General features: G+C 64.7%; 215 protein-coding genes, 1 pseudogene and 1 riboswitch (2 of these 217 running past the window's edge). Of the genes and pseudogenes, 113 read left to right on the top strand and 103 right to left on the bottom strand.

Translation table 11 applies throughout. The features are described 5' to 3' along the window. From WN72_RS17050 to WN72_RS17000, 11 genes are all read right to left on the bottom strand, one after another. Nucleotides 1–788, bottom strand: partial view of an aldose epimerase family protein gene (locus tag WN72_RS17050; protein ID WP_092217003.1) — the 5' portion only. Its footprint begins 289 nt before the window's first position; 788 of the gene's 1,077 nt are visible here — the first part of the coding sequence; its start codon is at nt 786–788; the stop codon falls past the left edge of the window. Between the two features lie 2 nt (nt 789–790). Next, the gene (locus WN72_RS17045) at nt 791–1,717 is read right to left on the bottom strand and encodes a Gfo/Idh/MocA family protein (protein WP_092217002.1); all 927 of its coding nucleotides are present in this window, start codon (nt 1,715–1,717) and stop codon (nt 791–793) included. 2 nt (nt 1,718–1,719) lie between these two features. Further along, nucleotides 1,720–2,490, bottom strand: coding sequence for a FadR/GntR family transcriptional regulator (locus tag WN72_RS17040; RefSeq protein WP_194483026.1), 771 nt, complete (start codon nt 2,488–2,490; stop codon nt 1,720–1,722). A gap of 365 nt (nt 2,491–2,855) precedes the next feature. Further along, nucleotides 2,856–4,028, bottom strand: a complete 1,173-nt coding sequence (locus WN72_RS17035; protein WP_092217080.1) for a fumarylacetoacetate hydrolase family protein — start codon at nt 4,026–4,028, stop codon at nt 2,856–2,858. A gap of 251 nt (nt 4,029–4,279) precedes the next feature. Beyond that, nucleotides 4,280–5,338, bottom strand: coding sequence for a YeiH family protein (locus tag WN72_RS17030; RefSeq protein ID WP_027558897.1), 1,059 nt, complete (start codon nt 5,336–5,338; stop codon nt 4,280–4,282). Nucleotides 5,339–5,450: 112 nt separating this feature from the next. Next, nucleotides 5,451–5,669 (bottom strand): hypothetical protein, encoded by a 219-nt coding sequence (locus WN72_RS17025; RefSeq protein ID WP_027558896.1) that lies wholly within the window; start codon nt 5,667–5,669, stop codon nt 5,451–5,453. A 164-nt stretch (nt 5,670–5,833) separates the two neighbouring features. Next, nucleotides 5,834–6,547: an ABC transporter ATP-binding protein gene (locus WN72_RS17020; RefSeq protein ID WP_027558895.1), complete on the bottom strand. Its 714-nt coding sequence runs from the start codon at nt 6,545–6,547 to the stop codon at nt 5,834–5,836. After that, a complete protein-coding gene (locus WN72_RS17015; protein WP_092217000.1) occupies nt 6,544–7,299 on the bottom strand; it encodes an ABC transporter ATP-binding protein in 756 nt (251 codons plus the stop codon). The genes WN72_RS17020 and WN72_RS17015 overlap by 4 nt, the downstream gene beginning before the upstream one ends. Nucleotides 7,300–7,301: 2 nt before the next feature. Beyond that, the gene (locus WN72_RS17010; protein WP_027558893.1) at nt 7,302–8,321 is read right to left on the bottom strand and encodes a branched-chain amino acid ABC transporter permease; all 1,020 of its coding nucleotides are present in this window, start codon (nt 8,319–8,321) and stop codon (nt 7,302–7,304) included. Then, the gene (locus WN72_RS17005) at nt 8,318–9,220 is read right to left on the bottom strand and encodes a branched-chain amino acid ABC transporter permease (RefSeq protein ID WP_027558892.1); all 903 of its coding nucleotides are present in this window, start codon (nt 9,218–9,220) and stop codon (nt 8,318–8,320) included. The genes WN72_RS17010 and WN72_RS17005 overlap by 4 nt, the downstream gene beginning before the upstream one ends. Nucleotides 9,221–9,305: 85 nt before the next feature. Then, on the bottom strand, nt 9,306–10,565 hold the full coding sequence (locus WN72_RS17000; protein ID WP_092216999.1) for an ABC transporter substrate-binding protein: 1,260 nt from the start codon (nt 10,563–10,565) through the stop codon (nt 9,306–9,308). 166 nt (nt 10,566–10,731) lie between these two features. Here WN72_RS17000 and WN72_RS16995 point away from each other — a divergent pair, with 166 nt between their 5' ends. The 4 genes from WN72_RS16995 to WN72_RS16980 are packed head-to-tail and all read left to right on the top strand — an operon-like array spanning nt 10,732 to nt 15,417. After that, a complete protein-coding gene (locus WN72_RS16995; protein WP_092216998.1) occupies nt 10,732–12,225 on the top strand; it encodes an AMP-binding protein in 1,494 nt (497 codons plus the stop codon). Then, nucleotides 12,222–12,857, top strand: a complete 636-nt coding sequence (locus WN72_RS16990; RefSeq protein ID WP_027558889.1) for a TetR/AcrR family transcriptional regulator — start codon at nt 12,222–12,224, stop codon at nt 12,855–12,857. The genes WN72_RS16995 and WN72_RS16990 overlap by 4 nt, the downstream gene beginning before the upstream one ends. Further along, entirely contained in the window at nt 12,854–14,764 is a 1,911-nt protein-coding gene (locus WN72_RS16985; RefSeq protein ID WP_092216997.1) for a flavin-containing monooxygenase, read from the top strand. Before WN72_RS16990 ends, WN72_RS16985 begins: the two co-directional genes overlap by 4 nt. Nucleotides 14,765–14,781: 17 nt before the next feature. Further along, nucleotides 14,782–15,417 (top strand): 2-hydroxychromene-2-carboxylate isomerase, encoded by a 636-nt coding sequence (locus WN72_RS16980; protein ID WP_092216996.1) that lies wholly within the window; start codon nt 14,782–14,784, stop codon nt 15,415–15,417. 8 nt (nt 15,418–15,425) lie between these two features. On the opposite strand, the gene ald is transcribed toward WN72_RS16980, so the two are convergent. Then, a complete protein-coding gene (ald, locus tag WN72_RS16975; protein WP_092216995.1) occupies nt 15,426–16,541 on the bottom strand; it encodes an alanine dehydrogenase in 1,116 nt (371 codons plus the stop codon). Nucleotides 16,542–16,683: 142 nt separating this feature from the next. Here ald and WN72_RS16970 point away from each other — a divergent pair, with 142 nt between their 5' ends. The 3 genes from WN72_RS16970 to WN72_RS16960 all read left to right on the top strand — a co-directional run bounded on the left by WN72_RS16970 (nt 16,684) and on the right by WN72_RS16960 (nt 20,189). Continuing rightward, complete coding sequence (locus WN72_RS16970; RefSeq protein WP_027558885.1) at nt 16,684–17,163, top strand: Lrp/AsnC family transcriptional regulator; 480 nt, start codon at nt 16,684–16,686, stop codon at nt 17,161–17,163. Nucleotides 17,164–17,249: 86 nt separating this feature from the next. Further along, nucleotides 17,250–19,607: an Orn/Lys/Arg family decarboxylase gene (locus WN72_RS16965; RefSeq protein ID WP_092216993.1), complete on the top strand. Its 2,358-nt coding sequence runs from the start codon at nt 17,250–17,252 to the stop codon at nt 19,605–19,607. Nucleotides 19,608–19,613: 6 nt separating this feature from the next. Then, nucleotides 19,614–20,189, top strand: a complete 576-nt coding sequence (locus tag WN72_RS16960) for a GNAT family N-acetyltransferase (RefSeq protein WP_027558883.1) — start codon at nt 19,614–19,616, stop codon at nt 20,187–20,189. Nucleotides 20,190–20,206: 17 nt separating this feature from the next. Here WN72_RS16960 and WN72_RS16955 read toward each other — a convergent pair whose 3' ends face one another. From WN72_RS16955 to WN72_RS16945, 3 genes are all read right to left on the bottom strand, one after another. Then, complete coding sequence (locus tag WN72_RS16955) at nt 20,207–20,416, bottom strand: hypothetical protein (protein ID WP_027558882.1); 210 nt, start codon at nt 20,414–20,416, stop codon at nt 20,207–20,209. A gap of 131 nt (nt 20,417–20,547) precedes the next feature. Further along, nucleotides 20,548–20,988: a flagellar basal body rod protein FlgC gene (locus WN72_RS16950; protein ID WP_092216991.1), complete on the bottom strand. Its 441-nt coding sequence runs from the start codon at nt 20,986–20,988 to the stop codon at nt 20,548–20,550. 118 nt (nt 20,989–21,106) lie between these two features. Further along, nucleotides 21,107–22,156: a hydroxyacid dehydrogenase gene (locus tag WN72_RS16945; protein ID WP_092216990.1), complete on the bottom strand. Its 1,050-nt coding sequence runs from the start codon at nt 22,154–22,156 to the stop codon at nt 21,107–21,109. Nucleotides 22,157–22,399: 243 nt separating this feature from the next. Here WN72_RS16945 and WN72_RS16940 point away from each other — a divergent pair, with 243 nt between their 5' ends. From WN72_RS16940 to WN72_RS16930, 3 genes are all read left to right on the top strand, one after another. After that, on the top strand, nt 22,400–22,960 hold the full coding sequence (locus tag WN72_RS16940; protein WP_027558879.1) for a thiamine pyrophosphate-binding protein: 561 nt from the start codon (nt 22,400–22,402) through the stop codon (nt 22,958–22,960). A gap of 8 nt (nt 22,961–22,968) precedes the next feature. After that, a complete protein-coding gene (locus WN72_RS16935; RefSeq protein WP_167380894.1) occupies nt 22,969–23,565 on the top strand; it encodes a thiamine pyrophosphate-dependent enzyme in 597 nt (198 codons plus the stop codon). Between the two features lie 76 nt (nt 23,566–23,641). Next, nucleotides 23,642–24,019 (top strand): VanZ family protein, encoded by a 378-nt coding sequence (locus tag WN72_RS16930; RefSeq protein ID WP_092216987.1) that lies wholly within the window; start codon nt 23,642–23,644, stop codon nt 24,017–24,019. A gap of 39 nt (nt 24,020–24,058) precedes the next feature. Here WN72_RS16930 and WN72_RS16925 read toward each other — a convergent pair whose 3' ends face one another. The 11 genes from WN72_RS16925 to WN72_RS16875 form a co-directional block, all read right to left on the bottom strand. Further along, the gene (locus WN72_RS16925) at nt 24,059–24,442 is read right to left on the bottom strand and encodes a DUF1236 domain-containing protein (RefSeq protein WP_092216986.1); all 384 of its coding nucleotides are present in this window, start codon (nt 24,440–24,442) and stop codon (nt 24,059–24,061) included. 113 nt (nt 24,443–24,555) lie between these two features. After that, entirely contained in the window at nt 24,556–25,443 is an 888-nt protein-coding gene (locus WN72_RS16920) for a 2-hydroxy-3-oxopropionate reductase (RefSeq protein WP_092216985.1), read from the bottom strand. Between the two features lie 12 nt (nt 25,444–25,455). Next, nucleotides 25,456–26,241: a hydroxypyruvate isomerase gene (gene hyi, locus WN72_RS16915; protein WP_027558874.1), complete on the bottom strand. Its 786-nt coding sequence runs from the start codon at nt 26,239–26,241 to the stop codon at nt 25,456–25,458. Nucleotides 26,242–26,250: 9 nt separating this feature from the next. Continuing rightward, nucleotides 26,251–28,041: a glyoxylate carboligase gene (gene gcl / locus WN72_RS16910; RefSeq protein WP_027558873.1), complete on the bottom strand. Its 1,791-nt coding sequence runs from the start codon at nt 28,039–28,041 to the stop codon at nt 26,251–26,253. Between the two features lie 151 nt (nt 28,042–28,192). Then, a complete protein-coding gene (locus WN72_RS16905) occupies nt 28,193–29,995 on the bottom strand; it encodes an adenine deaminase (RefSeq protein WP_092216984.1) in 1,803 nt (600 codons plus the stop codon). Nucleotides 29,996–30,138: 143 nt separating this feature from the next. Beyond that, the gene (locus WN72_RS16900) at nt 30,139–30,918 is read right to left on the bottom strand and encodes an NYN domain-containing protein (RefSeq protein WP_027558871.1); all 780 of its coding nucleotides are present in this window, start codon (nt 30,916–30,918) and stop codon (nt 30,139–30,141) included. Nucleotides 30,919–30,971: 53 nt separating this feature from the next. Further along, a complete protein-coding gene (locus WN72_RS16895; protein ID WP_092216983.1) occupies nt 30,972–32,471 on the bottom strand; it encodes a tripartite tricarboxylate transporter permease in 1,500 nt (499 codons plus the stop codon). Further along, entirely contained in the window at nt 32,471–32,953 is a 483-nt protein-coding gene (locus tag WN72_RS16890) for a tripartite tricarboxylate transporter TctB family protein (protein ID WP_027558869.1), read from the bottom strand. The genes WN72_RS16895 and WN72_RS16890 overlap by 1 nt, the downstream gene beginning before the upstream one ends. Further along, nucleotides 32,950–33,918, bottom strand: a complete 969-nt coding sequence (locus WN72_RS16885; RefSeq protein ID WP_027558868.1) for a Bug family tripartite tricarboxylate transporter substrate binding protein — start codon at nt 33,916–33,918, stop codon at nt 32,950–32,952. Before WN72_RS16885 ends, WN72_RS16890 begins: the two co-directional genes overlap by 4 nt. Before the next feature lie 116 nt (nt 33,919–34,034). Further along, the gene (locus tag WN72_RS16880) at nt 34,035–34,877 is read right to left on the bottom strand and encodes an IclR family transcriptional regulator (RefSeq protein ID WP_027558867.1); all 843 of its coding nucleotides are present in this window, start codon (nt 34,875–34,877) and stop codon (nt 34,035–34,037) included. Between the two features lie 174 nt (nt 34,878–35,051). Continuing rightward, a complete protein-coding gene (locus tag WN72_RS16875; RefSeq protein ID WP_027558866.1) occupies nt 35,052–37,181 on the bottom strand; it encodes an acetate--CoA ligase family protein in 2,130 nt (709 codons plus the stop codon). Between the two features lie 348 nt (nt 37,182–37,529). Here WN72_RS16875 and WN72_RS16870 point away from each other — a divergent pair, with 348 nt between their 5' ends. The 3 genes from WN72_RS16870 (at nt 37,530) to frc (ending at nt 41,372) form a co-directional block, all read left to right on the top strand. Next, nucleotides 37,530–38,225: a GntR family transcriptional regulator gene (locus WN72_RS16870; protein ID WP_167380903.1), complete on the top strand. Its 696-nt coding sequence runs from the start codon at nt 37,530–37,532 to the stop codon at nt 38,223–38,225. A gap of 73 nt (nt 38,226–38,298) precedes the next feature. Further along, nucleotides 38,299–40,032 carry an oxalyl-CoA decarboxylase gene (gene oxc, locus WN72_RS16865; protein WP_027558864.1) on the top strand — a complete coding sequence of 578 codons (1,734 nt, stop codon included), beginning with the start codon at nt 38,299–38,301 and terminating at the stop codon, nt 40,030–40,032. Nucleotides 40,033–40,094: 62 nt separating this feature from the next. Beyond that, nucleotides 40,095–41,372 carry a formyl-CoA transferase gene (gene frc, locus WN72_RS16860; RefSeq protein WP_027558863.1) on the top strand — a complete coding sequence of 426 codons (1,278 nt, stop codon included), beginning with the start codon at nt 40,095–40,097 and terminating at the stop codon, nt 41,370–41,372. Between the two features lie 799 nt (nt 41,373–42,171). Here frc and WN72_RS16855 read toward each other — a convergent pair. Together WN72_RS16855 and opgC are read right to left on the bottom strand one after the other, a co-directional pair. Continuing rightward, a complete protein-coding gene (locus WN72_RS16855) occupies nt 42,172–43,203 on the bottom strand; it encodes an IS110 family RNA-guided transposase (RefSeq protein WP_092221157.1) in 1,032 nt (343 codons plus the stop codon). A gap of 252 nt (nt 43,204–43,455) precedes the next feature. Next, the gene (gene opgC, locus WN72_RS16850) at nt 43,456–43,647 is read right to left on the bottom strand and encodes an OpgC domain-containing protein (RefSeq protein WP_027558862.1); all 192 of its coding nucleotides are present in this window, start codon (nt 43,645–43,647) and stop codon (nt 43,456–43,458) included. A gap of 33 nt (nt 43,648–43,680) precedes the next feature. On the opposite strand from opgC, the gene WN72_RS16845 reads away from it, so the two are divergent. Together WN72_RS16845 and WN72_RS16840 are read left to right on the top strand one after the other, a co-directional pair. Next, nucleotides 43,681–45,546: an adenylate/guanylate cyclase domain-containing protein gene (locus WN72_RS16845; protein ID WP_092217088.1), complete on the top strand. Its 1,866-nt coding sequence runs from the start codon at nt 43,681–43,683 to the stop codon at nt 45,544–45,546. A 242-nt stretch (nt 45,547–45,788) separates the two neighbouring features. Continuing rightward, complete coding sequence (locus WN72_RS16840; RefSeq protein ID WP_092217089.1) at nt 45,789–46,931, top strand: HlyD family secretion protein; 1,143 nt, start codon at nt 45,789–45,791, stop codon at nt 46,929–46,931. Between the two features lie 421 nt (nt 46,932–47,352). On the opposite strand, the gene bioB is transcribed toward WN72_RS16840, so the two are convergent. Continuing rightward, on the bottom strand, nt 47,353–48,285 hold the full coding sequence (gene bioB, locus WN72_RS16835; protein ID WP_194483025.1) for a biotin synthase BioB: 933 nt from the start codon (nt 48,283–48,285) through the stop codon (nt 47,353–47,355). 562 nt (nt 48,286–48,847) lie between these two features. On the opposite strand from bioB, the gene WN72_RS46945 reads away from it, so the two are divergent. Together WN72_RS46945 and WN72_RS16830 are read left to right on the top strand one after the other, a co-directional pair. Next, nucleotides 48,848–49,030, top strand: coding sequence for a hypothetical protein (locus WN72_RS46945; protein ID WP_027558858.1), 183 nt, complete (start codon nt 48,848–48,850; stop codon nt 49,028–49,030). 4 nt (nt 49,031–49,034) lie between these two features. Further along, nucleotides 49,035–49,268 carry a DUF6894 family protein gene (locus WN72_RS16830; RefSeq protein WP_092217091.1) on the top strand — a complete coding sequence of 78 codons (234 nt, stop codon included), beginning with the start codon at nt 49,035–49,037 and terminating at the stop codon, nt 49,266–49,268. Nucleotides 49,269–49,356: 88 nt separating this feature from the next. Here WN72_RS16830 and WN72_RS16825 read toward each other — a convergent pair whose 3' ends face one another. The 3 genes from WN72_RS16825 to WN72_RS16815 form a co-directional block, all read right to left on the bottom strand. Continuing rightward, nucleotides 49,357–49,581, bottom strand: coding sequence for a hypothetical protein (locus WN72_RS16825; protein ID WP_092217092.1), 225 nt, complete (start codon nt 49,579–49,581; stop codon nt 49,357–49,359). Between the two features lie 42 nt (nt 49,582–49,623). Continuing rightward, nucleotides 49,624–49,869 (bottom strand): hypothetical protein, encoded by a 246-nt coding sequence (locus WN72_RS16820; protein ID WP_027558855.1) that lies wholly within the window; start codon nt 49,867–49,869, stop codon nt 49,624–49,626. Between the two features lie 124 nt (nt 49,870–49,993). Beyond that, nucleotides 49,994–50,203 (bottom strand): cold-shock protein, encoded by a 210-nt coding sequence (locus WN72_RS16815; RefSeq protein WP_027558854.1) that lies wholly within the window; start codon nt 50,201–50,203, stop codon nt 49,994–49,996. A gap of 340 nt (nt 50,204–50,543) precedes the next feature. On the opposite strand from WN72_RS16815, the gene rpsU reads away from it, so the two are divergent. From rpsU to WN72_RS16795, 4 genes are all read left to right on the top strand, one after another. Then, complete coding sequence (gene rpsU, locus WN72_RS16810) at nt 50,544–50,846, top strand: 30S ribosomal protein S21 (protein ID WP_092217093.1); 303 nt, start codon at nt 50,544–50,546, stop codon at nt 50,844–50,846. A gap of 84 nt (nt 50,847–50,930) precedes the next feature. Beyond that, nucleotides 50,931–51,212: a hypothetical protein gene (locus WN72_RS16805; RefSeq protein ID WP_347337481.1), complete on the top strand. Its 282-nt coding sequence runs from the start codon at nt 50,931–50,933 to the stop codon at nt 51,210–51,212. Continuing rightward, entirely contained in the window at nt 51,209–51,445 is a 237-nt protein-coding gene (locus tag WN72_RS16800) for a hypothetical protein (protein WP_092217094.1), read from the top strand. Before WN72_RS16805 ends, WN72_RS16800 begins: the two co-directional genes overlap by 4 nt. A gap of 166 nt (nt 51,446–51,611) precedes the next feature. Then, nucleotides 51,612–53,318 carry a GMC oxidoreductase gene (locus WN72_RS16795; RefSeq protein WP_092217095.1) on the top strand — a complete coding sequence of 569 codons (1,707 nt, stop codon included), beginning with the start codon at nt 51,612–51,614 and terminating at the stop codon, nt 53,316–53,318. On the opposite strand, the gene WN72_RS16790 is transcribed toward WN72_RS16795, so the two are convergent. Both WN72_RS16790 and WN72_RS16785 read right to left on the bottom strand, forming a co-directional pair. Next, nucleotides 53,307–53,543, bottom strand: a complete 237-nt coding sequence (locus WN72_RS16790) for a hypothetical protein (protein ID WP_143130638.1) — start codon at nt 53,541–53,543, stop codon at nt 53,307–53,309. The two genes, WN72_RS16795 and WN72_RS16790, sit on opposite strands and share 12 nt — an antisense overlap. Before the next feature lie 140 nt (nt 53,544–53,683). After that, nucleotides 53,684–53,860, bottom strand: coding sequence for a hypothetical protein (locus tag WN72_RS16785; RefSeq protein ID WP_167380907.1), 177 nt, complete (start codon nt 53,858–53,860; stop codon nt 53,684–53,686). 388 nt (nt 53,861–54,248) lie between these two features. On the opposite strand from WN72_RS16785, the gene WN72_RS16780 reads away from it, so the two are divergent. From WN72_RS16780 to WN72_RS16765, 4 genes are all read left to right on the top strand, one after another. Beyond that, nucleotides 54,249–56,039, top strand: a complete 1,791-nt coding sequence (locus WN72_RS16780) for an adenylate/guanylate cyclase domain-containing protein (RefSeq protein ID WP_092217098.1) — start codon at nt 54,249–54,251, stop codon at nt 56,037–56,039. Between the two features lie 279 nt (nt 56,040–56,318). Continuing rightward, the gene (locus tag WN72_RS16775; RefSeq protein ID WP_027558849.1) at nt 56,319–56,525 is read left to right on the top strand and encodes a hypothetical protein; all 207 of its coding nucleotides are present in this window, start codon (nt 56,319–56,321) and stop codon (nt 56,523–56,525) included. A gap of 8 nt (nt 56,526–56,533) precedes the next feature. Continuing rightward, complete coding sequence (locus tag WN72_RS16770) at nt 56,534–57,265, top strand: DUF3750 domain-containing protein (protein WP_027558848.1); 732 nt, start codon at nt 56,534–56,536, stop codon at nt 57,263–57,265. Between the two features lie 229 nt (nt 57,266–57,494). After that, nucleotides 57,495–57,908 (top strand): hypothetical protein, encoded by a 414-nt coding sequence (locus WN72_RS16765; RefSeq protein WP_027558847.1) that lies wholly within the window; start codon nt 57,495–57,497, stop codon nt 57,906–57,908. Between the two features lie 2 nt (nt 57,909–57,910). Here the strand turns inward: WN72_RS16765 and WN72_RS16760 are convergent, their stop codons facing one another. Both WN72_RS16760 and WN72_RS16755 read right to left on the bottom strand, forming a co-directional pair. Then, entirely contained in the window at nt 57,911–58,144 is a 234-nt protein-coding gene (locus WN72_RS16760) for a helix-turn-helix domain-containing protein (RefSeq protein WP_027558846.1), read from the bottom strand. An 11-nt stretch (nt 58,145–58,155) separates the two neighbouring features. Further along, nucleotides 58,156–58,722 carry a DUF2975 domain-containing protein gene (locus WN72_RS16755; RefSeq protein ID WP_027558845.1) on the bottom strand — a complete coding sequence of 189 codons (567 nt, stop codon included), beginning with the start codon at nt 58,720–58,722 and terminating at the stop codon, nt 58,156–58,158. Nucleotides 58,723–58,860: 138 nt separating this feature from the next. Between WN72_RS16755 and WN72_RS16750 the strand changes: the two genes are divergently transcribed. Beyond that, the gene (locus tag WN72_RS16750) at nt 58,861–59,298 is read left to right on the top strand and encodes a DUF2147 domain-containing protein (protein WP_027558844.1); all 438 of its coding nucleotides are present in this window, start codon (nt 58,861–58,863) and stop codon (nt 59,296–59,298) included. A 172-nt stretch (nt 59,299–59,470) separates the two neighbouring features. Continuing rightward, nucleotides 59,471–59,914: an SRPBCC family protein gene (locus tag WN72_RS16745; RefSeq protein ID WP_027558843.1), complete on the top strand. Its 444-nt coding sequence runs from the start codon at nt 59,471–59,473 to the stop codon at nt 59,912–59,914. 129 nt (nt 59,915–60,043) lie between these two features. Here WN72_RS16745 and WN72_RS16740 read toward each other — a convergent pair whose 3' ends face one another. Continuing rightward, entirely contained in the window at nt 60,044–61,372 is a 1,329-nt protein-coding gene (locus WN72_RS16740) for an Hsp70 family protein (protein ID WP_092217099.1), read from the bottom strand. Between the two features lie 291 nt (nt 61,373–61,663). On the opposite strand from WN72_RS16740, the gene WN72_RS16735 reads away from it, so the two are divergent. Then, a complete protein-coding gene (locus WN72_RS16735; protein WP_167336519.1) occupies nt 61,664–61,801 on the top strand; it encodes a hypothetical protein in 138 nt (45 codons plus the stop codon). 247 nt (nt 61,802–62,048) lie between these two features. Next, nucleotides 62,049–63,335 carry an oxalate/formate MFS antiporter gene (oxlT, locus tag WN72_RS16730; protein WP_027558841.1) on the top strand — a complete coding sequence of 429 codons (1,287 nt, stop codon included), beginning with the start codon at nt 62,049–62,051 and terminating at the stop codon, nt 63,333–63,335. Between the two features lie 6 nt (nt 63,336–63,341). Here the strand turns inward: oxlT (WN72_RS16730) and WN72_RS16725 are convergent, their stop codons facing one another. After that, the gene (locus WN72_RS16725) at nt 63,342–63,608 is read right to left on the bottom strand and encodes a hypothetical protein (protein WP_143130639.1); all 267 of its coding nucleotides are present in this window, start codon (nt 63,606–63,608) and stop codon (nt 63,342–63,344) included. Here WN72_RS16725 and oxlT (WN72_RS16720) point away from each other — a divergent pair. From oxlT (WN72_RS16720) to WN72_RS16670, 11 genes are all read left to right on the top strand, one after another. Further along, entirely contained in the window at nt 63,595–64,917 is a 1,323-nt protein-coding gene (gene oxlT / locus WN72_RS16720) for an oxalate/formate MFS antiporter (protein WP_092217100.1), read from the top strand. The genes WN72_RS16725 and oxlT (WN72_RS16720) overlap by 14 nt on opposite strands. 181 nt (nt 64,918–65,098) lie before the next feature. Next, nucleotides 65,099–65,527, top strand: coding sequence for a CBS domain-containing protein (locus WN72_RS16715; RefSeq protein ID WP_027558839.1), 429 nt, complete (start codon nt 65,099–65,101; stop codon nt 65,525–65,527). Between the two features lie 200 nt (nt 65,528–65,727). Beyond that, complete coding sequence (locus WN72_RS16710; RefSeq protein WP_092217101.1) at nt 65,728–66,747, top strand: 2-dehydropantoate 2-reductase; 1,020 nt, start codon at nt 65,728–65,730, stop codon at nt 66,745–66,747. 11 nt (nt 66,748–66,758) lie between these two features. Then, entirely contained in the window at nt 66,759–67,532 is a 774-nt protein-coding gene (locus WN72_RS16705) for a fumarylacetoacetate hydrolase family protein (protein WP_244553790.1), read from the top strand. Between the two features lie 774 nt (nt 67,533–68,306). After that, nucleotides 68,307–69,713, top strand: coding sequence for a hypothetical protein (locus tag WN72_RS16700; protein WP_167380909.1), 1,407 nt, complete (start codon nt 68,307–68,309; stop codon nt 69,711–69,713). A gap of 185 nt (nt 69,714–69,898) precedes the next feature. Beyond that, nucleotides 69,899–70,102, top strand: coding sequence for a hypothetical protein (locus WN72_RS16695; protein ID WP_018647766.1), 204 nt, complete (start codon nt 69,899–69,901; stop codon nt 70,100–70,102). 48 nt (nt 70,103–70,150) lie between these two features. Further along, nucleotides 70,151–70,798 (top strand): hypothetical protein, encoded by a 648-nt coding sequence (locus tag WN72_RS16690; protein WP_027558835.1) that lies wholly within the window; start codon nt 70,151–70,153, stop codon nt 70,796–70,798. A gap of 252 nt (nt 70,799–71,050) precedes the next feature. Further along, on the top strand, nt 71,051–72,055 hold the full coding sequence (locus tag WN72_RS16685) for an NAD(P)H-dependent flavin oxidoreductase (protein ID WP_092217104.1): 1,005 nt from the start codon (nt 71,051–71,053) through the stop codon (nt 72,053–72,055). Between the two features lie 16 nt (nt 72,056–72,071). Further along, nucleotides 72,072–73,043, top strand: a complete 972-nt coding sequence (locus WN72_RS16680; protein ID WP_092217105.1) for a zinc-binding dehydrogenase — start codon at nt 72,072–72,074, stop codon at nt 73,041–73,043. 364 nt (nt 73,044–73,407) lie between these two features. Next, nucleotides 73,408–74,781, top strand: a complete 1,374-nt coding sequence (locus tag WN72_RS16675) for a cation-efflux pump (RefSeq protein ID WP_027558832.1) — start codon at nt 73,408–73,410, stop codon at nt 74,779–74,781. Nucleotides 74,782–74,993: 212 nt separating this feature from the next. Then, the gene (locus WN72_RS16670) at nt 74,994–77,324 is read left to right on the top strand and encodes a PAS domain-containing sensor histidine kinase (RefSeq protein ID WP_092217106.1); all 2,331 of its coding nucleotides are present in this window, start codon (nt 74,994–74,996) and stop codon (nt 77,322–77,324) included. Nucleotides 77,325–77,462: 138 nt separating this feature from the next. Here the strand turns inward: WN72_RS16670 and WN72_RS16665 are convergent, their stop codons facing one another. Continuing rightward, entirely contained in the window at nt 77,463–78,356 is an 894-nt protein-coding gene (locus WN72_RS16665) for a LysR family transcriptional regulator (RefSeq protein WP_027558830.1), read from the bottom strand. 224 nt (nt 78,357–78,580) lie between these two features. Here WN72_RS16665 and WN72_RS16660 point away from each other — a divergent pair, with 224 nt between their 5' ends. From WN72_RS16660 to WN72_RS16640, 5 genes are read left to right on the top strand one after another with little or no spacing between them, the layout of a single operon-like run. Beyond that, complete coding sequence (locus tag WN72_RS16660; RefSeq protein WP_092217107.1) at nt 78,581–79,057, top strand: formate dehydrogenase subunit gamma; 477 nt, start codon at nt 78,581–78,583, stop codon at nt 79,055–79,057. After that, nucleotides 79,054–80,610 carry a formate dehydrogenase beta subunit gene (locus WN72_RS16655; RefSeq protein WP_092217108.1) on the top strand — a complete coding sequence of 519 codons (1,557 nt, stop codon included), beginning with the start codon at nt 79,054–79,056 and terminating at the stop codon, nt 80,608–80,610. Before WN72_RS16660 ends, WN72_RS16655 begins: the two co-directional genes overlap by 4 nt. Nucleotides 80,611–80,620: 10 nt before the next feature. Beyond that, nucleotides 80,621–83,494, top strand: coding sequence for a formate dehydrogenase subunit alpha (gene fdhF / locus WN72_RS16650; protein ID WP_092217109.1), 2,874 nt, complete (start codon nt 80,621–80,623; stop codon nt 83,492–83,494). Between the two features lie 4 nt (nt 83,495–83,498). Then, a complete protein-coding gene (gene fdhD, locus WN72_RS16645; protein WP_092217110.1) occupies nt 83,499–84,329 on the top strand; it encodes a formate dehydrogenase accessory sulfurtransferase FdhD in 831 nt (276 codons plus the stop codon). After that, nucleotides 84,316–84,552, top strand: coding sequence for a formate dehydrogenase subunit delta (locus tag WN72_RS16640; protein ID WP_027558825.1), 237 nt, complete (start codon nt 84,316–84,318; stop codon nt 84,550–84,552). Before fdhD ends, WN72_RS16640 begins: the two co-directional genes overlap by 14 nt. Here WN72_RS16640 and WN72_RS16635 read toward each other — a convergent pair. The 14 genes from WN72_RS16635 to WN72_RS16570 form a co-directional block, all read right to left on the bottom strand. Then, nucleotides 84,527–87,496: a bifunctional [glutamine synthetase] adenylyltransferase/[glutamine synthetase]-adenylyl-L-tyrosine phosphorylase gene (locus WN72_RS16635; RefSeq protein ID WP_092217111.1), complete on the bottom strand. Its 2,970-nt coding sequence runs from the start codon at nt 87,494–87,496 to the stop codon at nt 84,527–84,529. The genes WN72_RS16640 and WN72_RS16635 overlap by 26 nt on opposite strands. Next, complete coding sequence (locus WN72_RS16630) at nt 87,493–88,953, bottom strand: sensor histidine kinase (RefSeq protein WP_027558823.1); 1,461 nt, start codon at nt 88,951–88,953, stop codon at nt 87,493–87,495. Before WN72_RS16630 ends, WN72_RS16635 begins: the two co-directional genes overlap by 4 nt. Next, nucleotides 88,937–89,617, bottom strand: coding sequence for a response regulator transcription factor (locus WN72_RS16625; protein WP_035731438.1), 681 nt, complete (start codon nt 89,615–89,617; stop codon nt 88,937–88,939). Before WN72_RS16625 ends, WN72_RS16630 begins: the two co-directional genes overlap by 17 nt. Before the next feature lie 273 nt (nt 89,618–89,890). Then, nucleotides 89,891–91,471 carry a Do family serine endopeptidase gene (locus WN72_RS16620; protein ID WP_027558821.1) on the bottom strand — a complete coding sequence of 527 codons (1,581 nt, stop codon included), beginning with the start codon at nt 91,469–91,471 and terminating at the stop codon, nt 89,891–89,893. A gap of 224 nt (nt 91,472–91,695) precedes the next feature. Then, nucleotides 91,696–93,039 carry a methyl-accepting chemotaxis protein gene (locus WN72_RS16615; protein ID WP_027558820.1) on the bottom strand — a complete coding sequence of 448 codons (1,344 nt, stop codon included), beginning with the start codon at nt 93,037–93,039 and terminating at the stop codon, nt 91,696–91,698. Nucleotides 93,040–93,144: 105 nt separating this feature from the next. Continuing rightward, a complete protein-coding gene (locus WN72_RS16610) occupies nt 93,145–93,627 on the bottom strand; it encodes a cytochrome c-type biogenesis protein (protein WP_092217112.1) in 483 nt (160 codons plus the stop codon). Between the two features lie 5 nt (nt 93,628–93,632). Continuing rightward, nucleotides 93,633–95,615 (bottom strand): heme lyase CcmF/NrfE family subunit, encoded by a 1,983-nt coding sequence (locus WN72_RS16605; RefSeq protein ID WP_092217113.1) that lies wholly within the window; start codon nt 95,613–95,615, stop codon nt 93,633–93,635. Then, nucleotides 95,612–96,121 carry a cytochrome c maturation protein CcmE gene (ccmE, locus tag WN72_RS16600; RefSeq protein ID WP_027558817.1) on the bottom strand — a complete coding sequence of 170 codons (510 nt, stop codon included), beginning with the start codon at nt 96,119–96,121 and terminating at the stop codon, nt 95,612–95,614. The genes WN72_RS16605 and ccmE overlap by 4 nt, the downstream gene beginning before the upstream one ends. Nucleotides 96,122–96,155: 34 nt before the next feature. Next, nucleotides 96,156–97,286 (bottom strand): c-type cytochrome biogenesis protein CcmI, encoded by a 1,131-nt coding sequence (gene ccmI, locus WN72_RS16595; RefSeq protein WP_092217189.1) that lies wholly within the window; start codon nt 97,284–97,286, stop codon nt 96,156–96,158. A gap of 131 nt (nt 97,287–97,417) precedes the next feature. Further along, a complete protein-coding gene (locus tag WN72_RS16590) occupies nt 97,418–97,756 on the bottom strand; it encodes a hypothetical protein (RefSeq protein WP_430644633.1) in 339 nt (112 codons plus the stop codon). A 29-nt stretch (nt 97,757–97,785) separates the two neighbouring features. Next, nucleotides 97,786–99,186, bottom strand: a complete 1,401-nt coding sequence (locus WN72_RS16585; protein WP_027558814.1) for a hypothetical protein — start codon at nt 99,184–99,186, stop codon at nt 97,786–97,788. 161 nt (nt 99,187–99,347) lie between these two features. Then, nucleotides 99,348–100,724, bottom strand: coding sequence for a sensor histidine kinase (locus tag WN72_RS16580; protein ID WP_092217115.1), 1,377 nt, complete (start codon nt 100,722–100,724; stop codon nt 99,348–99,350). Between the two features lie 94 nt (nt 100,725–100,818). Then, nucleotides 100,819–101,484 (bottom strand): response regulator transcription factor, encoded by a 666-nt coding sequence (locus WN72_RS16575; RefSeq protein WP_018315821.1) that lies wholly within the window; start codon nt 101,482–101,484, stop codon nt 100,819–100,821. 225 nt (nt 101,485–101,709) lie between these two features. Continuing rightward, nucleotides 101,710–101,865, bottom strand: coding sequence for a hypothetical protein (locus WN72_RS16570; protein ID WP_162832009.1), 156 nt, complete (start codon nt 101,863–101,865; stop codon nt 101,710–101,712). Between the two features lie 235 nt (nt 101,866–102,100). On the opposite strand from WN72_RS16570, the gene ku reads away from it, so the two are divergent. From ku to WN72_RS16540, 6 genes are all read left to right on the top strand, one after another. Then, nucleotides 102,101–103,081 carry a non-homologous end joining protein Ku gene (gene ku / locus WN72_RS16565; RefSeq protein WP_092217117.1) on the top strand — a complete coding sequence of 327 codons (981 nt, stop codon included), beginning with the start codon at nt 102,101–102,103 and terminating at the stop codon, nt 103,079–103,081. Between the two features lie 59 nt (nt 103,082–103,140). Further along, nucleotides 103,141–103,377 (top strand): hypothetical protein, encoded by a 237-nt coding sequence (locus tag WN72_RS16560; RefSeq protein ID WP_027558811.1) that lies wholly within the window; start codon nt 103,141–103,143, stop codon nt 103,375–103,377. 17 nt (nt 103,378–103,394) lie between these two features. Continuing rightward, nucleotides 103,395–103,598, top strand: a complete 204-nt coding sequence (locus WN72_RS16555) for a hypothetical protein (protein WP_092217118.1) — start codon at nt 103,395–103,397, stop codon at nt 103,596–103,598. A gap of 82 nt (nt 103,599–103,680) precedes the next feature. Then, nucleotides 103,681–103,863: a hypothetical protein gene (locus WN72_RS16550; protein ID WP_092217119.1), complete on the top strand. Its 183-nt coding sequence runs from the start codon at nt 103,681–103,683 to the stop codon at nt 103,861–103,863. Between the two features lie 193 nt (nt 103,864–104,056). Continuing rightward, nucleotides 104,057–104,221 (top strand): Flp family type IVb pilin, encoded by a 165-nt coding sequence (locus WN72_RS16545; RefSeq protein ID WP_027558809.1) that lies wholly within the window; start codon nt 104,057–104,059, stop codon nt 104,219–104,221. Between the two features lie 190 nt (nt 104,222–104,411). Then, the gene (locus WN72_RS16540) at nt 104,412–104,816 is read left to right on the top strand and encodes a hypothetical protein (protein WP_347337482.1); all 405 of its coding nucleotides are present in this window, start codon (nt 104,412–104,414) and stop codon (nt 104,814–104,816) included. A gap of 14 nt (nt 104,817–104,830) precedes the next feature. Here the strand turns inward: WN72_RS16540 and WN72_RS16535 are convergent, their stop codons facing one another. From WN72_RS16535 to WN72_RS16510, 6 genes are all read right to left on the bottom strand, one after another. Next, the gene (locus WN72_RS16535; protein ID WP_092217120.1) at nt 104,831–105,136 is read right to left on the bottom strand and encodes a putative quinol monooxygenase; all 306 of its coding nucleotides are present in this window, start codon (nt 105,134–105,136) and stop codon (nt 104,831–104,833) included. Nucleotides 105,137–105,226: 90 nt separating this feature from the next. Further along, nucleotides 105,227–105,904 carry a type 1 glutamine amidotransferase domain-containing protein gene (locus WN72_RS16530; protein WP_092217121.1) on the bottom strand — a complete coding sequence of 226 codons (678 nt, stop codon included), beginning with the start codon at nt 105,902–105,904 and terminating at the stop codon, nt 105,227–105,229. Nucleotides 105,905–106,019: 115 nt separating this feature from the next. After that, complete coding sequence (locus tag WN72_RS16525) at nt 106,020–106,664, bottom strand: hypothetical protein (protein WP_092217122.1); 645 nt, start codon at nt 106,662–106,664, stop codon at nt 106,020–106,022. A 9-nt stretch (nt 106,665–106,673) separates the two neighbouring features. Continuing rightward, nucleotides 106,674–108,929 carry a xanthine dehydrogenase family protein molybdopterin-binding subunit gene (locus WN72_RS16520; protein ID WP_092217123.1) on the bottom strand — a complete coding sequence of 752 codons (2,256 nt, stop codon included), beginning with the start codon at nt 108,927–108,929 and terminating at the stop codon, nt 106,674–106,676. Nucleotide 108,930: 1 nt separating this feature from the next. After that, nucleotides 108,931–109,395 carry a (2Fe-2S)-binding protein gene (locus tag WN72_RS16515; RefSeq protein ID WP_167336520.1) on the bottom strand — a complete coding sequence of 155 codons (465 nt, stop codon included), beginning with the start codon at nt 109,393–109,395 and terminating at the stop codon, nt 108,931–108,933. Nucleotides 109,396–109,480: 85 nt separating this feature from the next. After that, entirely contained in the window at nt 109,481–110,416 is a 936-nt protein-coding gene (locus tag WN72_RS16510; protein WP_092217124.1) for a helix-turn-helix domain-containing protein, read from the bottom strand. A gap of 339 nt (nt 110,417–110,755) precedes the next feature. Between WN72_RS16510 and WN72_RS16505 the strand changes: the two genes are divergently transcribed. The 9 genes from WN72_RS16505 (at nt 110,756) to WN72_RS16465 (ending at nt 125,895) form a co-directional block, all read left to right on the top strand. After that, nucleotides 110,756–111,511, top strand: a complete 756-nt coding sequence (locus tag WN72_RS16505) for an alpha/beta fold hydrolase (RefSeq protein ID WP_244553791.1) — start codon at nt 110,756–110,758, stop codon at nt 111,509–111,511. A gap of 53 nt (nt 111,512–111,564) precedes the next feature. Continuing rightward, nucleotides 111,565–112,578, top strand: coding sequence for an aldo/keto reductase (locus WN72_RS16500; RefSeq protein WP_092217126.1), 1,014 nt, complete (start codon nt 111,565–111,567; stop codon nt 112,576–112,578). Between the two features lie 93 nt (nt 112,579–112,671). Next, nucleotides 112,672–113,517, top strand: coding sequence for a VOC family protein (locus tag WN72_RS16495; RefSeq protein ID WP_092217191.1), 846 nt, complete (start codon nt 112,672–112,674; stop codon nt 113,515–113,517). A 76-nt stretch (nt 113,518–113,593) separates the two neighbouring features. Beyond that, complete coding sequence (locus WN72_RS16490) at nt 113,594–114,016, top strand: putative quinol monooxygenase (protein WP_244553792.1); 423 nt, start codon at nt 113,594–113,596, stop codon at nt 114,014–114,016. 145 nt (nt 114,017–114,161) lie between these two features. Next, nucleotides 114,162–117,098 (top strand): ATP-binding protein, encoded by a 2,937-nt coding sequence (locus tag WN72_RS16485; RefSeq protein WP_244553793.1) that lies wholly within the window; start codon nt 114,162–114,164, stop codon nt 117,096–117,098. Between the two features lie 108 nt (nt 117,099–117,206). After that, complete coding sequence (locus WN72_RS16480) at nt 117,207–118,841, top strand: thiamine pyrophosphate-requiring protein (protein ID WP_092217128.1); 1,635 nt, start codon at nt 117,207–117,209, stop codon at nt 118,839–118,841. Nucleotides 118,842–118,935: 94 nt separating this feature from the next. After that, a complete protein-coding gene (locus WN72_RS16475) occupies nt 118,936–121,425 on the top strand; it encodes a GAF domain-containing sensor histidine kinase (protein WP_167380910.1) in 2,490 nt (829 codons plus the stop codon). A gap of 147 nt (nt 121,426–121,572) precedes the next feature. Next, complete coding sequence (locus tag WN72_RS16470) at nt 121,573–124,167, top strand: GAF domain-containing sensor histidine kinase (protein WP_092217193.1); 2,595 nt, start codon at nt 121,573–121,575, stop codon at nt 124,165–124,167. Nucleotides 124,168–124,188: 21 nt separating this feature from the next. Further along, the gene (locus tag WN72_RS16465; protein WP_167380911.1) at nt 124,189–125,895 is read left to right on the top strand and encodes an alpha/beta hydrolase; all 1,707 of its coding nucleotides are present in this window, start codon (nt 124,189–124,191) and stop codon (nt 125,893–125,895) included. A gap of 104 nt (nt 125,896–125,999) precedes the next feature. Here WN72_RS16465 and WN72_RS16460 read toward each other — a convergent pair whose 3' ends face one another. Both WN72_RS16460 and WN72_RS16455 read right to left on the bottom strand, forming a co-directional pair. Then, nucleotides 126,000–127,583 carry an MDR family MFS transporter gene (locus tag WN72_RS16460; RefSeq protein WP_092217130.1) on the bottom strand — a complete coding sequence of 528 codons (1,584 nt, stop codon included), beginning with the start codon at nt 127,581–127,583 and terminating at the stop codon, nt 126,000–126,002. 153 nt (nt 127,584–127,736) lie between these two features. Then, complete coding sequence (locus tag WN72_RS16455) at nt 127,737–128,252, bottom strand: YcgN family cysteine cluster protein (protein WP_092217131.1); 516 nt, start codon at nt 128,250–128,252, stop codon at nt 127,737–127,739. A 292-nt stretch (nt 128,253–128,544) separates the two neighbouring features. On the opposite strand from WN72_RS16455, the gene WN72_RS16450 reads away from it, so the two are divergent. From WN72_RS16450 to WN72_RS16435, 4 genes are all read left to right on the top strand, one after another. Further along, entirely contained in the window at nt 128,545–130,836 is a 2,292-nt protein-coding gene (locus WN72_RS16450; RefSeq protein ID WP_027558792.1) for a transglycosylase domain-containing protein, read from the top strand. Nucleotides 130,837–130,845: 9 nt separating this feature from the next. Continuing rightward, nucleotides 130,846–131,424 (top strand): DUF1214 domain-containing protein, encoded by a 579-nt coding sequence (locus tag WN72_RS16445; RefSeq protein ID WP_027558791.1) that lies wholly within the window; start codon nt 130,846–130,848, stop codon nt 131,422–131,424. Continuing rightward, complete coding sequence (locus tag WN72_RS16440; RefSeq protein ID WP_092217132.1) at nt 131,421–132,005, top strand: DUF1254 domain-containing protein; 585 nt, start codon at nt 131,421–131,423, stop codon at nt 132,003–132,005. Before WN72_RS16445 ends, WN72_RS16440 begins: the two co-directional genes overlap by 4 nt. A gap of 190 nt (nt 132,006–132,195) precedes the next feature. Further along, on the top strand, nt 132,196–132,444 hold the full coding sequence (locus WN72_RS16435; protein WP_141262966.1) for a hypothetical protein: 249 nt from the start codon (nt 132,196–132,198) through the stop codon (nt 132,442–132,444). 134 nt (nt 132,445–132,578) lie between these two features. Here the strand turns inward: WN72_RS16435 and WN72_RS16430 are convergent, their stop codons facing one another. From WN72_RS16430 to WN72_RS16410, 5 genes are all read right to left on the bottom strand, one after another. Beyond that, complete coding sequence (locus WN72_RS16430; RefSeq protein WP_051377989.1) at nt 132,579–133,229, bottom strand: class I SAM-dependent methyltransferase; 651 nt, start codon at nt 133,227–133,229, stop codon at nt 132,579–132,581. Nucleotides 133,230–133,292: 63 nt separating this feature from the next. After that, the gene (locus tag WN72_RS16425; RefSeq protein WP_092217133.1) at nt 133,293–134,141 is read right to left on the bottom strand and encodes an SDR family NAD(P)-dependent oxidoreductase; all 849 of its coding nucleotides are present in this window, start codon (nt 134,139–134,141) and stop codon (nt 133,293–133,295) included. Between the two features lie 122 nt (nt 134,142–134,263). Beyond that, nucleotides 134,264–135,280, bottom strand: a complete 1,017-nt coding sequence (locus tag WN72_RS16420; protein WP_092217195.1) for an AraC family transcriptional regulator — start codon at nt 135,278–135,280, stop codon at nt 134,264–134,266. Between the two features lie 8 nt (nt 135,281–135,288). Continuing rightward, nucleotides 135,289–136,119, bottom strand: a complete 831-nt coding sequence (locus WN72_RS16415; protein WP_092217134.1) for an oxidoreductase — start codon at nt 136,117–136,119, stop codon at nt 135,289–135,291. Between the two features lie 188 nt (nt 136,120–136,307). After that, nucleotides 136,308–136,778: a DUF2147 domain-containing protein gene (locus tag WN72_RS16410; protein ID WP_027558786.1), complete on the bottom strand. Its 471-nt coding sequence runs from the start codon at nt 136,776–136,778 to the stop codon at nt 136,308–136,310. A gap of 238 nt (nt 136,779–137,016) precedes the next feature. After that, nucleotides 137,017–137,224, top strand: a riboswitch (cobalamin riboswitch). A gap of 126 nt (nt 137,225–137,350) precedes the next feature. On the opposite strand from WN72_RS16410, the gene WN72_RS16405 reads away from it, so the two are divergent. Beyond that, entirely contained in the window at nt 137,351–139,774 is a 2,424-nt protein-coding gene (locus tag WN72_RS16405; RefSeq protein WP_092217135.1) for a TonB-dependent receptor, read from the top strand. Nucleotides 139,775–139,842: 68 nt separating this feature from the next. Here WN72_RS16405 and WN72_RS16400 read toward each other — a convergent pair whose 3' ends face one another. From WN72_RS16400 to WN72_RS16380, 5 genes are read right to left on the bottom strand one after another with little or no spacing between them, the layout of a single operon-like run. Continuing rightward, nucleotides 139,843–140,613 carry an amino acid ABC transporter ATP-binding protein gene (locus WN72_RS16400; RefSeq protein WP_283807146.1) on the bottom strand — a complete coding sequence of 257 codons (771 nt, stop codon included), beginning with the start codon at nt 140,611–140,613 and terminating at the stop codon, nt 139,843–139,845. 26 nt (nt 140,614–140,639) lie between these two features. After that, nucleotides 140,640–141,335, bottom strand: a complete 696-nt coding sequence (locus WN72_RS16395) for an amino acid ABC transporter permease (RefSeq protein WP_092217137.1) — start codon at nt 141,333–141,335, stop codon at nt 140,640–140,642. Then, nucleotides 141,332–142,126 carry an amino acid ABC transporter permease gene (locus WN72_RS16390; protein WP_092217138.1) on the bottom strand — a complete coding sequence of 265 codons (795 nt, stop codon included), beginning with the start codon at nt 142,124–142,126 and terminating at the stop codon, nt 141,332–141,334. The genes WN72_RS16395 and WN72_RS16390 overlap by 4 nt, the downstream gene beginning before the upstream one ends. Nucleotides 142,127–142,182: 56 nt before the next feature. Next, on the bottom strand, nt 142,183–143,085 hold the full coding sequence (locus WN72_RS16385; protein ID WP_167380912.1) for a transporter substrate-binding domain-containing protein: 903 nt from the start codon (nt 143,083–143,085) through the stop codon (nt 142,183–142,185). A 25-nt stretch (nt 143,086–143,110) separates the two neighbouring features. Further along, entirely contained in the window at nt 143,111–144,271 is a 1,161-nt protein-coding gene (locus WN72_RS16380; RefSeq protein WP_092217140.1) for an aminotransferase class V-fold PLP-dependent enzyme, read from the bottom strand. Between the two features lie 169 nt (nt 144,272–144,440). Between WN72_RS16380 and WN72_RS16375 the strand changes: the two genes are divergently transcribed. From WN72_RS16375 to WN72_RS16360, 4 genes are all read left to right on the top strand, one after another. Next, on the top strand, nt 144,441–145,232 hold the full coding sequence (locus WN72_RS16375) for an IclR family transcriptional regulator (RefSeq protein WP_027558779.1): 792 nt from the start codon (nt 144,441–144,443) through the stop codon (nt 145,230–145,232). A 137-nt stretch (nt 145,233–145,369) separates the two neighbouring features. After that, nucleotides 145,370–145,687 (top strand): ArsR/SmtB family transcription factor, encoded by a 318-nt coding sequence (locus tag WN72_RS16370; protein WP_027558778.1) that lies wholly within the window; start codon nt 145,370–145,372, stop codon nt 145,685–145,687. Beyond that, nucleotides 145,684–146,169 (top strand): SRPBCC family protein, encoded by a 486-nt coding sequence (locus WN72_RS16365; protein WP_092217141.1) that lies wholly within the window; start codon nt 145,684–145,686, stop codon nt 146,167–146,169. The genes WN72_RS16370 and WN72_RS16365 overlap by 4 nt, the downstream gene beginning before the upstream one ends. Nucleotides 146,170–146,200: 31 nt before the next feature. Next, on the top strand, nt 146,201–146,629 hold the full coding sequence (locus WN72_RS16360; protein WP_244553794.1) for an MAPEG family protein: 429 nt from the start codon (nt 146,201–146,203) through the stop codon (nt 146,627–146,629). A 40-nt stretch (nt 146,630–146,669) separates the two neighbouring features. Here the strand turns inward: WN72_RS16360 and WN72_RS16355 are convergent, their stop codons facing one another. Then, entirely contained in the window at nt 146,670–147,614 is a 945-nt protein-coding gene (locus tag WN72_RS16355) for a DUF1259 domain-containing protein (protein WP_092217142.1), read from the bottom strand. A gap of 280 nt (nt 147,615–147,894) precedes the next feature. Between WN72_RS16355 and WN72_RS16350 the strand changes: the two are divergent. Next, nucleotides 147,895–148,585: pseudogene (locus tag WN72_RS16350) on the top strand (Cj0069 family protein). Between the two features lie 36 nt (nt 148,586–148,621). Here WN72_RS16350 and WN72_RS16345 read toward each other — a convergent pair. Beyond that, the gene (locus WN72_RS16345) at nt 148,622–149,449 is read right to left on the bottom strand and encodes an MBL fold metallo-hydrolase (protein ID WP_092217143.1); all 828 of its coding nucleotides are present in this window, start codon (nt 149,447–149,449) and stop codon (nt 148,622–148,624) included. Between the two features lie 94 nt (nt 149,450–149,543). On the opposite strand from WN72_RS16345, the gene WN72_RS16340 reads away from it, so the two are divergent. Next, complete coding sequence (locus tag WN72_RS16340) at nt 149,544–150,449, top strand: LysR family transcriptional regulator (RefSeq protein WP_092217144.1); 906 nt, start codon at nt 149,544–149,546, stop codon at nt 150,447–150,449. Here WN72_RS16340 and WN72_RS16335 read toward each other — a convergent pair. Together WN72_RS16335 and WN72_RS16330 are read right to left on the bottom strand one after the other, a co-directional pair. After that, nucleotides 150,403–151,164, bottom strand: a complete 762-nt coding sequence (locus WN72_RS16335) for a hypothetical protein (protein WP_027558771.1) — start codon at nt 151,162–151,164, stop codon at nt 150,403–150,405. The genes WN72_RS16340 and WN72_RS16335 overlap by 47 nt on opposite strands. Before the next feature lie 14 nt (nt 151,165–151,178). Beyond that, nucleotides 151,179–151,367, bottom strand: a complete 189-nt coding sequence (locus WN72_RS16330) for a hypothetical protein (protein ID WP_092217145.1) — start codon at nt 151,365–151,367, stop codon at nt 151,179–151,181. Between the two features lie 254 nt (nt 151,368–151,621). On the opposite strand from WN72_RS16330, the gene WN72_RS16325 reads away from it, so the two are divergent. Continuing rightward, nucleotides 151,622–152,599, top strand: coding sequence for a DUF2336 domain-containing protein (locus WN72_RS16325; protein WP_027558769.1), 978 nt, complete (start codon nt 151,622–151,624; stop codon nt 152,597–152,599). Here the strand turns inward: WN72_RS16325 and WN72_RS16320 are convergent. The 5 genes from WN72_RS16320 to WN72_RS16300 all read right to left on the bottom strand — a co-directional run bounded on the left by WN72_RS16320 (nt 152,596) and on the right by WN72_RS16300 (nt 156,147). Further along, nucleotides 152,596–152,940 carry a DUF1491 family protein gene (locus WN72_RS16320; RefSeq protein ID WP_027558768.1) on the bottom strand — a complete coding sequence of 115 codons (345 nt, stop codon included), beginning with the start codon at nt 152,938–152,940 and terminating at the stop codon, nt 152,596–152,598. The two genes, WN72_RS16325 and WN72_RS16320, sit on opposite strands and share 4 nt — an antisense overlap. A gap of 3 nt (nt 152,941–152,943) precedes the next feature. After that, the gene (locus WN72_RS16315) at nt 152,944–153,237 is read right to left on the bottom strand and encodes a BrnA antitoxin family protein (protein WP_092217146.1); all 294 of its coding nucleotides are present in this window, start codon (nt 153,235–153,237) and stop codon (nt 152,944–152,946) included. Then, nucleotides 153,218–153,478, bottom strand: coding sequence for a BrnT family toxin (locus WN72_RS16310; protein WP_027558766.1), 261 nt, complete (start codon nt 153,476–153,478; stop codon nt 153,218–153,220). Before WN72_RS16310 ends, WN72_RS16315 begins: the two co-directional genes overlap by 20 nt. 109 nt (nt 153,479–153,587) lie before the next feature. Next, on the bottom strand, nt 153,588–154,298 hold the full coding sequence (locus WN72_RS16305) for a peptidoglycan-binding domain-containing protein (RefSeq protein ID WP_092217147.1): 711 nt from the start codon (nt 154,296–154,298) through the stop codon (nt 153,588–153,590). Continuing rightward, a complete protein-coding gene (locus tag WN72_RS16300; RefSeq protein ID WP_027558764.1) occupies nt 154,291–156,147 on the bottom strand; it encodes a PAS domain-containing sensor histidine kinase in 1,857 nt (618 codons plus the stop codon). Before WN72_RS16300 ends, WN72_RS16305 begins: the two co-directional genes overlap by 8 nt. Before the next feature lie 408 nt (nt 156,148–156,555). On the opposite strand from WN72_RS16300, the gene WN72_RS16295 reads away from it, so the two are divergent. Both WN72_RS16295 and WN72_RS16290 read left to right on the top strand, forming a co-directional pair. Then, a complete protein-coding gene (locus WN72_RS16295; RefSeq protein WP_092217149.1) occupies nt 156,556–156,996 on the top strand; it encodes a DUF5330 domain-containing protein in 441 nt (146 codons plus the stop codon). A 68-nt stretch (nt 156,997–157,064) separates the two neighbouring features. Further along, complete coding sequence (locus tag WN72_RS16290; RefSeq protein ID WP_027558762.1) at nt 157,065–157,493, top strand: SufE family protein; 429 nt, start codon at nt 157,065–157,067, stop codon at nt 157,491–157,493. Nucleotides 157,494–157,614: 121 nt separating this feature from the next. On the opposite strand, the gene WN72_RS16285 is transcribed toward WN72_RS16290, so the two are convergent. Both WN72_RS16285 and WN72_RS16280 read right to left on the bottom strand, forming a co-directional pair. Next, nucleotides 157,615–158,031: a Ros/MucR family transcriptional regulator gene (locus WN72_RS16285; RefSeq protein ID WP_092217150.1), complete on the bottom strand. Its 417-nt coding sequence runs from the start codon at nt 158,029–158,031 to the stop codon at nt 157,615–157,617. Between the two features lie 160 nt (nt 158,032–158,191). Next, a complete protein-coding gene (locus tag WN72_RS16280) occupies nt 158,192–159,079 on the bottom strand; it encodes a hypothetical protein (RefSeq protein ID WP_027558760.1) in 888 nt (295 codons plus the stop codon). Nucleotides 159,080–159,390: 311 nt separating this feature from the next. On the opposite strand from WN72_RS16280, the gene WN72_RS16275 reads away from it, so the two are divergent. Together WN72_RS16275 and WN72_RS16270 are read left to right on the top strand one after the other, a co-directional pair. Next, entirely contained in the window at nt 159,391–161,040 is a 1,650-nt protein-coding gene (locus WN72_RS16275; RefSeq protein ID WP_092217152.1) for a glycosyltransferase family 39 protein, read from the top strand. A 128-nt stretch (nt 161,041–161,168) separates the two neighbouring features. Continuing rightward, nucleotides 161,169–161,948: a class II aldolase/adducin family protein gene (locus tag WN72_RS16270; RefSeq protein ID WP_027558758.1), complete on the top strand. Its 780-nt coding sequence runs from the start codon at nt 161,169–161,171 to the stop codon at nt 161,946–161,948. A gap of 365 nt (nt 161,949–162,313) precedes the next feature. Here the strand turns inward: WN72_RS16270 and WN72_RS16265 are convergent, their stop codons facing one another. The 3 genes from WN72_RS16265 to WN72_RS16255 all read right to left on the bottom strand — a co-directional run bounded on the left by WN72_RS16265 (nt 162,314) and on the right by WN72_RS16255 (nt 166,852). Then, complete coding sequence (locus tag WN72_RS16265; RefSeq protein ID WP_027558757.1) at nt 162,314–163,708, bottom strand: M20/M25/M40 family metallo-hydrolase; 1,395 nt, start codon at nt 163,706–163,708, stop codon at nt 162,314–162,316. A gap of 66 nt (nt 163,709–163,774) precedes the next feature. Further along, nucleotides 163,775–165,106: a glycosyltransferase family 87 protein gene (locus WN72_RS16260; RefSeq protein WP_027558756.1), complete on the bottom strand. Its 1,332-nt coding sequence runs from the start codon at nt 165,104–165,106 to the stop codon at nt 163,775–163,777. Between the two features lie 123 nt (nt 165,107–165,229). Beyond that, nucleotides 165,230–166,852 carry a helicase HerA-like domain-containing protein gene (locus WN72_RS16255; protein WP_027558755.1) on the bottom strand — a complete coding sequence of 541 codons (1,623 nt, stop codon included), beginning with the start codon at nt 166,850–166,852 and terminating at the stop codon, nt 165,230–165,232. A gap of 347 nt (nt 166,853–167,199) precedes the next feature. Between WN72_RS16255 and WN72_RS16250 the strand changes: the two genes are divergently transcribed. From WN72_RS16250 to WN72_RS16175, 16 genes are all read left to right on the top strand, one after another. Next, nucleotides 167,200–167,565, top strand: a complete 366-nt coding sequence (locus WN72_RS16250; RefSeq protein ID WP_092217154.1) for a hypothetical protein — start codon at nt 167,200–167,202, stop codon at nt 167,563–167,565. A 26-nt stretch (nt 167,566–167,591) separates the two neighbouring features. Then, complete coding sequence (locus tag WN72_RS16245) at nt 167,592–167,999, top strand: DUF4332 domain-containing protein (RefSeq protein ID WP_027558753.1); 408 nt, start codon at nt 167,592–167,594, stop codon at nt 167,997–167,999. Between the two features lie 226 nt (nt 168,000–168,225). Then, nucleotides 168,226–169,086 carry a dihydropteroate synthase gene (folP, locus tag WN72_RS16240; protein WP_092217155.1) on the top strand — a complete coding sequence of 287 codons (861 nt, stop codon included), beginning with the start codon at nt 168,226–168,228 and terminating at the stop codon, nt 169,084–169,086. Continuing rightward, a complete protein-coding gene (gene folB / locus WN72_RS16235) occupies nt 169,083–169,451 on the top strand; it encodes a dihydroneopterin aldolase (RefSeq protein ID WP_008132622.1) in 369 nt (122 codons plus the stop codon). The genes folP and folB overlap by 4 nt, the downstream gene beginning before the upstream one ends. Before the next feature lies 1 nt (nt 169,452). Further along, nucleotides 169,453–169,944 carry a 2-amino-4-hydroxy-6-hydroxymethyldihydropteridine diphosphokinase gene (gene folK / locus WN72_RS16230; protein WP_027558750.1) on the top strand — a complete coding sequence of 164 codons (492 nt, stop codon included), beginning with the start codon at nt 169,453–169,455 and terminating at the stop codon, nt 169,942–169,944. Between the two features lie 81 nt (nt 169,945–170,025). After that, a complete protein-coding gene (locus WN72_RS16225; protein WP_092217156.1) occupies nt 170,026–171,897 on the top strand; it encodes a methylmalonyl-CoA mutase family protein in 1,872 nt (623 codons plus the stop codon). Then, nucleotides 171,894–172,358: a GFA family protein gene (locus WN72_RS16220; protein ID WP_027558748.1), complete on the top strand. Its 465-nt coding sequence runs from the start codon at nt 171,894–171,896 to the stop codon at nt 172,356–172,358. The genes WN72_RS16225 and WN72_RS16220 overlap by 4 nt, the downstream gene beginning before the upstream one ends. Before the next feature lie 15 nt (nt 172,359–172,373). Further along, the gene (scpA, locus tag WN72_RS16215) at nt 172,374–174,530 is read left to right on the top strand and encodes a methylmalonyl-CoA mutase (protein ID WP_027558747.1); all 2,157 of its coding nucleotides are present in this window, start codon (nt 172,374–172,376) and stop codon (nt 174,528–174,530) included. 37 nt (nt 174,531–174,567) lie between these two features. After that, nucleotides 174,568–174,864, top strand: a complete 297-nt coding sequence (locus WN72_RS16210) for a nucleotidyltransferase family protein (RefSeq protein WP_092217157.1) — start codon at nt 174,568–174,570, stop codon at nt 174,862–174,864. 32 nt (nt 174,865–174,896) lie between these two features. Then, the gene (locus WN72_RS16205; RefSeq protein ID WP_092217158.1) at nt 174,897–175,670 is read left to right on the top strand and encodes an RsiV family protein; all 774 of its coding nucleotides are present in this window, start codon (nt 174,897–174,899) and stop codon (nt 175,668–175,670) included. A gap of 131 nt (nt 175,671–175,801) precedes the next feature. Further along, a complete protein-coding gene (locus WN72_RS16200; RefSeq protein ID WP_092217159.1) occupies nt 175,802–176,794 on the top strand; it encodes a tripartite tricarboxylate transporter substrate binding protein in 993 nt (330 codons plus the stop codon). 174 nt (nt 176,795–176,968) lie between these two features. Beyond that, nucleotides 176,969–177,460, top strand: coding sequence for a tripartite tricarboxylate transporter TctB family protein (locus tag WN72_RS16195; RefSeq protein WP_027558743.1), 492 nt, complete (start codon nt 176,969–176,971; stop codon nt 177,458–177,460). 4 nt (nt 177,461–177,464) lie between these two features. Then, on the top strand, nt 177,465–178,976 hold the full coding sequence (locus WN72_RS16190; protein ID WP_027558742.1) for a tripartite tricarboxylate transporter permease: 1,512 nt from the start codon (nt 177,465–177,467) through the stop codon (nt 178,974–178,976). Between the two features lie 51 nt (nt 178,977–179,027). Further along, entirely contained in the window at nt 179,028–180,017 is a 990-nt protein-coding gene (gene meaB / locus WN72_RS16185) for a methylmalonyl Co-A mutase-associated GTPase MeaB (protein ID WP_092217160.1), read from the top strand. Further along, nucleotides 180,014–180,670, top strand: coding sequence for a pyroglutamyl-peptidase I (locus WN72_RS16180; protein WP_092217161.1), 657 nt, complete (start codon nt 180,014–180,016; stop codon nt 180,668–180,670). Before meaB ends, WN72_RS16180 begins: the two co-directional genes overlap by 4 nt. A 199-nt stretch (nt 180,671–180,869) precedes the next feature. Further along, nucleotides 180,870–182,240 (top strand): TIGR03808 family TAT-translocated repetitive protein, encoded by a 1,371-nt coding sequence (locus tag WN72_RS16175; protein WP_092217162.1) that lies wholly within the window; start codon nt 180,870–180,872, stop codon nt 182,238–182,240. A 122-nt stretch (nt 182,241–182,362) separates the two neighbouring features. On the opposite strand, the gene WN72_RS16170 is transcribed toward WN72_RS16175, so the two are convergent. The 4 genes from WN72_RS16170 to WN72_RS16155 form a co-directional block, all read right to left on the bottom strand. After that, nucleotides 182,363–183,208, bottom strand: coding sequence for a TIGR03809 family protein (locus WN72_RS16170; protein WP_092217197.1), 846 nt, complete (start codon nt 183,206–183,208; stop codon nt 182,363–182,365). Nucleotides 183,209–183,688: 480 nt separating this feature from the next. Continuing rightward, a complete protein-coding gene (locus WN72_RS16165; RefSeq protein WP_092217163.1) occupies nt 183,689–185,395 on the bottom strand; it encodes a S8 family serine peptidase in 1,707 nt (568 codons plus the stop codon). A gap of 16 nt (nt 185,396–185,411) precedes the next feature. Beyond that, the gene (locus WN72_RS16160) at nt 185,412–186,101 is read right to left on the bottom strand and encodes a hypothetical protein (protein ID WP_092217164.1); all 690 of its coding nucleotides are present in this window, start codon (nt 186,099–186,101) and stop codon (nt 185,412–185,414) included. Continuing rightward, on the bottom strand, nt 186,098–186,667 hold the full coding sequence (locus WN72_RS16155; RefSeq protein WP_027558735.1) for a sigma-70 family RNA polymerase sigma factor: 570 nt from the start codon (nt 186,665–186,667) through the stop codon (nt 186,098–186,100). Before WN72_RS16155 ends, WN72_RS16160 begins: the two co-directional genes overlap by 4 nt. A gap of 439 nt (nt 186,668–187,106) precedes the next feature. Between WN72_RS16155 and WN72_RS16150 the strand changes: the two genes are divergently transcribed. Together WN72_RS16150 and WN72_RS16145 are read left to right on the top strand one after the other, a co-directional pair. Beyond that, nucleotides 187,107–188,264: a GGDEF domain-containing protein gene (locus tag WN72_RS16150; RefSeq protein ID WP_092217165.1), complete on the top strand. Its 1,158-nt coding sequence runs from the start codon at nt 187,107–187,109 to the stop codon at nt 188,262–188,264. Between the two features lie 63 nt (nt 188,265–188,327). Beyond that, the gene (locus WN72_RS16145) at nt 188,328–189,428 is read left to right on the top strand and encodes a DUF2336 domain-containing protein (RefSeq protein ID WP_092217166.1); all 1,101 of its coding nucleotides are present in this window, start codon (nt 188,328–188,330) and stop codon (nt 189,426–189,428) included. Between the two features lie 112 nt (nt 189,429–189,540). Here the strand turns inward: WN72_RS16145 and WN72_RS16140 are convergent, their stop codons facing one another. Both WN72_RS16140 and WN72_RS16135 read right to left on the bottom strand, forming a co-directional pair. Then, entirely contained in the window at nt 189,541–190,179 is a 639-nt protein-coding gene (locus WN72_RS16140) for an NrsF family protein (protein WP_027558732.1), read from the bottom strand. A gap of 2 nt (nt 190,180–190,181) precedes the next feature. Beyond that, complete coding sequence (locus WN72_RS16135; protein ID WP_167380913.1) at nt 190,182–190,727, bottom strand: sigma-70 family RNA polymerase sigma factor; 546 nt, start codon at nt 190,725–190,727, stop codon at nt 190,182–190,184. Nucleotides 190,728–191,014: 287 nt separating this feature from the next. Between WN72_RS16135 and WN72_RS16130 the strand changes: the two genes are divergently transcribed. The 5 genes from WN72_RS16130 (at nt 191,015) to WN72_RS16110 (ending at nt 195,789) form a co-directional block, all read left to right on the top strand. Beyond that, nucleotides 191,015–191,662 carry a hypothetical protein gene (locus tag WN72_RS16130; protein ID WP_092217168.1) on the top strand — a complete coding sequence of 216 codons (648 nt, stop codon included), beginning with the start codon at nt 191,015–191,017 and terminating at the stop codon, nt 191,660–191,662. Between the two features lie 134 nt (nt 191,663–191,796). Further along, the gene (locus WN72_RS16125; protein ID WP_027558730.1) at nt 191,797–192,576 is read left to right on the top strand and encodes an enoyl-CoA hydratase; all 780 of its coding nucleotides are present in this window, start codon (nt 191,797–191,799) and stop codon (nt 192,574–192,576) included. Between the two features lie 189 nt (nt 192,577–192,765). After that, complete coding sequence (locus WN72_RS16120) at nt 192,766–194,196, top strand: TolC family outer membrane protein (protein ID WP_092217169.1); 1,431 nt, start codon at nt 192,766–192,768, stop codon at nt 194,194–194,196. A 22-nt stretch (nt 194,197–194,218) separates the two neighbouring features. After that, complete coding sequence (locus WN72_RS16115; RefSeq protein ID WP_092217170.1) at nt 194,219–194,776, top strand: P-loop NTPase family protein; 558 nt, start codon at nt 194,219–194,221, stop codon at nt 194,774–194,776. Nucleotides 194,777–194,826: 50 nt separating this feature from the next. After that, nucleotides 194,827–195,789 (top strand): amidohydrolase family protein, encoded by a 963-nt coding sequence (locus WN72_RS16110; protein ID WP_027558727.1) that lies wholly within the window; start codon nt 194,827–194,829, stop codon nt 195,787–195,789. Nucleotides 195,790–195,905: 116 nt separating this feature from the next. Here WN72_RS16110 and WN72_RS16105 read toward each other — a convergent pair whose 3' ends face one another. The 3 genes from WN72_RS16105 to WN72_RS16095 form a co-directional block, all read right to left on the bottom strand. Further along, the gene (locus WN72_RS16105) at nt 195,906–199,022 is read right to left on the bottom strand and encodes an efflux RND transporter permease subunit (RefSeq protein WP_092217171.1); all 3,117 of its coding nucleotides are present in this window, start codon (nt 199,020–199,022) and stop codon (nt 195,906–195,908) included. Nucleotides 199,023–199,058: 36 nt separating this feature from the next. Then, on the bottom strand, nt 199,059–200,303 hold the full coding sequence (locus WN72_RS16100; RefSeq protein ID WP_092217172.1) for an efflux RND transporter periplasmic adaptor subunit: 1,245 nt from the start codon (nt 200,301–200,303) through the stop codon (nt 199,059–199,061). A gap of 145 nt (nt 200,304–200,448) precedes the next feature. Next, complete coding sequence (locus WN72_RS16095; RefSeq protein ID WP_092217173.1) at nt 200,449–201,849, bottom strand: CoA transferase; 1,401 nt, start codon at nt 201,847–201,849, stop codon at nt 200,449–200,451. Between the two features lie 114 nt (nt 201,850–201,963). On the opposite strand from WN72_RS16095, the gene WN72_RS16090 reads away from it, so the two are divergent. Beyond that, nucleotides 201,964–202,251 carry a hypothetical protein gene (locus WN72_RS16090; RefSeq protein ID WP_027558723.1) on the top strand — a complete coding sequence of 96 codons (288 nt, stop codon included), beginning with the start codon at nt 201,964–201,966 and terminating at the stop codon, nt 202,249–202,251. Nucleotides 202,252–202,451: 200 nt separating this feature from the next. After that, on the top strand, nt 202,452–203,222 hold the full coding sequence (locus WN72_RS16085) for an SDR family NAD(P)-dependent oxidoreductase (protein WP_092217174.1): 771 nt from the start codon (nt 202,452–202,454) through the stop codon (nt 203,220–203,222). 442 nt (nt 203,223–203,664) lie between these two features. Here the strand turns inward: WN72_RS16085 and WN72_RS16080 are convergent, their stop codons facing one another. Genes WN72_RS16080 through WN72_RS16070 form a run of 3 tightly spaced genes read right to left on the bottom strand, consistent with a single transcriptional unit; the run spans nt 203,665 to nt 209,313 of the window. Continuing rightward, nucleotides 203,665–207,042: an error-prone DNA polymerase gene (locus WN72_RS16080; protein ID WP_092217175.1), complete on the bottom strand. Its 3,378-nt coding sequence runs from the start codon at nt 207,040–207,042 to the stop codon at nt 203,665–203,667. Beyond that, a complete protein-coding gene (locus WN72_RS16075; protein ID WP_035729998.1) occupies nt 207,039–208,628 on the bottom strand; it encodes a Y-family DNA polymerase in 1,590 nt (529 codons plus the stop codon). Before WN72_RS16075 ends, WN72_RS16080 begins: the two co-directional genes overlap by 4 nt. Then, complete coding sequence (locus WN72_RS16070; RefSeq protein ID WP_092217176.1) at nt 208,519–209,313, bottom strand: ImuA family protein; 795 nt, start codon at nt 209,311–209,313, stop codon at nt 208,519–208,521. Before WN72_RS16070 ends, WN72_RS16075 begins: the two co-directional genes overlap by 110 nt. A gap of 162 nt (nt 209,314–209,475) precedes the next feature. On the opposite strand from WN72_RS16070, the gene WN72_RS16065 reads away from it, so the two are divergent. The 3 genes from WN72_RS16065 to WN72_RS16055 all read left to right on the top strand — a co-directional run bounded on the left by WN72_RS16065 (nt 209,476) and on the right by WN72_RS16055 (nt 213,879). After that, nucleotides 209,476–210,711 carry a putative DNA modification/repair radical SAM protein gene (locus tag WN72_RS16065; protein WP_092217177.1) on the top strand — a complete coding sequence of 412 codons (1,236 nt, stop codon included), beginning with the start codon at nt 209,476–209,478 and terminating at the stop codon, nt 210,709–210,711. Continuing rightward, nucleotides 210,711–212,153 (top strand): UdgX family uracil-DNA binding protein, encoded by a 1,443-nt coding sequence (locus tag WN72_RS16060; RefSeq protein WP_092217178.1) that lies wholly within the window; start codon nt 210,711–210,713, stop codon nt 212,151–212,153. Before WN72_RS16065 ends, WN72_RS16060 begins: the two co-directional genes overlap by 1 nt. A 97-nt stretch (nt 212,154–212,250) precedes the next feature. Continuing rightward, a complete protein-coding gene (locus WN72_RS16055; RefSeq protein WP_027558716.1) occupies nt 212,251–213,879 on the top strand; it encodes an inorganic phosphate transporter in 1,629 nt (542 codons plus the stop codon). Nucleotides 213,880–213,953: 74 nt separating this feature from the next. Here the strand turns inward: WN72_RS16055 and WN72_RS16050 are convergent, their stop codons facing one another. Further along, nucleotides 213,954–215,126 (bottom strand): M20 aminoacylase family protein, encoded by a 1,173-nt coding sequence (locus WN72_RS16050; protein ID WP_027558715.1) that lies wholly within the window; start codon nt 215,124–215,126, stop codon nt 213,954–213,956. Between the two features lie 224 nt (nt 215,127–215,350). Between WN72_RS16050 and WN72_RS16045 the strand changes: the two genes are divergently transcribed. The 6 genes from WN72_RS16045 to WN72_RS16020 all read left to right on the top strand — a co-directional run bounded on the left by WN72_RS16045 (nt 215,351) and on the right by WN72_RS16020 (nt 220,843). Further along, a complete protein-coding gene (locus WN72_RS16045; RefSeq protein WP_027558714.1) occupies nt 215,351–216,970 on the top strand; it encodes a GMC family oxidoreductase in 1,620 nt (539 codons plus the stop codon). Nucleotides 216,971–216,982: 12 nt separating this feature from the next. Continuing rightward, nucleotides 216,983–217,876 carry an alpha/beta fold hydrolase gene (locus WN72_RS16040; RefSeq protein WP_092217179.1) on the top strand — a complete coding sequence of 298 codons (894 nt, stop codon included), beginning with the start codon at nt 216,983–216,985 and terminating at the stop codon, nt 217,874–217,876. 236 nt (nt 217,877–218,112) lie between these two features. Then, entirely contained in the window at nt 218,113–219,057 is a 945-nt protein-coding gene (locus WN72_RS16035; RefSeq protein ID WP_092217180.1) for a metallophosphoesterase family protein, read from the top strand. A 19-nt stretch (nt 219,058–219,076) separates the two neighbouring features. Next, on the top strand, nt 219,077–219,415 hold the full coding sequence (locus WN72_RS16030) for a cupredoxin domain-containing protein (RefSeq protein ID WP_092217181.1): 339 nt from the start codon (nt 219,077–219,079) through the stop codon (nt 219,413–219,415). A 115-nt stretch (nt 219,416–219,530) separates the two neighbouring features. Beyond that, complete coding sequence (locus tag WN72_RS16025; protein WP_027558710.1) at nt 219,531–220,079, top strand: sigma-70 family RNA polymerase sigma factor; 549 nt, start codon at nt 219,531–219,533, stop codon at nt 220,077–220,079. Beyond that, a complete protein-coding gene (locus WN72_RS16020) occupies nt 220,076–220,843 on the top strand; it encodes an anti-sigma factor family protein (protein WP_092217182.1) in 768 nt (255 codons plus the stop codon). Before WN72_RS16025 ends, WN72_RS16020 begins: the two co-directional genes overlap by 4 nt. Before the next feature lie 16 nt (nt 220,844–220,859). On the opposite strand, the gene WN72_RS16015 is transcribed toward WN72_RS16020, so the two are convergent. Together WN72_RS16015 and hpnO are read right to left on the bottom strand one after the other, a co-directional pair. Further along, nucleotides 220,860–221,264, bottom strand: a complete 405-nt coding sequence (locus WN72_RS16015; protein WP_092217183.1) for a GFA family protein — start codon at nt 221,262–221,264, stop codon at nt 220,860–220,862. 117 nt (nt 221,265–221,381) lie between these two features. Further along, nucleotides 221,382–222,773, bottom strand: a complete 1,392-nt coding sequence (gene hpnO, locus WN72_RS16010; RefSeq protein ID WP_027558707.1) for an aminobacteriohopanetriol synthase HpnO — start codon at nt 222,771–222,773, stop codon at nt 221,382–221,384. Nucleotides 222,774–222,914: 141 nt separating this feature from the next. On the opposite strand from hpnO, the gene WN72_RS16005 reads away from it, so the two are divergent. Next, nucleotides 222,915–223,538 carry a DUF2147 domain-containing protein gene (locus WN72_RS16005; RefSeq protein WP_167380915.1) on the top strand — a complete coding sequence of 208 codons (624 nt, stop codon included), beginning with the start codon at nt 222,915–222,917 and terminating at the stop codon, nt 223,536–223,538. Here the strand turns inward: WN72_RS16005 and hpnN are convergent. Then, complete coding sequence (hpnN, locus tag WN72_RS16000) at nt 223,506–226,094, bottom strand: hopanoid transporter HpnN (protein ID WP_092217185.1); 2,589 nt, start codon at nt 226,092–226,094, stop codon at nt 223,506–223,508. The genes WN72_RS16005 and hpnN overlap by 33 nt on opposite strands. Before the next feature lie 452 nt (nt 226,095–226,546). On the opposite strand from hpnN, the gene ispH reads away from it, so the two are divergent. Further along, nucleotides 226,547–227,473, top strand: a complete 927-nt coding sequence (gene ispH, locus WN72_RS15995; RefSeq protein ID WP_092217186.1) for a 4-hydroxy-3-methylbut-2-enyl diphosphate reductase — start codon at nt 226,547–226,549, stop codon at nt 227,471–227,473. A 36-nt stretch (nt 227,474–227,509) separates the two neighbouring features. Next, nucleotides 227,510–228,670: an adenosyl-hopene transferase HpnH gene (gene hpnH / locus WN72_RS15990; RefSeq protein WP_027558703.1), complete on the top strand. Its 1,161-nt coding sequence runs from the start codon at nt 227,510–227,512 to the stop codon at nt 228,668–228,670. A gap of 129 nt (nt 228,671–228,799) precedes the next feature. Here the strand turns inward: hpnH and WN72_RS15985 are convergent, their stop codons facing one another. Next, nucleotides 228,800–229,069 carry a hypothetical protein gene (locus WN72_RS15985; RefSeq protein ID WP_027558702.1) on the bottom strand — a complete coding sequence of 90 codons (270 nt, stop codon included), beginning with the start codon at nt 229,067–229,069 and terminating at the stop codon, nt 228,800–228,802. Nucleotides 229,070–229,635: 566 nt separating this feature from the next. After that, nucleotides 229,636–229,803, bottom strand: partial view of a carbohydrate porin gene (locus WN72_RS15980; protein ID WP_092216977.1) — the 3' portion only. The gene runs 1,182 nt beyond the window's last position; only the last 168 of its 1,350 coding nucleotides appear in the window; its start codon lies off the right edge, out of view; its stop codon occupies nt 229,636–229,638.

The following is a 229,803-nucleotide window of genomic DNA, read 5'->3' as shown; positions in this document are numbered from 1 at the left end:
CCAAGGCAATAGGTGTGGTCGTAGCCCTTGCCGTTGCGCAATTGCTCGTGGCCCTCGCGAATGCGCGCACCGACGGCCTGCGCCTCGCGGAAGTCGAACGGCGTGCCGGCAACGCTGCGCGGCGGCTCCGGTAGCGGAATGGCGGTGGGATCGATCGCAAGGAAATGCTCGGCCGCGACCGTCAGCTTGTGATCGAGAATCGGCGTGCCCGAGGTCGCGCCTTCCAGGTTGAAGAAGCTGTGGTTGGTGAGGTTGACGATGGTCGGACGGTCCGTCCGTGCTTCCATCATCAGCGACAGCTCGGCCGGGCCGGTGACGCGATAGGTCAGGCGCACATCGAGCTTGCCGGGATAGTTTTCCTCGCCGTGCGGGCTCGTGTAAGTGAGCGTCACCGCGGGCTCGGCGCCGTCTTCGATCCTGGCAATGTCCCAGAGCTTGCGATCAAAACCATCCAGCCCGCCGTGCAGGGCATTCGGGCCGTTATTGACGGGGAGTTGGAAGATCTCGCCATCGAGCGAAAACTGTCCCTTGGCGATGCGGTTGGCGTAGCGGCCAACTGTGGCGCCGAAGAACTTCCGCTCGGCGAGATAGCCGGCGAAGGCATCATGGCCGAGCACGACGTCGTCGCAGCCGCCCGTGGCGTCCGGCGCGATCAGCGCCTGAATCACCGCGCCATGGGTGATGATACGGGCCTCAAACCCGCCCTCGCCGCGCAGCACGATGCGCTCGACCTTGCGGCCGTCAGGCAGCGTTCCAAAGACGTCTCTTGTTGTTCTTGCACCAGCCATGTTCAGTCCACAAAAGGTTCGACCAGGGTGCGCTTGCCGAGAAGGAAGGCATCGGCGACGAGACGGAGCGGCGCTAGGTCGACGTCGCTCATCCCGGTCGCGGTGAGCGCGACAAAACGCCGGTACAGCTCGCGATATTCCTCATCAGGCGCATCGGCAACAACCTTGCCGTCGACCGCCATGATCCTGGCGCCGCGGGACAGCTTCATTTGCCCTCCGTCGGTGTCGACGAGGATATCCCAGCTCTGCGGCCCGGTCTGGCGGAAATCGAACTCGGCGGTAACAGGCAGGCCGCCGATATCTGTCAGCGTCAGATTGGCGGCGATCGGCGCCTGGCAATTGGCTGGAAATGCGAGCTCGGCCGCGGTGACGAAGACCGGTTGCGGCAGGATCCGGGTCAGGATCGAGAGCGCGTTGATGCCGGGATCGAACACGCCAAGCCCGCCCGGCTCCCAGATCCAGGTCTGCCCGGGATGCCAGACGCGGACGTCTTCCTTCCAGTTGATGTGCACCGATTTGAGCCGCCTCGTGGCGAGCCATTGGCGCGCCGGCTCGACCGCGGGCGCGTAGCGTGAATGCCAGGTCGCAAACAGTGTCCGCTTTGCCTCCGCCGCCATCGCAATGAGCGGGTCTAGCTCGGCAACGCCGATGCCGGGCGGTTTCTCCAGCATCACATGCTTGCCGGCCGCGAGCGCGGTCGCGGCCTGGGCGCGGCGCACCTGCGGCGGCGTGCAGAGCGAGACCGCGTCGATCGGCGGTCCCTGCTCCAGCAACTCCTCAATGGTCGCAAAATGCGGCAGCCCGGGCAGCGAAGCGTTGCGGCTGGCGACGGCCGCGAGCGTCGCGCCTTGCACGACGGCGATCGCGCCGACATGCTGGTCGCGTGCGATCTTGCCGAAGCCGACGATGGCGATGCGAAGTTCGCTCACGCTTATTCTCCAATATCTGCGGACGGTAGCGAGTCCGCCGGGGCGGTCTCGATCACCGTGCCCTCGTGGCGGCGCATGCCGTTGTGAATGACATAGACCATGGCTTCGGATGCTGTCTCCGCGTCGCCCGCAGCGATCGCTTCGACGATCTTCTGATGCCAGAGCAGCACGGTGTCGCGGTCCTCCGGCTCGACCGGCGCGCTGAGCAGGAACGAGGCGCGTAGCGCGGCCTCGATCACGTGGCCGATCGAGCGCATGAACAGGTTGCCGGACGCACGCGCCACGGCGACGTGAAGCGCGAGGTCGGCATCGGCGAAGCCAACGGAGTCGGACGCCTCGTGCCGCATGCGTTCCATGCTGCGACGAAGCTCGGCGATGTCCTCTTCAGATCGCTGGGAGGCTGCGAGCATGGCGGCGCGCGGCTCGACCGCCAGACGAATCTCGGCGAGATCGTTGAGGAAGCGCTTGTCGATACCGGCGTCGAGATGCCAGGCCAGCACGTCGGCGTCGAACATGTTCCAGGCGGCGCGCTCGCGCACGACGGTGCCGACCCGCGCCTTGGTAGAGAGCAGCCCCTTGGCGACCAGCGTCTTCACGCTCTCGCGCAGCACCGGCCGCGACACGCCGAACATGGTGATCATCTCGGCGTCACCAGGCAGGCGCGTTCCCTCCGCATAGCGGCCGGCGATGATGTCGACGCCGATCGAGCGGGCCACTTCCGCATGGTTGGAGTGGGCTCGTTTGGTTGGAATGACCACGATGCGCGCGGTCATAGGGCGCCTCTCTCCTGGATACTGGCGAGCGCCGATTTTGGTAACATGGCACCCACGCATGCCCCCTTCGGGGCGATTAGGGGCACTAGATCATGGAAGAGAGGGGCTGACTAGTCATATTATCTGACTATTCATTCGAAATCGCTGGGAACATTTTGGAGAGACTTACGACACCTTCAGAGCGATTTTGTTCCGGCGATGCAACGCTGAGACGAAGGAAAATTTGTGGAGTGGTTTGCGTGCCCAGCAACGCGTCAGGCCCGGGCCTGTCCCGGGCAGCCACGTTCTTCGTGCCGCACGCAAGACGTGGATGGCCGGGACAAGCCCGGCCATGACGAAGCCGCAAGCAGACGCAAGGGGAAGAACTAGATCAGCTTCCGCTGCGCCAGGTTCTTCATCAGCGCGCCGATGCCGAACGTCCAGGGCTCGCACTCGTCGCTGGTGCGCATGCGATTGACGAGCTTGCCGAGCTGGGGCGCAGAGATCGTGACGATGTCGTCGCGCTTGTGAGTGAACCCCTGTCCCGGCGCCTCGCGATCCTTCACGGGTGCGAACATCGTGCCGAGGAAAAGCACAAAGCCGTCGGGATATTGATGCACATTGCCGATGGTCTGCCCGACGAGATCAGTCGGATCGCGGCTGATCATGCTGATCGAGGAATGGCCGTCGAGAACGAAGCCGTCCGCGCCCTTGACGTTCAGGCTGATATCGAGCTTGCGCGCGTCGTCGAGCGTAAAACTGTCGTCGAACAGGCGCAGCAGCGGGCCGATCGCGCAGGAGGCGTTGTTGTCCTTGGCCTTCGAGAGCAACAGCGCCGAGCGGCCTTCGAAGTCGCGCAGGTTCACATCATTGCCGAGCGCGCCGCCGACAATCTTGCCGCGGCTGGAGACGTACAGCACCAGCTCCGGCTCGGGATTGTTCCAGGTCGACTTCGGATGCAGCCCGGCATCCATGCCGGTACCGACCGAGGACAGGGTCGGAGCCTTGGTAAAGACCTCGGCGTCGGGGCCGATGCCGACCTCGAGATACTGGCTCCAGGCGTTCTGGTCGATCAGCACCTGCTTCAGATGCATCGCCTGGTCGGAGCCCGGCTTGAGCTTCGACAGATCGTCGCCGATCAGCCGCGTCACCTCTTTGCGGATCGCTTCGGCCGAGGCCGGATTACCTTTCGCGCGTTCCTCGATCACGCGCTCCAGCATCGAGATCGCGAAGGTGACGCCGGCGGCTTTCAGGGTCTGGAGATCGACCGGCGCGAGCAGCCACGGTTTCTTGGGATCACGACCATCGGGCGCGGTGTTGGCAACGATGGCTTCGAGATCGCCGATGCGCTCGCCCTTGACCGCGGCCAGCGCCTTGGCCGGGCTGTCCTCCTCGCAGAGCGCGCTGATGGTTGGAAACTTGGCGGTGACGTCGAACACGCCATCCCCGCGCACGGCGACCACGGCGGGGCCGTTCACCTGCGGCAGCCAGACGCGACCGGCGAGCGTGCCGCGTGTTCCGTCCTCGGGGAGAAGGTCCTTTACCGTCAAAGTCGTCATGGCCGCGCCCTCGCTCTTGTCGGATCGGCCGTGTGATTTGCCGGCCAATCGCATTGGCGAAAACCAATAGCGGTCTGGCAGGGGATGTCCACGGCCAATCGCTAGAGGATTCGATTAAGCCCTCCCCGCTTGCGGAGACGACGGTCTCGTAGGGTGGGCAAAGCGTAAGCGTGCCCACCATCCCTGGTCACACGCAGATGGTGGGCACGGCGCTATCGCGCCTTGCCGACCCTACGGCAGTCTTGCCCTCATCACTTGAACCAATGCACCAGTGCGATGCTGATGCCGAGCAGCAGCATCAGCGACAGAGTCACGGCGGCAGTCACCCGGCCGCCAACATTGGCGAGCACGCGCACGTCGACGCCGAGGCCGAGTGCGGCCATCGACACCACGGTGAGAAAGCCAGTGATCTTCGTCACCGGTCCCACCACCGTGGCCGGCACGATCTCGAGGGAGCGCAGGGTCGCAAGCGCAAGGAAGCCGAGGATAAACCAGGGGACCAGGCGGAAGAAGCCGACATTGGCCTTCTTGGCGCCGGCCTGCCAGCGCGAGGCGACCAGCGACAGGCCCACGACGACCGGCCCGAGCATCAGGACGCGCATCAGCTTCACCAGCGTGCCGATCTGCGTCGAGATGAGACCGGCCGGCACCGTCGCCGCAAGCACCTGTGGCACTGCGTAGACGGTGAGACCTGCGAGGATGCCGTATTGCGTGGCGGACAATTGCAGCAGCGGGATCAGCAGCGGCAGGCCCAGCACCATCATCACGCCGAGGATCGCGGTGAAGGAAATCGACGATGCGATCTCGTCATTGTTGGCGCCGATGATCGGCGCCACCGCCGCGATCGCGGAATTGCCGCAGATCGAATTGCCGCAGGCGATCAGGATCGACAGCCGCGTCGAAAGGCCGAGCATCCGGCTGAGGCCGAAGGAGACGCAGAGCGCGACCACGACGACGGCCGCGATCGATGCCAGCAGAGCGATGCCGGAGGCTGCAATGGCGGCAAAGCTGATGGAGGCACCCAGCAGCATGACCGCGACCTCGAGCAGCTGCTTGGCGCTGAAGGCGATGCCGGCCTGCCAGCGCGGCGCGGGTTTCCAGAAGCTGCGCAGCGCCATGCCGAGCAGGATCGCCATCACCAGCGCCTCGACATAGGGATGCTCGAACACGCCGAGCTCAGCCCGCTCCAGCAGGGCCGAGACACCGGCGACGGCGACGCAGAGGAGAATGCCGGGAATCAGCGCGAGAACCCGGCTCGCGGTGGTGGCCGGCTTGGAATCGGCCGGGCTGGATGCTTGATTCTGCGTCACAAATCTCTCCCAAGGAGAAGGATTTATACGCAGCACAGTCCGATTGGGGAATAAGTTTTCGGCATATCAGGGCCGAGGGAAGTTCTGTGCTCGGCCCGGGAATAGCGAGGGGTCAGAAGATCAGGCTTTTGGCGAGCGAAGCGACGCGGCTGAAGCCATCATAGACGCCCGGCTCGAAGAAAGCGGCACGGGCGAGCACGATGCCGGCGACCAGCGACCAGAACAGGCCGGTGCCGACCCGCAGCAGCATTTTTGAAGCGCGCGACCGCGGCTGGGTGTCCGTTGCGGACACCAGTTGCTCGCCGAAGGGCTCAAATCCGGTACGTTCCATGGCCGTCAAATCCATCAATCTCTGGCGGAAATGTCGTCGTTTCGGCCCAAAACAGCAATGGAAGCGATTGGCGTTTTTGTCCTCCGGAGGGGAAACTCCTTCCTCCCGACGGTGCCGGGGCAATAGTTTTCTTCTTCCGGCCTATTTGGACACCGGCACCCGGCTTAGAGGGCCAGATAGCGGCGACGGATCGCGTCGTTGGCCTTCAGCTCGTCGATCCCGGCGGCATAGACGATCTGGCCCTTGTCGATGACCGTGGCGTGGCTCGCCAGCCCCAGGCAGAAATGCATGTTCTGCTCGGCGATCAGCACGGTCGAGCCGAGCTGGCGAAGCTGACGCAGCAGCTCGCCGATCCGCTGCACGATGATCGGTGCGAGCCCCTCGCTCGGCTCGTCCAGCAGCAGCAGCGCCGGATTGCCCATCAGCGTGCGCGCGATCGCGAGCATCTGCTGCTCGCCGCCGGACAGGCGTCCGGCGATGCGATGGCGCAGCGGCTCCAGGAGCGGGAAGACTTCATAGATGCGCTTGATTGGCCATTCGTCCTGGCCTTCCGGCCCCTTCTTGCGACCGATGACGAGATTGTCCTCGACCGTGTGCTCCGGAAAGATCTGGCGGTCCTCCGGCACGAAGCCGAGGCCGGCGCGCGCGATATGGTGCGGCTTCTGGCCGGAGATCACCGCGCCGCGCAGGCTTACTTTGCCCCGCCGCGGCGGTGCCAGGCCCATGATCGCCTTCATAGTTGTCGACTTGCCGGCGCCATTGCGCCCGAGCAGCGCCATGGTCTCGCCCTGCCGCACGGAGAGGCCGACGCCGAACAGGATCTGGCTGGTGCCGTAATAGACGTCGAGATCGGCGACTTCGATGACAGGGGTGCTCATGCGGCGGCTCCCGCATGCTCGGTGCCGAGGTAGGCGTCGATCACGGCGCTGTTGTTGCGGATCTCGTCCGGCGTGCCGGTTGCAAGGATACGGCCGTAGCAGAGCACGACGATCTTGGGCGCGATCTTGAACACGATGTCCATGTCGTGCTCGATGAAGACGACGGTGATCTTCTGTGTCTCCCAGAGCTCGCGCACCTTGTCGATCATGCGCCAGCGTTCCTCCGGACCCATGCCGGCGGTCGGCTCGTCCAGCAGCAGCACTTTGGGTTCGAGCACCAACGCCAGAGCGATGTCGAGCAGTTTTTGGTCACCATGCGACAGCGTCGCGGCGGTGCGATTGCGCTTGCCGGCAAGGCCGAGCAGCTCCATCACGTGTTCGGCGCGGTCGCGTGTCTCCGGCAAGGGAAAACGCTTGTGCAGCACTGCGGAGGTGCGCTGATCGGCGCTGACGGCAGCGAGCATGGTCTCCTGCACTGTCAGCGATTTGAAGATGCTGGCGACTTGGAAGGCTCGGCCGATGCCGTGACGCACGATCTCCGGCGGCGAACGACCGGCGAGATCGACGCCGTCGAGCAGCACCTGGCCGGAATCCGGCTTCAACGCGCCGGTGATCAGGTTGAAGAAGGTGCTCTTGCCGGCGCCGTTCGGGCCGATCACGGCGGTGAGCGAACCATCGGGAAAGTCGAGCGAGACGTCGTTGGTCGCCTTCACGCCGCCAAAGGACTTTGCGAGGTTGCGGATCTCGAGCATCGCTAGCGCCCCTCGCCCGCGTCACGCCGGTGTGCGAACCATTCGGCGACGAAATCGAGCAGGCCTTTGCGCAGGCCCAGCGCGAAGAACAGGATGACCACGCCGAGCACGATGCCATGGTATTCGGTGAAGCGCGTGACGGTGTCGTTGAGCAAGAGCAGCAGCACGGTGCCGACCATCGGCCCCAAGAAGGTCGAGACGCCGCCGAGCATGTTGATGAAGATGCCCTCGCCCGAGATGGTCCAATAGGCGAATTCCGGATAGGCGCCGGAGACGAACAGCGCCATCACCATGCCGCCCATCGACGCGAATAGCGCCGCCAGCACGAAGACAGTGAGCTTTGCGCGCCAGACGTCGATGCCGAGGAAGCTCGCGCGCGCGGCGTTGTCGCGGATCATGCGCAGCGTGTAACCGAACGGCGATTGCGCGATCTGACGCATCGCGAGCAGGCCGAGGATCAGCAGCGCGCAGCTCGCGATATAGAGATGGACGTGGTTGGCAAGATCAATGCCGAGAAAGACCGGGCGTGGGATGCCGCCGCGCAGGCCCTGATCGCCGCCGGTGAAGGAGGCCCAGGACAGGATGGTGGAATGGATCAGCATCTGGAAGGCGAGCGTGACGAAGGCGAAGTAGATCTCCTTCAGACGCACGCAGATCGCGCCGATGATGGCGGCGATCACGGCCGTGATCGCCAGCGTCGCGACGAAGGCGACCGGAATCGGCACACCGAGCTTCTGCATGATCAGCCCGAAGCTGTAGGCCCCTAAGCCAAAAAACATACCGTGGCCGAACGAGGTCAGGCCGGTGTAGCCCACCAGGAGATTGAGCGAGGTCGCGAACAGGCCGTAGGCCGAGCAGCGAATGACGAAATCGAGCAGCGCCTTGCTACCGGTGAACAGCGGCAGGCTCGCCAGCACGGCGAAGGCGATCAGCGCGATCAGCACGTCGCGATAACGATGAAGTGCCGTACCGTTTCGCACCGGCGCCAGCGTCTGCGCGCGTCCGGCCTCGAGCTCGGTCATGCCGCCTCCTTGCCGAACAAGCCGGTGGGCTTGGAAACCAGCACGATCACCATGAAGAGATACATCAGGCCTTCCGTGAACAGGGGAAAGCCGAGCGAGCCGAACGAGCGGATCAGGCCGAGCAGCAGCGCGCCGATCAGCGCCCCCAGGATCGAGCCCATGCCGCCGATCACGGTGACGATGAAGGATTCGATCAGCACCGAAAATCCCATCCCCGGCGTCAGCGACCGCACGGGCGCCGCGAGCGCGCCGGCCAGCCCCGCCAGCATGCCGCCGAGCGCGAACACCCCGCCATAGATCAGGCCGGTGTTGATGCCGAGCGCGGAGACCATGCCGGGATTATGCGCGGCGGCGCGGATCACCTTGCCGATGCGGCTGCGCGAGAGCCCGATACCGAGCACGATGGCCGCGAGCAGCGCGACGCCGATCAGAAGCAGGTAATAAGGCGGCACCACGCCGCCGGCGATGAACAGCGGCATCACCTGGAACGCGGACGGCATGCCCATCGACTTGAATTCAGGCCCCCAGATGATGCGCACGACATCGTCGAAGATCAGCACGAAGGCATAGCAGACGAGGAGCTGCATCAGGACGTCGGCGCCGTAGACGCGGCTCATGAAGACGCGCTCGAAGATCAGGCCGAGGATGGCGGTGCCGGCCGCGCCGGCCAGCATCGCCAGCGCAAAGCTGCCGGTGAGCTGATAGGCCGTCATCGCGAAGTAAGCGCCGAACATGTAGAAGGCGCCGTGGCTGAAATTGACCACCTTGAGCACGCCGAAGATCAGGGTCAGCCCGACCGCCACCAGGAACAGCAGCATGCCGATGATGAGGCCGCTGGTGGTTTGCGTCACCAGGCAGGCGGAGCTGGCGAGGCAGCCGGCAAGCGCGTCGAGATCCACGGAAGCACCTTCTTTACGGCGCCCGACACGGCGCGGAATACGAAACCAGGGCGGAGACGGTCGCCCGTCTCCGCCTTGCGCGTGATCAGGTGTAGCCCTTGCTCTTCTTCCACTCGGCCTCGAGCTCGAAGATGGTCTTCCAGTCGCCGGCCTTGACCTCGGGCACATAGGGCTCCTGCGGGATCGTGGTGCCCCAGCCGATGGCGTAGCCGACCAGCGTGTGGTCGTCGCCGCGCATCGTCACGGTGCCGTCGGCGCCGAACGGGCACTTGATGGTCAGACCCTTCAGCACCTCCGCGATCTTCTTGCCGTCCGTGGAGTTCGCCTTCTTCGCGGCTTCGCTGAGGAACATCACCGCGGTCGCATTCTGCCACGACCAGTTGGTGGGATATTCGTTGTACTTGGCCTTGTAGGCATCGCCCCAGGCCGCGTTCTCCGGCGTGGTCGGGAAGGTCTTGATGTAGCGGTTGCCGGAGTGGATGCCCTTCGGCAGGTTCTTCACCACGGTGAGCGCGGTGTAGTCGGCCATGTTGACCGCGAACACCTCCATCTGGCTGAACATCGCATAGATGTTGGCCTGGTCGATGTAGGAAGTGAGATCGCCGCCCCACAGGCAGGAATACAGCGCCTGCGGCTTGGCCTGCAGGATCTTGGTCACGACCTCGGTGTAGTCGGGCTGGAACAGCTTTGGCCAGGACTCGCTGATGACTTCGACATCAGGCGCGAACCGCTTCAGGTACAGCGTGAACTCGCCGGTGGTGTCGCGGCCATAGGCGTAGTCGGGCGAGCAGGTCGCCCATTTCTTCAGGCCCTTGGCCTTGGCGATCGAAGCGGCGTAGCTGCCGCCGACGATGGAATCGTGGATGCCCTGGCGGACGCAGCGGAATGCGTTCGGGATATGCTGCTTCGGATCGGCGGTGAGCGAGGAGGCTTCCGAGCAGGTGTGGATGCAGAGCACGCCGAGATCACGCGCGACCTCGTGAACCGCAAACGATCCGGAGGACGCTTCGCCGTCGAGCAACAGCTCGCAGCCGTCGGTATTGACGAGCTCGCGCGCGACACGGGCCGCTTCCTGCGGCTGGCCTTTGGAGTCGCGGACCACCATCTCGATCTGCCGCCCGGCAAGGCCGCCGGCGGCGTTGACCTTCTCGACCTCGAGCATCACCGCATTGCGCGACGACGTGCCGAGCTGCGCGACACGGCCCGACAGAATTGTCGGCATGCCGATCTTGATGGTCTTGGCCTGGGCGCGCGCCACCCACGGCGCGGCAACACTCATCGCACCGGCGCCCATCAGCGCCAGTGTTGAACGGCGGCTGATGCCCGGCGTGCGGGTTCTCGTCATTTTCCCCTCCCTCTTTCGGGTCGGCGTTCCAGTCCCTTGTCGAAGATCGTCTCGTCTTCGTGTTCCCGACAATTTCAGAGGCAGGGGGTGACGTCAAGACAAACATGAATTATGAGTCAGAATTCAGAATGTCAGGACGAGGCGCCAATCGGCCCGAGACCGCAGAATGATCAACCTTTCGAGCTTCATCGCCTTTCATGCCCGGCGAACGCCGGATCGGCCCGCGCTGAAATATCGCGGCGGGGTGATCTCCTACGCAACGTTCGACGCGCGCATCCGGCAAACGGCCGGCTGGCTCGCCTCGCAGGGCATTGGAGCCGGCGATGTCGTGGCGGTGCTGATGAAGAACAGCGCCGCGTTCCTGGAGCTGGTCTTCGCGACCAGCCATCTCGGCGCGGTGTTCCTGCCGATCAATTTTCGCCTTTCGCGCGACGAGGTCGGCTACATCGCCGGCAATGCCGGCGCGCGGCTGCTGATCGTCGATGAGGAATTGGCTGCGAACGCAGCGGGCGCGAAGACTGTCGTGCTGAGCGAGGCCGCGCAGCAAAGCGTCACGCATCTCGCAGGCGACGCGGCACCCGCGTCCATGAACATCCGCGCGCCATCCGATCTGATGCGGCTGATGTACACTTCGGGCACGACCGACCGCCCCAAGGGCGTGATGCTCTCGTACGATAATTTCTACTGGAAGTCGGCCGACCAGACGATCGCGCTCGGCCTCAGTGCCGAGACGCGCCTCCTCGTCGTCGGCCCGCTCTATCACGTCGGCGCGCTCGACCTGCCAGGCATCGCCGTGCTCTGGCATGGCGGCTTCATCCGCATCGAGCGAAACTTTGAACCTGAGACGGCGCTCAGCGCCATCGCCGAGGACAAGCTCAACGCCGCCTGGTTCGCGCCTGTCATGACCACGGCGATGCTCACCTGCCCGGCCCGTGACCGCTACGACGTCTCCAGCCTGACATGGGCGATCGGCGGCGGCGAGAAGACGCCGGAAGTCCGCATCCGCGCCTTCTCAGAATTCTTCCGCAATGCGCGCTATATCGACGCCTATGGCCTCACCGAGACCGTCGGCGGCGACACCTTCATGGAAGCCGGGCGCGAGATCGAGAAGATCGGCTCGACCGGGCGCGCCATCGCCCATGTCGGGATCGAGATCCGCGACGAGGACGGCAAGGCGCTGCCGCCGAACGTCAATGGCGAGATCTGCCTGCGCGGCCCCAAGATCACGCGCGGCTATTGGAAGGATCCGGAGAAGACGGCTTCCGCCTTTTTCGGCGACTGGTTCCGCAGCGGCGATGTCGGCTATCTCGACGACGAGGGCTTTCTGTATCTGACCGACCGCAAGAAGGACATGATCATCTCAGGCGGCGAGAACATCGCCTCCTCCGAGGTCGAACGCGTCATCTACGATTTGCCTGAGGTGCGCGAGGTCGCCGTAATCGGCCTGCGCGATTCGCGCTGGGGCGAGCGGCCGATCGCCATCGTCGTGCTGGCGGAAGGCGCGAGCCTCGAGCTCCCTGCCCTCACCGAACATTGCCGCGCGCGACTGGCGAGCTTCAAGGTGCCGAAACAGCTGATCATCCGTGACAGCCTCCCCCGCAATCCCAGTGGCAAGATCCTCAAGCGCGTGCTGCGCGCCGAGCTGGAGACGTCTGAATGAATCAAGTGAACGCCAAGGTGACCAAGCTCAACCGCGTCGAGCGCAACGCCTGGACCAAGCAGAAGATCTTTGACGCCGCGACCAAGGTCGTCGGCAAATATGGCTATGCCGAAGCCTCCGTCGCCCGCATCACCGAAGAGGCCGGCGTCGCGCAAGGCACCTTCTACAATCATTTCGAGAACCGACAGGAGCTGCTCGACCAGCTGCTGCCGAAGATCGGCCTCGACATGGTCGAGTTCATCCGCGCCCGCACCGGCACGGCGGATGCGGCAAGGCAGGAAATTTCGCGCTTCTCCGCCTTCTTCGACTTCATCCGCGAGGTGCCGGAATTCCTGCGCATCCTCAACGAGGCCGAGTTCTTCGCGCCCAGCGGCTACCAGAAGCACCTGGACAATATCTCGGTCGCCTATGTCCGCATCTTGCGCCGCGCGCGAGCGGCAGGCGCGATTCACGATTACAGCGACGAGGAATTCGAGGCCATCGTTCACATGCTGATGGGCTCGCGTGGCTATCTCAGCCGCCGCTATTCCTATTCGGACGGCGGCGTCACCGCCGTGCCCGACCACGTCATCTCCGCCTATCGCAAGCTGATGACGCGCGGCCTCTTCACTGCCTCCGGGGACACGCCATGAACATCGCATCTCCACACAAGCCGCTCGACCTCGCCTCGGCAATTGCTGAGGCCGACATCCGCTGCCTGTTGATGGTGCTGGTGCACATGACGGGCGACGAGAAATGGCTCGAGCCGCCGTACCTGCCCAAGCGCGACATCCGCCTCATCCCCGACCCCGAGGCCGGCGTGCCCCGCGAGATCCAGGACGAGATCCGCGCCGCGGTCGTCAACCTCTTTGCCTATGGTACGCCGGAGCCTGTCATCACCGATCCCGGCGAGGAGCTGTTGCTCAGGATGATGCGCGCCTGTCTCGGCGAGAACGTCGCGCCGGAATATGCGCCGCTGATGCGCGAGGAAATGGGTTTTGTGCCGCGCGAGGCGCGCTGGACCAAGAGGCCCGCCAACGAGAAGCTTGCAGAGCAGCATGTGCTGATCGTCGGCGCCGGCGTCTGCGCCATCGCGCTCGGCGTGGCGCTTGGCCACCTCGGCATCCCCTACACCATCGTCGAGAAGAACGACGAGCTCGGCGGCACCTGGTGGATCAACCGCTATCCCGGCTGCGGCGTCGACACGCCGAACCATTCCTATTCCTACTCGTTCGGCTCGGGCAATGCGTGGACGCGCTATTTCTGCCAGCGCGAGGAACTGCTCGAGTATCTGCTCAAGGTCGCCGATGAATACGGCATCCGCAAGCATTTGCGGGTCAACACCGTGCTGACCTCGTCGCGCTGGGACGAGGGCAAGAAGCGCTGGATATCCACGCTGAAGACGAAGGACGGCGAAGAGACCTTCGAATCCACCGCGTTGGTCAGCGCCATCGGGCAGCTCAACGATCCCTCCCGTGCGCACTTCAAGGGCGAAGAACTGTTCAAGGGCACGATCCTGCATTCGGCGCTCTGGTCCGGCGACATCGACCTCGACGGCAAGCATGTCGCCGTGATCGGCACCGGCGCGACCTCGATGCAGCTGGTGCCGTCGATCGCGAGCCGCGTCGCCTCCGTCACGGTCTATCAACGCAGCGCGCAATGGGCGCGGCCGGTGAAGGGTTATTCCGATCCGATCACCGAGGGCGCGCGCTGGCTGCTCGCGCATCTGCCGTTCTATGTGCAGTGGTATCGCTTCAACATGTTCTGGCGCTATGGCGACGGCCTGCTGCCGTTCCTGCGCAAGGACCCGGCCTGGCCGCACCCCGAGCGCGCCGTCAACAAGGGCAATGACCGGCATCGCCAGGAGCTGACCGACTTCATCCTGTCCGAATTGCAGGGACGGCCCGATCTAATCGAGAAATGCGTTCCGACCTATCCGCCCTACGGCAAACGCATCCTGCTCGACAACAACTGGTTCAAGACCTTGAGGCGGGACAATGTCGAGCTTGTCACCGACACGATCGACCGTTTCGACGAAACCGGCATCATCGCCGCCGACGGCGAGCACCGCCCCGCCGACATCATCGTCGTCGCTACCGGCTTCAAGGTGACGGAGATGGCCGCGCGTCTCAACATCAGCGGCCGCGGCGGCAAGGATTTGCGGCAGGCCTGGGCCAACGACAATCCGACCGCGTTCCTCGGCCTCACCGTGCCTGATTTTCCCAATTTCTTCTGCATGCTCGGCCCGAACTCCGGACCGGCCCATGGCGGCAGCGTCATCTTCCAGTCGGAATGCCAGAGCCGCTACATCTCCGCCTGTCTCGCCGAGATGATCGAGCGCGATATCGCCGTCATCGACGTTCGCCCCGACGTGCTCGACGATTACGTCCGCAAGGTCGACGTCGAGCACGAGGCCATGATCTGGACCCATCCGGGCATGAGCACCTATTATCGCAATGCGAGCGGCCGCGTGTTTTCAGCCATGCCCTGGCGGTTCGTGGACTATTGGCGCATGACGCACGATCCGGATCTGGGGCAATATAGGCTGACGAAGGCGTAGACTGGAGGGAGCGCCCAATGCCCAAACCGATCGTCCGCGTCTACACTGATTACAAGAGCCCCTACGCATTCGTGGCGAACAAGCGGCTGTTCGAGCTCGAAGAGACGCACGGCGTGGAGCTCGAATGGCGGCCCTACACGCTGCGCATCGCCGAGTTCATGGGCAAGGTCGAGGAGCGCACGCCGCATTTCTGGCGCAAGGTGCGCTACCTCTATATGGACGCGCGGCGCTATGCCAATGCGCAAGGGCTCGTCATGAAGGGCCCGCGGCGGATCTACGACGCCTTCTATTCCAGTGTCGGCATGCTGTTCGCGCAACGGCACGGCTTCTTCCGCACCTACCACGACACGGTGTTCCACAAATTCTGGAGCCATGAGCTGGAGATCGACGATCTCGCGGCAATCACCGAAATCATCACCTCGTGCGGTGGCTCGCCCAGCGAGTTCGAAGCCTACGTCATCGGCCCTGCCCGCGCCGAGCACGACCGCATCATCGACGAGGCCGAGGCACTTGGTGTGTTCGGCGTGCCGACCATGGTGTTCAACGGCGAGCTGTTCTGGGGCGGCGACCGCATCAACATGCTGATCGAACGCATCGAGAAGCCCGAGACGATCGCGGCCGCGCTCGGCAGCCGCCACCGCAAGCCGGATTGACAGCCGCTCTAGGCCGCCAGCCCGCTCTCCACGGGCGCAAACTCCAGCCCGAGGCTTTCCGCCACCGCCTTGTTGGTGATGCGGCCGCGATGCACGTTCAGTCCGTTCCGCAAGTGAGGATTCTCCAGCACCGCGGCAAAGCCCTTGCTCGCGAGCATCAGGCCGAACGGCAGCGTCGCGTTGTTCAGCGCTTGGCTGGATGTCACCGGCACCGCGCCCGGCATGTTGGCGACGCAATAGTGCACGACGCCGTCGACCTCATAGGTCGGATCGGTGTGCGTGGTCGGATGCGAGGTCTCGAAGCAGCCGCCTTGGTCGATCGCGACGTCGACCAGCACCGCCCCCGGCTTCATGGATTTCAGCATCGCGCGCGTGACCAGCTTTGGCGCGCTGGCGCCCGGCACCAGCACCGCGCCGATCACGACGTCGGCGGCGAACACCTCGTCCTCGACCGCCTCGATCGTGGAGAAGCGGGTGCGGACCCGCCCGAGAAAGACGTCATCCAGCTGGCGCAGGCGAGGAATAGAGCGATCGATCACCGTGACTTCGGCGCCAAGACCCGCAGCCATGCGCGCGGCCTGCGTTCCGACCACACCGCCGCCGAGCACGACGAGGCGCGCCGGCTGCACACCGGGCACACCGCCCAGCAGCAGTCCGCGGCCGCCCGCGGACCGCTTGAGCGCGGCGCCGGCGGCCTCGATCGCGAGGCGGCCGGCGACTTCACTCATCGGCGCCAGCAGCGGGAGGTGACCGGCCGCGTCGGTGACGGTTTCATAGGCGATCGCAGTACAGCCGGACGCAAGCAAACCCTTGGCCTGTTCGGGATCCGGCGCAAGGTGCAGGTAAGTGAACAGGATCTGGCTTTCACGGAGCTGGACCCACTCGCTCTTCTGCGGCTCCTTCACCTTCACGATCATGTCCGATGCGGCGAAGATGTCGCGCGCGCTCGCGGCGACGGTGGCCCCCGCCCGCTGATACACCTCGTCGGACGCGCCGATGCCGCTGCCGGCGCCGGTCTCGACCGTGACCTGATGCCCGGCCGCGACATATTCACGGACCGCGCCCGGGGTGAGCCCGACGCGATATTCCTGCACCTTGATCTCCTTGGGCACACCGACACGCATCTTGAGCTCCTCGCCAACACATTGATTCCGTTGTTGATCGTAGCGACGGGGGCGGTTTGGTTTCGTGCAAATATCCGCTAGTTTGGCTGCTTGCGCGCCGGTTTCCGGCGCGCAAGCGCCCTTTCACGCCGGAAACAAAACCTTGGCCCTCGACCGGAAAGATCTCGCCATCCTCGCGGAACTCACCACCAATGCGCGGGCCAGCCACACTGAGCTGGCCAACAAGGTTGGGCTATCCAGCACCGCGCTGGCGCGGCGGCAGAAGGCGCTGGAGGACGACGGCTACATCCAGGCCTATCAGGCCGCGCTCGATCTCAACCAGTTCGGCCTCACCACCACCGTGCTGGTCCGCATCGCGCTGGAGAGCCAGAGCGACGAGGCGCTGAAGGCGTTCGAGGCCGAGGTGGTGAAATGCCCCTCTGTCGTGCGCTGCTTCCTGATGTCGGGCACCGACGACTACATCCTGATCGTGCTCGCCCGCGACATCCAGGATTTCGAACGCATCCATCGCACCGAGCTGTCGCGGCTGCCGCGCGTCGCGCGGGTGCAATCGAGCTTTGCCTTGCGGGAAATCGTCAACCGCGCCGTGCCGACGGTGGTGTTCGGCGAGGCGAAGCGGTAGCTCTTTTCCCGGTTCTTACGCTCTCTGTCATAGAACTGTCATCGAATGTGCTGAGACCTGTCCGTCTCGCACATTCGGGACACGCCATGGACTATTTCAAGCGCTTCAACTTCCTGTTCGCAGCACCGGCATTCGACGCCGACGACCTCGAGGGTCTCCGCTTCAACCAGATCATCGAGGAGATCCAGCGCTCCGGCTTCGAGGTGGTCCGGGCCCGCAAGCTGGAAGACGCCGAGATCGCGGTGCAGACCGATGCCGCAATCGGCTGCATGGTGGTGGACTGGGGCAAGAAAGGCCTGGAAGGCAGGACCTCGGCGCTGATCAACCTGATGCGGCGCCGCGGCCTCGACTTCCCGATCATCTTGCTTATCCGGCGCAAGCGCTTCGAGGACCTGCCGGTCGAGGTGCTCGACTTCATCGACGGCTACGTCTTCCTGTCCGAGGAGACGCCCACCTTCATCGCCAAGAACCTGATCAGCCGGCTCAAGCAATATGCCGAGACGCTGAAGACGCCGTTCTTCGGCGCCCTCGTCGACTATGCCGAGGAAGGCAACCAGCTCTGGACCTGCCCGGGCCACAATGGCGGCGTGTTCTACAACCGCAGCCCGATCGGCCGGGTCTTCGTCGAGCATCTCGGCGAATCCGTGTTCCGCGACGACCTCGACAATTCCGTGCTCGACCTCGGTGACCTCCTCACCCATGAGGGGCCGGCGCTGAAGGCGCAGAAGGAAGCGGCCCAGATCTTCGGCGCGGAAAAGACCTATTTCGTGCTCAACGGCACCTCGACCTCGAACAAGGTCGCGCTCGGCGCCCTCGTCACCGACGGCGACCTCGTGCTGTTCGACCGCAACAACCACAAGGCCGCCCATCACGGCGCGCTGATGATCAATGGCGGCATCCCGGTCTATGTCCCGACCGTCCGCAACGCCTGGGGTCTGATCGGCCCGATGCGCTGGGACATGCTCGACGAGAAGGCGTTGCGCGAGGCGATCCGCAACCATCCGTTGGTGACCGATCGCGACGCCTGGCGCAAGGAACGGCCGTTCCGCGTCGCCGTGGTCGAGCAGTGCACCTATGATGGCTCGATCCATAGCGCCGAGATGATCCTGAAGCGCATCGGCCATCTCTGCGAGTACATCCTGTTCGACGAGGCCTGGGCCGGCTTCATGAAATTCCACCCGCTCTATGCCGGCCGTTTCGCCATGGGGCTGGCGAACCTTCCCCCAGAGGCGCCCGGCATCATCGCGACGCAGTCGACCCACAAGCAGCTCGCGAGCTTCTCGCAGGCCTCGCAGATCCACATCAAGGACCGCCACATCCGCGGCCAGAAGCGTCGTGTCGAGCACCGCCGCTTCAACGAAAGTTTCATGCAGCACGCCTCGACCTCACCCTTCTATCCCCTGTTCGCCTCGCTCGACGTCGGCGCGCAAATGATGAAGGGCCGCTCCGGAGAGGTGCTTTGGGACGACACGATCCGTCTCGGCATCGAGCTGCGCAAGAAGGTCCGCGCGATGCGCCGGGAGTTCGAGGAGAAGGAGCAGAATCCGGATCGGCGCTGGTTCTTCGAGCCCTTCGTCCCGGATCGCGTCGCCATCCCCGACGTCAGCCGTCCCGGCGCCGCGCATAACGTCGCCTGGGAGTCGCTCTCCACCGACGAGCTCGCCACCAATCCCGCGCTCTGGCAGCTCTCGCCCGATACAAACTGGCACGGCTTCCCCAATCTCGCTGAAGGCTTCGCCATCACCGATCCGAACAAGCTGACACTGCTCACGCCCGGCTTCGACCGCGCGACCGGCACCTATGCCGAGCACGGCATCCCCGCTCCGGTCGTCGCGCAATATCTGCGCGAGAATCGCATCGTCCCCGAGAAGAACGACCTCAACTCCCTGCTTTTCCTGCTCACCCCCGGCGTCGAGGCGAGCAAGGCCGGCACTCTGATCTCCGGCCTCGTCGCCTTCAAGAAGCTGCATGACGACAATGCGCTGCTGGCCGACGTCATCCCCGAGTTCTACCAGCGGCGGCAGGCGCGCTATGCCGGCGTGCGACTGCGCGATCTCTGCGGCGAGATGCATCGCTTTTTCCGCGCCGCCGACGTCAGCGCACTCCAGGCCCGGCAATTCATGCCCGAACACATGCCCGAGATCGCGATGTCGCCCCGCGATGCCGCACGCTATCTGTTCAAGAACGATGTCGACTATCTGCCGATCGAGGCGATCGCGGGCCGCATCGCCACGACGCCCTTCGTGGTCTACCCGCCCGGCATTGCCACCATCGTGCCCGGCGAGCGGCTGACGGAACGGGCCAAGCCCATGGTGGATTATCTCAAGATGTTCGAGACCTGCTTCAACACGTTCCCGGGCTTCGATGTGGAAATCCAGGGCGTCTACAAGGAGGTCGATGCGCAGGGACGCATCGGGCTCTATACTTACGTCGTTGCCGAGTAGGTGCCGATGAACGAAACAGCTGTGCGCGCGAGTGACGAGCCTGTCCTGGTCAGGCCGTCACGCGAGAGCGATGTCGAGGCGATGCTGGCGATCTACCGCCATCACGTCCGCAACGGCGTGCCGCGCGACGTCGAGGGAACCGGCGCGCCCGAGCCGGACGATTTGCGCGACCGTCGCAAGAATTTGAAGCAGACCCGCCTGCCGCACCTGGTCGCGACCTTTCGCGGCGAGGTCGTCGGCTATGCCTATGCGGTGCTGTTCCGCAAGCGGCCGGCCTATCGCTACACCGCCAAGCACTCGATCTACGTCCACCACGAGCATCTCGGCCGCGGCGTCGGACGGCTCTTGCTCGGCGAATTGATCGACGCCTGCGCTGCGGCCGGCTTCCGCCAGATGATCGGCTATATCGATGCCGACAACGCGCCCTCGCTGGCGCTGCACGAGAAGTTCGGCTTCGCGCGCGCCGGCCTGCTCGGCGGCGTCGCCTATCGCCACGGCCGCTGGTCCGACACCGTCATGGTACAGCGCTCGCTCGGCGCGGGCGCAACCTCCCCGCCGGCGCTCACGGCGCCCGGACGCTAGATAGGCCTGCGCGGCCTTTACGACGGAAGGTCAGCCGATTTCACCTGAATCCGGTCGGCATGCAGAGACCAGTGATGCAAGGCCTGGTCCTTGCAGAATTTTGCTTTCGCCCGCTCTTTGGCTTCGTTCTCATCGCAGGCGTCGACCTCGAGGGTGCCCTGGCAAACCTCGATCTCCCGCCCGTGGCCGAACACGTCCTTCATGAATCTGACGACATAAGTGGACATGGGACCTCCCTGCTGCCCCGGCGGCACTGTAATCCCATTTAGGCCGGATGGGGAAAGGAGATTTTGACGCGGATCAAGGTTGGCGACGGTTCCCGCCGCCAAAGCTAGGCCTTGAGACGATCCGTCAGCGATCACGTCTTGATGTCGAGAAGCGTGTCTTCTGTCTCGGCGTAGGCTTGAATGACCTTCGCGTTGGCAATGAAGCTGTATTTTGCGGTCGCCAGCTCAACAAATTCGCTCGCGAGATCGACGTTCGGCGCGGCGACCAGGCCATCCTGATTTGCGAAGGGAGCGCTCGGGTCGGATTGCGCGGTATAGCTCGGCGAAACCGCCGACACGGTCGCGATCGTACCGCCGGGCGCCGAGCCGCTCGATTGGGAGACCTGATTGACGCGCAGCGGCACATAAGCGGCGGGATACGTCGGAGCAATGCCCGAGCTGGCCGATGTGCTCGATCCGCCTGACACGGGGAGCGGCCCGGTCGTGTTGATGTTGGCGATATTGCTGGCGGCGACGTTCACGCGCAGGCTCGCCGCAGAAAGTCCGGAGGTCGCAATCGAGAGTATGCTCATGCATCCTGATCTACAGGACAAGTCATACGCGTTCATTCACGGCATCGGTAAAATTCGCCGCTTTCTGTTTTCAGCCTGGTAACCAACGATCGGAGCACGAACAGACTTCGCACGTCCGCTACTGCGGCGTCACGCCAAAAGCCTGCTTGAAGCGCTCGGCATAGCGCGGCCAGACCTCGGGATTGATAATGCGCGGCGGGCGCTTGCCGTCGAGCGTGTCCAGCACCTGCTCGGCGGCGATGCGGCCCATGTTCTGACGCGCCTCGATCGTCACGCCCGCGGTGTGCGGACTTGCCAGCACATTATCCAATTGGAGTAGCGGATGCTCCGGCGCCGGCGGCTCCTTGGACCAGACGTCGAGACCCGCGCCAGCAATGCGCTTGTCGCGCAAGGCCTGGAGCAGCGCATCCTCATCGTGGATGAAGCCGCGTGCCGTGGTGATGAAATAAGCATGCGGCTGCATCAGCCCGAACTCGCGCGTGCTGATCATGTTGCGGCTGCGCTTGTCCAGCGGGCAGGAGATCGAGACGAAATCGGCGCGGCGCAAGAGCTCGTCAAGCTCGACCTTCTCGCCGCCCCGCTCGGCCATCACCTCGGCCGTGAGGTACGGATCGTAGGCCAGCACCTTCATGCCGAACAGGCCCTTGCACAGCGCGGCGATACGGCGGCCGACATTGCCGAGGCCGACGATGCCGACGGTCTTGTGCTCGATCTCGTTGCCGACGAGCTCGTTGCGGTTGACGTTGGACTCCCTGCGGAGCCTGCGGTCGGACTGGATGATGCGCTTCGACAAGGTCAGCATCATCGCCAGCGCGTGCTCGGCGACGGAATGGGCGTTGCCGCCGGACTGGTTGACGACCAGGACCCCCGCATCCGTGCAGGCCTCGACGTCGACAGGGTCGAAGCCCGCGCCATTGCTGGAGACCAGCAGGAGGTTTGGCGTGCGCTTCAGGAGGGCGGCGTCGACATGGAAGTGCGGCGCCAGTTCGTCGCGGGCCGCGCCGATCTGGTAGACATGGGCCGCGCTCAGGATCGGCGCGTAGAAATCCTCGGGGCTCTCGTTCTCGATGCGATCGAGCCGGACATCGGGGCGCGCCTTCAGGATGTCGATATAGATCGGATTGGCCAGATATTTGACGTAGAAGACGCGCTTGCTGTTGACGGACATCAGGACCCTTCCGGCTCTCTCATGGAGACCCGCAAGGCCTGCGCAATCCGCGCCCCGTCCATGCGTCCCTCCCGTTTCTCATTGTTGCCGCTTATGCCATGGCGGTGCCGGCCGCGGCAGGCCATCTGGCGCAGATCACGGTGCCGGCCCGGGCATGTTGACAATCCCGCTGCCTGCGTCAAGTTCGGCAGACCGCCGCGACGGCCAGAACCAAGAAGCATGCGCGGCTCGAGGGAGAACGCAATGGCGATTGCGGAACAGCAGGCTCAGGCGGCACAGGGGTCCGGCGACAAGAGCTGGCATGGCATCGTCCTGCAGACCCTGAAGCGGAACGAGATCAGCCTCATCCCTTACGTGCCCGACCGCGTGCTGACGCCGCTGATCAAGAATTTGCATGCCGATCCCTTCTTCACCACCTTCGCCACCGCCCGCGAGGAAGAGGCCGTCGGCATTGTCTCCGGCGCCTGGATGGGTGGACGACGCGGCGCGGTGCTGATGCAGACCTCCGGCTTTGCAACGCTCGCCAACGTGCTCGCCTCGCTCGCGGTGCCCTACCAGATCCCGCTGATCATGTTCGTGTCCGAGCGCGGCACGCTCGGCGAGTTCAATTACGGACAGTCGCTGGTCTGCCGCACCATGCGCCCGGTGCTGGACTCGCTCGCGCTGGAGCACCACACCATCACCCGGCTCGACGAGCTCGAATTCATCGCCGACCGCTCGATCAAGCAGGCCGTGACCACGCAGGCGCCGGTGGCGCTGATCCTCAACCCGCTGCTCACCGGCGGCAAGACCTTCGACAAGTGAGCGCTGCCATGACCACGCGCAACACCAAAGTGATGAACCGCTTCGACGTCACCTCGCGCCTGATCGCGAAGCTCAAGCACGAGGAAGCCGTGATCGGCGGCATCGGCAATACCAATTTCGATCTCTGGGCCGCCGGCCACCGCCCGCAGAATTTTTACATGCTCGGTAGCATGGGCCTCGCCTTTCCGATCGCGCTTGGCGTCGCGCTGGCGCAGCCCGACCGCCGCGTTTTCGCGCTCGAAGGCGACGGCTCGCTGCTGATGCAGCTCGGCGCGCTCTCGACCATTGCGGCGTTGAAGCCGAAGAACCTGATCATGATCGTGATGGACAACGGCATCTACCAGATCACCGGCGCGCAGCCGACGCCGGCTGCGAGTGTGGCCGACATCGTCGGCATCGCCACCGCTTCAGGGCTCGCCAACAGCGCCTGGGCCGCAGACGAGGAGGATTTCGAGCGTCTGGTCGAAGAGGCGATGTCACGCTCCGAGCCCAGCCTGATCGCGGTGCGCATCGACGACAAGCCCGGGGTCGGCACCACCCGGCGTGACCCCGTGCAAATACGGGAGCGTTTCATGCACGGCCTCGGCGTGCGCGAGCCACTTTAAGGTTTCGTCATTAACTACACGGCGATCTGATCCATATCCGGTACAGGCCGTTGCAAATCCGTGCTATCGGCGCCGAATGTCCATTCTTGTTCGCCTGTTTGCCTGGCTTCTAGCGGCCGCCGTCACTTTTGCGACCTTGGGACCGCCGACCCTGCGGCCGCATTCCGATCTCGGGCAGGATGGCGAGCATGCCCTCGCCTTCCTCCTGGTCGGGCTGGCCTTTGGCCTCGCTTACAGGAATCGCCGCCTGGCAGTCACCGCTATCGCGGTGGCCCTGATCGGCATGCTCGAGCTGATGCAATTGTGGGCACCGGGACGGCATGCGCGAGTGGAGGATTTTCTGGTCGATGCCGGCACGGCCTGCATCGGCTTTGCGCTCGCCACCGCAGCCGATTGGGCGCTCGCGCGCCTTCGCGCAAATGCGACCCTGACAAGCCAGGGCCCCGCGGAGTGATGCTCTGCAGGGCCCGGCTCTCCAAAGTCTACGCTTCGATCAGTCGATGATCTTCACCACGCGGCGCGTGCGCGGCTCGACGATCACGCGGCGATCGTTCACGACCGCATAGCGGTACTCGGTGTAGTTCGGCACCGGCCGCAGCACCACGGTCGGGGGCAGCGGCTCGCCGACCACGACGCGCTCTTGGACCACGACGGAGTCACTGCGCGGGATTCCGCCCAGCACGGCATTCGGAATCTCGAGGCCCGCGCCGACGGCCGCCCCGACGGTGCCGCCGACCATCGCGCCGACCGGACCGCCGATGTCGCCGCCCGCACGCGCGCCGTCCCTGGCGCCCTGTTCGGTCGTCGACTGGGCAAAGGCTGCGCTCGACGCCAGCAGCGACGCGGCAGCCAACGAAATCGCAAGACGGGTCTTCATATTCACACTCTCCAGTGTTGTTGTGCGCCTTCAACCCGCGGGACCGAAGCATTGTTCCGGTTCCGCCGGGTCGAAAGATGCATCACATCCGGAGAGTGTTACCGCGTAACAGTTCAGCTGGCTGCGATCTCATGGCCCGCCATCAGTTCCAGCGCCCGCACCATGGCGGAATGATCCCAGGCCTTGCCGCCATGCGCGGTGCAGGACGAAAACAATTGCTGCGCTACCGCCGTGCTCGGCAGCGACAGGCCGAGCGAGCGGGCGCCTTCGAGCGCGAGGTTGAGATCCTTCTGATGCAGTTCGATGCGGAAGCCGGGCTCGAAATTGCGCTTCACCATGCGCTCGCCATGCACTTCAAGAATCCGCGACGAGGCAAAACCGCCCATCAGCGCCTTGCGCACCAGTGCCGGATCGGCGCCGGCTTTCGATGCGAACAGCAGCGCCTCGCTGACCGCCTCGATCGTCAGCGCGACGATGATCTGGTTGGCGACCTTGGTGGTCTGGCCATCGCCATTGGCACCGACATGGGTAACGTTCTTGCCCATCTTGTCGAAGACCGGTTTCATCGTGCCAAAGGCGCGCTCCGGCCCGCCGACCATGATGGTGAGGCTCGCAGCTTTCGCGCCGACCTCGCCGCCCGACACCGGCGCGTCGAGATAGTCCGCGCCAAGCGCCTCGATCTTCTTCGCGAACTCCTTGGTGGCCAGCGGCGAGATCGAGCTCATATCGACCACGATCTTGCCCTTGGAGATGCCGGCCGCGACGCCGTCCTTACCGAACAGCACAGCCTCCACATGCGGCGTATCCGGCACCATGATGATGACCGCATCCGCCTCCTCCGCGATCTGCTTGGCTGATTCGCAGGCAACGCCGCCGGCGGCGATCAGTTCGGGAGCAACAGGGGCGACGTCATGCAGCAGCACGCGATGGCCCGCCGCCAGGAGGTGGCCGGCCATCGGCCGTCCCATGGTGCCAAGTCCGATGAAGCCGATGTCGATCATGTCCGGGTTTCCTCAGGTCTCAAACGTCTGCGCGGCGTGCCAGGACAGGCCTTCCAGCGTCGTGGTGCGCGGCTTGTATTCGCAGCCGATCCAGCCGCGATAGCCGATCGCGTCGAGATGGCGGAACAGGAAGGGATAGTTGATCTCGCCGGTGCCGGGCTCATGGCGGCCAGGATTATCGGCGAGCTGGATGTGTGCGATCTGCGGCAGATATTCCTGCATGGTGCGGGCGAGATCGCCCTCCATGATCTGCATGTGATAGATATCGTACTGGATGAACAGATTGTTCGACCGTACCTCGGAGATCAGCTGCACCGCCTGCTCGGTCCCGTTGAGGAAGAAGCCGGGAATGTCGAGCGTGTTGATCGGCTCGACCAGCAGCTTGATGTTCTCCCGCGCCAGCGTCGAGGCGGCGAAGCGCAGGTTTCCGACCAGCGTCTCCTGAAGCTCGCTCCGATCGGCATCCGCAGGCGCAATGCCGACGAGGCAGTTGAGCTGGTCGCAATCGAGCGCCTTGGCATAGTCGATGGCGCGGAATACGCCGTCGCGGAATTCGCTGACGCGATCAGGCAGGATCGCGATGCCGCGCTCTCCGCCGGCCCAATTGCCTGCGGGCAGATTGTGCAGGACCTGCGTCAGGCCATGGGCCTCGAGCTGCTCGCGCAGCTGCGCCTTGTCGAAATCATAGGGGAAGAGATACTCGACCCCGGAAAATCCGGCCGCCTTCGCCGCAGCGAAGCGGTCGAGGAACGGCATCTCGTTGAAGAGCATGGTGAGGTTGGCGGCAAATTTCGGCATCGCTGTCCCCTATTCTGCCGGCTGCAGCACGGCGGGCTGCTTGGTCCCGACCTCGTCGAGCGGCAGGTCCAGCACCTCCTCGAACTCGACGATATTGTCGATCTCGGTGCCCATCGCGATGTTGGTGACGCGTTCGAGGATGAACTCCACCACCACCGGCACGCGATGCTTGGCCATCAATTCGCGCGCGGTCGCGAATGCAGCCTGTGTGTCCTTCGGGTCCGTGACGCGGATCGCCTTGCAGCCGAGGCCTTCGGCGACCGCGACATGATCGACGCCGTAGACGCCGATCTCGGGCGCGTTGATGTTCTCGAAGGAGAGCTGAACGTGGTAGTCCATGTCGAAACCGCGCTGGGCCTGGCGGATCAGGCCGAGATAGGAATTGTTCACGACGACGTGGATGTAGGGCAGGTTGAACTGCGCCCCGACCGCGAGCTCCTCGATTAGGAACTGGAAGTCGTAGTCGCCGGACAGCGCCACGATCTCCCGATCCGGACAGGCGGCACGCACGCCGAGCGCGGCGGGCAGCGTCCAGCCGAGCGGACCCGCCTGCCCCGCATTGATCCAATTGCGCGGCTTGTAGACGCCGAGGAACTGCGCACCGGCGATCTGCGACAGGCCGATCACCGTGACATAGGTGGTGTCGCGGCTGAACGCCTTGTTCATCTCCTCATAGACGCGCTGCGGCTTGATCGGAACGTTGTCGAAATGGCTCTTGCGCAGCATGGTCTTCTTGCGATCGCGGCAGGCCGCGGGCCACGCCTGGCGCTCGCGGAGCCTGCCTGACCGGCGCCACTCCCTGGCGACGGCGACGAAAAGTTCGAGCGCGGCCTTGGCATCCGAGACGATACCGAGATCGGGATTGAACACGCGCCCGATCTGGGTCGGCTCGATGTCGACATGCACGAATTTGCGGCCCTTGGTGTAAGTCTCGACCGAGCCGGTATGACGGTTGGCCCAGCGGTTGCCGATGCCGAGCACGAAGTCGGATTCGAGCAGCGTGGCATTGCCGTAGCGGTGGCTGGTCTGAAGGCCGACCATGCCGGCCATCAGCACATGGTCGTCGGGGATCGCGCCCCACCCCATCAGCGTCGGCACGACGGGGACGTTGGCGATCTCGGCGAATTCGACCAGCAGGTCCGACGCATCGGCATTGATGATGCCGCCGCCCGCGACGATCAGCGGCCGTTCGGCGGCATTGAGCATCTCCAGCGCCTTTTCGACCTGCTTGCGGGTCGCGGCGGGCTTGTAGACCGGCAGCGGCTCATAGGTCTCGTCGTCGAACTCGATCTCGGCGAGTTGCACGTCGAGCGGCATGTCGATCAGCACCGGTCCGGGCCGGCCAGACCGCATCACGTGAAACGCCTGGCTGAACACGCGCGGCACCAGCGCCGGCTCGCGCACAGTCACCGCCCATTTCGTCACGGGCTTTGCGATCGATTCGATGTCGACGGCCTGGAAGTCTTCCTTGTACAGCCGCGCTCGCGGCGCCTGTCCGGTGATGCAGAGGATCGGGATGGAATCGGCGATCGCCGAATAGAGCCCGGTGATCATGTCGGTGCCGGCCGGCCCCGAGGTGCCGATGCAGACGCCGATATTGCCGGCCTTCGCCCGCGTATAGCCCTCGGCCATGTGCGAGGCGCCCTCGACATGGCGCGCCAGGATGTGGCGGATCGAGCCGCGCTTCTTCAGCGCCGAGTAAAGCGGATTGATCGCCGCCCCGGGAACGCCGAAGGCCGTCGAGATGCCTTCCTTCTCCAGGATACGCACGGCTGCATCGACAGCTCGCATCTTCGCCATATCGGACCTCGCTTGGTTTAAGTCAGCGAGCGAGATCATCAGATGCGGAGAAGCCGATCTCAACGAGATCGATTTTATTTTCCACGATGCGGCAGCGTTGAGAAAAATGCGGCTGCCTCAAGCGCTTAGATCGAGAAATGCATGAAAGAAATCACTCGAACAGCGGCGCCAGCTCCATCTGAGGTACCAGCACCAGGCCCTTGTCGGTGATACGAATTTCCGGAATGACCGATAGCGGAATCAAATTGAACCCCATGTAGGGGATAGTGCAGCCGGCCTCGGCCCATTCCTTCTTCAGCACCTTCACCTCTTCAGCGACTTCCGTCACACGCTTGTCGGAGAGCAGGCCGGCGATCGGCAGCGGCACCAGCGCCCTCACCTCGCCGTTGGCGACGACGCAAACGCCGCCCTGCTTTTCCTTGATCGCCGATATCGCCACCTGCATGTCGGCCTCGTTGGTTCCGCCGACGATGATGTTGTGGCTGTCATGGCCGACGCTGGAGGCGACCGCGCCCCGCTTCAGGCCAAAGTCCTTGAGGAGGCCATGAGCGACGTTGCCAGGCGATTTGCCATGGCGCTCGACCACTGCGACGAAGCAGAGACCGTAGCGCGCGAACAGCGACGGCCAGTCCTTTACCGGCTCGATCGCAACCTTCTCATGGATCAGCGTGATGCCGGGCAGCGCGGTCTTGATTGCGTTAACGGTGCAGGCCTTCGCCGGCAGTTCCGGCGTCAGCTTCATCTTCGCCGGCAGTTTGACGGTCGCATAAGCCGCTTTGGGATATTCGTAGCGCTGCGACAGCGCCTGATCGAGCAGCTTGGTAATCCTGCCGTGCTCGACCATCAGCTCGCCGCCATACCAGGTGCATTGTGGCCTGAGCTGATCGTCCATCAGCACGAGATCGGCGCGGCGGCCGCCGCCAAGCCCGCCGATATCGCCCTCCATGCCGAAACGCGTCGCGCCGTGCAGCGAGCCCATCGACCAGGCCTGCTCCGGCGACATCCCGGCTTTCACGGCTTCGCGCACCACCCAATCGAGTCCGAACAGCAGCAAATCGTCGGCGTCGCGGTCGTCGGTGCAGACCGCCGCGCGCTTGTGCGAGGCCCCGAGCTCGGTGATGGTGCGGATCGCCTGCGGCAGCGAATGCCATGGCGTGGTCGGTGGGCCCCCGCGCAGGAACACCCAGACGCCGGCGTCGAGCAGATCGTCGGCGATGTCGCGGTCGATCGCTTCATGGGTGTCAGTGACGCCCGATGCCGCATAGGCCGCGACGAATTCGCGGCCATAGACATGGCCGGACACCGGCCGTCCCCGCTTCAGGGCAGCGGCGAGGATCGCATGGCTGCGCTCGTCACCCATCGTGACAGGCACGAAGTCCATCTTCTCGCCGAGCGCGACCGCCTCGGGCCAGCGATCGAACAGGCCTGCGATCTTGTCCGGCGTGAGGTCGCCACCGGCGGTCTCAAGCTCGGCCGAGGTCGCCGGCACCGTGCTCGGCACCGTCAGGAAGATCGACAGCGGCGCCTCGCGGGCGTCCTCCAGCATCGCCTCGACGCCGGCGACGTCCATGACGTTGCCGATCTCGTGGCTGTCGCAGAAGATCGTGGTGGTGCCGTTGAGCAGCGCGGCCTCGGCATAGGCGCAGGCCGTCACCATCGAGGATTCGATGTGGATGTGCGGATCGACCAGTCCTGGCGCGATGATGCCGCCGGCCGCGTCGTAAGTCGCGACCCCGCTCCAGACCTTCTTTGCCGCTCCGGCCGGCTTCACCGCCGCGATGCGGCCGCCGGTGATCCAGACCTCGCGGCCTGGATGGATACGCTCTGAATAGGTCGAGAGCACCCGCGCACCCGTGACGACGAGGTCCGGCGCGAGGCGCCCCGAGGCAACATCCGCGAGGCGCCGCGTCATGCTGTGCAGCGGCGCGACGGAAAAACGGGTCAGTTTGGTCATCGGAGGCTCTCGCGTGACATGGACAGCCCAGTAATGGTTGCCTCCGACGGCGGCAGGGGCAACTCAAATAAAACGGCACTCGTGCTTACGCATTGGGCAACGTCGCCGGCGTTTCAGGCCATGGCGAGCTTGGGCCCTCGCGATCAGCTCTTGGCTTCCTCAGCTTTTCGCCGGGAACGTCGTTTCGGCGCCGGCGCAGCCACCGTCACAGGCTTGACACGTATGCGCACCGATCCCTTTGACTGGTCGAGGTCGAAGGCGTTGGTCTTGCGCACGAGGTCGATCAACTTTCGGGACCCGTAGGTTCGCGGATCGAAATCGGGCGCCAGGTTGGTCACCTGCTTTCCAACGACGCCAAGCTCGACCCAGCCGTCTTCGCTTTCCGCCTGGGTGATGACGTTCTTGATGATTGATGTTGCGGCTTCCGGCGGCTGCAGCGAGCGTGGCGTGGACGCGGCATCTCGATTGTTCACCACGCCGCCGCGCAAATTCTCGGTGTAGACGAACTTTCGGCAGGCCTGCCGAAAGCTCTCCGGCGTCTTCTGCTCGCCGAACCCAAACACGTCGATGCCGTGCTCGCGGATGCGCGCGGCAAGCCGGGTGAAGTCGCTGTCCGACGACACCAGGCAGAAGCCGTCGAAGCGGCCGCTGTGCAGCAGATCCATCGCGTCGATCACGAGCGTGATGTCGGACGCGTTCTTGCCGGTCGTGTAGGCGAACTGCTGCTGCGGGATGATGGCGTGTTTCGCCAGAATGTCGGCCCAGCCCTTCGACCGCGCGTTGGAGAAATCGCCGTAGATGCGACGGACGCTGGCCTCGCCGATTTTTGCAATCTCCTCGAACAATCCATCCGCGATCTTGGCCGACGTATTGTCGGCATCGATCAGGACAGCGAGACGAGGCGAGCGAATTTCCGACGGCATGACGTTCCCCACGGGATGGATGGGAGACTAGCAGATATTCGCGCGACGGATCGCTAATCCTCGTTCGCCTTGAACCGCCCGAGTCCCTTCAGCACGAAGGGCGCCAGCAGCGCGATCAACGCGACGCCAAGCAGCGTTGCCGAGATCGGGCTCTGGACCAGCGTCATGGGATCGCCGAGGCTGATCGCGAGCGCGCGGCGGAGCTGGCTCTCGGCGATCGGGCCGAGGATCAGGCCGACGACGACCGGCGCGATCGGGAAATCGAACCGCCGCATCAGGAAGCCGAGCACACCAAAGCCGGCCAGCATCGACAATTCCACCACGGAGGGCTTTGCAGCGATGGTTCCCATGGTCGCAAAGACGAGAATGCCGGCATAAAGCCAGGGCTGGGGGATCGCGAGCAGCCGCACCCAGAGGCCGACCAGCGGCAGGTTGAGCACCAGCAGCATCATGTTGGCGATGAACAGGCTGGCGATCAGGCCCCAGACCAGGTCAGGCCGCTCGGCGAACAGCAGCGGCCCCGGGTTGAGGCCGTATTGCTGAAAGCCCGCCAGCATCATCGCAGCGGTCGCCGAGGTCGGCAGGCCCAGCGTCAAGAGCGGCACCAAGGTGCCCGCGGCGGAAGCGTTGTTGGCCGCCTCAGGTCCTGCGACACCTTCGATCGCGCCCTTGCCGAACTCTTCGGGATGATTCGTCAGCCGCTTCTCGGTCGAATAGGACAGGAAGGTCGGGATCTCGGCGCCGCCCGCGGGCAACGCGCCGATCGGGAAGCCGAACATGGTGCCGCGCAGCCACGGCTTCCACGACCGCTTCCAGTCCTCTTTGGTCATCCACAGCGAGCCGCGCACCGGCTCGAGCTTCTCCTCGGTGTGGTGACGGCGCGATGCGACGTAGAGCGCCTCGCCCACTGCGAACAGGCCGACCGCGAGCGTCGTCACCTCGACGCCGTCGAGCAATTCAGGGACGCCGAATGCGAGGCGCGCCTGACCGGTCAGCTTGTCGATGCCGACGAGGCCGAGCGTCAGGCCGATGAACAGGCTGGTCAGGCCGCGGACCGGGGAATCGCCAAAGGTCGCCGAGACCGTGACGAAGGCGACGCACATCAGCGCGAAGTAATCCTCGGGGCCGAAGCGCACGGCGAAATCGACCAGCCACGGCGCGAGGAACGCCAGGCCAATGGTGGCGATGGTGCCGGCGACGAAGGAGCCGATCGCGGAGGTCGCCAGCGCCGGCCCGCCGCGGCCGGCCTTGGCCATCTTGTTGCCTTCGAGCGCGGTCGCCATCGAGGCGCTTTCGCCCGGCGTGTTGATCAGGATCGCGGTGGTCGAGCCGCCATACATGCCGCCGTAATAGATGCCGGCGAACATGATCAGCGAGCCGCCGGGGTCAAGCTTGTAGGTGACGGGCAGGAGCAGCGCGACCGTCAGCGCCGGGCCGATGCCGGGCAGGACGCCCACGGCGGTGCCCAGAAACACGCCGATCAGCGCATAGAGCAAATTCATCGGCTGGACAGCGACGGCCATGCCGTGGGCCAGCGCCGCAAAAGTGTCCATCACAGCAATCGCTCCAGCGGGCCGGTCGGAAGGCTCAGCGTCAACAGGCGATCGAACGCGAGGTAGATGAGGGTCGACATCACGAGGGCGATGATGCTGTCGACCAGGATAGCGCGGCGCCCAAACGCGGCCGACGTCGTCACGAACAGCGCTGACGTCGCGAGGATAAAGCCGCCGCCGAAGCCGATGATGGCGATCAGCAGCGCAAGGCCAATGAGGATCAAGACGACGGGCACCGGATCGGCGCTCTCGCGCTCCGGCAGATTGCCACGCAGCGCGTCGACGAAATTACCGATCGCCAGCAGCGCAAGACCGCTGGCGACCACGACCGGCATCGCCTCCGGCCCCATGCCGTACATCGCGGCCGATTGCAGGCCGCGCGCGTCCCAGACCAGCACCGCGGCGAGACCTGCGAGCAGCGCGGCGATGACGATGCCGGCGCGATCGACGCGCCGCGGCTGGACGGGATCGCTTGAGCTCATGACTTGACGAGACCAACCGACTTCAGCACGTCGGTGACACGCACGATTTCCTTCTTCAGGAAGTCAGAGAAGGCATCACCGCCGAGATAGGCATCCTCCCAGCCCTTCTGCTTGAGGATCTCCTTCCAGGCGTCCGACTTGACCATCTTCTCGACCGCGTCGCTGAGCGTCTTCTTCTGCTCCGGCGTGATGCCGGGAGGCGCGACGACCGAGCGCCAGTTGGCGATCACGAGGTCGATGCCCTGCTCCTTGAAGGTCGGAATATCGCTGCCCGGGATGCGCTTCTCCGAGGTCACCCCGATTGCGCGCAGCTTGCCGGACTTGATCTGTCCTTCATACTCACTCAGCCCCGAAATGCCTGCGGTGACCTTGCCGCCGAGGATCGCGGCGAGCGACTCGCCGCCACCGGAGAACGGGATGTAGTTGATCTTCTTGGCGTCCGCGCCGACGGCGCTTGCGAACAACGCGGCCATCACATGGTCGACGCCGCCGGCCGAGCCGCCGGCGAAGGTGACCTTGGCGATATCGGCCTTCACTGCGGCGGCGAGATCCTGCGCATTCTTGATCGGCGAATTCGCGGGTACCACGATCACCTGGATTTCCTCGGTCAGGCGCGCGATCGGCGTCACCTGATCGAGGGTGACCGGCGACTTGTTCATGGCGAGCGCACCGACCATGACGAAGCCGTTGATCATCAGCTGGTTGCCGTCGCCCTTGGCGCCGTTGACGAACTGCGCAATACCGACGCTGCCGCCGGCACCGGGAACGTTGGTGACCTGCACGCTGCGCGCCACGCCGGAGGCGACCAGCGCCTGCTGCATCGAGCGCGCGGTCTGGTCCCATCCCCCGCCTGGGGCCGCCGGCGCCATCAGCTTGAGCTCGAGCTGCTGGGGAAAAGCCGGGCTTGCTGCCGCAAGGGTCAGCGCGATGGCTGCGCCGACAAGGCGCGCAGGGAATTGAAACATCGGGGCAGTCTCCAGGGCTTATGCGGACGTGTTGATCGTGTGCCGCATTGTGTCGTTTGGTCGCATATCAGCCAAAACGACCTATGCTGTCCAGCCGACAGCACCCTGGTTCCTCGCTAGGCGGAGGCGGGCATCACCCCGCCGAGCGCGATGGTCAACTCGCCGGCGACTTCGCGCACGATCTGGCCGATTTCCGGCAATCTGTCGTCGGTCAGGCGGCTGGTCATGCCCGAGACCGAAATCGCCGCGAGCGGCTCGGCGCAGTCGTTATAGACCACTGCGGCAATACAGCGCAGGCCCATGCAGGCCTCCTCATCGTCGATCGCAAAGCCCTGCTTGCGGATCTTTTCGAGCTCCTTGAACAGGTCGCTTGGCCGCACGATCGACTTCTCGGTCAGGCGGGGCATGCCGTGATGGCGGATGACCGCGCCGACATCCTCGTCGGAATAGGTCGCAAGCACCGCCTTGCCAACGCCTGACGTCACCATGGCGACACGGCCGCCGACCTGGGTCAGCGACCGCATGATCTCGCGGCTCTCCATGCGGGTCAGCACGATGATGAACTCATCGTCCACCACGGCAAGATTGGCGGTCTCACGGGTGAGATCGCGCAGCTTCCGCAAGTAAGGAATCGCCTGCGTGGAGAAATTGCGCCGCCGCGCAAAGCTTGCGCCGACGGTGAAGCTGCGGACGCCGACATGCCATTTGGATTCGGCGCGGTCGAACTGCACGAAGCGGCGGCTTTCCAGCGTCGCCAGCAGGCGATGCACGGTCGAGGCGGACAGGCCGGTCCGCACGGCGAGATCGCTGAGGCGATAGCCTTCGTCGTCTTCAGCGAGAGTTTCGAGAATCGACAGCGCGCGGTCGACCGACTGCACGCCGCCGTCACGGCCCTCATGGTCGGCCTCAGCGGCCGGCCTGGGCTCGAGCGATTTGCGCCGGATCACGTTCTTGCTCATCGCGACCTGCCGCTTTGGAGGTTCGTCATTCCGGGATGGTCCGAAGGACCAGACCCGGAATCTCGAGGTTCTCAGGTGCGCAATTGCGCACCATAGTTCGATGCTCCGCATCGCCCCGGAACGACGTACCTGAAGAAATGCCGCTCCGGATCAAGCCGAAGCGGCGTCTTCGTCTCAGAGCAGCCCTGCCCCGCGCGCCCACTTGTACTTGGCGCCGAGCACCTCGACCGGAAGCTCGGTCGAATAGGCGTAGGCCGGGATGCCGTGCTGGTAGAGATATTCGGCGGCTTCCTCGACCTCGACGTCGCCGGCGAGCGAGGCGACCATCGGCTTCACAAAGCCCTTGGCCTCCATCTCCTTCTTCACCTCGACCATGTTGCGGGCGAATACCATCGGCGGGGTGACGATAGTGTGCCAGTAGCCGAGGATCAGCGCGTGGATGCGCTCATCCGACAGGCCGAGCTTCACGGTGTTGACGTAGGTGATCGGCGGCTCGCCACCGGTGATATCCACAGGATTTCCGGCCGCACCGAACGGCGGGATGAACTTGCGGAAGGCCGCGTCGAGATCCGGCGGCATCGACATCAGCGACAGACCGTTGTCGACGCAGGAGTCCGACAGCAGCACGCCCGAGCCGCCGGCACCGGTGATGATCAGCACGTTCTCGCCCTTCGGCGTCGGCAGCACCGGCACGCCACGGGCGAATTCGAGCAGCTGACGCAAGCTGCGGGCGCGGATCACGCCGGACTGCTTGAACACATCCTCATAGATGCGGTCGTTACCGGCGAGCGCGCCGGTGTGCGACGAGGCCGCCTTCGCACCGGCCGAGGTGCGGCCGGCCTTGAGCACGACGACCGGCTTCTTCTTGGAGACGCGCTTGGCGGCTTCCGCGAAGGCGCGGCCGTCCTTGAGGTCTTCGCAATGCTGCGCGATCAGGTTGGTGTTCGGGTCCTGCTCGAAGAAGGCGAGCAGATCGTCCTCGTCGATATCGGACTTGTTGCCGAGACCGACGATCGCAGAGACGCCCATCTTGGCCGAGCGCGAGAAGCCGATGATGGCCATGCCGATGCCGCCCGATTGCGACGACAGCGCCGCGTGGCCCTTGACGTCGTAAGCGGTACAGAAGGTCGCGCAGAGATTGGCGGGCGTATAGTAGAAGCCGTAGATGTTCGGCCCCATCAGGCGGATGTCGTACTTCTTGCCGACCTCGACAATCTCAGCCTGCAGCTCCGGCGCGCCGGCTTCGGCGAAGCCCGACGGAATCAGCACCGCGCCCGGAATTTTCTTCTCGCCGCATTCGGTCAGCGCAGCGGCCACGAACTTGGCGGGGATCGCGAACACCGCGACGTCGATCACGCCGGGCACGTCCTTGACGCTCTTATAGGCCTTGTAGCCGAGGATCTCGGCGGCCTTGGGATGGATTGGGTAGATCTCGCCCTTGTACCCGCCGTTGATGAGGTTCTTCATCACGGAGTTGCCGATCTTGCCGTCCTCGGCGGAGGCGCCGACCACGGCGACCGCCTTCGGCTGCATGATACGGTTCATGGCCACGACGATCTCTTCGGTCGGGCGCGGCTTCGGCTTGGGCACATAGGCGAAATCGACGACGATGCGGACGTCGGCTGCGGTCGCGCCCTTCGGCGTTGCGAACACCGGGTTGAGGTCGAGCTCGACGATTTCAGGGAAATCGGTGACGAGCTGCGAGACCTTGACGATGACGTCGGCAAGCGCCGTGCGGTTCACCGGCTCGCCGCCGCGAACGCCCTTGAGGATCTCATGCGCCTGGATGCCGTCGAGCATCGAGAGCGCGTCCTCCTTGGTCGCCGGCGCGAGGCGGAAGGTGATGTCCTTCAAAACTTCGACCAGCACGCCGCCCAGGCCAAAGGCCACCAGCTTGCCGAACGAGGCGTCGGTGATGGAACCGACGATGACCTCGGTGCCGCCGGCCAGCATCTGCTGCACCTGGACGCCTTCGATCTTGGCATCGGACTTATATTTCTTGGCGTTACCGAGGATGGTCTCGTAGGCCTTCTCGGCCTCCTCGGCCGTCTTGAGGCCGACGATGACGCCGCCGGCTTCGGTCTTGTGGAGAATGTCCGGCGAGACGATCTTCATCACCACCGGGAAGCCCATCGCGGAGGCCATCTTGCCGGCCTCGCCCGCCGACTTGGCCACGCCCTCCTTCGGCACCGGAATGCCGTAGGCGTCGCAGACCAGCTTGCCTTCCGGGGCCGTCAGGCTGGTGCGGTTGTCCGCCTTGACCTGGTCAAGCACCTTGCGGACGGCATCTTTGGAATTGGACATATGGCTTCTCCCTTGACCTAAGTTCGTTCTTTGCAAAGCGCGCGCGTGTTGCGGCTGCCCGTGATGCTTGCCATTCGCCGCGCTCTGTTCCATGCGGCGGAACGGAGTGGCATAAGGCCGACATTACTCCGCCGCCCTGGATCAAAAATGGCTGGCGATGGCATTTGGTATGCCAGAAGCCAACTTGTCAAGTCGCCGCGCGACTTAGAACGCCGCAAAAAATAGGCAGCTTGACATTCTGGCATGTGGTATGCCAAAAACTTTCCCGTTAATAATCCTGTAAAAGACGACTCCCACTGGAGGAGATTCGTCGTGTCACTGCGGAAACCAACCAAGGCGTTGCCGAACATGGCCGAGGCAGATATCGCAATCGTTCGTATTGCCCCGGAGAGCAGCTTCAAGAACAAGGCGTATGACGCCTTGAAGGAAGCCATCCTCAAGATGGACATCTACTCGACGCCCGAGCCGGTGATGCTCGACGAGCGCGCGTTGTCCGAGCGTCTGGGTGTCAGCCGCACGCCGATCCGCGAAGCCATCGCGATGCTGGAGCAGGACGGTTTCGTGAAGACCGTGCCGCGCCGCGGCATCATGGTGGTGCGCAGGACCAAGAGCGAGATCGTCGACATGATCCGCGCCTGGGCGGCGCTGGAGAGCATGGCCGCGCGCCTCATCACCACCACCGCGCGCAAGAAGGACATCACGGCGCTGCGCGACTTCTTCAAGGACTTCGGCAAGGACCGCCTGCCCGAGGATCACGTCGAGGAATATTCGCGCGCCAACATCGCCTTCCACCAGGCGCTGATCTCGCTGTCGGAATCGCCTGTTCTGGTCGATCTCACCAACGACCTCTTGCTGCACGTGCGCGGCTATCGCCAGCTCACGATCGGGCGCAAGGACCGCACCGCGACCTCGCTGCCCGAGCATCTCGCCATGATCGAAGCACTCGAGGCGCGCGACACCGAGCTCGCCGAGAAGCGCGCCCGCGACCACACCCTTGGCCTTGCCGCTTACGTCGAAGCGCACGGCCAGGAACTGTTCACGTAACTGTTCACCTAGCAACCTTCACCAGAAGGGCGAAAAACTCGCCCCACTACTTGAGACCAGGGAGACAAGGCCCATGCTGAATACCGCGACCAAGTCCGAGGCACCGGGCACCGAGCAGGAACTGACGGATGGCTTCCATCTCGTCATCGACGCGCTCAAGCTGAACGGCATCAACACCATCTATAATGTGCCGGGCATTCCGATCACGGATTTGGGCCGCATGGCGCAGGCCGCGGGTATTCGCGTGATCTCCTTCCGTCACGAGCAGAACGCCGGCTACGCCGCAGGCATCGCCGGCTATCTCACCAAGAAGCCCGGCGTGTGCCTCACGGTCTCGGCGCCCGGCTTCCTCAACGGTCTCACCGCGCTCGCGCACGCCACCACCAACTGCTATCCGATGATCCTCGTGTCCGGCTCGTCCGAGCGCGAGATCGTCGACCTCCAGCAGGGCGACTACGAAGAAATGGACCAGCTCGCGATCGCAAAGCCGCTGTGCAAGGCGGCCTATCGCGTGCTGCACGCCCAGGACATCGGCATCGGTTTCGCCCGCGCGATCCGCGCCGCGGTCTCGGGCCGTCCGGGCGGCGTCTATCTCGACCTGCCGGCAAAGCTGTTCGGCCAGGTCATGAACGCCGATGCCGGCCAGAAGTCGCTGGTCAAGGTGATCGACGCTGCGCCCGCGCAGATCCCCTCGCCCGCTTCGGTCAAGCGCGCGCTCGACGTGCTCAAGAGCGCGAAGCGCCCGCTCATCATCCTCGGCAAGGGCGCGGCGTACGCGCAGGCCGACGAGGAGATCAAGAGCTTCGTCGAGAAGAGCGGCGTGCCGTTCCTGCCCATGAGCATGGCCAAGGGCCTCCTCCCCGACACGCATCCGCAGTGCGCTGGTGCGGCCCGCTCGACCGTGCTGAAGGACTCCGATGTCGTCATGCTGATCGGCGCGCGGCTGAACTGGCTGCTCTCGCACGGCAAGGGCAAGAGCTGGGGCGAGACGCCGAAGAAGTTCATCCAGGTCGACATCGAGCCGCGCGAGATGGACTCCAACGTCGAGATCGTCGCGCCCGTGGTCGGCGACATCGGCTCGGTCGTCTCCGCCTTCAACCAGGCGATCGCGACGGGCTGGACCGCCCCGCCCGCCGACTGGACCAAGGCGATCACGTCCAAGCGCGACGAGAACGTCGCCAAGATGGCGCCGAAGCTCATGAACAACAAATCGCCGATGGATTATCACGGCGCGCTCGGCGTCTTGAAGAACGTGATCAAGGATCACCCCGAGGCGATCCTCGTCAACGAAGGCGCCAACACGCTCGATCTCGCCCGCGGCGTCATCGACATGTACAAGCCCCGCAAGCGTCTCGACGTCGGCACCTGGGGCGTGATGGGCATCGGCATGGGCCAGGCGATCGCCGCTGCGCTCGAGACCGGCCATCCCGTGCTCGCGGTGGAAGGCGACTCGGCGTTCGGCTTCTCCGGCATGGAGGTCGAGACCATCTGCCGCTACAACCTGCCGATCTGCGTCGTCATCTTCAACAATGACGGCATCTATCGCGGCACCGACGTCAACGGCGCCAACGACGATCCCGCGACGACCGTGTTCGTCAAGGGCGCGCGCTACGACAAGATGATGGAAGCCTTCGGCGGCGTCGGCGTGAATGCGACCTCGCCGGATGAACTGAAGCGCGCCGTCAACGAGGCGATGGCCTCGGGCAAGCCGACGCTCATCAACGCGGTGATCGATCCGGCCGCGGGCTCGGAGAGCGGCCGCATCGGCAACCTCAATCCGCAGAGCGTTCTGCAGAAGAAGAAGTAAGTCCACCCCTCAACCCTTATTCCCTGCGGTTTGCGGGGGCAGACAGAGTACGGAGCAACACGATGACCAAAGCGCTCACGGGCGTTCGCATTCTCGACTTCACCCACGTCCAGTCCGGACCGACCTGCACGCAGCTGCTCGCCTGGTTCGGCGCCGACGTGATCAAGGTGGAACGCCCGGGCGTGGGTGACATCACCCGCGGCCAGCTGCAGGACATCCCGAACGTGGACAGCCTGTATTTCACCATGCTCAACCACAACAAGCGCTCGATCACGCTCGACACCAAGAACCCCAAGGGCAAGGAAGTCCTGACCGAGCTGATCAAGAAGTGCGACGTGCTGGTCGAGAATTTCGGCCCCGGCGTGCTCGACCGCATGGGCTTCCCCTGGGAGAAGATCCAGGCGATCAACCCGAAGATGATCGTCGCCTCGATCAAGGGCTTTGGCCCCGGACCGTACGAAGACTGCAAGGTCTATGAGAACGTCGCGCAGTGCACCGGCGGCGCCGCCTCCACCACCGGCTTCCGCGACGGCCTGCCGCTCGTCACCGGCGCGCAGATCGGCGATTCCGGCACCGGCCTGCATCTGGCGCTCGGCATCGTCACCGCGCTCTATCAGCGCACGCATTCGGGCAAGGGCCAGCGCGTCACCGCCGCGATGCAGGACGGCGTGCTCAACCTCGCCCGCGTCAAGTTGCGCGACCAGCAGCGCCTCGCCCACGGCCCGCTCAAGGAGTACAGCCAGTTCGGCGAAGGCATTCCGTTCGGCGATGCCGTGCCGCGCGCCGGCAACGACTCCGGCGGCGGCCAGCCCGGCCGCATCCTGAAGTGCAAGGGTTTTGAGACCGATCCCAACGCCTACATCTACTTCATCACCCAGGCCCCGGTCTGGGAGAAGATCTGCGACGTGATCGGCGAGCCCACCTGGAAGACCGACCCGAACTACGCCAAGCCGGCGGCCCGCCTGCCGCGCCTCAACGAGATCTTCGCCCGCATCGAGCAGTGGACGATGACCAAGACCAAGTTCGAGGCGATGGAGATCCTCAACAAGGACGACATCCCCTGCGGCCCGATCCTGTCGATGAAGGAGATCGCCGAGGACCAGTCGCTGCGCGCCACCGGCACCGTGGTCGAGGTCGATCACCCCACCCGCGGCAAGTACATCTCGGTCGGCAACCCGATCAAGCTGTCGGACAGCGCGAGCGAGGTCACCCGCTCCCCGCTGCTCGGCGAGCACACCGACGAGATCCTGCGCAGCGTGCTCGGCTTCTCGGACCACCAGGTCGCCGATATCCACAAGTCCGGCGCGCTCGATCCGCCGCAGAAGCAGGCCGCCGAGTAAGCGGAGCCACTTCAATCAAGACGAAAGGGCCGCCCTCGGGGCGGCCCTTTTTGCATGGGCAAGGTCGTGCGGTCGCAGGCCCGACTCAAAAGTTGAAAACAACCCCATGCACAGTAGCCAACCTCTCGGCCCCGAACGTAATTTCTGATTATACGAATTATTGCTTGACGCGTCGGGCAAAACAGGGGTAATATGGCATCATCCGAAAGAGTAAAACTCGGGTCGAGGGTCCGCCGGTTTCGCATAAGAAAGCTGGAAGCTGCCGGACGAACTCGGCCTGCATGGTTCACTCGGCAATGCGAAGCATCGTCCGGAGACGCACGCTTTGGCGGGCTCCTCACCATGAGGGTCTAAAATCTCGCCGCGAAATGCGACCTCACCCTGAGGGCCCGCCATAGGCGGGCGTCTCGAAGGATGCGCCGCAGAGAAGCTTGTAGGCCATGAACCCATAAATTAACCGGGCGGACAATTCGCCGGAGTCCGCTATGCACCGATAGCGCCTAGGGTTTGCAGCTCAGCTAACTGACGCGATGGGCCATGTGTGGACGGCTCCGGGTTGGCAAGAAGAATCTTCACTTTGCAGCGTGGTCGGAGCAGCCATGTGTTCGGCCTGTTTGTGCGGTACTCATGACCGCTGGCCATAATGCCCTCCGCGGATCAGGTCCCGGTCAATACCTCGCATTCGATGATGCTGTGGCCCATGTGGGTTGTCCTGATCGCCGGATCGACCGGCACTTCATTACGTGCTGTTCGCCTTCCCAACCGTTACGTCACGCCGGGTTTTCCCGTGTGATCTCATTCACGCCGCGAGAGCGGCGGGTTCCTTGTAACGTTCGTTCCTGGCCATCATCGCCCAAGCCATCCGGGCGAGTTTGTTGGCCAGTGCGATAGCGGCAACCTTGGTGGGGCGCCGGGCCAACAATCGAGTGAGCCAGGGCCGATGATCGGTGCCATGGATCTTGGCATAGCGGATCACGGCGAGCGCGCCAGCCGTGAACAGGCTGCGCAAATAGCGATCGCCTTGCTTGCTGATACTGCCAAGCTTGTCCTTGCCCCCGCTCGAGTTCTGCTTCGGCACGAGCCCCACCCAGGCCGAGAAGTCCCGTCCCGATCGGAAAGCCTTGGGATCCGCAATGCTGGCGACCAAGGCTGTTGCCAACGCCGGCCCGACGCCGGGGATCGCGTCCAGCCGTTTGCTCGTCGCGCTTGATCGATGCCAGGCGATGATGCGTCGGTCGAACTCCAGGATTTGAGCCTTCAGTGCCCGCAACTGACTGCCGAGAGCAGCAAGACACGCACGGGCCACCTCGGGGAGCCGGTGGTCGGCTGGATCGGCGACGACTTCCAGCAATTGCTCGACACCCCTGCGTCCGACAGGGGCGATGATCCCGAACTCGGCAAGATAGGCGCGGATTGAATTGATCACGGCAGTCTGCTGGCGGATGAAGAGATGGCGCGCCCGGTGAAGCATCAAACAGCTCTGTTGCTCGACCGTCTTGGTCGGCACGAACCGCATGTTGGGTCTCGTGACTGCCTCGCAAATCGCCTCCGCGTCGGTGCTGTCGTTCTTCTGCCGCTTGACGTAGGGCTTCACATAGGCCGGAGGCATCAATCGCACCGTATGCCCTAACGCCTGCAGCTCGCGGGACCAATGGTGCGATGATGCGCACGCCTCGATCCCCACCAGGCATGGCGGCAGCTTCTGGAAAAAAGCCAGGACGTGCCGGCGCCTCAACTGGCGGCGTATCACCACCTGGCCGGCTGTATCAACGCCGTGCACTTGGAAGACCGACTTCGCGATGTCCAGACCGATCGTCGAAATTGACTGCATAGGCTGCTCCTCCGAATCGTGGGAGCTTTAAACGGCGCCCACTCCTTGGCACTCTCGTGCCCGTGGAGGAGCCGTCCACAGCATCAATTCCGGACTTATGCGCCGCAGCAAACAGCGGTTTTCGGGCTCCATCCTCTATCAGGCCGATGCCGGCGTGGCCGCCTTGGACCGCGCGAGGTGGTCCGGAAAAGCCTTTGAACCTGTTCAATGGTCATTCCAGGCCCACCATGGCCGTCATGCCGGCAACGATGACTAGGATCTGGGTGTCGATACCGCCTTCAACCTGAACAGGAACCAATGCGCGGCGAATGAGAGGAATACCCCGAGGCGGAACATCGGCAACGAATTCTGCCCGATCAGAATGAGCGGGCGCAGCAGGCTTGAGTGCCGCGCCGGCCAGTCGCGCGGGATATAGTGCTGGCCTTGGAAGGCAGGCCCATTCACAAGCTAAGGTGGACCAATGCCGCTACCATCAACATGAGCGATCTCGAACCAAAACGCATCTCGTCCAGCCGAGATAATGCTCGGCTGGGACTGATGCCGACGCTCTTGCTAAGCATGGGTTTGCTTGTGTTGGTTTCGGTCGGTTCAATTCTGGCTTTGAATTGGATCACCGGCCGCAGCGTCGTACAGGAGTTCGCCACCCGCCTCATCGCGCGCGGGCTTACTATACAGGAGATGGCGCTGCGGCGACACCTGGACGCGGCGGTTGATCAGGCAACCTTCATTGCGACAGCAGTCGGCGACGGTCACTATCTATTCTCCGACCCCGGTCTCGGAGATTTCGTGAGTGGCACGATCGCGGCGGCCCCCCAGATCGGCGGGTTCATTCTTGCCGATCCTAACGGCAATGCGTTGCGCGTCGTGCGTGGCAAAACCAATACAGAGTTTCGACTGGACCGTCTGGACATCACCTCGGACCGTCAACTCGCCGAGGTCGCCGACGAGATCCGTACCCGCAAAGACCCGTATTGGGGACCGCCGGTGTATCGCGAGGCAACACAGGCGGCTTCCTTGAATTATCGCGTTCCCATTTGGAAGAGAGATCTATATGTAGGGTTTCTCGCCGTCGCGGTCTCTACCCGGGCCCTGTCAAAACTCTCAACGGAGCTGAGTGATCCGCCGCGTTTAGTGGCCTTCATGCTATATGGGCAGGACCGTGTTCTCGCACACCCGTTTACGGTCGACGGAGACCGCCGACAATCAGAAGATACTCCGTTGCTCATGCTTCGGACATCTGGCGACCGGGTAATCGCAAATTTTTCCAGTTTACCGCCGCTCGACGAAGCCGGAATAGCCCCGCCCGTAGGCATCTTGGCACGTCAACATACGGTCGACGGTGAGCGCTATTTTGTCTTTGCGCGCGAGATCTCCGGATACAGCGACCTGCCGATCACCATCGGTTTCTACGTTCTGGCGCGCGCGGTCGACGCTCCCCTTCGACTCTTCTATTGGGCGTCAATCATCGCTCTTGCCATGTTTGGGGTATCACTGATCGCAACCGCGCTAATGGCTGGGGCAATTACCGGCCCAATCCGACGAGCCGCGAGGGGCGCCGCAGCGATTGGTACCTTTGATTTCGACAAGGTTGCGCCACTGGCACGCAGCCGAATTCGTGAGATCAACGGACTCGCGCAGTCATTCAACGCGATGCTTGATGGCCTGCGGGCTTTCGGCCGCTACGTCCCGCGCACGCTAGTCACGCGCCTCGTCAAAGAAGGACGGGTCGGCGCCGGCACGGAGGAACGAAAGCTCGCCATCATGTTCACCGACATCGTGGGCTTTACGGCGGCATGCGAGAGCATGACTGCTGGTGAGGTCGCCGAGTTCATCAATCAACACCTCGCTCTTGTCGCCGCCTGTGTCGAACAGGAAGGCGGGACCATCGACAAGTTTATCGGCGATGCCGTCATGGCCTTCTGGGGTGCGCCCGGCCGCGTGGACAATCCGGCCGCGTCGGCGTGTCGGGCGGCCACGGCAATACAGCAGGCTATCGCGGCGGACAATGAACAACGGATCGCCACGGGGCTTGAGCCGGTTCGTATCCGGATCGGCGTCCATATCGGGAACGTCATCGTCGGTGACATCGGCGCGCCCAACCGGATCAACTACACGATCGTCGGCGACGCCGTGAACGCAACGCAACGGTTGGAAAGCCTCGGGAAGGTTATTGATCCCGATGCCGAGTCGATCACCCTGATTAGCCGCGAGGTTTTTGAGATGCTCCCGGACGGCTTTCGTTGCATCAGCCGGGGAACGCATCTCGTCAAAGGCAAGCACGAGGGCCTCGATGTGTATCAACTTGTCGACAGACCAAAAGACGTCGCGCGCAATACGGTATGACCCAGTCCGTTAGTGCTTGTTGTCCGTTTGGGCTCACTCGCGTCGCTTTGACAGTGCGCCAACCACTTCCGCTCTTCCCCAACGAGCAGTCATCGAGAGGTCCGTCGGCGTGTCTCAAAGGGGCCATGAGCCGACATGACACAGCCTATACCAGGCGAGAGCCATTCTTGATCTAGATCAAAGGCGCCAGGAATTTCGAGATAAGTCTTGTGACAAGGTCAGGCGTTCCTCAGGAGGCACTGATGGAAATCTTGCTCACATTGACCTACGTGGCGATCTGCGTTGCCATCTTCAAGATTTTCAGAATCCCAGTCAATCAATGGACCCTTGCGACAGCGGCTCTCGGTGGCATCTTCGGCCTTGCGCTCCTGTTCATAACAATGGCCTACAACCAACCGTTTTCGACCAACGCGCGCATTTACTTCACCACTGTGGCCATAATACCTTCCATTAAAGGTCGGGTGATCGAGGTACCGGTTCAGGGCCATACCAACCAGCACCTCGAAGCTGGAGATGTTCTCTTCAAGATAGATCCCAAGCCTTACGAATATGTCGTCGCGGAAAAGCGGGCGGGGCTAGCGGACGCAGAGGCCAATGTCGCCCAGCTCAAGGCGTCCGTCGATCAGGCCGCAGCGGCGACCGCAAAGGCGAAGACCAACCAGGAGCTTGCCCAGATCAATTACGACCGGCAGAAGGAGCTGTTCGAGAAGAACGTGGTCGCGCAAGCGACGTTGGACACCGCCACGCGTAATCTGGATGCGTCAAAACAGGCGACGGCCGAGACTATTGCTGCAGAAGATCGTACCCGGCAAGCGTATGGCGCGACCGTGGACGGTGAACACTCGGCCATCGTGCGTTTACGCAACGAGCTTGCCGATGCTCAATACGATCTAGACCAGACCGTTGTTCGAGCCCCTACAGGCGGCTTTGTCGCCGAGCTGGCACTGCGGCCGGGCGTCTATGTGGTCCCGGCCCCCTTCCGTCCAGCCATGGTTTTCGTCAATGACAGCCCAACGGACCGGGCTTTGGTAGCGGCGTTCCAGCAAAACGCCCTGCAGCGTGTTAATATTGGCAATGAGGCCGAAGTTCTGTTCAAAGCCGTACCGGGTCGTGTCTTCAAGGCCAAGGTCAGCCTCGTGATTGATGTGGTTGCTGCTGGCCAGCTTCAAACCTCGGGTACGCTATATAGTGTCGAGGGGCTGCCCGAAGGCCGGGCTCTTGTTCGGCTTGACCTCGTCGATGACATATCCGGTTACAAGGTGCCGCTCGGCTCGGCAGGCGAGGCCGCCATCTATACCGAACATTTTCACGAGTTGTCACTGTTGCGGAAGATACTTCTGCGTATGCGCAGCTGGCAGAATTATGTCTTCCCCGAAGCGTTATAGGATTATCGGCGGCCTCACGTTAAGCAGATGATCCGAGCGGCGTATGTCTCTTCTGGGTCATTCGCGCCTGGTTCAGCCAACGGCAATTCCGGGCAGAGTCCGCTATGCCGCCGAAAGCGGAAGTAAATTCAGAACATTAGCGGCAAGACTATAAGTCATGACGGTTGATGGCGGAGCCCAGGACGTGATTCAAGCTTCTTTGCCGCCCATCAGTTCGGCGTCGGCCTGATGGCCTTTGCCGCTGGCGTCAGCAGAGATGCGCTGGGGACTTATGTGCCGGCGTTTCTTCTTGCCGGAATCCTCTGCCTGTTGGCTGCCGCGGCCTTTGCACTGGTGAAACGTCCCGCAGTGGCGGCTCCTGCATGACGGGCCGCTCGCAGAGGAAGGCCACCGGTTTCGGCGGCCTTCCAGAACGATTCCTTCACAGCGCCTCCAGCCCGAGCCTGCCAAACAACTTCCGATCGGCTTCGTCCTGCGGATTGCCTGCCGTCAGCAGCGTGTCGCCGACGAAGATCGAGTTTGCACCGGCAAAGAAGCACAGCGCCTGCATCTCATCGGTCATGGCCGACCGGCCGGCCGAGAGTCGCACGAAGGAGGCCGGCATCATGATGCGCGCCAGCGCGACGATGCGCACGAACTCGATCGGTCCGATCGGCGTCGCTTTCGCCATCGGCGTTCCCGGAATCGGGATCAGCATGTTGATCGGTACGCTCTCCGGCGCTTCCGGGAGGTTGGCGAGCGTGACCAGCATGTCGACGCGGTCCTGTTCGCTCTCACCCATGCCGAGGATGCCGCCGCAGCACACTTTCATGCCGGCCTCGCGGACATGCTCCAAGGTATCGAGACGATCGGCGAATGTGCGGGTGGAGATGACGCTCGGATAATAGCGCTCCGAGGTATCGATATTGTGATTGTAGTAATCGAGCCCGGCCGCGCTCAGCCGGTCGGCCTGATCGCGGTCCAGCATGCCGAGCGTCATGCAGGTCTCGAGCCCGAGCTGCTTCACGGCGCCGACGACCTCGACGATCGCATCCATGTCGCGCGGCTTGGGGTTACGCCAGGCCGCCCCCATGCAATACCGCGTCGCGCCGCTCGCCTTGGCCTTGCGGGCCTCGGCCACGATCTTCTCGACCTCCATCAGCTTGGAGGCCGCTACGCTTGTGGCGTGATGCGACGACTGGCTGCAATAGCCGCAGTCCTCCGGGCAACCCCCGGTCTTGATGTTCAAGAGCCGGCTCAACTGCACGCGATTTGGGTCAAAATGACTGCGATGCACGGATTGCGCACGAAACAGAAGATCGTTGAAGGGAAGCCGGTAGACCGTCCAGGCATCCGCGCTGGTCCATCTTTGCATCGCTCCTGGAGCTCCTTGGGATTCTTCTTGCCGGGAGATTTTCTTGATCTCCCCTTCGTTCGCGCCGAGCATTCGCACATCTCCTGACAATGCGGCGGGACCACCGTGAACTTCGTGCCAGCCGCAGGGTCGATTTCAAGTGCAGTGGAACTGTCAGCGGAATCGGACCGGAGTGTGGCGACTTGATTTTGGGTGGTGACAGGACCCACGGTGTCAGCGCGCTTTCGCGGGTCTCAACAATGGATCGGATCCGTAGATCGAGGCGCGCGAGGCCCTCATTCGCGTCGCCCCGCGCAGCGCGACGCTGACGCAGTTCGCGGCGGAATGAAGCTGGCGGTCGCGTCCCGCAGCAGATAGGCCCGCTGAGCAACCGGGGGTGGCGATCGATGCCGAATTGAGGCCGGCTCCAAGGAACCGACGAGGTCCCGTCCCGTTATTCCCTGCACGCCCGTGGAATCGCAGGCGGCCATCCGACGACAAAGTCGATCGCTACCAGCCCGCGGGCTGGAAACGCCAGGTCCGGCGCTTCGAGATCGCGCCTGTCCACCCAATCGAGGTCAAGATGATGAGAGATCATCCCGCGTCCCGGGCTCTGCGGGAGGCCCATAAAGCGTTCAAGCCGGTCGAAACGAAGAAGCCGATGACCGACTATGCGAAGGCGCAACAATCCCTTCACGAAAATCGCGAGCGCCTGAAAGCAGAACGACTGGCCCGAGAGGCCAAGCAGGGAAACCGCCCCAGATAAGGGAATGCCGGTGCCGCATTATTACTTCGACGTCAGAGACGGCAACGCACTCTCTGTGGACGAAGAGGGACTGACCCTGGCGAACCAGAGGGCCGCCGAGATCGAGGCCGCGCTGTCGCTTGCCGATACCGCAAAGGACCTTCCACCGTCCGCGACCGGATGCGGTCTGGCCATCGAGGTGCGCGATGCCGACGGTCCGATCTTTCGCGCGGCATTCTCGTCACCTAAACCGCGATGAGATCTGGATGAATCGTCATCGCGCCTGAGGTCGTTGTTTGAGCATGATCTTTTTCGGAAAACCGCCGCGCACTTGCCCGGATCATGCTTTAGAGCATCGAGAGAACGACGACACCGTCTTCGAGCTCGCCTGACTCGAGGCGCAACCGTGCGATACGCTCAAACTCCGTCCGGTACTTCTGAAGATAGCTGAAGGCCTGCTTCTGCGTCTGAAATGTCGTCGCGAGACGGCACATCTGTCGGCCGGCGCCGAGTGCGAGAAAGAAGGTGATTGTGCCGCCGCCATCCGGCTTGGTCCTAGGCACGGATCGCACTCATTGGCATGTCGAGCCCTCTCATCGCGCGGTTGAAATCGGCTATCGCGACAGCTTTCTCTTGCGCTTCTTCAGTGCAGGTGCCGACGACGAGGATGCACGCAGATCTCCGTCGGCCGCGTCCCTGGCCTCGCGCAGCTCGCGAAGCCGCGCCATGTTGTTGCGGACATCGACCGCCCGCCTTTCGGCATCCGCCATCGCCCGCGCGCCCTCTTCGGCGGCCAGGCGGCGACGCTCGGTCCGCGCGATGGACTCTGTTGACGGTTCGGCCGATTTCTTCGCGCTCATCTCTTGGCGCTCATCTCTTGGCGCTCGTCTTTCACCCTCTTCGGTAACGGGCAAAACCCGCTCGATCCGGGATCGAGCGGGCCGCGTGCCGTTTCAGTACATCCGTGAAACGGCGTAGGAAAACTCAAGCCAGCGAGAGATTCTCAGCGCTGACCTTGCCTCGCATCTTGTCGGTCTTGGTCTCGAAGTTGACCTTTTGGCCCTCGGCGAGCCCCGCAAGACCCGCCCGTTCGACTGCGCTGACATGAACGAACACATCGTTGCCGCCGTCGTCGGGCTGAATGAATCCAAAGCCCTTCTGGCCGTTGAACCACTTCACAGTACCTGTCGTCATTTCTCTCTCCAAAGCGCATAGGCGCGCATTCCACGTGACGCTCACGCAGAACCGATTCAATTCGTCGATGTCTCTGGAAAAAGGAGCCCGCGGGCGCATTCAACAAGGCACAGCGGCTGAACGAACAAAGGGACGGTATACCTCGCCATTAGCATTAGCAAGGCTTCGGGCAGATTTAATCGCGGCCGTGGGCTTCCGCGGAACCTTTGCCCGCCTGGAGACTCAGACCTGAAGACATCTCGTGTGAGCGGCGAGATCTTCGCGAGATCCAATCATCCCTGCGCACGCGGCTGTCGCGCAGTCGTGGTCGACCAAGGCAGCCTCAATACAGGAGCCGCCGATGCAGGTTTTCGTCCGCGACAACAATGTCGATCAAGCACTGCGCATATTGAAGAAGAAGATGCAGCGTGAAGGCGTCTTCAAGGAGATGCGCCGCGCACGATTCTACGAGAAGCCGTCGGCCGCGACGGCGCGACGAAAATCCGACGCCGTGCGGCGCCTGCGAAAGCAGGCGCGGAAGCAGGCCATTCGTGACGGATTGATCGTGGTCAAGCCCAAAAAGCCGGTCGCAGCCGGCAACAAACGGGGCGCCGCCCTATCGAGCGTGCCAGCGGGGCGGACTATGGAAGCAGCCCTGAGGTAGTTTGCGAGCAACCCAGGCTTGGCAGATTCCGCGCGAACAAAGTGTCTTTGTGGACATACATGCTGCTGATCTATGGTATGGTTCGTGATCACCGCCCGGCCCGTGGCTTCTATCGGTGATGAGAACGCCAATTGCGCTCCCGCCCTGTCAGAACAAGGGAGCTTCGGCATGAAACACCGTCACCTCGAACAAACTCGATCGCTCAGAGAGCGGCTCGTCGACGAAATCAATTGTCTGCGCGAAGAAGCGCACCTGCTTCCTCCAAGCCATCGCCGCGAGATGTTACTTCGCAGGGCGCAACAGGACGAAACGGCCATGCAGATCGATGCGTGGCTCAGCTCTCCCGGTCTGAGAGCGCCGACATGACGCTGCAATATCGCGCTTATCTCGTCGGGGCGAACGGCATCTTCCAGTCCGCCGAGGCCTTCGAGGCAGCCTCCGATGCCGCCGCGCTCGTCCATGCGCAGCAGTTCGCGTTGCGCGGCAATGTCGAGGTGTGGCAGCTCGACCGGAAGATCGCGCTGCTGAGGACGTCACTCGTCGAAGGCGCAGGCAGGGTCTCCATCGAGCCTGCTTCACGTCGCATCGATCTCAGCTGAGGTCTGCAAAATGAGGAGCCGCGCTCCTCAAGCCGCATCGCGCAAGCAGACCCGGTGACGCTCGCTCCGCTCAGGAGGGGCTGTTCGCCTCCCTTGATCGTGCGTATCCATCTTGCAACCGCAATTCCCACGCAGATTGTGTCCTTAAATCGCCGAAGGATACCCAATGTTTGGGGACGCTTTCGATAGATCGCAGAACGCTGCCGAAGTCACGATCATCGGAGCGGGTCCTGTAGGTCTCGCAATCGCGCTCGAGCTCGATCGGCTGGGAATTTCCAGTCAGGTCCTCGAAGCTGGAGGTCTGAGGCGACGCCGATCCGTGGACGGTCTGTTCACCGCGCAACTCCGCACGCCGGCAACCCACGGCCCGCTCGAGGCCGTATCGGCAAAAATGTTCGGGGGAACATCCAATCTTTGGGCCGGAGCTTGCGTGGCCTACGATCCGATCGACTTCAAGGAGCGGAAATTTGTAAGCGACGGAGTGTGGCCGATCACATACGAGGATGTATCGCCGTTCCTTGAACCGGCCAGTCGCTTTCTTGACGCAGGCCCTGCGGAGTTCATTGCGGCCAACGTAGCTCATGAATCTGGCGATGAGTTTTCGTGCACGAGTCTTGCGCGCTTCGCGTGCGAGAGGCGTAGCCAGGTCCGGCACGGTGGTGCCGCCGTTCGATCCGCCCGGATCAGAGTGTGCCTGAACACGGTGGTGACCGAGGTTTTCCTCTCCGGCGACGGTGTCGTCACTGGACTTGCCGTGGCGTCGTCGGACGGATCGAAACTGTCCCGATTACCCGTTCGAATGCTCGTCGTTGCGGCGGGAGGGATCGAGACGACAAGGTTGGCTCTGAATATGCAGCGCGATCGCCCCAGGCTGTTCGGCGGCGAAGCTGGCCCCCTTGGGCGATACTACATGAGCCATTTGATGGGCTCGATAGCGGACGTCAGATTTCTCAAGCCGCAACACGTAGACCTGTTCGATTTCCGGAAAGATGCGAACGGAACCTATACCCGCCGCCGATTCCAGCCGAGCGAGGCGACGCAGAAAAAATGGGCGCTGTCGAACACGGTTCTATGGCCGGAAGGCGCGATTGCAGACGCGAGGCATCAACGAGCGCTGCTCTCGCTGGTGTTCTTGTTATCCGGCGCGAACGGCCTCGGGCGAGCAATCTTGCCGGAAGTCATTCGGCGCCGATACAGCGAAAATAGTCTCGGAAGCACTGCCGGGGCACATCTGCGAAACCTCGCGCCAGCAGGCTTCAAGAGCATTCTGGCTGACGCGAACTCGCTTTTGGAGCGGTGGTACGCAGACCCTCGGCCTCCAGGTTTCCTGATACGCAACCAAGGCTCGCAGTACAGGCTCGCCTATCATGCCGAGCATCTGCCCAATCGGGAGAGCCGGGTAACCTTGACAGGCGAGGTCGATCGGTTGGGCATGAACCGGATTGCGATCGACTTGCGCTTTACGGAAGCGGACGCAGCATCCCTCGAGAGAACACACCAGCGAATGTCGGAATGGCTGAAGCGGGGAAGTCTCGCCCGGATGGTGCTGCGGTGTAACCCATCCGATCAACAAAAGACCATTCTGCGGCAGGCCAAGGATGGCACGCATCAACTCGGCATGACCCGCATGGCCTCATCGGCAAAGGACGGAGTTGTGGACAGGGACCTTCGCGCTTTTGGCATCGCGAACCTGTACCTGTGCAGCACGTCGGTGTTGCCAACGTCCAGTCAAGCCAATCCAACGCTGATCGTCGTGGCGCTCGCTCTACGATTGTCGCATCACCTGGCCCACGCGTTCAAGGCCGAGGAGCGTCCCGCAAGCTTGGGCATGCACTCCCTAAGATCCGTTCGTTCGCTTCCCTCAGGGAAGTAGATGGACCTCGATGATCATTTTGAATGAGAGCGCGAGACATAGCCAAAGCAGCAGGCTCGGCCCCGCGGCAATCAGCAGGCCGCGGAAAAATCTTGCACCATCGTCCTCGTCGACGTGGTTCGGGCGCACGTGACGGATCGACGATTGATTGCGGCGGCGGATCGGCTCAATTTGCCCCATCCGCAATGCTATCCGGGAACAGGAGCGCTCTGACAAGTGCTTCAAGGGTGTGCTTGTCGGGCCTCTTTGGAGGTAATCCCCTCCCTCACGGATACCGGCTGGCAACCCTCCGGGAGTTCGGCGACATCCTCAGTCTGCTCGGCAGCCTCGCGGATTCACGCTCGCGCGCCGTCCGCATCGGCTGACTATGTCGCCTGTTCGTCTCTCGTGAGCGCATCAAGTCGGTCCAATTGACCTGCCAAACCAGTAAAGCTTCTTGCGATGTTCTTCATGATGAAAGCGCGGTCTTTGGAAATGCCGGATGTTTGAGAGAGTGTCCTGTATCGATGCGCCATTTCCAAGCATTGCGCGGCGGTAATCATTTGGCCTCCAAGGCTCTGTTTCGACCCAGGCGTAAATGAAAACAAACGCTCAACCAGCGGTTTTGTTCCTAGATGCATCTTGCGCGCGGGTCAAGCGCAGCGCGCAGATCATCGCCGTCGCGCGAACGGTCCTTGTGACCCGCTCTTCTGCCGTGCGCCGGCACGGCGACCTAGGCTGCAGTTGCCCTGCTCTCACGAAGCAATGAGACCTCGTCTGCAACAGGTCACACGCGGGCTTCCCGGCACCGCCCGTCACGAGATCGCTAGCGGCCGGAACGCCGACGTTCAGGCACTTGGGAGGAAAGACGGCGAAGGCCTAACAGCACATCGGTCCGGTGGGAATTTCATCCAATCCATCGTACAATGCGTCCAAAGTGGATCGCGGGCCATGGCGCAGGAGCGGCTAGGGCGGATCGAGCGCAGGTTGGCGGCCATATTGGCTGCCGACGTGGCCGGCTATTCGAGGCTCATGCATCATGACGAAGAGGCGACGCACACCAAACTGACCGCGCTCCTAGCGGAGGCGGTTGATCCAGCAATCACCGAGCACAGCGGCCGGATCGTCAAGAATACTGGCGACGGGTTCTTGGCAGAATTTCCGAGCGCCGTCGCAGCGGTTCGAGCTGCGGTGCAGCTCCAGAGCCGCGTCAAGGAGCTGACCGCTCATGACGTTGAAGAGCGGCGCATTGCCTTCCGGGTTGGGATCAACATTAGCGACGTAATTGTCGAGCCGCATGACATCTTTGGAGATGGGGTCAACATCGCAGCACGGCTCGAGAGCTTGGCGCAACCCGGCGGCATCTGTATTTCGTCTTCTGCGCATGATCATGTCCGCGGCAAGGCCGGGGTCGAGTTCATCGACCTCGGCGAGCGAACTCTCAAGAATATTGACCGCGCCGTGCGGTCCTACGCTTTAATCTGGGACGATCTGAGCACGTCGCCACGGACGCAACGAGCACCCCCGCCATCATCCTCCCCACCTCGCCTCTCTATCGTTGTGCTGCCTTTTGCCAATCTCGGTGGCGGTCCGGAGCAAGAGTATTTCGCGGACGGCGTCACAGAGGCCCTGACCACCGACATGTCGCGCATATCCGGTGCATTTGTAATCGGCCGGCACACTGCATTCACGTACAAAGGTGCAACGATCGACCTAAAGAGGATTGGGCGCGAATTGAACGTGCGCTACGTGCTTGAAGGATCTGTCCAGCGAAGCGGCAATCGGCTTCGGGTGAACGCTCAGCTCGTCGATAGCGAAAGTGGCAGTCACCTTTGGGCCGAACGGTTCGACAAACCTCTCGCTGATCTTTTCGACATGCAAGACGAGATCGTCGCTCGGCTGGCCAGTGCGCTGAATGCCGAGCTCATTGCAGCAGAGGCGCGGCGAGCCCAACGCTCCGTAGATCCAGACGCGATGGATCTTTATTTCCAGGGCGTCGCTATCGCGAACAGAGGCACTACGCCAGAGCACCTGACGCAGGCGCGCGGCTTTTTCGAGGGAGCCTTGGTGTTAGACCCGGGCTGCATCGACGCGCTGGTCGGCCGCGCAGGTCTGGATGAAGCAGCAGTCGCCGCATTGCTAACCGACGAACCAGCTCCGCGCCTTGCGAGGGCTGAGGCGACCATAAATAAGGTTTTGTCGCTGGCTCCCCAGCATGCGTTGGCGCACTTACGACTGGGCGTCGTCCAGGTTCTTACGAACCGCGTGCCTGAGGGTATTGCTGAATGCGAACGAGCCCTCGCGCTGGATCGCAATTTGGCCCATGCTCACGCCTGGATCGGTCTCGCCAAGGTGTACATCGGCCGTGCGGGAGAGACCGAAGCCGATGTGCAGGAGGCTCTTCGTTTGTCTCCTCGCGATACCCGTTCTTATATTTGGCTGATGATCGTCGGAATGGCCAAGTTTCACCTTGGCGCGTACGGAGAGGCGGTCGTTTGCCTACGCCGCAGCATTGAGGCCAATCGAAATCATCCGCTCGCGCATTTTTGGCTGGCCGCTGCGTTGGCACAACTCGGCGCGATCGAAGAGGCTAAGCGCGCGGCCCGGGCGGCACTTGCCCTCAATCCAAGTTTCTCCATCCGCCGTGTGCGCTCCCACCTGCCAAGCGACAACCCGACCTACCTCGCCGGACGCGAGCACCTGTATGAGGGGCTGGGCTTGGCTGGAGTGCCGGAGCAGTGACGTCGCGTTTGGGTCGTTCGCGCTTGGCCACGTCACCTACCTTTCGAAGTGTCTGGAGCTCCCTCATCGTGAGCTGCGCAAGGGCGCCGCTCCTATCGCCGGCGTGCGATCCATGCTCCGACCAGGAAAGCAGCAAGCAGCGACCGCAAAGGCGCCCTCATCGTTACCTCTCGCAACTGCTCGGCCCATCGCATCGCAGGATCCGAGGAAGGCGAGTGGACCGGCCGACGGCTCTCCCCTGCTTTCTCTGTTGGCCTGTTCAATCCTGAGGTTCGCCCTATGCCCTCTTCATTCGCCAATCCCGAGGCCTCCGTCATCGCCGAGGCTTCCTTCATGTCCATGCAGATTCTCCTCTCGAACAACCAGCCAGGCTTCACACTCCCTCGGTCACTTGATCCAGCGGAACCGATCGGCTGGAGCAGCTATGGCGGCAGCATCCTTGCGACCTATATGATCGTGGAAGATCCCGCCGCACCGCTCCCTTGAAGAAACACTTGCTCATCTTTCTGTTCCTCCTGTTTGCGCCTCTCGCTGCGTCAGCGGCGCGATATTTCTTCTTGGGCGATGGCCGCGGGAATTGGCAGTTGGCCGACCGGTCGAGCGCCGGTCTTCTCCCCGCCGCGGCGGATCGTCCCGAAGCCACGATACGGGTCTTCGCGGCAAGAACCGTCAGATGGCGCAGCATCTTTGCCGTTCACACCTGGATCGTCGTGAAGGAGAAGCATGCGGCGACCTACACCCGATATGACTACACGGCCTGGGGCGAGCCGATCCGCACCAACGGCTTCGCTCCGGATGGGCGGTGGTTCGGCGCTTTGCCCGAAACCATCGTCGCCGTGGATGGAGAGCGCGCGGAAGCGCTGATCCCCAAGATACGGGATGTGATCGAAAACTACAGGTTCCGTTCCTACGGGGATTATAGCGCCTGGCCTGGCCCCAACTCGAACACCTTCGTGCAGGCCGCACTCGACTCCGTCCCCGAGCTCCGCGCAGTCCTGCCGCCGACTGCGATCGGCAAGGACTTCCCCTACACCGGCAAATGGCTCGGTGTCACCGCGTCAGGCACCGGCATCTATGCTTCGCTTGCTGGATACATCGGCTTCTCGATCGGCTGGGTCGAGGGTGTGGAGATCAATTTCTTTGGCGCCGTGCTCGGTTTCGACATCCGGCGTCCGGCACTCAAGCTACCTGGCCTTGGCCGATTTGGGATGGCCTCCGGCCTGTAAGATCCACGATCCCGGCTTTCGGGCCGCTAATTCAGTTCGCGCTGACTTACGTCGGCCGCCGCGGTAGCTCGACCCACGCTCCGGCGCGGAATCCCGCCAAGCCAATTTGATTCAATTGAGCGCGTTGTCGTCAGATGGGCGTTTCCCGTCGCAAAAGGTATCGAAGCGGATTCAGTCGCCCTTAATGACTGACGCTCGAAGGTGCGCCCATTAAAACGGGAGCATCAGCATGCGTCTCGCGTTCTTTGGATTGGTTGCCGCAGGCATTGCCGGCTTTGCCGCCTACGATCAGTACGACAAGAAGACGAATTTTCAGCGCGTCAACGCGCATGTCAGCACCGTGACCGAGCAGTGCTACCTGGAGAAGGTCGAGCGCGGCATTCTCTCCAAGACCACGTCGACCTCCGACATGCTGCGCTGTGAGCTCGCCGAGCTGCTGACGCGCGAGCACCCGAAATGGCAGGGCTACGAGATCAAGCACAAGATCGAGATCCAGTTTGCCTTCATCTCTCCGGTCGACGGCGCGACGCATACGTCGAGCCTCAGGATGTCCGCCTTCCCCGATGGCCGGGCACTGCGCATGGGGGATGTCTTCCAGGTCCTCGCATCCAAGACCAAGGCGGACAAGACCCGCCAGGTGTGAGCTCAGCTCCCCTCGCCCGCATCGCTCTCCTCGCCCGCGACATATTCGAGGATGTCGCCGGGCTGACAGTCGAGCTCGCGGCAGATCGCGGCCAGGGTCGAGAAACGCATCGCCCTCGCCTTGCCGGTCTTCAGGATCGACAGGTTCTGGATGGAGATGCCGATGGCATCGGCGAGATCCCCGAGGCGGCGCTTCCGCTTCGCAAGCATGACATCGAGGTTCACGACGATCGGCACAAGCATTCACCTCAGATCGTCAGTTCGTTTTCGGACTGCAGCAGGATGGCGTGCTCGATGACGAATTTCAGCGCCATCAGGAACACCCCGCCCGCGATCGTGCCGATGTCGACATTGTAGGACGGCAGGAAGAACTTGACGTCGCCGATCTCGTGCAAGGCATAAGCCACCGTATTGCCAGTGATCAGGTCGATGAACGGCCAGATCACCAGAATGATCCCCATCCACCACACACCCTGGAGCGTCTCGGACACGAAGATCCGGCCGCGCGCGAATCGATGCACCATGCGGTGAAGGATGCCGGTGAACACGGCAAAGAACGACAGCTGAAACAAAAATAACGTCCAGAACAGCATCTGCCCCTTGCGCGACATGTCGAGCGGGTTGGTGACGATGCCCGCGCATTTCGCCTGCTCGGGACTGAGGCTGGCCGCAATCGACGCGGAGGCGGTCGTGTTGTGGCGATAGGCAAGCCATATCACCACCGGGAATGCCGCCCAGATCATCCAGAACGCAAGATCGAGGCGTCGAAACCAGCGCTGCCGGGCCTCGCGCACCGACGTCCTCACCGCATCCATCTCCAGCCACTCCGCAATGCAAGGGTCATCTATGGGGACCAGTATGCCCGTTCCATCAGCTTGACTCAACCTTAAGCGCGATATATTGATTGTTTATCATGAAATAATTCATGATAATTAATCCGATATGGAGCCCCCATGCGTTCCACCCTCGTCCGGCACGTGCTCGCAGCCATGTTGTCCATCTCGCCGCTCGGAAATGCCGAAGCCGCAGCGGCGGGCGATCCCGGCGGCGTCTGGCTGACCCAGTCGGGCGATGCGAAGATCAAGGTGAGCCGCTGCGGCAATGCGCTGTGCGGCCGCGTCGTCTGGCTGAAGGAGCCGATCGACAAGAAGACGGGCAAGCCGCAGCTCGACGACCACAATTCCGATCCGGCGCTGCGCGGCCGGAAGATCGTCGGCATCTCCCTGTTCATCGACATGCAGGCCGCCGGCGCCAACAAATGGTCGGGCCGGATCTACAATGCCGACGACGGCAAGACCTATGCGAGCACGGTGACCTTGCTGCCGTCGGGCAATCTCAACGTCCAGGGCTGCATGGGAACGTTGTGCGCGGGTGAAGATTGGACACGGTGAGCGGCCGATCGGCGAGCGCAACGTCAAAGCCGCCGGTTCCGGCGGCTCTTTTGTCTGCGATCTCTTTTATCTGCGGTGACGTGTCGGATCGGCAGCCCCTCGTTCGTCATCTAGACATCAACGGGCCTTAAAGCGCGAACGTCGGCCCATCACTGCACGAGGAATGACGAACATGCCCAGCACTGTACGACTGCACCGCGTTCTCGCCACCAGCCCCGAGAAGATCTATCGCGCCTTCCTCGAGGCCGATGCGATGGCGAAATGGCTGCCGCCGAACGGCTTCACCTGCACCGTGCATCATTTCGAGCCCAGGGTCGGCGGCACGTTCAAGATGTCGTTCCGGAATTTCACCACGGGCAACAGCCATTCGTTCGGCGGCGAATATCTCGAGCTCGTGCCCGGCGAGCGCCTGCGCTACACCGACAAGTTCGATGATCCCAATCTGCCGGGTGAGATCCAGGTGACCGTGATCCTGAAGAAGGTGTCGGTCGGCACCGAGGTCGACATCACGCAGGCCGGCATCCCCGACGTCATTCCGGCGGAGGCCTGCTATCTCGGCTGGCAGGAGTCGCTGCGCAATCTGGCGCGGCTGGTCGAGCCGGAGATCAATCAGTAGCAGCGACATCAGTATCGTAGGGTGGGCAAAGCGCAGCGTGCCCACCAATCTCTTTCAACCTCGGAAAGATCGTGGGCACGGCGCTCCGCGCCTTTGCCCACCCTACGGCACCGGTTGATCGTAACTGGGCTACGCGCCCTTCTGCTTGAGCCCGCCATCCGCGGTCCAGCGGTCCGGGTCGGGACTGTGCCCGATCAACGCGAGGCCATAGGCGATCGACTCGAACTGGTCGCCCGACATCAGCCGCTCGTTACCGAAGCGGTCGGCGAACAGCTTTCGCACCGCGGGCACGAACGAGGTGCCGCCGGTCAAGAACACCTTCTCCACCTCGCGCGCGGTGATGCCGGCCTCAGTCAGCACCTTGTCGACGGTGGCCCCTAACCGGGCGATGTCGTCGGCAATCCAGGATTCAAAGTTCTTCCGCGTGATGGTCGAACCGATGTCGACGCCGCCGCCCTTGAAACGGAAGTCCACCTCGTCCTGCGCCGACAGCGCGACCTTGGCATCGGACACCGCGCGGTACAGCGAGAAGCCGAGATCGAGATCGACGATGGTGATGAAATCCTCGAGCAGCTTCGGCTTCAGCGCGGTGCGCGCGAGCTCGCGGAGCTCCCGGAGATCGCCATTGCTCTTCATCATCGCGAGCTGATGCCAGCGCGCAAGGTTGGTGTAGTGGCCGCTCGGGACCGGCAGCACCTTGTCGAACGAGCGGAAGCTCGAGCCCTTGCCGAGCCGCGGCGAGACGACGTGGTCGACGATGCGATAGTCGAAGGTGTCGCCGGCAATGCCGATGCCGGCATGTCCCAGCGGCTCGGCGCGAAGCGTGCCGCCGGCGCGCGAGAAGCGCATCGCCGAGAAGTCGCTGGTGCCGCCGCCAAAATCCGCAACCAGCACGGTCGCATCGCGCTCCAGCCGGCGGGCGAAGGAGAACGCCGCGCCCACGGGCTCATAGACATAGCGCGCGTGGCCGGCGCCGAGACGCTCGAACGCGGCGCGATAGCGCTGCATCGCCAGCGCCTCGTCGGGATTGCCGCCGGCAAAGCGCACCGGGCGGCCGACGGTGATGTTCGATGTCTCGAAGCCGAACTTTTCGCCGCCATGGCGCGCCAGGGTGCGCAGGAACGCCGCCAGGATGTCCTCGAACTTGAAGCGTTGCCGGAACACCTGCGTGGTCTGGAAGCTCGAGCTCGCCGCAAAGGTCTTGAAGGACTGGAGGAAGCGGTAGACGTGGCGGCCTTCCAGGAAGGTCTCGATCGCCCACGGGCCGCCCTCGGCCTGGGCGCCGGCGCCCGGCCGGTCCTCCCAGAAGCACAGGGCCGAGACGTAGACGCTGTGGCGCTGGCCGCCATGGTCGAAGCGGATGGCCTCGACCCGGCGGTCGTCCGCCGCAAGCGCGACGACCGTGTTGCTGGTCCCAAAATCGATGCCGATCGAGACGGCGGCCGAGGCGCTCGACATGAACCACTCTGACAGTTGATTGGAAAAGGGGGCAGAGCACTAACGGCTTTGACCTGCCCTGCCAAGGCCCGGACCTAGGGTGATCCCGGTCAAATCCGCGCCAATGCGTCGTTTTGGCCGCCGTTTTGCAATTTTAAGCCCGAACCGGGCGCTTTAACGCATCATTATGCTGCAATGCGAGAGACTGCATGCTGCCATGCAAACAAGCGCATAGACACTGGCATCTGGTATACATAGATTGCCTTTCGAAATGAGACAGCAACACTGACTGTCTCGAGAAAGGAATTTCCGATGTCCAAGACCGCCTCCGTCGCTCTCGCGCCCTCCTCCTCGCTGTTCGCCCGTCTGATGGCTGCGATCGACCGCCTCCTGATGGCGAGCGCCGAGATCTCGAATCACAACGGCGACCTGCCGCGTTTCGGCCTGTAAGCCGGGCACTTTCCCGCGCTGCCATCCGGCGCGACGGTTTCAGACCGATCCACATGCTACTTTTGATGAATGGCCCCGCAGGACGGGGCCATTTCTACTTGTGCTGTCCCGAGTCACAGCCGCGACCAGACAAGGTGCTGCGGCATTTGCGCACGGTGGCCGGACCAGCGCTTGAACCTTGGCATAATGAATACAAGAATGCCGCTCCAGCGCTCGCAGAAAAATTAGAGGCGCCACGGGAGGCTTTATGACGGACATGGTGCAGGCAACGGCCCCTACAGCCGCGCGCGTCAGCGACACGTATCGCTGGGCGCAATTGGCGATCGGTGTAGCGGCCATGGTGATGATCGCCAATTATCAGTACGGCTGGACGTTCTTCGTCCCAGACATCCAGAAGAAGTTCGGCTGGGATCGCGCGTCGATCCAATGGGCCTTTACGCTCTTTGTGTTGTTCGAGACCTGGCTCGTACCGATCGAAGGCTGGTTCGTCGACAAATACGGTCCGCGCATCGTCGTCCTCGTCGGCGGCGTGCTCTGCGCCATCGGCTGGGCCATCAATGCGCAGGCGACCTCGCTCAACGGCTACTATCTCGGCATGATCATCGCGGGCATCGGCGCCGGCGGCGTCTACGGCACCTGCGTCGGCAACGCGCTGAAGTGGTTTCCGGACAAGCGCGGTCTTGCTGCCGGCATCACGGCCGCGGGCTTTGGTGCAGGCTCTGCCCTCACCGTCGCGCCGATCCAGGCCATGATCAAGGACAGTGGATTCCAGACCACCTTCCTCTATTTCGGCCTCGGACAAGGCATCATCATCTGCATCCTCGCCTTCTTCCTGCTCGCGCCGAAGCCGGGCCAGGTGCCGAGCGTGGTGGCGAATGCCAATATCATCCAGACTCGGCGCAACTATCAGCCGACCGAAGTGCTGCGCCAGCCGATCTTCTGGCTGATGTACTTCATGTTCGTGATCGTCGGCGCGGGTGGACTGATGGTCACCGCGAACCTGAAGCCGATCGCGGTTGACTGGAAGGTCGACAGCGTGCCGGTGACGCTGATGGCGGTGACGATGACCGCGGTGACCTTCGCAGCGACCATCGACCGCGTGCTCAACGGCCTGACGCGTCCGTTCTTCGGCTGGATCTCCGACATGATCGGCCGCGAGAACACGATGTTCATCGCCTTCGGCATGGAAGGGTTCGGCATCTGGATGCTCTACCTCTGGGGCCACGATCCGGTCTGGTTCGTGCTGCTCTCGGGCTTCGTGTTCTTCGCCTGGGGTGAGATCTACTCGCTGTTCCCCTCGACCTGCACCGACACGTTCGGCGCCAAGTTCGCGACCACCAATGCGGGCCTGCTCTACACCGCAAAGGGCACCGCCGCGCTACTGGTTCCGGTCGCGAACCTGATGCAGCAGAACTCGGGCAATTGGGACAACGTGTTCATCATCGCGGCCGGCGCCAACATCCTGGCCTCGCTGCTGGCGATCGCGGTGCTGAAACCCTGGCGCAAGGTCGTGGTCGCGAAATCGACCCTCTGACACGTTTCACACAGCAACTCCTGACAACAACGCCCGGCCTCGCGGCCGGGCGTTTTCGTTTGTCCGAAGCTGTTCCGATTCCGGTAATCCGAACGGAACCGCGCTTTTTCTGGCGCTTGATGCGAGATAAGACTTGCAATCTGGAATATGGTATACCAAGCTGCCCGCCGCGCTTGCGACGATAAGCCACAACATTTGCGACACCGGGTCATCTTGCAATCCCTGGTCGCAATCAATCAGGCGCGTTGGGAGGTTCTTGATGATTTCCAGCACGGACGGCGCCGTCACAGCTGCGCCTCTTCGCACCGGTTTCCGTTGGCTTCAGCTCGTGATGGGCATCGTCTGCATGGCGATGATCGCCAACCTGCAATATGGCTGGACGCTGTTCGTCGATCCGATCGATGCGGCCCACCATTGGGGACGCGCCGCGATCCAGCTCGCTTTCACCATCTTCGTCGTCACCGAGACCTGGCTGGTGCCGATCGAGGCCTGGTTCGTCGACAAGTACGGCCCGCGCATCGTCATCATGTTCGGCGGCGTGATGATCGCGCTGTCCTGGGTGCTCAACTCCTACGCCGATAGCCTTCCCCTGCTCTACACCGCGGCCGTGATCGGCGGCATGGGCGCGGGCGCGGTATACGGCACCTGCGTCGGCAATGCGCTGAAATGGTTCCCCGATCGTCGCGGCCTCGCCGCCGGCGCAACGGCTGCCGGCTTCGGCGCGGGCGCAGCCCTCACCATCGTACCGATCGCGACCATGATCGCATCGAGCGGCTATCAGCACGCCTTCCTCGTCTTCGGCATCGGCCAGGGCGTGATCGTGTTCGTACTCGCCTTCTTCATCCAGCCGCCGCGGATCTCGATCCCGCCGAAGAAGAAGCAGCTCAATCTGCCGCAGACCAAGATCGACTTCACCCCGCCGCAAGTGCTGCGCACCCCTATTTTCTGGGTGATGTATCTCGTCTTCGTGATGGTCGCCTCCGGCGGCCTGATGACCGCGGCGCAGATCGCGCCGATCGCGCACGACTTCAAGATCGCCGACACGCCGGTCACTCTCGCCGGCTTCCAGATGGCGGCCCTGACCTTCGCGATCTCGCTCGACCGCATCTTCGACGGCTTTGGCCGTCCGTTCTTCGGCTTCGTGTCCGACACGATCGGCCGCGAGCACACCATGTTCATCGCCTTCGGCACGGCGGCGCTCATGCTGTTGACGCTGTCGGCCTATGGTCACATCCCGATCGTGTTCGTGCTCGCGACTGCGGTCTACTTCGGCGTCTTCGGCGAGATCTACTCGCTGTTTCCCGCCACCTGCGGCGATACCTTCGGCTCGAAATTCGCAACCACCAACAACGGCATGCTCTACACTGCGAAGGGCACCGCCTCCCTGCTCGTCCCGCTCGCCAGCGTGATCTCGACCGCCTATGGCTGGAAGGCCGTGTTCGTGGTCGCGGTGGCGCTGAACGCGACGGCGGCGCTGATGGCGCTGTTCGTGATCAAGCCGCTGCGCCGCTCCTTCATCCTCGGCAAGGAAGCCGAGAGCGCGAGCACCGCAACCGGCGCAGCCAAGACCGAGACGGCGTAGCGACCACACGCCTGTCACGTCGGTCAAAAAAGGGGCGCAGCGATGCGCCCCTTTTTCTTTTGGGCGCGCGACAAACGTCAGCATTGCTGCCGCAAGATTTTTCGGATCAGCCAAATCGAGTGCTTGACGATTGGCATTATGTATACCACACTTCCCTCATCATTCACCCAGGGAGGTCGCCATGCTGGTCGGAGACATTCTGCGCAAGAAGACGCCGCGCGTTGTAACGGTGCGAATGAACGAAACGGTGGGTATCGCCGCCAAGCTGATGCGCGCCAACAACATCAGCGCGCTGGTAGTCAAGGACGTGGTGCGCTCTGAAGGCAACACCGCGGTCGGCATGTTCACCGAGCGCGACGTGGTGCGTGCGGTTGCCGAGCACGGCGCCAATGCCATCAACGTCAAGGTCTCGCAGCTCGTGTCGGTGCAGCAGCTCGTCTCCTGCACCTCCTCGGACACGATCGAGCACGTGCGGCACCTGATGAACCGTCATCACATCCGCCATCTGCCCGTGATCGACGATTACAGCCTCGTCTCCGTCATCAGCATGCGCGACATCGCCGCTGCCGTCGACGAGGCGCTCAACGGCACGCCGCAAGCGGCCGCCTAAAGCATGATCCGGACCCGGAGGGCCGCGTCAGCGCAAAGTGCGTAGCGGTTTTCCGACAAGATCATGCTCAAGCAATAGCCTGAAGCGCATCGCGCTTTAGGGCACACACTTCCCCTGCGACTACCGGCCCCGGCTCGGATCCTTCTGAGCCGGACCGGATCTTTCGTCCCCAAATTCCGGTCACTGCTCGCGAGGATTTCATGAAGATCTGCATCTACGGCGCCGGCGCGATCGGCGGATATCTCGGGGTTCAGCTCGCGCGCGCTGGCGCGGACGTCAGTCTCGTCGCCCGCGGCGCGCACCTTGCGGCGATGCGCGAGCGCGGCCTGACGCTGCTCGCGGGCGAGGAGACGCACACCGTGCATCCGCGCTGCACCGACGATCCCGCCGAGCTCGGCGTGCAGGACTACATCATCATCACGCTGAAGGCGCATTCGATCACCGGCGTGATCGAGAAGATGCAGCCGCTGCTCGGGCCGCACACCCGCATCGTCACCGCCGTCAACGGCATCCCCTATTGGTATTTCTACAAGCATGGCGGCCAATACGAGAATTCGACGCTGGAGAGCATCGATCCCGGCGGACGGCAGTGGCGCGAGATCGGCGCCGAGCGCGCCATCGGCTGCATCGTCTATCCCGCCACCGAAATCGAAGCGCCTGGTGTGATCCGCCACGTCTACGGCAACAATTTCCCGCTCGGCGAGCCCTCCGGCGAGATCACCTCCGACGTGCAGCGCCTCGCCGATCTCTTCGTCGCGGCCGGCCTCAAGGCGCCGGTGCTCGATCGCATCCGCGACGAGATCTGGCTCAAGCTCTGGGGTAACGTCTGCTTCAATCCGATCAGCGCGCTGACCCACGCAACCCTCGACGTGATCTGCACCGATCCGTCCACGCGTGCGCTGTCGCGCGCGATCATGGTGGAGACGCAAGGCATCGCCGAGACCTTCGGCGTCAAATTCCGCGTCGACGTCGAGCGCCGCATCGAGGGCGCCCGCAAGGTCGGTGCGCACAAGACCTCGATGCTCCAGGATCTCGAGCGTGGCCGCCCGATGGAGATCGACCCGCTCGTCACCGTGGTGCAGGAGATGGGCCGCCTCACCGGCATCGCCACGCCCGCACTCGACTCAGTGCTGGCGATGGTGACCCAGCGCGCCCGCATCGCCGGCCTCTATGACGGCGTCGCGGCACCCGGCGATTCCCGCGCACTGGCGGTGGCGTGATGGCGGGCGAGATGAAACACTGGCTACGCTTCCGTCATAGCGGCGCGACCGGTTTCGGCACGCTGACGTCATCCGGCATCAGCGTCCATGAGGGCGAGATGTTCGGCCGCCATGCCGCCACCGGCAAGACGCTGGCCCTGTCGGAGGTCGAGTTGCTCGCGCCCTGCGCGCCGAGCAAGATCGTGGCGCTCTGGAATAATTTCCACGCGCTCGCAGCCAAGCTGAACCAGCCCGAGCCGCCGGAGCCGCTCTATCTGCTGAAGGCCACCACCACCATCGCCGCGCCCGGCGCGGTGGTCCGCCGCCCCTCTTATTATGACGGCAAGACCACCTATGAGGGCGAGCTCGGCATCGTCATCGGCAAGACCTGCGCCCGCGTCTCGCCCGCGGAAGCGGACGGCTTCATCTTCGGCTACACCTGCGTCAACGACATCACCGCCAACGATATCCTGACCCGCGATCCCACCTTTCCGCAGTGGGCCCGCGCCAAGGGCATCGACGATTACGGCCCGTTCGGCCCCGTGATCGCGACTGGCCTCGATCCAGCCAAGCTCGTTGTGCGCACCATCCTCAACGGCGCCGAGCGGCAGAACTATCCGATCTCGGACATGATCTTCTCGGCGCAGGAGCTGGTCAGCCGGATTTCACACGACATGACGCTGCTCCCCGGCGACCTCATCGCGGTCGGGACATCGGTTGGCGTCGGCGTGATGAAGGAGCCGGTGAACATGGTGACCGTCGCGATCGACGGCATCGGCGAGCTCACCAACGAATTCCGGCTGTAGCTAAGAGCCCAGCGCCGTAGCCCTCTCCGTCATTCCGGGGCGCGACCAAGTCGCGAGCCCGGAATCCATAACCACGATGGCCGATTGAGTCAGGCATCGCGCGCCACGCCGATCTCGCTTCAGCACAACCGCCTGTGGTTATGGATTCCGGGCTCGACGCTGCGCGCCGCCCCGGAATGACGGAGTGACCTCGGAATGAAGGGCTCGCCGGCCATTTCGCCGCAGCGCGGCAAAATTGATCCTGCGCAAATCGCGCCGTCGCGGTCGCCATTATCCTTCCCGGCAACAGATCGATGTCTGATGCAAGGGAGGACGCCATGACGAATGCCACTAATGCACTTTTGTGGACGGCTCTCTACTTTGCCCTCGCGTTCGCTGCGATCTTCGTGGTCTGGTTCGCCGACAAGATGCGTTCGAACTTCCTCGGGAAGTGATAGCGAGCAGGACGCCGTAGTCCGGACTGACATCCGGGACAGACGTTGACGTGGTCCCGCATGGCGCTACCTGCATGCGGTCTACGAATCCCACCCTCTCCGTCATTCCGGGGCGCGACGAAGTCGCGAGCCCGGAATGACCGCGGAGGATAGTTGGCAGCCACGGCCCCAACCAATCGGGAAAACCCGGCACCTCGCCACGCCGCTCCATCGATCTGCCGACGCAACCGGCGGTGGATTCGTGCGACTGGACACATCCGGCAACAGCCGCACCCCTTGATCTCGGTTCCGCTCTCCAATAGCAACTATGGCAACATTGTGCCGGCGTGAGGAATTCACGATGTGGCTATTTTTCCTGGGTGCCTGGTTCGTCCTGCTGGCCGCCATCGCGTTTTTGGTCCAGCAGGCGTTCGGTTACGATATCAGCCACCTGTCCGCCTGGTTCGCGGGCCTGCCCATGCCGCAACGTATCGCGACGGGCACGGTCCTGACCGCCGCCCTGGCGCTGATCGGCGCAAGCGCCTGGCGGTTGTCGCGCCAGGACCGGCGCCTCGACACCCTGCGCGACCGCCTCAGGAAGACCCGTGAGGACGTCGTCGTCGCCCATGCCCTGCAAAACCACCTCGACGCCACCGTCCAGCACCTGATCGAGAGCGACCCCAGGGAGGCGGTCTCCGCCCTCGACGGCAAGCTGGGCGAGACCGAGCAGCGCGCGCTGCTGCAGCAGGGCCGCAACGAATCCACCGATATGCATGACCAGCTCGCCGAGATTCGCCGCCGCCAGCAGGCGCTGCGCGAGATGGTCGGCAAGGTCGCCGATCAGCGCCGCGCCGTCGAGCCTGTCTTCACCGAGATCCGCGACCGCCAGAACCAGCTCGAACGCTCCCTGCACGACCTCGAGACCGACGACCGCAAGAACAACCTCGGCGACCGGCTCAAGGAGATCGCGCGCGATGTATCGGCGCTGCTGACGCGGGTGAACACGGTCCAGCACATTTTCGCAACCCTGGACCGGTACAAGGAAGATCTGGCGAAATCCCATGCCGAGCTGGTGCCGCTGCGCTCGAACGACGCCGGTATCAATGCGCTGATCGGCGAGCTCGCCCTCAGCCATGACCGCCTGGCCAAAAGCATCGACGAGCTAGAGACCAGCGGCGAGGCGCCGCTCGCCAGCCGGGTCGAGACGCTGTCGAAGAACAAGATCGAGATCGAGCAGCGCCTCGCCCGCATCGACGACAGTTTCAACATCCTCAAGGCCGTCCGGCTCGACTTCGAGGAGCTCGGTCAACGCCGAGCCCAGCTCGAGCGCTCGCTCGCCGAGGTCGAAACCGACCGCGACGGCAAGTCGCTTGCCGACCGTCAGAACGCGCTGAACGACTTCGTGCTCCAGTCGCGCCAGCGCCTCGGCGCGTTGCAGGAGACGCTGGCGACGCTGAACGCCTTCAAGACCGAGCTGTCGAAGTCGCAGGCTGACCTCGTCCCGCTGAAGGCCCCGGTGTTCGGCATCGAGGCGATGATCGCCGAGGTCAGCACCACGCGCGACCTGCTCGCCAGAACCGTCGGCGAGATCGAGGCGAATGCCGGCGTGACCCTGGCCTCGCGTGTGGACGCGCTGACCAAGAGCAAGCGCGAAGTCGAAGACCGCCTCGCACGCATCTTCGACAATTTCAACGCGCTCGATGCCTTGCGCAAGGACATCGGCGGCATCTTCTCGACGATCAGGAACAGCCTGAACCGAATCGGGTGATTGCCGCGCAGGACCGGCATCGCACCAACCAGAAACATCCGGACACATCATCACATCTGCGTTCGCCCGATAGATGCCGCCAACATGTCCCGTGCGCGCCGCAACTTGGACGCATTCGGCCGCCCTTTTGTGAGGCGTGTCTGGGGGGCACGGCATGGCCGTGTTTGGACCAACCTTCTAGGGGTATCACTGTGAAGAAGATCGTATTTGTTCTGGGTGCAACGCTTGCTCTGGTGACGGCTGCGAACGCTGCGGACCTGCCGCGCCGCCAGCCCGTGCCGGTCTATCCGGCGGAGCAGGCCCCGATCGGCAAGATGCCGATCGGCAAGAGCCCGGTCGGCAAGGCCCCGATCGGCAAGGCGCCCGGCCCGGTCGCAGCGCGCTACTGACGCATTAGCGGAATCTGCGCAAGCGGCCGACAGTCGAGGGGGCACAGCGTGACGAACAAAGCTGATCGAACGGGATCCTGCATCATCGCGGGGGCCGCGCTCGCGGCCATGATCGCGTGCACGACGCCCTCGGCTTCGGCCCACGAAGCGAACAAGCGCATGGCGGACGCCAATGCGCTTGCCACGACCGACACCGCCTCGCGACCGGCACCGCAATCGCGGCGCCCGGTCGCGCGCGCGGAGAAAGGTCCCTATTACGTCGACTTCCGTGCCCGCACGGCCGCGAGCTGGGGCCATGCCTTCGTCTGGTACGGCAAGACCAGCGAGCGCGCCGTCGAGGTTGCTGGGCTCACGCCCGCCGGCGACACCTGGGCCTATGTGCTCGGTCACCTCACCTGGGTGCCATCAGAGACCGGCGCGAGCTACGGCGATCTCGATCCGGAATATCTGACCGCGAGCTATCGCGTCTATCTCAACGAGGCCGACGCCAAGCGCGTGTTCGCCTACATCAAGAAATTGCAGACGAGCTCGCCGGTCTGGAATGCCGAGACCACCAACTGCACCGGCTTCATCGGCGACATCGCCGAGTTCATGGGCCTGCAAGTCCCCAACCGCTGGCAGCGCCCGGAAAACTTCGTCAACCGCCTCAAGGAAATGAACGGCGGCCGACAGATGGTGCGGCTGTCGGCGGAGTAGCGGCAGCCTCGGTATCCGTGCCCCGGACGCAGAATGTGGGTCCCGGCTCTGCGCCGCAACGCCAAGAGGCGTTGCAGCGCGTCCGGGACACGAGATCATCCAAATTATCCGCCCCGCGGAATCTTCCTCATCCCCTGCATGAGCGCCCCGCCCTAACCGCACGCCCGCGCAATAGACTTTTCCCACCCCCGGCGGCATCCTCCGGCCATCAACCGATAACAGAGCCCGCGGGCCACCCAGGGGGAACACATCATGCTGCAGACACGCTTCACTGAACTCGTCGGGGTCGAGCACCCGATCGTCCAGGGCGGCATGCAGTGGGTCGGGCGGGCCGAGCTGGTCGCGGCCGTCGCCAATGCCGGCGCACTCGGCTTCATCACGGCGCTGACCCAGCCGACGCCGGAGGATCTCACAAAGGAGATCGCGCGCTGCCGTGACCTCACCGACAAGCCCTTTGGCGTCAACCTCACCATCCTGCCCGCGATCAAGCCGCCGCCTTACGCGGAATACCGCGCCGCCATCATCGAGAGCGGCATCACGGTGGTCGAGACCGCCGGCAACAAGCCGCAGGAGCATGTCGACGAGTTCAAGAAGCACGGCGTCAAGGTCGTGCACAAATGCACCAGCGTCCGCCACGCCCTCTCGGCCGAGCGCATGGGGGTCGATGCCATCTCGATCGACGGCTTCGAATGCGCCGGCCATCCCGGCGAGGACGACACCCCCGGCCTGATCCTGATCCCGGCCGCCGCCAACAAGGTCAAGATCCCGATGATCGCCTCCGGCGGGTTTGCCGATGCCCGCGGCCTCGTCGCCGCGCTGGCGCTGGGCGCCGACGGCATCAACATGGGCACCCGCTTCATGGCGACCAAGGAGAGCCCGATCCACCAGCTCATCAAGGAAAAGATCGTCGCCAATGACGAGCGCGAGACCGAGCTGATCTTCCGCACCATGCGCAACACCTCCCGCGTCGCCAAGAACGAGATCTCGACCAGGGTCGTCGCCATGGAGAAGGAAGGCGCCAGGTTCGAGGACATCCGCGAGCTCGTTGCGGGGGCCCGCGGCAAGATGGTCTACGCGACCGGCAATTCCGACGAAGGCATCTGGTCGGCCGGCCAGGTTCAGGGCCTGATCCAGGACATCCCGAGCTGCGCCGAGCTGATCTCCCGCATCGTGCGCGAAGCGCAAGCGATCATCAGGAACAGGCTCGAAGGCATGATCGTTCATCCGAGCGCGCAAGCGGCGGAATATTCACTGTAAGAAGCGAGAGCAATTGATGAAGGCTTACGTCTACGGCCCTGATGGCGCTCAGATTTCCGACGTTCCTCAACCTAAGCCGAAAGGCACGCAGGTGCTGGTCCGCGTGCGTGCCTGTGGACTCAATCGCGCCGACACCGGCATGCGCAAGGGCCACGCCCATGGCGCGGCCGGCGGTGTCGGCACCGTGCTCGGGATGGAATGGGCCGGTGAGGTCGCCGAGCTCGGACCGGACGCCAAGGGCGTCAAGGTCGGCGATCGCATCATGGGATCGGGCGGCGCGGCGTTTGCCGAGTACACGCTCGCCGACCATGGCCGGCTGTTCCGTGCCCCCTCGAACATGAATTTCGAGGAGGCCGCCACCCTGCCCGTCGCGCTCGCGACCATGCACAATGCCGTCGTCACCGTCGGCGGCGTGCAGCCGGGACAGGCCGTGCTGATCCAGGGCGCGAGCTCCGGCGTCGGCCTGATGGCGATGCAGATCGCCAAGCTGAAGGGCGCCAAGCTCGTGATCGGCTCCTCGACCGATGCCTACCGCCGCGGCCGGCTGAAGGAATACGGCGCCGACCTCGCGGTCGATTCCTCGGACCCCAAATGGGCCGAGGAGGTGCTGAAGGCGACGAACGGCGAAGGCGTCGACCTCATCGTCGACCAGGTCTCCGGCAAGGTTGCCAACCAGAACCTCGCCGCAACCAGGGTCCTGGGCCGCATCGTCAATGTCGGCCGGCTCGGCGGCACCCATGCCGGCTTCAACTTCGACCTCCATGCCGCCCGCCGCATCAGCTACATCGGCGTCACCTTCCGCACCCGCACCATCGAGGAGGTGCGCGAGATCTTCGAGGAGGTCCGCAAGGACATCTGGGGCGCGGTGGAATCGCGCAAGCTGCAGCTCCCGATCGACAAGGTCTATGGGTTCGACGACATCGACAAGGCGTTCGAGCACATGGAGGCGAACAAGCATCTGGGGAAGATCGTGGTGACGGTGCCGTAACGCCCCGGAGCCATCCAAAGACACCGGTCTCGTAGGGTGGGCAGCAAAGCGAAGCGTGCCCACGATCTGTATCCATCACGGAGGAATCGTGGGCACGGCGCTATCGCGCCTTTGCCCACCCTACGAGTTTGGAGCGCGCCGCTCTCTCCGCTCGTCATGGCCGGGCTTGACCCGGCCATCCACGTCTTGGCGGCTTGGCACGAAGAACGTGGATGCCCGGGACGAGCCCGAGCATACGGAGCAAGTGGCATCAGCCACCATTCAATTCGGAAGCATTCGCAATAGCTTCGCTCCTGCAACTCACTTGCGACTATAGCTGTGGATCGTCGCTTGATGTTCGACCTCACCCTGCTACATCCCCGCCATGACCTCCCAGCACAACAAGACTTCGGTCGCCGCGATCTCGATCTTCGCCAGCGGCGGCATGGCGGCGGCCAAGTTCGTGGTCGGCATCGCGATCGGCTCGCTCGCGCTGATCTCCGAGGCCCTGCACTCCTCGATCGACCTCGTCGCGACCATCATCACCTGGGCGGTGGTGCGGGTGTCCGACAAGCCGGCCGACGAGGAGCACCATTACGGCCACGGCAAGCTGGAGAGCATCTCCGCGCTCGGCGTCACCGCCCTGCTCTACGTGCTCGCCGGCGGCATCCTGGTCGAGGCCTATGGCCGCTTGCGCGAGGGAACCGCGCCGCCGACGATTTCGGCCGTGCCGTTCGTGGTGCTGGTGATCGACATCGTCGTGAACCTCTGGCGCGCGCGTGCCCTGCACCGGGCCGCGCGGGAGACCAGGAGCCAGGCGCTCGCCGCCGACGCGCTGCATTTCGCTTCCGACGTGATGGGCTCGTTCGCCGTGATCGTGGGCCTGATCCTCGCCGCCCTCGGCTTCTGGTGGGGCGACGCCGCGGCGGCCGCCGCGGTTGCCGTGATGATCGCCCTGCTCGGCCTGCGCATGGCCGGCTCGACCGTGCAGACGCTGGTCGACCGCGCCCCCGAGGGCGCGCAGGAGAAGGCCACCGCCGCGATCCGCGGCGTCCCCGGCGTGATCGACGTCGAGCGGTTGCGCGTGCGCATGGTCGGGGCGACCACCTTCATCGACACCATCGCCAAGGTGCCGCGGACCTATCCGATCGACCGTGTCGAGGAGATCAAGCGCGAGGCGCAGGCCGCCGTCGGCAAGGCGTTCGGCGATGCCGACCTCACCTTCACCCCGGTCCCGGTCGCGCGCGACAACGAGACCGTGCGCGACCGCATCATGGTGATCGCCCACAATTCCGGCCTCGCCATCCACCACGTCACGGTGCACGATCTCGGCGCCAAGCTGATCGTCAGCATCGACCTCGAGGTCGACGCCGAGATGCAGCTCGAGGCCGCCCATGACATCGCCAACACGCTGGAGCGCAGCATCCAGGAGGAGTTCGGCGAGGACGTCGAGGTCGACGTTCATATCGAGCCGCTGGAGCCGGAACTGCCGTTCGGCGTCGATGCCGCGCCGGAGCGGGTGCAGACCATCGCCACTGCACTGGCCGAGTTCGCCGGCGAAGGCGAGATCCACGACATCCATAATGTGCGCGTCCGCAACACCGATGCCGGCGAGATCGTCAACTTCCACTGCCGCGCCGCGCCGTCGATGAGCGTGATCAAGGTGCACGAGCATGTCGACGCGATCGAGCGCGCGCTACGCCGCGCGTTCCCGAGCGTGAAGCGCGTCATCAGTCACGCCGAGCCGCCGCGCGCGTGACATGGAATGCGTGCGGAGTCGTACGTTCTCGTTTCGGACTCCTCGCGCCCCTGAGTTTGCGGACATTCGATGCGCAAACTGCGCATTGGATAAGAATAATTTCGCGTTAACGATTCGTTGACTCTCGACAGCCCGGCAAAACTGGATTCAAATCGATGTGATTCGGAAGCGACGTGGGGCCGCTTCCGAGCAGTTTTCAGGGGGCCGAAGGCATGTCGCGTGCAGACGCCGCGAACGCGTGCGTCCAATCCGATTCGATCAAGGGATTGGCGCAATCGATCGCGAAACCTGCCTACCACCGGCTGCTGATCGCGGAGCCGGCATTGCGCCGCGCCGTGCCGACGCTCATCATTGCCTTCCTGATCACCATCTGCCTCGGCGCGTTCGTGCAGGTCGTCGACCAGACGCGCCAGAAGCGGCAGGTCGTCCGGCACGACATCTCCGCGCTCGCCGACCTGCTCGCCGAGCGGATCGATCGCCTCACCTCGTCGCGGATGGAGCGGCTGAAGAACATCGAGAACCTGCCGACGCTGCTGCCCGACCTCATCCCGTCCTGGGGCCTTGCCGCGGGCCGCCATGTCATCGTCACCTCGGCCGGCATCGACCGCCGCATCCTCGCCCGCATTCCGATCGACAGCGATCCCGCCGGCAATGACCGCCTGCTCGATGCGATCACCACCGCGCAGCTGCTCGCAGCTCCGCCGCGCGACAACAACGTCTCCGACATGACGCTGCCGAGCGGCAACGCCGCGATGGCGATCTCGCGCCAGATCAAGTCGCTGCCCGGCCTCGTCACCGTGATCCAGGAGCGCAACGAGCCGATCTGGGGCTCTGACGCCGCGCTCTCGGTGACGCTGTCGGCGACAACAGGCTTCGTCGTCCTAATCCTCGGCTTCGCCTTCCACTGGCAGTCCACCCGCGCCCGCGAGGGCGACCTCATCAACGACGCCGTGCGCGGCCGCATCGACACCGCGCTCAACCGCGGCCGCTGCGGCCTGTGGGACTGGGACCTGTCGCGCGGCCGGATCTTCTGGTCGCAGTCGATGTTCTCGATGCTCGGCCTCGACGGCCGCAACGAGCTCCTCACCTTCGGCGAGGTCAACGCGCTGGTGAAGTCCGACGACATCGATCTGTTCGAGATCGCCGACCAGCTCATCTCCGAGAAGATCGACCACATCGACCAGACCTTCCGCATGCAGCATGTTGACGGCCACTGGATCTGGCTCCGCGTCCGCTGCGAGAAGACGCGCGGGGCAACCGATTCCAGCGTGCACCTGATCGGCATCGCGGTCGACATCACCGAGCAGAAGAGCCTCGCCGAGAAGACCGTGGAAGCCGACCTGCGCTTGCGCGACGCGATCGAGACGATCCCGGAAGCCTTTGTGCTGTGGGACGCCAGCGACCGCCTCGTGCTCTGCAATTCGCACTTCCAGCGCCTGCACAAGCTGCCCGACACCGCCGTCATTCCCGGCACCTCCTACGAGACCGTGCTCGAGGTCGGCCGCATGCCGGAGGTGCGCACCCGCCACAACGAGACCGGTGCCCAAGGCCCGGGCGCCCGCACCTTCGAGGCGCAGCTCGACGACGGCAGCTGGCTGCACATCAGCGAGCGCCGCACCAAGGACGGCGGCTACGTCTCGGTCGGCACCGACATCACCCGCATCAAGGAGCACGAGCAGAAGCTGGTCGACAACGACCTGCGCCTGCGCGCCACCGTCATCGACCTGAAGCGCTCGCAGGCAGCGCTGGAGCGCCAGGCGGTCGAGCTCGCCGACCTTGCCGAGAAGTACCAGCGCGAGAAGACCCGCGCCGAGGAAGCCAACCAGACCAAGTCGAAATTCCTTGCCAATATGAGCCACGAGCTGCGCACACCGCTGAACGCCATCATTGGCTTCTCCGAGATCATGGGCTCGGGCATGTTCGGCGAGCTCGGCAGCGAGAAGTACCAGGAATACTGCCAGGACATCCTGACCAGCGGCCACTACCTGCTCGAGGTCATCAACGACATCCTCGACATGTCCAAGATCGAGGCCGGGCGCATGAAGCTCGACATGGAAGAGCTGGACTTGGCGCAGACGCTGGCGGAATCCCTGCGCGTCGTCACCGGGCGGGCCCAGGACAAGCACCTGACGCTGGACGCCGACATCGCGAAGTCCATCTCGGTCGTCGCCGACCGCCGCGCGACCAAGCAGATCATAGTCAACCTCTTGTCCAACGCGGTGAAGTTCACGCCCGACGGCGGCCGCGTCGTGGTCCGCAGCCGCGAGCTCGACGACAGGATCGTGCTGATGATCGCCGATACCGGCATCGGGATCGCGCCGCATTCGCTGGCGCGGCTCGGCCGCCCGTTCGAGCAGGTCGAGAGCCAGCTCAGCAAGACCTATCACGGCTCGGGCCTTGGCCTTGCCATCGCCCGCTCGCTGGCGCAGCTCCACGGCGGCTCGATGCGGCTGCGCTCGAAGATCGACGTCGGCACCGTCGTCCGCGTCACCCTGCCGCGCAACGCCGTCAAGGCGGCGACCGGTATATCGGCGGCGGCTTAGCGTACGGCAGGAAGCTCGCCCGAGGCCATCCTTCGAGACGCCCGCCTCCGGCGGGCCCTCAGGATGAGGGCGGAGTACGCGGCAGCCGTTTCAACGAGCACCGATACAACGCTTGCTCCGGCCCCGCCGCTCTGGCTCCTACAGCTGCAGCGACGGCGCCACTTCGCGCGCGACATTGACCAGCGCCGCGATCAGCGGCGTCATGGGATCGCGCTGCGGGATCACCATGCCGATGCTGTAATTGACCTCGGGGTCGATGATCGGGATCGAACGCACGGTGTCGGAGAGGCCGAGTGTCTCGGCGAGCTTGGCCGGCATCACGCTTGCCCAGCGCCCTGTCTTCACATGCGTGAACAACACGAGCAGCGAGTTCGAGGTCAAGGTCGGCGTCGCCTCCGCGCCGACCGAGCGCAGCGCACGATCGATGATGCGGCGGTTCTGCATGTCGGGCGTCAGCAGGCACAGCGGCACCTGCCCGACCTCGGTCCAGGTCACCGTCTCGCGGTCGCCGAACATTCCGTCCGGCGCGGTCAAGAGACGATAGCTCTCGTTGTAGAGCGGAATGGTGCGCACCTTGCCGATCGGCTCGTTCTCGATATAGGTCAGCCCCGCATCGACCTCGAGATTTTCGAGCAGCCCCAGTACCTCCGATGACGTCGTGGACTGGATGCGGAAGCGCACCTCGGGATGCCGCGCGCGGAACGGCGTCGTCAGCGCGGCGACCATGCCGAGCACGGTCGGGATCGCGGCAATGCGGATCTCGCCGGAGAGCTGGTGCTTCAACCCGTTGATCTCGTCGCGCATGGCGCGGGCATCGCCCACGATCCGCCGCGCCCAGTCGAGCGCCCGCTCGCCTTCGGGCGTGAACCCCTGGAAGCGTGAGCCGCGCTGGACCAGCATCACGCCGAGGATCTCCTCGAGCTGCTTCAGCCCGGTCGACATCGTCGGCTGGGTCACGCCGCAAGCCTCTGCCGCGCGTCCAAAATGCCGTTCCTTCGCCAGCGCCAGCAGCAGTTCAAGCTTGTCGATCAACCGGACGTCCCCTCGAATTCTGTCGTGGCATGCAAGCTAGCATGCCGGGCCTGCACCAACACGCAAAAACCGGCAGCCGATACAAGCTTCATTACCCATTCGTATCGACCGATTGCGGTTGCAAATCGATCTGAATTCGCAATCGCAGCATGAGACAGCTTTATTGATCTTCGAATGATTCCAAATACTTTGTGGGGAAATAACGCTGAGGTTGAGAACGAAGAATGACAGCGGTTTACGAGCCTTGGGACGAGACGCGCGGCGCCGAGATCATCGCTGAACATGCGAAGCAGGAGGGCGCAACGCTCGTCATCCTGCATGCGCTTCAGGAGGCGTTCGGCTACGTGCCGGAGGCGGCGATTCCCATGGTCGCGCAGGCGCTGAATCTGTCGCGCGCCGAGGTGCACGGCGTTTTCACCTTCTATCATGATTTCCGCCACAAGCCGGCCGGCCGCCACGTGCTGAAGCTGTGCCGCGCAGAGGCCTGCCAGGCCGCGGGCGGCGATGCGCTGGCCGCGCGCGCCGAATCGAAGCTTGGCGTGTCGCTCGGCAATACGACGGCTGATGATCGCGTCACGCTCGAGCCGATCTACTGCCTCGGCCTGTGCGCGACCGCGCCGTCGGCGATGCTTGATGGCAGGCTCGTCGGCCGGCTCGACGAGAGGCGCCTCGATGCGCTGGTCGCGGAGGCACAGCGATGAGCATGCGTCTCTTCGTCTCACGCGATGCAGGTGCGGTCGCCGTCGGCGCCGACGAGGTTGCGCTGGCGCTGGAACAGGCCGCGGCCAAGCGCGGCGCCGCCGTTGAGATCGTCAGGACCGGCTCGCGCGGCATGTACTGGCTGGAGCCGCTGGTCGAGGTCGCAACGCCGCAGGGCCGGATCGCCTTCGGCCCTGTGACCGAAGCCGACGTGCCCTCCCTGCTCGACGCGCTCGCCAGCAACACGCCGCATCTGTTGCGGCTCGGCGCGACCGACGAGATTCCCTGGCTGAAGCGCCAGACCCGCCTCACCTTCGCCCGCTGCGGCGTGATCGATCCGCGCTCGCTCGACGACTACCGCGCCCACGGCGGCTACAAGGGGTTTGAGCGCGCACTCTCGCTCGGCCCGGATGCGATCCTGAACGAAGTCACCGCGTCCGGCCTGCGCGGCCGCGGTGGCGCGGGCTTTCCGACCGGCATCAAGTGGAAAACCGTCGCGCAAGCCAAGGCCGACCGCAAGTTCATCGTCTGCAATGCCGACGAAGGCGACAGCGGCACCTTCGCCGACCGCATGATCATGGAAGGCGATCCCTTCCTGGTCATCGAAGGCATGACGACTGCCGGCATCACCGTCGGCGCGACCAAGGGCTACATCTACATCCGCAGCGAATATCCGCATGCGGTCGAGGCGATGAACGCCGCCATCGTGGCGGCCAAGCGTGGCGGCTATCTCGGCGACAAGATCGGCGGCTCCGCCTACAGCTTCGATCTCGAAGTGCGCGTCGGCGCCGGCGCCTATGTCTGCGGCGAGGAGACCTCGCTGCTGGAGAGCCTGGAAGGCCGTCGCGGCATCGTGCGCGCCAAGCCGCCGCTGCCGGCGCATCACGGCCTGTTCGGCAAGCCGACCGTCATCAACAACGTGCTGTCGTTCGCGGCGATTCCCTTCATCCTCGCGGAAGGCGCCAAGGCCTATGCCGATTTCGGCATGGGCCGCTCGCGCGGCACGATGCCGATTCAGCTCGCCGGCAACATCCGCTACGGCGGCCTCTACGAGACCGCCTTCGGCGTCACGCTCGGCGAGCTCGTCGACGAGATCGGCGGCGGCACGGCCACCGGCCGTCCGGTCCGCGCGGTTCAGGTCGGCGGGCCCCTTGGGGCCTATTTCCCCCGCGCGCTGTTCGACACGCCGTTCGACTACGAGGCGTTCGCTGCGCGCGACGGCCTGATCGGCCATGGCGGCATCGTCGTGTTCGACGATAGCGTCGACATGCGCAGGCAGGCGCGCTTCGCCATGGAGTTCTGCGCCGTCGAATCCTGCGGCAAGTGCACGCCGTGCCGGATCGGCTCGACCCGCGGCGTCGAGACCATCGAGAAGATCATCAATGGCGAGCGCGTCCATGAAAATCTCGCGCTCGTCGAGGACCTCTGCAACACCATGAAATTCGGCTCGCTCTGCGCACTCGGCGGCTTCACGCCCTACCCCGTGCTCAGTGCATTGAAGCACTTCCGGGAGGACTTCGCACCCATCCCGACCACGCTTCAGGCCGCGGAATAGGAGAACGACAATGTCTCTGATCGAGGAAATCGACTACGGCACGCCGCGCTCCAAATCGGAAACGATGGTCACGCTGACCATCGACGGCAATCAGGTCACGGTGCCCGAGGGCACCTCGATCATGCGGGCCGCGATGGACGCCGGCCACCAGATCCCGAAGCTCTGCGCCACCGACATGGTCGACGCCTACGGCTCCTGCCGGCTCTGCCTCGTCGAGATCGAGGGCCGCGCCGGCACGCCTGCATCCTGCACGACGCCGGTCATGAACGGCCTCGTCATTCACACCCAGACCGAGCGGTTGAAGAAGCTGCGCAAGGGCGTGATGGAGCTCTACATCTCCGACCATCCGCTCGACTGCCTCACCTGCGGCGCCAACGGCGATTGCGAATTGCAGGACATGGCCGGCGCCGTCGGCCTGCGCGACGTGCGCTACGGCTATGAGGGCGAGAACCACGTTTTCGCCAAGACGAACGGCTGCAGCAACGACCACTGGATGCCGAAGGACGAGTCCAACCCGTACTTCACCTACGATCCCTCCAAGTGCATCGTCTGCTCGCGCTGCGTCCGCGCCTGCGAGGAGGTGCAAGGCACTTTCGCGCTGACCATCTCCGGCCGCGGCTTCGACAGCCGCGTCTCGCCGGGCATGAGCGAGAGCTTCCTCGGCTCCGAATGCGTCTCCTGCGGTGCCTGCGTGCAGGCCTGCCCGACCGCGACCCTGACCGAAAAATCCGTGATCGAGATCGGCCAGCCCGAGCATTCGGTCGTCACCACCTGCGCCTATTGCGGCGTCGGCTGCGCCTTCAAGGCCGAGATGCGCGGCGAGGAAGTGGTGCGCATGGTGCCGTACAAGGACGGCAAGGCCAATCGTGGCCATTCCTGCGTCAAGGGTCGCTTCGCCTGGGGCTACACCAACCACAAGGAACGCATCCTCAAGCCGATGATCCGCGAGCGGATCGAGGATCCCTGGAAGGAAGTCTCCTGGGACGAAGCGTTCTCCTTTGCCGCCGCGAGGATGCGCGGCATTCAGAAGAAGTACGGCCGCGACGCCATCGGCGGCATCACCTCCTCCCGCTGCACCAACGAGGAAACCTATCTGGTGCAGAAGCTGATCCGCGGCGGCTTCGGCAACAACAATGTCGACACCTGCGCCCGCGTGTGCCACTCGCCAACCGGCTATGGCCTGTCGCAGACGTTCGGCACGTCGGCCGGCACGCAGGATTTCGACTCGGTCGAGGAGACCGATGTCGCCGTCATCATCGGCGCCAATCCCGCCTCGGCTCACCCGGTGTTCGCATCGCGCCTGAAGAAGCGGTTGCGCCAGGGCGCCAAGCTGATCGTGATCGATCCGCGCCGTACCGAGATGGTGGAATCGCCCCATGTGAAGGCGCTGCATCTGCCCTTGATGCCCGGTACCAACGTTGCCGTCGTGACCGCGCTTGCGCATGTCATCGTCACCGAAGGCCTCGTCAACGAAGCCTTCGTGCGCGAGCGCTGCGACTGGGCCGAGTTCGAGGAATGGGCGGCCTTCGTCGCGCAGCCGAAGCACAGCCCGGAATCCACCGCGATCCTCACCGGCGTCGATCCGAAGGTGCTGCGCGAAGCCGCCCGCGTCTACGCCACCGGTGGCAACGGCGCGATCTATTACGGCCTCGGCGTCACCGAGCACAGCCAGGGCTCGACCACCGTGATCGCGATCGCCAATCTCGCGATGGCTACCGGTAATATCGGCCGTCCCGGCGTCGGCGTGAACCCGCTGCGCGGCCAGAACAACGTGCAGGGCTCGTGCGACATGGGCTCGTTCCCGCACGAGCTGCCGGGCTATCGCCACATCTCGGGCGATGCCGTGCGCGACCAGTTCGAGGCGCTGTGGAACGTCAAGCTCAACCCGGAGCCGGGCCTGCGCATTCCCAACATGTTCGATGCCGCGATCGAAGGCACGTTCATGGGCATCTATGTGCAGGGCGAGGACATTCTGCAGTCCGATCCCAACACTTCGCATGTGGTGGCGGCGCTGTCGGCGATGGAATGCGTCATCGTCCACGATCTCTTCCTGAACGAGACCGCGAACTACGCCCACGTCTTCCTGCCCGGCTCGAGCTTCCTCGAGAAGGACGGCACCTTCACCAATGCCGAGCGGCGTATCCAGCGCGTGCGCAAGGTGATGACGCCGAAGAACGGCATGGCCGACTGGGAGGTCACCATCGCGCTCGCCAAGGCGATGGGCTTCGAGATGAACTACAGCCATCCCTCGGAGATCATGGACGAGATCGCGGCGCTGACGCCGACCTTCACCGGCGTCTCCTACGCCAAGCTCGATGAGCTCGGCTCGGTGCAGTGGCCCTGCAACGAGAAGGCGCCGGAGGGTACGCCGGTGATGCATATCGGCGGCTTCGTCCGCGGCAAGGGCAAGTTCATCGTCACCGAATATGTCGCGACCGACGAGCGCACCGGCCCCCGCTTCCCGCTGCTGCTCACCACGGGCCGCATCCTCAGCCAGTACAATGTCGGCGCGCAGACGCGGCGCACCGAGAACGTGGTCTGGCATGCCGAGGACCGTCTGGAGATCCATCCGCACGATGCCGAGCAGCGCGGCGTGCGCGACGGCGACTGGGTTCGCCTGACGAGCCGCGCCGGCGAGACCACGCTGCGCGCGGAGATCACCGACCGCGTCTCCCCGGGCGTCGTCTACACCACCTTCCACCACCCGGATACGCAGGCCAACGTGATCACGACCGACTATTCGGACTGGGCCACCAACTGCCCCGAATACAAGGTCACTGCCGTGCAGATCTCGCCGTCGAACGGCCCGTCCGACTGGCAGAAGGCCTATGACGAGCAGGCGCGGCATTCCCGCCGCATCGTGCCGGCAGAGGCCGCGGAGTAACGGCATGCACGTGCCTGTCCAGGCCATCGACCGCGACATCTGGCGTGACGGCGTCACGTCGGATGGGACGCGGCTGATCCCGGAGGAGACGCCGCTGGCGCTGACCTATAATGGCGGCACTTACGCCGTCATGATGGGGACGCCGCAGAACCTCGAGGATTTCGCCGTCGGCTTCAGCCTGGACGAAGGCATCATCAAGTCGGTCGACGACATCAAGTCGCTCGACGTGGTTCGCCTCGACGACGGCATCGAGCTGCGCATGTGGCTGGCCTCGGACGACGCCGCGCGCATCAGCGAGCGCCGCCGTCACATCGCTGGCCCCACCGGCTGCGGCATCTGTGGCATCGACTCCATCGCGGAGGCCGTGCGGCCCGCGGCCGTCGTGCCGCAAGGGACCATCTTCACGCCGCAGCAGATCATGACCGCGATGCAGGCGATCGCTCCCCTGCAATCGATCAACATGCAGACCCGCGCGGTCCATGCCGCAGCGTTCTGGTCGCCGGCAAACGGCATTGTGGCCCTGCGTGAAGACGTCGGCCGCCACAATGCGCTGGACAAGCTCGCGGGATCGCTGGCGCGGAGCCGGACCGACGCCAGCGCCGGCCTGGTGCTGCTGACGAGCCGTGTCTCGGTCGAGATGGTGCAGAAGACGGCCGCCATCGGCGCGCCTGTCATGGTCGCGGTCTCCGCCCCCACTGCGCTTGCGGTGCGCACCGCGGAGGCTGCCGGCATCACGCTGATTGCGATTGCCCGCAGCGACGGGTTTGAAGTGTTCACGCACCAGGGCCGCATCGCGGCTCTTGGTGCCCAGGAGATTATCGATGTCGTCGCCTGACCGCCTCGTCTACATGGCCAACCAGATCGGCACGTTCTTCCGCAGCCAGGGCCACGACAAGGCCGTGCCGGGGATCGCCGAGCACATCAAGAAGTTCTGGGATCCCCGGATGAAGCGCGCGATCTTCGCCCATCTCGATGCCGGCGGCGCTGGGCTCGAGCCGAACGTGCTCGAAGCCCTGACGTCGCTGAAGCAGGCTATTTCCCTTCCAGAAGCGCGCTGAACACGCGCCGCACCTCGCTCTGCGTCTCCTTCACGCGGGCCTCCAGCGCGGAGAAATCCGGCGCATCGCCGGCGCGCGCCATCACGCGCTGAAGATCGGTGCCGGCGGTCTCAGGCTTGAAGCGGTCACTGACGCAGAGCCGTAGGATCTGCGTCAGATCGTGATAGAGCCGCGCCGCGGCACGCAGGATCTCGGTCTCCGACTGTGAGAGCACGCCGAGCCGGCATGCGTTGTCCAGCACCTGCAAGGTGCTGACGTCGAGGATCTCGGGCTTGTCGTGCGCGTGCACGAGCTGGAGATATTGCGCGATGAAGTCGATATCGACCATGCCGCCGGCGGCATATTTGAGATCCCAATGGTCGCTCTCGCCCTTCTCCTGCGCGATCGCGTGCCGCATGTCGGCGACGTCGTTGGCGGTGATCGCGGGATCGCGGCGGCGGGTCAGGACATCGCGGATCACGCGCTCGATCCGCCCCTGGAATTCGCTCGAAGCCGACACCACGCGCGCGCGCGTCAGCGCCATGTGCTCCCAGGTCCAGGCCTCGTTGGCCTGGTAATCCGCGAAGGAGACGAGGCTCGAGGCCACCGGGCCGGCGCGCCCCGAGGGACGCAGCCGCATGTCGATCTCGTAGAGCACGCCGTAATTGGTGCGGGTCGTGAAGGCGCTGATCAGGCGCTGGGTGAAGCGGGCGAAATAATGCGCGCCCTGGAGCGACTTCGGTCCGTCCGAGTCCGGCTCGTCGCTGTCGAAATCGTAGAGCAGGATCAGGTCGAGATCGGACGAGGCCGTCATCTCGCGGCTGCCGAGCCGGCCCATCGCGATGATCGCGGTCTCCTGATCCTTGATGCGGCCGTGCTGGGCCGCGAAGCGCTCGGCGACGAGGCCGTGCACGGTGTGGACGATGCCTTCGGCAACGTCGGCAAAGGCCGTGCTTGCCTGCTGCGCCGAGACGGTGCCGGACAGGATGCGCGTGCCGATCAGGAACAGGCTCTCCTGCCCGAACAGGCGCAGGCGATCGAGGAATTCCTCGTATGAGCCGGCGTCCTGCACGGTCGCCGCCAGCCGTCCCGACAATTCCTGCTTGTCCGGCATGGCGCCGAAGAAACGCGGATCGATCAGCCCGTCCATGAGCTGCGGCTGCCGCGCCAGCATCTCGCCAAGCCGGGGCGCTGCGCCCAGCACCAAGGCCACCAGCGCCACGAGATCGCGGTTCTGGCCGAGCAGCGTGATCAGCCGGCCGCCGCGCTGGAGCGCCTGGAGGAATTGGTCGAACGCCACGACGGCGCGATCCGGCTCCTCGGCATGGGCGAGCCCCTCGATCAGGGCCGGCACGAACTCGACGAAGGCGCCTCGCGTCTGATCATTGCGGAACACGCGATAATCGCCGGTGATCCAGTCGCGCACGGTCTGCGCGAGGGCGGCAGGCTTCTTGAAGCCGAGCGAGGACAGATATTGCAGTAGGCGCGGATCGTCGGGACCCGTGCTGTAGTCGAGCGCCGGCAGCTTAGCCGTGCCGGTCAGGTCGTCGCCCTCGAACAGTTTTTCGTAATGCCCCTGCACGATCTCGAGCTGGCGCAACAGGTCGCGCGCGAAGGCTTCGCGATCCGCATAGCCAAAGAAGCGCGCAAAACGCTCGACCGCCTCCTTGTCCTCAGGCAACGCATGAGTCTGCTCGTCGGCGATCATCTGGAGACGATGCTCGACCCGGCGCAGGAATTCGTACGCCGTGGTCAGCTCGTCGCGCGCAGCGGACGTGATCCAGTTGCTTGAGGCGAGAATGTCGAGCGCCTTGAGCGTCGGCCGCACCCGCAATTCGGGATGGCGGCCGCCCGCGATCAGCTGCTGCGTCTGCGCGAAGAACTCGATCTCGCGGATGCCGCCGCGGCCGACCTTGACGTTGTGCCCCTCGACCGCGATCTCGCTCTGGCCGCGATAGGTCTGCATCTGCCGCTTCATGTCGTGCACGTCGGCAAGTGCGGCGAAGTCGAGATGTTTGCGCCAGACGAACGGCGCGATCTCGGCGAGCAACGCCTCGCCCGCCCGGGGATCGCCGGCACAGGCGCGCGCCTTGATCATCGCGGCGCGCTCCCAGGTCCGCCCTTCCCGCTCGTAGTAGTTCAGCGCGGCGTCGCGCGAGATCGCCACTTGCGTCGAGGACGGATCCGGGCGCAGGCGCAGATCGACGCGGAAGACGTAACCGTCATAGGTGCGCTGCTGGAGGATGCGCGCCATGCCTTGCGTCACACGGACGAAGAACGGCTGCGGCTCGATGTCGGGCGCCAGCGTCGTGGCTTCGGGATCGAAGAACACGATAAGATCGATGTCGCTGGAATAGTTCAGCTCACCCGCCCCCATCTTGCCCATCGCGAGCACGATCAGGCCGCTGCCCTCTTCAGGGGCTTCCGGATTGGGCGGTGAGAGCTTGCCACGTGCGGCTTCCTGCCGCAGCAGATACTGGAGCGCCGCCTGCACCGAGGACACCGCGACGTCGGTCAGCGCCACCGTCACCTGCATCACCGGCCAGACCCCGCCGATGTCGCACAGCGCGGTCAGCAGAGCCGCTTCCGCCTTCATGCGGCGGAGCAGGCGCATCACCTCGGTTTCGTCGCCCGCCGCGAGCACTGCGCCCCTCGCCTCCGCGATCAACGCGGGAAGATGCGCATCCGGATCGCATTCGAGCAGGCGGATCAGGCGCAGTGCATCGGCGCGCACCAGATCGAACAGATAGGGCGAGAATTCCGCAATGCCGGCCAGGATATCCCGCGCGAAGGGATGGCTCAGCAAGCCCTCGATACGGGCGGATTGTGCCGGCTCAAGTTCCGCCAGCCAGCTCTCAAGACGTCGTTCGTCGGTTGCGGAAGCGGCAATATGGGGAGCCTCCGCGAAGCGGGTCGCGAGGCTCACACCAGTCTTGTCCGCGTTTCCCGGCGCGGAGTGGTTCATGCCACCTTCTGTGGCACATCCGGCAGCGGAGGAGCAACCCTGTCGCCCGCGCCCGCACGCGCCGGCAGCACCAGCGTGGCGACGAGGCCGGGATTGGCATCGCCTAGCCGCAATTCGCCGCCATGAAGCGTCGCAACCGCGGCGGCCAGGCTGAGGCCGAGGCCGGAGCCCGGCAGCGTGCGGCTGGCTTCGAGCCGCACGAATCGCTCGACGACATGCTTGCGATCGGCTTCGGGGATGCCGGGGCCGCGATCAGTGACGCTGAGCAGCACGTGGTCGCCCTCGCGCTTCGCCTCGATCGTGATCTGCCTTGCGTCCATGCTGACCACGGTTCCCGCCACCTGCGCGGCCGGCTTGCCATATTTGATCGCGTTCTCGACCAGATTGGCGAGCGCCTGGCTGATCAGCTCGCGGTTGGCGTGAACCGGCGTCGGCTCGGCCTTGACCTTCAGGGTCATGCCGTCGTCCTCGGCGAGCGGCTCGTACAGCTCGTGGATGCCGCCGGCCACATCGGCCGCGTCGAAATCATCCATGTTGCCGCGCGCCTGGCCTGACTCGGCGCGCGCGATCATCAGCAGCGCGTTGAAGGTGCGAATCAGTCCGTCGGATTCCTCGATGGTCCGTTCCAGCGCGGCGCGGTAATCGGCCTCGCAGCCCGATTTCGCCAGCGCCTCCTCGGCGCGATTGCGCATGCGCGTCAGCGGCGTCTTGAGGTCGTGGGCGATGTTGTCGGAGACTTCCTTCAGCCCCGCCATCAGCGCCTCGATCCGCTCCAGCATCGCGTTGAGGTTTTCGGCGAGGCGATCGAGCTCGTCGCCGCTGCGCCCGACCGGCAGGCGGCCGCTGAGATCGCCGGTCATGATGCGCTGGGCCGTGCCGGTCATGGCGTCGATGCGGGTGAGCACGCGGCGCGCGACGAAAATGCCGCCGCCAAGGCCGAGCACCACCACGATCAGGACCGACCATTGCGCCGCCTTGGCGACGATGCCGAACAGCCGTCGCCGCTCGGCAAGATCGCGGCCGATCAGAAGCCGGAAGCCGTTTTCGAGCTCGGTGACGCGCACCAGCGCGCGGTGGTCGCGGTCATCGGCATCCTCGATGCGGCGGTACGCCGTCTCGGACCAGCCACGCGTCGCCAACACGCCCGGCGCCAGCGAGCCGACATTGCCGGCGATCGCCTGCCCGGTCGGCGTGGTCACGAGGTAGAGGTTGGCGCCGGGCCGCAGCGCCCGGTATTCGATCGTGCGCACAACGCCCAACATGCCGCGGCGGCCGTAGATCTCGTCGATCTCGGCGGTCTCGGCATTGACCGTCTGCGTGATCTCCTCGGTGATCAGCCGCCGCGTATTCCACGCGAAATAGCCGAGCAGCGAGGCCGCGAACATCGCGAACAGCAGCAGATAGACCAGCGTCAGCCGGAACGCCGTGGTGCGGACGAGTTTACCGAATGCCGTCACGGATCATGTATCCGGCGCCGCGGATCGTGTGCAGCAGCGGCCGCTCAAAACCCTTGTCGATCTTGGAGCGCAACCGCGAGATGTGCACGTCGATCACGTTGGTCTGCGGATCGAAATGATAGTCCCAGACGTTCTCCAGCAGCATGGTGCGCGTCACCACCTGGCCGGCGTGCTTCATGAGGTATTCGAGCAGGCGGAATTCGCGCGGCTGGAGCGTCAGCTCATCCTTGCCGCGGGCGACGCGGTGGGAGAGCCGGTCGAGCTCGAGATCGCCGACGCGATAGAGCGTGTCCTCGGCCGGTCCGCCGCGGCGGCGCGACAGCACCTCGACCCGGGCCAGCAGCTCGGCGAAGGAATACGGCTTTGGCAGGTAGTCGTCGCCGCCTGCGCGCAGGCCCTTGATGCGGTCGTCGACCTGCCCGAGCGCGGAGAGAATCAGCACCGGCGTGGTGTTGTCCTTGTCGCGCAGCGCGCCGATCAGCGACAGGCCGTCGCGCTTGGGCAGCATGCGGTCGACCACCAGCACGTCGTAGTCGCCGTTCTCGGCCATGGCGAGGCCTTCCTCGCCGTCGGCGGCGTGATCGGCAATGTGACCGACTTCGCGAAACGCCTTCACGAGGTAGTCGGCGGATTCGCGGTCGTCTTCGATGATGAGGAGGCGCATCGTGCGTTCGGCGGCGGTCAAGGAGGTCAACCTTTTCTAAACATGGCGCGAGCGGCAATCGCATGCAAGCCGAGGGAAGCGGTCTCGGATCGAGAAAAAGGCGGGCGGTGAAGCTGGGGGGACTTCACCGCCCTAGGCCTTCCGACGGAGGGGGGGCGTAATTCCACCGGAAGGTAGGCTGGGGAAGCAATCGTTGCGCTGCTCCCCCGAGGAGCGTCGGCGGCGGGGGCGACTGATGCCGGCGACACCCCTCATCTCGTAAGCCTCCTGCCCTCAGCCCTTGGCGAGGGGGATCGCGACGAAGCGCGACTGGCCGCCGCTCTTCACGCGCATCAGGACGCTGTTCTTGTTGTCGGACCGCGCCGCATTGATGGCGTCGCGGACTTCGCCGGCAGTGGCCACGCTCTTGCCGCCGACTTCGAGAATCACGTCGCCTTCCTTGAAGCCGCGTTCGGCCGCGGCGCTCTTCGGATCGACCTCGGTGACGACAACGCCTTCCTTGCCGGCGCCGGCCACGGAATCGGCAGGCGCAACCGTCATGCCGAGCTTGGGCACGTCGGTGCCCTTGGTCGCACCCTTGCCGCTGTCCTTGTCGGTGTCGGCCTTGGCCTCGACCGTGTTCGGCAGCTGGCCGAGGGTGAGGTTGATGACCTTGTCCTGACCCTTGTGCAGCACGTTGAGCTTCACGGTCGCGCCGGGCGCCATGCCGCCGATGGTGCGGGCGAGCTCACGGGCGTCCTTGACGGACTCGCCGTTGACCGCGGTAATGACGTCGCCGGATTCGATGCCGGCCTTCGCCGCCGGACCGTTCGCCTGCGGCTCGGCCACCAGCGCGCCTTCGGCCTTCTTCATGCCGAGGCTGTCGGCGATGTCCGAGGTCACCGGTTGGATCTGCACGCCGATCCAGCCGCGGCTGACCGAGCCCTTGTCCTTGAGCTGGGCCACCACGCTCTTCACGGTGTTGGCGGGAATCGAGAACGCGATGCCGACGCTGCCGCCGGAGGGCGAATAGATCGCGGTGTTGACGCCCATCACCTCGCCGTTGGTGTCGAACGCCGGACCACCGGAATTGCCCTTGTTCACGGGCGCGTCGATCTGGATGAAATCGTCATAGGGACCGTTGCCGATGTCGCGGCCGCTGGCCGAGACGATGCCGGCGGTCACGGTGCCGCCGAGGCCGAAGGGATTGCCGACCGCGAGCACCCAGTCGCCGATCCGCGGCTTGCTGTCGGCAAGCTTGGCGAACGGGAAGTTGGAGCCGCCCTCGACCTTGATCAGAGCGAGGTCGGTGCGCTGGTCAGTGCCGATCACCTTGGCGGTGTAGGTCTTGCCGTCGTCGGTGGTGACCTCGACCTTGTCGGCGCCGTCGACGACGTGGTTATTGGTCACGGCAAAGCCGTCAGCCGAGATGAAGAAGCCCGAGCCCTGGCCCTGCACGACGCGGCCTCGGCCGCCACCCTTCAGGCCGGGAATGCCGTCCGGACCGCCGAAGCGGCGGAAGAAGCGCTCCATCGGCGAGCCCGGCTGGAACGGCGACTGTGCGTCGTCGCCATCATCGTTGCTGGCGGTCTTCTCCTTGATGTTGACCTTCACCGAGATCACCGACGGCTTCACGCGCTCGACGATGTCGGCAAAGCCGACCGGACGCTCGACCTTGCGAACCTCGTTGTTGACCTGCGCATGCGCCGGGCTGGAGAACAGGTCGGCGGGCGACATCGACGGGCTGAAGCCGTAAACGGCAGCGCCGAGGCCGGCGACGACCGAGGCCATCAGCGCGATCTTGCGCGCGGAAAACACCGACCGGCGTGGCTGCCGGTAGGACGGAAGGTTCGAGAGGTCGATAGGGTCGGTCATGCAGAGATCTCCAAGGCCTTGAAATCCATCTGGTGCCGGATACGGCACCTTTACGGACCTGAAGATGGGGTCTTCCGCCTTACCGTGCGCTGGCGGCGGGGTTAAACTTTTGTAATGCAGGGGCGAGGCCGATGCGGCAGTTTATCGCAGGCCAAAAGTCGTGGTTTTTTAGGAACTTAACCGCACTTGCCTGATGGGCCGAAAGCGCAGCTTTTTCAGCGTTTTCAGCTCGCCCGAACGCTGAGAATGAACTCGTCCACCTCGCGTTTCAAGGTCTCGGCCTGACGCGACAGATCGACGGCGGAATCCCGAGCCTCGGCGGCCATGCGGCCGGTCTCGGCAGAGGTCGCGGTGATCTGGGCGATGTGATTGGAGACATCGAGGGTTCCGTGCGCGGCGTCCTGTGCGCTGCGGGTGATGTCCTGCGTGGCGTTGCGCTGCTGGGCGGTATCGACCTCGATGCCGGACATGATCGAGGAGATCTCCGACAGCGTCTTCGAGATGCCATCGATCGCGCCCCGCGTCTCTGCGGTGATGCCCTGGATGCTGGCGATATGCGAGGTGATCTCCTCGGTCGCCTTGCTGGTCTGGTGCGCGAGGCTCTTCACCTCGGACGCGACCACTGCAAAGCCCTTGCCGGCTTCGCCAGCCCGCGCCGCCTCGATGGTGGCATTGAGCGCGAGGAGATTGGTTTGCGCGGCGATCGCCTGCACCAGCTGCACGACCTCGCCGATCTTGTCGGCGGCATCCGAGAGCGTGTGGATGGTGTCGCGGCTCTTCTCGGCCTGGGACGCTGCGCCCTCGGCGCGCTGGGTCGCATCGGTGACGCGGCGGCTGATCGTGCCGATCGAATTCGTCATCTCCTCGGCCGAGCCCGCAACCGTCTGCACGCTGGCGTTGGCCTGGCTTGCCGCGCTCGCGACCGCATTGGCCTTGGTGCTGGTGTCATTGGCGGTGCGGGACAATGTCTCCGCGTTGCTCTTCAGGTGCACTGCGGATGACGCCACGCTGTCGACAACGCTGGCGACGAGGTCGTTGAAGTGCTTGACGCGTTCGTCGAGGAATGTCGAGCGCTCGGCCTGATGCTGCGCTTCGTGTAATTGCTGCTCGGTGAGGCGGCGACGCTCGAGGCCGTTGGTCTTGAACACCTCCAGCGCGCCGGCGAGCAGGCCGATCTCATTGGTGCCGCCGAGCCCGGGAACAGGCGTCTCGAACTTCTGGTCGGCGACCTCGCGCATCGCATGCACGATCGCCGCCAGCGGATTGAGGATGCCGTTGCGCACGGCGAACCAGGTGGTGAGGCAGATCGCGGCAGCGATCACCGCGATCACGCCGCAGGCGACCATGAAATACGAGAACGCTGTCTGCGCCTGCTGATAGATCTGCATCGCGTGGTCGCGCGCGGGGCCGCTGAGCGCGGCGAAGTCCGACGACAGGCTGGTGATCTCGTTGTTGAGATAGAGCACCGCGACGAAGCCGGTGCCGCCGCCGATGCCCAGCAGGAACAATAATGCAGCGACCATGGCGCCGACCAGGAAACGGATCGTCAGATTGCTGTTGGTGAACATCGCTGCGGACTCGAGGCTGGAATCAAAGCTCGCGACAAGCTTCCAGACAAAGGTCAACAGGGCATGAAATGAGCTGCGTGATGCCGCCTACGTATCATTACGTAGCTAGGACGATTTTGGCTCGTCCGACATCAAGGCCGCAAGCCGCGCTTCTTCCTCGGGCGTGAGCGGCGGAGCTGGTAGATCTGCACCGCTTTTCACGCGCCGGCGGATCTGCAGCCACAGCGCGAGGCCGCCGCCGATCAGCAGCAGCGGCGCGAGCAGCCAGAGCAGCATGGTCTGCCGCTCGAAGCGCGGCTTGAGCAGCACGAACTCGCCGTAGCGCGCCACCAGGAAATCGAGCACCTGCGAATTGCTGTCGCCGGCCGCGATGCGTTCGCGCACCAGGAGGCGCAGATCGCGCGCCAGCGGCGCATCGGAATCATCGATCGACTGGTTCTGGCAGACCATGCAGCGCAGCTCGCGCGACAAGTCGCGCGCGCGGGCCTCCTTCGCGGGGTCCGACATGATCTCGTCGGGCTGCACGGCGTGCGCCGCCGGCACAGCCAGCAGCATCAAGGCGACGAACGCAGCCATCATCCGGCGCATCACAATCACTCCGCCGGCTGGAGGCGCTGCTTGGCCCGCGCCGGCTTCGGCGCGCCGACCCGCAGGCGGCGGTCGGACAGCGACAGCATGCCGCCGAACGCCATCAGCACCGGTCCCCACCAGATCAGGAGCACCAGCGGCTTGTGATAGATGCGCACGGCGATCGCGCCCTCGGCGGTGGCGTCGCCGAGCGAGACGTAGAGCTGGCTCGCGCCGCGCGTCAGCAACGCCGCCTCCGTCGTTGAGGAGCCGCGCGTGGTAAAGCTGCGCTTCGACGGCGTCATGACGCTGATCGTCTCGCCATCGTGGCTGACGTTGAACTCGGCGATCATCTCGCGGTAGTTCGGCCCCTGACGCGAAAACAGGCCGTCGAGCTTGAGATCATAGCCGGCGACATGAGCGACGTCGTTCTGCTTCATCGTCGCGATATATTCGCTGTTCCAGGTGGTCTCGCAGACGATCCCGATCAGCGCGACACCGAGGCCGGCATGCGCGAACGCCGTGCCCCAGGCCGAGCGTGGTAGCCCGCGGGCCCGGTGCAGCGACGTTGCGAACGGCAGCCGCACGAGGCCGGTCCGCTCGACGAGGTCTGTGATGGCGCCGGCGATGACGAAGATGCCGAGACCGATCGCAAGCGGCGCCAGCGTCGCGCCGCCGCTCGCCCAGCCCCAGGCGATGGCCACCGCAACGAGCCCGGCCACACCGGCCGCAAGCAGGCGCTGCATGACGCCGAGCAGGTCGCCCCGTTTCCACGCCAGCATCGGTCCGAACGGCACGGCGAGCAGCAGCAGCGCGAACAGCGGCACGAAGGTGAGATTGTAGAAGGGCGCGCCGACCGACATCTTGAAATCGGCCAGCACTTCCATCGCCAGCGGATAGAGCGTGCCGAACAGCACGACGGCGCAGGCCACGGTGAGCAGCAGATTGTTCAGCACCAGCGCGCCCTCGCGCGAGATCGGTGCGAACAGTCCGCCCTGCTTCAGCGAGGTCGCGCGGCCCGCGAACAGCGACAGGCTGCCGCCGATGAACAGGCAGAGGATCAAGAGTATGAATACGCCGCGAGTCGGATCGGTGGCGAAGGCGTGCACCGAGGTGATGACGCCCGAGCGGACCAGGAAGGTGCCAAGCAGCGACAGCGAGAAGGTCAGGATCGAAAGCAGGATGGTCCAGACCTTCAGCGCGTTGCGCTTCTCCATCACCAGCGCCGAGTGCAGCAGTGCGGTGCCGGCGAGCCACGGCATCAGCGAGGCGTTCTCGACGGGATCCCAGAACCACCAGCCGCCCCAGCCGAGCTCGTAATAGGCCCAGTAGGAGCCCATCGCGATGCCGAGGGTCAGGAAGATCCAGGCGACCAGCGTCCACGGCCGCACCCAGCGCGCCCAGGCCGCGTCGATCCGGCCCTCCAGCAGCGCGGCGATCGCGAAGGAGAACGAGATCGAGAAGCCGACATAGCCGAGATACAGCATCGGCGGATGCACGGCGAGACCGATGTCCTGCAGCACCGGATTGAGATCACGTCCCTCGATCGGCGGATTGACGATGCGCAGGAACGGGTTCGAGGTCATCAGAATGAAGAGATAGAAGGCGCTGGCGATCCAGGCCTGCACGGCCAGCACATGCGCGCGCAAGGACAGCGGCAGGTTGTTGCCGAAGGCTGCGACCAATCCGCCGAACAGCGCCAGGATCGAGACCCACAGCAGCATCGAGCCTTCATGGTTTCCCCACACGCCGGTGATCTTGTAGAGCAGCGGCTTCATCGAGTGGGAATTCTCGTAGACGTTGGCGACGGAGAAATCCGAGGTCACGTGCAACATCACGAGCGCGATGAACGAGGCGCCGACGAACAGCAATTGCGCGAGCGCGGTGGAGCGCGCCACGTTCATCAGCGCGGCATCGCGCAGGCGCGCGCCGATCAGCGGCACGATGGACTGGATCAGCGCGAGGCCAAGCGCCAGTACCAGCGCGTAATGTCCTGATTCTGCGATCACCGCACCGCTCCCTGCGGGTTGCCCTGCGCGGTCGTGGCCGCAGGCTTGCCGCCACCGGACGCTTGCGCGCCGTAATCATCCTTCCAGTGCCCCTGCTTCTTCAGGGCATCGGCGACGTCCTTGGGCATGTAGGTCTCGTCATGCTTGGCGAGCACGGTGTCGGCCTTGAACACGCCGTTGGCGTCGAGTGCTCCTTCGGCGACGACGCCCTGCCCTTCGCGGAACAGATCGGGCAGGATGCCCTTGTAGGCGACCGGCAGCTTGGCGCTGCCGTCGGCGACCTCGAAGGTCACCGCGAGATTGTCGCCGCGCTGGAGCGAGCCGGGCTGCACCAGGCCGCCGAGGCGGAACCGCTTGCCCGGCGCGACATGCTTCTCGGCGACCATGGTCGGGGTCGAGAAGAACACGATGGAGTCGCGCAGCGCGTTGAGCACCAGCGCGGCCGCGAGCGCGAGCACGGCGAGCGAGCCGCCGATGATGGTCATGCGTCGCTGCTTGCGGGTCATGGCGTGTCCGTTCTCCCGTCTCGTCCCACTATCGTCATCCGTCGAGCCCGAGCGTCTTGAGGCCCTCGTTGAGCTGGCGCAGCCGCTCGGCGTCGTTGGCGACGGCCTGGCGTGCGTCGGTCGACGCACCCTTCGCCTTGTCGCGGTCACCCATCACGAGATAGGCGCGCACCAGGCGCAGCCAGCCTTCGACGTCGTCGCCGTTCTGCTTGAGGCGCGTGGCGAGACGCTCGACCATGCCGCGGATCATCGCGTTGCGATCACCCTCGTTCATGTCCTTCGATGCTGCGATCGTCTCGTCCGGCAGCGCCGGCATCGTCACGCCACCGCCGCCGACCCGCGCCAGCGAGGATTGCACCAGGGGACGCCACGGCGCATCCGCCGGCGCTTTCGCCAGCAGCGCGCGCCAGATGTTGGCGGCATCGTCCTTGCGGCCGTCCTGCTCGGCGGCAAGGCCGAGGAAATAGTTCGCCTTGGGATCGTCGGCGTTCAGCGCATGCGCGCGCTCGAATTCGCCCTTGGCCTCGGCGGTCACAACGCCGCTCGCGGCCGCCGCGATGGCCTCGCCGAGATCGGACCGACGCTCCGCGCTCTCACCGTTGTAGGTGATCGAATTGCGATAGGCGCGCACCGCATCGTCGAAGCGGCCGAGCCGCTCCAGCACCGGCGCGAGCACGTTCCAGCCGCGGCCGTCGGTCGGATTCTTTTCCAGATGTTGCTCGACCTGCACGACGAGATTCTCGAGCGACTGCGCCATGCCCGTGCCCGCCCCGCGCTCCCGCTGTGCCAGCGGAAAGTCGCGCAGCAACGGCGAGCCCAGCGGCATGTAGACGCCGATCGCAACCAGCGGCAGGCCGGCCAGCGCCAGCACGGCGGCCGCGCGGCGCCATTTCAGGTTCGATTTCGGCTCCAATGCGGGCTGGCTGACAGCCGCCGCAAGCAGCCGGCGGCTGATCTCGACGCGCGCGGCCTCGGCTTCGGGCGCGGCGATCAGCCCCGCGGCGAGATCGCGCTCGATCTCGGCGAGCTGATCCTTGTAGACCGCGACCTCGCTGCCCTGGTTTTGGCTATTCTGATCCTGCGCGCGTCCGCTACGGCCGAGCGGCAGGAGCACGGCGAAGATCGCCGCGACCGTCATCAGCGCGAACACGAACCATAGCGTCATCAAGCAAGCTTCCGGCAGCGCGCCACCCGCGCCCATAGTTGGCTTTACACCACGGCCGGACGATGCGGCAATTGACAATTGTCAATTTGGCGCGACCGCACATAGTCGCGAAACGGTGAAAATCCAACGGCTTAGCCGATCTCGAAGTCCGCGCTCTGCGCAGCGTGCTCGCCATGCCCGTTGAAGGCCCTCAGGAAGTATGTTCCCGGCTCGATGGCGTCAGGCAATCTGATGCGCAACGCCCCGACGGGAACGGGCGATGCAACCCTGGTGACCGTCTCAGGCAGCTGCCGGCCGCTTGCCTTCTCGACCAGCACCACCTTCGCACCGACCATCAGCCGTTGATATTTGGCAACAATGACGCGGTTCTCAATCTCGATGGAGCTGATAATGGGTTTCATGCGCCCACAGATAGAAATTTCAAAACTTGCACGGCGACCGTAGGGCTCGCCACCGGTAGCGTCAACCACAAATTGTGATCACGAAATATGCGCTTGGATCAGCTTGCGCGCGACGATTTGCGCTCGCCAGTAGCTGCGTTCTCCGCGGCGCGGCTCATCAGCGAGGCGTAGTCGTCGCCGAACAGCACCTGGCAGAAGCGAATCGCGGCCTGCACCTGCTGCTGCCGGTAGGTACGGACCTTGTGATCGGCAGCGCGCAGCGATTGCACCAGCTGCTCGGTCGAGCGCTCGACATATTGCTGGAGGTCGGAATAGGTGCGCAGCGTCACCTCGTTGATCGCAAGCTCGCTGGCGTAGTTGCGGCAGGTCGCGACGAAATCGATCAGCGCCGCCGTTTCCTCGACTTCGGTGCTGTCGATCCGCGCGCCCGGCGGGATGTCCTTCTCGGGCCGCTGGCGCAGGATGCGGCGGACCCGGCCGGGAACGCTGTCGATCTCCGATTGCAGCGCATTGGAGATGTCGGCCCGGATCGAAGTCAGCTGCTTGCCCCAGACCGAATCGTTGCGCAGGTCGAGCTCGGTGCGCAGACCGCGCACACCATCATGCAGCGCCTTGAGATTGTCGGCGACGTTGTCGAAATGGCCGCGCTTGATGTCCATGCGCAGGATCGCGGCGACGCAGGACAGATCGTGCAGGGCCATCGTGACCGCAACACCATAGGGCGTCGCCGCAACGCGGATCTCGTCGTCGGACGCGGCCATCTTGATGGCGAGGCGGATGATCTGCCAGGGCGCGGTCATCCGCTGCGCCACCATCGACAGGGCGAAGGGCAGCATCTGCGGCGTCTGGAGCACGGGAATGTTGAGCGCCGCCGTCACCGAGGCGATTTGGGGCTCGCCGAAGGCGCGCAGGAAGCGCGGCAGCTTCTCGTTCAAGGTGGCGATGGCTTCCCGGACCTGGAGCACCGCTCCGATCGAATAGAGGTCCTCGATCACATTGGGCGGGCCGACGCGGGCGAGCGCGCGCGATTTGTCGCCGCCGCCCGGACCCGTCAGCTCGAAGATGGCATCGGCAGCCACGGCCTGGAGCTTGTGCGCGAGCGCCTCGACCTGCCCGCCCGCCTCCGCCGGCATGCGCGCCAGCGCCGCCTCGAATTCATTGACTTTGTCCGGCGCGCCGTCGCGGCCGAGCCATTGCCAGATCGGGTGCAGCGAGGAGCGGCGGATCTGGCCGACCCGGATCGGGGCGCCCGCCTCGACCAAGAACGGTTCCAGCGCCTGGAACAGCAGCCGGGACAAATCGTCGGTGCGCGGCGGCTGGGCTTCGTCGGCTTCGCTCTTGCGCACGATCTTGCGCAGCTGCTCGAGCACGAGGGTCGCCACGGCCGTGTCCTGGCCGCGCTCGAGCGCGCGCTCGAACTCCCGCATCAGCAGCGCCTGCGACTGCGGCGGGAGCTGCGCGAGATATTCCCTCAGCCGCTCGATCGATGTCTGGCTCATGCGCCCGGTAATGCACGGTAAGATGGCGGACGTGGGATGCGTCCGGGCGCGATCATAGGAGGCTGCGCCTTAAGAAGCGGTTGAGGACGTTGGTGCGAATGCTCCCTTTGGCTCTGCGGATTGGCCGTCCTCAAGCCGAAAAATCCCGTAGAAACAAGGGATTATATTCCTGGGAGCACCAGCTCGGCGCGCAAGCCCCCGATCGGCGCGCCGCTGAGGGACAGGCTGCCGCCATAGAGCGCGGCAAGGTCGGTCACGATGGACAGGCCAAGTCCCGAGCCGGGCTTGGACTCGTCCAGCCGCTGGCCGCGCCGGGAGACCTGGGCGCGCTCGGCCTCCGACAGGCCGCGGCCGTCGTCGTCGACGAGGATCCGCAGCCGCGGGCCGGTGTCCGCCTGACGCGCCGTCTCGACCAGGACCTCGATGAAGACCCGGGAGGCCGCCCATTTGCAGGCATTGTCGACGAGATTGCCGACCATCTCCTCCAGATCCTGCCGCTCGCCGCGAAACTTTGCCGACGGATCGGCCTTGGCCTCGACCATGATGCCGCGGTCGCGGTGGATCTTCTCCATGGTCCGCCGCAGCGCCTCGATAGCAGGTGCAACCTCCGTCACGGTCGCGACCACCGAGACCCGCGCCGCAATGCGGGCGCGCTCCAGATGATGGGCGACCTGGTCGCGCATCACGTCGGCCTGCTCCATCACCTTGGCCGCGAACGGCTCGGCGGCGTGGGCGCCGGCCTCGTTGACGATGACCGAGAGCGGCGTCTTGATCGCGTGGGCGAGATTGCCGACATGGGTGCGCGCGCGCTCGACGATCTCGCGATTGGCTTCGATCAGCGCGTTGGTCTCGCGCGCCAGCGGAGCGATCTCGACCGGGAATTCGCCCTCGAGCCGCTCAGCCCGCCCGGAGCGGATGTCGGCGATCGATTCCGAGATGCGCTTGAGCGGCGCGAGGCCAAAGCGGACCTGGAATACCGTGGTCAGCAGCAGCACGATGCCGAGCGCGGTGAAGGTGCCGCCGAGATAGTAGTCGAAGCTGCGTGTCTCGTCGAAAATCTCGGTGTCGTCGCCGGCGACGCTGACCAGGAATTTGCCGTCGGCACCGAGATCGACCGGCCGCTCCACCATGCGCAGGTTCTGCCCCTCGGGCCCGTCGACGTAGGCCAGGCGAATGCCGGCGGCGGTGAGCTCGGCGCCCTGCTCCTCCAGCTTCGGCAGCTTCTTGTCCCACAGCGAGCGCGAGGAGCGCACCTCCGGCTTCTCGGTATCGGTGCGCGTGATCTGCCAGTACCAGCCGGACAGCGGCAGCTCGAACAGCGGCTCGCCGAGCGACTGGAACTGGCGGTCCGGCGGCTCGTCGGGGGTCGCGACCTCGGCGATGAGGGTGCGCAGATAGAGATTGAGCCGGCGATCGAAGGCGCGCTCGGTCGCGTTCTTGTAGACCGACGACAGCACGACGCCAGTGATGGCCAGGATCACCACGAGCCACGCCGTCGCCGACAGGAACAGCCGGTTGGCAAGTGAGCTAGCGGCCATCGGAACGGTCCCGGCAGGCGCAGGATGTCAGGGCGTCGAACGTCATAACCGGACCAAGGCCCCTGTTCGGGCTGCCGTCAAGCCCGAGGGGGCTTCAGGCGGCCGGCGGGGTCAGGAGATAGCCGAGCCCGCGGACGGTCTGGATGATGTCGACGTCGAGCTTCTTGCGGATGCGGCCGACGAAGACCTCGATGGTGTTGGAGTCACGGTCGAAATCCTGGTCGTAGAGATGCTCGACCAGCTCGGTGCGGGAGACGACGCGCCCGGAATGGTGCATCAGATAGGCCAGAAGCCGATATTCGTGCGAGGTCATCTTGACGGGATTGCCCGACACGCTGACCCGGCCGGTCCTGGTGTCGAGCGTGACGGGGCCGCAAGAGAGCTCGCTCTGGGCATGGCCGGTGGAGCGGCGCAGCAGGGCGCGGATGCGCGCCAGCACCTCCTCCAGATGGAAGGGCTTGGCGACATAGTCGTCGGCGCCGGCATCGAAGCCCTGGACCTTGTCGCTCCAGCGGTCGCGCGCGGTCAGGATCAGCACCGGCATGGTGCGGCCGTTGCGGCGCCATGCCTCCAGCACCGAAATGCCGTCCTTCTTCGGCAGACCGATGTCGAGCACAACGGCGTCGTAGGGCTCGTTGTCGCCGAGATAATGCCCCTCCTCCCCGTCGAAGGCGCGATCGACGACGTAGCCGGCGTCGGTCAGCGCCTTGGTGAGCTGGCGATTGAGATCGGGGTCGTCCTCAACAACGAGCAGGCGCACGTTTCTCTCCAGAGATAGGCCGCATCAACTGCGCCAGAGATGAGCAATTCCGGCGTGAACTGAATATGAACGCGGGGAACTGCCTGCGTTACTTTTTAGTCATATACTAACAACGCGCCGACGCGACTGCGCCCGCCGGGCCACCGGATGAGCCGGGGCATGGCGAGCGCAATGTGCCGCTTTGCGCGGCGAGTCGGAAGGGTCTGAACGCCTCGACGTCGGCCGTCAGGTCCGGAAGAACACGAACCAGACGACGGCGAGGATCAGGATCGCCAGCCCGGTCGAGATGGCGAGCAGCGCGGCCACCGAAGGCCCGGGCTCGCCCTGGCGGGCCTCGGTCGGAGTTTCGACGATCCGGTTCTGCTCTCGCGTGGTTGCCATGATGCCCTCAATCTCTGGATGTCGCCCCCGATAGCCGGCGACCATGTCGCAGCTCTGTGTCTGGAGCCAACGCTCGATCCGAAATGATGTTCCGGCTTTTGCCGCGGACTGAGGCGCAACCGCACGCCCAATGGCCGGTTAACGCAGTTGCAAGATTCCACGTCGCGCCTTGCTATGATTCGGTGTTCCCCGATGGTATCCTTGTCTGCTGTCCCCGTTGCGTTTGGAGTAGCCCATGGCCCCCCGCGCCAATTGGAAGGGTTTTCTGCGTCTGTCGCTCGTGACCTGCCCGGTCGCGCTGTATCCGGCCACTTCGGATACCGAGAAGGTCTCGTTCAACCAGATCAACCGCAAGACCGGCCACCGGATCAAGTATCTGAAGGTCGATGCCGAGACCGGTGACGAGGTGACCTCCGAGGACATCGTCAAGGGCTACAAGGTCGACACCGACACCTACATCGAGGTCACCAAGGACGAGCTCGACGACATCGCGCTCGATTCCACGCACACGATCGACATCGACGAGTTCGTGCCGAAGGCCGACATCGACAACCGCTACCTGATCCGCCCCTATTATCTCGTGCCCGACGGCAAGGTCGGCCACGACGCCTATGCGGTGATCCGCGAGACCATCCGCAGCATGGACAAGGTCGCGATCGGCCGCGTGGTGCTGACCAACCGCGAGCACATCATCGCGCTGGAGCCGCTCGAGAGCGGCCTGATGGGCACGCTGCTGCGCTATCCCTACGAGGTCCGCAGCGAGACCGAATATTTCGACGACATCCAGGACGTGAAGCTGACCAAGGACATGCTCGACCTTGCCAAGCACATCGTGGAGAAGAAGTCCGCCGCGTTCGAGCCCGAGCTGTTCGAGGACCATTACGAGACCGCGCTGATCGACCTGATCAACAAGAAGCGCAGCGGCATGCCCATCACCGCGAAGGCAACGCCAAAGACCGGCGGCAACGTCATCAGCCTGATGGACGCGCTGAAGAAGAGCATCGCGAACGAGAAGGATGCAGCTCCCGCGGCGAAGGTCGCCAAGGAGGCGGTCAAGGGCAAGAAGCCGAAGAAGCGCGTCGAGGGCCAGCGCGAGATGCTGCTGCCGATATCAGGCAAGGGCGGCAAGGACGCTGCTGCGAAGACGGCGAAGGAGCCCGCGAGGAAGGCCGACAAGCCGGTGCGCGCGCCGGCGCGGGCGAAGAAGGCCGGCTAGCGGCATCACACCGTCGCATCGCGCCGTGATCTTTCCCCTCGCCGATCGGCCGGCCTGACATGCCCTGGTCGGCGGCGTTCGACGAACCCATTGCCTTGCGCGGCGGGCGTAAGCTGCTGACGCTGCAGGAGGCGGCCGATCACATCATGCGGCTGCCCGAGGACGCGCAGCATGCCCCCCACTGGCAGACCGCGATCGAGACGCTGATCCATGCGGCCGAGACCGGCGGCGGCTGGATGATGTTCGCCCGCATCGCGATGTTGCGGGCGCTGAACGCGGACGCCGGCCGCAGCTAAAGCGCGATGAGATTGGGATGAATCGTCATCGCGCTTTAGGTTGTTGTTTGAGCATGATCTTTTCGGAAAACTGCTTCGCACTTTTCCGGATCATGCTTTATGCGCTGTGTCGCGTGCAGGATTCTGCGCACGCGTCGCTCGCCGCCTGGCCGGCGAACAGCCTCAACAATCCGTTAAGCCCGCATCGTGGTTTTCGCCTGCTCTCGGAGGACACCACGTAATCCTACGGAAGACAAAATTAACCTTCGATTCCCGCTGCGCAGAGCATGGTTGCGCCGTCGATTGAATCCGGGGGTTGCACCCGTGCCGCAGCAGGACGCCAGAAAGAACTACATCGGCCTCGTCAACGACACGGCCGAGGACGAGCGCCTCGCCGGCAGCTCCGCGCAGTCGCAGCCGCGCGTCATGAGCTATCTGGTCGGGCGCCTTGCCGCTGTGCTGAAACGCTCCGGCAAGGCCGCGCCGGGGCGCTCGATCACGTCCTGAGCGGAGACAGCATCAAATCCAGCCAAATCCGGTGATGAAACCTTAAGTCAACGAATGGCATCGTATATGGCCGCAGGCAGGAAGCATCCCGCCTGGCCTTTTGCGCGCGCACGCGCCCCCGAAAGTTAGTGAATCAATTTACCATTCCGAAAACGGCGCCAGCCTACGTTGGACGGATGAACAGGAGTTGACGATGACTTTGCTCAGGTCATTTCTTGCCGATGAAAATGGTGCCACCGCCATCGAGTATTGCCTGATCGCCGCCGGCATCGCGCTCGCGATCGTCACCATCGTCAACAACACCGGCAGTGCGCTCCTCAACAACAAGTTCAACTCGGTCAGCTCGGCGATGAAGTAATGGCCGCTGTGGCCTGACGCGACGCCCCCCTGCACGCTCGCCGCCGCCCGGGTAGAGCGAAGCAAACTCCCCATTTCCGTCACCTTTGGCAGCCATTTGGGTGCTGATATTCTTCAGCACGGCGTGGCGCGAACCATCATGCTGTCGATCATTGAACCAAGGTTGTTTGAGGATGCCGATGAGACGCACGATGGTCCTGGCTGTCAGCCTCGCGTTTGTCGGCCTGTGGTCGCAGGACGGCGCGAGAGCACAGACCGCACCGCCAGTTTCGCTTGCTCCGCCCCAAGCGTCGCAGCCACAAGCATCGCCGCCAGCGAGCGCCAGGAACTCCCGGCCCAAGCGCGATCCAGCCTTGGTGACCGCGCCCGGCGCAGCACCTTCGGCGCCCGTGATCGGCGGGTTTCCGGCATCGCCCAATCCCGCCGCAGACTACGATGGCTTCAGCGTCGGCACTGAGGATAACGACACCCCGCGGCAGGCGGCGCCGCCCGCCCGGTCACGCGGGGCAAAGAATGGCTCCACGGACCCGGACTCGTTCGATCCGGAAGATGAGGCGTTGAGACGAAAGCTGACGATCTGCAAGAACTGCAAATAGGTTGCTGACACCGTTCACCGGTCCCCAAACTCAACCGCTTCCAAGACCACGGCCGTCCGATCAGCCAGCTCGGGAATTTTGGCCAGGTAGGCCTGGTAATGCGGCGTGGTTCGGTGAGCTTCCACGGCCGCAACGTCCCGATACAGCTCGTCGAGAACGTAGCGATCTTCATTCGATATGTCGCGCCAGACATCCCAGTGCAGGTTGCCAGGTTCGGCCCTGGAATGCGGTGCCATGCCGACAAGCAGTGCCCTGAGTTCAGCGGACTTGCCCGGGCGAGCAACCAGGATAGCGGTAATCTTGGATGGCGATTGCGTCATTCGACGGCTCCCGATGCGAGGGCAAGCGCGGCTTGGGAGATGCCGAGCCCCCTCGCGAATTGCGTCCACTCCAAATTTCAGATGTTCGCGTCAACTGTCCTGTCGCTTGAGGGCGGACAGCAACTCTTTTCCCAGCGGTCCGGCCGAAGCGGGGTTCTGCCCCGTGATGAGCCGGCCGTCGACGACGACGTGAGGTTGCCAGTTGGCCGCAGACGAGTACTCGGCGCCCTCCGCCCTTAACGCGTCCTCGAGCTCGTAAGGCACATCCTCGCGGGCGTAGTCGTACTCTTCCTTCTTCGAGAAGGACGTTAGCTTCTTGCCGCGCACGAAAGGGGTACCGTCACCAAGGTCAACGCCAAGCAGCGCGCACGGCCCGTGACAAACAGCGCTGACGAGCTTGCCGGTGCTCCAGGCGCGCACGATGGCATTCTGGACCGCTGCGTTGCGCTGGATGTCCACCATGGGCCCAAGACCGCCGGGCACCAGGATGGCGTCGTAGTCGGCGGCATCCACCTCGGACAATCTGCGACTGTGATTTAGGCGACGAAAGGCTTTACTCGCGAGGAACTCCTTCTGAGCGGGATCTTTCTCGTCGTACGCATCGTAAGGCGTCCATCCCCCGGCCGGGGACGCGAACTCCACCGCGACGCCGGCCTTGTCGAGCACCTCGAAAGGATGGGCGACCTCGGCGAAAAAGAAGCCGACCTTGCGATTATGCGGACCGAGCACGGCTGCGTTGGTGACGATGAAGAGAACATGTTGGGTCATGGGTTACTCCTTTGCATTCAGGTGGCCAGAGCACCACTGCTGGCCGACCAACAACTTTGCCGTCGAGATGCGGTCCCCACCATTGGGATCGCGTTGACGCGACGCAGAGAACGCCTCACTCCGGACAGGGCTGCCCCGCGGCCCCCCACAGGGCCATGTCCTTGACGTGATCCTCGAAGGTGCCCGGTGGCGTGGAGCGGCCTGCGCCGGGCGACCAGCCGCGGGGGATGAAGCCGTTCAACGACGCATCGTGGCGCAGATGATCGAGGAGACCGGCGGCATCGCGCCCGCCATTGCGCTTGGGATCCTTCAGCTGCGCGCAGATCTCGGCGCCGCTCTTGCCGAACCAGATGAAAGCCACCGGCGCGAGCTGCCAGTCGATGCCCGCGCGCGGCGGCGACGGTGCCGGCTCGTTCGCCTGGGTCGAGGTCATGTGACAGGTCGAGCACGGGATCGCCTCCGCGCCGATCCGGCTCTCGCCGCCATGGATGTTCATGCCATGCACGCGTGGTTTTGTTTCCCCTGCCGGCGTCCAGATCGGGATCGCCTTGGCATCGACATGGCAATTGGCGCAGCGCGGATGCGTCACCACCGCTTCAATCCGCTTCCAGGCCAAAAGCCCTTCGGCGCGGCTGACGCTGCCCGCCGGCAGCACGTCCTTGGCGCCTTCCTTGCCACCTTCGTCCTTGGCCGCGACAATTCCGGTGAGAGCCGCGATCGTGGACGCGGCGATGACGAGCGCAATCAGAGACCTCTTCATCGCTGATCCTCACACGAAATCGATGAACTTGTTGAAGGGCATTTCGCGGATCCGCAGTCCGGTCGCCGCGAAGATCGCATTGGCGAGCGCGGGCGCGGCAGGAGGAACCGGCGGCTCGCCGACGCCTCGCACTTTCGGATCGTTCTCGAGCCCGCGCACCTCGATGACCGGACATTGGTAGATCCGCATCGCTTCGTGATGATTGTAATTGGTCTGCTGCACCGCGCCCTTGGCATAGGTGAGCTCGCAATTGATGGCGTGGCCAAGGCCCCAGACGACGCCGCCCTGCACCTGGTTCTCGAAATTGACGGGATCGACGACCTTGCCGACGTCAACCGCGACCCAGACCTTGTCGATCCTGATGCCGCGGTCCGTCTTCGTCACCTCGACCACTTCGGCCACCGGCGTTCCGAAGGATTCCACGAAGGCGACGCCGCGGCCTCGGCCGTTGCCGAGCGGTCCCTTCCAGTCCGACATCTCCGCGACCGTCTCCAGGACCTTGCGATAGTGCGGCACGGTGCACATCGCGATGCGCCCCCTCATGGGATCATGGCCCGCGGCATGGATCAGCTCGTCGATGAAGCTTTCGGTGAAGAAGCCCGATGTCGAGGCGCCGACCGACCGCCACGTCGTGCTCGGCGAAAGTCCCTGCGCCTCAAAGCTCGTGGCGCGGAAATTGGGGATGTCGTAATAGACGTTCCACAGGCCGGCGGCCAATTGCCCGTCGGGATCCTTCGAGGGTGTGCCCGAACGTTCGAGCAGCCCCTTGAGCGGGGTCGTCGAGGCCAGTTGCAGGTCGGCCGCGACGATCTTGCCCTTGTCGATGCTGCCACGGTGCCGGGCGATCGCAATCTGCCGCGGAATGTCCTGGAGAAAGTCCTCCTCGCGCGAGAACACCAGCTTGATCGGCATTCCCTTCATCTGATTGGCGATCTCGGCGAGAACGCGGACGTTCTCGTACTCGAGACGGTGGCCAAAGCTTCCGCCAGTCCACTGATTGTGGAAGGTGACCTGCTCGGGCTTGAGGCCGATCGCCGTCGCCGCGACATATTGCACGAAGCGAGGGCTCTGGTGGCCGACCCAGATCTCCATGCCCTTGTCGGTGACGAGGCCGATCCCGTTCAGCGGTTCGAGCGGCTGATGCGCCACGTAAGGAGCGCGATACTCGGCCTCGACGCGCGTGCCCGTCTTCAGGCCACCTTCGATGTCGCCGATCTTCTTCCACTCCTTGCCCAGGAATTCCGGCTTGAACGAGGATTCCAGGACCTTCCAATGGTCGGCCTGCTCGGCGGGATAGACCGAGGGCGCCCACTCGCAAGCGATGGCGTCGACCGCCTTCATGGCGTACCAGCTGTTCGTCGCGATCACCGCAACGCCATTCTTGATCTCGAGGATCTGCTTCACCCCCGGCATCGCGCGCGCCTTGCTCGCGTCGTAGGATTTCAGCGGCTGCCCCTTGTTGGGGTTCAGCTTGACGGAGGCATAGAGCATGCCGTCCATCTTCATATCGATGCCGAACTTCAGCTCGCCCATCACTTTCGAGCGGACGTCGAGCCGCATCATCGGCTTGCCGAGCATGCGCCATTTTGACGGGTCGCGCGGCTGTGCATCTAGCACCGGCGGAATTTTTGAAGCGTCCGCGGCGAGATCGACATAGGCGATCTTGGTTCCGTTGGGCAGGATCACATGGCCGGATTGGGTGCGAAGGTCGGCCACGGCGACACCCGAACGCTTGGCCGCAGCGGCCTTGAGCGTCTCGCGCGCGACCGCACCGGCAACGCGCAGCTTTTGATAGGTGTCCGGAATCGTGCTCGATCCACCCGTCATTTGCAGGCCGGCTTGTCTCAACCATTCGAGCGTCTTGGCACGCGCTTCCTCGGCGGCCGGACTCTGGTCCGCTGCGACGAACGGCGCGAACTCGTCGGCGAAGCCGGTGTTGAAATAGGCGGGACTGGGACCAGCGAAGCGAATCTCGAACTGGCCGGGATCGAGGTCCATCTCTTCGGCGATCATGATCGGCTGCACCGAGCCGACGCCCTGGCCGATATCGGCGTGCTGCGCGATCAGCGTGATCTTGTCCGGGCTGATCTCGACCCAGGGGTTGAAGGTCACCGAGTTCGGGGCGAGGCCCGCAGCCAGCGGATTGCCATCGGCGCTCGGCGCGGCCGCCTCAGCGTGACTATAGGCACCGAAAGCAATGCCGCCGGCGACGGCAGCGGAGCCGAAAACGAAAGCCCGACGCGAAAGGGTCTGCATGTGGCCCATGTCACTTCTCCGCCATCTTCTTCGCCGCAGCCGCATGGATCGCCGCGCGGATGCGCGGATAGGTGCCGCAGCGGCAGAGATTGCCGGACATTACCTGATTGATCTCCTCGTCCGTCGGCTGGGAGATCAGATCAAGGAGGGAGATGGCCTGCATGATCTGGCCGGTCTGGCAGTAGCCGCATTGTGGAACCTGGTGCTCGATCCAGGCCTGGAGAACCGGGTGCTGCTCCCTCTTCTCCAGCCCTTCGAGCGTGACGACCGACTTGCCCGCGACCTCGCCGATATGCGCCTGGCAGGACCGGACCGCCATTCCGTCGATCTGCACGGTGCAAGCACCGCATTGCGCGACCCCGCAACCGTATTTGGGACTGGTGATGCCGAGCTCGTCGCGCAGCACCCAGAGCAGAGGCATCTCGGCAACGACGTCCACCTGGCGCTTGATCCCGTTCACCGTGAGCTCGATCATGTCGGTCTATCTCCTCGCGGATCATCTGGTCGGCACAACAGCACTGCCTCATGGACTCCGAGGCGTATTTCCGATTCCTGCGAGATCATGCGCAATCCCTGCGGAATACCGCATCGGAACGATCTGCCTTCACGTCGGCTTGGCCGCAGCACAATTCGCGATACTGCCCCGGCGTGAGACTTGCGGCCTTGCGGAACACGCGCGTGAAATTGGCTTGTGAGCCGAAGCCGAACGCCAGCGCGATTTCGACCAAGGACAAACGGTCGCGTGCGAGCTCGTGCCGGGCAGCCTGGACGCGGCGATCGGTCACATAGCGGTGCGGTGACAATCCGGTCGCCTCGCGAAACAGCCGGGAGAAATGATAGGGGCTGAGGCAGGCCTGGGCCGCCAGATCCTCAAGCCTGATATCGCTGCCGAGAGAAGCCTCGATATAGTCCAGCACGCGCTGGAGGCGCCGCGGGTCGAGCGACGGCGATTTGTCCGGCGCGCGCCAGCGGTCGATCGTATAATTCGCGAGAAGATGTGCCGCGAGCGCAACCTGGATTCCCTTCACAAACAGCGCGTCGGTCGGCTGGCGCGGGCGATGGAGCAGATCGCGCAGCGGCGAGCAGATGTGGAAGAGCACCTGGTCCGCCAGACCGTGGGCGTAGGCGATCTCGACTTTCGCCGGATCGATATCGAAGTCCGCAAGCGCACTCTGGTCCAGCAGCGCCGGCGGAAGATAGAGATGAAGGCATTCCATTCGGTCCGACAGTTCGAGATGGCTCTCCTGCGTCCCCACGGGAACGAGGTAGCTCATGCCCGGCCGCGCGAGACTCTTCTGGACTTCGCCGTTGCCGGCCCGGCACACCATGCCGCCGCCTGACAGCACCATGACGATTTCGGTGCAGATGGGGATGGGCGTTGCCTGGCGCCCCGCCTCGAACCTGCGATGCTCGATGCTCAGCCCCGGCCAATCGCCCGCCGCTGCGAGCTTCTCGCTGTTCTTGTATTTCTCATCTCCATGCGTCACGAGCGCCATCACGACCTCCGCAAGTTGCGGCGAATTCCGGCCCCGTATCGCGAACGCGCGATCATTCCATCCGGTGATGAGTTGCAGCCCCCGGCCGCTGCCACGCCGATCTCCGAATTTCTCACAAGCGGCGATGACGAAGTCCAGAGGCGGCTCGGTTAAAAGAGGTAAAAGGCAGGCAAAGCAAAGGCTTGGCGCGCGGCGCAGTTGGCGTCGAACGCTGATCTCTTCGCGAATGAGCAAGAAGCGTCGGTCATCGCGCAGGAATCGGAAATACCGCAGTGCTCGCGAGCGCTAGTGAAGCGCGCATCAACGGCAATGCCGCCGTATTGAGGATCGGAGCCTGGTATGAAGACTCTTATCTCCGCACTTGCCGCAATGTCGATCGCAGTGGCCGCTCCCGCGGTCGCGGCCGAGAGAACCGTTTCCATCGTCCTCGTCCACGGCGCCTTCGTCGATGGCTCGGGCTGGAAGGACACCTACGATATCCTCTCGAATGCGGGCTATGAGGTGCTCGTCGTCCAGCAGCCGACGATCTCGCTGCGAGACGATGTCGCGGAGACCGAACGCGTGATCGCCAAGGCGCGGCATCCGGTCATTCTGGTCGGACATTCCTATGGCGGAATGGTCATCACGGAAGCCGGCGACAATCCGAAGGTTCGCAGCCTCGTCTATCTCGCGGCATTTGCGCCCGACGCCGGCGAATCGGTCAGCACGCTGGCGGAAGCGCCGGTGCCCGCCGGCGAGCACAAGGCTCCGCTGGTCGCCGAGGACAACTATCTCCTCGTCGACCGCGACAAATTCCCCACCTCTTTCGCGGCCGATGTCGACGCGGCGACGACCCGCTTCATGGGCGCCGCACAACTGCCGTGGGGATTGCAGGCGGTGCAGACCAAGGTCGACCGCGTGGCCTGGAAGACGAAGCCGACCTATTACATGGTGACGAGCGAGGATCACATGATCCCGCCGACGGCACAGCGCACCATGGCCAAGCGCTCCGGCGCGAAGGTGACGGAGATGAAAAGCAGCCACGCGGTGATGCTATCGCACCCGCGCGAGGTCGCGGCGTTCATCAGAAGTGCGGACACGTCCGCGGCCGATTAAGATCGGCCGCGCCGTACACGGATCGTATCGGCTGTCACAGAAGGACTCGCAACATGGCTCTCAAGGAAATTCTGCCGGGAAAGCTGGGTTTCGGTGCGGCGCCGCTCGGCAACATGTTCCGCGACATCCCGGAACAGGAAGCCCTGGCGACGGTGAACGCAGCCTGGGATGACGGCATCCGTTACTTCGACACGGCGCCCTTCTATGGCGCGGGTCTTGCCGAGATCCGCATGGGCGCTGCGCTCGCAGGCCGGCCGCGAGGCGACTATGTCGTCAGCACCAAGGTCGGACGATTGATCCTGGACGAGATCGAGGATGTCAGCGCCCGCGACCTCGGCGAGAAGGGCGGCGTCTTCAAATATGGCCGCCCGAACAAGATCGTGAACGACTATTCCCGGGACGCGACGCTGCGCTCGATCGAGGACAGCCTGAAGCGGCTCGCTACATCCCGCATCGATATCGCCTTCGTGCACGACGTCGCGCAGGATTTTTACGGCGACGAATGGCTTTCGGTCTTCGAGACCGCGCGCAAGGGCGCGTTCAAGGCGCTCGACCGGCTGCGTGACGAGGGCGTGATCAAGGCGTGGGGCCTCGGCGTCAACCGGGTCGAGCCGATCGAGCTGTTGCTCGCGCTCGAAGAGCCGCGCCCCGACGGCTTCCTGCTCGCAGGCCGCTACACCCTGCTCGACCATGCAAGGGCGCTGCAGCGGGTGATGCCGATAGTTGCGGAGCACGAGCTCGCGATCGTCGTCGGCGGCCCCTACAGCTCCGGCGCACTCGTCGGCGGTCCCAACTTCGAATATGCGCCGGCGCCTGCGGAAATCCTCAACAAGGTGTCGCGGATCAAGGCCATCGCCGACCACTACGGCATCAGCATGAAAGCGGCAGGCTTGCAGTTCGCGCTGGCCAATCCGGTGGTGGCAGCGGTCATTCCCGGTGCGAGCCGCCCGGGCCGCATCGCCGAGGATCGCGCTGCGCTCGAGGAAGCCATCCCCGCCGATTTCTGGCGCGAGCTCCGTTCGGAGGGGCTGGTCAACCCCGCGGCCCCGCTTCCCGCGGCCGATTGAAGCGCGGGAGCGCAGCGGACTCAGCCCGGCCGAGCGCTGCTCCGGCCGGAAGGACAACACACGCCAACCTACCTGATGACGAAGGAGAGCGACATGACAGATGAAGCAGACAAAGCCACCGACATGGGTCGCCGCACCCTGCTCCAGACCGCCGGCGCAGCCGTCGTCACCGGCCTCGTCGCCGGCACGGCGACCGACGCGCGGGCCGCGGCACAGGACGCCATGTCGTCAGCCGCGCGCGATGAGGCGCCGCTCGGCGCGCGACTCCAGGGCGTCCAGCATCTCGGGCTGACGGTCCAGAACATGGAGCGGGCCTATCAGTTCTATACGGAGGTGCTCGGCGGCACCGAAGTGTTCCGTCACGGCGATTTCCAGGGCGACGGCGTGCAGAACACGCTGCTGGCCGACCAGGAGATCGAGGCGAACGCGCGCGGGGTCAATCCCAGGACCATCGGCGTTCCCGACCTCAGAAGCGGAGCGCAGCGGCTCGATGTCCGCTTCATCCAGTTCGACAACATGGTGCTCGAACTGCTGCAATATCGCGAAGCCGATCAGCCGATGGGCAGTGCGAAGAGCTTTGCCGAGCCGGTGGAGCACATGAGCCCGGCGTTTCCGCGCATGATGCACATCTGCTTCTACGTTCGCGACGACGTCGACTTCAACAAGTTCATCGCCGACCTCGAAGCCGAGTCCGCGCGCCGCGGCATGACGCAGGTGAGAGCGAACCGCACCATCCGCGTCATGACGGAAGCGGACCGCAAGGCCGCTCCCCGCAGCGCCAACACGAACCGGGTCGCCGCGGAACCCTCGAACGGCTGGGAGCTGATCTATTGCAAGGGGCCGGAAGGCGAGCAGCTTGAATTCGTCAAAGCGCTCGGCCCGGTCAAGCAGCGTTTCAGCGAGGCCCTGGCAAAGCGGCAGCAGACCATCGTGCGCTGACCGTCAAACCTCGGGCGACCGGCTTCCGCTGGTCGCCTGGCAAAGCGCCCATGATCTCAATGTGAAAGACTTCATCATGCAAATGCTCGTCCGCAATTCGCTCGGCGCCCTGCTCTTCGCTGCCTCGATGGCCATGACGGCGGCGCCGGTCCTCGCCCAGGAAGCCCCGCGTGTGCGCTATCAGGAGATTCCGGAAGGCGCCTATTCGGTGGTGGCCCAGGTCCGCGCCAAGCCAGGGAAGGAAGACGAATTGCGCACCGCCACACTGCCGCTGATCGACCTCGTTCGCGGCGATCCCAAGAACCTGGTCTATTTTCTCCAGGAAGACCGTGCCAAACCCGGTCATTTCATCTTCTATGAGGTGTTCGCCAGCCAGGCCGATTTCGACGCGCATAACGCGATGCCCTATGTGCAGACTTGGTTCGCCAAGCTTCCGGAACTTGCCGATGGCGGTGTCGAGGTCATGCACATGGCCGTTCTCGGCAAGCCCAAAAAATAGCCGAAACCCCGCGCGAGCCGTTTTGCCGCAGCCATCCTGCGGCCGAATGGCCGCAGCAATCGTGCGAATTCAGAACGGCTTACTTCAACAAGTTTACAGCGCATGATAATTGCAGACGATCTGTTCGATCGATTGGCAATGATCAATGCGGGCTGCCACGGAGACACGGCAACGGGGCACACGCCGGCAGGAACTCACGTACTGCTTCGGCCCCTTCCGACTGGTTCCCAGCCGCCAGCTCCTCCTGCTCGACGGGCGCCCCGTCAAACTGGGCGGGCGTGCATTCGAGCTCTTGCAGCTGCTGGTGCAGCGCCGCGGCGAGCTGGTCAGCAAGAATGAGCTGATGGCGGCGGCTTGGCCGGGCACCTTCCTCCACGACAGCAATCTCAAGGTCAATATGTGGAGCCTGCGGCGCTCGCTGGGGGATACCCAGATCGAGCCCGTCTACATCGCCACTGTGGCGCGCCGCGGGTACAAGTTCATCGCGGACGTGCAAATCAGCATCGGCGAGATCGAGGACGATCTGGCTCACGCCGATCCCCTCCCCTTGCCCAATCCGCCATTGTTGCGCGGCATCGTTGGCCGTGAAACCGAGATCGTCGAGATCGCCGACCTGTTGGCCGACAACAGGCACGTGACCCTTGCTGGCGCAGGCGGGATCGGCAAGACGACCGTGGCCGTCGCGGCCGCACGGGCCTACGCGCCACACTGCCGGGACGGCGTCTGCTTCGTCGACCTCGCGACAATTTCCGATCCGACGCTGTTCGGCGCAGCCCTGGTGACGGCACTGGGCATCAGAGGCAATACCGACAACGGTCTGGCTGCGGCCCTCGACTATCTGAGGCCGCGGCAGATGCTGCTCATCCTGGACAATTGCGAGCATGTGCTCCCCGCTGCAACGATCTTTGCCGGCAAATTCCTGACGGACACCTCGCCATCCAGGCTGCTCGCGACCAGCCGCGAACCGCTCGGCACCGCCACCGAACATGTCGTGCGGCTTGGTTCGCTGCCCTCACCGCGATCCGGGCTCGCCCTGACCGTCGATGAGGCCCTGAGATTCCCGGCGGTGCAGCTGTTCGTCCGTCGCGCCGCCGAATGGTCGGACTATCAGTTCGCTGATGACGATTGCGAGGACGTCGCTTCGATCTGCCAATCGCTCGACGGCCTTCCGCTGGCGATCGAACTGGCGGCGGCCCAGATCGGCAGGTTCAATCCTCGCGAATTGGTGGCGCTGCTCGATCAAAAGCTGGGTTTTCGCGCCCCCAGCGCCGAGGGCACGCCGCCGCGCCATGAGACCCTGATGGCAACGATCGACTGGAGCTTCCGTCTGCTGTCGCAGAAGGAAGCGAGACTGTTTTGCCTTTTGTCGGTGTTCACTGACGCCTTCGACGCCGAGGACGCGGTTTTCGTCGCCGAGGCGGCAGGGCTCTCGCCGGTCGACGTCGCCACGGGCCTCGGCAGCCTCGTCGCGAAATCGCTGTTGAGCGCGCAGGCCCGGGGCGCGAGCCTGCGCTACCGGCTGCTCGACAGCACACGGCGGTATGCCGCCGAGCGGCGCAAGGCCGATCCGGCCTGCGACCAGGCACTGCGCCGCCATGCACAATGCGTCCTCGCGCTGTTCGAACGGTCCGAGGAGGAGTGGAACTGGCGCGAGCCGGCCGATTGGACGCAGCGCTACCTTGGCCGCATCGCCGACTTGCGCGCTGCGCTGTCATGGGCGTTCGGCGAACAAGGTGATGCTGCCCTCGGAATCAGGCTCACAGTTGCGGCGATCACCTTGTGGTCGGAAACCTCCATCCTGTCGGAAGCGCAGGCGCGGCTGGAGGATGCGCTCGCCTTGGCCAAGACCGCCGCCTGCGGCGATCTGTCGAAGGCAAAGCTCGCCTGCGCCCTCGGATGGAGCCTGTTCTACGCGCGCAACATGTCGAATGAGAACGAGGTGGCCTGGCTCGATGCCATCGCTTTTGCGCGGCGGGCCGGCAGCATCGAGTATCAGCAGCGTGCGCTGGTGGGTTTTGCCTTTTACCTGTTGCAGATCGGCCAGATCCCGCGCGCCATAGCCCATCTCGAGGAGGCCACCGCGCTGGCCGACCGCGACCGCCACCGCGATTTGACGGCAACGTCCGAAGCGGACCGGGCCTTGGCCTGGGCCCGCGCCTTTGCCGGCGAGTTGGGCAAGAGCCGCCCGGTTTTGGATCGTCTCGCGGCAACCTATTCGCTGGCCGAGGGCCGTTCGCGCAAGGATGCGAACGAGGTCTACCGGTTCATCACCGTCCGCTTCAACCTGCCGTTCGTGGCGTGGATGCAAGGGCAAGCCGACTACGCGGCGAGGCTGGCCCGCGACGCGGTCGACGCCGCGGACCGCGGCGGCCATTGGGTGTCGCAATCGAACGCGCTGGGGCTTGCCGCACTTCCTGTCGCGCTCGAAACCGGCAATCTGGATGCGCTCGAGGGCTTCACGATGCGGCTGCGTCGCAACCTGGAACGTGAACGCATCTCGCGCTGGGTCCCGGTCGAGCGCTATTTCTCCGCCTGCCTTCGTGACTTGCGCGGCGATCCGCGCGCGGTGGAGGATATTCGCGCCGCGATCGACGAACTGATCGAATGTCGCTTCTTGATGCGGATCGGCAGCTATCTCGCGGTCCTCGCCCGCGCCTATCTGCGGCAGGGGCGGATCGCGGAGGCGCGCGAGGTCATCACGCGGGCGATCGACCATCAGGAACGTCAGGGCGAGCGCTGGTGCCGGTCGGAACTTCAAAGGGTCGAGGCAGCGGTCCTTCTCCACGCCGGCGAGCCGTTGCGCGCCGAGCAGCGGCTACAGCAGGCGCTGACCGAAGCGCGCGCCATAGGAGCGATGACATTCCAGTTGCGGATCGGCACCGATCTCGCCGCGCACTGGGTCGCGACTGGCCGCAAGACCAGGGCCATCCGACTGCTCGCGCCGATTTATGACGAGTTCACCGAGGGCTTCGAGACGCCGGACCTGGTTGTCGCCTCGCGCCTGTTGCGAGGCGTGCGGCCAACGGCGAGCGCCTGCGGCCACTATCGCCAGCAGGGACCGGTGCACGCTCGCGGTGCATAGCTGGCCTACCGCCGCGCCTGCCGCGCGTGCTTTACCCTTCCCGGAATTCCTGATCCTCTCTCCTCAACCGGCCGGATCAACCGGCCTCTGCCTGAGGAGAGAGACGCCATGAAGCTCGGCACCGCCATTGCGGAAATCATGAGGCGCGAGGGGATCGAGATCCTCTGCGGCTATCCCGTCAATCATCTGATCGAGCATGCGGCCAAGGCCGAGATCCGCCCGGTGATGGTGCGGCAGGAGCGCGTCGGCATCCACATGGCGGATGCGATCTCGCGCCTGACGTCGGGACGCACGATCGGCGCGTTCTGCATGCAGCATGGTCCCGGCGCGGAGAACGCGATGGGCGGCGTCGCACAGTGCTATGGCGAATCCGTGCCTGTGCTGGTGCTGCCGATGGGCTATCAGCGCCGGCTGTCGCATATCGAGCCGAACTTCAATTCCAGCGAGGCAATGAAGCCGTTCGCGAAATCATCCGAGCCGATCATCCTGGCCGCGGAGGTCGCCAACATCTTCCGCCGCGCCTTCACGAAACTGAAGAACGGCCGCGGCGGCCCTGTGATCGTCGAAATCCCCTCCGACATGTGGAACGAGGAGGTGCCGGAGCCGCTGAACTACACGCCGGTGCTGCGCACCCGCTACGGCGCTGACCCTGTGCATGTGCGGGAGGCAGCAAGCCTGCTCGTGAATGCCAAACGGCCGGTGATCTATGCCGGCCAGGGCGTGCATTACGCGCAGGCCTGGCCGCAGCTGAAACGGCTCGCCGAGCGGCTCGCCATTCCCGTCACGACCAGCCTCGGCGGCAAATCGTCGTTTCCGGAGACGCATCCGCTGTCGCTCGGCTCCGGCGGCCTCGCCGTGCCGCGCGCGGTGCCGAAGTTCCTTGCCGAGGCCGACGTCATCTTCGGCATCGGCTGCTCCTTCACCGAGACCAATTTCGGCATCGCGATGCCGAAGGGCAAGACCATCATCCATTCGACGCTCGACCCGAACCATCTCAACAAGGATGTGGAGGCGAAGATCGGCCTCGTCGGCGATGCCGGGCTCGTGCTCGATGCGCTGCTGGAGGAGATCGGCAAGACTGTCACCGCGGATCGCGATGCGTCCGCGGTCGCGGCCGAGATCGCGGCCTCGCACAAGGAGTGGCTGGCGAAATGGATGCCGAAGCTGACCAGCAATGACGCGCCGCTCAACCCCTATCGCGTGCTGTGGGACCTGCAACACACCGTCGACATCAACAACACCATCATCACCCATGATGCCGGCAGTCCGCGCGACCAGCTCTCGCCGTTCTGGAGATCGGTCGAACCCCTCACCTATCTCGGCTGGGGCAAGACGACGCAGCTCGGCTATGGCCTGGGGCTCGCGATGGGCGCCAAGCTCGCCAAGCCCGACAAGCTCTGCATCAATGTCTGGGGTGACGCCGCCATCGGCTTCACCGGCATGGACTTCGAGACCGCAGTGCGCGAGCGCATCCCGATCATGTCGATCCTGCTCAACAATTTCTCGATGGCGATCGAGTTGAAGGTGATGCCGGTCTCGACCGAGAAATATCGCTCGACCGACATCTCCGGCGACTACGCCGCCATGGCGCGCGCCTTCGGCGGCTATGGCGAGCGGGTAACGAGGCCCGAGGACATCATCCCCGCGATCAAGCGCGGCATCCAGAAGACGCAGGAAGGCATTCCCGTGCTGCTGGAGTTCATCACCAGCAAGGAGACCGAGGTGTCGCGGCCGGGCACGTGAGGCCGGGCCTCGCTGCGGGCGCTGGCTCCGGCCGCAGGAGATGTGATAATCCGCCCTGGTGCCGCGCAGGTCGCGGCATCAGGCCGGAATGCGAATGACCAACCCTTCCAACGATGTCGCCGATGCGCTCGCTGCCGAGAACGCCCGGCTGCGCAGCGAGCTTGCAAGCGCGCGCGACCGCCAGAGCGCCAGCGCCGAGATCCTGCGCACCATCGCGGCCTCGCCTTCCGACGCCCGGCCGGTGTTCGAGGCGATCGCATCCAGCTCAAAACGCCTGCTCGGCGGCTTCTCCGCCACCGTGCTCCAATTCATCGGCGACGAGCTGCATCTCGTCGCCTATACGCCGACGAGCCCGGAGGCGGACGCGGGACTGATGGCCTCGTTTCCGCGGAAGATCACGGAGTTTCCGACCTTCGGGCTGGTGCACGGCGGCGAGACCATCCAGTTTCCCGACAGCGAAGCCGATGACGTCCCGCAGCTCAACCGCGATCTCGCGCGGCTGCGGGGCTTCCGCAGCGTCCTGTTCATGCCGCTGATGAACCGCGGCGCGCCGGTCGGCATGATCAGCGTCACCCGCGCCGAGGTCGGCGCATTCGCGCCCGATCTCGTGCAACTGCTCCAGACTTTTGCCGACCAGGCCGTGATCGCGATCGAGAATGCGCGGCTGTTCAACGAGACGCAGCAGACGCTGGAGCGGCAGACCGCCACGGCGGACATCTTGAAGGTGATGGCCGCCTCGCCCTCCGACGTGCAGCCGGTGTTCGACGCTATCGCCGCCAGTGCCAACCGCCTGATCGGCGGCTTCTCCACCGCGGTGCTGCGCTATATCGACGGCGCAGCGCATCTTGCCGCCTTCACCCCGACCGATCCGGCCGGCGACCGCGTGCTCCAGGCATCATTTCCGGTGCCGTTCGCGCAGTTCCCGCCTTACCGCCTCGTGGCGGGCGGCAGTGCGGCGCAGCTGCCGGACACCGAGCTCGAGCCAGCCGCGCGCGACATCGCGCGCGCCCGCGGCTATCGCAGCATGCTGTTCGCGCCGCTGATGAGCGAGGGCGAGGCCATCGGCGTCATCATCGCCACGCGCCGTGCGATAGGAACGTTCGACGAGCATCACGTCCGGCTGCTTCAGACCTTCGCCGACCAGGCCGTGATCGCGATCAAGAATGTCAGCCTGTTCAACGCCACCAGGGAAGCGCTGGAGCGGCAGACCGCGACCGCCGACATCCTCAAGGTGATCGCGGCCTCGCCGGCCGACGTCACGCCGGTGTTCCAGGCCATCTCCGACAGCGCCAAGGTGCTGGTCGGCGGGCATTCCACCGCGGTCACGCGCGTGATCGGCGGCATGCTGCATCTGGCCGCCTTCAGCACCGACAACGAGGCCGGCAATGAGGACTTGCTCAGCTCGTTTCCGACATCACTGTGGTCGTCGGGCATTCACAGCCGGGTGGCGACCAGCGGCGAATATGCGTTCCGCAGCGACATGCAGAACGAGCCCGATCTCACGGAGGCCATGAAGGAGCTGGCGCGGACGCGAGGCTATCGCAGCATTCTCGTGGTGCCGATGCTGCGTGACGGCGTTGCGATCGGAACCATCGGCGTGACGCGGCCTGAGGCTGGTCATTTTCCTGAAAAGGCGATCAACCTGCTCAAGACTTTCGCCGACCAGGCCGTGATCGCGGTCGAGAACACCCGCCTGTTCAACGAGGTGCAAGATCGCACGCGCGAGCTCGCCAAATCGCTCGACGATCTGCGCGCTGCGCAAGACCGGCTGATCCAGACCGAGAAGCTGGCCTCGCTCGGCCAGCTCACCGCCGGCATCGCGCACGAGATCAAGAACCCGCTTAACTTCGTCAACAATTTTGCCTCGCTCTCGTCCGAGTTGACCGACGAGCTCAACGAGGCGCTGGCGCCGGTCCCGCTCGCCGACGATGTCCGCAACGAGATCGAGGAACTGACCGGGCTCTTGAAGGACAATCTCGGCAAGGTCGTGCAACACGGCCGGCGCGCCGATTCCATCGTCAAGAACATGCTGCTACATTCGCGCGAAGGCGGCGGCGAGCATCGCGAGAGCGACATCAACGCGCTGGTCGAAGAGAGCCTCGACCTCGCCTATCACGGCGCGCGCGCCGAGAAGCCGCAGTTCGACGTGACGGTGAAACGCGAGCTCGATCCGGCGGCAGGTTCCGCCGACGTCTTCCCGCAGGAGATCACGCGGGTGCTGCTGAACCTGGTCTCGAACGGATTTTATGCGGTGACGAGCCGCAAGGCGGACACCGGCGCCGCCGGTTACGAGCCGGTGGTGACGGCGACCACCCGCGACCGCGGCGACCGCATCGAGATCCGCATCCGCGACAATGGCATCGGCATCCCCGACGAAGTGAAGGCGAAGATGTTCAATCCGTTCTTCACCACCAAGCCCGCCGGCGAAGGCACCGGCCTTGGACTGTCGATGAGCCACGATATCGTGGTGAAGCAGCATGGCGGCACGATCGACGTTGCGACGGAGCCCGGCAAGTTCACGGAGTTCACGATCCTGCTGCCGCGGAAGAGCAGCTTCCCGGACGGAGGCAAGGACTCCCCCTGACCGCGAGATACCGTTCCGCCGATATCTCCGACGCCCGTCTTTCCGTAAGAATATCGCTGGCCCCCTCGATTTCGAGGTGAAATAATCGAGCTCCTGACAAGGGTTTGAGCCCAGCGCCGCCAAGCTTTGGGCAATATGGATTTCAGGATGACTGCGCTTCCGCAGGACGTAGCGACCGAGCTCCACGCAAAGATCACCGAACTCGAGCAGCGATTGCAGGCGGGCATCGCCGAGAACGACCGCCTGCAGTCCGAACTGGACCTGTCACGTGAGCGCCAGAAGGCGAGCGCGGAAATCCTGGGGACCATCGGCAGCACCCGGGGCAACGCGGCGCGGTCGTTGCAACGGATCGCCGAGACCTGCGGAGCTCTGTTCGGGGCACCCAGCGTCTCCATCCGGCTGGCCGAAAACGGCGAGTGGACGCAGGCCATCGGCTATGGTGAGACCTCGGGCCGCGTCCGTTCTGCCGTTCCGTCAGCGACGCTCCGCATTGGCGGCCCGAACCTCCCAGGCACCGTGGTGGCCGAGAATCGGCAAATTCACATCCCAAACCTCGACCAGATCGACCCCTCGATGGCCGATTGGCCCGGCCTGCCACACGCCAGCGCGGCCGGAACGCGCACCATGTGCGGCACGCCGCTGCGTCACGAGGGAACGGCGGTCGGCGCCTTGATCGTCTACCGCGACAGATTGTTGCCGTTCACGCCGGAAGAACTCGCGCTGCAGCAGAGCTTTGCGGATCAGGCCGTGATCGCGATCGAGAACGCGCGGCTTTTTAACGAAGTGCAGGCGCGGACGCACGAGCTTACCGAAGCACTCGAGCAACAGACCGCGACATCGGAGGTGCTGAGCGTCATCAGCCGATCGACCGGCGACCTCGCGCCGGTATTCGACGCCTTGCTGAGCAAGGCAATGCAGCTCTGCGCCGCCAGTTTCGGCGTGCTCAACACCTACGATGGAGCGCACTTCCACACAGCGGCCACTTACGGCCTGCCGCCCGCTTACGATGAGCACCGGCGCCAGATGCCGCTCAGCTATGGTCCGGCCACCGCGCCCGCGCGCCTCTTGAAGGGTGAAGCGTTCGTCGAAATCGCCGACCTGCTCGAGTCGGACGCCTATCGCAGCGGAGAACCGAACCGTCGGGCGCTGGTCGATCTCGGCGGCGCGCGCTGCGTGCTCGCGGTGCCGCTGCTGAAAGACCAGCGAGTGGTCGGCAACCTCATGATCTTCCGGCAGGAGAACCGGCGCTTTTCCGAAAAGCAGATCGCGCTCCTGCAGCAATTTGCTGCCCAGGCGGTCGTTGCGATCGAGAACGCGCGGTTGCTCCGAGAATTGCGCCAACGCACCGAGGATTTGACCGAAGCGCTGCAACAGCAAACTGCGACTGCAGACGTGCTCAAGGTGATCAGCCGCTCGGCTTTCGACCTCGAAACCGTGCTCAGTACGCTGACCGAATCTGCCGCGCGCCTTTGCGGTGCCGACATGGCGGCAATCACGCGGCAGGCATCCGACGGGGCTTATTATCATGCCACCCGACACAATTTCTCGCCGGAATGGGAACGTGTATCAAAAACCCTTCGCCTCGGCCCGGGCCGGGGCAGCGTGGTCGGACGTGTGCTGCTGACCGGCAAGGCCGTGCAAATTCCCGACGTGCTGGCCGACCCGGAATACGCCTTTCCCGAACAGCAGAGGGTGGCCGGGTATCGTACGCTTCTCGGGGTGCCCTTGCTCCGCTCCGGCCAGCCGACTGGCGTGCTGTTTCTTGGCCACAAGACCGTCCAGCCCTTCAGTGACCGGCAGATCGAACTGGTGCAGACCTTCGCCGACCAGGCCGTCATCGCGATCGAGAATGTACGCCTCTTCGACGAGGTGCAGGCCCGCACCAAAGAACTTGCCGCCTCGCTCGATGACCTCCGTACCGCGCAGGACCGACTGATCCAGACCGAGAAGCTCGCCTCGCTCGGCCAGCTCACCGCCGGCATCGCGCACGAGATCAAGAACCCGCTCAACTTCGTCAATAACTTTGCCGAACTGTCATCGGAGTTGACGAACGAACTCAACGATATTCTGAAGGCAGCCAGCCTCGCCGACAAAATCCGCGACGAAGTCGATGAATTGACGGGCATGTTGAAGGACAATCTGCAAAAGATCGTGCAGCACGGCAAGCGCGCAGACTCCATCGTCAAGAACATGCTGCTGCATTCGCGCGAAGGCAGCGGCGAGCATCGACTGAGCGACATCAACGCCCTGGTCGAGGAGAGCCTCAACCTCGCCTATCATGGCGCGCGCGCCGAGAAGCCGCAGTTCGACGTCACGATGAAACGCGAGCTCGATCCGGCGGCCGGGCAAGCCGACGTGTTTCCGCAGGAGATCACGCGGGTGCTGCTAAACCTGATCTCGAACGGGTTTTATGCGGTGACCAGGCGCAAGATGGACAATGGCTCTGGCGACTACGAGCCGATCGTGACCGCCACCACGCACGATCGCGGCGACCACATCGAGATCCGCATCCGCGACAACGGCATCGGCATCCCCGACGAGGTGAAGGCGAAGATGTTCAATCCGTTCTTCACCACCAAGCCGGCTGGCGAAGGCACCGGCCTCGGCCTGTCGATGGGCCACGACATCGTGGTGAAGCAGCATGGCGGCACCATCGACGTCGCGACGGAGCCGGGCAAGTTCACGGAGTTCACGATCCTGCTGCCGCGCAAGAGCAGCTTCCCGGATACCGGCAAAGGGTAGCGGCGATCGGAAGGGGCCTTCATGACTCTGGCGCGGTTCATTCGGCGACAATTGCTCTCGCTGTCCGGCGTCGGCCTCATGCTGGGCGCCCTGTTCTTCGCAGGCGCGCTGACGCCGACGCTGGTGCCGCGGAGCTATCTCACGCAAGGCGCCCTCGCCGGCGGCTGCTTTGCGATCGGCTACCTCGCCGGCAATCTCTGGCGCTGGCTGTGGCACTATCTCGAGCTGCCCGAGCCTTCGCCGCGCCTGCGGTCAGGCGCAAATGCACTGGTTGCGGCCGGCTGCCTGATCGTCGTCGTCATCTATCTGTGGCGCGCCGCCGAATGGCAGAATTCGATCCGCACCGTGATGAAGATGCCGCCGGTCGAGACCGCGCATCCGCTCAAGGTCTGCGCTGTCGCCCTGATCACGTTCGTGGTGCTGCTGGTGCTGGGGCGGCTGTTCGCGCTTGTCGCGCGCGTCCTCGCTGCGCACACGGAGCGCGTCATCCCCCGGAAGGTCGCCAACGTCATCGGCGTGCTCGTCGCAGGCCTGCTGTTCTGGTCGATCGCCAACAATGTCCTGATCCGCGTGGCGTTCAACGCGCTCGATTCATCCTTCCGTGAATTCGACGCCTTGTTCGAGCCCGAGCGGCCGCAGCCGACCGATCCCAATCGAACAGGAGGTGCGGCATCACTGGTGAAATGGAAAGAGCTCGGACGCACGGGGCGACGCTTCATCGCTTCGGGCCCGCGCGCTGCCGAGATCAGCGCCGCCACGGGACAGGCCGCGCAGGAGCCCGTGCGGGTTTATGTCGGCCTCGGCGGCGCCGGCACGGCGCAAGCCCGCGCAAGGCTTGCGCTCGACGAGCTCAAGCGGCAGCACGGTTTTGACCGTGCCGTTCTCGTCGTCATCACGCCGACCGGCACCGGCTGGATCGATCCGTCGGCGATGGACACGGTCGAATATCTCCACCATGGCAACGTCGCCAGCGTCGCCATGCAGTACTCCTACCTCAACAGCCCGCTGTCGCTGTTGTTTCAGCCCGAATACGGCGCGGAGGCTGCTCGCGCTCTGTTCGCGGAAATCTACGGCTACTGGACGACGCTGCCGACAGACAAGCGGCCGAAGCTGTATCTGCACGGGCTCAGCCTCGGTGCTCTCAACTCGGAGAAATCCGCCGAGCTGTTCGAGACGATCGGCGATCCCATCGCCGGTGCGCTGTGGAGCGGACCACCGTTCGAGAGCCGCATCTGGCGCTCGATCACGGCGAACCGCAATCCGGGCTCGCCGGCCTGGCTGCCCGAATTCCGCGACGGCCGCTTCGTGCGCTTCATGAATCAGAATGGACCGACGGTGCCGCCGGATGCACCATGGGGTCCGATGCGCGTCGTCTATCTGCAATATGCCAGCGACGCGATCACGTTCTTCGCCTACCGCGATGCCTTTCAGGCCCCGGCCTGGATGAGCGCACCGCGCGGGCCGGACGTCTCACCGGAGCTGCGATGGTATCCGATCGTGACGATGCTGCAGCTAGCCCTCGATATGGCGGTCGCGACCAATACGCCGATGGGCTTTGGCCACGTCTACGCGCCAGAGCATTACGTCGATGCCTGGGTCGCGGTCACGGATGTCCATGATTGGTCCCCCGATGCGCTGGCACGGCTCAAGAGCCATCTTGCGGCAAGAGCACGGCAGCCTACCGCAGGCGGTTCGGACGAAGACCCCTATGCCGATCGCGGCGGCTAACGCATGATCCGGAAAAGTGCGAAGCGGTTTTCCGAAAGATCATGCGCAAACAACAACCTAAAGCGCGATGACGATTCATCCTGATCTCATCGCGCTTTAGGTCCCTACTCCGCCATCTCCACATGCTTGGTAACGGAGGGACCGGCGAGCGGCCGCTCCTCCATCATGATCAGGCAGAACGCGGCGCCGGCCATCAGCGCGGTGGCGGCGCCGAAGACGTAGCGGAACGCGTGCCGCATGTCCTCGGTGGGAATCACGACGCCGGCAGCGGCGTGGTGCTCGCCGGCGAGCGGAATGTCGGCACCGAGCGCGATCAGCAGGATCGCGGCGAAGGCTGCGACCGTGAACGAGGACATCAGCGAGCGGAAGAAGTTCAGCGCGCCGGTGATGGTGCCGACCTGCGGACGGGCGACGGAATTCTGCAGCGAGACCACGCAGACCGGGAAGGTCGTGCCGAGGCCGAGCGCGAACGCAGCCATCAGCGTCAGCAGAGCCCATAGCGGCAGCGTCGTCAGCGTAAGGCCAAGGCCGCACAGCGCGGCCCAGGACGTGCCGATGATGGCGACGCGCTTATAGTGCTTGGCGCGCGCCATGGTGCGGCCGGCGATCGCCGCGCCGCAAGTCGAGACGGCCGCGAGCGGGATCAGCGCAAGGCCCGCCTCGCTGGCGCTGAGGTGATAGACGGATTCGTAATAGAGCGGCAGCTGGACCGTGAGGCCGGTGATCGCACCGAGCGCGCAGCCACCGGCCGCCAACCCGTAAGGCGCGACCGATCCGCCGAGCAGCGGCAAAGGCAGGAACGGCTCGTCGGCGCGACGCGCGTGCCAGACGAAGGTGACGGCGAGCGCGACCGCACCGCCGACCATCGCAAGCACGGTCGGCGACAGCCAGGGAAAGCGCGTGCCGCCCCAGGTCAGCACCAGCATGAAGACAACCGCGGAGGCCATCAGCAGCACGCCGCCAAGCCAGTCGACCTCGCGCTTGCGGTGGAATACCGGGATCTTCTTCATCTCCGGCAGCAGCAGCGCGAGGGCGGCGGCCGTGAGCGGCAGATTGATCCAGAAAATCATCGACCAGTGCAGATGTTCGGCGAACACACCGCCGATCACCGGGCCCAAAATGCCGCCGACCATCCAGACGCTGGAGAAATAGGCCTGGTATTGGCCGCGCTCGCGCGGGCTCACGACGTCGGAGATTACGGTCTGCACGACCGGCATGATGCCGCCGCCGCCGAGCCCCTGCAGGCCGCGCGCCAGGATCAGCATCGGCATATTCGGCGCGATCGCACAGAGGATCGAGCCTGCGACGAACAGGCTGAGCGAGGTGATGATCATGGCCTTGCGGCCGTAGATGTCGCTCAAGGTGCCGAACACCGGCGCAACGGCGGTCGAGGCGAGCAAATAGGCGGTAATGACCCAGGACAGGTTCGAGACATCCTGGAACTGGCGCCCGATGGTGGGCAGCGCGGTCGCGACGATGGTCTGGTCGAGCGCGGCCAGGAACATCGTCAGCATCAGGCTGATGACGATGGTGCGGACCTCGTCCGAGGTCAGCGCCGCGGGCGGCGAGATGGATGGCGCGTCATCGACGCTGATGACCTCGCTCGGAAGGCGGGAGAGCTCTTCGGCGATATCGTCGGGCAACGCCTGGATGTCGGCAGAACTGCTCTGCCGGTCGAACTTGTTCATCTCGATCGGACGTGGTGTGGCGGCACAACGCCGCGAAGGATTCGTTCTATGCAAGCAATCTAGAGAGCAAAATCCTTCCCAGGCAGGCACCGCGGCGCATGGGTGCATCCCGCACGGGGGCCATCCCGAACATGTGATCCCGCGCGCGGCGGATCAGTCCTTCGGGCGTCGCTTCAGGCGTGCCCGTTTCGGCAGCACGGCCGGCCATTGCACGATGTGGTCCTCGAGCTCCTCGTCCGGGATGTCCTCTTCGCTGCCCTCGACCCGGCCGCGCACGGAGACGCCGGCCTCATGCACGGTGTTGGGATCGCCGGAAACCAAAGGATGCCACCAATAGAGGTCGCGCCCTTCCGCGACGAGCTTGTAGCCGCAGCTCGGTGGCAGCCAATTCAGGGTACGGACATTGGCCGGGGTCAGGCGGACGCAGTCGGGAACCTTGGCGGATCGATTCGGATAGTCCTTGCAGGCGCAGGTGCCGGCATCGAGCAGCTTGCAGCCGACATGGGTGAAATAGATCTGGCCGGTGTCCTCGTCCTCGAGCTTGTTCAGGCAGCAGCGGCCGCAGCCGTCGCACAGGCTTTCCCATTCCTCCCCAGACATCTCTTCCAACGTCTTGGTTTTCCAGAAGAATCCTTCCTGGCCGGAAGGTCGTTTGGGAGCTGCGGTCATGCGCCTCAACAAGGTTCGAAAGAGCTACGGCTAACGCCATCTAGGGCGTGCGGCCAGGGTGCTGCAAGCAAGCCCCTCTCAAGGCCCGTAATGAACCGGGGTCAATTAGGCCTGTTGTTCAAAATAGCGAGCCTGACCATTGGTTTATAGGCCATGCTCGGCTAGAAGGAACAACAAGTCCCTCGGACGCTTGCCGGGCGCCTTGGGTTTGCCGCAACATTCCCTTAAGACGTCCCGGCGCCGCCCCGGCCGGGTGCTTGAACGCTATCGTACCGAGCCTCAAGGGTTCTAGGTGGTCCAGAACACACCATCCAATTGGAAGAGCAAGGTCCGGAATTTCTTCCTGGACCTCGATGCGCGCATCGACTCCTCGCTGTTCTCCTCGGCCAAAGGCATCCGCGAGCTCTATGAGCGCTACTCGACCTTCATGGACCGCTTCTATGTCGGGCGGTGGAAGCGCTGGGTGTTCATCGAGCCGCTATCGGAGGCCGCGACCCTCGGGCTCGGCGGGCTCGTGCTGCTGCTCACGCTCGCCATCCCCGCCTTCCGCGAGACCGCGGACGAGGATTGGCTGAAGAAGTCCGACCTCGCCGTGTCGTTCCTCGACCGGTACGGCAACCCGATCGGCAGCCGCGGCATCAAGCACAATGATTCGATCCCGCTGGAAGATTTTCCGGACGTGCTGATCAAGGCGACGCTCGCAACCGAGGACCGCCGCTTCTACGACCATTTCGGCATCGACATCGCCGGCACCGCCCGCGCGCTCGTCACCAACGCCCAGGCCGGCGGCGTCCGCCAGGGCGGCTCCTCGATCACGCAGCAGCTCGCCAAGAACCTGTTCCTGAGCAACGAGCGCACCATCGAGCGCAAGATCAACGAAGCCTTCCTCGCGGTCTGGCTGGAATGGCGCCTGACCAAGAACGAGATCCTCAAGCTGTATCTCGACCGCGCCTACATGGGCGGCGGCACGTTCGGTGTCGACGGCGCAGCGCACTTCTATTTCAACAAGTCGGCGCGCGATGTGACGCTGGCGGAAGCTGCGATGCTCGCCGGCCTGTTCAAGGCGCCGACGAAATACGCCCCGCACATCAACCTGCCGGCCGCCCGCGCCCGCGCCAACGTCGTGCTCGACAACCTCGTCGATGCCGGCTTCATGACCGAGGGCCAGGTGTTCGGCGCCCGCCGCAACCCCGCCTTCGCCGTCGACCGCCGCGACGAGGCTTCGCCCAACTACTATCTCGACTATGCCTTCGACGAGATGCGCAAGCTGGTCGACACGTTCCCGAAGTCCTACACCGAGCGCGTCTTCGTCGTTCGCCTCGCGATCGACGCCAACGTGCAGAAGGCCGCGGAAGACGCGATCGAGAACCAGCTGCGCCAGTTCGGGCGTGACTATCACGCCACGCAGGCCGCAACCGTGGTCGCCGATCTCGACGGCGGCATCCGCGCCATGGTGGGCGGCCGCGATTATGGCGCGAGCCAGTTCAACCGCGCTACCGATGCCTATCGCCAGCCGGGCTCCTCGTTCAAACCCTACGTCTACACCACCGCGCTGCTGAACGGCTTCACGCCGAACTCGATCGTGGTCGACGGCCCGGTCTGCATCGGCAATTGGTGCCCGCAGAACTATGGCCATTCCTATTCCGGCTCGGTGACGCTGACACAGGCGATCACGCGCTCGATCAACGTCGTGCCGGTGAAGCTGTCGATCGCGATCGGCCAGAAGGAACAGCCGAAGGCGCCGAACCCGGCCAAGATCGGCCGCGCCAAGATCGTCGAGGTCGCGCGCCGGTTCGGCCTCAAGGCGCCGCTGCCCGACACGCCGTCGCTGCCGATCGGCTCGGACGAAGTCACCGTGCTCGAGCACGCCGTCGCCTACGCGACCTTCCCGAACCGCGGTAAGTCGGTGACGCCGCATTCGGTGCTGGAGGTGCGCACCGGCGCCGGCGACCTCGTCTGGCGCTGGGACCGCGACGGGCCGAAGCCGAAGCAGGCGATTCCACCGAACATCGCCGCCGACATGGCCGGCATGATGAGCCACGTCGTGAGCGAAGGCACCGCTCGCCGCGCCGCGCTCGACGGCATTCCGACCGCGGGCAAGACCGGCACGACCAATGCGTATCGCGACGCCTGGTTCGTCGGCTACACCGGCAATTTCACCTGCGCGGTCTGGTACGGCAATGACGACTACTCGCCGACCAACCGCATGACCGGCGGCTCGCTGCCGGCGCAGACCTGGCACGACATCATGGTCGCGGCGCATCAGGGCGTCGAGGTCCGAGAGATTCCCGGCATCGGCATGGGCCAGAAGCTGCCGCCGCAGCCGAAGGATGCGAACGCGCAGGCCAGCGCGGCGCCGAAAGTGCTGGAGACCAAGCCCGGTCCGCCGCCGGTGCTGACCAAGCGCGGCGCCGACATCCTTGTGCGCGTCGAGAAGCTGCTCGACGACGCCGCCAAGACCGCGAACAAATCGGCGGCCGACGACAGCAAGCAGGCCAGGCCGTCGCCGTCGACGAGCGCGCTCGCCTTCCCGCAGAACTATGCGGAAGAGAATGCGAACGCATCTGGCCCGCGCAAGAACTGATCGACGTCCGTGCGGCTGATCCTGATCACATTGACGGCGCTTCTGCTCGCAACCGTGGTGGGCCTGGGCGCGACCTGGATGACGACGACGCGCGGCACCGAGATCGGCGCGCTGACGATCGGCCCCTGGACCGCGCGCCCGCGCACCGGCACCGCCGACGTCGACCCCTATTCGCGCGCCACCATCGTGCGCAACGGCGAGCTGCCGATCGGCACCGGCGACGGCGTCGCCTTCACCGCGACTGCCGACGACAAGAAGAAGGCGCTCGACGGCCGCTGCGACGTCGTCGTCTCCGGCGTGACGCCGCCGGCGCGGTTCTGGACGCTGACGCTCTACGACCGCAAGGGCCACCTCGTTGCCAACTCGCTGCAGCGCTACGGCTTCACCAGCCAGGAGATCGTGCGGTCGTCCGACGGCTCGTTCGAGATCCGCATCGCCTCGCGCTCGCGCGCCGGCAACTGGCTGCCGACCGGCGGCATCGAGCGCTACGCATTGATGCTGCGCCTCTACGACACGCCGGTCGGCGTTGCCACGCGCACCCAGCGCGATGCGCCGATGCCCACCATCAAGACGGTGGGCTGCTCATGATCCGCCTCATGTTCACCATCGTCGCGGGCGTGGTGCTGGGCCTCGTGGTCCATCTCGTCAGCGTGCTGGCGCTGCCGCGGATCGCGACGCAGGACGCCTATTCGCGGCTGACGCCGATGACCAAGCTCAACGGCGTCACCCAGCTTCCCCTCGCCGATCCGCAGACCTCGCCGATGCCGTTCATGGACCCGGCGTTTGCGATCGCGATCTGCCGCTATGACCTCGCGGGCGGCCCGCTCAAGCTGACGGTGCCGGTGAGCCAGGCCTATACGTCGGTGTCGTTCTACACCCGCAACGAGATCGCCTATTACGCCATCAACGACCGCTCGGCGGGCAAGAAGGTGATCGAGCTCGACCTGATGACCGAAGCGCAGCACAACGAGCTGCCCGAGGACGAAGAGGTCACCGCCGCCGACCGCCTGATCATCGACTCTCCCAGCACCACCGGCCTGATCGTGATGAAGGCGCTCGCCGCCGAGCCCGGCCTGATGCCGCAGGCGCAGGCCTCGCTCCAGACCGCAACCTGCGCGCCGCAGACCGAGCCGCCGGCCAAGGCCGAGGCGCCGCGCGGACGGCGCTGACGCGCGGCTGTTTCGGCCAGCTCAAAACAGAGTCCAAAAACAACCCCATGCACAGTAGAAGGCCGCTTTCCGGCCCATGCCCTGTGCTTGCGGCGAAGCCGTTGACGTTTCGGTGCAAAACATCGGTTCGGCGCAACAGCTGAGGAACAGTCGCCTGCCTCCGCAGTTTCCTCAACTGGAGGAAACACCGATGAAAACAGCAACCCTTGCTTTAGCGATGGTCCTGGCCTGCTCGACCGGCTATGCCTCGGCCCACAGCGCCAAACGCCATCATCATCACGGCTGGTTCAACTCAATGAACATGATGCACGGTCCCGGAAGGACGGCTGCACGTACCGACCCGAACGGGACGGCGGGCGGGCCGACGAGCGTCAGCGGCACCGGCTCGTCGAAGTTCGGAGGACAGATCCCGGGAGCCAGTGGCGCAGCCCGACAGTAAGTCCGCTGAGCTGACGCCTCAAAACTGAAAGGGCAGCGCCTTTCGGTGAGTTTGACACGTCGGGCAAAACACGGGCATAATGGCATCATCGAGAGTTCGTCACACCCGCACGGAGCAATCCGCTGCGGGTGTTTTCATTTGGGAGCACGGAGCGATCTCCAGGACGTAACGTCCCGAGCTTGCTCGTCGACGTCGCCCCCGCCCCGGAGGCGCGGACGCCGCCGGATGCGATAAACGGATGCCGGCGGAAGATTGAGCGCGGTCCGGCCGACCAGGCTCGCCTTCAGCCCGAGACGGTCAAGAATGGGCCGCGGCACCGGGCAGCGAGGTCCGTAGGTGAACTGATAGAGCGTGCTGCCCTCCTGCATGTGGCGGAAGACTCCCGTCAGGATCGCGATCACCTTGCGCGGCGACATCGACAGAAGCGGTAGGCCGCTGACGGCGGCAGAGGCCGGTGCCACGAACGGCTCGTATTGGGCGAGCTGGCGCGCATCCATCCAGAGCACACGCGCTCTTGGGAAGCGCTCCTGCAACAGGCGGACGAAATCCGAACCATATTCGATCAGCAGCAGGTCGCGCTCCGCGACGCCGCGCCGGAGCAGCGCCTTGGTGAAGATACCGGTGCCAGGCCCCAGCTCGATCACCGGCCCGGTCCCCGGCATGATCTCCTGCGTCATCAGGCGCGCCAGTGACTGGCCTGATGGCGCGATGGCGGAGACCTGCCAGGGATTGGACAGGTACGAGCGGAAGAACTGGAAGAAGTCTGCAACTGCGGTAGCGTTCATTGCGATCCTCTGTTTCCCGCTCGCAAGGAGCAGACGGGCCTGTCGAGAAAAGGGCTGGTGCGACTAAGATGCGATGTTGTGTTCTCTCGCCTCGCCCTGAGCAGCGTTGGAGAGGGATTCCCACGCTTCCCACGTCGCGAGGCGATCGGCATAGGCAGTGCGGGCGCGCGGCAGACCTTCGGTGCCGACGAAGAACCGCAATGGCGGATTCTCGGCGTCGACGATCTTCAGGATCGCATCGGCCGTCGCCTCCGGTTCGCCAAAAGCAAGCTTGGCGCCGGCGGCAAATACCTCCGCCCGCGTGTTGCTGTAGGCATTGATGACGGGCGAAATCCTGAGCGAGGCCGTGCTGGCGAACCCCGTCGCATAGGCGCCAGGCTCGAGCAGCGTGACTTTCAACCCGAGGTCCTTGACCTCCTGGGCCAGACTTTCATGGAGAGCTTCGATGGCGAATTTCGAGGCGTTGTAGAACCCGGTGATGGGCCCGGCGACGATGCCCGCAACACTCGACACGCCAATGATGTGGCCGCCGCCCTGCCGTCGCAGCAAGGGAAGCGCGGCCTGGATGACGCGCAGCGTGCCGAAGAAATTCGTGTCGAACTCGGCGCGGACATCGGCCTCGAGCGCCTCTTCGATCGCCCCGACCAGCGCGTAGCCTGCGTTGTTGAGCACGACATCCAGCCGTCCGAAATGCGCGTGAGCCCGGCTCACGGCATTCTGCACCGCGTGGGCATTGGTCACGTCCAGGGCCATCGGCAGCACGGCATCGCCGTAAGCTTCCGAGAGATCAGCCACGTCAGCCAGGATGCGGGCGGTGGCAGCCACCTTGTCGCCGCGCTTGAGCGCAGCCTCCGCCCAGATGCGACCAAAGCCGCGGGATGCCCCGGTGATGAACCAGACTTTGCCAGACATGCGATATCCTCGATGGATTGAGTTGGACTTACTCGGCAAGTCCTATCCTCGCTGGCCTCGATCGACAGTGACGAGGTGCGCCAACGAAGTTGCCGCAGGCGCCAAAAAGGGCGCAGCAACCGTCAGTGAATCTTGTTGCCATGCAGCTCGCGCCAGCGGCTCGGCGTCACGCCTTCCCAGTAGCGGAAAGCGCGATAGAAGGAGCTTGCGTCCTGATAGCCCAGGAGGCATGCGACCTCGTCGATGTCGGCGGTGGGATCCGACAGGAGTTGCCGCCCGAGCTCCTGACGCGCCTCGACGAGAAGCTCGCGGAAGCTCGCACCTTCGTCGGTGATGCGGCGCTGAAGGGTTCGCTCGCTCAAGCCGAGATCGCGCGCCACGTCGGACAATTCGGGCCGCCCGCTCGCAAGGCTCCGCTTCAGGACGACCTTGACCTGCTCCCTGACGGAGCTGCGCGCTTCCAGCTCGCCCAGGGCGGACGCCAATGCCGGCGTCAGGATTTCGAGGAGTTCCTTGTTGTGCCCGGGAAACGGACGATCGAGGTCTGCGGATTTCAGGACCAGCAGGTTTCGTGCCGCGCCATAGCGGATCTGGCATTCGAAATATTTCTGGTGGACGTCGCTCTTGGGACGAGGACGAACCAGCTCCACCCGCTTCGGCGTCAGGTGCTGTCCGGTCCCACGACGTCCGAGCTCGACCAGCGAGGCAAAGGTCACGTCGGTCGAAATCGCGGGCTCCGGATCAGTTGCATACGGCCACTCCGCCGCGACAACGCACTCGTCCTCGCCTTCCCTGACCTGCAGCTGCTCGGGCGAGCACAGCCGCTTGAAGCGCGCAATGCGGAGCAATCCGTCGCGATAATCCCTCGCATAGAACGCAGCGAGGCTCGACGGCGGATGCACCGCCGTCTCGACGCTCTGGACCAGCATCAAGCCGAGCCCCGGCTCCGGCTTCAGCTCCTCCAGCGCTCTCCAGAGCGCAAAATATTGCACTGTGGTGACCTGCCCCTGCTCGTTCAGGTGCAAGGTCGCCGGCAGTTTCGCCTGCCGCAACAGCACGGCCGGCGGCACGCCGATATGTTCAACGGCCTGCCAAAAGGCTCGGGGGACCTTGCATCTGTCTGCCGCTGTACCACTCATGAACAATCCTAGCGCATCTGGCTCATGATCACGCGGTCGAACAGGCGGTCGCCGAACCATTCGCGAATCTTGATCATGGGCAAGGCATATTTACCCGCAACGTAGCGGGTGCGCGGCTTCTGCTCCCTCACGGCCCTCGACACGACGCCGGCAATGACGCTCGGATTGGTGCCGCGTCCCTGTCCATAAGCCGCACGGGTCGATTTCGCGACGGCCTGCGTCAGCTTGGCGTAAGGACCTCCACCCGATCGTTTGAGCAGGCCATTGGCAACCACATCGCCAAACCCCGTCTCGATCAGGCCGGGCTCGACGACGACGACCTTGATGCCGAACGGAGCCAGTTCAAGTCGCAAGCAATCGGACCAGCCTTCCAGCGCATGCTTGGTCGCATGGTACCAGGCACCCAGGAGGGTGTAGATCTTGCCGCCCATCGAGGTGATGTTGACGATCGTGCCTGCGCGCTTTTCGCGCATCTTCGGCAAGAGAAGCTGCGTCAGGCGAGCGGCGCCGAACAGGTTCACCTCGAACTGGTAACGCGCTTCGTCGATGCCGACGTCCTCGACGGGACCGTAGAGGCCGAAGCCGGCGTTGTTGACGAGCACATCGACGCCATCCACCTCGCGCAGGATGGCATCGACCGTCGCCTGGATGTCGGACTCGCTCGAAATGTCCATTCTCAGGGACCTCGCCCCGAGCTTGACGAGATCATCCATCTTGTCGACGTGCCGCGCGGCGACGAAGACCTGGAATCCGTCCTTGATAAGACGCCTTGCGATTTCCTTGCCCATGCCGGAGGACGCTCCGGTGACGAGCGCCGTTCTCTTCGACTTGTCGAACATTTCAACCTCTCTTCGTTCCTGCCCTTATCCTGCGGCCTCCGTGGCAGGAATTGACTGACCAAGCACGCCAACAGACTTGCACAACACGCCAATCCTGACGACCGATTTGAGCCGCCGTATTCCCAAGAAAAAGCGCGGTACCCGCGACCGCGCTTTGGCAAGACAGTTCGGGGCTGGCGGAAATCCGTTCACCCGCGAGCGCGGTGGAATGTGCGGGTTTGTCCCATCGCCGGCAGCCCGAGATAGCCTCGGAGGTGCATCTTGCCGTCCTTGACGGTGGCCTTGCAGTTGTAGGTGCGGCCGGACGAGGCGTCATAGATCGTGCCGCCGCCCCACTCGCCATCCTCCCAGCGCAAGCCGGCGATGAAGACAATGTTCTTCAGCGACCGCGCACGCAGCGCGGGATCGGGGTTCTTGGCGTCCTTCTTGAAGGTCACGTTGTCCGCCTCCACGATCTCGTTGCCGTAGAGCATGCGCGCCTGGAATTCCGTTCCGCTCCTGAACATGTCGAGCTTCACCGTGCCGTCGTCCGCCTCCCATGTCCCGACGATCGCATCGGGGACTGGCACCTCGCCGTGCGCCATCGAAATCTGTCCGATGTTCACGGCTGCCATCAGCAGGAAGATGGCGGATCGACGGGAGTGAAGCGACGTTTGCATGGTGCGTTCCTTGGTTTGCGGTTGGGCGAGCGATCGAGGCGCTCGCAGGTCTCGCAAATGTCTCTAGATTTCGGGAACAGCGTTTGCAGCGGCAGAAGGCGCCAGCGGAATTGCGCGGTGCGCCAATCGATGCCGGCGCGGATTTGGATGGTCGGGCAAAACAGCCACACATGGCCATTATCGAAGGTCGGGCCAATCGACGGGTCCCCTTCGGATATTGACGGCTTCATCGCCAGCTGCCAGTTTCATGATCGGTAGTGTCCGCAAGGACTATTCAAGGGAATGCGGTGCGTCCGTCTCGACGGACAATTCCGCGGCTGCCCCCGCAACTGTAGGCGGATAGCCGACGACCAAACGAACCACTGGAGCCCCGTTCGGGCCTCTGGGAAGGCGGTCGAAGGCGATGACCCGCGAGCCAGGAAACCTGCTGCCAGCCATGAGTCACGCGCGAACGCATTGGGCGGGGTGCCCCGATGTCGGACAAGTAGCCGCTGCATCTGCCGCCTGGGGCGAAGGTAGATGACTAAGGCAACCGCGGTGACAGTTTATTTGCGTCGCCGCAGAGCGTTGTCGTGCAAACTCTTCATTCTCGTGCCGGCGTTGCGCCAGGCTATTCACGTGTTTTCCTGATCTCCCTGCTCTCTTCCGTGTCGCTGTCGGCGGCTGCGATCGCGCAGAGCGTGGACCGTGACAAGCCGCCCGTGGAGATCGGTCCAGTGACTGTCTCCCCGTCCACACCGAGGACGGCGCCTGCAATCAGCCCGGGCAACCAAAAGCCTCGGACCGCCCGCCGGGCCACGGGGCGAAGACCGACAGCACCGATCGCTGCAAGGCCCACCAACCCGCCCGCCGGCGACACGACACCGTTGAACACCGCCGCCGTCGCCGGGGTCTCCTCTCGCCTCGGCATTTCGGCCCGGGAGACGCCGGCGACCGTCGAGGTCATCAGCCAGCAGACCATGCAGGACCTGGGCATCCGGACCACCACCGACGTCGCAAAGGCGGCAGTCGGCGTGACTGGCGGCGATGCGCCCGGGGCACCCGCGATCTTCTCGATGCGCGGCTTTTCCGGCGATCAGCTCAACACCCTCTACAACGGCATTCCGATCGGGCCGTCGACCATGACCGGCCGTCCCATGGATGTCGCGGGCCTGCAACAGGTCGAGATCATCAAGGGACCGGACTCGCTGGTGGCAGGTCTTGGCGCAACCGGCGGCGCCGTCAACTACGTGACCAAAGCGCCGCATACCGGTCCGATCGTCAACGAAGCCTTCACCTCCTACGATTCCTTCAACGGCTATCGCGCCGGTTATGGTTCGGGCGGCTCTACGCTGATCGATGGCCTCGACTACCGCTTCGACATCAGCCATTTCAACGACAAGAGCTTCATCGAGGACAGCTACTCCAGGCTCAGCAATGTCTCGGGCCAGCTGAACTATCGCGTCAACGATAGCCTGAAGGTCTGGGGCGCAGCCGAATACAGGCAGGACAAGGACCGCTTCTACTGGGGCACGCCGATCGTACCGGCGAACGGGCCGGGCATCGTGCCGACGAATGGCATCGTCTCGGGGGTCTGGAGCAACTATTACCTCGGCGGCGGCACGCCAGTCCCGCCGACGATCGACGCGCGTACGCTGACCACGAGTTACAACGTGCTCGACAATCACAGCGGCGCCAGTGAGCTCTGGCTGCGCAGCGGCTTCCAATGGGACATCACCAACAGCATCTCGCTGCGCAGCCAAGTCTACGGCTATGACGCGCACCGGCACTGGTTCAACAACGAGATCTCGTCGTTCGACCAGACTGTCGGCAACTTCGCCGGCGCGCAGAGCATCTATCGCGAGCGCCTGGCGCTGGATCACGCGCAGCGGCTCTACGGCAACATCACCGACCTCACCGTCAATTCCAGCATTGGCGGAATGGACAACCGCTTCGTCGCGACCGTGGCGGCGAGCAACAACCAGTTCAACGTCTCGCAGGACACGCTGTTCTTCAACGACTACGTCGACCTGCTCAATCCCGACCGCGGGCTCTACGGCCCTCGCAGCGACGAGAAGATCTACACCCGCGTCAACACCGCCTCGTTGTCGTTCGAGGACCGGCTCAAGCTGACCTCGACCTTCGCGTTGATCGGCGGCATCCGGTTCGAGGACATCAAGCTGGACCGGACCCGCTTCTTCCCCGACGGCACGCTGGAGTCCGCGAAGGGGTATCCCTTCTCGACGACGTTCAATCCCGTCACCGGCCGCGTCGGCTACACCTGGGACATCACCCCGGGCGTGATGCTGTACAGCCAATACGCGACCGCGGCAGACCCGACGGTGGCCAACATCTTCATCCTCGCACCGTCCGTGCCGCTCCTGCTGACGACGTCGCGCACCTACGAGACCGGCGTCAAGGTGCTATCGGCCGACAAGCGGGCCGAGGCCACGTTCTCGGCCTTCGACATCCAGCGCAAGAACGTCTACGTCCCGGAGAGCGGCATCGTCTTCAACATCGCCGGCAAGATCGAATCCAAGGGCATCGAGATTGCGGCGGCGATCAACCCGATCGCCGGCCTGAAACTGTGGGGCAACGTCGCCTTCGTGCAGTCGCGCTTCATCGATTTCAATTATGTCGATGGCAATGGCGTATTCCAGTCCTATTCAGGCAAGACGCCGCCCAACGTGCCGAACTTCATCGCCAATGCCGGCGCCTCGTACCGGTTCGACACGACGCTGCCGGTCGAGATCGGGGGCCTGATGCGTCACGTCGGCGACCGCTTCAACTTCCAGGACAATCTGCTCGTCATGAATGCCTACACCACGTTCGATGCGTTCGCGTTCGTCGACATCCCGAAAACATACTTCCCGGGGGTGGACCGGACGCGGATTTCATTCCGGGTCAGGAATTTGACGAACAAGCTCTACGCGGCCTGGGGCGACCCGGGTTACACCGACCAGATCGTCCTCGGCGCGCCGCGCAGCTATGAGGTGGCGGCTTCGTTTCGATGGTGAGGAAGCTGAGGCAACATCGTGGATGAGAACCATCAGGATCTCATTGCCACCGCAGCGCCAACCCATTCCTAATGAATAATCTGGCCGAGGAACGCCCTCGCCCGCTCCGTCTCCGGCGCACGGAAGAAGGTTTCCGGATCGGCCTCCTCGACGATGGAGCCGCGATCCATGAACACCACGCGGTCGGCGACCTCGCGGGCAAAGCCCATCTCGTGGGTGACGCAGACCATGGTCATGCCGTCGCGCGCGAGCTCCACCATGGTCTCCAGCACCTCCTTGACCATCTCCGGGTCGAGCGCGGAGGTCGGCTCGTCGAACAGCATGATCTTCGGCTGCATGCACAGCGCACGCGCGATGGCGACGCGCTGCTGCTGGCCGCCGGACAGCTGCCCCGGATATTTGTGCGCCTGGTCGTGGATGCGCACCTTGCGCAGGAAGCCGAGCGCACGCTCCTGCGCTTCCGCGCGGGACAGGCCGCGCACCTTGATCGGCGCCAGCATGCAGTTCTCGACCACCGAAAGATGCGGAAACAGGTTGAAGCTCTGGAACACCATGCCCACTTCGCGGCGGACGCTGTTGACGTCGCTCATCCGGTCGGTCAGCTCGACGCCGTCGACGACGATGCGGCCGCCGTCATGCTTCTCGATATGATTGATGCAGCGGATCAGCGTCGACTTGCCCGAGCCCGAAGGACCGCAAAGCACGATCTTCTCGCCCGCAGCGACATTCAGGTTGACGTCGCTCAGGGCCGTGAAGGCGCCGAACCGCTTCACCAGATTCTCGACGGTGACGATGGAAGCGGACCGATTGGCCTCGTTCCCGTTCATCTGCTGAAGCATTTGCTCCCTCCGAAGGTTTCGCTTGTCTATCGGCGCATTCCCGCAATCGCATAGCGCTTGCGCAAGGATGCCACGCATTGCGATGCCACAGAGCTGATCGCGAGGTAGACCACCGTGATGACCAGATACATCTCGACGAGACGGCCGTTGAGCTGCGCGAGCTTGGAGGCTGCGCCGAGCAGATCGGTGAGCGACAGCACGTAGACCAGCGAGGTGTCCTGGAACAGGATGATGGTCTGGCTCAGGATGATCGGGCTGGCGACACGCAGCACCTGCGGCAGGATCACACAGCGATAGGTGTCGAAGGTGGACAATGCGAGCGCCTGGCAGGCCTCGAACTGTCCCCGGTTCACCGCCCGCAACCCGACGCGGATGATCTCCGAGTAATAGGCGGCCTCGAACAGACCGAACGTGATGAACGCGGTCCAGGTGGCGCCGATCGGAATCGGGCGGCCGTTACCGGCGAGATGGCCGAGCACGATCGGCACCAGGAAGAAGAACCAGAACAGGACCAGGATCAGCGGGATCGAGCGCATCAAGGCGACATAGCCGCGCACGAGCTTGCCAAGCACCGGCACTTCGAAGTGCTGCGCCAGGGCCAGACAGGTGCCGAGGATCAAGCCGACCACGAAAGCCACTGCGGTCAGCGCCAGCGAAAACAGCAATCCCGACCAGAGATAGGGCCAGGCCTGAGCAACGATGGAGAAATCGAGGCTGTTCATTTCACGACCTCCATCGCATCGGGCAAGGAGCCGACCTGTTCGGCGGCCTGCATCGACGCCGGTTCGACCGCATCCTCTGCGTGCCCCGTGCCCGGAACGCGCACGGCCCTGTCGATCAGCGCCATGCCCTGGTAGGCGATGAGCGCCAGCGCGAGGTAAACAAGCGTCGCAGCGCCGAACGCGGTGAAGGTCTGGAACGTCGCTTCGCTGATCTGCCGGGCCTGTGCCGTCAGCTCCATCAGCCCGATCGTGAGAGCGACGGAGGTGTTCTTGTAGATGCCCATCACCTCGCTGGTCAGGCTCGGGATGATCAGGCGCAGCGCCTGCGGCAGGATGACGTAACGATAGGTCAGATAACCGCCGAGCCCGAGCGCGCTTGCCGCCTCGACCTGTCCATTCGGCAGCGCCTCGATCCCGGCGCGAACCTGTTCGGCGATCCTGGCCGCGGTGTAGAGGCCGAGGCACACGAGCGCCGGGAAGAACGATCCCCACGGCGGGGGAATCTGCTTGATGGCGTTTCCGAGCGCGGCGGGGAGGATCTCCGGCAGCACGAAGTACCAGAGGAACATCTGCACCAGCACGGGGATGTTGCGGAAGATCTCCACATAGAGCCGCGCCAGGGCCGCGACGATCCGGCTCTGCGCGGTCCGGCCGATGCCGACGATGACGCCGACGGCAAAGGCGATCCACCAGCCGAAGAACGCCAGCGCCAGCGTCCAGCCGAGGCCCGACAGCAGCCAGTCGATATAGCGCTGGCCATCCGCCGTCTGCTCAAAAAGCACTGTGAACATGGCGAACCTCGAAGCTCAGGGTGCGAGCAGTTCTGCGCGATGCGCTCCGCTATTGCCTAGTCGACCGCATCGCTGGGATGTGCGATCCGTTCCATCAGTTCGTCCGTCAGCGGGAACGCGAGGTTCTCGCCTTTGGGCGGGATCGGCTTGGTGAACCATTTGGCATAGGTCTTCTCGAACTGGCCCGACGCCATCTGCTTGGCAAGAACGTCATCGACCAGCGCCTTGAAGCCTGCATCGCCTTTCGTGAACATCAGGCCATAATAGATCTTGGCATAGCCCTCGGGGAGGAAGATCAGCGCGTCGGGTTTCGGAGCGGCGGCCTTGAGGCCGGCGAGCAGGATATCGTCCTCCATGAAGGCGGCCGCGCGGCCGGTGTTCAGCATCAGGAAGGATTCCGCATGGTCCTTTGCCTGGACGATGTTGAAGCCGAGCTGCTCCTTCGCATTGACGCCTTGCGCAAAGCCCACGGCATTGGAGCCCTGGGTGACGACGATGGTCTTGCCCTTCAGATCGCGGGCGGTCTTCAGGCCGCTGTCGGCCTTGACCAGCCAGCGCGGCTGGCTGACGAAAGTGGCGACGGAGAACGAGACCTGCTCCTGGCGCTTCCTGTCATTCGCCGTGCCGCCGCATTCGATATCGACCGTACCACTCTGGATCAGCGGGATGCGGTTGGACGAGTTCACCGGCGCATAATTGACGCCGAGGTTCGGCAGATTGAGCTCCGTCTTGATGCGCTCGACGATGCCGGCGCAGAGGTCCAGCGAAAAGCCGATCGGCTTCTGATCTGGACCGAGATAGGAGAACGGGATGGAGGCCTCGCGGTGGCCGATCGTGATGGCACCGCTCGATTTGATCTTGGCAAGCGTCGGACTGTCGGCTGCGACCGCAGGGCCTGTCAAGGCGGCGATGGCCGCAAGGCCGGACAGAACGCTCAATACACGCGCAAGACTCGTCATGTGCATCTCCCCTCTGAAGAACAGCCTAGGCGGCCCTGGATGACGGCTTCACGCCGCGCCGCTTGATGACATCGATCAGGCGATCGACATCGGCGAAATTGTTGAACATCCCGAACGACACGCGAATGCCGTCGCGCTCCGGCGAGACGCGAACGCCGTTCTGCTCGAAATGACCGAGCCATTCGGCGGCAGGCAGCGCGATGACGTAGATGTGCGGCGCGCGATGCTGCCGCGCGCGGGGGCCGACGAGACGAACGCCCAGCGCATCGAGCCCGGCGATGAGATGATCGCCGAGGTCGAGACAATGGTTCTGGATATTCTCGACGCCCAGCGCTTCGATCATGTCGAGCGAGGCACCGAGCGCATGGATCGCCGGAAGATTGAAATTGCCGAGCTCGAAACGGCGCGCGCTCTTGGCGAGATCGAGCTTGTCAGGGCGAGCAATCAGATCGGCCGGGACTTCCGCAAGGCTGGCGGCCGCGAGATAAGCCGGCTCCAGCTCGGTCCTGGATTTGTCCCAATAGAGGAGCCCAAGGCCCTGCGGCACGAGCAACCCCTTGTGGCTGCCCGACCCGACGAAGGTCGCGCGCATGGCCTTGGCATCGATCGGCACGACGCCGATCGCCTGCATCACGTCCACGACAAAATAGAGCCCCTTCTCCGCGCAGAGGGCGCCGATGCTTTCGATGTCGAAGCGATGGCCGGCGTGGAAGGTGACTTGCGACATCGAGATCGCCCGCGTGCCGGCATCGATGTAGGGACGAACGCTCTCGGCGTTCACGACCTCCGTCATCGGCACGAACTCGACCGTCACGCCCTTGCGTCGCAGATTGAGGAAGGCATAGGCGTTGTTGGGATGATCGCCATGGATCATCAGGACCTTGTCGCCGGCGCGCAGCGGCAGCGCGTTGGCGGCGATGTTCATGCTTTCCGAGGTGTTCTTGGTGAAGGCGATCTCATCGGCCGACACGCCGAGAAACCGCCCCAGCTTTTCGCGGGTCTGCTCGACACGATCGAGCCACACGCTCTTGGGGCCAGCCGTCTCGAGACCTTCGCGCAGGAACTGATCGATCGCCGCCTTGACCGGTCGCGCCAGCGGCGTCTGGAAGCCGGAGTCGAGATAGGTGATCCGCTCGACCGCCGGAAACTCCTTCCGCACAGCATCAACATCGAAGTGGCCAGACATCCCATTCTCCCGGCCCGGCAGGGCTCGTTCTGCGTTGCACAAATCCTGTTCATCGTTTGGCAGCGCCGACGATATGGGCAACCAGCGGCGCCCTCCAAGTTAATTTTCATATTTCAATAGTTTTTATTCCGAAAAATGATAATTATTTGCGTCCGATCAGGAGAAGCAGATGTCGCAAGCCAGCACCGACGGACCGCTCGACCGCGCTTTCGCGATCGTCGGTTACGTCGCCGGTCAGACCAGAGCGGCCTCGGTCGCGGAAATCGCCGGTGCGCTGTCACTGCCGCTGCCGACGGCGCACCGGCTGATCGGCAATCTCGAGCAGCGCGGGCTGCTTCAGAAGGCGCTCGGCACGAAGCGCTACGTCGTCGGCAATCAACTGGTCACGCTGTCCGCCAAGGTCATCGGCGCAGCCTTCCGGACCGCGCGCCGGCATGCCGTGCTCCGCGCGGTCGCCGCGGAGATCGGCGAGCAGTGCGAGATCGGCGTCGTGCGGGACAACGTCGTTGCTTACGTCGACAGCGTCCGCGTGTCACAGCCGCAGGGGCTCCAGTTCAATCCGGGCGAAGCGGCGCCGCTCCACTGCACGTCGACCGGCAAGATCTACATGAGCCGACTGCCTGAACGGGCGCGCGAAAAGCTGTGCCGCGCACTCGCGCTCACCAAATACACGGAGACAACGATCGTCGATGTCGACAGCCTGATGAAGGTCCTCGACGAGACCCGCAAACGCGGCTGGGCCAAGACCAATGAAGAATATGTGCGCGGGGTCGTCGGCTGCGCCGTGCCGATCCTGTCTCCGGATCGCGAGCTGATCGCGTGCCTCGGCGTCTCCGTTCCCGTGGCACGCGTGAGCTTCGTCGAGCTCGACCGGTTCATCGCCCCACTTCAGAAAGCCGCAGCGCTGCTGTCGGAGACGATCCTTCAGGCCGACGAGGATGGCGCAAGCGACCCATCCTGACGGAGATGCGATTTCTCGCCCGGCAGTGATTGACACAATAATTAGTTTTCACTAATCATAAGCGATGACTAATTATCGCTTGAATTGGCCGCTGAATGGCAATCCCCGCAGGCATGACCTGGAGCGGGTGGCTCGCGATGGCTAAGGACAGCGCGCAACTCGCCGCTCTTGGCGATCCGACCCGCCGGCAGATATTCGAACTGGTGGGCGCACGGCCTCGCACGGTCGTTGAGATCACGCGAGAGCTCACCGTTTCGCAGTCGGCCGTATCACAGCATCTCAAGGTGCTGCGCGAATCTCGTCTGGTTCGTGCCGAGCCGAAGGGTGCCAGCAACGTTTATCACATCGATCCGGCAGGGCTCGGCCAGATGCGCGCGTGGCTCGACCGGTTCTGGAGCCGCACGCTGGCAGCCTACAAGGAAGCCGTCGAAAAACCATCGGAGGATAAGCAATGAACGCACGCATATCGGCCGCGCCGGTCAAGCATTCTATCGTCGTCGAGGCGCCTATCGAGCGCGCGTTCAAGGTCTTCACCGAAGACTTCGGCAGCTTCAAGCCGCGCGAGCACAATCTGCTCGCCGTTCCCATCGCAGAGACCGTGTTCGAGCCTCGGGTGGGCGGACACGTCTATGATCGCGGCATTGACGGCAGCGAATGCCGCTGGGCGCGGGTGCTGGCGTTTGAACCGCCCCATCGCGTGCTTCTCAGCTGGGACATCAGCCCGCGCTGGCAAATCGAGACCGATCCCGACAAGACCAGCGAATGGGAGGTGCGGTTCATCGCGGAGACGCCGAGCCGGACCAGACTGGAGCTGGAGCACCGCCACCTCGAACGGCATGGCGAAGGTTGGGAAGGCGAGCGCGCAGCCGTCGAGAGCGACCAGGGTTGGCCGCTCTACCTTCGGCGGTTTGCCGAGCGCATCGCCCGCGAGGCCTGACTCTCGCTTGTTCAATGCGACGCGAGCGTCGATGACGGAGATCGGTATGGCGGCCTACTCGTACAGCATTGCAGGGGTGCTTCTGCTTTGCCTCACGTCCATCGTGCTCGCGGTGCATTCAGGATCGTCCAAAGGCCGGGCCGGGGCACTCTCCGGCCCTGTCCTGCCGGCGGATGACGACAACCCGCTTTACCGCATCGATCGCGTCCACATGAACGCGGTCGAGGCGTTGACGCCATTCGTCGTCCCCGCCGTGCTGGCGATGATGGTCGGCGTCAGGCCGGCTGTGCTTGCAGCGCTGGTATGGGTCTACGTCGCGATCCGTCTGGCTCACGTTGCAATCTATTTGCGTGGCGGCGACGCCGCCAAAGGCGGCAGCGTCAGAACCATCCTCTATGTTGCAGGAGCGCTCGTGACGATCGCGCTCATCGTCACGACCATGGTGGCAGCCATTCGCTGAGGCACGGTCGAATTCCGCCTCGTCCACGCCCCTTCCCGGATCAGTTCTTCGCGCTCGCGGTCTTGTCGAGCGCGGCGCGCAGGCCGCCGGCGAGCTTGACCGCGTCATCGTTGGCCCAGAAGTGCATGAAGAAGAGACGCGGCTGCTCGTCCAGCATGTGACTGTGCAGCGCCGTCACGGCGATGCCGTGCGAGCGCAGCGCCGTGATGACGGGGTTGACCTCGTCGCCGGCCAGCACGAAGTCGCCGGTGATCGCGGCCTTGCCGCCGCCGGTCGGCTGGAAGTTGATGCCGGTTGCAAGACCCAACGGTGCGGCGGGGCTGAGCTGCATGCCGTCCTCGCTGACTGGATCGCGACGGGGAACATTGAACTGGTAGACGCCGCCATTGGCCTGGCCCTTGACGCCGATGATCTGGTCGAGCTGCGCCGTGTCGAGATCGACGGCGGGCGGAGGAGCCGCTGGAGGCGATAGCGACAGCGGCGTCTTGCTTTCGGCGAGCGCGTCTTTCAGGGCGGCCGCGATCTTGAGGGCATCGCCGTGCCCGGCCACATGCATGTAGAACGTCGCCGGGCTCGCGCCGAGCAGATGGTTATGAACGGCCGTGATCTCGAGCCCGTTTCCGATCATCTTCAGCATCACCGGATTGATCTCGGATTCGAGCAGCACGAGATCGCCCATCGCCATGACGCCGCCATGCGCGGGCTTGAACGCGACCCAGCCGCCGAGCGCCAGCGCGGGCTTGATGGTCACGCCGTCGAGCGTCACCGCAAGATCGGCGCGCGGGAAGCCGTAGCGATGCACATCGCCGGTGACGGCCGCCTTGCGGCCGAGCGCTTCATCGACCTTCTGCCAGTCGATGTCCTGCGCATGAGCCGCCGCGATGAAGCCGGCGACGATGCCGATCAGCGCCGCGCAGGCGCTGGCGCGCCGTGCCGCATTGGGAAGCCGAGAAGATTTTCCGGATGAGATCGTAAAAAATGACATGCTACGCCCCTGGTGAAGATCAGGACGCGATGCTTGGGCATGTCGCCTCACGGGGAGATCGCACATCCCCGATGCCTTAACGTAGAAACCCGGACCGCCGGGCTGTCAACCGGAGCATCCCGCGAAACCGCCGGATGGGCGTCACGAAGAGTTCACCGCGGGAATGGAACCGACGCTCTCTTGAAATCCTGCGACCAATTCTCGGTGTGGGGACGATGCAGACTCCCCGTGAGACCCAGGTCCAAGCTCTGCGCAGCACGCAAATTCGTGGAGCTTGCGCATGGACACCGAACGACACTCCTCTCACCGACCTGCTATCGCCATCCTCTCCCGCGGAGACGCTGCCGCGCGTCGCGACGCCACAGCGCAGAACAGCCGCTTCGTCCGCGTCTTCGAGGCCCTCGCTGCGCTTGGCATCCCGACACGCATCGCTGCGACACGGCCGCGAGCTTCCGCGAGGAGTTTCCGCCGCGGCTTCGGACGAGCGGCCCGCGCGTGCTGAAGCAGAACCGCGGCAATGGCGGCCAGGGCGTCTGGAAGGTGGAGGCATTGGCCAATACTGACGGCATGGTTCGCTGCTACGTGCCAGGGTCGCAGGTTTCGGGCACCAGAAGATCAAGGCCCTGATCCCGCCGCCGCCGGGGGGACCGGACTCGCCCGAAGCCCAGCCCGGCCCGCGGATCATGCATGGACCCGACGCTGCGCAATTCCAGGCGCTGCGGCGAGCGATGGAGGACGAATGGACGCCGCAGATGATGGCGACGCTCGGCATCGATGAGCCGTCATTGCCGGTGATCTGGGACGCGGACTTTTTGTACGGACCGCGCGATGCCACGGGCGCCGACACTTACGTGCTGTGCGAGATCAACGCGAGCTCCTGCTTTGCGATCCCCGAGGAGGCACCGGCCGCGATCGCGCGGACAGTGAGGCAATGCCTTTTGCTGAATCAAAAAGCTGGCGCCGGCGGATAGAGACCGTGGCGAGCGTGCGCCCTGCAAGGCGCGCGCTCAATGCCCTCCGCATCGGCAGCGCTCGTAATCCGCGGGATCGTGGCTGTTGACGATCCTCACGCGATCACCGTGGCTCAGCTTGAGCGCACGCAGCCGGGCCTGGTTGGCGATCCGCATCTTGCGGTCCATGTCGCCCTTGCGCTGAAAATAGCCCAGCATCAACGGCACGCGCGGCGGTGAATCGAGCTGGGCGTGATGGAAATAGCTGTCGCCGGCATGCAGCAGCCAGGTGTCGCCAGAGCGCACAGCGATGCCGCAATGGCCGAGCGTGTGACCGGCGAGCGGGATCATCAGCACGTCCGCTTCCTGGTCGCCGAGCGCGCGCACGCCCTTGAAGCCGAACCAGTCCTCGCCGGCTTCGCCGTAAAACGCCCAGCGCGGTCCATGGCTCCACTGCCCCGTGACGTAGCGCCCCTGCGGCGGCGCCGGTTGGCGCAGCACCGCCATGTCGTATTCGGCGCGGTGAACGTGGATGGCGGCCTGGGGAAAGTCGGGTACGCCGCCGGCGTGGTCGCGGTCGAGATGCGTCAGCAGCACGTGACGCACGTCGCTTGGCGAATAGCCGAGCGCCTTCACCTGCTGCACCGCCGTCTCCGCCGGATCGAGTTTGGGCGCGGTCTGCCGCAGCCAGCGCCGACCCAGCCGGTCGGGCGTTGCGATATCGCCAAGGCCGATGCCGGTGTCGACCAGAGCAAGCCCGTCATTGGTCTCGACCAGCAGGCAATGGCAGACCAGACGCGCACGCTGGAACAGGCTGCCGGTGCCGTTCACCAGGCGGCGGCCGACCGGGCACATCGTGCCGGTGTTGAGATGGTGGATTTTCATGGATGACCCTCGCCTGCTCTGACAGACGCATCCTTGTCATTCGCTGTGTCATAGGTAAAATATCGAATATTGATACTATCTCTAGGCTCTTCCTATGGACATCCGCGAGCTTCGCTACTTCGCCGCCGTCTACCGCGAGCGCAATCTGACCGCGGCGGCCCGCGCCTGCTTCGTGTCGCAGCCGTCGATCTCGACGGCGATCACCAATCTCGAAGCCGAGCTCGGCACCACCCTGTTCATCCGGCACAAGAAGGGCGTCGCGCCGACCGCCTCGGCCGAGCAGTTTCACGTCCTCGCGCGCCGCATCATCGACGAGGCCGATGCCGCGCGCAGCCTGTTCAGGAAGCCTGCGTCAAGGACCACGCTCACGCTCGGCCTGATGCGCACGCTCGACGTGCCCCGGACGATCGCACTGCTGAAGCCGCTGACCGCGCGCAGCGACGTCGCGCTCCGCCTCGTCGGCAGCGACGAGCGCGCCGATGCGCGGATCATCGCAAAGAGCATGCTGCGCAGCGACGAGCATTTCGTGCCGCTGTGGAGCGAGCGCTATGTCGCGGCGCTGCCGCCGTCGCATCCGCTGACGCTGAAGGAGAAGCTACGTGCCGCCGATCTTGCGGACGTCCCCCTGATCGACCGCTGCCATTGCGAGCAGAGCGCATTCTTCGGCCGCAATGCGCAGCGGCGCCAGACCGCGGCGATCGCGCAATCGGAGGACTGGGCGATGGCACTCGTCGCCGCCGGCGTCGGCATCGCCATCGTCCCGGAAGGCGTGGCGAAGGGCAATCCTGACGTCGCGTTGCGCAAGATCGAGGTCAAGGTGAAGCGCGAGGTCGGCCTCGCCTATCGCGCATCCGTGCCGCTTGCGGATGCCCTGAAGGATTTTGTCGGGAAGCTGCAGAAGCAGCGGCGCAAGCCGGAAGGGTCCGGGCGACGGCCCGGCCCACGCAAACCGCTCAGCCCTTCGAGACGACCGCGCGACCGTAGGGCGGCTGGCTCATGACCGGCGGGTTGGCGGTCTGGGCAGCGAGCTCGCCGATCAGGCGGTCGGCGTCGGCGGCCATGCCGTCGGGCGCCTGGATCACCAGGCGCTCCAGCGCCCAGCGATAGGAGGAGACGCGCTGCTCGAGGCACTGCTGCACCCACTGCACGATCAGCGAGTTCTCCTGCATGCGCGCAACGGCATCCTCCCTCTCCCGCGGCGAGAGCTCGGAGACGCGGGCCATGGTGGCATTGCGTTTCCTGTCGAGGTCGATGACGCGGATCGCGGAGGCAAAGAACGGCTCGAAACGGGTGATGTCGTTGCGCACGTCCTCGATCAACTGCGCGTAGCGCGAGGAGTGCGAGCGGTGCGGCTCGTCGATCAGCGTGCGTCCGTACATGGTGCGGTCGAACACGATCTTCTGGTGCCAGGGCGAAGGTATCGTCTTGTAGTCGCCGAACACGCTCTTCCAGGCCGGACGCGACAGCGGCGGCTCGATCATGGGATAGGCGAGGTCGCGCAGCTGGCGCTCTTCATCGGTGAGCTGGAACTGCGAGGCCTTCAGGCCGAGGCTGCCGGTAGCCTCAACGCCGAGCCAGCGATGCATGTCATCGCTGCGCATGTCAGCGCGGGTGCGGCCGAAATCGCCGCCGCTACAGGCGGCAAGGCTCGCGCCGAGAGCTGCGAGCAGGATGGCCGATGGAAATTTGCGGATCTGGCGGGGGGCTTCCGGCATTGCAACGGCCCGATCTAGCGACGGCGACGACGGCGCCCCGGCGCTGTGCCCTGCTCCGGCCCGCGATCGCCGCTGGTTTCGTCGCTCTCGCGCTCGATACGGATGACCGGGAGAATCACGATCGTTCCCGTGTCCGTGCGCGGCGTGGTGTCCCCCGACGAGCCTACCCGGCGACCGGCCGGAAATTCGATGATGGTCCCCATGTCAGCTCTCTTCAATTGCCGCGCAACCGAACGCGCCCCTGCAACATGGGTTCATTAAGATCAGCTCATGGTTAACGGGGTGTAAACACGCCCCTTGGACCGTAACCGCACGGTCTTCGCCGCGCCGTCCCGTTGCGGCACGACAATGCCTTAATTTGCAGGGCGGGCTTCACGCCTCGTTTTCCTTAACGAGGCTTTAAACGAACCTGCGCTAGGCTCGCCGCAAGTGTCTCTTCCAAGTTGCGTACCTCTCCATGACCAAGTCGCTGTTTCCCGGATTCGACGGGCTGATGACCCTGTCACGTCGTGAAGGCGTCGATGTTCGTCCGACGCTGCTGCGCGTGCTGACCGACCTCTATGTTCAGGCAAGCACCCACAGCGACGACGAGCAGCGGCAATTCGTCGAGCTTGCCACGCGGCTGATCGACCAGGTCGATGATGCGACGCGCGCGGCCATCAAGGCGAAGCTCGCGATCTATGCGCAGACGCCGGTCCCGGTCCTGCAGAAGCTCGGGCTGGTCGCGACCCAGGAAGGCCGCAGGGTTCCGCTTGCACGCGAGATCCCCGCGCCGGCACAAGCGCCCTCACCTCGCCGCGCGCCGACCGACGCGGAAGCGCGCATGGCCGCCAACATGGCGATGCAGCCGAAGGAGGCGGCCGAGATCCATGACATGTTCTTCCGCGCCGGCGCCTCCGAGCGCGCGCTGATCCTGCACAATCTGGCGCAGACACCGCTGAAGGCCGCGCCGCGGATTCCGACCGTGCGCGCCAAGCGCGCGATCCACATCCTGGAGATGGCGGCAATCGCCAATGACGTCGAGAACTTCACCTATGAGCTCGGCGACAGCCTGATCCTGCCCTCGCGCGTCGCCGCGCAAATCGTCGACGATGCCGGCGGCGAAGCGCTCGCGGTCGCCGCGCGCGCGCTCGACATGCCGAGCCCGAACTTCCAGCGCATCCTCCTGTTCTTCAAGCCGGAGATCGGCAACTCCGTGAACGAGGTGTACCGGCTGTCGCGGCTCTACGACCGCCTCAGCGACCGCTCGGCCCTGGTGATGCTGGCGGCCTGGCGCGGCTCCACGCTCGCCGTGACGCGGGCAAAGTACCAGCCCTCGCTGCATGACGGCGAGCGCCAGCGCGCCCGTGCCGGCGCGAGCCAGACGCGTCCGGACGTGCAGCCGGGATCCGCGCCTGCGGTGCGGACGGGAACGGGCGGGTCGTCAGAGCGCTAAGTCTTCGCCAGTTCCAGAAAATGCCGCCCCGCGCGGTCTTCGGTCTCGACGATCCACGCATCCGGATCGAAGCGGAGCTCCTTGGTCAGGCGCTCCTCAATGGTGTGCTCCGGCAGAGGCTGCTGCGCGACCGGCACAAAGAAGCGATCGACGGGGCGGCCGTCCTCGTAGACGGTCTGCGGCGCCGGCACGTAGAGCATCGCATTGCCATCGAGCAGCGACACCTTGACGAACACCGCGCCTGCCTCCTCGGCGCCACGGCGGCGCACCGCGCCGAACACGCCCTCGGTCTGGCAGCGGCGCAGATAAGCGGAGACCCAGATGTTTGATTTCAGGCGCATCAACTAACCCGTGGCAGAACTGCGCTTGCGCTTCACCACCTTGACGAGCGCTTCGTCAATCCGGCTCTGCCAACCGGGGCCCTCGGCCTTGAAATAGTCGACCACGACAGGGCTCAGGCGCAAGGTCACCTGTCGCTTTGTGGGGGCTTTATTGGGGCCGCGGCCCTTTCGCATGCCCGGGAAAACCTCATCGAAAGTCTTGGCCCTGGCGAAGTCATCCTTGGTCCATTCCGGATTGTCGCTCACCGCACGCAGGTCCCGTGCGGTGTAACCCTTCTTAGAGACGGTTTTCTTCATAGAGCCTCCTTTCTTTCTTGCTGGCAGGGCGCATGCTGACGATGCTTACGCCCTCAGCTCCGCGGGTCGCGAAGATGACTGAGACAACGCCACGAATGTTAATGCCGATCGCGCGCCAGCGGTTGCCATAGGTGGCCAAAACCAAGGCATTGTCGAAGAAGGCCTCGTTGAGATCAGCGAAATCCATCCCGTGCTTGTCGAGATTGGCTCGGCGCTTCGGTTCGTCCCAAACGATCTTCACAGGGTTATTTTGTAACTACAAAATAATCCCAAGTCAATTGTGATGAAGTGTCCGTCCGCGCAGAGGCAGCGAGGGCCGTCGGAAGCGGGGATACGCGCAACCCAGACGATTATTCGACGGGATGGCCGATCACGGCGGCGAGCTCGCGCAGCAGGCGATCCGACACCTGGCCGGTGACGGGCATCTTGTGCTCGCGCTCGAACTTCTGGATCGCGGACTGTGTCTCGCCACCGATCGTGCCTGTGATCTTCAGATTGCCGTAGCCGTATTCGGACAGCGCACGCTGCACGCCGGCGATGCGCCGCGCGGCCGGGCTCTGCGGCAGCGGGATCGGCGCCGGCGGCCGCATCGCGGACGGCGGCGTCGCGGCCGTCGCCTTGACCAGATTGGTCATGGGATCGTTGCCCGCGCGCGAGGTCGATGCGGTTGCCTCGACCGGCTTCTCCGGCGTGCGCTCGGTAGCCCTCTCAGCAGGCTTGGGCTCGACGCGGAACTCCGTCGCCTTCGGTTCGAGCGGCGAGGTGTCGGCGCCGACGGGACGCGGACGCGGCAACGGGTTCGACAACGGCACCGACGAGGGCACGGGAAGATTGATCACGGTGCCGAACATCGGCGCCGGATGCCGGCCGGTCTGCAGGAACAGCGCATTGGCGACGATCGCGGCGATGGCGGCGATGGCAACGAGACCGGCCAGCGTGTCCTTCGGGCTGTGCAGCAGCACGCGCATCACGAGGTTGCGCTCGGTCTCGACGTCGATGACCGCAGCCTTGGCGCCACGGCGGCGCGGAGCGGCTTCGTCCTTGGCTGGCTTCTTAGGCACGTTTCTTCACCAGAGCAGGTTGGTCGTTGATGTCGTCGAGCGGTTCCTGGCGCAGCACCGGCGTCAAGGTCGTGACCTTGCTGTCAGCCGGCTTGCCATCGAAGATCTTGGCTTGCGGCGGCGTGTAGACGAGCGGCAGCTTGACGGTGACGGCGGTGCCCTCACCTAACCTGCTTTGTACCGTCAATTCGCCGAGATGCAACGCCACGAGACTCTTCACGATCGAAAGTCCGAGGCCCGTGCCTTCGTGGCGGCGCTGATAGGTCTTGCCGGCCTGGAAGAACGGCGCGCCAATGCGCTTCAGATCATCCGGCGCAATACCGACGCCGGTGTCGCTGATGCGCAGCGTGAGCTGCGAGCTTGAAGCCGAGGCCGTCACGGTGACCTGGCCGCCGCGCTCGGTGAACTTGATGGCGTTGGCGACGAGATTGAGCACGATCTGCTTGAACGCGCGCGGATCGCCGGTCATCACAGGCAGATCCTGCGGCGCATCGGTGACGAGATCGATGCCGTTCTCCCGCGCCTTCAGCGCCAGCAGATTGCAGCAATGCATCAGCGAGGCGCGCGGCGCGAACGGCTCCGATGCGATCTCGAAATTGCCCGATTCCATCTTGGACATGTCGAGGATGCCGTTGACGACCGACAACAGATGCTGGCCGGACGCGTTGATGAGCTCGGCGTATTCCTTGCGCTGGGCAGCGCCGAGCATCAGGGTCTGCTCCTGCGCGATCATCTCGGAGAAGCCGATGATGGCATTGAGCGGCGTGCGCAGCTCGTGGCTCATGGTGGCGAGGAAGCGCGTCTTGGCCGCATCGGCCGCCTCCGCGGCGCTGCGGGCCTGGTCGAGCGCCTGCTCGGACAGCTTGCGGTCGGTGACGTCGCGCATCACCGCGACGACCTCGGCTTCGCGCGCGACATCCCCGCTCATGTCCTGATCGAGCGGCCGGCACCGCATCTCGACCCAGATGAAATCGACCTGCCCGCGCTCGGCCCCATCAGGCTCGCGCCGCAGCCGGAACTCGACGCTGCGCACGTCGCCGCGCGCAGCATCCGACAGCGCGGTGAGATAGGCCGGACGGTCGGCGACATGGACGCGGTCGAACAGGCCGTGACCAAGCAGCTGCGCGACCGGCATGCCGAGCATGGCCTCAACGGCCGGCGAGATGAACTGCACCGCGCCGTTGCGCCGATGCCGCGAGATCACGTCGCTCATGTTGCGCGCGAGCAGGCGATAACGCTCCTCCTCGCGCGACAGCAGCGTCACGCTGGTGCGCGCGAGCGATTCCGCACCGAAGGCGAGGCCCGCGGCATAGAGCGTCGCGGAGGCGACACCGAACGCCATCAGCACGCCGCGTTCTGCGGCGCTGATGTCGCCAGCCGGCAGCCAGCCGAGCTGGCTGAAGAGGATCAGCAGCCCCGCGCAGGACAGCGCAAGCAGGGAGGCGAAAGCGGCGACGCGGCGCGAGGCCGACAGCGCAGCTTCAAGGGGAACCACGACCAGCCAGATCGCGGCAAAGGATTCGATGCCGCCGGTGGTGCCCGCGATCGCCATGATCAGGCCGGCGAGCGCCAGCGACGACAGCACATGCGCGCCTTCATAGCGGCCGGTGCGCGACAGGAACCAGGACAGCAGGATGGGCGCGATCAGCCAGGCGAAAGCGGCGACCTCGATCGCGCTCGGCGCACCGCGCATGGCAAGATACACAGGAAAAACGGCGAAGGCGGCCAGGCTGCCGAGCAGCCGCGGCGCCATGAACGCACGATGGCGCGCACGCGTCAGCGCATCGTAACGCGCGGAGGGATGCAGCAGCGCATCGAGACAATCGCGGATGATACTCAAAACTGTCACGGGTCTCGCGCTTCGGCTCACTCGTCAAAAGACGCGCCGGAACGCCTCCTTGTCGTTGAGCCACCGTGTCAGAGCGACCTTAAACGAGTGCTAAGGCAGCGCCGCGCGCGGCCGGACATGATCTCAACGCGCGGCGTTTTAGACGATTTGACGACGTCTTCAGTGGGAATGGTGAACACAGGGTTTCATCGTCCCGCTCATGGTTTCGAAATGGTGGATGCGGCAGCCCGCAAGATCGCTTGCGTCCCGGCATCAATCGGAAATTCACGAGGCCGGGGCCTTACGAAGTTTTTTGCGTCAATTTTCCGCGAATTAAGCTCGAAGCAATCACTTGCGATTTATCGAGAGTTGCTAGGTCGCAAGCCCGCGGACATCGCCGCGGCGGGATCTAACATACAGGTCGATCAGATGCGCTTTCTGCTCCGCATCACATTCTGGCTCGGGCTCGTGCTCGTGCTGCTGCCGCGGGACAAGACGCCCGAATCGGAGAAGCTGCCGCAGATCGGCGCCGCCGATGCGGTGCAGGCTGCGACCGCGGCCGTGTCCGACATGAGCCAGTTCTGCAAGCGCCAGCCGGCGGCCTGCGAGGTCGGCGGACAGGCCGCGACCATCATCGGCCAGCGCGCCCAGGATGGCGCGAAGAAGATCTACCAGATCATCAACGACAAGAAAGAGCAGATCACCAACGACAAGAACGATGGCAAGAGCGACAACAAGAAGGCGCCGGACCACACCGGCTCGATCGCACTGGCCGGCGAAGGCGAGACGGCGACGAGCGAGGCGCCGCGCGACACCCTGACCCAGGACGACCTCGCGCTGGAATGGCGCGGACCTCAGGCGGCGAATTAGGCCCCAAACCCTATCGATTTCGGCTCTTCGCGTCCCTATATTGGCTCGAACAGGAACTGTGGGCCGATATGACGACGATCGACGAAATCAGGGACAATTTCGAGCTTCTGGACGAGTGGGACGACCGCTACCGGTACGTCATCGAGCTCGGTCGCACCCTGGAACCGATGCCGGAGGCCGAGCACTCCGCCGCGAACAAGGTGAACGGCTGCGTCAGCCAGGTCTGGCTCCAGAAGCTGGTCGAACGCGATGGTGGCGCGCCGGTCCTGAAATATCGCGGCGACAGCGATGCGCATATCGTGCGCGGCCTGGTCGCGATCGTGCTCGCGCTGTACTCGGGCCGCACGCCGCAGCAGATCCTCGATACCGACGCGATCGCCGTGTTCAACGAGTTCGGCTTCCGCGATCATCTGACGCCGCAGCGCTCCAACGGCCTCCGCTCGATGGTCGAGCGCATCAAGACCGACGCGAAAGAGGCGCTGGCGGAAGCGTCGTAGAAGGTGCCGTAGTCCCGTAGGGTGGGCAAAGCGAAGCGTGCCCACCATTTTTGCTGTTGGAGACAGGTCGTGGGCACGGCGCTTCGCGCCTTTGCCCACCCTACGAGATTCGAGGCTGGCGCTACTTCCGCTTCCGCTGCTGCTGTCCCAGGCCCATCTGCTTGGCCAGTTGCGAGCGCGCCACCGCGTAGTTCGGGGCGACCATGGGATAGTCGGCGGGCAGGCCCCATTTCTCGCGGTACTGCTCCGGCGTCATGTTGTACTGGGTGCGCAGATGGCGCTTGAGCGACTTGAAGCGCTTGCCGTCTTCGAGGCACACCAGATAGTCCGGCGCGATCGACTTCTTGAGCGACACGGCAGGCTTTGCCGGCTCGAGCGGCACCGACTCGGCGCGGCCTGACGAGACCCGCACCAAGGCGCCGTGCACCTGGCTGATCAGGTTCGGAATCTCGGCAGCCGGCGTCGGATTGTTGCCGACATAGGCCGACACGATGCTCGCCGTCAGCTCGATGAAATTCTTGGTCCCGGCATCCGACATGGCCTCGACCTTTCCCTAAATCGCGTCTCTGCGCAAAGACGCTACCAAAGTATTCCGTGTCAACAATACGTTCGGCTGAAATAAGACGCCCGATGAATATGGGCTGATTACTGAGGACGTGACCAGAACGGTAAGGCTTTACTTGAGCGGCGACGGCGCCTCAGCTGCGCTGGTCGAGATGGGCACGCAGCTCGTCGATCGAGGCAAAGCGCATCATGCCCTCCGGCATCTGCGCTTCGATCGAGCCGTCGGAATAGAGCGAATAGGCCATGCCGTCGACGACGCCGGATTTCAGCACCGTCACGGGCGCCTGCTCGGCGGCCGGTGGCTCCGGTTCCGGTGCGGGCGGCGGTGGTGACAGCGGCGGAGGTGGCAACGGAGCAGCTTCGGCTAAGGTCGATGGCGAGCGCGCTGGCGGTGGCCGGCGCGGGGCGGCCGGAGGCTCCTGCGGCCGTCCACGGTCCGGCTTCGGCCAGGCGTCGTCGAAGCTTGCGGGCGGCATCTCCTGGGCCTCCGTGGGCGCTCCAGGCGGCTGCGGCGGCGCGCCATCGGCGGTCTTCGCCTCCGCGCGCTCGCGCTCCTTGCGCGAGGTCGAGGCGAACAACAGATTGCGCCGGCGCGGCGCTTCGGGAACTGCGGGTGGAGCGTCCGGCTCCGGCGGTGGCGGCTCGACGCGTGGACGTTCGCGGGCGGCGGCTTCGCTCTGCCAGGGCGGCGGGCTTGCAGCCGGCGGCGCCGAGTCGGTCCTTGCCGCGGGAGCAAGCGCCGGCTCGGGCGCAGGCGCACCCGGCATCGCAAGGCCCGGCAGCACGGGCCTGACGCGAACCTCGGACGGCGCCGCCGATCCGGCCAGCCGGCGGGCGATACCCCTCAGCTCGAGCACCACGAAATGCAGGCCGACCAGTAGCATTCCGGAGCAGACGCCGATGGTTCCGGAGATTATGAGGGTGCTGCCGAGGCTGAATTCCCTGACGGTGAAGCCAAAAGCGACCGCAAGGAGGCCCGCCACGATGGCGACGATGCCCGCGATCAACAATGCCAAGGTCATCGAACCCACCCCAGGTCGCGCATCCACACGCGACATCCTCTACGCCACGATACCGTCATACGGTGTTCCACGCCAACGGCGAATTGTAGGCCGCGTTCCTAAAGAGAAGGAAATCAGGGACTTATTCACATTCCCTTCAGCTAGGATTCGCTATTGCTAAACTGCTTCCAAGTTCCGGTTTTGCTGCGTCGCATCAGGAATTTAGCCATAATGCCCAATTACTTGGTAATGGAACTGCGCTATACGGAGTCCGGGGAGCAGGCCCGCGCGCACCAGCAGGGCCGAGAGGGGATTCCGGGTCACCAATAGCCATGACATCCATCACGACTTCGGCGATCGACACGCCTCAGCGGCGCTCGGTCGAACGGACTTGCGACGATCTCGCCATGCTGGTGCTAACCGCGGTCGCCGTCATCGCAGGTTTGACTTTCCGCGACTACGGGCTCGGCTGGGACGACTACACCCACGCTGAATATGCCGATCTGCTGCTGCGCATGTACGGTTCCGGCTTCAAGGACACCGCGGCGCTCTCCTTTGCCAACCTCTATATGTATGGCGGCGGCTTCGACATGGTCGCGGCCCTTCTTCACAAGGTCATTCCGCTCGAGCTGTTCGAGACCCGACGCCTGGTCGGCGCGGTCGTCGGCGTGATCGGGCTTGCGGTGACGTGGCGGCTCGGCCGCCGCATCGGCGGGCCTCTTGCAGGCCTTGCCTCACTCTTGCTGCTCGCGCTGTGCCCAATCTTCTACGGCCACATGTTCATGAACCCGAAGGATGCGCCTTTCGCGGTGGCCATGATCATCCTGATGCTCGGCCTCGTCCGGCTCGCGGAGGAATATCCGCAGCCATCGCCGCGCACGATCCTGATCGTCGGCTTGGGGGCCGGCCTTTCGCTCGGCTGCCGCGTCCTCGGCGGGCTTGCGCTGGTCTACGCCATGGTCGGCTTCATGCCGCTGTTCCTGGAGGAGCTGCGCAGCGAAGGCGCCCGCGAGGCAGCCCGCCGCTTCGCCCACGTCGTCTACGTGCTGCTGCCCGGCCTCGTGTTCGGCTATCTCGTGATGGGCCTGATCTGGCCGTGGTCGATCATGGAGCCCGGCAATCCCTTCGAGGCGCTGACCTACTTCTCGCACTTCTTCGAGAAGCCCTGGAAGGAGATGTTCGACGGCGCGATCGTGTCCGTGCCCGACATGCCCTGGTCCTATCTGCCGACGCTGTTCGCGCTGCAGCTGCCCGAGGTGATGCTGGTGCTGATGGGCGGGGCCGTGATCAGCACCTTCGCGCTGCTGCCGCGCCGCGGGGTCCCGGCCCGCCGCAAGACCATCCTGTTGATGCTGACGCTGGCTGCGACGCTGCCGCTCGCGATCGCGATGGTGAAGCGGCCGGCGCTGTACAACGGCATCCGCCATTTCGTCTTCGTGATCCCGCCGATGGCGGTGCTCGGCGGCATCGCTTTCGCCTGGGCCATGGAGCGTCTGCGCGCCAACCACCGCACCTGGCAGCCGGTCGTGCTCGCGACCTTCTGCTTCGGCCTTGCGCTCTCGCTTGCCGAGATGATCCGGTTGCATCCCTATCAATACACGCACTTCAACCACATCGCCGGCACCGTGCGCGGCGCCGACGACCGCTTCATGCTGGACTATTGGGGCCTTGCGCTGAAGCAGGCCTCCGACGAGCTGCGCGAGCAGCTGGTCGAGCGCCAGGAAGTGCCGCCGGTCAATCGCAAATGGAAGGTGGCGGTGTGCGGTCCGCAGCGCCCGGCGCAGGTCGCGCTCGGCCCCGACTTCACCATCGGCTGGGATTCCAACGCGGCCGATTTCGCCATGACGCTCGGCGAGTTCTACTGCAAGGGCCTCACCGCGCCCGTGATGGTCGAGATCAAGCGCGACGACGTCGTGTTCGCCCGCGTCTACGACATCCGCGGCCGCAGTATTTCCAGCCTGCTGTCGGTCCCGGCGCCGTAATAGTTTTCTCCAGCGCAGCCCGCTCCATGCGGGCGACGCTGAACTGCCGCGCTCCTGGCGCGCCTTGCCGCCGCTCCAGACCAAGACTACGCTCCCTCCCCGCAACAACGATGTTCGGAGAGATGACCATGTCACCAGCGGAAGCGCGCCTGAAGGAAGTGCCGTCGAACATGACGGAGGCCGAGTGGCAGCAACGGGTCAATCTCGCCGCCTGCTATCGCCTCGTTGCGCTGTACGGCTGGGACGATCTGGTCGACACCCACATCTCCGCACGCGTGCCCGGCCCCGACCATCACTTCCTGATCAACCCCTACGGGCTGATGTTCGACGAGATCACGGCCTCGAGCCTCGTCAAGGTCGACCTGCACGGCAACCAGCTCACCGAGAGCGAATACAGCATCAATCCGGCCGGCTTCACCATCCATTCGGCGATCCACGAGGTGCGCGAGGACGCGATCTGCGTGCTGCATCTCCACACCCTCGATGGCACCGCGGTGTCGAGCAGCGCCGAAGGCCTCTTGCCGCTGAACCAGACCGCCCAGCTCGTCACCCACGACCTCGCCTATCACGACTATGAAGGCATCGCGCTCGATCACGATGAGCGGCCGCGGCTCCAGAAGGACCTCGGCGACCACAACCACATGCTGCTGCGTAACCACGGCACGCTGACGGTCGGCCGCTCGGTCGCTTCCGCCTTCGAGCGCATGTATCACCTCGAGCGCGCCTGCTCGATGCAGGTGCGCACCCGCGCGCTCGGCACGCCGGTCTATCCGGTTGAGGAGATCGCAATCGAGAAGAACACCGAATTGCTGTCGAACCGCGACCGCGCCGAGCTGCGCGCGACCAACCTCGTCTGGCCGCCGCTGCTGCGCAAGCTCGACCGCGAGCTTCCGGGCTACCGATCTTGAGATTTTCGGGATTTGGTGTAGGATCGCTTTCGAACGACCTCTGCACGTTTTGGAATGAAACGCCGCCCAATCCCGGGCGGCGTTTTTATTCGGGCTGGCGGTCGCAATCACCATCACCGTCACCCTGAGGTGTTCGCCTCTTCGGCGAGCCTCGAAGGGCGACGCCCGGCTGCATCGGGGCCGTGCATCCTTCGAGGCTCCCGGCGCGATGCTAGAGCATCGCGCCACTCGCACCTCAGGATGACGGGAGACGCAGTCTCGTAGGGTGGGCAAAGCGAAGCGTGCCCACGTCTTCTCCTTTGGTAATCACTGAGCGATGGTGGGCACGGCGCGTTGCGCCTTTGCCCACCCTACGGCACCTCGTCTTATTTCACCTCCGCCAGCGCGGCGAGGATGCGGGCCCAGGAGCGGATGCCCTTCTGGAAGCTGCGGAGGTCGTACTTTTCGTTCGGCGAGTGGATGTTGTCGTCGTCGAGGCCGAAGCCGACCAGCAGCGAATCGAGGCCAAGGGTGCGCTTGAAGTCGGCGACGATCGGGATCGAAGCGCCCGAGCCCATCAGCACGGTCTCCTTGCCCCATTCCTCCGCCAGCGCCTTGCTGGCCGCGGCGAGCGGCTTCATGTTCCAGTCGAGCGCCACGGCGGGCGCGGCGGAATGGTCGCCGAACTCGACCTTGCAGTCGCCCGGAATCCGCGCCGTCACGTAATCGCGGAACGCCTTGCGGATCTTCTGGGGATCCTGCCCCTGGACCAGCCGGAACGAGACCTTGGCCGAGGCATGCGACGGGATCACCGTCTTGGAGCCCTCGCCGATATAGCCGCCCCAGATGCCGTTGACGTCGCAGGTCGGACGCGTGGAAGCCTGCTCGACCATCAGCCGCCCCTTCTCACCAGCGGGGAGCGACAGGCCGACCGGCTTGAGGAACGACTCCGGGGTGAAGTTGAGCTTCTTCCACTGCTCCAAGACCTCCGGCGGCGTATCCTTCACGCCGTCATAGAAGCCGGGAATGGTGATGCGGTTGTCGTCGTCGAACAGGCCGCCGAGGATTTTGGTCAACACCCGGATCGGGTTCATCGCCGTGCCGCCAAACACGCCGGAATGCAGATCGCGATTGGCCGCGGTGATCTTCACCTCTTCATAGAGCAGGCCGCGCAGCGCCGTCGTGATCGCCGGCGTTTCCGGATCCCACATGCCGGTGTCGCAGACCAGCACGTAATCAGCCTTGAACTCGTCCTTGTTGGCCTCGACGAACGGCACGAAGTTCTTCGAGCCGACCTCCTCCTCGCCTTCGATCAGGAAGGTGATGTCGATCGGCAGCGAGCCCGTCACCTTCTTCCAGGCGCGGCAGGCCTCGACGAAGGTCATGACCTGACCCTTGTCGTCCTCGGCGCCGCGCGCGACGATGATCTTGCGGCCATCGGCATGGTTAGTGACGACGGGCTCGAACGGCGGGCTGTGCCAGAGGTCGATCGGGTCGACCGGCTGCACGTCGTAATGACCGTAGAAGATCACATGCGGCCGGCCGCCCGCTCCGGTCTTGCCGACGACAGCGGGATGGCCGGCGGTCGGCCTCACTTCGGTTGAGACACCGAGGCTCGCAATGTCCTTGGCGAGATGCTCGGCCGCGGCCTTGCAATCGCCGGCAAAGGCCGGATCCGCGGAGATCGACTTGATCCGCAACAGCGAGAACAGACGCTCCAGGCTGTTGTCGAAATCCTTGTCGATGTGGTCGAGCACGGATTGAAGCTGCGCATTGGCCATGGTCGTCTTCCCTGCTTTCGAGTCCCGAGACATCGGGTGCTCAAGATGCCTGTTCAAGATGGCTCTTCAAGATGGCTTGGCTTTTAACTCCGGCACAGCGCCAGAGCCAGCCGCAACCGGCGGATGGCGGAGGTGCCATGCAAGGCTGCCGGCGAGAATGCCGGTGGCGGCAAGATTGTTGCCCCAGGCCTGGATCACGTTGGGAAACCAGGGCAGCGCCAGCAGCATGAGGATGCCGGCAGCGGCCAGCGCAAGCCAGGTTCCCAGCCGCACATTCGCCCGTTCGTCGAAGGCGGCGCGATGCATCAGCACCGTCATCGGGAAGAACAGCCACATGAAGTAGTATTGCCGCGCCAGAGGCGAGGCGATCGTCATCAGGCAGAACAGGATGCCGAGCTCCTCGGCATCCGATCGCGCCGTTCGCCGCGCTTGCCGTGGCATCACCGCGAGGAAGCCGAGCCCGAGCAGAGCCGACACCGCAAGCACGATCCAGTTCGCCGTCTTGTAGTCGACGTCGATGACATTCATCGTGCGCGGCGGCTTGTTGGGATCCTCCTGATTGTAGTTGATCGGCCGGACCAGGCGATGCGTCACCGCAATGATGGACTGGTTGACCCACGACCAGTTCTGCTCGTCGCGCTGGCCAAAGCCCTTTTCCGAACTCGAGCCGACCATGCCCTGATACCAGGTCGCAAGCTCGGCCGCGTTGCGCTCGAAGCCGCGGATCGGCGCCGGCACGACGTAAAGAAGGATGCCGGTGAAGGCGACCATGGCGCCGACGGCCACCCATTTCCGCCGCCAGACCAGATAAGGCAGCACCGCGATCGGAAACACCTTGATGGCGGTGGCGAGCGCGAACATGAAGCCGGCGAGCCAGGGACGCTGATGCTGCAAGTTCCAGAAGCCCCACAGCATCATCGCGAGCAGGACGAGGTTCGGCTGGCCGAGGTCGAACATGTCGAACGTAAAGGTCACGGTGACGATGACCGGCAGCGCCTCCAGCCAGGGGCCAGCCTTGTGGCCCGATCCAGTCATGACGTTGGAGAGGGTCCCGGTGTACCACCACGCCAGCGCGTTCAGGATGGACAGCACGGTGTAGAGCGCGATCTTGCCGAACCAGCTCGGGATCGCGAGCAAGATCGCGGACAGCGGCGGATAGATGAAATCGAACTGGTGATGGACGTCGCTGGGATAGAGCGGCGCGCCGTGCAGCACCTGCTGCCCGGCCCAATACCAGAGCGCATAATCCTTGGTCTTGCCGTTGTGGCCGAAGAACTCGGGACCGAGGACGTCGGCCGTCAGGATGAAGCAGCAGAGCAGGAACAACAGATCCAGCGGCGCGCGCAGCGACAGGCGTCGCGGCAGATCAGGCTTGGGTAGCGGGTCGGTCGAGGTCACGGTGTGGTCCAGTTCGGCAAAGGGATAGGGCGTAGCAGACTGGGGCAGGCTTGGAGAGCCCCCTCACCTGAAATTATGGTGGTGATGGGCTTGACGAGCCCGCCTCAAACCCAGCTTGTCTGCCTAGCGGCGCAGCAGCCCGCCGAGCGCGCCGCGGACCAGCGTGCGGCCGATGGAGCCGCCAAGCTGGCCGGCGACCGATTTGCCGATATTGGCCGCCATGCCGCCGATCACCTGGTTGGTCACCGATCGCGTCACGTCGCGCGCAATGACCTGTCCCGTCGACAGGCGGCCGCGCTTGACATTGGTGCCGAAGATGGTGCCGACGATCGAGCCGATCTGGCCGAGGATACCGCCGCCTCCGCCGGCCGCGCCGGCATCGGCGGTCGCCGCAGTGCCGGCGATGCGCTTCTGGATCATCTCATACGCCGACTCGGCATCGACGGCGGTGTCGTATTTGCCCTTCACTGGACTTGCATCCATGATCGCCTTGCGCTCTTCCGGAGTGATCGGCCCGATGCGGGCCGACGGCGGCCGGATCATCACGCGCTCGACCATCGCCGGTGTGCCATTGCCTTCGAGGAAGGACACCAACGCCTCGCCCTTGCCGAGCTCCATGATCACCTTGGCGGTGTCGAGCTTGGGGTTGGGCCGGAAGGTCTGGGCCGCAGCGATGACCGCTTTCTGGTCGCGCGGGGTGAACGCGCGCAGCGCATGCTGCACCCGGTTGCCGAGCTGCCCCAGCACGCGGTCGGGCACGTCGATCGGGTTCTGCGTCACGAAGTAGACGCCGACGCCCTTGGAGCGGATCAGGCGCACCACCTGCTCGATCTTGTCCAACAGCGCCTTCGGCGCGTCGTTGAAGAGCAGATGCGCCTCGTCAAAGAAGAACACCAGTTTCGGCTTCGGAAGGTCGCCCGCTTCAGGCAGCTCCTCGAACAGCTCCGACAGCATCCACAGCAGGAATGTCGCGTAAAGCCGTGGAGACTGGAGCAGCTTGTCGGCAACGAGGATGTTGACCATGCCGCGGCCGTCGCGGTCGGTCTTCATGAAATCTTTCAGCGTCAGCGCGGGCTCGCCGAAGAATTTGGTGGCGCCCTGGTTCTCCAGCACCAGCAGCTGGCGCTGAATGGTGCCGACCGTGGCCTTGGTGACGTTGCCAAAACCCTGCGCCGCCTTCTTGATGTCGGCGAGCGGGCTTTCCTCGGCATCGGCGCTTTTCTTGCCGGCATCCGGCACGATCGCGTCGAGCAGCGCGCGCAGATCCTTCATGTCGATGAGGGTGAGGCCGGCGTCGTCGGCGACGCGGAAGGCGACGTTGAGCACGCCTTCCTGCACGTCGTTCAGGTCGAGCATGCGCGCCAGCAGCAGCGGCCCCATTTCCGTGACGGTCGCGCGCACCGGATGGCCCTGCTCGCCGAACACGTCCCAGAACACCGTCGAGAATTGGTCAGGCTGGAAGGTCAGCCCCATCTCGGTGGCGCGCTTGACGATGAAGTCCTTGGCCTCGCCGACCTCGGAGATGCCGGAGAGATCGCCCTTGATGTCGGCCGCGAACACCGGAACACCGGCGCGCGCAAATCCTTCCGCCATGACCTGCAGCGTCACCGTCTTTCCGGTTCCGGTTGCGCCGGTGACGAGGCCGTGGCGATTGGCGAGCGCCAGCGTCAGCCATGCCTGCTCGTCTCCCTTGCCGACGAAGATCTTGTCGTCGGTGTCGCCGAGCTTGCTGTCCTGTGCCGTCATTATTCTCTCTGATCTCTCTGCCGAGTTTCGCGTATTGAAACTGAGCGAACCTGTTCCGTAGTTTAACGCATGTCGCGCGCCGATTGAAACCGTTCAACGGGCCCCGCGCATGCGACATAGCCGGAAACATACCGGCGGCATCAGCCAAAAGTAGGAACGGTGCGTTCGCACCGCGGCATTTTTTCGCTGTTTCCGTCTTCGCTCTTGCACCGTTGCAACACTTTTCGCGCCTTCGAGAGTGAATCGGAACGTCTCATGCGTTCATCGCTTGTAATTCACACCACACCGGCTCAAGATCATTTTCGAAAGTAATACTCCGGCGTGCAACCGGTTGAGGGGCGGGTCTAATGGACGAGCTGATCGGGCGGCTGGCGACAAACGCCAGCATAGATAGTGCTGTGGCTGAAAAGACCGTGGGCATTATCCTGGGCTTCCTCCGTAACGAGGGTCCTTCCGACAGTGTGCAAGCCCTGATCGATCAGATTCCCGGCGCGGAAGCCGCGATCGAGGCATCCAGGAGCAGCGGCGGACTGTCGCGGCTGATGGGCGGTGGCCTGATGGCGGTCGGCACACGCCTGATGAGCCTCGGACTTGGCATGTCCGAGATTCAAAATGTCGCCCGTGAACTTTTCCGCTACGGCCGAGACAAAATCGGAGCGGATCAGATGGGCAAGATCATTGCGGGGACGCCAGGCCTCAGCCAGTTCGCCTGAGCGACGCTTTTTTCATATCGAATATCATGACATATCCGATTTCCGAGATTGAGGGCCTGCCTGCTTTTGCCGCCACCAAGCTGAAGGCGCAGGGCATCCGCACGACCGACGCGCTACTCGAGGCGGCCTCGACTGTGAAGGGCCGCAAGGCGCTCTCCGCCAAGACCGGCATCAGCGAGCAGCTGCTGCTGGAATGGGCCAACGTCTCCGATTACATGCGCATCCCCGGCATGGGGCGTGCCAAGGTGGGCCTCGTCCGTGCCGCCGGCGTCACCACGGTGCGCGAGCTCGCCTATCGCAATCCGGCAAGGCTTGCGCAGAGCATGCGCGAGGCGAACGAGAGGAAGAAGCTCGTCCGCATCCTTCCTTCCGAGAAATCGGTCGGCGACATCATCGCCAAGGCCAAGAAGCTGCCGCCGAAGATCACGTACTAGCCTGCTTACTCTCTCCGTCATCCTGAGGTGCGAGTGGCGCGATGCAAAGCATCGCGCCGGGAGCCTCGAAGGATGAGCGGCCACGCTGGCTGCCACATGGAGAGAGCCGGGCCGTCGCCCTTCGAGGCTGGCCGAAGAGGCGAGCGCCTCAGTGTGACGGTCACAGAGGGCGCGCTGGCGCCAATCCCGTCTTGACTCCCCCTCCCCGGCCGCTAAAGCCACCGGCATGAATGCCTCGCCCTCCCCATCCGTCCCGCCGGCCGGCTCGGCCGGGCTTGATGCGCTGCGGAGGCTCGTGGGCCGGCCCATTCCGGCGGTGATGGGCGTGCTCAACGTCACCCCGGATTCCTTCTCCGACGGCGGCGAGTTCATCGCGCCCGAGCAGGCGCTGGAGCGGGCACGGGCGATGATCGCCGATGGCGTCGACATCATCGATATCGGTGCCGAATCCACCCGGCCCTACAAGGGCGCGAAGGCCGTCACGGCCGAGGACGAGCTGGCCCGGCTGAAGCCGGTGCTGGCGGGCGTCGTCGCGCTCGGCGTGCCGGTCTCGATCGACAGCATGAAGGCCGAGGTCGTCGCCTTCGCGCTCGATAAGGGCGCAGCGATCGCCAACGACGTCTGGGGCCTGCAACGCGATGCCGGCATGGCGCCGCTGATCGCCGCAAGAGGCGTCCCCGTCATCGTCATGCACAACCGCGACAGCGTCGATCCCGCCATCGACATCGTCACGGACATGAAGGCGTTCTTCCTGCGCTCGCTCGACATCGCCGCAAAGGCCGGCATCGCGCGCGAAAAAATCGTGCTGGATCCCGGCATCGGCTTTGGCAAGACCGCCGAGCAGAGCATGACGGCGCTGGCGCGCTTACGCGAGCTCGACATATTCGGCCTGCCAATTCTGGTCGGCGCCTCGCGCAAACGCTTCATCGCCTCGGTGTCGCCGTCGGAGCCGAAAGAACGGCTCGCCGGCTCGATCGCCGCGCATCTCATCGCCGCGCAAAGGGGCGCGAAGATCATCCGGACCCATGACGTCGCCGAGACCCTGCAGGCCCTGCGCGTCGCCAACGCAATCGAGAGCAAGCAATGACCGACACGATCTTCGTCACCGGCCTGTCGATCCATGCCCGCCACGGCGTGATGGATCACGAGACCGAGGTCGGCCAGCGTTTCGTCATCGACCTCGAGCTCTATACCGACCTGTCGGAGCCTGCGCGCACCGACCGGCTCGCCGATACGGTCTCCTACGCCGAAGTCGTGGCAACCACGACGGCGGCGTTCAAGAACACCAATTACAAGCTGCTGGAAGGCGCCGCCGGCGCGGTCGCCGATGCCATCCTGTCGCACTTCCCGCGCATCCGTGCGGTCAAGATCACCGTGCACAAGCCGCATGCGCCGATCGCCGCGATCTTCGACGACGTCGGCATCATGCTGACGCGCTCGCGGCACCCCTGACATGGCGAGCGTGCTGATCGCACTCGGCGGCAATGTCGGCGATGTCCGCGCGACATTCAAAAAGGCGATCTCGCACATCTGCGGCATGGCACAGGCCGCAATGATCGCGCGCTCCGCGGACTACGCGACGCCGCCCTGGGGCGATGAGGACCAGGATCCCTTCATCAATGCCTGTGTCGAGATCGAGACCGATCTCGATCCGCACGCGCTGCTGTTCGTGATGCAGAAGGTCGAGCAGAAGTTCGGCCGCACGCGGGAGAAAGACCGGCGCTGGGGCCCGCGTACGCTCGATCTCGACATGATCGCCTATGACGATGTTTCCCTGCAGAAGCCCGACCTGACCTTGCCGCATCCGCGCCTGTTCGAGCGCGCTTTCGTGCTGGTGCCGCTGGCCGAAATCGCGCCCGATCGCGTCATCGCAGGCATTCGTGTGCGTGACGGGCTTGCCAGCGTCTCGACGCAAGGCATTGAGCGGCTTCCGGATACCGGTTAACCAAAAACAACCGTTTGCAGGGACGGTTCGGCGTGGCAATTTCGCCTGCGAATAACAAGCCGTTTGGGAGCCCTTGGCCGTATGACCTCCGTGACCGACGACCTGCCGCTGGCGGCCGATTTTCCCAAGGCGACCGTCGAAGACTGGCGCAAGCTGGTCGATGGCGTGCTGAAGGGCGCGCCGTTCGAGAAGCTGGTCGGCAAGACCTATGACGGCCTCAAGATCGACCCGCTCTATCCGCGTGCCAAAGGCGTCGCACCGGTGGTGGGGCGGCCTGCGGCGGCACCGTGGCAGATCGTGCAGCGGATCGACCATCCCGATGCGGCGCTCGCGAATGCGCAAGCACTGACCGATCTGGAGAATGGCGCGACGGGGCTCGCACTGGTGTTCGCCGGCGCCAATGGCGCTCACGGTTTCGGCCTGGAACCTTCGGCCGAGGCGATCGCAAAAATATTGAAGGACATTCATCTCGATGCCGGCATCGGCATCGAGCTCGAGATCGGACCGCAATCGCGGATGGCCGCGATCCATGTCGCGGAATATGTCAAGAGCAACGGCCTCGATCCCGCCGCCTGCAACATCCGCTTCGGACTCGATCCGCTCGCGGCCGGCGCGTTCTGGGGCCATAGTCCTTATACCTGGGACGAGATCGTTCCCGCCGTCACCGGCGCGATCAAGGGCCTCGCCGCGCTCGGCTTCAAGGGGCCGTTCGCATCCGCCGACGGACGCGTGATCCACGATGCCGGCGGCTCCGAGGTGCAGGAGCTCGCCTTCGTGCTCGCCTGCGGTATCGCTTACTTGCGCGCGATCGAAGGCGCCGGCATTCCGCTCGAGCAGGCGCAAGGCATGGTCTATGCGCGGCTTGCCGCGGATGCCGACCAGTTCCTGACCATGGCCAAATTCCGCGCGCTGCGGCTGCTCTGGGCGCGCATCGCGACGGCGTGCGGATTGACACCAAAGCCGCTGTTCATCGCCGCCGATACGGCCTGGCGCATGCTGACGCAGCGCGACCCCTATGTGAACATGCTGCGCGCGACCATCGCGACATTCGCGGCTGGCCTCGCCGGCGCCAATGCGATCACCGTGCTGCCGCATACGCTGGCGCTCGGCCTGCCCGATCCGTTCGCGCGGCGGGTGGCGCGCAATACGCAGCTCCTGCTGCTGGAAGAAAGCAACCTCGCCAAGGTCAGCGATCCCGCCGCCGGCGCCGGCGGCATCGAGACGCTGACCGCGCAGCTCTGCGACGCAGCCTGGGCGCTGTTCCAGGAGAGCGAGAAAGCCGGCGGCGCCTTCGCCGCACTTCAGCAGGGACTGTTCCAGAGCAAGGTGGCGGCCGCACGAAAGGCGCGCGATGCCAACATCGCAAAGCGCCGCGACGTGCTGACCGGCGCCAGCGAGTTTCCGAGCCTGCATGAGAGCGAGACCGCGGTGCTGAAGGCGACGCCGGTCGCGCTCGCGCCTTACGGCGAGCAGAAATACAAGTTCGATCCTCTGCCGCCGATCCGGCTGGCGGAGCCGTTCGAGGCGCTGCGCGACAAATCCGATGCGGCGCTGAAGGCGCGCGGCGCGCGGCCAAAGGTGTTTCTGGCCAATCTCGGCACGCCCGCCGATTTCACGGCGCGTGCGACCTTCGCCAAGAGCTTCTTCGAAGCCGGCGGCATCGAGGCCCTCGACAGCGAGGGTTTTGCCGATCCAGCCAGGCTGGCCGCCGCCTTCAAGGCTTCCGGCGCCGAGCTCGCCTGCCTTTGTTCCAGCGACAAGGTCTATGCGGAACACGCCGAAGCCGTCGCGAAGGCCCTGCAAACGTCTGGCAGCAGACATATGTATCTCGCAGGCCGCCCGACTGATACCGAGGGGGCGCTGCGGGCTGCCGGCGTCACCGGCTTCATCTTTGCCGGGGCCGACGCGCTTGCCACGCTGCAGGACGCCTATCGACGGATGGAGCAGGCATGACCGAAGCAGGCAAACCAGTTCTCACCGGCGGCTGCCAGTGCGGCGCCGTGCGCTTTGCGCTGACAGCGACGCCAAACAAGATTTCGATCTGCCACTGCCGGATGTGCCAGAAGGCCAGCGGCGCGCCGTTTGCCTCCTTCGCCGACATCGAGAAGACGGACTTTGCCTGGACCAAGGGCACGCCATCGGCTTTCCAATCCTCGTCGATCGCGATGCGCGACTTTTGTGCCGCCTGCGGCACGCCCCTGAGCTTCCGCCGCGTCGATGGCCCGCGCATCGAGATCATGACTGGCGCCTTCGACCGGCCGGACCACGTGGTGCCGACACGGCAATATGGCACCGAATCCCGGCTCGGCTGGGTGGTGGGCATCGCCAACCTGCCGAGCCAGACCACGCAGCAGAACTACGGACCGGAGAAGATGGCGACCATCGTCAGCCATCAGCATCCGGATCATGATTGAGGATATGGTTGAACCATGAGCCGCATTCCCAATTTCGCTGATGTTGCCTTCGAGCGCGCCGCCACCGCGGCGCCGTCAGGCACTGCCGAGCCGTGGCTGACGCCCGAGGGCATTCTGGTGAAGCCCGCTTATGGCGAGGCGGATCTCGCCGGGCTCGATTTCCTCGAGACCTATCCCGGTATCGCGCCCTATCTGCGCGGGCCCTACCCGACCATGTATGTCAACCAGCCCTGGACCGTCAGGCAATATGCCGGGTTCTCCACGGCGGAGGATTCCAACGCGTTCTACCGCCGCAATCTCGCGGCAGGCCAAAAGGGCCTTTCGGTCGCCTTCGATCTTGCCACCCATCGCGGCTATGACTCTGATCATCCGCGCGTTGGCGGCGACGTCGGCATGGCCGGTGTGGCCATCGATTCCATCTACGACATGCGCACGCTGTTTGCAGGGATTCCGCTCGACCAGATGAGCGTGTCCATGACCATGAACGGCGCGGTGCTGCCGATCCTCGCGCTCTATGTTGCGGCCGCCGCGGAACAGGGCGTGCCGCCGGAGAAGCTCTCAGGGACGATTCAGAATGACATTCTGAAAGAGTTCATGGTGCGCAACACCTATATCTATCCGCCCGCGCCCTCGATGCGGATCATCTCGGACATCTTCGCCTACACCTCGACGAGGATGCCGAAGTACAACTCGATCTCGATCTCCGGCTATCACATGCAGGAGGCTGGCGCGACGCAGGACCTCGAGCTCGCCTATACGCTCGCCGACGGCGTCGAATATCTACGCGCCGGCCTTGCCGCGGGTCTCGACGTCGACCGTTTCGCGCCGCGACTGTCGTTCTTCTGGGCGATCGGCATGAACTTCTTCATGGAAGTCGCCAAGCTGCGCGCCGCACGCCTGCTCTGGGCGAAGCTGCTGAAACCGTTCAATCCGAAGGACCCGCGCTCGCTGTCGCTGCGCACGCACAGCCAGACCTCGGGCTGGTCGCTGACCGCGCAGGACGTCTTCAACAACGTGATGCGCACGACGGTGGAGGCGATGGCGGCGACCCAAGGCCACACCCAATCGCTGCACACCAACGCGCTCGACGAAGCGCTGGCGCTGCCGACCGATTTCTCGGCACGCATCGCCCGCAACACCCAGCTGTTTTTGCAGCAGGAGAGCGGCACCACCCGCATCATCGATCCCTGGGGCGGCTCTTATTATGTCGAGCGGCTCACGCGCGATCTCGCCGCGAAAGCCTGGAGCCACATCCAGGAGGTCGAGGAACTCGGCGGCATGGCGAAAGCTATCGAAGCCGGCGTACCAAAACTGCGCATCGAGGAGGCCTCGGCCAAGACGCAGGCCCGGATCGACGCCGGCAAGCAGGCCGTGATCGGCGTCAACAAGTACAAGCCGACCGACGAGGACAGCATCGAGATCCTCAAGGTCGACAACACCAATGTCCGGCGCTTGCAGATCGACAAGCTGACGCGGCTGAAATCCGAGCGCAACCAGAAGGACGTCGATGCCGCGCTCGCGGCGCTGACGCGTTCGGCCGGCGAAGGCAACGGCAATCTGCTCGCGCTCGCGATCGACGCCGCGCGCGCCAAGGCAACCGTCGGCGAAATTTCGGACGCGATGGAAAAGGTGTTCGGCCGCCACCGCGCCGAGATCAAATCCATCACTGGCGTCTACAAGCGGGAGGCGTCCAGCATGGGCAACCAGGTCGAGAAGGTTCAGGCGCTGATCGATGCGTTCGAGGAGGCCGAAGGCCGCCGCCCGCGCATCCTGGTCGCCAAGATCGGCCAGGACGGCCATGACCGCGGCCAGAAGGTGATCGCGTCGGCCTTCGCCGACATCGGCTTCGACGTCGACATCGGGCCGCTGTTTGCCACCGCCGACGAGGCCGCGCGGCAAGCGGTCGAGAACGACGTCCACATCCTCGGCGTCTCCTCGCTCGCCGCAGCACACCTCACCGCCGTGCCGGAGCTCAAGGCCGCGCTGAAGAAGCAGGGCCGCGACGACATCATGATCATCGTCGGCGGCGTGGTGCCGCCGCAGGATTACGATGCGCTCTATGCCGCCGGCGCGGAAGCGATCTTCCCGCCCGGCACCGTCATCGCGGATGCGGCCGAGGAGCTGATCCGCAAGCTGAATGCCCGGCTCGGGCATAGCGAGGCGGCGGCGTAGATGATAGACTGGCCGGGTAACCGGCCAGGTTGTGTCCATGACACGAGACGAAATCGTCGCCGCGATACGCAGGAACGCTGATGCCATCAAAGGCAAGGGCGTGTCGAAGCTTGGCATCTTCGGCTCGCGGGCTCGCGATGAGTATTTGCCGGACAGCGACATCGACGTCCTGGTCGAGATTGAACCGGCGGTCGCTTTCTCGCTACTCAACCTGATCGATGTCGAGCAGATCATCGAGGAGGCGACCGGCTTGCAGGCGCAGGCAACCGTCCGGCGCTCCATCTCTCCCCACTTTGCGCGCCAGATAGCCGACGACTTCCACGAAGTATTTTGACGCTCAGTTAGGGAGCACAATCCTTGAACTTCATGATCCGTTTGAGCGTCGCCGTGGCGCTTAGCGCAACGTGCGTGATATCCGCCCTCGCCGCCGACCCAAAGCCCGACGCTGTCGTCAAGAACAAGAGCATCGACGCCCGCGTTTTCCTCGACGACAAGATCAAGACCGATGCTGCGCTGGCGGCGGATTGCCTCGCCGAAGGTAGGAAGTGGCTCGACAAGAGCGCAGCGGAAGCTGCCGCGTCGCGCAAGGAGGATCCGCAATTCTTCAGGAATGGCGGCTGGGATTTCGAGCGCAAATATGCGATCCGCTCGATCGTTGCCGATCGTTATGTCAGCCTGCTGCGCAACGACTACATGGACACTCACGGCGCCCATCCCAACTCGGACGTGAACACGATCCTGTGGGACAAGGCCGAGGGCAAGCGCATCTCGATCCGTCCCTTCTTCACCGAGACCGCCGACAAGGGACCGACCATGAAGGCGATGGTGAAGGCCATCATCGCCTCGCTCAAAGTCGAGAAGAAGAAGCGCGACACCAGCGAGACCGCGACCGACGAATGGTTCAAGAGCGTGGAGCCGAGCCTGCTCAAGATCGGCGCGGTGACGCTCGCACCTTCAACCGAGGCGGGCAAGAGCTCCGGGCTCACCTTCCATTATCCGCCCTATGCGGTCGGCCCCTACGCCGAAGGCGAATATGTCGCATTCGTGCCGTGGGAGACCCTGAAGCCGTATCTCACCACGGAGGGCACCCGTATTTTCGGCGGCGAGCGGCCGAAGGGCGACGCGGAGGAGCCGCAGTGAGCATGTTTTGAGCAGCGCCACGTTGCTCACAACGCGCTGGTAGCGCTACCTTGCGGCGGCGCCGCAAAGCCGACTAGAATGCCTTCATTGACAAGAGCGCCCGAGTTTACGGGCGCCGCTGGGAGGCATTCATGTCCAAGATAACGCGCCGCACCTTTGCGGCTTCAAGCGCCGCAGTCGCGGCATCCGCCGCTTTCGGCTTCAAGCCCGCACTGGCGCAAGCCTATCCGGCACGGCCGGTCACCGTCATCGTGCCCTGGGGCGCGGGCGGCGGCACGGACGCAACCGCGCGCATCGTCGCAGCGCTGCTGGAAAAGGACCTCGGCCAGCCCTTCAACGTGGTCAACCGCACCGGCGGCTCCGGCGTGGTTGGCCATAGCGCGATCGCGACTGCGCAGCCCGACGGCTACACCATCGGCATGCTCACGGTCGAAATCTCGATGATGCACTGGCAGGGCCTCACCGATCTGACGCCCCGGAGCTACACCCCGCTGGCGCTGATGAACGAGGACCCGCCGGGCATCCAGGTATCGTCCTCCTCGCCCTACAAGACGGTGAAAGAGCTCGCCGAGGCGATCAAGGCGGCGCCTCCCGGCAAGTTCAAGGCGTCGGGCACCGGCCAGGGCGGCATCTGGCACCTGGCGCTGGTCGGCTGGATGCAGGCGATGGGCCTGCCCGCCAACCAGGTCGCCTGGGTGCCGTCGAACGGCGCAGCTCCTGCGATGCAGGACCTCGCAGCCGGCGGCCTCGACCTCACCACCTGCTCGGTGCCGGAGGCGCGCGCCATCATCGAGGCCGGCAAGGCCAGGAGCCTTGCCATCATGGCGCCGGCGCGCAACCCGATCTTCAAGGACGTGCCGACGCTGAAGGAGGCGATGGGCATCGACTACGCGACCGGCGCCTGGCGCGGCATCGGCGCGCCGAAGAACCTGCCGCCGGAGATCGCAACCAAGCTCACCGCAGCCCTGAAGAAGGTCTACGACTCCGCCGAGTTCAAGGACTTCATGAGCAATCGCGGCTTCGGCACGGTGTGGGGCGATGCCGGCCAATTCGCTGCCTTCATGGACAAGGGCGATGCCCAGATGGGCGAAGCCATGAAGGCGGCCGGCCTGAGCAAGGCGTGATTGTTCACCTCTCCCCGCTTGCGGGGAGAGGTCGAATTCGAGCTTTGCTCGAATTCGGGTGAGGGGGAGTCTCCACGAATCCAACTCTCACCGTCCGCGCGGAAAGTCCCCTCACCCCGACCCTCTCCCCGTAAGAACGGGGAGAGGGAGAAGAAACCTCATAGGACTCCTCCCATGCGTCTTCCCGACTCCGTCACGGGATCGTTTCTCGTCGTGCTCGGCGCGGCTGCAGCCTATGGCGGCTACATCCTGCCACCGGTGCCGGGGCAGCCGGTCGGCCCCAACGTGTTTCCGCTCGTGATCGGCACCGGCCTCGCACTGTGCGGGCTCGCGATCGTGTTCGGCATCGGCCATTCCTTCGAGGAGGAGGAAGAGCTTGTCCCGCTCGAGGACGGACAGGCGGCCGCGCCGCCGCCCCAGAGCAAGCTCTATGGCCTGCGCGCCCTGCTGCCGCCGGCGCTGCTGCTGTTCTACGTCTTCGCCGCCGACCGGCTCGGCTTCATCATCACCGCGGCGATCATGGTCTACGTCACCTCCACCGCGCTCGGCGCGAAGTGGAAGCTGGCGTTGCCGCTCGCAGCACTGTCGCCCTTCGCCATCCACCTCATCTTCGGCAAGCTGCTGCGCGTGCCGCTTCCCGCCGGCCTGTTGCCGACGCCCTGGTGATCCCATGCTCAAGACCCTGATTGATGCTCTCGCGCTGATCTCCACCTGGGAGGTCATCATCGCGATGTTCGCCGCCTCCGTGTACGGGCTGGTGATCGGCTCGCTGCCCGGCCTGTCGGCGACGATGGCGACCGCCCTGCTCGTGCCCGTCACCTTCTATCTGTCGCCGATCGCGGCGATCGCGACCATCGTCGCGGCCTCCTCGATGGCGATCTTCTCCGGCGACATCCCCGGCGCGCTCTTGCGCATTCCCGGCACGCCGGCGTCCGCCGCCTATGCCGACGAGGCCTATGCCATGACGCGCAAGGGCCAGGCCGAGCTCGCGCTCGGGGCCGGCGTCTGGTTCTCCGCCGTCGGCGGCATCGCCGGCGTGCTGTCGCTGATGATCCTGGCGCCGCCGCTCGCCGAGATCGCGCTGTCGTTTTCGACCTTCGAATATTTCTGGCTGGCGCTGCTCGGCCTGATGTGCGCCACGCTGGTCGCGCGCTCCTCACCGGTGAAGGCGATCGCCGGCATGTTCCTCGGCCTGCTCGTCTCCTGCATCGGCATCGAGAATCCCGGCGGCGTCCCGCGCTTCACCTTCGGCATCACCGACCTGTTCGGCGGCATCGAGCCGATCCCGGCGCTGGTCGGCGTGTTCGCGGTGGCGCAGGTGATGCGCGCGATGCTGACGCCCGAGCCGCCGCCGCTGCCGCGGCGCAAATTCGGAAGCATCATGGCCGGGCAGTGGAAGCTGACCAAGAAGTACCATTGGCAGATGACGCGCGGGAACATCGTCGGCATCATCATCGGCGTGCTGCCCGGCGCCGGCGCCGACATGGCGGCGTGGGTCTCCTACGCGATGTCGAAGCGCTTCTCCAAGGAGAAGGAGAAATTCGGCACCGGCCATGTCGAGGGCCTGGTCGAGGCCGGCGCCAGCAACAATGCCAGCATCGCGTCGGGCTGGGTGCCCTCGCTGCTGTTCGGCATCCCCGGCGACACCATCGCCGCGATCGCGATCGGCGTGCTCTACATGAAGGGCCTCAATCCGGGTCCGACGCTGTTCACCGAGAAGGCGTCGAGCATGTACGCGATCTACCTCATGTTCATCATCGCGAACATCCTGATGATCCCGCTCGGCATCGCGATGATCCGTGTCGCTGCCTACATCCTGCTGGCGCCGCGCTCGACCGTGATGCCGATCATCATGCTGTGCTGCGCAGTCGGCTCGTTCGCGATCGGCAACAACATGTTCGGCGTCGTCACCGTCGCCGCCTTCGGCGTGATCGGCTATGTCATGGAGGCTAACGGCTATCCCGTCGCCGCCATGGTGCTCGGCATCGTCATGGGCACCATGGTCGAGCAGGCCTTCGTGACCTCGCTGATCAAGTCCGACGGCAGCATCCTGCCGTTCTTCGAACGGCCGGTCGCCGCCATCCTCGCCGCCATGGCGATCGGCGCGCTGCTGTGGCCGGTGATGGTGTGGGTGTGGCGCAAGGTGAAACCGATGCAGACGGCGGCGGCAACGACCCGGTGATATCGGGCGGGCGGCCCTCGCCTGCCCCGGCGGGGCGTTGTAAAGCAGGGCATGACTGAGAAGAAGGCCTCGCTCGACATCAAATCCCTCGCCCGCGACCTGCGCGCCGGCAGCCGCGCGGCGCTGGCGCGGGCGATCACACTGGTGGAAAGCCGGCGCGGCGATCATCAGGCGCTGGCGCGCGAGCTGGTGCAGATGCTGCTGCCCGACACCGGCAAGGCGTTCCGCGTCGGCATTACGGGATCGCCGGGCGTCGGCAAGTCCACTACCATCGATGCGCTGGGGACCTATCTCATCGAGCAGGGCCACAAGGTCGCAGTGCTCGCGGTCGATCCGTCCTCGGCGCGCAGCGGCGGCTCGATCCTCGGCGACAAGACGCGGATGGCGCGGCTGTCGGCGTCAGACAATGCCTTCATCCGTCCCTCGCCATCCTCGGGCACGCTCGGCGGCGTCGCGGCCAAGACGCGCGAGGCGATGCTGCTGTGCGAGGCGGCCGGCTTCGGTGTCGTGCTGGTCGAAACGGTCGGCATCGGCCAGTCCGAGACCGCGGTCTGCGACATGACCGATTTCTTCCTGGCCCTGATGCTGCCCGGCGGCGGCGACGAATTGCAGGGCATCAAGAAGGGCCTGGTCGAGCTCGCCGACATGATCGCCATCAACAAGGCCGACGGCGACAACCTCAAGCGCGCCAACATCACCGCCGCCGACTATCGCGGCGCGCTGCATATTCTAAGCCCCCGGTCCGAGCATTGGCATCCGCCCGTCGTCACCTATTCGGCGCTGGCCGGCACCGGCATCGCCGAGCTCTGGCAGAAGGTTATCGATCACCGCAAGGCGATGAATGCGTCCGGCGATTTCGCGGCGCGGCGGCGCGACCAGCAGGTGAAGTGGATGTGGTCGATGCTGGAGCAGCGCATGCTGGCGCGACTGCGCAGCGAAGCGTCGGTGCGCACGAAGGTCCGGAAGATCGAGGCTGAAGTCGCCGATGGCCATCTCACGCCGGCGCTCGCCGCCGAGCAGATCTTGGAGTTGCTGCAATGAGCCAGAAGCTGCGCATTCTCCTCACCGGCTTCGGATCGTTTCCCGGCGCGCCCTATAATCCGACCCAGCCGCTGGTCGCGCGGCTGGCGCAACTGCGCCGGCCGGCGCTCGATGATGTCGCGATCGCGAGCCACATCTTCCCGGTCACCTACGCCGCGGTCGACCGGCAATTGCCGGAGGTGCTCGCAAGGGAAAAGCCGGACGCGCTGCTGATGTTCGGCCTCGCCGCGCGCACGCCCTATTTGCGCATCGAGACCCGCGCGCGCAACGCCGTCACCATGCTCTGGCCCGATGCCGCCAACACCCGCTCCAGCAAGCGTGGCATCGCCGGCCATACCGACGCGATGATGTTCGGCCCGCACACTGCAAGGCTGCTGCGCGCCGCGCGCCTCACCGGCATCGACGCCCGTGCGTCACGCGATGCCGGCGCCTATCTCTGCAATTACCTGAGCTGGCGCGCGATTGAGAGTGTGAAGGCCGGTGGGCCCCGGCTCGCGGCGTTCATCCATATCCCGCTGCTGGCGCGCAGTGGCGCCGTACGCCGCAAGGGCGCGCCGAGGATCACGCTGGAGGAGCTGGTGGATGCGGGGGAAGCGATGTTGATGGAATTGGTGGGATTGGCCCGGAAGCAGCGGAACACACCGGCTTCGTAGGGTGGGCAAAGGCGCGAAGCGCCGTGCCCACCATCTCGTTCCGTCTGCCATCAAGTCGTGGGCACGCTGCGCTTTGCCCACCCTACGGCACCTCATCTTGCGTAAACATTTAACCCTACCGCGAACAATCCCCACGGTTCGCACCGCCCTGCGCTACCTAATCGGCGCGGACCCCCCCGCGTCCGCCGGAGGACGCGTCATGGACCTCAATCGCCGTCATCTCATCGGAGCTTCCACCGCCGGCATCGCCGGCGCGCTGGCCATGCCGGCCGATGCTGCGCGCGCGGCGCCGCTGACCTCGCTGCTCGGCCGCGATGCTACGCAATATGGCGTGCGGCCTGGCAGCAGCGAGGATCAGACGCGCGCGCTCCAGCGCGCCATCGATGAGGCCGCGCGGGCGCAGATGCCGCTGGCGCTGCCACCCGGCGTCTATCGCACCGGGCTGCTGCGGCTGCCGAACGGCTCGCAACTGATCGGAGTGCGCGGCGCGACCAAGCTCGTCTTCACCGGCGGCGCCTCGGCGATCCAGAGCGACGGCTCCGATTCCATCGGGCTCACCGGCATCACCTTCGACGGCGGCAGCATTCCGCTGCCGACGCGACGCGGGCTGATCCACGTCCTTGGCGGGCGCGACGTCCGTATCACCGATTGCGAGATCACCGCCTCAGGAGGCAGCGGCATCTGGCTCGAGCAGGTCTCCGGCGACATCTCCGGCAACATCTTCACCAGCATCGCCGTGACCGCGGTGGTCTCGTTCGACGCGCGGGGCCTCAGCGTCTCCCGCAACACGATCCTCGGCACCAATGACAACGGCATCGAGATCCTGCGCACCGCGATCGGCGATGACGGCACGCTGGTCGCTGATAACCGCATCGAAGACATCAAGGCCGGGCCCGGCGGCTCCGGCCAGTACGGCAACGCCATCAACGCCTTCCGCGCCGGCAATGTGATCGTGCGCGGCAACCGCATCAAGAACTGCGACTACTCGGCGGTGCGCGGCAATTCGGCTTCCAACATCCACATAACCGGCAACAGCGTCAGCGACGTGCGCGAGGTCGCGCTCTATTCCGAGTTCGCGTTCGAGGCGGCCGTGATCGCCAACAATACCGTGGATGGCGCGGCCGTCGGCGTCTCTGTCTGCAATTTCAACGAGGGCGGCCGCATCGCGGTGGTCCAGGGCAACATCATTCGCAACCTGATCCCGAAGCGGCCGATCGGCACCGCGCCGGATGACGACGCCGGCGTCGGCATCTACATCGAGGCGGATTCATCGGTGACCGGCAACGTGATCGAGAACGCGCCGTCCTACGGCATCGTCGCCGGCTGGGGCAAATATCTGCGCGACGTCGCGATATCAGGCAATGTGATCCGCAGGGCGCTGGCCGGCGTCGGCGTCTCCGTGGTGCCGGGCGCCGGCACCGCGCTCGTCAACAACAACATGATCTCGGAAACCCCGCGCGGCGCCGTGGTCGGCCTCGACCATGCCCGCGCGGTGACGTCGGACCTGTCAGCCGACGGCGCGCAGCGGTTCGCGCAGGTGGTGATCGGCGGGAACGCTGTGAGGCGGTAGGCGCGCGGTTGGCAGACGGGCCGTGCATCCTTCGAGGCTCACCACGTGGCGCCTTGCGCCACGTGTCTCGCACCTCAGGATGACGGAGTTGGGGGACGCGGCGGTCCTCTTGAACCTTTGCGCTAGAACGCGTTCCGCAGCAGCGGGTATTTCGCTTGCAGGCCGTCGAGGCTGAAGGTGAACTCGACGACGCGCTCGGGGGCTGCGACGATTTCGGCGGCGGGCGGAGCGAACTGCGGCAGGAGCGCGGCCATTGCGGCAGGCTGGGCCAGCGGCGCCTTCACGGCAGGGGCAGCACGCGGCGGCAGGGCCGCGAGCGCCGCGACCGGCGGCTTCACAGGGGGGGCGATGAACGGCGCCAAAGCGGCGGGCGTGGCCACCGGTGACTTCACGGCAGGTGCGGAGAGCGGCGCCCTCGCAGCGGGTGCCTTGAGCGGCGGCACCTCGGCAGGCGCGGTGAATGATGCGAACTTGGCAGCCGCCACGCGCGGCGAGACAGGAGCCTGCGGTACGAGCGGGGCTTCGGTGACTTCGGGGAGAACGTCCGGCTTGGGCGCGAGCCTGACCGGCGCGGCGGTCTCAGGCGCGATGTGGACGGCCTTGGGCTGCAGCGGCTTGTGCTGCAAAGGCTTGGGCTGCAAAGGCTTGGGCTGCAAAGGCTTGGGCTGCATGGTCTGCGCCGCTTGCTCGCGCGGAAACACGCGGGGCATGGTCGCCGGCGACCAGCCGAAGGCGGGCGAGACGCTCGCAGCCGCCGCGGCAACGTCGCCACCGGTCGCGAGCGCGCGCCAGGTCTGGACGGCGAGTTTGGCTTCCTGGATGTTTTCGAGGAATGCGATCTCGGAGTGGTAGCGACGCCAGCGTCCGGTCTCGAACATTTCGGAGAGGTGCTCCAGCCGCTGCTCGGCGAGAGTGCACCAGCGTGCCGCGATCTCGCGGCCGGCGGCCGCGCTTTGGCGATGTGTCATGAACCAGCCCGTCATGAGAAAAATACGGACGCGACGCAACGCACACGAATCAATTTAGACGCGACATGAATATTTTGTGGAAAAGTTTTGACTTGTCCAGCAACGACACGCCGTTCGTCATGAAAGTCCGTAGTCGTGCGGAGAATTGCTGTGATTTCGAGTCAAGCTTCGCACAAGCATGACGGCGTTGCGGCGTGCCGGTCGGCCGACGAGATGAACGCACGCGCCGTCCTTCAACCGCAAGCTGAATGGATCCGACGCCTCAAAGAAACAGACCCCCAAAAAGAAAAGACCCGTCCGGGGGGACAACCGGACGGGTCGAGCCATATGGGCGCTTGGGGTGGATGGGCGCTCGCGCCTGATATGACTGATGGGGAGGGATGACCGCTCCCACATATTTTGGTCGTGGCAGCTGGCTGAACGTTCAATCCGGTGTTCGATTTTTTAACCTTTGGCGGGCGCGCAATGTTGTCGCAGCCACTATCGCGTCGCCGGCCTATCCGCCTGAGAAACCGTGGCTTTATCGGCCGCGCTCGACAGCGAGGGCTGCTCGATCGCGCGAATGCCCGGCTCATCGCGACGTGGCTGCGCATCTTCACGTTTTGTTGTACCGGACGCCGCCGCAACCGGCGTCGCGTTGTCGGCGGGAACAGCCGTGACCGCGGCAAACGCATCGGCCTCGCCGTCGCCGAACAGATCATCACGTCCGGGTGAACCAAGGTCACGCGCGGTCTTCGCAAGCGTCATGCGCAGCGCTTCCGGCTTCAGCGTGTAATTGCGTTCGAGCAGCAGCGCCGCGACGCCGGAGACATAGGCCGCCGAGAACGAGGTGCCCGACGTCATCTGGTATTTGCCGTCGGGCGCCGGCAGGAAGATGTCGACGCCGGGCGCCGCCAGCGCGATGTAATTGCCGCGGTTGGACGCGGAGAACAGCTTGTCCTGCTGGTCGGTGGCGCTGACCGCGATCACGTTGGGATTGGCGGCGGGATAGAGCGGCGGCGATTTTGCGCCGGCATTGCCGGCGGCCGCGATCAGCACGAGGCCGCGCGCGGCGGTCGCGGCAATGGCGCGCTCGATCACCGCGTCCTTCGGGCCGGCAAAGCTCATATTGACGATCTGCGCGCCGTGCTCGGCGGCGTAGTTCAGCGAGCGCAGGATGATGTAGGACGAGCTCTCCGCACCGCCGCCGGTGCCGCCGAAGGCGCGGATCGCGATGATGCGCGCCTCGGGCGCGCTGCCCATCAGCTTGGCGTGCGCCACGATGGCGCCGGCAATGCCGGTGCCGTGGATGTGCGGGCCCTCGGCGCTGCCGAGCGCATCGAAATTGTCGGCGATGGAATTGGCGAGCTCGGGATGCCTTGCGTCGATGCCGGAATCGATCACGGCAATGGTCACGTTGGCGCCATGCACCAGCGTATGCGCCTGCGGCAGGCGGAGCTTTGCCAGGGCATATTGCGCGGGATCGCCTTCGGTCGGCGTCGCCGGCTTCTGGTCCTGAAGCACGTAGCGGAAGTTCGGCTGCACCGAGCGCACGCTGCCGTCCGCGGCGAACTCGCGCCGCACCGTCTCGAACGGGCGGCCATCGGTGATGCGGAACAGGCCGAACGTCGCGCCGATCAGCGGGAAGTTTTCGGAGGAAACGCGCGCAAGGCCATGGCGGCGCGCCAGCTCGTCGGCTTCGGTCGGCGTCAGCGCACCGTCGATCTCGGCGACGAATTCGCCTGCGAAGCTGCGCAGGTTCGCAGCCACCGGCGTATTGTTGCCGCGCCCCTTGGCGGCGGTCTTCTTGCCCGACTTGCCAGTCCCCTCGCCGCCCGCGTTCGGCTGCCCCAGGCACTCGCCGTCGGCGTCGCGATAGGGCGCGGAGCAGGCGGGATAGAGGTTCGGGGAGTAGCGGGCATAGGGCAGCACCGGGGTCGGCCCCATCCGCGCCGAGAGCCGCGGCGTCGCAATCGCACGCGGACCGCGGTCGACCGCGACCACGCGCGCAGCGACGCCCGGGTTCACGCGTGCGGCGACGTTGGGAGAGATGGTCGGCGTGCGCGAGGGCACACTGATCGTCGGCGTGCGCATGATCGCCTGCGCCTCTGCGACCTCGACGCCGAGACAGGCGGCGAGCAGCAGCGCGGCACCGGCCGATGAAGCGTAAGCCCCGGCGCGCATCCTACTCTTGGACTTGCCTGTCATCGGTCGAGAGGCGCGCTTAAGGCGCCGCCACAGCGAGATTGACGAACTTCTCGCGCGACATCCTGGCGAGCAGCGCGGCGAGCTCGTCCTGGCTCATCGCCTTGTCGAATTGGAGACGGAACATGCCGCCCTTGGCATCACCGATGATCGAGGCCTGGTAGCTGTCGAGCAGCGCGGTGATGTCGGCGACGCGCGCCTCGGGCGTGAAGCGCACCAGCGCCCGCGCCGGTGCGGCTCCGAGCTCGCGCGTGATCGGCGCGCCGATCGAGAGCGACGCGGTCTGGTAGGTCGCGGTCTGGGTCTTCATCAGCACGGCACCGATGATGCCGGCCTGCAGCAGCAGCGCGATGGCGCCGAGGCTCGCCGACCAGGCCAGCGTGCGCGGCGACAGGCTCGCAAAGAAGGTCGAGATGCGCGTGGAGAGCGGCAACGGCGTGGCTACCCGCGCCGGCTCGGCGTCGATCGCGGCAAACAGCTTCTGCATCGCGCGGGCCGACGGAGCCCCCAGACTCTCGTTCAGATGAATGGTCTCTTCATACTCGCCGCGGATCGCGGCATACTGCTTGGCCAGTTCGGGATCGCGCGCCAGCGCTTCCTCGACGCGGCGGGCGTCGCGCGCGTTCAGCGTGCCGGCGGCGTGCCAGGGCAGCAGCAGTTCAATCTCACTGGGCTCTTGCTCCAGCATCTTCTTGCTCAATGCCATCATGGCCAGCCTCGCTCAACGCCGGCTGCCTTCAGCAGTTCGGCCAGTTTCTTGCGCGCGTAGAACAGGCGCGTCTTCACAGTGTTCTCCGGAATGCCGACGATTTCGGCCACCTCTTCCACGGACTTCTCGTGGTAGTAGACAAGATCGACGATTTCCCGGTGTTCCGGCGAGAGGCCCGTCAGACACTCCCGCAACGCTTCACTGGTATCCTTCTTCTGCACCACCGTTTCCGGATCATCGGACGAATCCTCGATCGCGTTCGCGGCGTCTTCGTCCAACTCAAAATCCTTCCTGCGCCGGAGCGCCGAGAGGGCCTTGAATCGGGTGATTGCCAGCAGCCAGGTGGAAACGGCGGATCGGCCCTCGAACTTGCCGGCTTGACGCCAGACGTCGAGAAAAACCTCGCTGATGAGGTCTTCTGCCGCCTGCTCGTCCCGCACGAGCCTCAGCCCGAACCTGTAGACCCTGACATGGTGCCGCCCGTACAGCACCTGCATGGCGAGCCGGTCACCTTGGGCGATCCTGGCGATCAGGACCTCGTCCGAAGCCGCCTGTGTCACGCTCAAAGCCCGTCTCGCAAAGTTGGTCGGGTCGATACGGCGGACGGTTCGACGGGAGGAGCGAAATTCTTCAACGTACCGCAGTCGTACGGGGGCCTGTGTGATTTACCCCACATACGTGCATTTTTCTCGTCCCACCTGCGGCGGTTGGCCGTCTCGATCGATGTAGGTAACATAATACTGAAACACTTTCCTGCGGGATGTCTGCCCGGCACGGGCGGGCCGACCAATTCCGGTTCCATAGCAGTCCTGCACGACGTATGTCTCACGAACCCCCGCCTTGGCTCGACCGCATCGCAAACGATGCCTAATCGCCGGCAAATTCTCCTGCCGGCCAACACCATGCTGTTCTGCGCTTGCACGGTTCGGATTCGGTTTCAAAGGATACCAAACCTAAAGGCTTGCCACGTAGATTTTTGGGCTGAACTCCACCACTGGCGGGACCATGAGCACGGCCGCGACGTCCTTTCCGGAGAGGAATGCCGCTGAGGCCGCGGATCTCGTCCTCGCGCCCGAAGCGGCCGCGCCCGTGGTGCTGGCGCGCAGGGCCCGGCAGCGCCGCCAGATGTATATCGGCCAGGTCGTGAGCTACTCGCTCGGCGCCTCGGTTCTGCTGCTCTACGCCTATGACGGCGCGACCTCGGTCGACGTTGCCTCGCTGTTCTGGTTCGGCGGCCTCCTGATCATCGGCTCGTTCGCCGTGCTGTCGGAGGCCGGCGTCGGTGACAGGTTCACCGACCACTATCTCACCGTGTTCCAGATCTCGGCGCACATGGCGCTGCAATTCGTGTTCCTGGTGTCGGTGCCGACCATCGGCGTCGCCTTCATCAGCGTGCTGTTCCTGATCTTCGCCTTCGGCACGCTGCGCATGACCTCGGCCCAGGCGATGCTGACCTGGGCGATCGCGACCAGCGGCCTTGCCGCCGTCTTCCTCGCCTCCGATTTGCCGATCGGCATGCCGGTTGCGACACGGCTGCAGCGCACTGCCTCGATGCTCTGCTTCGTGCTGGTGATCGGCCAGTGCGCCTTCCTCGGCCTGTTCGGCGCCACGCTGCGCAAGATCCTGTATCGGCGCAGCATCGAGCTGAAGGATGCCTATCGCCGCATCGAGGAGCTCGCCGAGCTCGACGAGCTCACCGGCTCCTACAACCGCCGCTGCATCATGCGGCTGCTCGACGCCGAGATCGAAAAGTCGCGGCAGGCGTCCACGCCTTGCGCGATCGCGCTGATCGATCTCGACTGGTTCAAGCGCATCAACGACGCCCACGGTCATCCCGTCGGCGACGAGGTGCTGCGCACCTTCGCCATCACCATTTTCGCCAACATCCGCCCGGCCGACAGTTTTGGCCGCTACGGCGGCGAGGAATTCTTGCTGCTGCTGCCCGACACCGAAGCCGATGCGGCCACGCGCATGCTGGAGCGGCTGCGCGGCATCGTCGCCGATCTCGACTGGAGCGCGTTCTCGCCGGGCTTGCGGGTGACGATTTCCGCGGGCGTTGTGACGCTGCGCGACGTTGATACTGCCGACACATTTCTCGCGCGCGCCGACAGCGCGCTCTATTCCGCCAAGGCGCAAGGGCGCAACCGAATTGCAACGAGCTGACCAATCCATTTTCTCCGGGTGCGACAGAAGCCGCCACCGGACCCAACGCTCCAGGACAGGGCAATGAGATCCAAACCCGCCAAACCATCCGACAACCTGCTGGACGAATTGCAGGCTGCGCTCTCGCACGGCACCGTCGCGCGCCGGGTCGAGACGCTCCGCCGCGTCACCGATCTCTTCGTAGGCAACGCGGTGGACTATTCCGACGAGCATGTCCGCGTGTTCGACGACGTGTTCCAGTGCCTGATCGAGCAGATCGAGACGTCGGCGAGAGCGCTGCTCGCCGAGCGCCTTGCGCCGATCGCGGCGGCGCCGCCAAAGATCATCCGCACGCTCGCCCTCGACGAGGTCATCGAGGTCGCCGGCCCCGTGCTGTCGAAATCGGAACGGCTCGACGAGACCACCTTGCTCGAGATCGCGCGCACCAGGGGCCAGGCGCATCTCAAGGCGATCTCGCTCCGTCGCGTGCTGTCGGAAGCGTTGACCGACCTGCTGGTGACGCGCGGCAACGACGACGTGGTGCAGTCGACCGTCAGCAATCCCGGCGCCCAGCTTTCCGAGGGAAGCTTCTCCGACCTCGTCACCCGCGCCGAGCGCGACGACGAGCTCGCCACTTGCATCGGCCTGCGGCCCGATCTGCCGCGCCATCATTATCTGAGGCTGGTCGCAAAAGCCTCCCTGAGCGTGCGCAGGAAACTGGAGGCCGCGCATCCTGGACTTGCGGACGAAGTCTCGAGCGTCGTCCAGGAAGCGGCCCAGCGGGTCCGTGCGGCCGCCATGACGAGACAGACGGAGATGGCGCGCGCGCTAGTGAAGTCGCTGCATGCGGACGGCCGCCTCAACGAATTCCAGGTCACCACCTTCGCCGAGCAGGGCAAGTTCGACGAAACCAATGCCGGGCTCGCCGCGCTCGCGGGCGTCGCGGTCGAGACCGCCGAAAACATGATGATCGAGAGCCGCACCGAGGGCGTGATGATCCTCGCCAAGGTCGCGGGCATGTCCTGGTCGAGCGTGCGCGCCATCATCGCCATGCGCGAAAAGCTCTCCGGCGGCTCGCAGACCGACATGCTGATGCTGCGCGACACCTACGAGGCGCTGCGCTCATCGACAGCGCAGCAGGTGCTGCGCTTCCACCGCATGCAGGGCACGACGCCGGCGGTGTGAAGCCGTTGGGACTAAAGCGCGATGAGATTGGGCTCAATCGTCATCGCGCTTCAGCTCCTTGTTTGCGCGTGATCCTTTCGGAAAACCGCTGCGCACTTTTCCGGATCATGCACTAGTACCGCAAGACTTTTGAGCCGATGACGGCGCCGATCGCGGTCACGAGCGCCGTTGCGATCGTGTACCAGGTCGCGACGAACATCGGCGAGTCGTCGGTGCAGTGCGAGGCATAGAGCGTCGCGGCAAGGCCCGCCGATACCAGGCCGGCGAGCGCACCGGCGAGCGCCGGATGCGACGGCGCGCCGTGGCGCAGGCCGAACAGTGCGCCCGCAAGCAGCGGCAGCGACATCGCGGGGATCGCAACCAGGCACACCCTGGAGTTCTTGCCCATCATGCGCATCGTCATCGGCATTGCCGGCGCCATCATCATCTCGCCGCCGATCGCGACCGCGAGCAGCCCGACGGGAAGCAACAGCAGCCAGCCCCAGCCGCGCATCAAGGCCTCGGGCCGCGACAGATGCAGGCTGACGATGATCGCGGGGATCGCGAGCGACAGCGTGACCGCGAACTTCATGTCGAAGAACGGATTGTGCATGGCCGTCATGACGTCGGGCCGCACGCCGAGGAACGTCGCGAAGATCAGGATCGACAACGGCGCGGCCACCAGCAGCGCCATGGTCAGCACGGCGCCGACGCGCGGCGCGCGATGGGCATTGTCGGCCGCGAGCGTGCGAATGAGTTGATCGGTATCCATGACTAATGGTCTCGCAGTTTGGCAGTCAGCGCCGCAAGTCCGCGATGCAGCGCGACCCGCACCGCACCTTCGCTCATCGAAAATTTCGCCGCCGTGTCCTTGATCGAGGCGGCCTCGACCGCGATCGACTGCAATACGTCGCGCTGACGCTGCGGCAGCGTGCCAAGCTGCGCTGCGACCTCGCCCGCCGACGCCGTTTCCTGCGGCGCCTCGCCCGGCAAGGTCTCGGCGAAATCGTCGATGTTGACGAAGACGCGCTTGCCGCGCCGGCGCAGCGTGTCGATCAGCTTGTTGCGGCCGATCGCGAACAGCCAGGGCGCGAAGGGGGCTTCGCTGTCCCAGGTGTGCCGCTTCAGATGCACCGCCAACAGAATCTCCTGCACGATATCCTCGGCCTGGTCGGGGGGCTGCCCGGCCCGCGCCAGGCCCCGCCTCGCGGCGGCGCGCAGCACCGGCGTGACCGCCTTCAACAGGCGATGATACGCCGCATCATCGCCAGCCATGGCCGACCGCATCAGGTCGGTCCATTCGTCCTCACGTCCGCGCACCCGCGCCCTCACCATGCAATTCGGCCGCTCTTTCAATTTGTTACGCGGGCGTCAGCTAGATCACGAATTCGTGATATGTGCCGGGCTGCGTTACCGAAGGGCCGAAAAAGTCTGCGACGGCTCATAACACCGATCGGCCCGTCCCGCATCCAGCGGCCGGCCGCGAGGAACCGGATTGCCCCGTTTTCGCCCGGTGTAGCCCGAAGATTCCCATTTTCCGCCCCGCTGTGGTCACGCCCCGGCGTCTCTGTTCGGTCCGGGATGGGTGGATTGGGGAGATCGTCAACATGATGAAAACCAGCGGGCGCGCTGCCCTGATTCTTCTGGCCGGGCTTTTCCTGCTGTTCGGAGGCGTTGCGCAGGCAGCACCGAGCGCGGCTGCGGACAGCAAATCGGACAGCGCCGGCAAACAGGCCGACGCGGACAAGCCAAGCAAGCACCGCCGCCACTCTTCTCGCCGCAGCAGCAGCAAGACGGCGGAGAAGTCCTCCGACGACAAGGCCGCTGCGACGAAGACCGACGAGGTCAAGGTCAGCAGGGACGTGCCGGCATCCAGCCAGATGCCGCCGGAAGTCGCCAACGCCCGTGCGCAGCTTGCCGCCGCCGACACGCCGACGGCAGCCGCAGCCACCGCGATGACGGGCCGCGCCAACGACAACGTCCAGGCCGCGGCCGACACTCCGGCCGGCTCGGACGCCGAGAGCCAGGTCGTCGCACCCGACCAGCTCAACGATCTCGACCGCGCCCTGCCGCAGGACAACCCGCCGGCGCAGAAGGCGGTGATCGCCGCAACCGACGCGCAGCCGCGGCCGGCGCCGGTAATGGCGAGCCAGCAGAGCTCGGCCTGGGACCAGAGCTCCCTGATCGGCAAGATCTTCATCGGCGTCGGCACGCTGCTGACACTGGCCTCCGCCGCGCGCATGTTCATGGCTTAAGAAGAACCTCCACGCCCGGGACGCGCATCTTGCGGCGTGTTCCGGGCGACCTTTGTTCCGGCGGCCTTTGGGCCCCTTGAAGGCATCCGCGCCAGCGGGCACATTGCCCGCCCAATCAAACGCGTGGGTGGAGCATGAGCACGTTCGAACACATCATCGTCGAAAGCCAGGGTGCGGTCGGTATCATCAAGCTGAACCGGCCGAAAATGCTCAACGCGCTCTCCTTCGGCGTCTTCCGCGAGATTGCCGCGGCCGTCGACGATCTCGAGGCCGATGACGCCATCGGCTGCATCGTCGTGACCGGCAGCGAAAAGGCCTTTGCCGCCGGCGCCGACATCAAGGAGATGCAGCCGAAGGGCTTCATCGACATGTTCTCGGAAGATTTCGCCGCGATCGGCGGCGACCGCGTCGCGCGCTGCCGCAAGCCGACCATCGCCGCCGTCGCAGGCTATGCACTCGGCGGCGGCTGCGAGCTCGCCATGATGTGCGACATCATCATCGCCGCCGACACCGCCAAATTCGGTCAGCCCGAAATCACGCTCGGCACCATTCCCGGCATCGGCGGCACCCAGCGCCTGACCCGCGCCATCGGCAAGTCCAAGGCGATGGATCTCTGCCTCACCGGCCGCATGATGGATGCGGCGGAAGCCGAGCGCTCAGGCCTCGTCAGCCGTATCGTGCCAGCCGACAAGCTGATGGACGAAGTCATGGCCGCCGCCGAGAAGATCGCCGCGATGTCGCGGCCTGCCGCCGCGATGGCCAAGGAAGCGGTGAACCGCGCCCTCGAGACCACGCTCGCCGAAGGCATGAGCGTCGAGCGCAACCTGTTCCACGCGACCTTCGCGCTGGAGGACCGCGCCGAGGGCATGGCCGCGTTCATCGAGAAGCGCAAGCCGGTGAACAAGAACCGGTAGGCGCAAGCGGACGGTCAGGCTGGTGTAAGGCTCTGATGCTGATCCGCAAAAATGCTGTGACTCGCCGGCAACAAGCACGGAATAGATGGGGGTTTTCCCCGCGGCAGTTTGCCTGCGGGACCTCGGCTGGTTAAACAGTTAAGAGGGCCGCCGTCGGCGGGGGCGGACAGCCGGGGTTTGCGGGATTTCATGATTGGGCGTGCCGCTAGAGCTGGTCGCGTGATGACGCAGCATCGATCGGGCGTGGGGCCTGTGCTTGCGACATGGACCGCGCTGGCGCTCTGTTGCGCCCTGCCCGCTGCTGCGTCGGCGGAAGCCCTGCCGGAGGCATTGGCGAAAGCCTACCAGACCAACCCGCAGCTCAATGCCGAGCGCGCACGCCAGCGCGCGACCGACGAGAACGTGCCGCAGGCGCTGGCCGGCTACCGGCCGCAAATCGTGGCGAGCCTCAGCGCCGGCCTGCAATCGGTGCGCAACCTTTTGCCCGACAACACCATCCAGACCGCGAACCTGAAGCCGTGGGTGATCGGCGTCACCGTGACGCAGACCCTGTTCAACGGCTTCCGCACGGCCAACAACGTGCGCGCCGCCGAGCTCCAGGTGCAGTCGGGCCGCGAGGCGCTGCGCAATGTCGGCCAGGGCGTGCTGCTCGACGCGGTCACCGCCTACACCAACGTGCTCGCCAACCAGTCGCTGGTCGAGGCGCAGCGCTCCAACGTCGCCTTCCTGCGCGAGACGCTCGCGGTCACCCAGCGCCGCCTCAACGCCGGCGACGTCACGCCGACGGATACCGCGCAGGCCGAAGCCCGTCTCAACCGCGGCCTTGCCGATCTCAACGCCGCCGAAGTCGCGCTCGCGGTCAGCCAGGCAACCTATGCGCAGGTGATCGGCAATCCCCCGTCGCAGCTTCGAGCCGCCGAGGTCGTCGACCGTTATCTGCCGAAGAGCCGCGAGGACGCCATGACGATGGCGATTCGTCAGCATCCGGCGGTGATGGCCGCAGGCTTCGACGTCGATGTCGCCTCGACCAATATCCGCGTCGCCGAGGGCGCGCTGCTGCCGAGCGCCAGCGTCCAGGGCAGCGCCAGCAAAAGCCGCAACAACGACCCGACGCTCGGCACCTTCGCCGAGGACCAGGCCTCGATCGTCGCCAGCGTCACCGCGCCGATCTATGACGGCGGCCAGGCCGCCTCGCAGACCCGGCAGGCCAAGGAGGTCTCGGCGCAGAGCCGGCTCGTGCTCGACCAAGTCCGCAACCAGGCGCGCACCGCCGCCGTCAGCGCATGGGTCGCGAACGAAGGCGCCAAGATCGCGGTCTCGGCCTCGGAGTCCGAGGTGAAGGCGGCAACCGTCGCGCTCCAGGGCGTGCAGCGCGAAGCCGCCGGCGGACAGCGCACGACGGTCGACGTCTTGAACTCGCAGGCCGACCTGATCCAGGCCAAGGCCCGCCTGATCGGCGCGCTGCGCGACCGCGTGATCGCCTCCTACACCCTGCTCAGCGCCGTCGGCCATCTCGACGTCAAGACCTTGAGCCTGAACACGCCGGACTATTTGCCCGACGTGCACTACCAGCAGGTCCGCGACGCCTGGCACGGCCTGCGCACGCCGTCGGGGCAGTAATCTCAATCTTCTCGCGGGTGCCATGAAGAGCCGCCGCATCCATCTGATGGGAGCTTCGGGCTCAGGCGTGACGACGCTCGGTCGCGCGCTCGCGGGCCGGCTTGCGCTGCCGCATCACGACAGCGACGACTATTTCTGGCTGCCGACCGTGCCGCCCTACCAGACGACGCGCCCCGCCGCCGCGCGCCTGCGCCTGATGCGCGAGATGTTCCTGCCACGTCTCGATTGGGTGCTGAGCGGATCCATCACCGGCTGGGGCGAGGAGCTCGTCTCGTACTTCGATCTGGTCGTCTTCGTGACCACGCCGCGCGAGATCCGGCTGAAGCGATTGCGCGCCCGCGAGGCCGCTCATTTCGGTACTGATGCCGTCGCGCCGGGCGGCTGGCGCCATGCCGACACCGAAGACTTCGTCGAATGGGCCTCGCACTACGAAGCCGGCGATCGCGAAGGCCGCAATCTTGCAAAGCATGAAGCGTGGCTCTCCGGCCTGTCCTGCCCCGTCGTGCGCGTTGACGGCTCACGACCGCTTGCGGACCTCGTCGAGCAGCTATGCAGCGAAGCGGAGCGGCTGCCGGACTGATGTGATACTGTCTCGCACGGCCTCAAAAAAACAAATCAGGGAGAGAAACCGTGCTCAATCGACGCAGCGTCCTGCTTGCCTCCCTCGCCGCCGGAGTAGCCATGACCAACAGAGCCCACGCCCGGGCCGCGCAGCCCGCGACGCCGGTCAATTTCGACGTTCCGCCGCACGCCTGCGACTGCCACACCCACATCCACGGCGATGTCGAAAAGTTTCCGTTCTTCGCCGGGCGCGTCTACACGCCCGAGCCGGCTTCGCCGGAGGAGATGGCCGCACTGCACAAGGCGCTACATATGGAGCGCGTGGTGATCGTCACGCCCAGCGTCTACGGCACCGATAATTCGTCGAGCCTGTTCGGCATGAAGGCGCGCGGCGCGAATGCGCGTGGCGTCGCCGTGATCGACGACAAGACGCCGGAGAGCGCGCTCGACACGATGCATCAGGACGGCTTCCGCGGCGTCCGCCTCAATCTGGCGACCGGCGGCGTCAATGACCCCAATGTCGGCCGGCCCCGCTTCACCGCCGCAGTCGAGCGCATGAAAGCGCGCGGCTGGCACGTGCAGCTTTACACCACGCTTGCCATGATCTCGGCGATCAAGGACCTCGTCGAGACCGCGCCGGTGCCGGTCGTGTTCGACCATTTCGGCGGCCTCGAAGCCGAGCGGGGCCTGGAGCAGCCCGGCTTCTCCGATCTCGTCGCGCTGGTGAAGTCCGGCAAGGCCTATGTCAAGATCTCCGGCGCCTACCGCTCGTCGAAGCTCGCGCCCGATTATCAGGACATGGCGCCGTACGCGCAGGCGCTGATCGCGGCCAACCCCGATCGCATCGTCTGGGGCACCGACTGGCCGCATCCGGATTCGAGCCGCGTCGAGGGACGCAAGGCCACCGACATCGCGCCGCTCTACCAGATCGACGACGGTCGGCTGCTCAACCAGCTTCCGGTGTGGGCGCCGGATGCGGGCGTGCGCAAGAAAATCCTGGTCGACAATCCGGCGCGGCTTTACGGGTTCTAGAGCATGATCCGGAAAAGTGCGCAGCGGTTTTCCGAAAAGATCATGCTCAAACAATGATCTAAAGCGCGATGACGATTCATCGCAATCTCATCGCGCTTTAGTTTGCCGGCCTGATATCAGCGCGCGCGGCGCGAGAAGAAAGAGATCAAGACCGGCAAGGTCACGAGGATCACGACCGGCGCCAGCATCATGCCGGTGACGACCACGACGGCGAGCGGCTTCTGCACCTGCGAGCCGATGCCCTCCGACAGCGCCGCTGGCAACAGGCCGACGCCGGCGACGACGCAGGTCATCAGCACGGGCCGCAGCTGCAATTCGCCGGTGCGCACCACCGCGCTCATGCGGTCCATGCCCTCTTCGATCAACTGATTGAACTGCGACAGGATGATGATGCCGTCCATCACGGCGATGCCGAACAGCGCGATGAAACCGATCGCTGCGGAGACGCTGAACGCCGTGCCGGTGATCAAGAGACCCAGCACGCCGCCGAAGATCGCCATCGGGATCACGCTCATCGCCAGCAGCGTGTCGGCCATCGAGCCGAAATTGAACCAGAGCAGCACGCCGATCAGCGCCAGCGAGATCGGCACCACGATCGACAGCCGGCGGATCGCGTCCTGGAGGTTTCCGAATTCGCCGACCCATTCCATGTGCGAGCCGGGCGGTAATTGCACCTGGTCGGCGATCTTCTGCTGCGCCTCGCGGATCGCGCTGCCGAGGTCGCGCTCGCGCACCGAGAACTTGATCGGCAGATAGCGTTCCTGCTGCTCGCGATAGATGTAGGCCGCACCCGACACCAGGTTGATGGTGGCGACCTCGCTCAAGGGGATCTGGGTGACGGTGCCATTCGGCCCGGGCGCGCCGATCCGCAAGTTCTGGATCGCCTCGGCACTCCGGCGGTATTCCGGCGCAAGGCGCACGATGATCGGGAAGTGGCGGTCGCTGCCGGGCTCATAGAGATCGCCCGCGGTGTCACCGCCGATCGCGACCTTGATGGTGGCATTGATGTCGCCGGGCGCGAGGCCATAGCGGGCGGCCTTGGCGCGGTCGATGTCGATCTGGATGGTCGGCTGCCCGAGCGAGGTGAACACCGCGAGGTCGGTGACGCCCTGCACGGTCGACAGCACCTGCTTGATTTTGTTGGCGGTGTCGGTGAGCGCCTGGAGATCGCTGCCGAACAGCTTGATCGAGTTCTCGCCCTTCACGCCGGAGACGGCTTCGGAGACGTTGTCCTGGAGATATTGCGAGAAGTTGAATTCGACGCCGGGGAAGCGGTCGTCGAGCTGCTTGAGCAGCTGCGCGGTCAGCTCTTCCTTGTCGCGCGTGCCGGGCCATTGGCTAGCGGGCTTGAGCGGGGCGAAGAACTCGGCGTTGAAGAAGCCGGCGGCGTCGGTGCCGTCGTCGGGACGGCCATGCTGCGACACCACGGATTCGACCTCGGGCCGGGCGCGGATCACCTTGCGCATCTCGTTGACGTAGGAATTGCCTTCCTGCAGCGAGATGGTCGGCGGCAGCGTGGCGCGGATCCAGAGATTGCCCTCTTCCAGCTTCGGCAGGAATTCGAGACCGAGCAGCCGGGCGAGCGCGACCGTCATCAGCACGAGGCCGACCGCGGCACCGAGGACGATGCTGCGGTTTGCGACCGCCCAATTGAGCACCGGCATGTAGAGCCGGTGCAGGATCTGCATGACCTTCGTCTCGGTTTCCTCGACATGCGCGGGCAGGATGATCGCTGACAGCGCCGGGGTGACCGTGAAGGTCGCAAGCAAGCCGCCAGCGAGCGCATAGGCATAGGTGCGCGCCATCGGCCCGAAGATGTTGCCTTCGACGCCTGACAGCGTGAACAGCGGGATGAACGCGGCGATGATGATCGCGGCGGCGAAGAAGATCGAGCGTGAGACGTCGGCGGCGGCGCTGAGGATGGCGTGGCTCTTCATGCCGAACAGCGTCTCGGGCGACATGTGCTCGGTTTCCGACACCGGCGTCGTCTGCGTCAGGCGGCGGAAGATCGCCTCCACCATGATGACGGTGGCATCGACGATCAGGCCGAAATCGATCGCGCCGACCGACAGCAGGTTCGCCGATTCACCGCGCAGCACCAAGATGATCACGGCGAAGAACAGCGCGAACGGAATGGTGGCGCCGACGATCAACGCACTGCGGAGATCGCCGAGGAAGATCCATTGCAGCAGCACGATCAAGAGAATGCCGACCACCATGTTGTGCAGCACGGTGTGGGTGGTGAGCTCGATCAGGTCGCCGCGGTCGTAGATGCGTTCGATGCGCACGCCCGGCGGCAAGATGCTGGAGTTGTTGATGGTTTGAACGAGCTGATGGACGCGCTTGATGGTCGGCGAGCTCTGCTCGCCGCGACGCATCAGCACGATGCCCTGCACGATGTCGTCGGCATCGTCGATGCCGGCGATGCCGAGGCGGGGCTTCTGCCCGACGGTGACGGTGGCGACGTCCTTGACCAGCACCGGATTGCCGTTGGTCTGGGCGATCATGGTGTTGGCGAGATCGTCGATCGAACGTATCAGGCCGACGCCGCGCACCACGGCCGATTGCTGGCCGATATTGACGGTGTTGCCGCCGACATTGACGTTCGCATTGCCGACGGCCTGGAGCACTTGCGGCAGCGTCAGTCCGTTGGCGACCAGCTTGTTGAAATCGACCTGGAGCTCGTAGGTCTTGCTCTTGCCACCCCACCCCGTGACGTCGATGACGCCGGGCACGGCGCGGAAGCGGCGCTGGAGCACCCAGTCCTGGATGGTCTTGAGATCGAGCACGCTGTAGTTCGGCGGGCCGACCAGGCGGTAGCGGAAGATTTCGCCGATCGGGCTGAGCGGCGAGATCTGCGGCTGCACGTTGCCCGGCAGCGGCGCGAGCTGCGCCAGCCGGTTCAGCACCTGCTGCAACGCCTCTTCATAAGTATAGGCGAAGGAGAACTGGATTTTGACGTCGGAGAGACCGTAGAGCGAGATGGTGCGGATGGTCGTGATGTTCTTCAGACCCGCGACCTGGGTCTCGATCGGGATCGTGATGTAGCGCTCGATCTCTTCAGCCGACAGGCCCGGACTTTGGGTCACGATGTCGACCATCGGCGGGGTCGGGTCGGGATAGGCCTCGATGTTGAGCTGGTTGAACGCGATCAGGCCGCCGATCAACACGGCGACGAACATGCCGACCATCAGGAAGCGCCGGTTGACGGCAAGGGCGACGAGGCGATCCATTAGGTCTTCAGCTTGTCTTGTTTGTTAGATCGTCGATCAGCTGCCGGACGCCGCGCGGTCGATGAACAGGCTGCCCTTGACGACGATCTGCTCGCCGGGTTTCAGATTGCTGGTGACTTCGACGAGGTTGCCGTTGATGAGGCCGGTCTTGATCTCGCGCAGCTCCACCGACTTGTCATCGCGCGCGACCCAGAGGCGGACCTTGTCGGCTTCATAGATCAGCGCTTGCTTGGGCACCGCCGGCGCGGCGCGGTCGCCAGCCGAATAGATCGTGACGTTGGCGAACATCTCCGGCTTGAGCAGGCCGTCCTTGTTGTCGATGGTGGCGCGGACCAGGAGGCGGCGGGTGTTGGGATCGATCGCGGCGGCGACGTAATTGATCTTGGCCGTGAGCGGACGGCCCGGCAGCGCCATCACGTTGACGGTGATGTCCTGACCGATGCACACCGCGGCCGCATCGCTCTCGCGCACGAAGGCGGTGAGCCAGACCGTGGAGAGGTCGCCGACCACGAACACCGGATCGCTGGCGCCGGCGTTGACATACTGGCCGGGGCCGATCTTGCGCTGCACGACCGTACCCGAGATCGGCGAGTAGATCGTGATCTCCCGATCGATGACACCCTTGTCCTGGAACGCCTTGATGGTCTCGTCGGTGAAGCCGAGAATGCGCAGCTTGTTGCGCGCGGCCTCCAGCGCCGTCACCGACGAGCGCATGTCGTTCTGCGCCTGGACCTGGTTCGCTTCCGCCTGCTGATAATCCTTCAGCGGAATGGCGTGGCCTTCATAGAGATCCTTGGCGCGCCTGAACTGGATGTCGGCAAGATCGATCGCCGACTTGGCCTTGTTCTGCGCGGTCATCGCCGCGATGAAATCGTTCTGGGCCTGCACGGTGTCGGCAGCCTCGATCGTGAACAGCGGTTGACCCTGCTTCAGGGTCTCGCCGGGCTTCGCCAACAGCTTGGTGACCCGGCCCGCATAGGGCGAGAACACCGGCGTCGAACGGTCCTCGTCGACCGCGACCTTGCCTTCGGTGACATATTCGGCCCGGAAGGTCCTGGCCTTGACCGGCTCGATCGTCAGTGTGGCCCATTCGGACGGCGTCGGCGTGAAGTTCTGCGCATTCCTGCGCGACTGGCTGGAAATCTCGGAGTGGCTCTTCTCCTTGGCTCCCGCACGCAGGAAGCCATAGGTACCGGCACCGGCAAGAGCTAGTAAAACTACGGATGTGATCACCCGTTGTTTTGTAAGCACCTGCATTCGCTTGGTATTTTCAACTACCATGGGGCCCGGTCGTGTCTGCGACGATCTCGGCAGATGGCTGCCTTGTCGGTCGCGCTAATAGTGCTGAATTGGGATTTCAAACAACCTAAAAAACGCTAGGCACCTTTCGGTTTGCGTTAAAATTTTGCGATGCGTCAGCTTCCCGTCAGTTTCGCGCCGGCCACTGTGCCGGATGGCTGCCGAGCGGCATCGCCGGACGGCTCCATTGTGCCGGCGTCCTCGACAGCAGCGCCGAATGGCGCACCGCCTTCAACGTGCCGAAGCCAGATGGCACGGCTTCGATGAACGCAGGATGTACGGCCTCCTCCGTAAGATCCGGGGTATCCTGGCCGCGATCGAGCCGGCCGAGATTCCACAGCCAGCGCCCGGTCTGGGCCAGCGACACACGCACGTGCCAGCTACCGCCTTCACGGGCCTGTCGCGCCTTGGCCATCATCGCGCCGAATGCCATCAGATAGCCGGTGGCGTGATCGAGCATTTGCGCCGGCAATTCCTTGGGGCCGTCGATGCCGGCAACCTTCCCTTCCGCATCGTTGAAGCCGGTCGTGGTCTGCACCAGCGAGTCGAAACCGCGCCGCTCGGCCCAGGGGCCGGCCTGACCGTAGGCGGACAACGTCACGTAAACGATGCCGGGATTGATGCGCGCTGCGTCCTCCGGCGAAAAGCCGAGGCTAGCGAGCGCGCGCGGGCGATAGCCTTGCGAGAAGATGTCGGCGTCTTGCAGCAGGGCGCGCATCTGCGCCCTGCCCGCCTCGCTCTTCAGCTCGATGAAGGTGGTGAGCTTGCCGCGGCCGGTGTCGATGGTGAGCCAGGGAATGGCAGGCAGCTCCGGGCCCGACACCAGCAGCACATCGGCGCCGTGCGCGGCGAGCGTGCGCCCGGCGACGGGGCCTGCAATGACGCGGGAGAGATCGAGCACGCGAATGCCAGAGAGCGGAAGATCGCCTTTGGGCCACGGCTTTGGCGGAGCATCGCCGATCTTCTCGATCGAGATCAGCGGCAGTTCGGCAAGCGCACGCGCCTGCGGCAGCGCGGACCATTCGTCGTAGGAGCGCATCAAGGCAACGACACCGCCCGCGGCGTAAGCGGCGGTTTCAAAATCCTCGCCCTTCCAGTGCATCAATGCGGCTTGCACTTTCTCGCGCTCCGCCTCGCAGCCGAGCACCTTGCAGACGGCGTCGCGGTGATGCGGAAAGTTGGTGTGGCAGCGGACGAAGCGGTCGTCGCCGGTCCTGTAGACGCCGGCGATGGCGTCCCAGGCCGGAGGCGGCGGCTTGTCGTCAAGGCGCAGATAGCGCTCGGAGCGGCATTCGGCGACGGCGTGGCGCATGTCGACGGAGACGTCCTGCGCCTCGCCGCTGCGCAGCCGCCAGATTTCGGCCGCAGCGAGGCCGGCGGCAGCGATCGTCGTCTGTCCGGCGACAGCGACGCGAAACGAGGACGGGATCTGCGGCTCTTCCCCGGTCAGCCGCACGCGTGCGAGCGCGGCCGCATCGCCGCCGGCGGAGGTCCAGATACCCCTAAGAATATCGGCGGAGCTTTGCATGACCGCTTCTCTCCCTTTCCGGGTTGAGCATGATCTTTTCGGAAAACCGCTGCGCACTTTTCCGCATCATGCTGTAATTTTCGCGACCATGTCATGATCGCAGAAAGGAATGCAATGGCCGCCATCGATCCCCTCACCGCAGGCGCCGTGTTCGTCGCAACGGCGGCCACCGACGCGGTCTATGTGATGTTCACCTCGGCCGTGGTCGCGCGCAAGCGCATGCCGGCGGCGACCTGGAGCGCGATCTGGTACCTGCTCTCGTCCTATGCCGTGATCAGCTACACCGAAAACGCCTTCTATGTGGCTTTCGCCGCGATCGGCTCCTGGGTCGGCGCGTATGCATCGCTGACCTTCCTGCACCGCCCGCCCGGCGGGCCGCCGGTAGGGGCCTCGCCGGAGTGACGGCGGCGCTGACGACATCATGCGCGGTGTCATCATCCGCGAAGGCGGATGATCCAGTATTCCAGAGACGCCGGAGATAGAACCGGAACGTTACGGCGTACTGGATACCCCGCCTGCGCGGGGTATGACACCGAGAACGAATTCGATATCCTCGCTCAAGCGACCAAGCTCCGCACGACCAGCAACAAGGAAAATCAACAATGGACCTCGGCATCAAGGGAAAGAACGCCATCGTGCTCGGCGGCACGCGCGGCATCGGGCGGGCGATTGCGGACACGCTGGCCGCTGAAGGCGCCAATGTCGCGGTGTGCGCGCGCAACGCCGATCAGGTTGCGGCGACCGTCACCGAGCTGAAGGCCAGCGGCATCCGCGCCACCGGCGGCACGGTCGACGTCACCGACGGCGCGGCGCTGAAAGCCTGGATCGAGGGCGCGGCGAAAGAGCTCGGCGGCGTCGACCTGCTGTTCTCCAATGCCGGCGCGATGGCGCAAGGCCAGGACGCCGCGTCCTGGGAGCAGAATTTCCGGCTCGACGTGCTCGGCGCCGTGCATGCGTTCGACGCGGCGCGGCCGTTCCTCGAAGCCGGCGGCGGGCGCAGCGGCGATGCCGCCTTCGTCATCATCTCTTCTATCGCGGCCGCGCAGGCGGATGCGGCAAGCTCCTACGGCCCGATCAAGGCGGCGCTGATCCACATGGCCAAGGGGCTGGCGCGGCAATACGCCAAGAAGAAAATCCGCGTCAACGTGGTCTCGCCCGGCACGGTCTATTTCAAGGGCGGGGTCTGGAACACGATCGAGCAGAACATGCCCGATCGCTACAACGACGCGATGAAGCGCAACCCGACCGGCCGCATGGCAACGCCGCAGGAGATCGCGAGCGCGGCGGTGTTTCTGGCAAGCCCAGTGTCGGCGTTCACGACGGGATCGAATCTGGTTGTCGATGGCGCGATCTCGAACCGGGTGAATTTCTAGGAAGCGGCGCGCACCTCCCTCCGCCGTCATGGCCGGGCTTGACCCGGCCATCCACGCGTCACCGCGCACTCAGAAAGACGTGGATGCCCGGGTCAAGCCCGGGCATGACGACTGAGACTGAGGCGCGCGATCGATCAACAAACTCGTCATTGCTAGCGTAGAATTTGTAGGGTGGGCAAAGCGAAGCGTGCCCACCACTTTCGCGATAAGTCCTGGAATGGTGGGCACGGCGCTTACGCGCCTTTGCCCACCCTACGACAGCTAGGCTCGCAACGACTGCCAGTTCCGTCATCCTGAGGTGCGAGGCATGGGACGCACCGCGTCCCATGGGGAGCCTCGAAGGATGCACGGCCAGGATGTTGCGGGGCCGTCGCCCTTCGAGGGCCGCTGAAGAAGCGGCCACCTCAGGGTGACGGTGATAGATTGGCCGTCGTGCCATATCTCAATGAAAATCCCGGGACGGCGGCAGGATGCGGACGTTGCGGGGGTGGCGGTGTTTTTGCGCGGGCATGTCTGCAAGCGCACGGGGGTCTTCGTTGAGCGGCTCGACCACGGTGGCGCCGGCGGGCACCGGATGCTTGCGGCTCAGGGCATCGTTGGCGAGGCCGACCAGATCGTGCGAGCGGTCGACCATGCGCTGGGCGATCAGATGCGTGACCTTTTCGGGGCTGCTCTGGATGTAGCCCTGGACCTCGATGAGGCGCGCGCCCATCACTTCTTTCCGGTACTGCTCCATGACCTTGGGCCACACCACGACATTGGCGATGCCGGTTTCGTCCTCCAGCGTCATGAACACGACGCCGCTGGCGCTGCCCGGCCGCTGCCGCACCAGCACCACGCCGGCGCAGCGGACGCGGCGCCGCTCGTTCTCATGGCTGATCTCCTTGCAGGCGACGACACGCTCGCGCGAAAACATCTCGCGCAGGAATTCCATCGGGTGGCCTTTCAGCGATAGGCGGATGGTCTGGTAATCCGCAACCACCTGCTCGCTGCGCGGCATCAGCGGCAGCGGCTTTGCGTGCTCGTCCGGCTGCTCGCGCGCGGTCGCGGCCTCGAACAGCGGCAGCGGCACGTCGTCGGGCAGCCGCCGCACCTGCCACAGCGCCTCGCGGCGGTCGAGCCCGAGCGAACGGAACGCATCGGCATCGGCGAGCAGGATCAGCGCGCGCTTGGGCAGGCCGGTGTCGCGGGCGAAGTCTTCGAGCGAGGTGAAGGGGCCGAGGTTGCGGGCGTCGATGATAAGATCGGCCCAGTCTTTCTGACGGACATGGACTTTGCCCTGCCGTTTCGCCTGCTCCCCTTTGAGGAACTCCTCATCGGGATCGAGCCAGTGGAAGCCGTCGATCTGGCGGAAGCCGAGGCGCACGGCGCAATACTTGTCCTTCGTGTTCTCCAGCGTGTTCTGCGCAAAGCTGTAGGACACGTCGATGTCGCGCACCTCGACGCCATTCTTGCGGGCATCGCCGACGATCTGCGCCGGGGCGTAAAAGCCCATCGGCTGCGAGTTCAACAGGCCACAGCAGAAGGCGTCGGGGTGGTAGTGTTTCAGCCATGACGAGATATAGACGAGCTGCGCGAAACTCGCGGCATGGCTCTCCGGAAAGCCGTAGGAGCCAAAGCCCTTGATCTGGTCAAAGCAGCTTTTGGCAAAGTTGGGATCGTAGCCGCGCGCCACCATGTTGCCGATCAGCTTCTCCTCGTATTGGCCGATGGTGCCGACATTGCGAAAGGTCGCCATCGAGCGGCGCAGGCCGTTGGCTTCCTCGGAGGTAAACTTTGCCGCCTCGATCGCGATGCGCATCGCCTGTTCCTGGAACAGCGGCACGCCCAACGTTTTGTGCAGCACATTGTAAAGCTCATCCTTGTCGCCGTGATCCGGCGACGGAGACGGATAGCTCACCTTTTCCAGACCATTCCGCCGCCGCAAATACGGGTGGACCATGTCGCCCTGGATTGGCCCCGGACGCACGATCGCGACTTCGATGACGAGATCATAAAATGTCCGCGGCTTCAGGCGCGGCAGCATGTTCATCTGGGCGCGGCTCTCGACCTGGAAGACGCCGAGCGACTCGCCGGCACACAGCATGTCGTAGACCTTGGGATCGTCCTGCGGGACGCTCGCCAGCACGTAACGCCGCCCCTTGTGGTCCGCGATCAGATCAAAACACTTCCTGATGCAGGTCAGCATGCCCAGCGCGAGCACGTCGACCTTCATCATGCTGAGCGCGTCGACGTCGTCCTTGTCCCATTCGATGAAGGTGCGGTCGTCCATCGCGGCGTTGCCGATCGGCACATAGGTATCGAGCCGGTCCTGCGTCAGCACATAGCCGCCGACATGCTGGGAGAGATGGCGCGGGAATTCGATCAGCTCGGTCGCAAGCTCGACCGCGAGGTTGATCATGGGATTTTTCGGATCGAGCCCGGCCTGTCTGACCTGCATGTCGTTGAGGCCCTTGCCCCAGCTGCCCCAGACGGTGTCGGCCAGTGCGGCGGTGACGTCCTCGGTCAGGCCCAGCGCCTTGCCGACGTCGCGGATGGCGCTGCGCGGGCGATAGTGGATGACGGTGGCGATGATCGCGGCGCGGTGGCGGCCGTAGCGGCGATAGACATATTGCATCACCTCCTCGCGCCGCGAATGCTCGAAGTCGACGTCGATGTCGGGCGGCTCCAGCCGCTCCTTGGAGATGAAGCGCTCGAACAAGAGATCGACCTTGGTCGGGTCGACCGAGGTGATGCCGAGCACGTAGCAGACGGCCGAATTCGCCGCCGACCCGCGGCCCTGGCAGAGGATGTCCTGGCTGCGCGCGTAGTGCACGATGTCGTGCACGGTGAGAAAGTAGTGTGCGTATTTCAGCTCGGCGATCAGCGCGAGCTCCTTGTTGAGCGTCGCACGCAGCTTGTCGTCGATCTTGCCGCCGAAATATTTGTCGACACCTGCCCAGGTCAGATCCTCCAGATGCCCCTGCGCGGTCTTGCCGGGCGGCACCGGCTCGTCCGGATACTGGTATTTGAGCTGGTCGAGCGTGAAGTCGATTCTGTCCGCAAAGCGCATGGTCTCCGCGATCGCCTCGGGGAAATCGCGGAACAGCCGCGACATTTCCTTTGGCGTCTTCAAGAACCGCTCGGCATTGGCTTCCAGCTTGCGCCCGATCGCCTCGATCGTGGTCTTTTCCCGGATGCAGGTCAGCACGTCCTGAAGCGGACGGCGGGCGGGATGGTGATAGAGCACCTCGTTGGTCGCGAGCAGCGGCACCTTTGCTTTTGCAGCGAGATCATCGAGCCGCGCCAGGCGGCGGCGATCGTCGCCGCGATAGACCAGGCTCGCCGCCAGCCACACGCCCTCGGCACCCCTGTCCTTCAGCTTTGCAAGAATATCCAGCGCCTGCGTTTGCTCGAAGCGATGCGGCAGCGTCAGGACCAGGAGCTGCCCTTCGGAAAATTCCAGCAGGTCAGCAAACCTGAGATGGCATTCGCCCTTCTCGATCCGCGTGATGTCGTCGTCGCCGCGCTTGCCCCGGGTGAGGAGCTGGCACAGCCGGCCATAGGCGGCGCGGTCGCGCGGGTACACGAGAATATCAGGCGTGCCGTCGATGAAGACGATGCGCGCGCCAATCAAGAGTTTCGGCTTGTGCAGCACCTTGTCATTGTCGAGCTCCTTGTAGGCACGCACCACGCCGGCGAGCGTGTTGTGATCGGCAATGCCGATCACGGGGATGCCGAGGATGCTGGCCTGATGCACATAGGCGCGCGGATCCGAGCCACCGCGCAGGAAGGAGAAATTGGTGGTGATGCCGATCTCGGCATAGGCTGATGTCGTCATGCGAAGAGCCCGTGCACATACCAGTTGGGAGAAACGGGCTCGCCGTCGCCGTCGAACACTTCCCCCTCGTAAAGACCGTCGCGAAAAATCCAGAAGCGCAGGCCCTCGGCGTCCTCGATGCGGAAATAATCCCGCGTCAGCTGCTTGCCGTCCTGCCGCCACCATTCCATGGCGATGCGCTCGGGCCCTTCCACCCGCACCACCGCATGCAGCGCGCGGCGCCAGGTGAATTGATGCGGCGGGCCGTCGGGCACGGTCGCGAACGGCACCTTGATCGGCTCGGGCTTCTCGAACAGACGCAAGGGGCGTAGCGGCGGCTCGCTCTCGGCGCGCGCCGGCCATTCGGCCTGCATGGCGGCCGCGAGATGATGCTGGGCGGGCGCGGCCAGCACCGCGCATTCGGGAATATGCGTGTCCTGCGGCAGGTGCACGACGACGCGCTTTCCCCCGATCCGCGCGGCGATGCGGTCGATCAGCGCGGCAAGCTCGTCATTGTCGTGAACATGGGCGTCGAGATCACGTTGCTCCTGCACCACGATCTCGGTACGGCTTGCCGACAGGCGCACCATGTCGAAGCCGAAGCCGGGATCGAGGGGATCGGCGAGCGCATCGAGGCGCTCGCGGAACAGGCGGTCGACAACCGCGCTTCGCGTCACCGGCCGCCCGGTCTCGACCATGATCGCGCGCACCACGCCGTCGGTGCGGAAGAACGCGGCTTCGAGGCGCCGCGCGCCCTTGCCCTGTTTCTCCATGGAGGCGATCAACGTATCGGCCAGCCGCGACAGCGTCATCGCGATCATGGTGTCGGTTGCGATCGGCTCGGCAAAGCGCTTCTCGACGATGTAGTCGGGCAGCGGCTTGCGCGGATTGATCGGCGCATCACCCTGCCCCAGCGCATGCGCGAGCAGCGTGGAGAACCGGGCACCGAACCGCGCCGTGATCTCGCTCGGCGAACGCGAGGCGACATCGCCGATGGTCTTCAGGCCGGCACGGCGCAGGCCGGTGGTGATGGCTTCGCCCGCGCCGAGCGCGGACACCGGAAACCGGTCGATCGCTACCGCCTCCCCGCCGTCGGCGACGATGATGCCGGACGTTTGCCGCGTCAGCGTGCGCGCGCAGACTGAGGTGCCGGCGATCGCCGCACTGACGGCAAAACCTTGCCGGGCAAGCGCACGGACCAGCGTCTGCAACAGCGCGGCCTCGCCGCCGAACAGATGCGCGCAGCCGGTGATGTCCAGAAACAGCCCATGCGGCGCATCGAGCGCCACCAGCGGCGTGAAGCGGTCGCACCAGTCGGCGATGTCGCTGAGCGTCTTGGCATCGGCCACGACATCGGCGTCGAACACCTTCAAGTCCGGACACATCGCCCGCGCATTGGCGAGCGGCTGACCGATGTACAGGCCGAGGCGCTCGGCAGCCTCGTCGAGCGCATGGATCACCAGCGCATTGTTCTCCTTGATGACGACGATGCTCGGGTCACCCGGCGCGCCGCCGCTCACCTGCAAAAACCGCTGGATCCGGTCGATGGGCAGGCGCGGCAGCCACAGGCTGAGAATGCGTCGACGGTTCACTGAACTGGCACTCATCACAATTCCATTCCATGATCCACCGGCCACACGGGCCATGACGATTGCGCAAGAGTTCGGCATCGAAGCGCGGCGCGCCCCAGGCACTCCATATTGGGCCCGGCGGCGAATGCGCCGCGCGCAGCATCCATCGCGTCTCGGCGGTCGAGGGCAGCGGCTGCGCCGCCATCCGCAGCATCAGCCCGGTGACGCCTGAGCCTTGCGCAGCCAGCGTCAGCTTGCGGCTCGCGACGAGATCGAACTGCCTGACATCGCCCCAGAGCTCGAGCACGACGGCGCCGAGCGCATCGCAGGCGAGCGCGTCGGCCGAAGTGCGCAGCGCGCTCTCGACATCGGCGGCGCGCACCATCACCACGCGGCGCGGATCGAGCCCGAGCTCGGCGAGCCCGCTCATCGACAGCGCGCCGGTCTCAAGTTCCGAAAAATCCTGCCGCACCCACAGCAGCGGCCGCTGCGCCGAGACGCGCCCTGCGAGGCCCATGACAAAACCCGTCGCAACTGTTCCCTGAGACCCAGCGCAAAACACCTCGTGGATCGCCGCGCGCGCGAGCCCGCCCTTCAGCACGGCGTCGGCCTCGCCATGGCCGAGCGCGACGCGGTCATACTGGTGCACGACCTCCGCCGTCTCGATGCGCTCGATCTGGTCGCGCAAGGTCGCAAGCGCGCTGATGCGTGCGCTGCTCATGCTCGCCGCTCCTTCAGAGGTGATTGCCGGTGGCTCTCAAAAAGAGAACCAGCGGCTGGCTCATTTGTTCATGATATGTTCTAATATAAAGCTAACGGCAGCCGAAGAGTCAATCGAATTGGCGCGCCAAAGATTCATGAGTGGAATCAAAGAGATTCAAGCATGGACGTACAACGCAAACTGGAAATTCTCGCGGATGCCGCCAAGTACGACGCCTCCTGCGCCTCCAGCGGGACCGAGAAGCGGGATTCCAGCGACGGCAAGGGCATGGGCTCGACCGCCCCAGGCATGGGCATCTGCCATTCCTACGCGCCGGATGGACGTTGCATCTCGCTGCTCAAGGTGCTGCTGACCAACGCCTGCAATTACAATTGCCTCTATTGCGTCAACCGCGCCTCCTCGAACGTGCCGCGCGCCCGCTTCACCATCGACGAGGTGGTCAAGCTGACGCTCGACTTCTACCGGCGCAATTACATCGAGGGCCTGTTCCTCTCCTCCGGCATCATCCGCAGCCCTGATTACACGATGGAGCAAGTGGTGAGCGTCGCGCGAAAACTGCGCGAGGAGCATCACTTCCGCGGCTACATCCATCTCAAGACGATTCCCGAGGCCGACGACGCGCTGATCGCGGAGGCCGGCAAATATGCCGACCGTCTCTCCATCAACATCGAGATGCCGCAGGAGACGAGCCTGCAGCAATTCGCGCCGGAGAAGGATGTCCGCGCGATCCGCCGCACCATGGGCCGGCTGCGGCTGAAGCTCGACGAGGCCGAGGAAGACCGCAACACAAAGACCAAAACAAAACCGCAGCGCTTCGCGCCCGCCGGACAAAGCACGCAGATGATCGTCGGCGCCGACAGCGCGAACGACCACACCATTCTCCACACCAGCGCCAATCTCTACGGCGCCTACCGGTTGCGGCGCGTCTACTACTCCGCCTTCAGCCCGATCCCGGACGCCAGCCGCGCTCTGCCTCTGGTACAGCCGCCGCTGCTGCGCGAGCACAGGCTCTACCAGGCCGACTGGCTGATGCGGTTTTACGGCTTCGACGTTGCGGAGATCGTCGACGATAGCGCGATGCTGCCGCTCGACATCGATCCAAAACTCGCTTGGGCACTGCGCCATCGCGACCGCTTCCCGCTCGACGTCAACCGCGCTAGTCGCGAGGAGTTGCTGCGCGTGCCGGGCTTCGGCACCAAGGCGGTCGAACGCATCATCGCGGCGCGTCGCACCACCACGATCCGCCTCTCCGATCTCGCGCGCCTGCACGTGCCCCGCAACAAGGCGCTGCCGTTCATCGTCCTCAGCGATCACCGCCCCTCACCGCATCGCCTCGAAGCGGCCGGACTCATCGAACGGTTCAAGCCGAAGGCAACGCAACTGGGATTTGGCTTCTGATGCAGTACATCATCCTCGACACCGAAACCGATTGCGACGGCTGGCGCAACGCCGCGCGCTCGCTCGTGCTTCATCATGTAGAGCCGACCGATGTCACCTGGGCCGTGCAGGGCGGCGAAGCCGATTTGTTCGCGCCATCCGCGCCGTCTCCGATCCTCGAGGTGAACGACGGCACCTTCAACGTGCCGGCAAAATTCGTCGAGCTCGCGAAAGCAGCAATCCTCCACCGCGATGGTGAGCGATTTGCGATCCTCTATCGCCTGCTCTGGCGCTTGAAGGACAACCACGATCTCATCGAGGTCGCGATCGATCCGGATGTCGCGCTCATCACGGCGATGGCAAGAACGGTCCATCGCGACGAGCACAAGATGCACGCCTTCGTGCGCTTCCGCGAGATCGGCCGCGAGCGAGCCGCGCATTACGTCGCCTGGTTCGAGCCGGAGCATCACATCGTCGAGCTTGCCGCGCCGTTCTTTGCAAAACGCTTTGCCGACATGCCCTGGTCGATCCTGACGCCGGACCTCTGCGCGCATTGGGACGGCCATACGCTCTCGTTCACGCCGGGCGTGAGCAAGAGCGAGGCGCCGGGCGAAGACCGGCTGGAGGAAACCTGGCGGCGCTACTACGCCAGCATCTTCAATCCGGCGCGGCTCAAGGTGAAGGCGATGCAGACGGAGATGCCGAAGAAATACTGGAGGAACCTGCCCGAGGCTTCGATCATTAAGCCCCTGATCGAGGACGCCGAGCGCATGACCGGCGCCATGATTGCCAATGCCGCAACCGATCCGCACAAGCCTCAGAAGCGGCCGGAGGCTCCGATGAAACGCAAACCTGCTGCCGACGATCTCGAAGCCCTCCGCGAGGAGGCCGCGCATTGCCGCGCCTGCCCCCTCTACAAGGACGCGACGCAGACCGTGTTCGGCGAAGGTCCGAAGTCCGCCAACATCATGCTGGTCGGCGAGCAACCCGGCGACAAGGAAGACCTCGCCGGCCATCCTTTCGTCGGACCGGCCGGGCAGATGCTCGATCGTGCGCTGGAAGAAGCCGGCGTAGATCGCAAGAAGGTCTACGTCACCAACGCGGTCAAGCACTTCAAATTCGTGCCGCGCGGCAAGATCCGCCTGCATCAGAAGCCGAACACACCTGAGATCCGGGCCTGCCGGCAATGGTACGAGCGGGAAGTTTCGGCAATCCAGCCCGACCTCATCGTCGCGATGGGCGCCACCGCCGCGCAGAGCGTGTTCGGCAAGATCACGCCGATCGGAAAGACCCGCGGCCGGCTCATAGACCTGCCCGACGGGCGCAAGGCGCTGGTGACGGTGCACCCGTCCTATCTGCTGCGGCTGCCCGATCCGGAAGCCAAAGTGCTGGAGTATCAGCGCTTTGTCGAAGACCTGAAGATCGCCGCCGGCCTGCAGAAGAAGGCCCCGCGCGCCGCCTAAATACAGGTGGGAAAGCGACTTTTGGACGCACTTGTCATCCAGCCTTCAAATCCATCGCGGACAATAGCCCTTCAAATTAGTTAAGGGGCGTCCAAAAATGACAGATGTTGCATTCGACCGTGCGGTAGGCGATCCGGCGCCTGTCCAGCCTGCTTCCCGGCCCAATCTCGACAAGGGTTTCAATCCGCTGACGATGATCCTGTTCTTCGGCATCCTCGCCGCAGGCCTGCTGTTCGTCGCCTACAGCATCTATTCCGACGTCGATGCGACCGGCACCAAGGTCACGAGCTACGTTCCCTACATCCTGCTGTTCGTCGCGCTGCTGATCGCGCTCGGCTTCGAATTCGTCAACGGCTTCCATGACACTGCCAACGCGGTGGCGACCGTGATCTACACCCACTCGCTGCCGGCCGAATTCGCGGTGATGTGGTCCGGCCTGTTCAACTTCCTCGGCGTGCTGACGTCGACCGGTGCCGTCGCGTTCGGCATCGTCTCGCTGCTGCCGGTGGAGCTGATCCTGCAGGTCGGCTCCAGCGCCGGCTTCGCGATGGTGTTCGCGCTGCTGATCGCCGCGATCCTCTGGAACCTCGGCACCTGGGCCTTCGGCCTGCCGGCCTCCTCCTCGCACACGCTGATCGGCTCGATCATCGGCGTCGGCGTCGCCAACGCGATCATGCGCGGCCGCGACGGCACCTCGGGCGTGGACTGGGGCAAGGCCACCGAAATCGGCTATGCGCTCCTGCTCTCGCCGCTGGTCGGCTTTGTCTGCGCCGCCGTCCTGTTGCTGCTGCTCAAGATGATCGTCAAGAACCCGGCGCTCTACGCAGCTCCCGAAGGCCACAAGGCCCCGCCGATCTGGATCCGCGGCCTCCTGATCCTGACCTGCACTGGCGTCAGCTTCGCCCACGGCTCGAACGACGGTCAGAAGGGCATGGGCCTGATCATGCTGATCCTGATCGGCACCGTGCCGACGGCCTACGCGCTCAACCGCGCATTGCCGGAGACGCAGGTCGCCCAGTTCCAGAAGGTTTCGGACGCCGCCTCCAAGGTGATCGCGGCCAAGGGCGCCGGCCACAACATCATCGGCGACCCGCGCCCCGCGGTGACGCAGTACATCACCTCGCATCACATCACCGAAGGCACCTATCCTTCGCTGTCGGTGCTGGTGAAGGATGTCGGCGACCAGGTCGCGAAGTACGGCTCCCTGAACAAGGTGCCGGCGGAAGTGGTCGGCAACACCCGTAACGACATGTACCTGACCTCGGAAGCGATCCGCTTCCTGATGAAGGACAAGGAAAACGACCTCAACAAGGAAGAGGTCGCGACCTTGAACGCTTACAAGGGCGGGCTCGACAGCGCGACCAAGTTCATCCCGACCTGGGTGAAGGTTGCGGTGGCGATCGCGCTCGGCCTTGGCACCATGGTCGGCTGGAAGCGTATCGTCGTGACCGTCGGCGAGAAGATCGGCAAGACCCACCTGACCTACGCGCAGGGCGCCTCCGCCGAGCTCGTCGCCGCCGCCACGATCGGTGCCGCCGACACCTTCGGCCTGCCTGTGTCGACCACGCACGTGCTGTCGTCAGGCGTAGCAGGCGCGATGGCCGCGAACGGCTCGGGTCTCCAGATCGCCACCATCCGCAACATGGTGATGGCCTGGGTCCTGACCCTGCCCGTCGCCATCCTGCTGTCGGGCACGCTCTACGTGATCTTCTCGCGCATCTTCTAAGCCGATCAGATCCCGCAACGACAAAGGGCCCGTGCAAGCACGGGCCCTTTCATTTTGTGCGTCGAGCTTCGGCCTTACGACGCCGCGAGCTGTTCCTCGACCAGCTTGACCCAGTAGGACGTGCCGTAGACGATCGCCTCGTCGTTGAAATTGTAGGCGGGGTGATGCAGGCCGGCGCTGTCGCCGTTGCCGCAGAAGATGAAGGCGCCGGGGCGCGCTTCCAGCATATAGGCGAAATCCTCGCCGCCCATCAGCGGCGGCATCTCGAGCACGTTGGCTTCGCCCGCAACGTGCTTCGCAATGCGCGTCGCCACCTCGGTCTCCGCGGCGTGGTTGTTCACGACGGGATAGTTGCGCTTGTAGCGCAGATCGATCTTGGCGCCCGTGATCTGCGCCACGCCCGCCACCACCTCATGCACGCGCTTCTCGACCAGCCTGCGCACCTCCGGCGTCAGCGTGCGGATCGTGCCGCGCAGCGTCGCCGTCTGCGGAATGACGTTGCGGGCATTGCCGGCGTGAAACTCGCAGATCGAGATCACCGCCGATTCCAAGGGATCGACGCTGCGCGCAACGATCGATTGCAGCGCCGTGATCACCTGCGCACCCACCAGCACGGAATCCACGCATTTGTGCGGGCGCGCGGCATGGCCGCCGAAACCCTCGATCATGATGTCGACCTCGTCGGTCGCTGCCATGATCGGACCGGGCCGGATCGCGAACGAGCCGATCGGTATGCCGGGGCCGTTGTGCATGCCGTAGACCTGCTCGATGCCGAAGCGCTCCATCAGCCCGTCCTTGACCATGGCCGCGCCACCGGCGCCGCCCTCCTCGGCCGGCTGGAAGATCACCACGGCATCGCCGGCGAAGTTCCGGGTCTCGGCGAGATAACGCGCGGCGCCGAGCAGCATCGCGGTATGGCCGTCATGGCCGCAGGCATGCATCTTGCCGGGGGTCTTGGAGGCGTAAGGCAGGTTGGTCTCTTCCTCGACAGGGAGCGCATCCATGTCGGCACGCATGCCGATCACCTTGAGCCCCTCGCCGGCCGGCTTGCTGCCCTTGATCACGCCGACCACCCCGGTCTGGCCGATGCCGGTCACGACCTCGTCGCAGCCGAACTCGCGCAGGCGGTCCGCCACGAATGCTGCGGTGCGGTGGACATCGTAGAGCAGCTCGGGATGCTCATGAATGTCCCGGCGCCAGGCCTGAATATCGGGTTGGAGGTCGGCGACACGGTTCACGATGGGCATGGAAGGTCTCAAAGCTTGGTTGAAAATACAGCACTGTCTACCATGCAAGCGCGAGTCCACCCAACTGCCTGGGGTCCGGGGGAGCTCTGTCTCCTCGTCATGGCCGGGCTTGTGGCCAGCTTGTCTCCAGCTTGTCTTGGCCATTCACGTCTGACTATTAGGACGGGAAGCGCGTGGATGCCGGGGACAAGCCCGGGCATGACGTCTGTTTGGGTGGAAGCAGAATGCCAAGACGGCTCGAAGGTGAGTTTGACTATATCGTCGTCGGGGCCGGCACCGCCGGCTGCATCCTCGCCAACCGGCTGTCGGCCGAGCCCAAGAACCGTGTTCTCATTCTCGAAGCCGGCGGCGACGACAACTGGATCTGGTTCCACATTCCGGTCGGCTATCTCTTCGCGATCGGCAATCCGCGCTCGGACTGGATGTTCAAGACCGAGGCCGAGCCCGGCCTGAACGGCCGTTCGCTCGCCTATCCCCGCGGCAAGGTGATCGGCGGCTGCTCGGCGATCAACGCCATGATCTCGATGCGCGGACAGGCCGCCGACTACGACCATTGGCGCCAGCTCGGACTGACTGGCTGGGGCTATGACGACGTGCTGCCGCTGTTCAAACGGATCGAGGATCACTTCCTCGGCGCGAGCGAGCATCACGGCGCCGGCGGCGGCTGGCGCATCGAGGCGCCACGGCTGTCCTGGGACGTTCTCGATGCCGTTGGTGATGCCGCCGAGGAGATGGGCATCAAGCGCATCCCGGATTTCAACACCGGCGACAACGAAGGCACCAGTTACTTCCATGTCAACCAGAAGCGCGGCCGCCGCTGGTCGTCGGCGCGCGGCTTCCTCAAGCCCGCGCTGAACCGCCCCAATCTGCGGCTCGAGAAGCATGTGCTGGTCGATCGCCTCATCATCGAGCAGGGCCGCGCCGTCGGCGTGCGCTTCATCCAGAACGGCGAGATCCTCGAGGCACGCGCGAAACGCGAGGTCGTCCTCTCGGCAGGCGCGATCGGCTCGGTGCAGGTGCTGCATCGCTCCGGCATCGGCCCCGCCGACTGGCTGTCGCCGCTCGGCATCGACATCGTCATGGACAAGCCTGGCATCGGCCGAAACTTGCAGGACCATCTCCAGCAGCGCGCGATCTACAAGGTCGAGGGCGTGCGCACGCTGAACGAGACCTACTACAATCTCTTCCGCCGTGGTTTGATGGGGCTCGACTACGCCTTCCGCCGCCGCGGTCCCCTGACCATGGCGCCCTCGCAGCTCGGCATCTTCACGCGCTCTGATGCGACGCGTTCGCGCGCCAACATCCAGTTCCATGTGCAGCCGCTGTCGCTCGACAAATTCGGCGATCCCCTGCACCGCTTCCCCGCGATCACCGTCAGCGCCTGCAATCTCCAGCCGACCTCGCGCGGCACCGTGCGGCTGCGTTCGTCGACACCGGACGAAAAGCCGATCATCGCGCCGAACTATCTGTCGACCGACGACGACCGCCAGGTCGGCGCGGACGCCATCCGCACCACCCGTCGCCTGATGCAGCAGAAGGCGCTGGCAAAATATCGCCCGAGCGAATATCTGCCCGGTCCCTCCGTCGGCGACGACGATGCCTCGCTGGCGAAGGCCGCCGGCGACATCGGCACCACCATCTTCCATCCTGTCGGCACCGCCAAGATGGGCGCAGCGAACGATCCGATGGCCGTGGTCGACGAGCGCCTGCGCTTCTACGGCCTCAGTGGCCTTCGCATCGTCGATGCCTCGATCATGCCGACCATCACGTCAGGGAACACCAACACGCCGACGGCGATGATCGCCGAGAAGGGTGCGACGATGATCTTGGAGGATGCGAAGTAGCATCGCATCGCCATGATCAATCCGCACCGCTTTTCAATCGGCCCCGCCGGCGCAGAGATCGCCATGTTGCAATGGGGCGAGAGCGGCAAGCCGCCCGCCCTGCTCGTGCACGGCACCGGTTTCGTCGCCGATGTTTGGGACGAGGTCGCGCGCGAACTTGCGTCGACCTACACCGTCTACGCCCTCGACCGCCGCGGCCACGGCGCCAGCCACAAGCCCAGCACTTATCACTTCCTGGACTTCGCCGACGACGTCTGCCGGGTCATCGATGCGCTCGGGCTGCACGATGTCTACGGCATCGGCCATAGTGCGGGGGCGACCGACCTCCTGCTCGCGGCAAAGCTATTGCCCGGGCGTTTCACGCGCCTGTTCGTGATGGAGCCGACCATCATGGACCCGCGCGCGGCACGCGCTGGTGGATTGGACGGAGAGGCCCTCTCCCGCGTGCAAGGCGCGCTGCGCCGGCAGGCGGAATTCGACAGCCACGATGCCGTGTTCAACCGCTACCGCGCGGCGCCGGCATTCGTGGATTGGACCGAGACCTCGCTGCGGGCCTATGTGCGTCACGGCTTCGTGCCGCTGGGGGATGGCCGGGTCCGGCTCTGCTGCACGCCCGAGATCGAGGCAGCGATGCTGCGTCCGATCTACGAGGCGATGACGCAGGTTTACGTCGGCGACGCCCGCGGCAATCCTTTTACGTCGCTCACCGAGATCGACTGCCCGGTGCGCGTCACCACCGCCGCGAAGTCGGGGCCGATCTACAAGGTGATGGCAGCGCGCGCGGTCTCGCTGATTCCGCAGGTGAGCACGCTGGTCTTCGAGGGTGCCGGGCATTGCGTGGCGCAGGAGATGCCGGCGGCCGTGGTGGAAGCCGTGCGCGAACTCGCGAAAGAATTCGCGAAATAAGTCTCGTGCCCCGGACGCGCTGCAGCGTGCAACGCTGCTGCGCAGAGCCGGAGCCATCTCACCACGTACCGTGCGGCCTTCTAGGTCCCTGCTCTGCAGCGCACCGGCAAGAGGCGCTGCGCTACGTCCGTGACACGAGGCCTCACTCACGAAATCGTCATCGCATCCGGGAATAAGCCTCCCCCTCCCGCAATCACCTCCCCGAAGCCCAATTCCGGGCGAAGCGGAGAGGTGCGATGAGCGGACACGATCACGGGGACGACGGCGTCAGCCGCCGCAAGGTGCTGGAATGCATGACCTGGGCCGGCACGGGGGTGCTCTGGACCGTCACGGGCGGCGTGCCGCGCTCGCTCGGCATCATCGACGCAGCTGAAGCCGCGACGGCGGCCACGCCCGGCATGACCTTCCTGCAGATCAGCGACAGCCATGTCGGCTTCGACAAGCCGGCCAATCCCAACGCGCTCGGCACGCTGGAGGAGGCCGTCAACAAGATCAACGCGATGCCGGCAAAACCGTCCTTCATGATCCACACCGGCGACATCACCCACCTGTCGAAGGCTGCCGAGTTCGACAATGCCGAGCGCATCATCTCGCAGAGCAAGCTCGACGTACACTACGTCCCCGGCGAACATGACTTCCTCGACGAGGAGGTGAAGTTCTATCGCGAGCGCTACGGCCGCGGCACCAAGGGCCAGGGCTGGTACTCCTTCGACGCCGGCGGCGTGCACTTCGTCGGCCTCGTCAACGTCGTCGACCTCAAGGCCGGTGGTCTTGGCAATCTCGGCGCCGAGCAGCTCACCTGGCTCGCGGATGATCTGCGCGGCAAGTCGAAATCGACACCTGTCGTGTTGTTCGCCCACATCCCGCTCTGGACCGTCTATCCCGAATGGGGCTGGGGCACCGAGGACGGCGGCCGCGCGCTGGAGCTCGTGAAAGGCTTTGGCTCGGTCACCGTGCTCAACGGCCACATCCACCAGGTGATGCAGAAGGTCGAGGGCAACGTCACCTTCCACACCGCGCGCTCGACCGCCTTCCCGCAGCCGGCGCCGGGAGCCGCCCCCTCGCCCGGACCGATGAAGGTAGAGGACGCAAAACTCCGCTCCATGCTCGGCGTCGCCAGCGTCAACTTCAAGCAGAACGAGCAGCGGCTCGCGATCATCGACACGCCGCTGCAGGGCTAAGGTTGAACGGAAGCTGACAATGAAAATACTCAATCGCCGCGACTTCGGTGTCGACCTCGGTCTCGCTTTGGCCGCGGCCATCCTGTTGCCCGCAAAAAAAGCCCGTGCCGATAACGACCTGGACGTGCACATCGACAATTTCGTGTTCCAGCCGGCCGAGCTCAAGATCAAGGTCGGCACCACCGTGACCTGGACCAACCGGGACGACATCCCGCACACCGTGGTGTCGGCCGGCAAGTTCAGGTCCAAGACCCTGGACACCGACGACAAGTTCTCGTTCACCTTCACCAATGCGGGCGACTACAAGTATTTTTGTTCGCTGCACCCGCACATGACGGGGATGATCAAGGTTGAGTAACGTCTCCAACCAAGGCATCAACGTCTTGCCCGGCCGGTGGTCCCACGCCGGCCGGGCTCACGCGGCTTCGACCGCGGCGAAAGCGGAAGCAAAGCAAGAGGCAAAGCGAGGAGCGATGCCCGCCAACGACGATTTGCAGAAGGCGCAGCGCTTCCGCGAGGCGGCGCTACCCTATCTCGACGACGTCTATACGCTCGCGCGCTATCTCCTGCGCGACGCCTCCGATGCCGAGGATGCGGTGCAGGAGTGCTATCTGCGCGCGCTGAAGCACTTCGACAGCTATCGCGGGCCGGCGATGAAGCCCTGGCTGTTCGCGATCCTGCGCAATGTCTGCAACGCCGAATATGCGCGGCGGGCTCACCGGCCGAGCGCGATCGAGGATACGCCCGGCGCCGCCGAGCAGACGCCACTATGGCAGGAGAGTGAGGCGAGCCCCGAGACCGAGGTGCTGCGCAGCCGCGATGCCGGCGTCGTCCGCAAGCTGATCGAGGCGCTCGCCGAGCCATTCAGGGAAACATTCGTGCTGCGGGAGATCAATAACCTGTCCTATCGTGAAATCGCCGAGGCCGCGGGCGTGCCCGTCGGCACCGTGATGTCCCGCCTCGCCCGCGCCCGCGCCATGCTGCGCGCGGCCTGGACGGCGGAAGAGGAGCATTCGAAATGACCTGCGACGAAGCAAAGATCCTGCTTCACGCGCTGCTCGACAACGAGCTGGACGCCGGCCATGCGCGCGAGGTCGAAGCCCATATCGCTGGCTGTCCGGACTGCGCCGCCGAATTTGCCGCTCAGCGCGAGATGCAGCGCGTACTTGCCGACACCGATTTGCGCTACACCGCGCCCGCAAGCCTGCGCAGCCGGATCGAGGCTTCATTGCCGCAGCCGCAGCGCCAGCAGCCGAGCCGCCGCTCGGTGCTGCGCGGCTTTGCGATGGGCTCGGCCGTCTCCGCGCTCGCCGCCTCCGGCGTCGTCGCCGTGGTGCTGCGCCAGGACGACCAGCAGCGCATCCTGTCGGAGGTCGTCTCCGCGCATCTGCGCTCGCTGCAGGCCGGCCACCTCATCGACGTGGTCTCGACCGACCAGCACACCGTCAAGCCGTGGTTCAACGGCAAGCTCGACGTCGCGCCGCCTGTGATCGACCTCACCGCGCAAGGCTTTACGCTGGTCGGCGGCCGGCTCGACTATATCGACGCGCGCGCCATCGGCGCCGTCGTCTACAAGCGCCGGCAGCACGTGATCAACCTGTTCGTGTCGCAGACGTCGAATGCGGAATATCGCGCACCGAAGACCGAGACCATGCAAGGCTTCAACTGCCGCCGCTGGGGCAATCGCGGCCTGAACTTCTGGGCCGTCAGCGATATCGGCGCCGACGAGCTCGCCGAGTTCGTCGACAAGTTCGAGGCCGCGATGAAGGCGAACGTGGAGGGGTAGCGGCGCCTGCGCGCCGTTATTCGAGCGGAGGAAACCGTTCGAACACGGGCAGCTCATGCGCCCGCTCCATCCAGCCAATCCGTTCGGCGACCTGGATGTGCATCACGGCCGGAATGGCATCGGGGTCGTCATAGGTGCCGCTCTGGATGTCGATGACGTCGGGCATCAGGTTTTCGTTGATGTAGAACAGCCCCGTGCCGCAATCGGCACAGAAGTGCCGGCGTCCATGCTCCGAGGAGTGATAGATCTTCGGCTGGCCGCGCACCACCTTGACCGCTTCGCGCGGATACATCGCCCAGCCGACCATCGGTGCTCCGGAATGGCGACGGCAATCCGTACAATGACAGAGCGCGTGCACCATCGTCTCGCCGTTCACCTCATAGCGGATCGCGCCGCAATGACAGCCGCCAGTCACAGGCATCGCGCAGCTCCTCTCCCGGTCAGGTCAATGCCGGGAAAGTAAGTGCCGATTTGGGGTTTCAGGAGGCGGCCTGCTTCAGCAGGTCGCACGTCGCGACATCAGGCCGCGGCGGGGGCCTTACGCCGACCGCCGCACCGCGTTGTCCACCAGCGTCTTGCCGAGCGACCAGATCGCGCCGGGGACCTTGTGGCTGCCGGCGATGACGTCGTCGAAGGCGCGCTCGATCCAGTTGCAGTCTTCTTCGGTGATCGTGAGCGGCGGCAGCAGCTTGATGGTGTGGCTGCCGTGGCCGGCGACCTGGGTGAGGATCTTGTGGTCCTTGAACAGCGGCACGGTGATGAGCTGGCAGAACAGGCCTTTGTTGGCGGTCTCCAGCACGTTCCAGGAGGCGCGCAGCCGCAGCGACTTCGGCGGGCCGAACTCGACGCCGATCATCAGGCCCTTGCCGCGCACTTCCTTCATCAGCTCGTAGCCGGGCACCATGCGCGTCAGCGCAAGGCGCAGCTCGGCGCCGCGCTTGGCAGCGGACTCGATCAGCTTCTCGGACTCCATGACATCGAGCGTGGCGATGCCCGCGGCCATCGCCAGGTCGTTCTTGGAGAAGGTGGAGCCATGCACCACCGCACGGTCCATCTGGTTGAAGATCTTGTCGAAGATGCTCTTGCGCGTCAGCACCGCGCCGACAGGCACGTGGCCGCCGGACAGCGACTTCGACAGCAGCACCATGTCGGGCTCGACGTTCCAGTGCTCGACCGCGAGGAAGCGGCCGGTACGGCCCATGCCGGTCTGGATCTCGTCGGCAACGAACAGCGTGCCGTATTTCTTGCAGAGCGCGGCTGCGCCCGGCAGGAACTCGTCGGTGGGCATGTTGACGCCCTTGCCCTGGATCGGCTCGACGATGAAGGCTGCGACCTCGCGCGAGGCCAGCGCCTTTTCCAGCGCGGCCAGATCGTTGAACGGGATAGACGTGCAGCCCGGCAGCAGCGGCTCGAAGCCGGTGCGGAAGTTCGAATCACCCGTCAGCGACAGCGCGCCATAGGTGAGGCCGTGATAGCCGTGGGCGCAATAGACGATGCCGGGGCGGCCGGTGGCGCCGCGGGCGAACTTGATCGCCGCCTCGACGCATTCGGCGCCGGAATTGGCGAAAAATGCCTTGTCGAGATAGGGAACATATTTCAGCAGGCGCTCGGCGAGCACGCCGGCGAGCGTCGAGACGTCGAACTGGACCAGATTGGGCAAATCGGCGTCGAGCACGCTCTTGAGCGCCTCGCGCATGACCGGATGATTGCGCCCGATCGCGAACACGCCGAATCCGGACAACAGATCGAGATAGCGCGCCCCGTCGCGGTCGTAGAGGTACTGCCCCTGCCCCTTCTGGAAGCCGACATCGTAGCCGATGGTCTTGAGAACCCGGACGAACTGCTCGTTCAGGTACCGATTATGCAGGGCGCTGCGCTGGGCCTGCCGGTCCGCGAACAGCTGAGACATGTCTGGATTTGGACTGTGCATCCGCTACATACTTCGGTTGAGGGCCGTTTCGTCAACTGAAAACGGACCGTTACTGAAAACGGTCTGTGCGGCCTTTTGCCCTTTTTCGGACCATCTTCGCAAGCACAGCTTTAGACCATGTTGCACTGCCAAGGAACTCTCATGCGTTTAGCCCTTTACACCGGAATAATACTGGCTGGCGGTTACACCTGCCTGACCCCCGCGCTCGCCGCGGATCCGACCGGCGACTGGCGGGTCGCTGACGGCGTCGCCAACATCCGTGTCGCCCAATGCAGTGGCAGCATGTGGGGCGCGGTTTCCTGGGAAAAGCAGCCCGGCGGCCGCGATGAGAACAATCCGGATGTGTCAAAAAAGAACAGGCCGACCCTGGGCATGCCGACCCTGATCGACATGAAGAAAAAGCCCGGCACCGAGCAGTGGGAAGGTCAGGTCTACAACGCCAAGGACGGCCAGCTCTACAGCGCGACCATCACGCCTGTCGGCACCGACCAGCTCGAAATCAAGGGCTGCGTGATGGGCTTCCTCTGCGGCGGCGAGACCTGGACCCGGGTCGGCCCGCCGATTCCCTTGAGCACAGCCAACGCCATGGCGAAGGGTGGACCGAAGCCCACGGCGCCGAAAACCCAGGCAGCTCCGGGCACGACGGGCGCCGCGGCCCCTGCGCCCGCAGCGCCGAAGACCGCCGCCAAGCCTGGTCAGAAGGGTGCCGCCGACACGGTCGGCGACATCTGCCTACTCCCTGAGATTGCGGGGCTTGCCCATTAGGGCCGGCTGGAACAGCAGCACGGCGGCAAGCGTCGTCACCAGCGAGAGTGCGAGCAGCTTGCCCATGCTGGACGTGCCGGGATGGCTCGACAGCCACAGGCTGCCGAACGCAGTCGCCGTCGTCAGCGCACTGAAGAAGATTGCTCGCGTGAGGCTGGTCTGGAGCAGGTTCGTTCTGCCGGAGCGCCAGGCCACGACATAATAGATCTTGAAGGCGACGCCGACGCCGAGCAGCAGCGGGAACGCGACGATGTTGGCGAAGTTGAGCGGCAGGCCGATCAACACGCAGATCTCGAGCGTCACCGCGCCGGCCACCAGCAGCGGCACCAGCGTCATCAACACGTCGACGAACCGCCGCAGCGTGATCCACAGCAACAGGCCGATCACCAGTAGCGCGTAGATGCCGGCGTGAATGAACGCCTTCACCACGGTATCGCCGGACTTCAGGATCGAGACCGGCCCGCCAATCGCCGTCGGCTCGGCCGCGAGCACCGCGGCGGCAAATCTGCGCAGCGTGTCGTTGTCGTTGGGATCGCCTTTGGGCAGCGCCTCGACGCGGATGACGCCGTCCTTGCTCTTCCAGGCGCTGACGAGATCGGGCGGCAGCGAAGCCAGCGTGACCGGACCTGCCTGCATCGCGTTCCTGAGCTGGTCGAACACGATCTTCATCGGCGTGACGAACACGTCCTGCGCCTTGTTGCGCGTGGCCTCGTCGCCATTGGCGAGCTTCTCGAGCGCGTCCGCCAGCCGGCGCGAGGCGACCGCGCCGGGCCCCTTCGCATCACCGGCGGTCCGGCGCAGATTGTCGACCGAGGATTTCAGCGCCTCGACATTTTCCTGATCCGTCGGCGCCGCATCGATCTGATCGGGGTTGAGCGCGGGATTGAGCACCTTGGCGCCCTGCGCGATCAGCTTCAGCTTCGGCTGCTGGTCCTGCGGCACGAAGCTGTCGAGCGACATCACCCGCAGCACCTCCGGGACCTTCTCCAGCCTCGCCTCGACCTGCCTCGCCTGCTCCTCCGACGTGGTCATCACGTTGATGGCATTGGCGCCGGTGTTGGGATCCTTGCGCAGGTCGAGGAAGGTCGCGATCGACTCGGCATGCGGGTTGCGCAGGTTCATCGGGTTGAAGTCGAACTTCATGAAATAGAGCAGCGGGAGGCCGGCGAGCGCCAGCAGCAGCGTGCCGCCGACGACCAGCACGCGGTGCTTCTCCAGGAAGTGATCGAGCGGCGCCAGGAAGGCGTAGCCGACCGGCTCCTTCTCGCCGGGCGGGTTGAGCAGCTTGAGCATGGCCGGCAGGACGGTGATCGAGGACAGGAACGCCACCAGCATGCCGACGCCGGCGATCTGGCCCAGCTCCGCGATGCCCTTGTAATCGGTCGGCATGAAGCAGAGGAAGCCGGCCGCGGTCGCCATCGCCGCCAGCGACAGCGGGATCGCCGAACGCTTCGCCGCCAGCACCAGCGCACCCGTGAGGTCGTCGTGCTTGTAGCGCTCCGAGCGATAGCGGACGCTGTACTGGATGCCGAAATCGACGCCGAGGCCGACGAACAGCACGGCGAACGCGATCGACAGCAGATTGAACGAGCCCACCATCATCAGCCCGGCCGCGGTCGTGATCGCGAGTCCGACGAACAGATTGATGAACACCGCGAAGATGATCTTCGCCGAATGCAACGCCAGCCAGAGGATCAGCAGCACGACGAGAACGGTGCCGATGCCGTTGACGACGGCGCCTTCCTGGACGGTGGCGTATTCTTCGTTCGCGATCGGGACCGGGCCGGTCAACCGCACCCGCGCCTGGAATTTGGTCGGGAAATCGAGCTCGGCGGCAGCCTTGCGGATCGCGTCGGTGGCGTCCTTGCCGGGCTCCAGCGCGTTGTAATCGAGGATCGGCTTGAACTCGATGAAGGCGCGCTTGTCCGAATCCGACAGCGGCTGGTCGCTGACGAGCTCGCGCCAGGAGAAGGTCGCATTGCCCTTGTTGAGCACGGTCTCGACGGTCTGCGCGATCTGGTTGAAGGGCCGCTCGGTGCTGTCGAGCTTCACCTGCCCGCGCTTGACGCCGGCAAGCCCGGTCTCGAGCGCTCCCGTCAGGCCGCGGATCGAGGGATCGCCGGCCATGATCTCGATCAGGGGCGCTGCGGATTCGAACTGGCTGGTCGCCTTGGCAACCTCTTCGGTCGGCAGGAATAACAGGCCGTTGCGCTCGAAGAACTCGCCGGTGCCGAGCTGCTGCATCGACACGAAATTGGTCTTGTCGTCTTTCAGCTTCGCATAGAGCGCGTCCGCCGCGGCGGTCGTCAGCTCGGGCGTTGCAGTCTCAACGACCGCGAGAATCGTCGCGTCGCGGTCGAAGGCGCGGTCGAACTGCTGGTCGCGCTGCCGCCAGTCGAGATTCTGCGAAATCAGGGAATTGATGTCGGTGTTGATGGCGAAGTGCCGCGCGGCGTAATAGCCCGCACCTACCGACAGCAGGAGCCCGAGAACGACGACGAGGGAGGCAAACCGGGTGCAGGCCCTGACGATGGCAACGACTACGCTTTGCAGCACATCTTTTCTTTCTGGTGAACAGCTTGCCGAAAACGCCCGCTGTTTATCGGAGTTCCCCGGCGAAACCTATTGCTGTTTTGAGTGGCACTCGCCGCACCGAGGTTCGAGGTAAACGGCAAAGTCCGTCGCGAAATGCGGGCGGTCGGTATAGCCGGGGAGTTGAGGCGGGAAAGTGGCGATCCGGTGCGCACAAAGGTCGCCCTTTGCTCACCGGCAGCCCATATTATAATACCGCACATCTCAGCAGCCAGGGAACCTGGGTTCATTGACCTTTCCTTGCTGCCGATTTTTTGACACAAAGTATTGCGCCTCCATGCGCCGGAACCCCGATGGGGGTGGGTGGTTACCGCGTGCGCGAAACCAATGGTGCGGTTATTGCACCTGATTGGTCGGGATCGGGGTGCCGCCGGGGACTTGAAGCGGATTGGTGCAACTTGCGTGATGGACGTCCTATGGAAGTTTACCTAGCGCAACCGCGCGGCTTCTGCGCGGGCGTGGTGCGTGCAATCGAGATCGTGGAACGGGCGCTGGAGAAGTACGGCCCGCCCGTCTACGTGCGCCATGAGATCGTGCACAACAAATACGTAGTCGAGAGCCTGAAGAACAAAGGCGCGATCTTCGTCGAGGAGCTGTCCGAGGTTCCGCCGAAGGCCGTGACGGTTTTCAGCGCCCATGGCGTCGCCCGCAGCGTCGAGGAAGAGGCCGCCGCACGCGACCTTCCGGTGCTCAATGCCACCTGCCCGCTGGTCACGAAAGTTCACAATCAGGGGAAGCGCTACATCACCCGCGGCCGAACCCTGATCCTGATCGGCCATGCCGGCCACCCCGAGGTCGAGGGCACGATGGGCCAGGTTCCCGGCCCCGTGCTGCTGGTCCAAAGCGTTGAAGAGGTTAACGCCCTGACGCTGCCCGCAGATGCGCCATTGGCCTACATCACCCAGACCACACTGTCGGTCGACGACACCAAGGACATCATTGCGGCCCTCCAGGCCCGCTTTACAGATATTCAAGGTCCAGATATCCGGGATATCTGCTATGCGACACAGAACCGCCAATCTGCGGTAAGGGACTTGAGCAAGCTGGTCGACGTGATCTTGGTGGTGGGCGCTGCCAACAGCTCGAACTCGAACCGGCTCCGCGAAATCGGCACTGAAGCCGGCGTCGCGAGTTATTTGATTGCCGACGGCAGCGAGCTCAATCCGGAGTGGTTGAAGAATGCCAGGACCGTCGGCGTCACGGCCGGCGCCTCGGCGCCCGAGGTACTCGTGGATGACGTGATCGAAGCGATGCGGCGGATCGGACCGGTCAAGGTCCAGGTGCTGCCGGGCCGCGAGGAAAACATCGAATTCAGGCTTCCGGCCGAACTGGCTGCGAGCTGACCTACCCCGAATTCCAATCCCAGAAAGAAACCTGCAATGGCTATCCCCTTCTTCAAGGAAATGCGTATCGGCGGCTATTTGCTCAAGCAGAAACTGCTTGGCCGCAAACGCTATCCGCTCGTGCTGATGCTGGAGCCGCTGTTCCGCTGCAACCTCGCCTGCGTCGGCTGCGGCAAGATCGATTATCCCGATGCGATCCTCAACCGTCGCATGACCGCGCAGGAGTGCTGGGACGCGGCCGACGAGTGCGGCGCGCCGATGGTCGCAATTCCCGGCGGCGAGCCGCTGATCCACAAGGAGATCGGCGAGATCGTGCGCGGCCTCGTTGCGCGCAAGAAGTTCGTCTCGCTCTGCACCAACGCGCTGCTGCTCGAGAAGAAGCTCGACCTGTTCGAGCCCTCGCCCTATTTGTTCTTCTCGGTGCATCTCGACGGCCTGCGCGACCACCACGACAAGGCGGTGTCGCAGAAGGGCGTGTTCGACCGCGCCGTCTCCGCGATCAAGGCGGCCAAGGCGCGCGGCTTCACCGTCAACGTCAACGCCACCATCTTCGACGGCCACCCGGCCGAGGAGATCGCGAAATTCCTCGACCTCACCGTCGAGCTCGGTGTCGGCGTCTCGATGTCGCCGGGCTACGCCTATGAGCGTGCGCCGGACCAGGAGCACTTCCTCAACCGCACCAAGACCAAGAAGCTGTTCCGCGACGTCTTCGCGATGGGCAAGGGCAAGAAGTGGAACTTCATGCATTCCGGCCTGTTCCTGGACTTCCTCGCCGGTAACCAGGAATACGAGTGCACGCCGTGGGGCATGCCCGCGCGCAACATCTTCGGTTGGCAGAAGCCCTGCTACCTCCTCGGTGAAGGCTACGCCAAGACCTTCAAGGAGCTGATGGACACCACCGACTGGGAAACCTACGGCACCGGCAAGTACGAGAAGTGCGCCGACTGTATGGCCCATTGCGGCTACGAGCCGACGGCGGCGACCGCAGCCCTCAACAACCCGCTGAAGGCGATGTGGGTGTCGCTGCGCGGCATCAAGACGACGGGCCCGATGGTGCCGGAGATCGACATGTCCAAGCAGCGCCCGGCGCAGTACATCTTCTCGGAGCAGGTCCAGAAGAAGCTCTCGGAGATCCGCAAGGACGAAGCCGCGGCGGCCGCGGAGAAGGCGGCGCGGAAGGCTTCGACGGCTGCGTAAGCGCACGAGTCGGCACGAACGAAAAGGCCCGGTCGCCACCGCGACCGGGCCTTTTGCTTTGTTCGCCGCGAGCGCCCGCGGAGGCCGGAATCAATCCGCGTGCTGTGCTCCCTGCCCCCTCGCTTGGCGCTATTTCAACCGCTCGACGTTCGCTGCCATATCGGGAGCGCGACCGACTCGGTAGGTCGCGTTGCTGCACTTCAGCACCCACACCTCGCGATCGGGCTTTGATCGTTTGCTGTCCTTGACGGCGCTGAGCGCCTTCTCGCACGCAAAGCCCTGCATCCGTATCTGCGCCGCGAGCATGGTCGGCACTGTTTCCTGGGCGGTTTGGGCGAGGCCGGCCGTCAGTCCGCTCATCGTGCTTGCCAGCACCAGTAAGCCAAGCGTCTTGTACATGTGATTTCCTTTCACTGAGGCACCTGCTCATCACCGGCGCTCGATGAACCAGAACGCTGCCGTTATTCCGATTGCATTGGTCGAGATCGACAGGGCTCGACGTTCGATCGCCGGCGGAAAATCAATGCGCTGTCTCCACCGTCAATCCGGCGGAGAGGAAGCTATCGTTGCTGACGGACCATGTCGAGTTGTTGCGCGCGGCGTTTCGTGAGATCCGCCAGAGCCATCCATTCACGATCGCGGCGAGATCGATTTTTGGCAACTATCCTCCCGATTGGGCCGGCGATCAGGCCAGCGATGGCCGCGATTACGGAGAACGGTGATCGGGACGCGATGGGTTTCGCAAGGGCTCAACCCATCCTGCGGAGTAGCGCTTCAAAGCCATAAGGCCCGGTCGCCACCGCGACCGGGCATTTTGTTTTGTCCCGCTCAAGCGCCAAGGAGAGGACCGGAGCGATGTGCGGGGCTACGCTCCCTCTCCTCCTTGGTTGGGCTTCCTTCATGCAAGAGGTGAACAACAACCCCATGCATGCCGCGGCTTTCGCATCAGACGTGTTGGCGTCACATCAGAAATGGACCTCGGTACGCATGCCGAGAACCACGGCATTGTCGGTCTTCACACCGGCGGCGTTATAGCCGCGGCCGCCGGGATTGATCACATACTGCGCGTCGAACTTGAGGTTCAGCCAGCCGGTCGCCTGCCAGCCGTACCAGACTTCGATCGGCACTTCGTT

This window comes from Bradyrhizobium arachidis (genome assembly GCF_015291705.1).
Lineage (GTDB): Bacteria > Pseudomonadota > Alphaproteobacteria > Rhizobiales > Xanthobacteraceae > Bradyrhizobium > Bradyrhizobium arachidis.
The sequence above is the reverse complement of the archived record's forward strand: the minus strand, read 5'-3'. Positions and strand labels throughout refer to the sequence as shown.

Coding starts and splice junctions, on each gene's coding strand:
- WN72_RS17040 (WP_194483026.1), bottom strand. CDS start 2,490: ATGACCGCGCGCATCGTGGTCATTCCAACCAAACGAGCCCACTCCAAC.
- WN72_RS17035 (WP_092217080.1), bottom strand. CDS start 4,028: ATGACGACTTTGACGGTAAAGGACCTTCTCCCCGAGGACGGAACACGC.
- WN72_RS17025 (WP_027558896.1), bottom strand. CDS start 5,669: ATGGAACGTACCGGATTTGAGCCCTTCGGCGAGCAACTGGTGTCCGCA.
- WN72_RS17020 (WP_027558895.1), bottom strand. CDS start 6,547: ATGAGCACCCCTGTCATCGAAGTCGCCGATCTCGACGTCTATTACGGC.
- WN72_RS17015 (WP_092217000.1), bottom strand. CDS start 7,299: ATGCTCGAGATCCGCAACCTCGCAAAGTCCTTTGGCGGCGTGAAGGCG.
- WN72_RS17010 (WP_027558893.1), bottom strand. CDS start 8,321: ATGACCGAGCTCGAGGCCGGACGCGCGCAGACGCTGGCGCCGGTGCGA.
- WN72_RS17000 (WP_092216999.1), bottom strand. CDS start 10,565: ATGACGAGAACCCGCACGCCGGGCATCAGCCGCCGTTCAACACTGGCG.
- WN72_RS16995 (WP_092216998.1), top strand. CDS start 10,732: ATGATCAACCTTTCGAGCTTCATCGCCTTTCATGCCCGGCGAACGCCG.
- WN72_RS16990 (WP_027558889.1), top strand. CDS start 12,222: ATGAATCAAGTGAACGCCAAGGTGACCAAGCTCAACCGCGTCGAGCGC.
- WN72_RS16985 (WP_092216997.1), top strand. CDS start 12,854: ATGAACATCGCATCTCCACACAAGCCGCTCGACCTCGCCTCGGCAATT.
- WN72_RS16980 (WP_092216996.1), top strand. CDS start 14,782: ATGCCCAAACCGATCGTCCGCGTCTACACTGATTACAAGAGCCCCTAC.
- ald (WP_092216995.1), bottom strand. CDS start 16,541: ATGCGTGTCGGTGTGCCCAAGGAGATCAAGGTGCAGGAATATCGCGTC.
- WN72_RS16965 (WP_092216993.1), top strand. CDS start 17,250: ATGGACTATTTCAAGCGCTTCAACTTCCTGTTCGCAGCACCGGCATTC.
- WN72_RS16960 (WP_027558883.1), top strand. CDS start 19,614: ATGAACGAAACAGCTGTGCGCGCGAGTGACGAGCCTGTCCTGGTCAGG.
- WN72_RS16955 (WP_027558882.1), bottom strand. CDS start 20,416: ATGTCCACTTATGTCGTCAGATTCATGAAGGACGTGTTCGGCCACGGG.
- WN72_RS16950 (WP_092216991.1), bottom strand. CDS start 20,988: ATGAGCATACTCTCGATTGCGACCTCCGGACTTTCTGCGGCGAGCCTG.
- WN72_RS16945 (WP_092216990.1), bottom strand. CDS start 22,156: ATGTCCGTCAACAGCAAGCGCGTCTTCTACGTCAAATATCTGGCCAAT.
- WN72_RS16940 (WP_027558879.1), top strand. CDS start 22,400: ATGGCGATTGCGGAACAGCAGGCTCAGGCGGCACAGGGGTCCGGCGAC.
- WN72_RS16935 (WP_167380894.1), top strand. CDS start 22,969: ATGACCACGCGCAACACCAAAGTGATGAACCGCTTCGACGTCACCTCG.
- WN72_RS16930 (WP_092216987.1), top strand. CDS start 23,642: ATGTCCATTCTTGTTCGCCTGTTTGCCTGGCTTCTAGCGGCCGCCGTC.
- WN72_RS16925 (WP_092216986.1), bottom strand. CDS start 24,442: ATGAAGACCCGTCTTGCGATTTCGTTGGCTGCCGCGTCGCTGCTGGCG.
- WN72_RS16920 (WP_092216985.1), bottom strand. CDS start 25,443: ATGATCGACATCGGCTTCATCGGACTTGGCACCATGGGACGGCCGATG.
- hyi (WP_027558874.1), bottom strand. CDS start 26,241: ATGCCGAAATTTGCCGCCAACCTCACCATGCTCTTCAACGAGATGCCG.
- gcl (WP_027558873.1), bottom strand. CDS start 28,041: ATGGCGAAGATGCGAGCTGTCGATGCAGCCGTGCGTATCCTGGAGAAG.
- WN72_RS16905 (WP_092216984.1), bottom strand. CDS start 29,995: ATGACCAAACTGACCCGTTTTTCCGTCGCGCCGCTGCACAGCATGACG.
- WN72_RS16900 (WP_027558871.1), bottom strand. CDS start 30,918: ATGCCGTCGGAAATTCGCTCGCCTCGTCTCGCTGTCCTGATCGATGCC.
- WN72_RS16895 (WP_092216983.1), bottom strand. CDS start 32,471: ATGGACACTTTTGCGGCGCTGGCCCACGGCATGGCCGTCGCTGTCCAG.
- WN72_RS16890 (WP_027558869.1), bottom strand. CDS start 32,953: ATGAGCTCAAGCGATCCCGTCCAGCCGCGGCGCGTCGATCGCGCCGGC.
- WN72_RS16885 (WP_027558868.1), bottom strand. CDS start 33,918: ATGTTTCAATTCCCTGCGCGCCTTGTCGGCGCAGCCATCGCGCTGACC.
- WN72_RS16880 (WP_027558867.1), bottom strand. CDS start 34,877: ATGAGCAAGAACGTGATCCGGCGCAAATCGCTCGAGCCCAGGCCGGCC.
- WN72_RS16875 (WP_027558866.1), bottom strand. CDS start 37,181: ATGTCCAATTCCAAAGATGCCGTCCGCAAGGTGCTTGACCAGGTCAAG.
- WN72_RS16870 (WP_167380903.1), top strand. CDS start 37,530: ATGGCCGAGGCAGATATCGCAATCGTTCGTATTGCCCCGGAGAGCAGC.
- oxc (WP_027558864.1), top strand. CDS start 38,299: ATGCTGAATACCGCGACCAAGTCCGAGGCACCGGGCACCGAGCAGGAA.
- frc (WP_027558863.1), top strand. CDS start 40,095: ATGACCAAAGCGCTCACGGGCGTTCGCATTCTCGACTTCACCCACGTC.
- WN72_RS16855 (WP_092221157.1), bottom strand. CDS start 43,203: ATGCAGTCAATTTCGACGATCGGTCTGGACATCGCGAAGTCGGTCTTC.
- WN72_RS16845 (WP_092217088.1), top strand. CDS start 43,681: ATGAGCGATCTCGAACCAAAACGCATCTCGTCCAGCCGAGATAATGCT.
- WN72_RS16840 (WP_092217089.1), top strand. CDS start 45,789: ATGGAAATCTTGCTCACATTGACCTACGTGGCGATCTGCGTTGCCATC.
- bioB (WP_194483025.1), bottom strand. CDS start 48,285: ATGCAAAGATGGACCAGCGCGGATGCCTGGACGGTCTACCGGCTTCCC.
- WN72_RS46945 (WP_027558858.1), top strand. CDS start 48,848: ATGATGAGAGATCATCCCGCGTCCCGGGCTCTGCGGGAGGCCCATAAA.
- WN72_RS16830 (WP_092217091.1), top strand. CDS start 49,035: ATGCCGGTGCCGCATTATTACTTCGACGTCAGAGACGGCAACGCACTC.
- WN72_RS16820 (WP_027558855.1), bottom strand. CDS start 49,869: ATGAGCGCGAAGAAATCGGCCGAACCGTCAACAGAGTCCATCGCGCGG.
- WN72_RS16815 (WP_027558854.1), bottom strand. CDS start 50,203: ATGACGACAGGTACTGTGAAGTGGTTCAACGGCCAGAAGGGCTTTGGA.
- rpsU (WP_092217093.1), top strand. CDS start 50,544: ATGCAGGTTTTCGTCCGCGACAACAATGTCGATCAAGCACTGCGCATA.
- WN72_RS16800 (WP_092217094.1), top strand. CDS start 51,209: ATGACGCTGCAATATCGCGCTTATCTCGTCGGGGCGAACGGCATCTTC.
- WN72_RS16795 (WP_092217095.1), top strand. CDS start 51,612: ATGTTTGGGGACGCTTTCGATAGATCGCAGAACGCTGCCGAAGTCACG.
- WN72_RS16785 (WP_167380907.1), bottom strand. CDS start 53,860: ATGATTACCGCCGCGCAATGCTTGGAAATGGCGCATCGATACAGGACA.
- WN72_RS16780 (WP_092217098.1), top strand. CDS start 54,249: ATGGCGCAGGAGCGGCTAGGGCGGATCGAGCGCAGGTTGGCGGCCATA.
- WN72_RS16775 (WP_027558849.1), top strand. CDS start 56,319: ATGCCCTCTTCATTCGCCAATCCCGAGGCCTCCGTCATCGCCGAGGCT.
- WN72_RS16765 (WP_027558847.1), top strand. CDS start 57,495: ATGCGTCTCGCGTTCTTTGGATTGGTTGCCGCAGGCATTGCCGGCTTT.
- WN72_RS16755 (WP_027558845.1), bottom strand. CDS start 58,722: ATGGATGCGGTGAGGACGTCGGTGCGCGAGGCCCGGCAGCGCTGGTTT.
- WN72_RS16750 (WP_027558844.1), top strand. CDS start 58,861: ATGCGTTCCACCCTCGTCCGGCACGTGCTCGCAGCCATGTTGTCCATC.
- WN72_RS16745 (WP_027558843.1), top strand. CDS start 59,471: ATGCCCAGCACTGTACGACTGCACCGCGTTCTCGCCACCAGCCCCGAG.
- WN72_RS16740 (WP_092217099.1), bottom strand. CDS start 61,372: ATGTCGAGCGCCTCGGCCGCCGTCTCGATCGGCATCGATTTTGGGACC.
- WN72_RS16735 (WP_167336519.1), top strand. CDS start 61,664: ATGTCCAAGACCGCCTCCGTCGCTCTCGCGCCCTCCTCCTCGCTGTTC.
- oxlT (WP_027558841.1), top strand. CDS start 62,049: ATGACGGACATGGTGCAGGCAACGGCCCCTACAGCCGCGCGCGTCAGC.
- oxlT (WP_092217100.1), top strand. CDS start 63,595: ATGATTTCCAGCACGGACGGCGCCGTCACAGCTGCGCCTCTTCGCACC.
- WN72_RS16715 (WP_027558839.1), top strand. CDS start 65,099: ATGCTGGTCGGAGACATTCTGCGCAAGAAGACGCCGCGCGTTGTAACG.
- WN72_RS16710 (WP_092217101.1), top strand. CDS start 65,728: ATGAAGATCTGCATCTACGGCGCCGGCGCGATCGGCGGATATCTCGGG.
- WN72_RS16705 (WP_244553790.1), top strand. CDS start 66,759: ATGAAACACTGGCTACGCTTCCGTCATAGCGGCGCGACCGGTTTCGGC.
- WN72_RS16700 (WP_167380909.1), top strand. CDS start 68,307: ATGTGGCTATTTTTCCTGGGTGCCTGGTTCGTCCTGCTGGCCGCCATC.
- WN72_RS16685 (WP_092217104.1), top strand. CDS start 71,051: ATGCTGCAGACACGCTTCACTGAACTCGTCGGGGTCGAGCACCCGATC.
- WN72_RS16680 (WP_092217105.1), top strand. CDS start 72,072: ATGAAGGCTTACGTCTACGGCCCTGATGGCGCTCAGATTTCCGACGTT.
- WN72_RS16675 (WP_027558832.1), top strand. CDS start 73,408: ATGACCTCCCAGCACAACAAGACTTCGGTCGCCGCGATCTCGATCTTC.
- WN72_RS16670 (WP_092217106.1), top strand. CDS start 74,994: ATGTCGCGTGCAGACGCCGCGAACGCGTGCGTCCAATCCGATTCGATC.
- WN72_RS16660 (WP_092217107.1), top strand. CDS start 78,581: ATGACAGCGGTTTACGAGCCTTGGGACGAGACGCGCGGCGCCGAGATC.
- WN72_RS16655 (WP_092217108.1), top strand. CDS start 79,054: ATGAGCATGCGTCTCTTCGTCTCACGCGATGCAGGTGCGGTCGCCGTC.
- fdhF (WP_092217109.1), top strand. CDS start 80,621: ATGTCTCTGATCGAGGAAATCGACTACGGCACGCCGCGCTCCAAATCG.
- fdhD (WP_092217110.1), top strand. CDS start 83,499: ATGCACGTGCCTGTCCAGGCCATCGACCGCGACATCTGGCGTGACGGC.
- WN72_RS16640 (WP_027558825.1), top strand. CDS start 84,316: ATGTCGTCGCCTGACCGCCTCGTCTACATGGCCAACCAGATCGGCACG.
- WN72_RS16635 (WP_092217111.1), bottom strand. CDS start 87,496: ATGAACCACTCCGCGCCGGGAAACGCGGACAAGACTGGTGTGAGCCTC.
- WN72_RS16625 (WP_035731438.1), bottom strand. CDS start 89,617: ATGCGCCTCCTCATCATCGAAGACGACCGCGAATCCGCCGACTACCTC.
- WN72_RS16620 (WP_027558821.1), bottom strand. CDS start 91,471: ATGACCGACCCTATCGACCTCTCGAACCTTCCGTCCTACCGGCAGCCA.
- WN72_RS16615 (WP_027558820.1), bottom strand. CDS start 93,039: ATGTTCACCAACAGCAATCTGACGATCCGTTTCCTGGTCGGCGCCATG.
- WN72_RS16610 (WP_092217112.1), bottom strand. CDS start 93,627: ATGCGCCGGATGATGGCTGCGTTCGTCGCCTTGATGCTGCTGGCTGTG.
- ccmE (WP_027558817.1), bottom strand. CDS start 96,121: ATGACCCGCAAGCAGCGACGCATGACCATCATCGGCGGCTCGCTCGCC.
- ccmI (WP_092217189.1), bottom strand. CDS start 97,286: ATGACGCTATGGTTCGTGTTCGCGCTGATGACGGTCGCGGCGATCTTC.
- WN72_RS16585 (WP_027558814.1), bottom strand. CDS start 99,186: ATGAGCCAGACATCGATCGAGCGGCTGAGGGAATATCTCGCGCAGCTC.
- WN72_RS16580 (WP_092217115.1), bottom strand. CDS start 100,724: ATGGCCGCTAGCTCACTTGCCAACCGGCTGTTCCTGTCGGCGACGGCG.
- WN72_RS16570 (WP_162832009.1), bottom strand. CDS start 101,865: ATGGCAACCACGCGAGAGCAGAACCGGATCGTCGAAACTCCGACCGAG.
- ku (WP_092217117.1), top strand. CDS start 102,101: ATGGCCCCCCGCGCCAATTGGAAGGGTTTTCTGCGTCTGTCGCTCGTG.
- WN72_RS16560 (WP_027558811.1), top strand. CDS start 103,141: ATGCCCTGGTCGGCGGCGTTCGACGAACCCATTGCCTTGCGCGGCGGG.
- WN72_RS16555 (WP_092217118.1), top strand. CDS start 103,395: ATGAATCGTCATCGCGCTTTAGGTTGTTGTTTGAGCATGATCTTTTCG.
- WN72_RS16545 (WP_027558809.1), top strand. CDS start 104,057: ATGACTTTGCTCAGGTCATTTCTTGCCGATGAAAATGGTGCCACCGCC.
- WN72_RS16540 (WP_347337482.1), top strand. CDS start 104,412: ATGGTCCTGGCTGTCAGCCTCGCGTTTGTCGGCCTGTGGTCGCAGGAC.
- WN72_RS16535 (WP_092217120.1), bottom strand. CDS start 105,136: ATGACGCAATCGCCATCCAAGATTACCGCTATCCTGGTTGCTCGCCCG.
- WN72_RS16530 (WP_092217121.1), bottom strand. CDS start 105,904: ATGACCCAACATGTTCTCTTCATCGTCACCAACGCAGCCGTGCTCGGT.
- WN72_RS16525 (WP_092217122.1), bottom strand. CDS start 106,664: ATGAAGAGGTCTCTGATTGCGCTCGTCATCGCCGCGTCCACGATCGCG.
- WN72_RS16520 (WP_092217123.1), bottom strand. CDS start 108,929: ATGGGCCACATGCAGACCCTTTCGCGTCGGGCTTTCGTTTTCGGCTCC.
- WN72_RS16515 (WP_167336520.1), bottom strand. CDS start 109,395: ATGATCGAGCTCACGGTGAACGGGATCAAGCGCCAGGTGGACGTCGTT.
- WN72_RS16510 (WP_092217124.1), bottom strand. CDS start 110,416: ATGGCGCTCGTGACGCATGGAGATGAGAAATACAAGAACAGCGAGAAG.
- WN72_RS16505 (WP_244553791.1), top strand. CDS start 110,756: ATGAAGACTCTTATCTCCGCACTTGCCGCAATGTCGATCGCAGTGGCC.
- WN72_RS16500 (WP_092217126.1), top strand. CDS start 111,565: ATGGCTCTCAAGGAAATTCTGCCGGGAAAGCTGGGTTTCGGTGCGGCG.
- WN72_RS16495 (WP_092217191.1), top strand. CDS start 112,672: ATGACAGATGAAGCAGACAAAGCCACCGACATGGGTCGCCGCACCCTG.
- WN72_RS16490 (WP_244553792.1), top strand. CDS start 113,594: ATGCAAATGCTCGTCCGCAATTCGCTCGGCGCCCTGCTCTTCGCTGCC.
- WN72_RS16485 (WP_244553793.1), top strand. CDS start 114,162: ATGCGGGCTGCCACGGAGACACGGCAACGGGGCACACGCCGGCAGGAA.
- WN72_RS16480 (WP_092217128.1), top strand. CDS start 117,207: ATGAAGCTCGGCACCGCCATTGCGGAAATCATGAGGCGCGAGGGGATC.
- WN72_RS16475 (WP_167380910.1), top strand. CDS start 118,936: ATGACCAACCCTTCCAACGATGTCGCCGATGCGCTCGCTGCCGAGAAC.
- WN72_RS16470 (WP_092217193.1), top strand. CDS start 121,573: ATGACTGCGCTTCCGCAGGACGTAGCGACCGAGCTCCACGCAAAGATC.
- WN72_RS16465 (WP_167380911.1), top strand. CDS start 124,189: ATGACTCTGGCGCGGTTCATTCGGCGACAATTGCTCTCGCTGTCCGGC.
- WN72_RS16460 (WP_092217130.1), bottom strand. CDS start 127,583: ATGAACAAGTTCGACCGGCAGAGCAGTTCTGCCGACATCCAGGCGTTG.
- WN72_RS16455 (WP_092217131.1), bottom strand. CDS start 128,252: ATGACCGCAGCTCCCAAACGACCTTCCGGCCAGGAAGGATTCTTCTGG.
- WN72_RS16440 (WP_092217132.1), top strand. CDS start 131,421: ATGATCCGCCTCATGTTCACCATCGTCGCGGGCGTGGTGCTGGGCCTC.
- WN72_RS16435 (WP_141262966.1), top strand. CDS start 132,196: ATGAAAACAGCAACCCTTGCTTTAGCGATGGTCCTGGCCTGCTCGACC.
- WN72_RS16430 (WP_051377989.1), bottom strand. CDS start 133,229: ATGAACGCTACCGCAGTTGCAGACTTCTTCCAGTTCTTCCGCTCGTAC.
- WN72_RS16425 (WP_092217133.1), bottom strand. CDS start 134,141: ATGTCTGGCAAAGTCTGGTTCATCACCGGGGCATCCCGCGGCTTTGGT.
- WN72_RS16420 (WP_092217195.1), bottom strand. CDS start 135,280: ATGAGTGGTACAGCGGCAGACAGATGCAAGGTCCCCCGAGCCTTTTGG.
- WN72_RS16415 (WP_092217134.1), bottom strand. CDS start 136,119: ATGTTCGACAAGTCGAAGAGAACGGCGCTCGTCACCGGAGCGTCCTCC.
- WN72_RS16410 (WP_027558786.1), bottom strand. CDS start 136,778: ATGCAAACGTCGCTTCACTCCCGTCGATCCGCCATCTTCCTGCTGATG.
- WN72_RS16400 (WP_283807146.1), bottom strand. CDS start 140,613: ATGCTTCAGCAGATGAACGGGAACGAGGCCAATCGGTCCGCTTCCATC.
- WN72_RS16395 (WP_092217137.1), bottom strand. CDS start 141,335: ATGAACAGCCTCGATTTCTCCATCGTTGCTCAGGCCTGGCCCTATCTC.
- WN72_RS16390 (WP_092217138.1), bottom strand. CDS start 142,126: ATGTTCACAGTGCTTTTTGAGCAGACGGCGGATGGCCAGCGCTATATC.
- WN72_RS16385 (WP_167380912.1), bottom strand. CDS start 143,085: ATGACGAGTCTTGCGCGTGTATTGAGCGTTCTGTCCGGCCTTGCGGCC.
- WN72_RS16380 (WP_092217140.1), bottom strand. CDS start 144,271: ATGTCTGGCCACTTCGATGTTGATGCTGTGCGGAAGGAGTTTCCGGCG.
- WN72_RS16375 (WP_027558779.1), top strand. CDS start 144,441: ATGTCGCAAGCCAGCACCGACGGACCGCTCGACCGCGCTTTCGCGATC.
- WN72_RS16370 (WP_027558778.1), top strand. CDS start 145,370: ATGGCTAAGGACAGCGCGCAACTCGCCGCTCTTGGCGATCCGACCCGC.
- WN72_RS16365 (WP_092217141.1), top strand. CDS start 145,684: ATGAACGCACGCATATCGGCCGCGCCGGTCAAGCATTCTATCGTCGTC.
- WN72_RS16360 (WP_244553794.1), top strand. CDS start 146,201: ATGACGGAGATCGGTATGGCGGCCTACTCGTACAGCATTGCAGGGGTG.
- WN72_RS16355 (WP_092217142.1), bottom strand. CDS start 147,614: ATGTCATTTTTTACGATCTCATCCGGAAAATCTTCTCGGCTTCCCAAT.
- WN72_RS16345 (WP_092217143.1), bottom strand. CDS start 149,449: ATGAAAATCCACCATCTCAACACCGGCACGATGTGCCCGGTCGGCCGC.
- WN72_RS16340 (WP_092217144.1), top strand. CDS start 149,544: ATGGACATCCGCGAGCTTCGCTACTTCGCCGCCGTCTACCGCGAGCGC.
- WN72_RS16335 (WP_027558771.1), bottom strand. CDS start 151,164: ATGCCGGAAGCCCCCCGCCAGATCCGCAAATTTCCATCGGCCATCCTG.
- WN72_RS16330 (WP_092217145.1), bottom strand. CDS start 151,367: ATGGGGACCATCATCGAATTTCCGGCCGGTCGCCGGGTAGGCTCGTCG.
- WN72_RS16325 (WP_027558769.1), top strand. CDS start 151,622: ATGACCAAGTCGCTGTTTCCCGGATTCGACGGGCTGATGACCCTGTCA.
- WN72_RS16320 (WP_027558768.1), bottom strand. CDS start 152,940: ATGCGCCTGAAATCAAACATCTGGGTCTCCGCTTATCTGCGCCGCTGC.
- WN72_RS16315 (WP_092217146.1), bottom strand. CDS start 153,237: ATGAAGAAAACCGTCTCTAAGAAGGGTTACACCGCACGGGACCTGCGT.
- WN72_RS16295 (WP_092217149.1), top strand. CDS start 156,556: ATGCGCTTTCTGCTCCGCATCACATTCTGGCTCGGGCTCGTGCTCGTG.
- WN72_RS16290 (WP_027558762.1), top strand. CDS start 157,065: ATGACGACGATCGACGAAATCAGGGACAATTTCGAGCTTCTGGACGAG.
- WN72_RS16285 (WP_092217150.1), bottom strand. CDS start 158,031: ATGTCGGATGCCGGGACCAAGAATTTCATCGAGCTGACGGCGAGCATC.
- WN72_RS16280 (WP_027558760.1), bottom strand. CDS start 159,079: ATGACCTTGGCATTGTTGATCGCGGGCATCGTCGCCATCGTGGCGGGC.
- WN72_RS16275 (WP_092217152.1), top strand. CDS start 159,391: ATGACATCCATCACGACTTCGGCGATCGACACGCCTCAGCGGCGCTCG.
- WN72_RS16270 (WP_027558758.1), top strand. CDS start 161,169: ATGTCACCAGCGGAAGCGCGCCTGAAGGAAGTGCCGTCGAACATGACG.
- WN72_RS16265 (WP_027558757.1), bottom strand. CDS start 163,708: ATGGCCAATGCGCAGCTTCAATCCGTGCTCGACCACATCGACAAGGAT.
- WN72_RS16255 (WP_027558755.1), bottom strand. CDS start 166,852: ATGACGGCACAGGACAGCAAGCTCGGCGACACCGACGACAAGATCTTC.
- WN72_RS16250 (WP_092217154.1), top strand. CDS start 167,200: ATGGACGAGCTGATCGGGCGGCTGGCGACAAACGCCAGCATAGATAGT.
- WN72_RS16245 (WP_027558753.1), top strand. CDS start 167,592: ATGACATATCCGATTTCCGAGATTGAGGGCCTGCCTGCTTTTGCCGCC.
- folP (WP_092217155.1), top strand. CDS start 168,226: ATGAATGCCTCGCCCTCCCCATCCGTCCCGCCGGCCGGCTCGGCCGGG.
- folB (WP_008132622.1), top strand. CDS start 169,083: ATGACCGACACGATCTTCGTCACCGGCCTGTCGATCCATGCCCGCCAC.
- folK (WP_027558750.1), top strand. CDS start 169,453: ATGGCGAGCGTGCTGATCGCACTCGGCGGCAATGTCGGCGATGTCCGC.
- WN72_RS16225 (WP_092217156.1), top strand. CDS start 170,026: ATGACCTCCGTGACCGACGACCTGCCGCTGGCGGCCGATTTTCCCAAG.
- WN72_RS16220 (WP_027558748.1), top strand. CDS start 171,894: ATGACCGAAGCAGGCAAACCAGTTCTCACCGGCGGCTGCCAGTGCGGC.
- scpA (WP_027558747.1), top strand. CDS start 172,374: ATGAGCCGCATTCCCAATTTCGCTGATGTTGCCTTCGAGCGCGCCGCC.
- WN72_RS16210 (WP_092217157.1), top strand. CDS start 174,568: ATGACACGAGACGAAATCGTCGCCGCGATACGCAGGAACGCTGATGCC.
- WN72_RS16205 (WP_092217158.1), top strand. CDS start 174,897: ATGATCCGTTTGAGCGTCGCCGTGGCGCTTAGCGCAACGTGCGTGATA.
- WN72_RS16200 (WP_092217159.1), top strand. CDS start 175,802: ATGTCCAAGATAACGCGCCGCACCTTTGCGGCTTCAAGCGCCGCAGTC.
- WN72_RS16195 (WP_027558743.1), top strand. CDS start 176,969: ATGCGTCTTCCCGACTCCGTCACGGGATCGTTTCTCGTCGTGCTCGGC.
- WN72_RS16190 (WP_027558742.1), top strand. CDS start 177,465: ATGCTCAAGACCCTGATTGATGCTCTCGCGCTGATCTCCACCTGGGAG.
- meaB (WP_092217160.1), top strand. CDS start 179,028: ATGACTGAGAAGAAGGCCTCGCTCGACATCAAATCCCTCGCCCGCGAC.
- WN72_RS16180 (WP_092217161.1), top strand. CDS start 180,014: ATGAGCCAGAAGCTGCGCATTCTCCTCACCGGCTTCGGATCGTTTCCC.
- WN72_RS16175 (WP_092217162.1), top strand. CDS start 180,870: ATGGACCTCAATCGCCGTCATCTCATCGGAGCTTCCACCGCCGGCATC.
- WN72_RS16170 (WP_092217197.1), bottom strand. CDS start 183,208: ATGACACATCGCCAAAGCGCGGCCGCCGGCCGCGAGATCGCGGCACGC.
- WN72_RS16165 (WP_092217163.1), bottom strand. CDS start 185,395: ATGACAGGCAAGTCCAAGAGTAGGATGCGCGCCGGGGCTTACGCTTCA.
- WN72_RS16160 (WP_092217164.1), bottom strand. CDS start 186,101: ATGATGGCATTGAGCAAGAAGATGCTGGAGCAAGAGCCCAGTGAGATT.
- WN72_RS16150 (WP_092217165.1), top strand. CDS start 187,107: ATGAGCACGGCCGCGACGTCCTTTCCGGAGAGGAATGCCGCTGAGGCC.
- WN72_RS16145 (WP_092217166.1), top strand. CDS start 188,328: ATGAGATCCAAACCCGCCAAACCATCCGACAACCTGCTGGACGAATTG.
- WN72_RS16140 (WP_027558732.1), bottom strand. CDS start 190,179: ATGGATACCGATCAACTCATTCGCACGCTCGCGGCCGACAATGCCCAT.
- WN72_RS16130 (WP_092217168.1), top strand. CDS start 191,015: ATGATGAAAACCAGCGGGCGCGCTGCCCTGATTCTTCTGGCCGGGCTT.
- WN72_RS16125 (WP_027558730.1), top strand. CDS start 191,797: ATGAGCACGTTCGAACACATCATCGTCGAAAGCCAGGGTGCGGTCGGT.
- WN72_RS16120 (WP_092217169.1), top strand. CDS start 192,766: ATGATTGGGCGTGCCGCTAGAGCTGGTCGCGTGATGACGCAGCATCGA.
- WN72_RS16115 (WP_092217170.1), top strand. CDS start 194,219: ATGAAGAGCCGCCGCATCCATCTGATGGGAGCTTCGGGCTCAGGCGTG.
- WN72_RS16105 (WP_092217171.1), bottom strand. CDS start 199,022: ATGGATCGCCTCGTCGCCCTTGCCGTCAACCGGCGCTTCCTGATGGTC.
- WN72_RS16100 (WP_092217172.1), bottom strand. CDS start 200,303: ATGGTAGTTGAAAATACCAAGCGAATGCAGGTGCTTACAAAACAACGG.
- WN72_RS16095 (WP_092217173.1), bottom strand. CDS start 201,849: ATGCAAAGCTCCGCCGATATTCTTAGGGGTATCTGGACCTCCGCCGGC.
- WN72_RS16090 (WP_027558723.1), top strand. CDS start 201,964: ATGGCCGCCATCGATCCCCTCACCGCAGGCGCCGTGTTCGTCGCAACG.
- WN72_RS16085 (WP_092217174.1), top strand. CDS start 202,452: ATGGACCTCGGCATCAAGGGAAAGAACGCCATCGTGCTCGGCGGCACG.
- WN72_RS16080 (WP_092217175.1), bottom strand. CDS start 207,042: ATGACGACATCAGCCTATGCCGAGATCGGCATCACCACCAATTTCTCC.
- WN72_RS16075 (WP_035729998.1), bottom strand. CDS start 208,628: ATGAGTGCCAGTTCAGTGAACCGTCGACGCATTCTCAGCCTGTGGCTG.
- WN72_RS16070 (WP_092217176.1), bottom strand. CDS start 209,313: ATGAGCAGCGCACGCATCAGCGCGCTTGCGACCTTGCGCGACCAGATC.
- WN72_RS16065 (WP_092217177.1), top strand. CDS start 209,476: ATGGACGTACAACGCAAACTGGAAATTCTCGCGGATGCCGCCAAGTAC.
- WN72_RS16060 (WP_092217178.1), top strand. CDS start 210,711: ATGCAGTACATCATCCTCGACACCGAAACCGATTGCGACGGCTGGCGC.
- WN72_RS16055 (WP_027558716.1), top strand. CDS start 212,251: ATGACAGATGTTGCATTCGACCGTGCGGTAGGCGATCCGGCGCCTGTC.
- WN72_RS16050 (WP_027558715.1), bottom strand. CDS start 215,126: ATGCCCATCGTGAACCGTGTCGCCGACCTCCAACCCGATATTCAGGCC.
- WN72_RS16045 (WP_027558714.1), top strand. CDS start 215,351: ATGCCAAGACGGCTCGAAGGTGAGTTTGACTATATCGTCGTCGGGGCC.
- WN72_RS16040 (WP_092217179.1), top strand. CDS start 216,983: ATGATCAATCCGCACCGCTTTTCAATCGGCCCCGCCGGCGCAGAGATC.
- WN72_RS16035 (WP_092217180.1), top strand. CDS start 218,113: ATGAGCGGACACGATCACGGGGACGACGGCGTCAGCCGCCGCAAGGTG.
- WN72_RS16030 (WP_092217181.1), top strand. CDS start 219,077: ATGAAAATACTCAATCGCCGCGACTTCGGTGTCGACCTCGGTCTCGCT.
- WN72_RS16025 (WP_027558710.1), top strand. CDS start 219,531: ATGCCCGCCAACGACGATTTGCAGAAGGCGCAGCGCTTCCGCGAGGCG.
- WN72_RS16020 (WP_092217182.1), top strand. CDS start 220,076: ATGACCTGCGACGAAGCAAAGATCCTGCTTCACGCGCTGCTCGACAAC.
- WN72_RS16015 (WP_092217183.1), bottom strand. CDS start 221,264: ATGCCTGTGACTGGCGGCTGTCATTGCGGCGCGATCCGCTATGAGGTG.
- hpnO (WP_027558707.1), bottom strand. CDS start 222,773: ATGCACAGTCCAAATCCAGACATGTCTCAGCTGTTCGCGGACCGGCAG.
- WN72_RS16005 (WP_167380915.1), top strand. CDS start 222,915: ATGCGTTTAGCCCTTTACACCGGAATAATACTGGCTGGCGGTTACACC.
- ispH (WP_092217186.1), top strand. CDS start 226,547: ATGGAAGTTTACCTAGCGCAACCGCGCGGCTTCTGCGCGGGCGTGGTG.
- hpnH (WP_027558703.1), top strand. CDS start 227,510: ATGGCTATCCCCTTCTTCAAGGAAATGCGTATCGGCGGCTATTTGCTC.
- WN72_RS15985 (WP_027558702.1), bottom strand. CDS start 229,069: ATGTACAAGACGCTTGGCTTACTGGTGCTGGCAAGCACGATGAGCGGA.